Genomic DNA, 230,686 nt, shown 5'->3' on the forward strand with positions numbered 1-230,686 from the left:
AAAGCGTTACCGCCAGTATCAGCAAAAAATCGTCAAACCTTTTTACGAGGACTACTTTTCCCAGTTCGACCGCCAGGTTATCCTGGCCGACTGCCTGACTCCGCTCAACCACAGCCAACAGGCCTTTATTGAGATGAAAATCGGCCTCCAGCAACTCTTTAAACACTTCCACTACGGCAACCGCTCGCTCTTTAGCCGCCTCTTTTCGGCCAATATCGACAAGCTCCTCTTTGCCGCCACCAAGGCCGACCACATCACCAGCGATCAACTGCCTAATTTGGAAAGCCTAATGCGCCAGTTGGTGCAAGAAGGCGGCCGACATGCCGAGTTTGACGGCATCACCACCGACTACAAGGCCATCGCCGCCATTCGCACCACTGACCCTGTCACGGTTAGCCAAGATGGCCAAAGTTTTAAGGCCATTCGGGGCGTACGCAGCCTAGACAAAAAACTGACCACCCTCTACCCCGGCACCGTCCCCAACCGCCTGCCTGACGCCGCCTTTTGGGCCAACCACCGCTTCGAGTTCGAGCAGTTTGAACCCAAGCAGCTAGACTTCGACCAACCCATTCCCCATTTAAGAATGGATGCGGTTTTGCAGTTTTTGTTGGCGGATATGTTGGATTAAACGAAGCTCAAGATACAAGCGGATAATTTTTCAGAAAAATTTGCAAATTTTGATGAAAATTAGACCGCTTGTTGCTAACACAATATTCACTTTCAACTCCCACAAAGAATTATCGCAGATCTTGATATAGATCCACTTTAGATCAGAAACTTTTATCTCCATCTTGCCATTTCGTTTTTTTTTTGCACAATCAGCGTTGGTTATATAACCAATTCTATTTTTCTTCCAATTTATAAAGGGGATCTCTATGCTTAAAAAAATCGCTTTATCTACCTTCATTGCGTTAAGCCTAACCGCTTGCGGAAGCAGTGGTGGTTCATCTTCTAATCATCAGACACCTGATCAACCACCGTCACAACCACCTTCACAACCTCCATTAAATGGCGATGGTGGAAACGGTGGTGGTGGTGGCGGTGGTAGTAATCCGCCTCCTCCAGCAGACACCGTATATGGTGGCCAATGGTGGTCTTCTAATAGCGGTGATCATGCCAAAGGTACTGTAGCGAATAATGAAGACAAGATTATCGTTGATGGTAAGGACATTAAATTAGCCCCAGGGCTAAGCTCAAAAGTCGTAACTGAGTTAACCTATTCGCAATTTGGTTCTTACATTGATACAACCAAAAAGAATGCGGACGATGGGGAAAACACCACCTACCTTTATTCTTACGGCCAATTTACACCAGTAGCTGACATTCAAAAGACAGGTAAGGCTAGCTACCGTGGTACCGCGCATTATGGCAGTGAAGCCTTGGGTAAGGTTGTAACCGATGCCGTGGCTGCTTTTGATGTTGATTTTGGCGAGCGTAGTGTTAAAGGCGTAATTACTCACGCTGCGAGCAACACTAACTTAACTCTACCAACCGCAAAAATTGAGGGTTCTAGCTTTAAAGGCGAAGCCAATAATGTCGGCGTTTATGGTAACTTCTATGGGCCTAACGCTGCCGAAATTGGGGGAACCTTCTACAATAATATTTCTGCCAATGAATCAGGTTTTACGGGTGCTTTTGGTGCCAAAAAACAATAATCCCCGCCTAAAAGATACCCCGCTTATGCGGGGTATTTTGTCTATTAAAGATGATGCACCACCAGCTTCTTACACTGGCATTCCATAATCTCCGCATCCAAGTTAAAGACCTCAATCAGGCTCTCTCGGGTGATGATCTCATCTGGCGATCCACTCATGACAATTTCCCCATTTTTCATGGCAATAATGGTGTCGGCATAGGCACAGGCCATGTTGATGTCGTGCACCACCATCACGGTGGTCAGGGCCAATTCATCGGTGAGTTTACGCAAGAGCCGCATAAGCTCACGGGCGTGGAACATATCCAAGTTATTAAGGGGTTCATCAAGCAAGACGTGGCTGGTTTGCTGGCAGAAGGTCATGGCAATCAAGGCCCGCTGGCGTTGGCCGCCTGACAGTTCGCTTAAAAAGCGGTTGGCCAGATGGCTAAGTTCAAAACGTGCCAGGGCCTCTTGGACAATCTGTTTATCCTCCGCTTCTGGCCGGCCCTGATGGTGGGGGTAACGGCCGAACATAAGCAGATCTTCCACGGTAATACGGCTGTGAATTACGTTATCCTGGGTCAAGATGGCCAGGTGCTGGGCAATCTTGCGGGAGGGAGTTTGGCTGATGTCCATGTCGTCCAGCAAAATCTGCCCCTGTTGGATGGTGTTTAGGCGGGCAATCAGGGACAGGAGGGTGGATTTGCCCGCCCCATTGGCTCCAATCAGGGCGGTGATCCCGCCGTTGGGAATGGTCAGATTGATATTGTTGAGAATGTTAGCACCGCCGATTTGGTGGTGGATATTTTTAATGGTAATCACGGGTTGTTCCTAAAGTCCTACTAAGATGGCACCAGCCTCCAGGCTGGTGCCTACTATTTTTCAGCACCAGCCTGGAGGCTGGCGCTATCTCTGGAAATTTATGCTTTCTTCTTCAAAATCAAATAAATAAAGACCAAGCCACCGGCAAATTCTATGACCACGCTTAACACGCCCTGCATTTTCATCACCTGCTCGAAAATCGCCTGGCCGGCCACCAGGGTGATGGCAGAAATGGCGAAGGTCATGGGAATGCGGAGGCTGTGATCAACCTTGGGGCTGATGGCATTGACGATGGCACAGACCAAGAGGCCCAGGAATAAAATGGGGCCGACCATGGCAGTTGATACCGAAACAAGCAAGGCACAGCAAATCAGCAGGTGTTTGGAGAAAGGAGCATAGTCCAATCCCAGGCCGATGGCCCTGTCCTTGCCCAATAAAAGCACATCCAGTTTAAAACGTTGCTGCCAGATCCAGATGGCACTCAAGGTAGCAATCACCGAGCCAATCCATAAAAGGGTAACATTGACCGTGTTAAAAGAGGCAAAGGACGAGCCTTGGGCCACGGCAAATTCGTTGGGGTCGATCATGCGTTGGAGCATATTGTTAAGGCTCCTAAAGAGTACGCCAAAGATTACCCCCACCAAGATCATGCGGGTTAAATCGGTGTTGCCCCGGGTCAGGGTTCTAAACAGTAAAAGCGAACCGCCCAGCATAAGGGCTGTTTCAAAGGCAAATTTCCCTCCAGCATGCAGCTGGGTAAAGCCCAGCCCCCCGAAGAAAAAGACCAGGGCACTTTGGGTCAGCAAATAAAGGGAGTCGAAGCCCAAGATACTGGGGGTTAAAATCGGGTTGTGGGTCAGGGTTTGGAATAAAAGCGTAGAAACCCCGATGGTATAGGCCACAATCAGGAGCAGGAGCAACTTTTTGCCCCGGAAAGGCAGGACGAAATCCCAGTTGCCATTGGCCTTGTAGGTCATAAAAAAGGCACAGGCCCCAGCCAGGAGGGCCAAAAGGAGGAGCATTAAATTTCTAGCCTGCATGGCGTTTCCCCTTAAAGAGTAGGTAGAGGAAAATGATGGTGCCCACCACGCCGAAGACGGTTGAAATCGGGATTTCATACGGGGCATTGATTACTCTTCCTAAAATATCGCAAATCAGCACCAAGTTAGCCCCCAGCATGACCACGGCTGGCAGGTTTTGGCGAAGCCGATCGCCGGCTAGGCGGGAGACAATATTGGGCACAACCAGGCCAATAAAGGGAATCTGGCCAACCGTAACTACCACCACTGCCGTGATCATGGCCACCACAATCAGGGCAAACCAGGTCATCTGACGGTAGTTAATCCCTAAGGCAGTACTGATATTGCGGCCCAGGCCGGCAATGGAGAGACGATCGGCCATAATATAGACCACCACAGCCAGGCCAGCCGTGAGCCAAAGGAGCTCATAACGGCCAGACAAAATACCTGAAAAATCCCCCGCAAACCAAACAGAAAGCACTTGCAGGCTGTCGGTTTCATAGGCCACAAAGGTGGTCATGGCCTCAATCACATTACCAAAGACAATCCCGACCAGAGGCACCATAAGCTGTTGATGAGGGGGGAGCTTGTTGAGCAGCAAGACAAAAATGGCCATGCCCATCAGGGCTGTCACGGTGGCAATGGACATCTTAAAAATCAAGGCAGAAGCTGGAAAGAAGAGACTGGCAATCAGAATGCCCACGGCCGCACTCTGGCTGGCCCCGATCATGCTGGGTTCAATAAAGCGGTTTTTGAGGACAATTTGCAAGACCATACCCGCCACGCCCAGGGTGGCCCCGACCAAGATCACGGCCAGGGTACGGGGCAGGCGACTAATCAGCAGCACCTGCATTTGCTCGGGCGAACTAAAAACCTCCGCCCAATGGAAGTCTGCCACTCCCACTGCCATACTGATGGGGCAAAGGAGGAGCAGGAGGATAAAATTAAGTTTGTTGAGGGAAAGGAAGTTTGGCATTTTTATCGTCATAACAAAGATAACTGTAACCCCATACGAGCCGTATGGGGTTACGCAAATTAAGCAGCTCCGCTGCTTAGCAGCCACAGCGTGGCTGAAATAAGTAGCCTAGCACGGCTCGTGCTAGGCCAAAATCTTACTTCTTCTCAAACGCCTCTTTAATCGCTGTTAAATCCATCTTCATTTGCTCATAACCTGCTGGAGCCAGGTAAGAAGCGGCACTGAGATAGACCACATTGCCATTTTTCCAGGCATTGGTTTGGCGAACCAGGTCGTTGTCTAACACTTCTTTAGCCGATTTGCCTTCTTGGCCAATGGCAGCAATACGGTCTAAGACAAAGAGCCAGTCTGGGTTGAGTTTTTGGATAAACTCAAAGCTGACGGGTTGGCCGTGGCCGGCAGCAGTAATGTTAGGATCAACCATCGGCACGCCCACATCATTGTGGATCCAGCTTAAACGGTAGCCCTGGCCAAAGGCTGAAATCTTGCCACCATTGACCAAAATAATTAAGCCATTTCCCTTGCCCTTAACGGCTTCTTGGGTTTGCTTGAAGAGGGTTTCAATTTCGCCACGGAGTTCTGCTGCCTTGGCTTCCTTGTCAAATAAGAGACCAAAATCATCAATCCGTTTGAGGCCACTTTCGATAAGCTTGTCGCCGTTATCGGTCATATCAATGGCCTTGGCGATGCCACTTACATCATCATATTTCTTGGCAGAACGGGTGCCAACGATGATTAGATCGGGTTTTAACTCGTTGAGGGCTTCCAAATTTGGCTCAAACATAGTCCCTACATCCTTGGCGGCATCAAAGGTTGGCTTGAGGTAGGGCAGAACTTTTGAGGCATCCGGTGCACCATCAACTTTTACGCCTAGGGCTTGCAGGGTATCAAGCGAGCCTGTGTCGAATACGGCAATCTTGCTTGGCGTAGCCGCAAAAGTAACCTCGCCACGGGCGGTTGAAATGGTCACATCTTTGGCAAAGGCAGACGTGGTCAGTGCGGCAGCACAGCTTAGGGTAAAGAGAACTTTTTTAAGCATTGGATGATCCTCTGGTTGAAAGAAAGAGAAATAATTCTCAAGTATTTTAACGATTTTTTCACTGAGGTAAATGCAAAAAGTTCTCAATTTTGCTTTTTTTGTATGTTTGCTTGAATTTTAGGCATTTTCTATCCATTTGCAAAAAATTCGCCCTTTTGGCCCGCTTGTTATTGGACAAATATCCATAAATTAGCGAAAATTAGGCCTATTTTTCATTCCCATACAAGATAGCCATGACGACCGAAATTAACTACGAAGGCGTAGAACAAATGCCCATCAAGCGTTTTACCGAGGACGCTTATCTCAACTACTCCATGTATGTGATTATGGACCGGGCCCTGCCCTTTATTGGCGATGGCCTCAAGCCTGTGCAACGCCGCATTATCTATGCCATGTCCGAGCTGGGCCTCAATGCCCAGGCCAAGTACAAGAAATCTGCCCGTACGGTGGGCGATGTGCTGGGTAAGTTCCACCCCCACGGCGACACCGCCTGCTATGAGGCCATGGTGCTGATGGCCCAGCCCTTTTCCTACCGCTATCCGCTGGTGGACGGCCAAGGCAACTGGGGCGCACCTGACGATCCTAAGTCCTTTGCGGCCATGCGTTATACCGAGTCCAAGCTCTCCAAGGTGGCCGAGCTCCTCTTGGGCGAGCTGGGCCAGGGCACGGTAGAATACCAGCCCAACTTTGACGGCACGCTTGAAGAACCACAATACCTACCCGCCCGCCTGCCCCACATTCTGCTTAACGGCACGACTGGGATTGCAGTCGGCATGGCCACCGATATTCCGCCCCATAATATAGAAGAACTGGCCCAGGCCTGCGTCCTATTGCTTGACAAGCCCCAAACCAGCTTGGATGAACTTCTGACAGTGGTTCAAGGCCCGGACTACCCTACCAAGGCTGAAATCATCACGCCTAGAGCCGATCTGATTAAGATCTACCAGCAGGGCCGTGGCTCCATCAAGATGCGGGCCGTGTGGGAGCGGGAGGGCAATAATATTGTTATTTCTGCTGTACCCCACCAGGCCGCCCCGTCTGAGATCGTCAAACAAATTGCCGATCAGATGAAGAATAAGAAGCTGCCTATGGTGGACGATGTGCGGGATGAGTCCGATCAGCACAACCCGATTCGCCTGGTGATTGAGCCTCGCTCTAATCGAATTGACTATGAGGCCCTTATGAGCCACCTCTTCGCCACCACCAATCTGGAGAAGAGCTACCGGGTCAATATGAATATGATCGGTCTGGACGGCAAGCCCATGGTCAAGAACCTACATACCATCTTAAGCGAATGGCTAACCTTCCGCCGGGCCACTGTGACCCGCCGGCTCAATTACAAATTATCCAAGATTCTCAACCGCTTGCATATCTTGGCCGGCTTGCTCATTGCCTACCTCAATATTGATGAGGTGATTGAAATCGTCCGCAATGAGGACAAGCCTAAAGAAGAGCTGATGACACGCTTTAAGCTTAGCGAGCTACAGGCCGAAGCCATCCTCAACCTCCGCCTCCGCCAATTAGCCAAGCTAGAAGAGGTGGAACTGCGGGCCGAAGAGGACAAGCTACAAAAAGAGCGGGAGGAGTTAGAGCTGATTTTAGGTTCAGAACGCCGCCTCAACACCCTGATCAAGAAGGAAATCCAGGCCGATGCCAAGGCCTATGCCAACCCACGCATGTCGCCAATTGTGGAACGTGAAGAGGCCAAGGCCATTTCCGAAAGCGAACTGGCCCCAACCGAGCCTGTGACCATTATCCTCTCAGAAAAGGGCTGGGTACGCTGTGCCAAGGGCCACGATATTGACGTACAAGGCCTCAACTACCGCACAGGCGATGGCTATCTGGCCCACGCCCACGGCAAGAGCAACCAACCGGTGGTCTTTATCGACAGCACCGGCCGAGCCTATGCCCTGGATCCAACCAGCCTGCCTAATGCCAAGTCTCACGGCGAACCGCTGACAAGTCGAGTGACCCTGCCAGAAGGGGCGATCGTTGAGCATATCCTCACCGCCACGCCTGACACCAAGGTGCTGATGGCTTCTGATTCGGGCTATGGCTTTATCTGCACCTTTGAAGATCTGGTTTCCCGCAACAAGGCCGGCAAGGCAGTGATTTCCTTGACTGAAAATGCCAAGGTCCTCCCGCCACAAGTGATTGAAGATGAAGAGATGTCTTTGGTCGCCATGAGCAATGTGGGCAGAATGTTGGTTTTCCCACTCTCAGAGCTGCCAGTCCTCTCCAAGGGTAAGGGTAATAAGATCATCAACATCGCCGCCCAGGCGGCCAAGGAGAGAAAGGAACTCTTAGCCCGGCTCTTGCTGATCAAACCTAACTCTTCCCTCATCTTTGTGTCAGGCAAGCGTAAGATCACCCTCAAGCCGAGCGATATTGACAATTATCGGGGAGAACGGGCCAGAAAAGGTGCCCAACTGGTCAGAGGTCTAAGCCACGACTCGACAGTAGAAATTGTCGATTGATATAATAAGTCTTTACTATTAAACTAAAAGAAGAGGTCCAACCTCTTCTTTTTTATTTTTATATTTCAAGGAGTCATCATGAATAAGATAACTAAACTGAGCCTAAGCCTTATCACCAGCCTGGTTTTAAGTGCCTGTGGCGGCAGTGGCGGCGGCTCATCCCAGTCACAAGCGGCCCCCATTAACTCGGCCCCCACAGAAAAGGCCCAAGAAAAACAAGCACCCAAACAAGCTCTTCCAAATACTCAAAAGGAAGAAGCTCAGCCTGAGCCTATGCCTAAAGAATCTGAGGAATCTGCTCTTCCCCCTGTGAAAGAACAAGAGAACCCAACAGATAAAGCACCTCTGCCTAAAGAGCCTGAAGCTCATCCAAATCCTGAGCAAGCACCTTCTCCTAGCCAAGGGAATGAAGACATTAAACCTGAAAAACCTGTAAAACCTATGGTAGAAGATAGGCAACCAGAGCCTATGCCGCAAAGCTATAATGATCAAGAGGTCTTAAAAGAGCTTTCGCTTGACCATGAAGCCCAACCTTATCTAACCCTAACCTTAAATGATGATAAGAAGGTTGCCTTAGCCCTAGCCAAGGCGGATGATAAATTAAACCATATCACGAGAGATAAAGTTGAAACCCTGCGAGATAGCCAAGGCAATCTCGTTGGCTACTATGGCTATGCCTTGGTTAATCATCTCAAGCAAAATGAGGATGAACCAGATAAATTTGAAGGTTTAGCCCCAAAAGATTACTACCTCTTTAGTGCTGACGAGCGTCAAAAACATCGCCCAGAAACACAGGCAACCTTGCACTATGAGGGTAAAATGTTCTATCGCTACAATGAAGACAACCTTACACCAAAAACAGCTGAAGTCTTTGCCCAATATAAGGGGGAGAACAAAACTGCCTCTATGTGGATTAAGGATGGAGCAAACAGATGGTATTTAACAGAAAATCGTGTAGGAAATTTAAAAGCTGCCCAACGAGAAGTAGATGTTAGTGAAGATGGCGTTTTCAGCGGCCACCTACTACACGATAAAACAGGTGAAGCAACTAAAGTCACGCCAGATGGCAACTTTGTGGGCGGTTTTTATGGCTCACAAGGCGATGTCTTAGTTGGAGAAGCCAACGGGCTAAACTGGAAAGGCGTTGTTGGAGCAACTGTTAAACAAGAGGAGAAATAACTCCATGAGCTGATGGCGCCAGCCCCTGGCTGGTGCCTTATATAGGCATATAGGACAAAATAGTTGGTAAAAAGTGGCTTAAAGCCTTATAGTACAAGGCTTTAAGCCCTCTTTTTGAAATATGCACAAAAAACTGTCCTTTCTGCCAACATTCCCCAATCCAGAAGTATGGCAAACAAAATAATTTACAGCGTTATAAATGTCTTAGCTGTAATAAAACATTTACGTTTAAAAATAAATTAGATCCTGAAAGAATTTGGCTTGATTATTCATCTGGAAAACAAACACAAGCACAGCTAGCAGAAAAATACTCCTGCTCTTCTCGAACTATTCGAAGATATTTAGAGAAACACCCTAAATCCTCCTTAAATAAACCTCAAAACACATACTTGAACTTAATTATTGATACAACATTCTTTCACCGGGATTTTGGTGTAATGGTGTTTGTTGATAGCTCTACAAAAAAGTAATTTATCACCAAATAGTCAAAACAGAAAAAGATATCTATTACAAGAAAGCGATGAACTGCTTAAGGGAAAGAAACTATATTATTCAATCAGTTACCTGTGATGGACGCAGAGGTCTATTAAAAGACTTATTCAATACACCAACACAGATGTGTCAGTTTCATCTTGTCGCAATCGTAATGAGGGCATTGCGAAAGAAGCACCAATCACATGCGGGAAGAGAACTAAAAAGTATTATTAAGACACTTAAAACCAGCTCTAAAAATGAATTTTATTTAAAAATATATGAATGGAAGAAAAAACATCAATCATTTTTAAATGAACGGTCAGATAAACCAAATGACAAAGGGAAATACCCTTATAAACATCGAAGTGTAAGAAGTGCTGCTGCGAGTATTAAGCGTTATTATGATTATATTTTTACCTATGAGAAACATCCTGAGTTAAATATTGAAAAGACAACAAATAGGATTGAGGGTTTATTTAAGGAGTTAAAAGACAAATTACGCCCGCACAGCGGTTTAACAAGAAAGCATAAGATCTTGTTTATACAGGATTTTTTGAATAAAAAGAGCTGGTAAAGATCCTTTAAAATAATCCTTACCAACTTTTTTGTCCTATAGAAGCATAAAGTGCAAAAAGACCAACTATTTTGTCCTATATGCCCTTATATATCAATACCTTATCAGCACCAGCCTGGAGGCTGGCGCTATCTTAGGCAACTACTTAATCGCCACCATAGACCCAAAATTAAAGCACTGGAACCAAAGTTCAATCTGCTCAAAACCTGCTGCTTTTAGGCGGGATTTATGGGTGTCAATGCTGTCCGTCCGCATCACATTTTCTAAAGCCGTGCGTTTTTGGCTCACCTCTAATTCACTATAACCATTAGCCCGTTTAAAGGTGTGGTGGAGGTCAATCAAGAGTTCATTCATGCTTTCATCGGCAAATTTGAATTTCTCGGATAAAACCAAGACCCCATTAGGATTGAGCCCCTGGTAGATTTTAGTTAGGAGGGCCAAGCGATCATCTGGTGGCAAAAATTGCAGGGTAAAATTCAGCACCACCATAGAGGCATTTTTAATCTCAATATTGCGGATATCCTCGCACAAGATCTGGACAGGAATATCAGAGTGGTAGGCACTGATATGGTTACGGCAACGTTCCACCATGGGCTGGGAATTATCCACCCCGATAATCTGCACATCATTAACCGCCAAATTACGGCGGATAGACAAAATACCCGCCCCTCGGGAACAGCCCAGATCATAAACCCGAGAGCCTGCGGTGACAAAGCGTTGGGCCAGCATCCCGATGGCCGTAATAATATTGGAATAGCCTGGCACAGAACGCTGGATCATATCTGGAAAGACTTCAGCAACGGTTTCATCAAAGGTAAAGTCGCCCAACTTTTCAATGGGGGCGGAGAAAATGGTATCTTTAGGCATATTTAGCAAAAATAAGTCATGAAAGACGCTATTTTAGCGAAAATTTCATAAAAATGCTTGGAATTTGACAAGCCTATTAGCTAAGGGTAGTATGCCCAAAATCTATGAGGAGAAAGAAGCATGTTTTTACCCAAAGAAAATGGCTACGATGAGTATCTAGCAGAGCAAGTCAAAGAAGCCGACAAGGATGCAGCCGCAGGAAGGTATTACAGCAAAGAACAGGTTTTAGCAGAATGTGAACAGCTCATTTATGAAACGGCTGCCAGTATGCAGGAAGCTCGCTATGCCTAAAGCGGTTCGCTTGACAAGCAAGGCTCGATCCAATATTCAAGAGATCTTGCAAAACGTGGTTGAGTTCACTGGCTGGGCTTCCAGCGGTGAAAAGCTCTTAAGAGAGTTTCAAGAACAATTCGACTTAATCGGTTTTGTTCCTAAAGCAGGAAAAGCGGGCATTATTGCCGGCACACGAGAAGTTTTTTGCCGAAGTTATCGCATTGTCTATCGTGAATATGATGAGTTTGTTGAGATCACCACGATTTTGCATAGTCGGCGTAAATACCCATAAAAAGAAAGGACACCTCGGTGTCCTTTCTGATTTTTTAAGGTCTAACCCCCAAGGTATGGCAAATGGCATAACTAAGTTCAGAGCGGTTTAGCGTGTAGAAATGGAAGTCCTTGACCCCTTCTTTGGAGAGGATTTTGACCATATCCATGGCGATGCTGGCCGCAACTAAATTTCGGGAGGTCTGATCCTCATCTAGGCCTTCATACATCTTGTGCATCCAACTTGGGATCTTCACATTGGTGATCTTGGCCATTCTTTCTAGCTGCTTGAAGTTGGAAACTGGCAGGATACCCGGCACAATTTCTACATCAATGCCTACCGTGGCACAGCGGTCACGGAAGCGGAGGTAGCTGTCAATATCAAAGAAGAATTGGGTGATGGCTCGGCTGGCACCTGCGTCAATTTTTTGCTTGAGGTAGAGCAAGTCAGACTGGGCAGACTTAGCTTCAGGGTGAACTTCTGGATAGGCTGCCACCGAAATTTCGAAATCCGCCACCTCTTTTAAAAGTGCCACCAAGTCCGAGGCATAGAAAGGCTTTTTGGCATAGCCGGCAGGCTCATCACCTCGCAAGGCCACAATGTGGCGAATGCCGCTGTCCCAGTAGTCCTGAGCAATGGCCCGCAGTTCATCGGGGCTGGCGTCAATGCCGGTTAAATGCGGGGCGGCAATAATGCCCGTTTCCTGCTGAATGCTTTTGACGATGGAGTGGGTTCTGTCCCGCTCGCCTGAGTTGGCCCCATAAGTTACCGACACAAATTTAGGTTTGAGCACCTTTAAGCGGTGAATGGACTCCCAGAGTAGGTTTTCCATTTTCTCATTCTTAGGCGGAAAAAACTCAAAGGACACGTTAATCTTGCCATTTAGGTCGGCCACGCTCTGGTTGAGCAGGTCGATTTCTCTTGCGTAACTCATATATACCTCACTATAGACGTTTAGATGGCTAAACTCTAAGGCCTGGTCAATATGATGTCAATTTGATAATTTTCAGCTTTAGATGAATTTAATTCATATTAGATTTTACTTCCCTTGAGCAACTTCCGCATCCAGGTTCGATTAGGGCTTAAAGCCTGCCAAATATCCTGGCTTATAGGCAGGGGCTCATTACAAATCAGGCAGGCCAAAATTTCCCCCAAGAGCGGGGCTGTGGTCAAGCCCCGAGAGCCCAGCCCTCCCACCAAATAAAGATTTGCAAAATTCTCCGCCTTTTCCACCGCTTGCTTGCGGCGAAGGTGGTTATAAAGGTTGCCATATTGCAGCCTTTGGGCCTCAAAATTAGGCACGGCCCCCACCATAGGAATTCGATCCCTAAGGGCAGTGCGAATGCCGACCTTGGCCCGATTTTCAGTCCTATCTAAATCTTTAGCCCAATCACAAGCGGCCAGGTTTTGGGCTAATTTTGCAAAATTCTGCTCATGTTCTGCTAGGCTAAATTCTCTTTCTTGATTATCCCGTACATGGCTGGCCCCTAGGCAGTGGTAGCCAGAAGCTGAAACAGGCGTAAGGTAGCCATCATAGCAAACCACGGCCTTGAGTTTTTGCAGGGCTGGTGTGGTTGGAGTTTGGCTGACCTGGCCCCGCACGGAGTAAAAGGGAATGGCCTGGGTTTGGGCGAAGTCCCGAATGCAGTGGCCATTGGCCAGCACCAGGGCTTCATGCTTAAAGGCCTGCCCCTTATGTTGCCAGCACCACAAGCCCTCTTCATAAGTAGGATCTTTAACCTCATGCTTCAGCACAATCTTTAATCCCAAGGTTTCCAAATAGGCAAAGGCTAGAGTAACAAACTGAATAGGCGAGAGCCAGCCACCCCGCTCAATAAAAGCTCCGCCCTGCCCTAGCGACAGGCCGATTTTTTGGCTAAGTTCATCCGCCTTGAGCAAATGAAAGAGAGACTCTGGCCAGCCTTCCTGCCCAATCTTGGCCAGCTTATCGGCTGTTTTTTGATTATAGGCTACCAGAGCTACGCCGCTTAAACTTTGCTCAAAATCCACCTGCCCTTCAAGTTGCCTTAAACGCTGGAGGGCATAGTCAAAGGCATGCACATAAAAGCGGCTATTGCGTTCATCGTCATCACTAAGCTGGGGATAGATAGCCCCCTGCTGGTTGCCCGAAGCGTTTTGGGCTAGGGCTTCATCCTTGCAATAAAGGGTGACTTGTTTGCCTCGCTCCAAGAGGGAAAGAGCCACAAAGAGGCTGGCAATGCCCCCACCCACAATGGCAATGTCTTGAGGCTTAGCCGATTTTGCAAAAAAATAAGGATATTGCACCGCTTGTGCTGGGCTGGCTTCAGGCTTGAGGCCCCAAATCATCTCCCGCTTGCGGCCAAAGCCCTTGCGTTTCATCACCTCAAAGCCCACGGCCTGCAAGCCCCGTCGCACGGCACTTGCTGCGGTAAAAGTCGCAAAGCTCCCGCCCGGTTTGGTCAGGCGGAACATGTGGCTATAAAGTGTTTCATTCCACATTTGCGGGTTTTTATCAGGCGAAAAGCCATCCAAGAACCAGCAATCAATGCTTTCGAGATAACTATCGCCCAGTTGAGGCAGGTTATCGGCCATGTCGCCAAACCAAAGATCCAAATAGACCGAGCCAAAGCCCATCCGCTGGCAGCTGGGCTGGGTTGGCTGCCAACAAGCGGTTAATTGTGTCGAAAAACCTGCAAATTGAGGGTAAAAGCGGTGAACCTGCTGGAAGTCCTCAGCCTTAAGCGGGTATTTCTCAAAGGAGATAAAGTAGAGCCGTTTAAGCGGGCTTTGGGGGAATTGGGCTAGAAAATCCTCAAATAAGGCTCGCACAGCAAAAAAATTCAGGCCCGTGCCAAAGCCGGTTTCGGCAATGACAAAATGGGCCTGTTGGTGGGCCTGCCATTTTTCCCAGAGCTGGTTGCCCTCTAAAAAGACATAGGTGCTTTCGGCCAGGCCGTCCTGGGTGGAGAAATAGATATCGTCAAATTGTTCGGAAACTGGGGTGTTGCTTGCATTAAAAGTCAGGTTGGCAAAGGTGAGTTTGGGCATGGTTTTCTTAGGGCTAGCGTGGGTTACCCCACGCTCTGAAAAATAATCAAGGCCCGCATTTTACTACTTAAATGAGAGATTGACACCTAAAACAAGGTTTCTGCCCATCTGTGGCACATAGGGCAAGAAGGAGGTGTGGGAATAGACCTTTTCATTGAGGAGGTTATTGGCATCAATAAAGACCTGATAAGAGCCCCAGCTCATGGGTTTTTGGTAGCTCAAGCCCAGATTGAGGAGATGGTGGCCCTTGGTTGGGTGCTCTTGAATATGTTGGACTTCAAGAATTTCAATCTCATCAAAATCATCCAGTTCTTCATTATAAACCTCCTCAGTCCGGCTCTTTCTCACCTTGGTATAGGTGGTATGTTTTTGGCTAAACATACGAGTGTAGTCTAGGGACAGGCTAAGATGATCGGTGAAGTCATAACGGGTATTAAAACCTAAACGCAGGGGCGGAACCCTTGGGGCATTGCGGGCTTCTTCAGCCTGCGGGGTACGCTCATTGCTGGCATAGTCACGCACATAGGTTGGCGGCAGGTCAAATAAGCGTCCCCGCACATAATCACCCACGGCCCCCACCTGCCATTTAGATGTCAGGGCATAGGTTATTTTTCCTTCCAGCCCGTAATACTTGGCCTGGGACTGGCTATAGCGATTAATGGTTAAATTCCCTTGACGGTTGAGGGTTTGGTTGAAAATCCGATTGGCAAAACGGCTATAGTAGGCACTTAGGCGGTAGTCTAGGCTATCGCCCTCATAACCCAAGGCCAGTTCAAAATTGTTAGACCGCTCCTTCTTCAGGTTCTTATTGCCATACTCAAAGGAATTGGTGGCAAGGTGTTTACCATGGTAGTAAAGCTCCATTGGGCTAGGCAGGCGTTCGTTGTGAGAGCCTATTAAGACCAAGCGATAGTCAGGCTTAAATTGCCAGGTTAGGGAGGCCGAATAAGAGGTTGCCCTTTGCTTATAGGGGGTAAGATCAGGATCTTGGCTAGGACGTTTAGGGCAAATCAAGCCTAGCACAGCATAAATGGGGGCACAGCCTGTTAGGGCCTGCTTGGCATGGGCTAAGGCTTCTCGATCATAATCAATCTTGATGGTTTGTTTTTCTGTCCGAAAGCCCAGATCAAGGGTGAAATCCTGCCACTTAAATTGCTCTAGGGCAAAGAAGCTAACCTGCTTGGCCTTGTTTTCAATCAGGGCCCACTCTTTGCGGTCGCCCTCGGTGATCTTGCTAGGGTCACGTTGCGGAGGCTGGCCAGGCTTAAATTGATTGCTAGTTAAGGCGATACGGGGAATATTGGCACTGCTGGTTTGGGTTTGGTATTGCAGGCCAAACATACCGCTTAGCTTACCAAGGGGCTGGTGGAAAAATTCCAGGCGGTAGTTATTGCCCTTATTTTTAAAGAGGTTGATGGGGATGTCCGCATCTCGCTCATCATGGTAATAATCACTATTGGCAAAGCTAAAGCGGATCTTATCCAGGCCCTTGATGGGTTCAATAATTTCTGAACGGACATCATAACGTTTGGAACGCAGGTGGATTTGTGGCCCGCCCTTGGTGTGGTCATGCTTATGGCCGTAGGGGTTATCATGGCTATGGGAATGATCTTCAGCACTTGATTCATAGCCGCAGTGGAAGTGGGTATTGTTCAGATCCTTATCGTCCATCAAGTGCGGATAGAGGCCCAGGTAATAGCGGCCCGAACCAGCCGTTTCAATAATATGGACAGAACAAGAGTCATGATTGTGGTTATGCCCTGGCAGGCCGTAACGCTCCTTACGCTCGCTGTAAGAGGCCCCGATAAAGCCCCGATCACCAATCAGGGACAGGCCCAGCGTGCCCGATTGGGTGCGGTTATGGGTATCTGGCACGAAATTGAGGTTTTCATTTAAATGAAAGGACTTGACCTTATAATTATCCGCCAGGCGGTTTAGGCCCTCTGCCCGAAGGGCCAAATGCTTGCCCAGGCCCAGGGTTAGGCCGATGTTGGCCAGTTTTTCATGGCTATTGGTGTTGTAACGCAGCCCCATATCCGCCTCTATAGGCTTTTGGGGCATATATTCAGGAATGCGTTTATCAATCACATTGATAACGCCCGCCGGCGAGGCATTGGCATAGAGCAGGGTTGAACTGCCGCGGATAATTTCCACTTTCTCAGCCAAAAGCGTATCCACCGAAATAGCATGATCGGGGGAGAGTTGCGACATATCCACCACATCCGAGCCATTTTGCAGGATCTTAACCCGAACCCCCTCTTGCCCCCGAATAATAGGGGCAGAAGCTCCACCGCCAAATTGATTACTGTGCACGCCAGCCTCCCCATTCAGGGCATTGCCCAGGGTGCTAGCCCGGTGCTGAAGTTTCTCCTTGCTGACCAGCACATCATTTACCTTCCCTCCCTCTGCAAGGGGATCGGAACTGATCTGGCCTTTTACGCTAATTTCATCCAGTACCACAGCCTCTTCTGCATAGGCAACAGAAGCCAGCGAGGCTAAGACAGCCAGGGCGATTTTATGTTTATAGAAATACATAGGTCTCCTTTTAAATCCATAATTTTTTTATTGTTAAAAAAGCTTATAAAAAAAATGGTTTTTTAGCAAGGAGGATTTTGAGTTTTTGTATCGTTTATGCTTATTTTTGCGTAAAATAGACCAGCTTTACTTTTACTAAGGATCCACTTTGAACCAACTTATTTTCACCCTCGAACCGCAAGACACGGCCCGCCTGCAATCCCTGTGCGGCCCCTTTGACGAACACCTGGCCCTGATTGAAAAATCCTTTAATCTCCTTATCGCCCGCCAGGACTTCAGCTTTACCCTGCAAGCGGCTGAAGAAAACCATTATTCTGCAAATATTATTCAGAACACGGCCAAGCTCATCCAGACTCTTTATAACGAAACCGCCCCCATCAAGGGCAAGATTAAGGAGCTGGATTTAGAAGATGTGCATTTGGCTATTCAGGAAAGCCGTATGCTCTTGCAAAATCCGGGCCAATCCCACCCGCATGAAATTGCCATTAAGACCAAGCGTGGGGTTATCAAGCCCCGGGGAGAGCACCAGCAGGCCTATCTCCGCAATGTGCTTAGCCACGACATCAGCTTTGGTATTGGGCCGGCAGGCACGGGTAAGACCTTCTTGGCCGTGGCAGCTGCGGTCGAATCCCTGGAGCGGCAGGAAATCCGCCGTATCCTCCTGACCCGGCCTGCGGTGGAAGCCGGCGAAAAATTAGGCTTCCTGCCCGGTGATCTGGGCCAGAAAATCGAGCCTTATCTCCGCCCCCTTTATGACGCCCTCTTTGAGATGCTGGGCTTTGAACGAGCCCAAAAGCTCATGGAACGCAATGTGATTGAAATCGCTCCTCTGGCCTATATGCGGGGCCGGACCCTTAATGATGCCTTTATTATTTTAGATGAAAGCCAAAACACCACCATTGAACAGATGAAGATGTTTTTAACCCGGATTGGCTTTAATTCCAAGGCGGTGATTACGGGTGATATTACCCAGGTGGACTTGCCCCGCTCGCAAAAATCTGGCCTTAAACACGCGATTGAGGTCTTGAGTAAGGTACCAGAATTGAGCTTTAACTACTTCGACAGCCAAGACATTGTCCGCCACCCAGTTGTGGCCAAGGTGGTTCAGGCCTATGAGGTTTGGGAGGCCGAAGATGAACTCCGCCGGGAGCAACGTAAATTAGAAAAGCTGGCCCAGGAGCAGGAAAAATTACTGCTTGAGGCGGAGAGTTTATAGGCCTCATGCTGCTGGAACGCAAAATCATCCACATTGATATGGACTGCTTTTATGCCTCGGTGGAGGTGCGGGATAATCCTGCTCTTGCTGGCAAACCAGTAGCGGTTGGGGGCAGCCCTAGCCAGCGGGGCGTTTTAGCCACCTGCAACTATGAGGCCCGTAAGTTCGGGCTTCATAGTGCCATGGCCAGTGCCCAGGCCATCAAAAAATGCCCCAACCTGATTTTGCTGCCCACCGATATGGCTCGCTACAAGGCGGTTTCTGAACAGATTCATGCCATTTTTAGGCGTTATACTAACCTGATTGAACCCCTTTCCCTAGATGAAGCCTACTTGGATGTGACCGACTGCCTCCAACATTCAGGCTCGGCCACCTGGATTGCCCAGGCTATTCGTCAGGCCATTTGGGAGGAGTTGCAACTGACTGCCTCGGCCGGGGTCGCTCCCCTTAAATTTTTGGCCAAGGTGGCTTCAGACTACAATAAGCCCAACGGCCAGTTTGTGATTGCCCCAGAAGAGGTGCAAGAATTTATCAAAACCCTACCGCTTGCCAAAATTCCAGGCGTGGGCAAGGTGACCCAAGAACGGCTCAAGGAATTGGGTTTGCAAACCTGCTTGGATGTTCAGCAGGCAGACAAGGCTCTCATCTATCAACATTTCGGCAAGCTGGGCAAACGGATCTGGGACTTTAGCCATGGCCTAGATGAACGAAAGGTCGAGGTAGATCGGCCCCGTAAATCCTTGGCCGTGGAAAATACCCTTTTGAGCGATATTGATGATTTTAAGCAGGCTCAAGATTTTGTCGAAGATCTCTACCAAAAGCTAGTTTTTCGCATTCAACGCAATAGCGATTTGCCCTTGGAAAGCTTTAAAAAGTTGGGGGTCAAGCTTAAATTTGATGATTTCAGCCAAACCACCCTGGAAAAAACCACCGAGGGCATGAATAAGGCCTGGTTTATGGAACTTTTGGGGCATATTTGGAGTCGTAGAGCAGGCAGAAAGGTGCGGCTGATTGGCCTTAGCGTGCATTTTCCTGAATGTAAGGAAAATAAGCAGTTGGATCTCTGGTCCACCCCTTGAATTTTCTGGGCAAGCCCCCATTACTTGCCCCTCATTAACCTTACTTTGGAGTTTACTTATTTATGATGCGAATTTTACTCTTCCTCGCAACCAATATGGCCGTGATGCTGGTGTTTGGGATTATCTTGAGCGTAACTGGCATTGCCGGCAACAGCACGGGTGGGATTTTGATTATGTCCACCCTCTTTGGTTTTGCCGGCTCTCTCATTTCCCTCTTCCTGTCCAAAACCATGGCCATTCGCTCGGTTGGAGCAGAGGTGATTACCCAGCCTAAAAACAATGTGGAACGCTGGTTGGTGGAAACCGTCCAACGCCAGGCCCAACAGGCCAATATTCCTATGCCTGAAGTGGCCATCTACCACTCGGCTGATGTTAATGCCTTTGCCACAGGGGCAACAAAAAGCAATTCCCTAGTGGCAGTCAGCACCGGCCTGCTCAACACCATGAGCGAGGACGAAGCCGAAGCCGTATTGGCCCATGAGGTTGCCCATATTGCCAACGGCGATATGGTCACTATGACCTTACTCCAAGGCGTGCTCAACACCTTTGTTATCTTCCTTTCTCGTATGATTGCGACCGCTGTGTCCAGCACCCGTAATGATAACGGTGAGGAAAGCCAGAGCACAGGCATCTACTTCTTGGTTTCCATGGTCTTGGAAATCCTCTTTGGCTTCTTGGCCAGCATTATCGCCATGTGGTTCTCCCGCTACCGTGAGTTCCGTGCAGATGCAGGCTCCGCCAATTTAGTCGGCAAGGAAAAAATGATTGCCGCCCTGCAACGCCTCCAAAGCCTGCACGAACCGCAAGAGCTACAAGGTTCGCTTAATGCCTTTATGATCAACGGCAAACGTAGCGAACTCTTTATGAGCCACCCGCCGCTTGAAAAGCGTATCGAAGCCTTAAGAAATTTGTAAAAAATCCTTGAAATTAGCCCGCTTGTTAGCGGGCTTTTTAACCACTCAAATAAATTTTATTGATTATATCAAGCAAAATATCTAATCCCTCTTGCACAGCTTCCTCTTTTTGGTTATATCTATGCCCAGTTTAATTTTTTTATTTTTCGAGGAACCAAAATGAGTGAACATTACAGCGCCATGCGCAGCAACATCCACATGCTGGGGGATTTTTTAGGCGAAACCATTCGTGAAGCCCAGGGCAGTGACATTTTAGACCTGATTGAAAACATCCGCCAACTTTCCCGGGCCTCCCGTGAGGGCGATGAAGCTGCCCGTGAAAAGCTCCTAGGTATCCTGGCCAATATTTCTACTGAAAACGTTATTCCTGTCGCCCGGGCCTTTAGCCAATTTCTCAACCTGACCAATATTGCCGAGCAATACCAAACCATCTCTCGCCATACCCAAGACACCGCCCTCAACGGCCGCTCCCTAGGCGATCTCTTTGCCCGCCTTAAAGATCAAAATGTGCCTGTGCAAAAGGTTTTGGAAACGGTAGATCGGCTCTTGGTCGATTTGGTGCTGACTGCCCACCCAACCGAGGTGACCCGCCGCTCTCTAGTCAATAAACACGTGGAAATCAACAAATGCCTGAGCCGCCTGGAGCATGATGATCTGACCGAGGCTGAGACCACCAAATTTAAACGTCGTTTAATGCAGCTTATTGCCCTGGCCTGGCATACCAATGAAATCCGCACCCAACGCCCAAGCCCAGTGGATGAAGCCAAGTGGGGCATGGCCGTGATTGAAAACAGCCTCTGGAAGGCCGTGCCAGATTTCTGCCGCCAGCTCAATTTCCACCTAGAGAAAAACTTTGGCGTCCAGCACCCAGTTGGCCTGGCCCCTGTGCGTTTTTCCTCCTGGATGGGGGGCGACCGTGATGGCAACCCTTTCGTAACAGCCCAAACCACCCGCCAAGTCTTAAATATGAACCGCTGGAAGGCAGCTGAGCTCTTTTTAAACGACATCAAATACCTGGCTGATGAACTCTCTGTCGCCCAATGCACGCCCGAATTTCGGGCCAAATATGGCGATCACCTAGAGCCTTATCGAGCGGTGATTAAGGATTTACGGGCCAAACTGATCAAAACCGAAGCCTACTATGCCGAACTCTTGGAAGGCAAGCCGCTGACCATTAAGGCGGATGAAATCCTAAGTTCAGATGAGCAACTCTGGGAGCCACTCTATGATTGCTACCAGTCCCTCCAGGCCTGTGGTATGCGGATCATTGCCAATGGTGGTCTATTAGACTGCCTCCGCCGTGTGCGTTGCTTTGGCCTGGGCCTCTCCCGCCTGGATATTCGTCAAGAAAGCACCCGCCACCAAATGGCCATTGCAGAAATCACCCGCTACATCGGCCTGGGCGACTATTCCCAGTGGACAGAGGACGACAAACAAGCCTTCTTGGTGCGGGAACTTAGCTCTCGCCGCCCGCTTGTGCCGACCAACTGGTCGCCAAGCCCAGAAACCCAGGAAATTTTGGACACCTGCAAGGTGGTGGCCGAACAGCCTGAGGGCGTGATCTCTGCCTATGTGATCTCTATGGCCCGTGAGGCTTCGGATGTGTTAGCGGTTCATTTGTTACTTAAAGAAGCTGGCTGCAAACAGGCCATTCCTGTTGCCCCGCTGTTTGAAACCTTGGACGACCTGGATCGCAGCGAAAAAGTGATGACCGATCTCTTTAATATCGGCTGGTACCGTGGTGTTATTAACAACCGCCAGATGGTCATGATCGGCTATTCAGATTCAGCCAAGGATGCCGGTATGTTCGCCGCCTCCTGGGCCCAATACCGTGCCCAAGAAGCCCTGGTCAATCTCTGTGAGAAATTCAATATTGAACTCACCCTCTTCCACGGCCGGGGCGGCACCATCGGCCGGGGCGGTGCACCGGCCCATGCCGCCCTGCTTTCTCAACCACCGAGATCACTGAAAAACGGCCTACGGGTAACCGAACAGGGCGAAATGATCCGCTTTAAACTGGGCCTGCCAGCGGTGGCTGTGGAAAGCCTGGATCTTTACGCCAGTGCCATTTTAGAGGCCAACATCTTCCCACCACCGGTGCCAAAAGCAGAATGGCGGGCCGTTATGGACAAGGGTTCTGACATTTCTTGTGACATCTACCGCCAAATCGTGCGGGGCGAGCCGGACTTTGTGCCTTATTTCCGTTCAGCCACACCTGAATTAGAGCTGTCCAAACTGCCTCTAGGTTCACGCCCGGCCAAACGTAATCCAAATGGTGGCGTGGAAAGCCTGCGGGCCATTCCTTGGATCTTCGCCTGGATGCAGAACCGCCTGATGCTGCCTGCCTGGCTAGGGGCTGGGGCGGCTCTACGCCAGTTAATGGAACAGGGCGATGAGGCCACTCTCAAGGCTATGAGCAACCAATGGCCGTTTTTCTCCACCCGAATTGGCATGTTAGAAATGGTCTTTAGTAAGGCCGACCTCTGGCTGGCCGAGCATTACGATCAACGCCTGGTCGCACCAAACCTCCACCGCCTGGGGGCAGCGCTACGCAACCAGCTCAAGGCTGACATTGAAACTGTCCTCTCACTGGCCCATACCCAGGAGCAGGAAAATAAACTCATGGCCGATCTACCTTGGATTGCCGAATCCATCGCCCTACGCAATGTTTACACCGACCCGCTCAACCTCTTACAAGTTGAGTTACTCCACCGCTTACGGGCCCAGGGGGAAAACCCAGATCCCGTGCTAGAACAGGCCTTGATGATTACCATCACAGGGATTGCAGCAGGCATGCGGAATACGGGTTAGCCTGCCTTATGTCAAGCGGGAAAGATTTGCAATATTTTTGCAAATTTCTCCCGCTTGCTCTCTTATATCATCCACACTGGCAGGGCGACCAAGTTCTCTGCCAGCCATAATTTTTTTGGGTACTGGTTGATAATCACGCCATTGCCCAGCTGAATTTCATCGGCAGGCAAATTCTCCCGCAAAAGATCAAAGGCTTTGGCCATTTTCTTATCGGGGCTGGCCGTGGTTTTAATCTCTACAGGATAAAGCTTGCGATCATACTCGATCAGCAAGTCAATTTCTTTTTGATTGGTGTCCCGATAGAAATAAAGCGGCGGTTCTAGCCCCTTGTTATAAAAGGATTTAATGATTTCGCTGACCACAAAGGTTTCAAAAAACTGGCCGCTCTTGGCTCCTTGTTGGATGGTTTCAGGGGTTAGCCATTTGGTCAGCCAGGCCATCAATCCTGTGTCTAACATATAGACCTTGGGCGTTTTAATGGCTCGTTTTAAGTGGTTGTGATGGTAGGGCTTGAGCAAGTAGATAATGCCCGAGGTTTCTAAAATAGCCGTCCAGCGTTTAATGGTATCCACCGCCACGCCGACCTCTTGTGCCACATTACTGTAGTTAAGCAGCTCGCCACTACGGGCGGCCAGGGCCACCATAAAACGGGTAAAATCCGTGATACTGCTGATATTGGTTAAAGAGCGCACATCTCGCTCAATATAGGTGGAAACATAGGAGGCATAATAGACCTCCCAATTCATTTCCTGCTGATAAAGGCGGGGCATATAGCCCTGGTGGATGATTTGCCAAATGTTTTCTACGGGTTTAGCTTGTTTTTCCCGGGCATTGATATAGTCTAGGTGCGGCACGAAGGGCTGGTGGAAGTCCAGCTGCTGAATTTCCCGCAGGGAAAAGCCCTGTAATTTTAAGACGGCCACCCTGCCAGCCAGGCTTTCGGTCACATTTTGCATCAACTCAAAGGCTTGCGAACCTGATAGCAAGAAAAGCCCCGACGCCTTTTGCTGGTCAATGGCTAGTTTTAGGCTGGAAAAAAGCTCTGGCACATATTGCACCTCATCTAAAATCAACTTACCTGAATGGTTAAGCATAAAGAGAGTGAGATCATTGCGGGCTTGTGCCAACAAAATTGGATCATCAAAAGTGACATATTGGTAGTCTTGCCCAATATATTGCAAAAGTGTGGATTTCCCCACCTGCCGAGGGCCTGTCACTAAAATGGCTGGGAATTGTTTAATCAGTGCCTCAACAAGAGGCTGCATTTGGCGAGTGTAGATTTTCATGGTTTTTTAGTTCAATTTACGATACTATCGTAAATTAAACTAGAAATATGGCAAGAAGTAAAGAAAATTAAGTTTAATTTACGACAGTATCGTAAATTAAACTGAATTTCTCTTTCTTCACATCAACAAGCGGCTAAATTTGCCCGATTTTTTGCAAACCGCTATCAGCTAAAAAACCGCCCACATAAAAACCTCTGACAATATTTACAGAAATTTGCTAAAATCACACCGCTTGTTTTTTAATAAACTAAGGAAAAATGATGACTACTATGAATATTGTATTATCCAACCAAGCGGCAGCCGAGGTTTGGGGAAAAAATGCCCTGATTTCTTTTGATGCTTCTACTGTGACTATTCACCTAGGCAAAAATCGCCTAGAAAGCATTCAAAAGGCGGCTCGCAAGATCAAAAACCAAGGCTTGCTGAATGTGGCCTTGTCTGGCCAAGGCTGGGGCTTGGAGGAATGTTGGGCCTTCCAACTGGGCTTTACCACCGTGCGCCACAATGGCCAAATCCACTTCCCTGATTTGGGGGCCGATCAAGCTGAATTTGATGCCCGCCTGGAATGCACCAGCTTTACCCGCGGCCTTATCAACGAGCCTTCTGAAAGCTTAACCCCTGAAGCCCTGGCCCATCGTGCCGCAGAATTTATCCTCCACCAGGCCGATAAATTTGCTGGCAAGGGCAAGGTGGCCTTTGAGATTGTGGCCCGTGAAGCCTTGAAAGAACGTGGCTACAACGGTATTTGGACGGTGGGCAAGGGTTCGGCTAACTCGCCTGCCATGCTGCAATTAGACTATAACCCAACGGGCAACCCTGATGCGCCAGTGCTGGCCTGCTTGGTGGGCAAGGGCATTACCTTTGATACGGGCGGCTACAGCCTCAAGTCCAGCGCTAATATGGAAACCATGCGGGCTGATATGGGTGGCGCGGCCTTAGTAACAGGTGCCCTGGGCTTTGCCATTGCCCGTGGCCTCAAGCAACGGGTCAAGCTCTATTTATGCTGCGCAGAAAATATGGTCAGCAGCCGTGCCTTCAAATTGGGCGACATCATCACCTACCGCAATGGCGTGACGGCAGAAGTACTCAATACGGATGCAGAAGGCCGTTTGGTCTTGGCCGATGGTTTGATTGATGCCGACAAGCAAAAACCACAATTTATCATCGATTGTGCCACCCTAACTGGTGCGGCCAAAATGGCCGTGGGCAACGACTACCACTCTGCCCTGTCTATGGACGATGGCCTGATTGCCGATCTTTTCCAAGCCGCTAAGCAAGAAAACGAGCCTTTCTGGCGCCTACCTTTTGCAGAGCTTCACCGTGGCCAAATCAGCACGCAATTTGCCGACATCGCCAACACCGGCACCGTGCCAGTGGGCGCAGGCGCCAGCACAGCAACGGCCTTCTTGTCCTACTTTGTGGAAAACTACCAGGAAAACTGGCTGCATATCGACTGCTCGGCCACCTTTATGAAGTCGGCCAACGCTAGCTTTGCCGTGGGTGCAACAGGCTTGGGCGTTAGAACCTTGGCTAATTTGTTGATTGCCAAGTCGTAATCCAACACAAAATCTAAGGATAGCGCCAGCCTCTAGGCTGGTGCTTGCAATATAGTACTCAAGCAAGGACACTTGCACAAAACGGTTGCTGAGCTTGTCGAAGCATAAGTTTTGTGCGAGTGTGTTTACTATAGAATTGCGAAATTTCCCCTATTTTCAACCGCTTGCATTCTTGATTTAAGGAGAATCCATGCTTTTTGGCTTGTCCATTGTTTTTATTCCGCTTTTTTTGGGCTACCTATTTAAAACCAACCAGCGTCACATTCTCGATCTGACCAATAAAATCACCACCTACTGCCTCTATCTTATCCTGTTGGCCATGGGGATTTCCCTGGGGCAACTAGACGACCTGGCCAGCAAACTGCCGCAAATTGGCTATACGGCTCTTGTTATGACGGTGATTATTCATTTATGTAATATAGGCGGGCTAATGCTCTTTGATAAGGCCAGCCCTCTCCTGCTAAAAAAGGCTGAAAATGAGGCTATGCCCTCTCGGCTCAAGCAGCTTATGGAATCGCTCAAGCTCTGTGCCACCACAGTGCTGGGCGGGGTGATTGGCTATGTGACCAAGGGCCTGATTGATTTCCCCCTACACGGCAGCACCTATGTTTTAGTGGTGATGATTTTCTGTGTGGGCATTCAGCTGAGAAACAGCGGCATTCCACTGCGGGAGGTTTTTCTGAATAAACGAGGAATTTTGACCTCACTGGTCTTTATGGCCAGTAGTTTGATTGGCGGGCTTATTACCGCCTTGTGTGTGGGCATGCCCATTATGAAGGGCCTGGCCTTTGCGGCAGGTTTTGGTTGGTATTCCCTTTCCAGCGTGCTGATCAACGATGCCTGGGGAGCGATGGATGGCAGTATCGCCTTCTTTAACGACCTTTCTCGGGAAATCTTCTGCCTCTTTAGCATTCCTTTTTTTATGCGGGCTTTTCCGTCCACCGCTGTTGGCCTAGGTGGCGCAACCGCCTTAGACTGTACTCTGCCTATAATCCAAAAGGCAGGCGGCATTCAGGTTGTGCCATTGGCCATTAGTTTTGGTTTTATTGTTAATATTGTGGCACCACTCTTACTGGCGCTTTTTATTGGGTTGGCTTAAAAAGAAAACCACTTTCTTAAACATAAGAAAGTGGTTTTTTTAGCTTGTTTCAATGCTTAATTAGCCTTCCACTCGCCATTTACGGCCGTGCCTAAGACCTCAAATTGATGGGTAAAGGCAGTTAGGTTAGCAATTTTGCCAACTTCGATGGAACCTAGTTTATCGTCCACCTTAATGGCCTTGGCTGGGTAAAGGTTGCACATTCTGAGGATTTCATCCAGTGGAATATCAGTGTTATGCACCATATTACGGATGGATTCAATCATGGTCACCGCAGCCCCGCCGAGTGAGCCAAATTCATCATAGCACTTGCCATCTTTTACCGTAACTTTCTTGCCGACAAAGATAAAGGAGTCAATGTCTGCCCCGGCGGCTGCCACGGCATCGGTTACGATAACTAATTTATCTCCCTTGGCCTTTTTGGCAATACGCACATTGGCCCAGTTTACATGAAGGCCATCAACAATAATGCCGGCGTAAATATCACTGTCTAAGACTGCCCCAACCACACCTGGGTCACGGCCTGAGCTGATTGGCGACATGGCATTATGCAGGTGGGTGGCAAAGCCCATACCCTCTTGAATGCGTTGGGTGGCTTGTTCATAGGTGGCATTAGAGTGGCCCAGGGACACCAAAATTCCTGCCTGATTAAAGCGTGCAATATGATTGGCGGTTGGGTTTTCAGCTGCAACGGTGATCTTGGTGATCACATCGCCATTTTCACAGAGGAAATTCAACATTTCAGGGCTGATTTCACGAATATATTCAGGGCGGTGCACCCCTTTTTTGGCCACACTGATAAAAGGCCCTTCAATGTGCAAGCCCAGAGCTTGGTTCTTATATTTGCCCAGGTATTCACGCATAACATGAACGGCCTGCTTAATGCCTTCATCAGGCGCGGTAATAAAGGTTGGCAGGTAGCTGGTTGTGCCTGACTTGAGATTGGTTTCCTGCATGATCTCAAGGGTTTTGACCGTAGTATCTTCGTTATACATAACGCCACCACAACCATTGAGCTGCAAGTCGATAAAGCCTGCGGTGAGATTGGCTCCTTTTAGGTCGATCTTAGGAAGGCTTGCTGGCAAGTCACTTTCTAAAACAAGCCCATCAATTTTATCATCTTTGACCACAAGGGCGTGTTGATAAAGCACGTCTTGGCCTGTATAAATAACCGCATTGGTTAAGGCATAATGGTTCATCTTTCCCCCTTAACGTGCCACGTTACATTCTAACTGTTTGAAATATTTGACGGTTTTAACCTTTAATTCCTGAGTGGCTGGTTCATCGCAAACTACAATAGCACGGCGGTGAAGTTGAAGGGCTGTGACTGTCCATAAATGGTTTACAGAGCCTTCCACACAAGCCTGTAAAGCTAGTGCCTTGTTATGGCCAGTAATCAAAATCATCACTTCTTCCGCATCAAGCAAGGTGCCCACGCCCACCGTAAGGGCAAATTTTGGCACTTGATTAACATCATCGTTAAAGAAGCGGGAGTTAGCAATCAGGGTATCTTCAGTTAGGGTTTTGATACGGGTGCGGGAGCTTAAAGAGGAAGCTGGCTCATTAAAGGCAATATGGCCATCCACACCAACACCGCCCATAAAGAGGTGAATTTTGCCGTAAGAGCGGATCTTTTCTTCATATTGCTGGCATTCTAGATCGACATCTTCGGCCATACCGTTGAGGATATTAACGTTTTCAGGCTGAATATCCACATGGTTAAAGAAGTTTTCAAACATGAAACGGTAGTAGCTTTGCGGGTGCTCTTTTGGCAGGCCAACATATTCGTCCATATTAAAGGTGACAACGTGCTTGAAGCTGACCTCGCCCGCCTTATAGAGCTTGATTAACTCCTCATAAGTTTTGAGCGGCGTACCACCTGTCGGCAGGCCTAGAACAAAGGGCTTGTCTGCCGTTGGTTTGAAGGCATTAATTCGCTCAACAATATGACGAGCGGCCCATTGGCTCACATCTTTAGCAGTATCTAACGGAACTAAACGCATAGGATTCTCCTTATAATTTTGAAAATTTACTTCACTTTTAAATATTATAATGATTTTTATGCTTCATTTGTATTTTTTTTCGATGAAATGTGATGTAAATCACAAAATACTAATCCTGTTGAGCTAAGAGTAACATTTCTTGAGCGTTGGCCTTGACGGCTTCAGTAATTTTGCTCCCTCCCAGCAGACGAGCCAGGGCAGTTACTCTCTCCTCTTGGCTTAAAAGGCTCATTTGGGTTTCAGTTTGGTTGTCCTCCACTCGTTTTTGCACATTAAAATGCTGGTGGCCGTAGCTGGCGACTTGTGGCAGGTGGGTAACGCATAGCACCTGGCATTTTTTGCCCAATTTCCGTAGGAGCTTGCCCACTTCTGTTGCAGCGGCTCCGCTGATGCCTACATCTACCTCGTCAAAAATAATGGTTGGTGTGGAACGTTTATTGGCAGTTAGGACTTGAACCGCCAAGGAAATACGGGACAACTCCCCGCCTGAGGCAATTTTGGCCAGGGGTTGAGCCTGTTGGCCTAGATTGCTGCGCAGGTTAAATTCCACAAAATCAGCCCCATTGGCACTGAGTTTTTGCGGGTTGTGCTGGACATCAATAAAGAACTCGCCATTTTCCATGGCCAGATGCTTGATTTGCTTGGTCACTAATTGAGACAGCTTCTGCCCGGCCTCTACCCGTTTTTGGTGGATTTCTTGGGCCAGTTCACTGCAAGCTGCAAAGGCTTGTTTTTCATCTGCTATTAACTGCTCTTCACTGTCGGCAAAATCCAACATTTTTTGCAGCTCGGCCTTGAGGCTTAAGTGATGTTTCCACAAATCTTCTGGGCTAACGCTGTGCTTGCGAGCCAGTTGCAAGGCCTGGCTGAGGCGATGGTCAATCTCACTTAAGAGTTCAGGGTCTTGCTCAATTCTATCGGCCAAGGACTGCACTTCAGAACTGGCCTCTTGAACCTGAATCAGGGCTTCATTGAGCATTTCCTGGGCAGTTTGGTAGGCAGGATCGACCTCTGCTAAATCATCCAGATAGCGAATAGCCCGATAGAGCATGGAGTCAATATTGGCTTCATCATCGCTAAGTAAATTCAGGGCCGATTGGGACAGCTCCAAAAGTTGTTCGGCATTGGCCAAGCGGCTTTGGGTTTCCTCCAGCTCCTCAAATTCGCCTTTTTTGATGGCAAATTCGTCTAATTCTTCCACTTGATATTGCAAAAGCTGCTTGCGGGCTTCGTTTTCTTTTAGGCGTTGCTGGTAGGAATTGACCTCTTGATGGAGCTTACGCCAGGCCCCATACTGTTGGGCCATCTTGCCCAAAAGCCCATGCAAATTGGCATAGTTATCGACAATTTCTAGCTGGTATTCGCTTTTAAGCAGGAGTTGAGGGGCGTGTTGGCCATTGAGGTGGATAAGATACTGGCCCAGCTCCCGCAGTTGGGAAATGGGCAAGGGAGTGTTATTGACAAAGGCCTTGGAGCGCCCGTCAAGGTTGATCATACGGCGAATAAGGCATTCTTGGGGATTGTCTTCATCCAATAATTCGTGCTCCTTGAGCCAGAGATAGGCTGGACTATCGGGCTGCATACTGAAGCTGGCACTGATGTCGGCCTTGTCAGCCCCATTGCGGATCATGCCCGTTTCAGAACGGTAGCCAATGCAGAGGCCAAGGGCATCAATCCCGATAGATTTGCCCGCCCCGGTTTCGCCTGTAATAACCGACATACCGTCTTGCAGGTCTAAATTTAAGTGGCGGACGATGGCAAAATTATTGATGGTAAGTTGTGTAAGCATAGAAACCCCAAATTCACTGTATGTAAATATAGTGAATATATTATTACTGTTTATTAAAACAGTAAAGAGGGATTTGCAAATTTTTTGCGATTTTTTACCGCTTGCGGCCTGGCTTCACTCGCCAAAAGGCCCCTAACATCATCAGGGCGGCCCCAAACCAGATCCAACGCACAAAGGGCTTGTAGTGCAGGCGGAAGGCATAGGCCTGCATCCCCACCTTATCGCCCATAACAATATAGAGATCGCCCAAGAGCCCCCAATCGATCCCAACCTCGCTCATATTCATGGAACGCAAATCGTAATAGCGTCTTTCAGGATAGAGTTCCGCCACAATTTTGCCCGCCTTTTTAACCTGAAAATGGGCCTGTTCGATGGTGTAGTTGGAACCTAGCTGGTTCTTTGTGCCTAGATAATGAAAGTCGTAGCCGTAGAGGCTTTGGCTTTGGTTGGGCGAAAGTCGCACGCCCATTTCTGAACCAAAATAGCCGCTCATCACCGCCCCAATTACGGTTACCGCCAAGCCCAAATGGCCCAACCGCATGGGCGTACTTTTGATTTTGGGGCTAATCAGCATATTGAGGGTCAGGCTAAAGGCTAGCGATAAGAAACCCCAGGCCAGCCAGTCGAACTTAAGGGAAGACTTGTAAATTGTGAGCCAAATTGCCCCGTTTGCAAGCAGCATAGACACTAACATTATGGCCAGCGGCTTTTTCCAGTAACGAAGATTAGCCTTCCACTTAAGTTGTAGGCTAAAAATCATCAAAACCAAAACTAGCCCAATCAGAGGGAAGAAAAGGGTGTTGAAATAGGGTGGGCCGACCGAAATAGAACCCCAGCCCAGGGCATTAAAGAGCATGGGATAAAAGGTGCCGATCAGGACAATAAGGGCTGCAATGCTAAAGAGGATATTGACCCAGAGTAAGGCGTTTTCCTTGCTTAAAAAACCAAAGGCAAGTTGGGGTTGGTTGAGCCGTGCTTTCAGGGCGAAGAGGAGCATTCCGCCCAGGGTAAAGGCGAAGAAGATAGCCAGCAGGGCCAGGCCACGGTTAGGATCAACCGCAAAGGCATGGACGGAAGTCACCACGCCTGAACGGACGATAAAAGTGCCCAGTAAAGTCAGCGAGAAGGTCAAGATGGACAGCAAGACCGTCCAGTAGCTAAAAATCCCTCGTTTTTGGTTGATGATCAGCACGTGCATAAGGGCGGTCGCCAGGAGCCAAGGCATAAGCGAGGCATTTTCAACTGGATCCCAGAACCACCAGCCTCCCCAGCCCAATTCGTAGTAGGCCCACCAAGAGCCAACCGCAATGCCGGCGGTTAAAAAGCCCCAGGAAATTTGCACCCAGCGGCGGCAGGCTCGGGCGATGTCTTGAGCCAGGTAGCCCTGCAACAGGGCGGCACAAATGATGGCAAAGTTAATCGCAAAGCCCACATAGCCCAGGTATAAGAGCGGCGGGTGGATAATCAGCCCAATATCTTGGAGCATTGGGTTCAGATCCCGCCCCTGGGGTGGCACGGGGTAGAGGCGGTCAAAGGGATCAGATAAACCCAAAATAAAGAGGCAGAAGGCAAAACCGATCAGCCCCATCACGCCCAATGCCTGTTGGTGGAGGGCTAAGTCCTTCTTATAGCCAAAACGGGCAAAAAGTGCCGTCCAAATAGCCAGCGACATGAGCCAAAAGAGCATAGAGCCCTCATGCCCGCCCCAGGTCGCCCCGATTTTAAAGGCAGTTTCCAGTTGGGTGTTGGAATGCTGGGCCACATAGGTGACGGAAAAATCGTCTGTGGCAAAAGCATGGGCTAGAATGATAAAAGAAAGGGTTACCGTGCCAGCGTAGAGATAGCTCAAGGCGTGCAACAAGCGGGTCGAAATCGCCAAAAACTTGCAAAAGGGCAAGACCGCAAGGAAAACCGTTGCGGAAAGGGCGATAAGCAGGGAAAGGTAGCCGAGTTCTGGGAGCATAATATAAAGTTTAATTTATCTAAATAAGCCCCCAAGAGAACTATTCCCTCCCCCGCTTGCGGGGGAGGGTTAGGGAGGGGGGATTGCCTTAAGGCAATTGGAACTATATCACCTAGCACGAGCCGTGCTAGGTTACTTACTTGAGCCACGCTGTGGCTCCAAGCCGTGGAACGGCTTTATTTGAGTAACCCCATACGGCTCGTATGGGGTTATTGTCTCTTGAGCTTCGCTCAATCCCCCCACCCTAGCCCTCCCCCGCAAGCGGGGGAGGGGGCTTAGAGAAGAAATATTACCAAACCTCAAAACAAAAAGCACGAGCCAAACTCGTGCTTTTCTATCTTAAAGGCCTAGGCCAAAGTCATCTGTCCTGCATAGAGGATAAAGAACCGCAGGCACATTACCCCAAATAAACCACAGAGGGCAAGGATAACAATAAAGCCCTTGCTGTGTTTGAGCCTGTACGGGGCCAGGGCGTTGGCAATCAGCGGTAGCAGTAAGCCGATGCCTAAAATCCCGATGTAGAACACATATCCCCACACGCTGTTTAGGGCGTTGAGTAATGAGGCCGTTTTTTGTCCGCCACCGTACCAGAGCCCCAAGCAGAAGGCGAAGATGAGGAAAAGCTCAATCAACATGGTCGGGGTTTCAAAGCGGTGGAGGAAATGTACCTCACGGCTGTGGGTAGATAACTTGCCGAAAACAAGTACCGCAATCAGTAATGCCCCGATCCCTGATGATGTACCTGATGCCAAGAAAAGGATTGGCAGCACAGGGTTGTTGAGCATTGGGTAGCTGATTAAGACTGAAATCAGGAAGCCAGTATAAGCCCCAAGAGCCACAGCGAAGAAAATCAGCAGTAACTCAATGATGTTCTCAAACTTCTCAGACAAGTCTGTTACCCATTTGACCACTTTAGCCAAGGCTGGCACATAGCGTCTCACCATTTTTGCCACCCAGTCTTGATAGATAATCAAGAACCACAGTGCCAACAGCCCCATGTAAATCTGGAACATCATGACCCCGAAGGACATAATGGATTTTGGCTGATAGTTAAACATCAAGAACCAGAACCTCCATGGCATGGTTAAGTGGAAGATCAGGATAATCAAGCCCAAGGTCAGGCTGATTGGGGCAATGACCACTGCACTGCGAACCAAGAAGCTCTGTTTTAAGTCCTCTTTTTGGCTGGAGCGTTTAAACAGGACAGCAATCAGCGTTGCCCCTGATGAAATCCCCAAGAGGAAGAGGTAGATCGCCACAGTCCAGTTCCAGACGAGCATTGGCGATTGGAAGGTTTCTGCACCGTTCATCGTCTTGATTCTCCCTGTTCAAATGGAATGTGATAGAAGTTTGGATCAGTCCCTAACTCCACTTTTGTACGATAGACCTTGCTTACACGAATTTTGTGTGAAATCTCGCTGTTCGGATCGTTGAGATCACCAAAGGTCAGTGCCTTGGTTGGGCAAGCCTCAACACAGGCAGGCTGTTTGCCTTGAGCCAAATTGGTGTCACGGCAGAAGTTACATTTATCCGCTGATTTTTTCTCAGGGTGGATGAAACGAACACGATACGGACACACGGCAATGCAGTATTGGCAACCGATACAGAGATCGGCCTTGACATCAACAATGCCGTTTTCGATTTCGATATAAGACGCACCCGTCGGGCAAACCGTGACACAAGGTGCGTTGGTACAATGTTGGCAAGATTGGCGGAAAAATTCGTATTTCACATTCGGAAATTCGCCAATCGGCTCACTACGGATAATCTCTAGGCGAGATACCCCTTCGGGTACGTGATTGGTTTCACGACAGGCGTCCATACAGGCAGTACAGCCGATACAGGCGTTTTCGTCGTGCACCATACCGTACCGAATCTTGTGCTCTTTCACAGCGGATTGAGCCAAGCTATTCGGTGCGGTGGAGGTCAATAAAATCAATGCACCTGCACCCGAGACAAAATTTCGGCGTGTGCATTCCATTATTTTGCCTCCGCTTTCTCAGCATTTGCTTTACGTTCATGAATGCTACTGTGGCAATCTACGCAAAGTTTAACCCGTTGTTTGTTGTCTGTTGCCTTCATCGGCTCTTTTTCTGGGTGAAGTTCGTGGCAGTTTACACAGGCCATTTTGTTGGCGTGCATATCATGTGGCCAGAATTTTTCCCGCAATTTGTCTGGGTTGTGGCAGGCAAAACAAACTTGGTTTTGTTCTTGAGCTGAACGTTCCAATTGTGGATTTTTGGCTTTACCCGTAGCATTAAAACGCATCACATCTTTCACACCACGTTTGTGATCTTCAGAAATATTGCCGTGGCAATTCACGCAGGTAATCGGTTTACCTGTATTCGGGCTGGTCTTGCTCATATGCAAGCCATGGAATTTACCGGCATGGAACTGACCGCCACTCACATCCTGCACGACTGCATCATCGCCATCAAACTTGTGGCACTTAGTACAGGTCTGGTTAGGATCACGTTGGTGTTCCAGTTGTGGTTCGTATTGTTCGATATTGATTGGCGTCACATGGCGGCTGTCCTTTTCTTCTGCCATTGCATTCACACTTGCTAAGGCAGAAACAAGTAGCACCGCACGCAAACCTTGTTTTAAGAGAGAGAAATTCATATTCATTACCTTTACAGAATGGTTAATCCTAACCGCTTGCAAACTTTTGTGTTTTTTACCCCGCTTGCAAGCGGTCAATTTTCTAGATTATTTTGCAGAAGCTGGAACGGTGACTTTCAAGCCTTTTTCCGCTGCTTCCTTATCCCATTGTGGTAATACTTCTTTCATGAATTTTTGTTTGTTAGCATTGGCCTTATCGATATCAATGCCAATCGCAAGTTGTGCCTTACGTTTGGTTGAGATATCTGGAATGGCAACAGGTTGCTCAACATTAAGTTTGGTTAAAACCACCGCTAGTTTACGGCGAGCATCAGCAGCCTTGTCTAAACCTGTGCTGAGAACGTGCAAGCCAATTTCAGGTGAGTGGGCGTGGACACCGTGAGAGGCGGCAACGTAGTCCCAACGCCATTGAGCGTGACGAATGTCTTTTAAGATGTCTTTCATCTGCTCTTCAGTCGCACCTGCATCCCAAGCGGCTTTAGCTTCAAAGTGGGCGTGAACAATTTGATCTTCTAAGCGGATCATGGTGTCAGCCGTATCTTTCTTACGTTTTTCAACGATACCTTGAAGTTTCTCTTTGCTTTGATCATGGCAGTTGGCACAGGTGTTTTCGAAATTGTCGAACGGATTGCCGATTTGGTGATCGGTAAAGACCTTGCCTTCTGGCGATTTGGTTTTGGCCATGTGACAGTCAATACAGGTTACGCCGTTTTTGCCGTGCATACCTTGTGACCAGATTTCAAAGTCAGGGTGTTGCGCCTTGAGCATTGGGGCCTTAGAAAGGCCGTGCACCCAGTCGGTAAACTCAATGGCATCATAATATTGCTCAATTGAGTCTGCATCCATACCCTTATCCCAAGGGAAGGTCACGTGGGTTTTTTCAGCAAAGTGGTATTCAACGTGGCAGTTGGCACAGATGGCGGCACGTTTGTCGTTAGTGTCGGAACGTTCAAAGTTCCAATCCACCTTGTCAAGCGCACGTAAAACGTGTGGACGAGCGATACGCAGGGCAGGTTTGCCTTGCTCGTAAAATTCCTTACTGGAGGTATCGTGACAGTCAGCACAACCAATAGCATTTACGATTTCGTTACCCCATTTGGCCCACTGCGCATTGAAATAACCATCTTCGCCCTTTTCAGAGATAAGACGGGCCACATCTGGGCCTTTACAGGTCCAGCAGGCAGCCGGTTGAGGGCCACTGTTTTCATCAGCCGGTGCACCGGTACGCAAAATGTTACGCACATCTTCCACCGCATAGTAGTGGCCACGAGGGTGGTTATATTCGCTGGAGAAAAGGTAGCCAGACCAAAGCACCACTAAGCGTGGATCTTCTTCCAAGGCATCGCCAATATGCTCGCTCTCCTTGGTGGCGGCCCAAGAATTGTATTGCAATGGGAAACGCTCTGCCCAGTCAATGTTATTCACATCTTTGGTGGTGATGTCGAATTTCACATCACGGTAGCCCGCAAAACGATTGGCCTTAAGCTCTTCTTTGGTTTGCGGATTTTTAATCACTTCTTTTAATGGTTCAGGTTTGGCTTGACCTTCGGCAAGTGCAGCACCGCTTGCTAAACCAAGAGCAAGGGTCAGGGCTGCGATAGGTTTGAAAAAAGATTTCACGATAATCCCCCCAACAAATGAAATAAAAATGACATCGGAAATAAAACTTTATGTAAAGCAGTGTAAACATACCAAAGATTAAGTAATAGAAAAGGTTTATCTACGCTTTTTTTGAATTTGATCAAATTATTTTTAATTTTGAAAATAAGAATAATTCTTATTGTTTAAGTGATTGAAAGATAAGCAGATTTTAATAACTCTAAAGAGGTATTAAATCTTAAAAAATAGGCCAATAAACACACATAACAAATATTTAACATATTTGTTTGTTTTTTATGAAAAATAATCAAAAAGAGGTATGTAAAAAAAGGAATAAAAAAGAAAGGATTTCATCATTGAGAACACACTCTCAATAAGCGGTTAAAAATAAGCGGAAATTTGCAAATTTTGAGCCAAAGAAACCGCTTGCTTGAGCTTGTGACTTCTCTCATGCTCAATTATACTCAACCAAGCATACCACACCGGAGGAACCCATGTTCAATAAAACACGACTCAGCCTTATACTTGGCGCAAGCCTGATACTCCCAAGCTGCACACTCATGCTTTGGGAGCGTGATAAGCCTTATTCAACCTATTATTCGACTCAGGTTGTGGCAGAAGATCAGATCCACTCTTTTGCTGTCGTCAAATCAGGCCACCAGCAAGCAGAACTGCCCGCAGGCAGCCTGATTATGATGTCCGGCCAACATTGGTTTGTGCTTGAACCTCAAGACTCGCAAGACCTGATCAAGATTCTCTCCGCCAAACTCAACAAGGCCTTTGATTTAACCTACTCCTGTAGCAGCGACACCCGCCTACAAGCCCTGCCAGTTACCCTTCATGATGCCAAATCCAATCAATTTACCAGTGATTTTTGCTTAAGCTACCAAACAAGCAAGGCCCAGGAAAAAGCGACACTCAAAAACCTCGGCTTTAAGCTGGAAAAAGACGGGCGTTATACCTATGAAGTGGCAGCCAAGGGCCGCTATTACGCCACGCCACAAGCCTTCAAGGCCGACTATAAATTTGAAACCCGTGTGCCTGTTAAGATTTCACTTAGCACAAGGACAACGAAGCTAGATGGCGACACGCTCGCCGAAAACCTCTTCTTAACCCCACTCACCCTTGCGACCGATCTTATCATCCTGCCCTTGGGTGCTGTAGGCGCCTTAGGTGGTTTGATTATAGATGGGATTTCAAAGTAAAAACCTAGCCTTCTCAATCACCCGTGGCAGTTTGTCACGGGTTTATTACACCCTCAACCTATCCACCACCAATCTAAACAGGGCCGAATTGCCCTTTCTGCTAGGGTAGTAGAGATAAAGCGGATCGTAGCTATAGGCAAACTTCTTAAGCACTTCCACCAGCTCGCCACTTGCCAGCTCATCTCGCACCGCCATTTCAGGCAGCCAGGCCAGGCCGAAACCGTCCAAGCAAGCCTGTTTGCGTAGGTTGTTATTGACCGAAAACTGCGGTTTAGGCTTATAAAGGGTTTTGCCGCCCTTGGTCTTAAATTCCCATTCGTCCTGGGAATGCTGGTTAGTCAGCCGCATTCCAATATGGCGATGGCTGTCCAAATCGTCCAAGGTTTTGGGTTCGCCGTGGGCAACCAGATAGGCTGGGCTGGCGACCAGAGCCATTCGGGTCGAATCGGAAATCTTGACCGCCACCATATCCTTCTGCACGGCATAGCCCAACCGAACGCCCATATCAAAGCCCTGCTCGACAATATCCACCCAGCGGTTTTCAATCATCAGCTCAATCTGCAAATGGGGATATTCCTGCATTAGGGGGGCGAGTTTGGGGTAGAGAATGAGATTGGCCGCCAGCTCACTGGTGTTGATTTTAAGCGAACCGCTAGGCGTGTCCCGCAGCTCGTCCAGCTGGCGAATGCCGTCTGAAATAGCATAAAAATGCGGCGCGACATCCGCCAACAATTTGGCCCCGGCATCGGTGGGCGAAATACTGCGGGTGGTACGATTGAGCAGGCGGAGATTGAGCTGGCGTTCTAGGCTGCGGACATTCTGGCTCAGTGCCGATGTGGTCACCCCCAGTTTTTCCGCTGCCTTGGTAAAACTGCCCGCCTGGACGATTTGGATAAAGAAATAGAGTTCGTTAAGGTTGGGGAGTGTATTCATCTGGCTTCCTACAAGCGGTTGGTTTTCTCTCTTTTTGCAAAATGCAAGGCACTTATTATAAAGCAATGCTTAATAAGTTGTTAAGCAAAACCCTATATATCTTCGCAAAAATACTCATTAAAATTACTCGTAAATCGTGAACGATTTACTCGCCTCTTCGGGGCCGCAGGCAAAGCCCACGTTCAAAAACCTTCGGTTTTTGTGCCCACACTTTCAACCAACAAACAACGGAAAACCTTATGCAATATGTAAACTTAGCCAACAATGTTCAAATGCCAATTCTCGGTTTTGGTGTTTTTCAAATATCGCCTGAAGAAACTGAACAGGCGGTGATTCACGCTATTCAGGCAGGCTATCGCCATATCGACACTGCCCAATCCTATATGAATGAAACCGAAATCGGGCGTGGGATTGCCAAGTCTGGCGTGGCAAGGGAAGAACTTTTTATTACGACCAAGGTTTGGATTTCTAACTATGAAGATGCCAAGGCATCGGTTGAGCGTTCGCTGGCTCGTATGGGCTTGGATTATTTGGATTTAGTCCTGCTCCACCAACCCTTCGGCGATACCTTCAAGGCCTGGAAGGATTTGGAAGAATTGCAAGCGGCAGGCAAGGTGCGAGCCATTGGCGTGAGCAACTTCTCGCCGTCCTTTGCGGTGGAATTGGGGGCGTTTCACAAGGTAATGCCGCAGGTCAATCAGATTGAAGTCAATCCCTTCTTCCAACGCCCTGAAGAGATCGCCAAATTGCAGGCTCAAGGCATTGCCGTGCAGGCTTGGGCCCCCTTTGCGGAAGGCAAAAACGAGATTTTCAGCAACTCTGTTTTGGTGGAAATCGGTAAAAAATATGGCAAATCCGTGGCACAGGTGATTGTGCGTTGGTTGGTGGAACAAAATATCACCGTGCTGGCAAAATCGGTCAAACCTGAACGTATGGCGGAGAATATCAATGTATTCGATTTCGCCCTAAGCGATGAAGACAAGGCACAAATCGCTACGCTGGACTTGGGCAAGACCATCATTTTCGACCATAGCGATCCTGAAATTGTGAAGTTTTTGGCAGGGTATAAAGTAAACGCATAACCGTAGGGTGGGCATCCTTGCCCACCGTTAAATTAAATCGTAATTGGTGGGCAAGGATGCCCACCCTACATAAGGAAAAAACAATGAACAACTCACGCAGAAATCTCTTAAAAGCAGGCGGTTTGACCGCCTTAGGTTTGGGCTTAAACGCTGTTGCTTTTGCAAAAACATCTTCAAATCCAACCGCTCTTTCAACCGAAAATCACACAAAATTACCAAGCCAACGTCAGCTGGGTAAATTGACCATTTCATCACTGGGCTTGGGCTGTCAGGGCTTTGGGCAGAATATGTATGGCGTGGCAGAGCCGAGTAAGGAACAGTCCATTAAGATTATTCGCCAAGCCTTTGACCACGGCATTACCTTCTTCGACACCGCTGAAGCCTACGGGCCCTTCAAAAGCGAACGGGTGGTGGGTGAAGCCATCAAGCCCTTCCGCAAACAGATTACCTTAGCCACCAAATTCGGCTGGGACATCGACCAGCAAACAGGGCAACGCACGGGCAAGGTAAACAGCAAGCCTGAGCATATCAAGCGAGTGGTGGACAATATGCTGACCCGCCTGCAAACCGACTATATCGACCTGCTCTACCAACACCGAGCCGATCCTGACGTGCCAGTAGAAGATGTGGTTGGCACAGTGCAAGAGCTGATTAAAGCAGGCAAGGTGCGGGGCTACGGCTTATGCGAAGTCAGCCCAGCCACCATTCGCAAGGCCCACGCCATCGAACCGATGACCGCAGTGCAGAGCGAATACTCCCTGCTCTTCCGTGGACGTGAAAAAGATGTTTTGCCTGTGTGTAAGGAATTGGGGATCGGCTTTGTGCCTTGGTCGCCACTGGGAATGGGCGTGCTGGGTGGTTATGTCTCTGCCAACCAAAACTTCGGCGACAACCCAGCAATGGACTTGCGTGGCATTCTGCCGAGATTTGAGTCCGCCAACTGGCAACACAATTTCGCCCTTATTGAGCTGATTCGCAAGTGGTCTTTCGCCAAACTCTGCACCCCAGCCCAGCTTTCTCTGGCTTGGCTACAGGCTCAAGGCGACTTTATCGTGCCAATTCCAGGCACGACCAAAAGTAATCACCTAATGGACAATCTCGGTGCCGACGGCGTAAGTTTCACCGCTGATGAGCTGGCTCAATTTACCCGTGAGTTGGATCAGATCCAGATTCAAGGCGACAGATTACCTGAGGCGATTTTGAAGTTTTCGGAAGTGAGATAGGAAGACAAGCGGGGCAAATCTGCAAAAATCTTGCAAATTTGCCCCGCTTGTAAGAGGAAGACTATAAAGCCTTATCCCCCCGAGCCAAACTAATCACCCCCGAACGGACAATCTCCACAATCTGGGTTTCGGCCGTCACCGCTTCAATAAAGGCGTTGAGCTTTTCGCTGGTGCCTGTTAATTGAATGGTATAGAGCTTGGGCGTGATGTCCACGATTTGGCCACGGAAAATATCGGCCATGCGTTTGAGTTCATCCCGGGCGGTGCCGGTGGCTCGCACCTTGAGCAGCAGGACTTCCCGCTCTACGTGTTCCACATAGCTGAGGTTTGTGACCTTGAAGATATCGATCAGCTTGTGCAGTTGCTTTTCAATCTGCTCCAGTACCTTTTCATCGCCCTGGGCCACAATGGTCATGCGGGACAGACTTGGGTCGTCGGTTGGGGCAACGGTTAAACTTTCAATGTTAAAGCCACGTTGAGAGAACAAACCCACCACACGAGACAAGGCCCCTGATTCGTTCTCTAATAATACTGATAATGTTCTACGCATCTGTTCGCTCCGTTTTACTTAACATCATATCTTTCATGGATTCGCCCCGAATTTGCATTGGGTAAACGTGTTCGGTTTCGTCCACCGTCACATCAACAAAGACCAGTTTGTCCTTGATGGCAAAGGCCTGTTTGAGTTTATCCTCTAGCTCCTCTGGCTTGCTGATTTGAATGCCCACATGGCCATAAGCCTCTGCCAATTTGACAAAATCAGGCAGGGAGTCCATATAGGAATGGGAGTGGCGGCCGGCATAAATAATGTCTTGCCACTGTTTCACCATGCCCAAGAAGCGGTTGTTGAGGTTGATGATCACCACCGGCGTGTCGTACTGTTTGGCAGTGGAGAGTTCTTGAATATTCATCTGAATACTGCCGTCGCCTGTTACGCAAACCACCGTAGCCTCTGGGTGGGCAAATTTCACCCCAAGAGCCGCCGGCAGGCCAAAGCCCATGGTGCCAAGGCCGCCTGAGTTGATCCAGCGGCGAGGCTGGTCAAATGGATAATGCAGGGCAGCAAACATCTGGTGTTGGCCCACATCAGAAGCCACATAGGCCTGGCCTTGGGTAATTTCGTAAACCTTACGAATCACCTCTTGTGGCTTGATCACGTCGGTTTGGGTGTAGGCCAGGCAGTTGCGAGCCTTCCAAGTGTCAATTTGTTGCCACCAAGCGGTTAAATCGGCCTGATTTTTTGCAAGATTTTCTTCTTCCAAGAGGGAGAGGAACTCGCCCAAAACGTTCTCGGCACTGCCCACAATCGGGATATAGGCCGGCACGGTTTTGGAGATGGAAGCGGGGTCAATATCAATATGAATTACTTTCGCATTCGGACAATATTTGGCCAGATTATTTGTGGTGCGATCATCAAAACGCACCCCAATACCTAAAATCAAATCACTTTCGTGCATGGCATTATTGGCCTCATAGGTGCCGTGCATGCCCAGCATGCCTAGGAACTGTTTATCCGTACTTGGGTAAGCCCCCAAGCCCATAAGAGACGAAGTTACAGGCAAGTTGAGCTTTTGGGCAAATTCGGTAGCCTTTTCTGCCGCATTACTAAGCACAACCCCACCGCCTAGATAAAGCACCGGTTTTTTGGCGACTAAGACCGCCTTAAGGGCCTTCTTAATTTGGCCCTTGTGCCCTTCCACGGTTGGGTTGTAGGAACGTAGCGACACCGATTTCGGGTATTCATAAACATATTTATTGGCAGGATTGACCACATCTTTTGGCAAGTCAATCACCACCGGGCCTGGGCGACCGGTTGAGGCAATGTAGAAGGCTTTTTTGATGATGGCCGGCAGATCTTCCGCCCGTTTGACCAAGAAGCTGTGCTTAACCACAGGGCGAGAAATGCCGATCATATCGCACTCTTGGAAGGCATCCGAACCAATTAAAGAGGACGGCACTTGGCCTGAAAAGACCACGAGAGGAATGGAGTCCGAATAGGCGGTGGCAATGCCGGTAATGGCATTGGTTGCCCCCGGGCCTGAAGTCACCAGCACGCAGCCTACTTTACCTGTTGAGCGAGCATAGCCGTCTGCCATGTGAACAGCGGCCTGTTCGTGACGGACTAAAACGTGCTTAATGCCGCCTAGGGTATGAATGGCATCATAAACATCAAGTACTGAACCACCTGGGTAGCCGAAAACGTATTCCACGCCTTCATCACGCAGGGATTGCACCACAATTTCCGCACCTGAAAATTTCTTCATTGAATCCTCCACAAGGAATAAACTGTAAAAGTAAAAACTTTGCAGATTTTGCAATGAAATCCACCGCTTGTCTAGGGGGTAAAAGCAGATTTCAAGCGGTCAAAAAAGACTTAAATTTCACAAAAATCAAATTTATTAGCATAAAATAAAACAAAAACCTTTAAAAACTCAAATTAAAAGGCTTTTGTCAGGATTTTATAAAACAGAGCAAGATTAAATTTTGTTTGTATTTTGTGAGCCAGATCACATATTTCGGAGAAAGGGCATAAAAAAAGCCGACCGAAGTCAGCTTTTTAAAGGAAGGATGTGATTATTTCTTGACTGGAGCAAGCTCACAGTGTTTGGCTACGATGGTGTCTGCTTGGTCACCTTTAAGGGTGTACATTACAGGTACAACCTTAGCCACAGTGCTTGGTGTGATGTTTTCTGATAAGGTCCAAACATTTTTGCTGTCGCTAAATTGCACGCCATCTAAGTAAGCGCTATCAACAGTTAAGTTGGTGGCAAGCACTTTGCCATCTAAGATAACGGTTGCAAGCTGTGGCTTCTCGCCATTAAAGGTATAAGCGGCTTGTACATTTGCTTTTTTACCGCTTGCCGTACATACATAAGAGATAGTTTGAGTGCTGGTGCCCATCATGGCATCTTTTACTGTTTCGACACCGCTTGACACTGCGCTACCTGTTGCTTTTGCACCATCCACTACAGCGCCTCCCGCTGCTTTGGCGCCATCAACGACTGCACCGCCTGCCGTTTTCGCACCATCAACAACAGCAGAACCTGCGCTTTTCATACCATCTACCATGGCAGTGCCTGCATCAGAAGCAGTTGAACAGGCACCTAACATAAGGGCAGCGGCAATGGTTGAAACAAGTGCTAATTTTTTCATAAGACATTCTCCATTATTAAATTAAGTCTTTGTACTTATTATGTACATAGGCTTAGAAAGGCAAATGGCAAGAAAGTTCAAAAAAATTTTAAAAATGTAGCAAATACCTATAATAAAGCGGCCACTTCGTCACTGATTTGGCCATTGTGATAGACATTTTGCACATCATCACAATCTTCTAGCATCTCAATCAAACGCAGGAGTTTCGGGGCATTTTCGGCATCCAAGTCCACGGTTGTTGATGGGATCATGGTCACTTCCGCTTCTTGAATTTTGAAGCCAGCCTGTTCAATGCCATCCCGTACATCACCCAAGTCTTCCCAAGCGGTGTAGATTTCAAATGAACCATCTTCTTGTGGCTGAATATCATCCGCTCCCGCTTCAATGGCTGCTTCGGTTAAGGCATCTTCATCCGCTTCCGCAATCAGGATCAGGCCTTTTTTGCTAAAGAGATAGCCGACCGAGCCTTCTGTGCCGAGGTTGCCGCCACACTTAGTGAAACTTGGGCGAACCTGGGAAATGGTACGGTTGGCGTTATCGCTCAAGCATTCCACCATGACCGCTGTGCCGCCTGGGCCATAGCCTTCGTAAATTTTGGTTTCCATATTGGTGTCATCGCCACCGCCCACGCCTCGTTCAATAGCACGGTTGATGGTGTCCCGTGTCATATTGTTGGAAAGGGCCTTGTCCACGGCCGAACGTAGACGAGGGTTAGAGGCCACATCGCCCCCGCCCAATTTGGCGGCGGTAACCAATTCACGAATTAATTTTGTAAAAATCTTGCCACGTTGGGCGTCTTGTGCTGCCTTGCGGTGCTTAATGTTAGCCCACTTACTATGACCTGCCATCTTAATTTCCTCTTTTATTAAATGGTTAGATATTGTTGAATAATTGCTGCATTACTGGGTGATTTGGTCGAGGCCATGGCCTCTTGCGGGCTGACCCACTTAAAGGCCAAATGCTCACTTATTTGGGGCGAAATTTCCGCCTCCAAGGCCAATAAAAACCAGTGTTCAGTGCCGTGTGTAATATGCGGTGCGTATTTATAGCGGAATTGCGGGAAAATCTCAAATTTTACCGAGGTTTGGCAATCATACAAGCATAAATTTTGAGCAACAATATCAATCCCCGTTTCCTCCCGCACCTCTCTCAAAGCCGTTTGCTCAGGCCTTTCGCCTGTCTCAATCGTGCCGGTGATCGATTGCCAAAAATCAGGATCATCTCGGCGTTGCAGCATCAAAACCCGCCCTGTATTTTGGGCATAAAGGGCAATTAAAACGGATTGGTTGTTTTTGTATTTCATCATTTGCAAATTTCCTGTGTTTTTGAGCCGCTTGCTTATCAAGCACTTCTAAAAAAAACCTCATAAGGATAACGATCAAATAAGCCACTCTCTATTGAATTAACCAATTCAATAAATTTTCCCTTATTACTATCTGAAATCTCATGCTTATCTAAATATAAATCTAGCTGCTTATATAAATCTGCCAGCACCACAAATTCATCAAACCTGATCTTCATATCTTGAAAATCATTGATATGCTGATATTCTCCCAAACCATGATCATAAAATAAAACTTGTTTCGATCCTTTATGGATAAACCACTCATCCCCCTGCCCGCTCCTGCCCATTATCCATACCTTTTCAGCAATATTGGGATAATGCTTGTGTAAATAGGCATTTTCCTTAAGGGCATTTTCATAATCAAAAATCAGAATATCTGGGGTAAATTCCACCTCTACCCTCTCTCGAAGATAGGCCTGATAAATATCATCTTCTAACGAAATTTCAGCATTGTGATGAACAAATTTTCTTATAGACGGAATAGCCTGCATAATTTCGCTATAGGCATTTATTTTAAACATCTCTTTTCTGAATCCTATTTATCATTTGAATAAAGCAAGCGTAGAGTGGCTACGGTAATATTTTAATTAAATTTATTAATCTTCCCAAGGATCATATCTAAAACCGTTGCTAATCTCAGTAAATTTAATTCTAGTAATATTTAGCGATTGACATAATTTTTTGAACTTTTCTGTGCAAACATCCTTTTTCAATTCAGCACATACAAAAAAATCGGGTAAATTACCATCATCTTTCACATAAAATTCCTCTATCAAATCATAGCATACTTCATTAGGAAAATATGTTTCGTAAAGATATTCTTTTTCATTGTTTGGGCTTTTACAAACTGTATATTTGGAAACTGCCTTATCTAAAAGAAAAAACCTACCACACAATAATAAAAAATAATATTTTTTCTCAGGATGTTTGTTTTTAGATAAAAATATTTCAAGTGGAACGGCTCTATAATTCACTTTACAGGCATTTAAGACTTTTAGAAAATTTTCAGAAACATAGTTATGCCCAGAATAGTCAAAATTAATAGATTTTTCATCAATCTTCAAAGAGTAAGTAGATGTGATATTGTAATGTTCGGGATTTGGATCGTCAAAATCCCACTCGTGTTCACCTGTCCAAATACCATCTTTTAGAAACTTTCCACCAGTGAAAGTTGGGCAACCTTGACAAATATCATCATAGTCAATAAAGTACAACTTTTGTTTCATATTAATCTTCCAGTACAGGGATCTGTTTTAAATATACCATTTTTCAAACTGTTTCTTGTCTTGCATTGTCTTGGAGCTCTTTTATTCCAAGTGCAAGCTGCAAAGCTGATAATTTTCTATGTTTTTTGTTTAGAAAAATATCAATGGATTATGTTGGGTTTCCAACCCACCCTAGGCTGAACCCTATTGTTCATCAGGATAAAGCTGATTAATTTTCCAATAGAGTGCCCCCAAACCAGAGGCTAATTGTTTCTGATATTTTTTCCGATCTTTCTGCTCAACAAGGCCTAAATTTTCATCCAATAAATAGAGGCTACTGCCAACCAATCTTAAAGTCAGCTCCTGTTCTTCTTTGGTTACAGGCTGATTACCAATTACTGCCCAAACACCCTCTCTTAATAAATGATTTCCTGTGTAAAAGATGGTATCCGAAAAAGCAATATCCGATACATCCTCGGGAATTTTCTCAAAGGTCTTTTGGGATAAAACAATGCCAATCATGCGTTTGGTGATTTTTGACATAAAAATCACCTTACCCAAACGGTGTTTTTGGTGCAAAAACAAGGTTTCTTCACCCAAAACGACATCTGAAAGGGGGAATATATCACCTGCTTTAAAATTCTTTCTTGCTCTACTCATTCATATATCTCCCGCTTAATGCTCTCTCTCCAAACACCTTATTATCATCAGAAACGATAAAATCCTTTAGAAAATACGGCAAGAAATCATCAATTAAAATATGATGAATGCCATCAATAGAATGGCCTTTTTCTACCCTGTGTTTTAGTAAAAATAAGATCTCAATCGGAAAATACTCCGCCATATTGCCATTAAACTCTAGTAGATAATTGCCTTTTGAATGATCCAATCGGTATTGACACAACTCATCAATAAGTTCTTGCAATAATGCCATATCGTCAGTTTCGATATTATCAATAATTTTTTGATACAAGGGGGTAATATTGGCCATAATATGAGCACAAACAGGCTTGCCCTTATTGTCTTCCACATTGCTTAAATCAAAAGACCATGTTTTATTTTGTTGCACTTGAGTATAAAAATGGTAGGCCAAGGGCAAAATCGTTTTTTCACCAAAAAATGAACCGATACCATCTTCATCACGATTAAATTCCTCGTGATTTTTATAATAGGCCAGCACATCCATCATTTCGCTTTGAATATAATGATCACAATACATCATGGCAAAAAACAGGCTCAATGTCCTATCCGTATCGAAACCGTTATTCAGGCTTTCTTTATAATTTTTTTGCGCAATAAAATAAATAACCTTCAAAAAATAAGCATTTAATAATTTGTTATAGGTTTCTTGGCTTGGAGTTTTTATAAACTGGGAAATCAAATCATATTGATACGACAAGCAGGATTCAAGCATACCATATTGATTATAGGTATCGGTATAATCATTGCCCCTATCTTCCCAAGCCACATTCAAGGTTGGGATATTATTTAACAAAGCCTCTCGGCATTGATGGAAGATGGGTATATCAATACCGTTGCCTTCCAAACCAACGGCGGATTTAACTATCTCATTTTTAACTTGTGAAAGTTTACGCTTATTTTTTTGTTCCAGTGTTAAAGGCATTTACGCCTCCATTCATTTAAAGATTAATAATAGCCCCAAGAAAAATAATCCTGATTTTTCAGTTCAGGTGTATGCTTGTTTATAGCGAGCTGCGGTAATTTTGTGCAACAATCTGATAAACACGGCTATAAGCTACAAAAATATAATGCTCAAATCCGTATAGTTGTTTTTCCTGAATGTATTCAGAATCGGCAATACGCATCATATTTGCCCTTATCCGTTCATCTAATCCGCTTAATTCAATATTGGCACATTCAAACATTTGAACATTTTGAAAACATAACTCAAAAGGCAGCACCGTACCGATTTCATCTGGCCGAATACATTCTGCATAAACTGTACCTTTAAATAGCAACTCATTGCTTTTATTCAAATGTAAAACCGTCTGTACCAATATTGCCTCACGATCGTATATGCGGCTGAAAACATGATCAGTTTCCATAAATTTCATTGCAATTCCTCTACGCTTTTTTATAATCGTGGTTAGTTTTACATTTCATTTTGGATATAAAAAAATCCCAAACAGCATCAAATTGCTCACCTGAAATAAAAAAGGTTTTACTCTCATCATCAAAAATAATAGATTCATTAATATCATCAAGATTGATTTGATCGCCAGACCTAAATGTATTATATTGAAAATCATCACAAGCTAGCCCAAACGAAAAATCTTGATATATTTCTATTTGCCTTTTTATTACTCCACTTTCATCAATCTCATAATAAAAAAACACACCAATATCATCTTCATGTGATTCCATATATTATGAACATAAAGCATTTAAAACCTTCTATCTTTTATATCTCATGGTTCACTATTGAGCCAGCTCAGGGTGCTTTAATAACCCAACCCACACCTGCTTTTAAGGTTTTACCAAGGGCTTTCCAATCGAATTAAAATACCAATAGGGTAAATCTTCTTCGCTAAAATTTTTCGGATAACTTTCATAAAAATCATAAGGCTTTTCACGGGCATCATAGTCCAGCCCCAAGCCCAGCTGGATAAGATATTCAATGCCCTCATGAGCATATATGCCCATATCCCCCAAAAATAAAATATTGGGAATATCAGGGGTATGGACATCATACCGAAGATCAAAAAGCATCTTTCCCCACCTGTCATAAAGAAAACCGCTGTGGTTCATTCTATATGTATCCAATATGGGTATGCTGGAAAGATCGATATGGTCGATCACATTGAAATAACCCATCGTCCAAGCTCTTTGGTTAATATTGGTCGGCGGGGCTAGCAAGTCACCTTTTTGGATGGTTTCAATCAGGGTTTCAGGGGAAAAATCGCTTGGCTGCTGGGCAGCATAATTGGGCAGGACAACAATAAAAGCAATGCCAACATAATCATATTCTGCTTTTGTAATAAAGACCAAGCCAAAATAGACCTTGTTATTTATCCGATAATAAAAGACATTGCCTGCCTTTAATTTAGGCCGTGTTTTTCTAATAAATTCCAGTTTGTTTGCTGTCATATTACCCCCTTAATTAAAGATTTTGCCTTATTCCCCCAAACTCTTCTAGGAGCTTGGCCGTAAAGAGCCTTAATTCCTCGGTCATAAGGAGGAAATCCGCATCAAATCGCTGGGCCTTGTCTTCCTTGAGAATATCGTCATTCTTCTCCCGCACCTCATCGGCGAACTTGAGGCGGCTAAGGGTGCCATCTTCATTGAGCAGGCAAGAAAAGTGGCTCTCCCAGTCGATTGCAAGTTTTGTGATAAATTTACCCGCTTGAAAGTGGCTTTCCATCTCCTGGCTTTCCAAATCTTGACGCTTGCAACGAATCAGGCTGTCCGTATCAAAGGATTTCAGCTCGGCCTCTTCCAGCAAGTTGAGCCAGGCTGGGGTATGGCCCCGGGCCACCCAGTTGGTCATCACCTCACGGGGTTCTAGCACAAAGGAAAGCGGAACCACGGGCAAAGAACCCAAGGTCTTACGCAAGAGGGCTAAGGTATCCTCTGCCCGCTTACTTGAAGCGGCATCCACATAAATCAGCTGGTTTTCTAAGTCTAACCAGAGGGCGGTAAATTGGTGCTTGCTAAAGGCTCGAGGCAGGAGCATGGCCACCACATCATCTTTAATGGCCTGTTTTTCGGTCTTTTTGAGCTTGCGTTGCTCCTTGGCCTCTAGGCTCTCAATCCGAGACTCGGCCTCAGCCTTAACCACATTGCTGGGCAGGAGCTTTTCCTCCTTATGGGAAACCAAAAACATATTCTGCCCCTGGGCAAAATGCAGGAGATCAGAACCTGCAAGCGGGGCCGACCAGCCAAATTTTTGCAAATCCCCCGCCTGGCAGGGGCTAAAACGGGTGGCCTGTAACTGCTCTTCTAGGCTCTTGCTATCTAGCTTTAATTGGCTAGTTAGGCGGTAAATCATAATATTGCGAAACCAATTCATATCTCTTCCTTTTATCTTAAATAGCGGGATTTTACCTGAATCAACCCAATAAAAATAGCAAGGACGAAAGCTTAATTTTTCGATCTGGATCGAAAAATCTATTTTTGTCGATTTTTTTCTTTTTATGAAAAGGCAGAATGATCCAGACCCTGAAAAATGAGGTAGTATATGCAGATTGTTTTTGATCCTAATAAATCGCAACGTAATGAAATCTTACGCAATTTGCCCTTTGATTTGATGAGACAATTTGATTGGCAAACGGCTGTAATCTGGCAAGATACTCGTATCAATTATCCTGAACCTCGCTTTATTGCCTTAGGACTTATTGGGGAGCGTGTCTATGCGGCCTGCTTTACCCCTACACCACAAGGCACTCGTATTATCAGCTTTCGTAAGGCCAACAAAAGGGAGATTAAAAAGTATGAAAACCAACGCCACACCATTATTTAATGAATTTGACGATCTGCGTCCTTTGACGGATGAAGAACTGGCCCAATTTCGCCCCCTTAAGGAAGTTATGCCTCCTGAATTTGTTGAGATGGTGCTTAAACATCAGGCGGAGCAAGAAAGCCAGGCCAAACAACGCATTTCGCTTAATCTCTCTAAGGAGGTTATTGCAGGCTTTCAGGCCATGGGAGCAGGCTGGCAAAACAAGATCGATCAGGTCTTAAATCAATATTTACAAACCCGTTAAAATGGCTTCCTCCAAGCATTTGGAGGAAGTCGCTTTTTATAAGGAGACCCCATGCAAAACAAAACCCTAGCCTTTATCGGCGCTGGCAATATGGCCTTTGCCATTATTTCAGGCCTGATTAAAGAGGGCTACCCTGCCCAACAAATTATAGCCTGTAACAAGAGCAACCAGGCCCGGCGTGAAGAATTGGCTCAACTGGATGTGCAAACCCAGTTTAGCAAACATGAGGCGGTCGAAAGGGCGGATGTGGTTATCTTGGCTGTCAAGCCACAGATGATGGCAGAGGTGTGTGGGGAATTTGCTGACCTAGACTTCTCGGCCAAGTGGGTGATTTCGGTCGCGGCCGGCATTTCAGTTAATCGGCTGGAAAGCCTCTTGCCTAGTGCAAAAAATATCATTCGCACCATGCCTAATACGCCTTCCTTAATTGGGGCAGGCCTTACAGGCTTATTTGCAAAAAAATCGGTTTCTCAAGCCGCTTGCGACTTCGCCAGCCAGCTCCTCAATGCCGTGGGCCAAACCTACTGGGTTCAAGAAGAAGCCCAACTCAACCATATTATTGCCGTGACGGGTTCCAGCCCGGCCTACTTCTTCCGCTTTATGGAGGCCATGCAGGCCTCAGCCGTCAAGCTAGGTTTTAGTGAAACCGATGCTCGCTTTTTAGTCCAGTCCGTTGCCTTGGGGGCAGCCAAATTGGTGGAGGCCCAGCCTGATACCCCGCTTTCCACGCTTAGGGAAAATGTCACCTCCAAGGGAGGCACCACCGCCCAGGCCTTGCAGGTTTTTGATGAGCATAATTTAATGGGGCTTGTTGATGAAGCCATGCAGGCAGCCATTCGCCGGGCCGAGGAAATGGAAAAATCCCTATGATCAAGCTCTCCCCCTCCAGTGGTCATCCCTAAGTTTTTTCGGCTTCTTCTGTGCCTATGGGGTGCTTTTGCCCTTCCTGCCCCTCTGGCTCAAGGACAGCGGCTACGCCACCGAAACCATCGGGCTTCTGGCCTCCCTGGGCTTTGTTTTCCGCTTCTTGGGTGGCATTGCCTGCTCCCAACGGATTAAAGGCCCCAACCAACTGATCCCAACCATTCGGGTCTTAGCCTGGGTCAGCCTGGCTATTACGCTCATCATGGCCTGGGCCGTCCAATCCCTCTGGTGGCTATTGCCGGCCTTTGCCCTCTTTCACATGGTTAATGGCGGTTCCATGCCCATCAACGAAACCATCGCCTCCACCTGGCAGAAGCAAGTGGGTATGGACTACGGCCGCTCCCGCCTCTTTGGATCGCTGGCCTTTGTGGTGGGGTCAATTAGCACGGGCTATCTGGTCGGCTGGCTGGGGGAAAACTCCATCATCTTTATTATGGCCGGCTGGTTGCTCTTTTTAAGCCTGAGCCAAATGCTGGCACCCACCACCTATTTTGCAGAAAACGAGCAAAAAGAAACCGCTTGTAAGGTGTCTTACTGGGATTTGCTCAAGGATAAAACTACCCTACGCATGATGATTGCCATCTCGCTTATCCAAGCCTCCCACGCCGCCTACTACACCTACAGCACCCTCCACTGGCAGGCCAACGGCATTTCGCCCCAAACCGCCAGCCTGCTCTGGGGCCTAGCCGTGACCTCTGAAATCGTCCTCTTTTTTGTGGCCAATCGGGTCTTTAAGAACTGGTCAATTTACGGCCTTATGCTGACCTCTGCCCTGGCCTGCATCCTGCGTTGGAGCCTCTTGGCCAGCCAAACCGAGGTGGCCATCTTAGCCCTGGAACAGGCCATGCACGCGCTTACCTTTGCCATCGGCCATGTCGCCATGATCCGCTACATCTCCACCCAAGACACCCAAAAGATCGCCAAGCTCCAAGCCCTCTACTTCGCCCTAGCCAGCTGCGGCCTCATGGCCATTTTCACCTTGATTGCAGGCTTCATCTACGCCCATTCAGCATCAGCAAGTTTTTGGCTCATGGCCCTGATTGTAATACCAGCGATTTTTATTGTGCCTAAGAGGTTTGTAACACAGATTCAGGAGCAAAAATGAGAAAACCCACCCATCCAGGCATCATTTTATTTGATGGTTTTATTGAACCGCATAATATTCAAATCACAGCACTTGCCAATCATTTGGGCTTTTCTAGAGAAACCATTTCTCGGCTTGTGCACGGTAAAGCGCCTATGACAGCTAATATTGCCCTAGCCTTAGAAGATGCTGGCATTAGCACAGCCAAGCTGTGGTTAAGCCTACAATCAGCCTATGATGTATGGGAACTCAAACAAAACCGCAAAAGCACTATTTTGCCTTTCGACTTTGGCCATACTGCTTTGGCTTAAATTTTTTATCATCTCTAGAAGTTGTTGATAATTCAAAATAGAACAAGGCCTTATTAGTGAAGAAAGATGAAAGTTAAGCTCCAATGAGCTACTCCCCTCTTTAGCAAAGAGGGGCAGGGGGAGATTTGGCAGAAGTGGAAACGGAAGAGAGAGAATAAATAGCACTCTTACTACATATTGGCTCATAATTTATGAGCAAAAAAGATACTGCCAAATCTCCCCTAACCCCTCTTTGCTAAAGAGGGGGATCGCATGGTACAACCTGATAACATCCTTTACATCATAACCCAAGGACATCGTTTACATTCTTTGCCGTAAAATCGCACCAAACATCTTATCTTTGGTGAAGAAAATGGCTTGGAAACAAACGAATCCTATGGAACAAAAAACGTTATTTATCAAGGCTTGGTTGTCCCAACGCTTTACAAAATCCGACCTGTGTGAACAGTTCGGAATCAGTCGTCCAACAGCCAATAAATGGATTGAACGCTTTAAACAAGGCGGCTTTCCTGGTTTGCAAGAGCTATCCAGAAAGCCACATTATTCGCCCAATGCCACGCCACAATGGATTGTTGAGTGGCTGGTCAGTGAGCGACGCAAACGCCCCGATTGGGGGGCAAAAAAGCTGCTTGACCTGTTTGAGCAACGCTTTCCTGAAGCCAAGAAACCGGCTGATAGCACAGGCGATTTAATCTTGGCTCGAGCAGGACTGGTCAAGCCCCGCAAGGTTCGCCGTCACACGCCAGCAGACAGCTTGCCCTTTGCCGAATGTGACGCCCCTAATACAACCTGGTGCGTGGATTTCAAGGGGCAATTCCAGCTAGGTGACCAGAAATGGTGCTACCCGCTAACGGTGAGCGACCAGTTTTGCCGTTACTTATTGCTTTGTCAGGCCCTGCCCAATACCTTGGGTGACCCTGTAAAAGCCCAGTTTGAACGACTTTTTTACGAGTTCGGGCTGCCTTGGAATATTCGTAGCGACAATGGCTCGCCCTTTGCCTCAACTGCCCTGGGTGGCTTAAGCAAGCTGGCCAAATGGTGGATTGACCTGGGCATTCGGCCCGAGCGTATTCGCCCCGCCCACCCCGAACAAAATGGGCATCATGAGCGAATGCACCGTAGCCTCAAGGCTTGTTTACTCAAGCGTGAGGCCATTGCAGGGAATCTTGCAGACCAACAGGCCATGTTCGATGCTTTTGTGCACGAATATAACCATGAGCGTAGCCACGAAAGCCTGCTTGATGATGACAAAAAACGTCAGACGCCAGCAAGTCTTTATCAGCCCTCAAGTCGTATTTATACCGGCAAGATTGAAGACTATGACTACGGTCAAGGTGTTGAACTTCGTCGAGTTAAACCCAGTGGCGAACTCTGTTGGCAAGGTGAAATTTACTACCTGAGCCAAATTTTAAAGCAAGAAACCGTTGCTTTTGTGCCTTACGCCGATGGTATTTGGCACATTTATTACCGTTTTCATTTTCTGGGTCAAATGGATGACCGAGAGAAGAAAATTACTCCAGCAAGTAGCTGGCATATTAACCATACAATGTAAACGATGTCCTTAGAGAAAAATGTAAAGGATGTTTATGTTGTACACATCTCCGGGCCATATAAGATCACGGCATATAGGACAAAATAGTTGGTCTTTTTGCACTTTATGCCTCTATAGGACAAAAAAGTTGGTAAAGATTATTTTAACAGATCCTTACCAACTCTTTTTGTTCAAAAAGTCCTGTATAAACAAGATCTTATGCTTTCTTGTTAAACCGCTGTGCGGACGTAATTTGTCTTTTAGTTCCTTAAATAAACCTTCAATCCTATTTGTTGTCTTTTCAATATTTAATTCAGGATATTTCTCATAAGTAAAAATATATTCATAATAACGCTTAATACTCGCAGCAGCACTTCTTACACTTCGATGTTTATAAGGGTATTTCCCTTTTTCATTTGGTTTATCTGACCGTTCACTTAAAAACTCCTGGTGTTTTCTCTTCCATTCATATATTTTTAAATAAAATTCATTTTTAGAGCTGGTTTTAAGCGTCTTAATAATACTTTTTAATTCTCTTCCTGCATGTGATTGATGTTTCTTTCTCAATGCCCTCATTACGATTGCTACAAGATGAAACTGACACATCTGTGTTGGTGTATTGAACAAATCTTTTAAGAGGCCTCTACGCCCATCACAGGTAACTGATTGAATAATATAATTTCTTTCCCTTAAACGGTTCATGGCCTTCTTGTAATAGATATCTTTTTCTGTTTTGACTATTTGGTGATAAACCACCTTTTTTGTAGAGCTATCAATAAACACCATTACACCAAAATCTCGGTGAAAGAATGTTGTATCAATAATTAAGTTCAAGTATGTATTTTGAGGTTTATTTAAGGAGGATTTAGGGTGCTTCTCTAAATATCTTCGAATAGTTCGAGAAGAGCAAGAATATTTTTCTGCTAACTGTACTTGTGTTTGTTTTCCAGATGAATAATCAAGCCAAATTTTTTCAGGATCTAATTTATTCTTAAAGGTAAATGTTTTATTACAGCTAAGACATTTGTAACGCTGTACATTATTTTGTTTGCCATACTTCTGGATCGGGGAATGTTGGCAGAAAGGACAGTTTTTTGTGCATATTTCAAAAAGAGGGCTTAAAGCCTTGTACTATAAGGCTTTAAGCCACTTTTTACCAACTATTTTGTCCTATATGCCAAGATCACGACAACCGCAAATTTTATCAACACTATCTACATAAGCCAAATGCCCAAGCTCTCACTTGGGCATTTGCCTATTTACGGTACTTATTATGCTGTTTCACCGCTTTTCGGATCTGATGAATATTGGTGCGGCGGCGGTTTTTGGTGACATCCACCTTGGTTTCGGTTTCAGGCTTGAGGCCGACCAGCTCCCGCAGGTAATTGACCTGCTCTAGCGGCATTTCCTCCCAGCCGCCCCGTGGCAGGCCCTTATCTAGCTTGATGTTTCCGTAACGGATACGAATTAAACGGCTGACCTGAATATTCTGCGACTCCCACAGGCGGCGGACTTCACGATTACGGCCCTCGGTTAGGGTGACATCAAACCATTGGTTGAGGCCTGTGCCGCCTACAGTTTTGATCTGCTTGAAGTTGGCTGGGCCGTCTTCTAGCTGCACGCCCTTACGCAGGCGTTGAAGCATGGCTTCATCCACCTCCCCGAACACCCGCACAGAATATTCCCGCTCCACCTCACGGCTTGGGTGCATCAAACGATTGGCTAATTCCCCGTCTGTCGTGAAAAGCAGCAGGCCTGATGTGTTAATGTCCAAACGGCCGACTGCAATCCAGCGGGCGCCCGTTAAACGAGGCAGGCGGTCAAAAACGGTGGCTCGGCCTTCAGGGTCGGATCGGGTGCAAAGTTCGCCCTCTGGCTTGTAGTACATGAGCACCCGGCAGATTTCCTTTTGGGCTGGGATGAGGTTGATGAGTTCGCCATCTATCCGAATCTTGGTGCTGGAGCTGACCAAGACACGGTCGCCCAGGCTGGCAATCTTACCATCCACACTAACCCGCCCTTGGCTGATGATCTCCTCCAACTCACGGCGAGAGCCTCGGCCTGCTCGGGCCAGGACTTTCTGGAGCTTTTCGCCCACAACCTTGGCGGGCTTATCGGCCTGTTCGCTGCTTAAAGCGGTCGGTTTTGGGGCTTTTTTTGCAAGGGGCTTGGCGGTTTGGCTTGGGCCTTTTTGCAAGTTTTTTAGGTTTTCAGACCGCTTGTTGGCCGTCTGTTTGGTTTGAAATGTTTTCATTAAGCTTCCTTTGTCGCTTTCACAAGCGTCTAATAAAGATAGCGCCAGCGTCCACGCTGGTGCTTATAAAAGGCACCAGCGTGGACGCTGGCGCCATCAATTTGTTAGTTAAATGGACTTGGATCACCCGATCCCACCCGAATAATCTCGGGGCTGTCGCCAGTCAAGTCAATCACTGTGGTTGGGCTTTGACCCAAGTAGCCACCGTGAATAACCAAATCCACTTGATGGGCCAGCACATCATGGATTTCATCTGGATCTGATTGGGTAATCTCTTCATTAGGCAACATAAGCGAGCAGGATAAAATCGGCTCGCCCAAGGCCGCCAAGAGAGCCAAGGCAATGGCATTATCTGGCACCCGCAAGCCAATGGTTTTACGCTTGGTCATGAGGCGGCGGGGCACGTCCTTGGTGGCCGGCAAAATAAAGGTGTAGGCAGCAGGCACATTATTTTTAATCAGGCGGTAGGCCTGGTTATTGACCAAGGCATAGGTGGACAGCTCGGACAAGTCGCTGCAAACCAGGGTAAAATTGTGATTTTCAGGCAGTTTGCGGATGGCCACAATCCTGTCCATGGCCTGTTTCTCGCCGATGGCACAGCCCAGGGCATAGCCCGAGTCGGTTGGATAGACAATCACGCCACCCTGTTTGATGATATCCACCGCCTGCTTGATCAGGCGGGGTTGAGGGTTTTCTGGGTGAATATAAAATAATTGGCTCATAATGCCACCTTGACGTTGCTAGAATGAGCCAATTATACGCCCTTTCGGCTCAAAAAACTATTTCTTCCAGCCCTTGAGGGCATCGGCAAAGGCATTATTGCCGAAGTTTTGTGATTTGCGATCTGGTTTGGCAAAAGGCTTGCGGTTTTGACCGCTTGCATCCCGCTCCCGCCGCTCGGCTGGCTTGTCGTCTAAACGCATGGTGAGCGCAATCCGCTTGCGGGCTACATCCACTTCCAGCACTTTCACTTTCACCACATCGCCCGCCTTGACCACCTGGTGCGGATCTTCCACAAAGCGATCGGAGAGCATGGAAATATGCACCAGACCGTCTTGGTGAACCCCAATATCCACAAAGGCGCCGAAGTTAGCCACGTTGGTCACTGTGCCCTCTAGGATCATGCCAGCCTTGAGGTCGGAAATCTCCTCCACCCCCTCCATAAAGACAGCGGTTTTGAATTCGCCCCGTGGGTCACGGCCTGGCTTTTCCAATTCCTTGAAGATGTCGGTTACGGTTGGCAGGCCGAAGCGCTCGTCCACAAAGTCCTTGGCTTGCAGTTGGTGGATTTTTGAGCCATTGCCCATCAGCTCTTTGAGGCTTAAGGTCGTAGCCTGGAGGATTTTTTCCACCACTGGATAAGCCTCTGGGTGGACGCTGGAGGCATCAAGCGGGTTCTTGCCGTCTAAAATTCGCATAAAGCCGGCACACTGCTCAAAGGCCTTTGGCCCTAGGCGTGGCACTTTTTTCAGGTCGGCACGGGCGGCAAAGCGGCCGTTTTCATCCCGATAGGCCACGATATTTTGGGCCAGGGTCTTGCTCATGCCGGCCACCCGAGCCAAGAGCGGGGCCGAGGCCGTGTTCAGATCCACACCCACCGCATTTACGCAGTCTTCGACCACCGCATCTAATTTTCGAGCCAGTTGGGATTGATTAACATCATGCTGGTACTGCCCTACCCCAATGGCCTTGGGTTCGATCTTAACCAGTTCGGCCAGCGGATCTTGCAGGCGGCGGGCAATGGAGACCGCCCCACGAAGCGATACATCTAAATTCGGGAACTCATTGGCCGCCAGTTCCGAGGCTGAATAGACAGAAGCCCCTGCCTCGCTGACCACCACAGTTTGCGGTTTCTTGTCCTTGATTTCTTTGAGGACTTCCTTGGCAAAACGCTCGGTTTCCCGGGAGGCCGTGCCGTTGCCAATGGCAACCAACTCCACCTGATGTGTCTTGATAAGCTTATAAAGGGTGACTTGGGCTTCGGCTTCACGGCCGGTATGTGGGTAGATGGTAGCTGTGTCTAAAAGCTTACCGGTGTTATCCACCACGGCCACTTTTACCCCCGTCCGCAGGCCTGGGTCCAGGCCCATGGTGTTTTTGGCCCCTGCTGGAGCAGCCATCAAGAGGGCGGATAGGTTGCGGGCGAAGACATCAATGGCTTCTTCTTCGGCCTTATCCCGTAAAGCCCCCATAAGTTCGGTTTCCAAGTGCAGGGAGGCCTTGATCTTCCAAGTCCAGCTAATCACCTGGGCCCGCCAACTGTCGGCGGGTTGATTGTTGAGGAAAATGCCCAGGTGCTCACGGATAATCTCCTCACAATGGCTGGTACGGCTACCCTCCTCCGCCTCTGGATCGGCATTAAGGGAAAGGGATAAAATCCCCTCGTTGCGGCCACGGAACATGGCCAGGGCCCGATGAGAAGGCACGGTTTTGAGCGGCTCGCTGTGGGCAAAATAATCACGGAACTTCTCGCCCTCTTCCTCCTTGCCCTCAATCACCTTGGATTCCAAAGTGGCGTAAGCGGTTAAATATTGGCGTAATTTTGCAAGTAGCTCGGCATCTTCGGCAAAGCGTTCCATGAGGATATAACGGGCGCCATCCAAAGCAGCCTTGGTGTCCGCCACGCCTTTTTCGGCATCCACATAAGTAGCGGCTAGGCTTTCAGGGGTATTTGACGGCTCATTCCAAAGGGCCTCTGCCAGCGGTTCTAGGCCCGCTTCAAGCGCAATCTGGCCCCGGGTGCGGCGTTTAGGTTTATAGGGGAGATAAAGATCTTCCAGTTCAGTCTTGCTTTGGGTTTGCTCAATTTTAGCCTTGAGCTCGTCAGTCAGCTTGCCCTGTTCTTCAATGGATTTGAGAATGGTCTGGCGGCGGTCGTCTAGCTCCCGCAGGTAAATGAGACGGCTTTCAAAATGGCGGAGTTGGGTATCGTCTAGGCCACCGGTCACTTCCTTACGGTAGCGGGCGATAAAGGGAATGGTGTTGCCCTCATCCAAAAGGCCGATGGCAGCTAGGATTTGGTGGCTGCCGACATTTAGCTCGGCGGCAATAAGTTGGCTGATTTGTTGGTTTAGTTGTGACATTTTACTTCCTATATCAAGGATGGCGCCAGCCTCCAGGCTGGTGCCTTAAATACGTTGTGGCACAAGCGTGGACACTTGCGCCATCATTGTTCCGAAAAAATCTTACTTATTCATCAAAGAAAAACGCAAAAACTCGACAAAATGGTCGGCCCAGTGCATTTCGTGGTGGATTTCATTGGCCATAATCTTGAGCCGAATATGATCCAGCGGGTGGCCCATGCGTAGGAGGGCCTGATAGTAGTGCAGGGTGCAGTCGATATAGGCCTGGTTCATATTGGAGATGAACTTGGAGTCAATATCATCCCCCTCATTGGTACCGACCTGGATAAAGACCTTGCTGGCCGGATTAAGGCGGTGCTGGTGCATAAAGGCTAGAAAGGCCGGCTCGCTAAACCAAGAAGCCAGGGAAAAGACCCCCAAATGGCCAAAGACCTGCGGGTAGGCCGCCCCCATATAGGCGGTGATGATCCCGCCCATGGAACTGCCAGCCAAGAGGGTATGCTCCCGTTCAGGCTTGGTACGGTAGTGGTGGTCGATAAAGGGCTTAACGGTTTCCACCACCCACTTGCCGTATTCCATGCCCAATCCACCCGCCTGGGCAAATTCTGTGCCAGCACCTGTGCTGGTCTTCCATGGGCCGTATTCGTCTAGGCGTTTTTCGGCCGCATTATCAATGCCGACAATGATGATCTTGGGGAATTCCTTGTGGTGCTTGATGGTGGGGATGATCTTCCAAGAATAGCCCGAATAGGATTCCTTGCTGTAAAAGATATTTTGGCCATCGTGCATATAAAGCACCGGGTAATTTTGCCAGTTTTCGGTGTAATAATCCTTGGGCAGGAGGACACGCACACGGCGGTTTTGGTTGAAATAGGGCACATAAAGGAAGTGTTCTTCCATTTTGAGGTAGTAGTAATTATTCATAGTTTTCTCTTAAAATCTTTTAATAATTTGGTAAAATTTGCGGTTGTCGTGATCTTTAGTGACTTGGAGATGAGATCCCCCTCTTTAGCAAAGAGGGGTTAGGGGAGATTTGGCAGTATCTTTTTTTGCTTATAAATGATGAGCCAATACATAACATTCCTATCTTGTAGGAGAGTTATTCATTCCCTCACTGACGTTTTCACTCCTGCCAAATCTCCCCCTGCCCCTCTTTGCTAAAGAGGGGAGTAGCTCATAGGAACTTCACTTTCATCTTTCTCATCTAAAGTAAGGAATTGTTCTATTTTGAATTATCAACAGCTCCTAATACAACTAGATGGGGCTATTATAGCTTGCATTAAAAAACCCATTCAAACAAATTCTTGCGAGAACCTCTTTGAATGGGTTTTCCCCCTGGCTGTAAGCCTTACGGTGCTTGGCCTTGCGTTGGTAGCTGCCCTTGCCCTTACGGTTGCGTTCTACACGGTTGCGAAAGAGCTTGTCGGTGACCAAGGCCTTGAGGGCAGAGTCTTGAATCTGGCCTCGCTCATGTAAATAAGCATTGTCTTTTGCCATATTGATTTCCTTTTGTTGATTAAAAATACGCCATAAAAAGAGGCGGAGGCAATTTTGCCAAAAATTCTCGTCTTTGTATATAAGAAAGGGGGAAAAGACTGCTATAATCGCCACATTTCCCGCAACAAGCGGGCTTGATTCGCCCTATTTTTACAAATTTGTGAGGTTTCTATGAAAAAAGAAGAAGTCGGCCACCATTTTCTTGCTCGCTTAGGTAAAACCCGCTTACGCCCAGGCGGCAAACTGGCCACCGATTGGCTGATTGCCAATGGCGACTTCCGCAAGGACAAAAAGGTCTTGGAAGTAGCTTGTAACATGGGCACCACGGCCGTGCAACTGGCCAAGGACTTTGGCTGCCAGATTATTGGTATTGACTTAGACGAAGAAGCCTTAGAAAAAGCTCGCCTCAATATCAAGGAAAATGGGGTGGAAGACCTGGTTCAGGTACAACGAGCCAATGCCACCAAACTGCCTTTTGAGGATGAGAGTTTTGATATTGTGATTAACGAGGCCATGCTGACCATGCTGCCCATTGAAGCCAAGGAAAAGGCCATTCGGGAATACCTACGGGTGCTCAAGCCTAATGGTTTCTTGCTAACCCACGATGTTATGCTCAATGTCGAAGAGGCTGAACAGGTGCTGCAAGACCTGCGTGAGGCCATCAACATCACCGTGACCCCACTAACCAAACAGGGCTGGAAGGACACCTTCCATCGCTGCGGCTTCCGCAATGTGGAAACCTTCAGCGGCGAGATGTCCTTGCTTTCGCCTAAGGGCCTGATCCATGATGAAGGGGTGCTAGGGGCTATGAAGATTGTCGGCAATGCCCTTAAGCCAGAAAACCGTGATACCTTCAAAAAAATGTTCAAGACCTTTAATGATCCTGAGAAAAAATTAGGCTTTATTGCGGTTTGTAGTCAGAAGTAATTTATTTTCACCACACAATCAGCACCAGCCTAGAGGCTGGCGCTATCATTTATAAGGCAAACAACTCCATGTTCGATCTGTTACGCATTTGGTACAAGCGAAAATTTGGCGATCCGCAAACGGCGGTCTTGCTAGGCATCTTGCTGATTGGCTTTGGCATCATCTACTTCTTCAGCTCCTTGCTTATGCCTGTTTTGGTGGCCATTGTCCTGGCCTACCTGCTTGAAATGCCCATCCAGACCCTTGTGCGCCAATTAAAAATGCCCCGCTGGCTCAGTCTCTTGATTGTGCTGGGCGGCTTTTCTGCCCTCTGCGTGTTCCTCTTTATTGTGCTTTTACCCAGCCTTTGGAACCAAACCACCACTTTCTTAAAAGACCTGCCCACCATGTTCAATCTTTTGAACGCTTGGTTGCAGGCTTTGCCCGAACACTACCCAGAGCTGATTGACTATGCCATGTTAGACAGCCTGATGACCAGTGTCCGCAGTAAAATCTTAGGCTTCGGCGACTCCCTCTTGGCCTTTTCGGTCAATTCCATTGTGAACCTGGTCAGCCTGGGGATTTACGCCTTCTTGGTACCGCTTATGGTTTTTTTCCTGCTCAAGGACAAGACCCAATTTATGCACACGGTCGGCAAGCTCCTGCCTAAAAACCGCCGCTTGGCCAACCGTGTTTGGGGGGAAATGCAGGAGCAGATCGCCAACTACATTCGGGGCAAGCTCTTGGAAATCCTGATTGTGGGCGCTGTAACCTACATCATCTTCCTCTTTTTTGACCTGCGCTACCCGCTCCTGCTCTCGGTTGCCGTTGGCCTTTCCGTGCTGGTGCCCTATATCGGGGCAGTGCTGGTCACCATTCCCGTGGCCCTGATTGCCCTCTTCCAATTCGGCCTTTCGCCTGAGTTTTACTACCTCATGTTGGCCTTTGTCATCAGCCAGCTCCTAGACGGCAATGTGGTTGTTCCCCTGCTCTTTTCAGAAGCAGTCAATCTCCATCCGCTCACCATTATTGTGGCCGTGATTATCTTTGGCGGCCTCTGGGGCTTCTGGGGTGTCTTTTTTGCTATCCCGCTGGCCACTCTGGTCAAAGCCGTCATGAATGCCCTGCCAAGTGCCGATGAATAAACTTGATAAGTAAAAGGATCTTATTTTGCGTGTCTCTGACTTCCATTTTGATCTCCCTGATGAACTGATTGCCCGTTACCCAACCGCCGATCGCACGGCCAGTCGCCTCCTGCATTTAGACGGCAAAACAGGTCAAGTGGCTGATCAGCACTTTACGGATTTGCTTGACCATATTGAACCAGGTGATCTGCTGGTCTTTAACAACACCCGGGTTATTCCTGCCCGCCTTTATGGCAGAAAGGCCAGTGGTGGCAAGCTAGAAGTTTTGGTGGAAAGAGTGCTAGACCAGCACCGCTGCCTGGCCCATGTACGGGCATCTAAGGCACCCAAAGAGGGAGCGGAATTGATCTTGGGCGAAGATAAGCTAGGCCAGGGCAAGGGCTTTAAGGCCACCATGGTTGCCCGCCATGAAGCCCTGTTTGAATTGGCATTTGCGGAAGAAGCCCCGCTCTTTGATCTGCTCCAAACCGCAGGCCATATGCCCCTGCCGCCTTATATTGATAGGCCAGATGAAGATGCCGACCAAGAGCGTTATCAAACGGTTTACAGCCAAGTGCTCGGTGCAGTGGCCGCCCCAACTGCCGGCCTGCATTTCGACCAGGCCATGCTAGACCAGCTCCAAGCCAAGGGCGTGCAAACGGCCTTTGTCACCCTCCATGTGGGGGCTGGCACCTTCCAACCTGTGCGGGTGGACACCATTGAAGATCACAAAATGCATGCTGAATATGCCGAAGTCAGCCAAGAGGTGGTGGACTTAATCCTGGCCACCAAGGCTACCGGCAAGCGGGTGATTGCCGTAGGCACGACCTCTGTTCGCTCTATTGAAAGTGCTGCCCAGGCCGCTGAAAAAGCCGGCCAGCTCATTGCCCCCTTCTATTCAGACACCAGCATCTTCCTCTACCCAGGCAAGACCTTCCGTGTAGTCGATGCCTTAGTGACCAACTTCCACCTGCCAGAGTCCACTCTGATTATGCTGGTTTCCGCCTTTGCCGGCTATAAAACCTGCATGCAGGCCTACCAGCACGCCGTTGAGGAAAAATACCGCTTCTTTAGCTATGGCGATGCTATGTTTATTGAGAAGAACCCGAATGCCTTGGAGGATCTGCCACGAGAATAGGAAGCCAAGTACCTTAAAGGCTCAAAGCCCGTCTGCCCACAAAGGAATGCGAAAGGGTGGTGCCATCCACCATTTCCAGTTCACCGCCGACAGGAATGCCGTGGGCGATGCGGGTAACCTTGATATTATGGGCCAGGCACATTTCTGCGATGTAGTTGGCTGTGGCATCCCCTTCAATAGTGGGGTTGGTGGCCAGAATAACCTCGTGGAAGGACTCTTGCTCTAAGCGTGCTTGCAGGAGATCCAGGCCAATTTCCCTTGGGCCAATGCCATCAAGCGGGGATAAATGCCCCATCAGGACAAAATAACGGCCGGAAAATTGGCCTGTTTGTTCAATGGCCTGAATGTCAGCCGGCATTTCGACTACGCAAAGTTGGCCACTGACCTGACGGCGGGGGTTTTGGCAGATGGTGCAGTGTTCTTCTTCGGTAAAGGTGCGGCAGGATTGGCAATGGCCGATGTGGGTCATGGCCTCGTTCAAGGCCTTGGACAGATTTACGCCTCCCTGGCGGTTGCGTTGTAGCAGGTGGTAGGCCATACGTTGGGCCGATTTGGGGCCAACCCCTGGCAGGGCGCGCAGGGCTTCCATCAGGTTTTCAAGTAGTGGACTGGTTTGCATAGATTTGATCCAAAAATAAAGGCAAACCTTTGGCTTGCCTCTTCAAGAAAAAAGGAATTAGAAAGGAAATTTCATACCTGCTGGCAGGTTCATACCCGCGGTTACACCAGCCATTTTCTCTTTTTGCATCTCTTCTGCACGGCGTACGGCATCATTAAAGGCGGCTGCAACCAGGTCTTCCACCATTTCCTTATCATCTTCCATCAAGGATGGATCGATTTCAATGCGGCGGCAGTTGTGCGCCCCGTTGATGGTCACTTTAACCAAGCCTGCGCCTGATTCACCCGTTACTTCTAATTGGGCAATTTCTTCCTGCATTTTTTGCATACGCTCTTGCATTTGCTGAGCCTGTTTCATTAAGCCGCCTAAACCGCCTTTTCCAAACATGGTTTTACCTCTTGATTGACTAAAATAAAAAACAGGGCATTCTACTGAATCCCCCTGACAAGCGCAAGCAAGCGGTTGAAAATCGCCGCTTTTTTGCAAAAAATAACCCCACATAAGTGGGGCTATGGCTTAGTTTTCAATAGAGAAGCGGACAGGCACCGTGACATTTGAACTAAAGCCTGGCGGTGGGCCAGATGGCATTTTGGTAGCCTGGGCGGCCTTAACGGCGGCGGCATCCAAATTGCTGTTACCCGATGAATTGACCACCGACACATTGACTAGCTGGCCTGAGGCCGAAATGCTAAAGCTCAGGGTTACCGTACCGGTTTTACGCATCATCTTCTCACGGGCTGGGTAGGCACTGTTGGCTCGGCGTTGAAGGGCGCGTTGCAACTGGGCCTTATAGGCTGAGATTTCATTGCTTGACGCCGCGCCACTGGCCCCGCCAGTTTGGTTGGTCGCCCCCTTGCCTTGGGCAGAACCATTGACAGCCCCTGCTTGGTTTTGCTTACCTTGAACAGCACCAGGCACAGCCTTGGCCACTACACCCTGGCGAGCTTCCTTGCCAACCTCAACGGCCTTAATCACTTCTTTCGGCTTTTCTTTTGGCTTAGGCTTCTCTCTTTCCTTAGGTTTTTCCTTAGGCTTTGGTTTTTCCTTTGGTTTCTCTTTTGGCTTAGGTGGATCTTTTGGTTTTTCCTTCGGCTTTTCTTTTGGCTTGGGTGGTTCTGGCTTTGGCTCTGGAATCGGCTCAGGCTCTACCACTGGCTCTGGCTCCGGTTCAGGTTCCGGCTCAACTTCAGGTTCTGGTTCAGGCTCGGGAGCAACTGCAACCTGTTCCTGCTGAAGAATGGCCGCCACCATTTCCATAGAGATGCTGGAAACCTGTTCTTCCGCATTGGTTTTCACTGGCACCTGCCAGGCCGTCCAAAGCCCTGCAAACAAAGCACTATGGGCTGCAAGCGATGCCACTAAACCAACTCGTGAATTGTTTTTACTCATTCAGTATCCTATTTGGTGTTGGTGCTTTCTTTTTTAGTGACAATGGCCACGTTTTTGATCTCATTGGCTGCCAGTAGATCGGTTAGCTCAACAAATTTCTCAAAGGCCACTGCTGCATCCACCTTTAAGGTCACCTTTTGGGACTTATCCCAGGCCGCCACTTCTGTCGCCAATTCTTCCTTGGTCACAGGCTTGTCGTTAAAGTAAAACTCGTTGTTTTCGGTGATGGTTAATAGCTTGGCCAACTCATCTGCCTTAAAGGCCGTTGTGGTTGTCGCCTTGGGCACATTCACCTGAATTTTCCCTTGCGAGATAAAGGATGCGGTCACCAGCACAATGGCCAGGAGCACCAACATAATATCAATGAAGGGAATAATGTTGATTTCGTCAAAACTTTTCTTTGTAGATGCCATTTTTGCCTCCTATTTGCTACAAGGCCTAGGCTTTTTTACTTAGAGCCAACCATTTGAGTTTATTGGCTTCTACCTTGCGGCCAAAGCCGTTATAGAAAATCATGGCAGGAATGGCCACCAAGATACCCACTGCGGTGGCTTTAAGGGCCAGGGATAAATGCACCATAATCGAGGCTGCATCAATTTCGCCACCTGAATTGCCCAGTTCATAGAAGGTTAAGAGGATACCAATTACCGTACCCAGCAAGCCAACATAAGGGGCATTGGCACCGATGGTGGAAATGGTGGTGAGGTTGTGGGTTAAATCAATTTCCAACTCTTCAAGGGTTTCATAGTTGGTGACATTCACGCCCTTGTAGAACATTAAACGCTCAATGATCTTCCAAAAGAGGATAATGCTCATCAAGCCCAATAGGCCTAAAATAATGTAATCAATGTATTGTTGTAGGAATTGGAAGAGTTGGTCCATAGTTATGCCTCTTGAAGATAAATTGAATAAATAAAAATGCACATAGATCTCAGACTATGTGCATTTGAGAATTGTTCCTAATTATACGAATTTAGAACAAGAATTCAACCTAATTTCGCTTAGAAGGTGTAATTTACTGCAACACGGTATTCACGGCCAGCACCTGGAAGGTTACTACGCTGTGCGTGAGAAACGTAATGTTTATTGCCGATGTTGTTAATCGCAAAATTCACGTTCATTTTATCAGTGCCAAATGGTTTCCAGTTTGCAGTAATGTCAGTGACGCCATAACCTGATTTACCGCTGGTTGCAGCCCGTACTGTTGAATTACTGAGGAAGAAATTATCTTTGGCATCCACACCTTCAACTTGACGGTGATGAACTGCAATTTCTACATTAGGTTGTGCAAAGCGATAACCCAAGGTGCCTGTCCAGGTTCTACCAATTGCTGCTGCATATTCAGGATTTGAGCTTAACTTATCACCATAGAAACGAGGTTTGCTATAGGCCACACCTAAACGAGTAAAGAAATTGTTGTAGTTAAGGAAGGTCGCTAATTCATAACCATGGTTTTTAATTTTGCCTGCATTGATAATGTCAGAAGCACATTGGAGATTGGTGCCTGAACACAAGTGGTTGTTACGGCCTGTTGAAGTGCCTAGTGCATCTTTGATATTTTGCCAGAAGTAGCTACCTTCTACACCCCAAACGCCATTGTCGTAGTTAAAACCAATTTCTGTATTACGGGCTTTTTCTGCCTTAGTACCATCAGCAATTGAAACCACACCACGGGCACCGTGTGCCATTAGGGCATCGTGCATACGAGGGCTACGGGTCGCATAGTTATGGCTTGCACTCAAAGATAAACCTTGAACAGGTTCATAAATAAGGCCTACACTTGGATTTACTGCACCATCGCTTACTTTTTTGCCGTCCATTGCCTTAAATTGGAAATGATCGTAGCGAACACCTGCGGTTAAGGTCACATCTTTAACTGAGGTAATGGCTTCAGCGTAAACACCCACATCACGTTTTTCTTGGTTTTTCACGCCTGCACGCAAGATGTTGGCTGGTTTCACCTCTTGCTCACGATAATTGACCCCGTATTTTAAGAGGAGATTTTCATGTAATTCAGAGTCGAAATTAATGTTGGCACCCACGGTTTCGACTTTGGTTTTGGTTGCACCATTATTTGCTCTACCACCTGCATAACCGTTACCTGAGTCATCAGCAGACCAACGACCGTGTATTAATTGATAGACATTGGCGGTGGCTTCTTTAGCAAAACCAAGGTCTTTACCTGTCCATTCTAAGTTGGTATTGGTAACGGTCATTTTACGCTCTGATGGCGCCTGACGAGCATCTGTTAAGCGACTACCTGGTGAATTATCTACCGAGAATTCCTCACGCACGGTACGGTCGCCCTTAAATTGTTCTTTTAAATGGCTTAATACAAAGCGATGATTGCCTACATTAGCCCCTACTTTGAATAAATAGCTCAATTTATCCAAGGCGCTATAAGGCACACGAGAGGAGCCATCTTTACCATTTTTATAGCCCTTACCGCCCTTGTAATCATCTTCATTCACGCCATTGACTGCGGCTACAAAATCAAAGGTATCATTTTGACCAAAAGTGGATAGGCCATAGTTATAGCCATCGTTACTGTTATAGCCACCATTTACCTTGAAACCAAAGTTTTTATGGCTGCTATTTTTCAATAAATCCTTAGCTTCTACCGTTTTAGCAATAATCGCACCATTGGTTTGACCAATACCTGCTGAAGCACTACCCGCCCCTTTTTGTACAGCAACCACTTTCACTAAGGCAGGATCTAACATATGGCGGCCTTGGTGGTAGTGGATTTGGCTGTCTGAATAGGCATTATCAACCTTCACATCAACAGAGTTTTGCCCCATACCACGGAGGTAAAGATATTGAGAAGTACCATTACCTCCACCAATACCGATCGCAGGCTCATCTTTGAGTAAGCCACGCAAGTCCGTTTCAACACTTTCATCTTTTTTCTGCATGGTCACAATGTTGCTTTGGACCTTCAAGCCTTGGTTATCGGTAACATGTACTGTATCAAGCACAACAGTGTCGTTGGTTTCAGCCTGTGCAAAACCTGCGACAAGGGCAGCTAATGGAAGAAGTTTGAAATGTGTTTTTTTCATCGAAAGTTCCTTTTAAGTAAAAAAAGTAAGTAGATTTTCAAGATGAGAAACATTATCGTTTTTTTTTGCATCAAAGATCAAGTGCTTTTTTACATTTCACTGACATTTGAGTGACATTGCTTACTTTTTGTAACCCTCTATAAAAATCAGCCACAAAATGCTATATTTGGCACTTTCTTATCGAAGCTGAGAATCTATGGAACAAGAAACCTTTACCGAAATTAGCCCGCAGGCCGCCTGGGACTTACTGCAAAATGAAGACGCTGTCTTAGTCGATATTCGTGATGCCAAGCGCTTTGCCTACAGCCGCCCGCAAGGGGCCTTCCACCTGACCAACCAAAGCTATGGCCATTTTTTAGATGAATATGATTATGATGAACCCATTATTGTCTCCTGCTACCACGGGGTCAGCAGCCGCAATACGGCACAGTTCTTGGTGGAGCAGGGTTTTGAGCGGGTTTATAGCCTCAAGGGAGGCTTTGAGGGTTGGGTACACGCTGGCCTACCTATCGAAACAGCCTATTAGATCAAATTTTTGTAAATTTTTGCTAGAAGAAAAAGGGCGAATAGGGTAATCTTCGCACCGTTTTTTCTAATTTCTGATATTTAAATTTTAAAAGGTGATCTTATGATTAAAAAAATCGCAGTTTTAACCAGTGGTGGGGACGCACCAGGTATGAATGCCGCCATTCGTGGTGTAGTCCGTGCCGCCCTGAGTGAAGGCATTGAAGTCTATGGGGTACAAGATGGTTACTATGGCCTCTGCAACGACTTGGTGAAAAAACTTGAACGCTATTCTGTGTCTGAAATCATTAACCGTGGCGGCACCTTCCTTGGCTCTGCCCGCTTCCCTGAATTTAAAAACCCAGAAGTGCGTAAACAAGCGGTTGAAACCTTGAAAAAATATGCAATTGACGCCTTGGTGGTTATCGGCGGGGACGGCTCCTACATGGGCGCTAAATTGCTGACCGAAGAATTTGGCTACCCTTGTATCGGTATTCCAGGCACCATTGATAACGATGTGGCTGGCACCGACTACACCATCGGCTACCAAACCGCCCTTGAAACCGCCGTGGTTGCCATCGACCGCCTGCGTGACACCTGTAGCTCCCACAAGCGGATTTCCATCGTCGAAATCATGGGCCGCCATTGTGGCGACTTAACCGTTAATGCAGCCCTTGCTGGCGGCTGTGAATACATCATCACGCCTGAAATCGGCTTTGATAAAGACGGCCTGATGGCCAGCATTGAAGAGGGCCTAAAAAAGGGCAAACGCCACGCCATCATCGCCATTACCGAGATGGTGACCGATGTTCACGCCTTGGCTAAAGAAATGGAAGAGCGCTTTGGCAACGAAACCCGTGCAACCGTGCTAGGCCACATCCAACGTGGCGGTGCACCATGCGCCTTCGACCGTATCCTAGGCTCTCGTATGGGAGTTTATGCGGTAGAACTCTTAATGCAGGGTTTCGGCGGCCGTTGTGTGGGCATTCAAAACGAGCAATTAGTCCACCACGACATCATTGACGCTATCAACAATATGCGCCGTCCGTTTAGACGTGATCTCTTTGAAACCTCGCAGAAATTGTTCTAATTATTTCGTTTCCCCCGTTTACGGGAGAGCAAAGATAGCGCCAGCCTCCAGGCTGGTGCTTTAATCTAAGGCACAAGCGAGGACGCTTGCGCCATCAGAGAGTTTCAAGTAGTAACAGGGCGAATGTAATTCGCCCCTACCTAGGTTATTTCCCCATGTTCAAGGACAAGCCTGTTATTTCCAACCAACACGGCGCGCTGGTCATGGCGCTTATCCCCTTTTTATACGCCATTTTCACCAGCCACTTTCACTATCAGCATCTTTTTTTAGGCCTAAGCTGGCTCTTTCTTTATTTTTGCTCCTATCCATTTCTGGCCCTATTCAGCAAAAAGCCCACCGCCCGTAACAAAAAATGGGCCAGTATTTATGCAGCCCTTGCCCTAGTCTTTGCTCTGCCTGTGGTCTTTTATCAGCCTGCTATTTTGCAATTTACCCTGCCGATTTTACCGCTTGCAGGCCTGCAAATTTACTATGCCAAGCGAAAGGATGAACGCAATCTCATCAACGATCTGGCTGGCATTTTAACCTTTGGCCTGGTGGGTATGGCGGCAGCCTATTTGGTCACAGAAACCTACAACTGGGCCATCCTGCTCCACCCTGCCCTCTTTTTTATGGCCACCACGCTTTATATTAAAAGCGTGGCTCGTGAACGGCGCAACCCGCTCTATCTCAAACTAAGCCTAGGTTCACACCTAATTTTAGGCCTAATCTACGCCCTTCTTGGCCAATACGGCCTTGCTCTGGCCTACGGCCTCGGCCTGCTACGAGCGGCCATCATTCCCCGCAAAAACCTCAACGTTAAACAGGTGGGTATGCTAGAATTCCCTGTCGTGCTCATCTTCTTTATTGCGCTTATTTTTAGCTAAGGACACCTATGAAATTTACCGTCATCATCCCCGCCCGCTATGCCTCCAGCCGCCTGCCCCGCAAGCCGCTCCTCGATATTGCCAGCAAGCCCATGATCCAACACGTTTGGGAAAAGGCTCAACAAGCGGGAGCAGAAAGAGTTATTATTGCAACCGATCACCCTGAAATTGAGGCTACTGCCCTGGCCTTCGGAGCCGAAGTCTGCTTAACCTCCGATAAACACAATTCAGGTACTGAACGCCTAGCCGAAGTGGTGGAAAAAATGGGGTTGGACGCAGATGAAATCATTGTCAATGTACAGGGCGATGAGCCACTGATTCCGCCAATCATTGTTCGCCAAGTGGCAGAAAACCTGGCCCAATCAGGCGCCAATATGGCCACACTGGCGGTGAAACTAGAAACCAAGGAAGAGCTTTTTAACCCCAATGTGGTCAAAACCCTAACCGACAACCAGGGCTTCGCCCTCTACTTCTCCCGTGCCCCAATCCCCTTTGCCCGGGATCAGTTTGCCAACTGTGACGATAACTTCGTGGCCTCACAAAACTACCTGCGCCATATCGGCATTTACGCCTACCGAGCGGGCTTTATTCAGCAATATGTGGCCTGGCAGCCAACCCCCCTTGAGCAACTAGAAAGCCTGGAGCAGCTGCGTGCCTTGTGGTATGGGGAGAAAATCCATGTGGAAGTGGCCAAGGAAGCACCGGCCGTAGGCGTGGATACGGCAGAGGATTTGGAACGGGTGAGAGAGATTTTGGGTTAATCACTACCCCCCTCAGCCTTCGGCAGCTCCCCCGTAAACGGGGGGAGCGAAATTTGTATCAATTTAAATATAAAATCTTTTCCCTCCACCCGCTTGCGGGGGAGGTGCCGAAGGCGGAGGGGGGCGTTGTAAACAAAATTTTCCACACCGCTCTTTTATGCGTATAATAGCCCCAATTTCAGCCCGAAAAAGGAAGTCCTATGTCTGACGCTTTCAACACCCTCATCGCCCACAGCCCTAAAATGCAACAAGTGGTCGAGCAGGCCAAGAAATTTGCAAATCTCTCTGCCCCGCTCTTGCTTGAGGGCGAAACGGGCACGGGCAAGGATTTACTGGCCAAGGCCTGTCACGACTTTAGCCTTAGGTCCGAGCAAAAATTCATTGCAGTAAACTGTGCCGGCCTGCCCGAAGACGAGGCGGAAAGTGAGATGTTCGGCCATCGGGGCAATGGAAAGGAAAGTATCGGCTTTTTTGAATATGCCAACAAGGGCACAGTTTTGCTGGATGCCGTGGCCGAATTGTCGCTGGAAATGCAGGCCAAGCTCCTGCGCTTTCTCAATGATGGCAGCTTCCGCCGAGTGGGAGAGGATCAGGAAATTCGGGTGGATGTGCGGGTGATTTGCACCTCCCAGCAGCCGCTCCACCGCCTGGTGGCCGAGGGCAAGGTGCGGGAAGATCTTTATCATCGCCTTAATGTGTTGAGCCTGCAACTGCCGCCTTTACGGGAACGTAAAGACGACTTGCCATTATTAACCGATCATTTCATTACCCAGATCAGCCAAAGCCTGAACATCCAACCACCAAGCTATGATGAAACCTTTATGCAGGTGCTCAAGAACCACTACTGGCGGGGCAATCTGCGGGAACTTTATAATGCTATTTATCGGGCCTGTTCCTTGGCAGTAGATGGGCAACTTTCGGTGACCGATCTCAACCTCTCCAAGGAGGTGGACTCCTTTAATATCGATCTCTTTGGCGAAGGCACGCTGGATGAGATGATGGACTGCTTTGAAGCCTCGCTCCTGCGTAAATTCTATGCCGAATACCCCAGCACCCGTAAACTGGCCCAAAGGCTGGGCGTGTCGCATACTTCCATCGCCAACAAGCTCCGTCAATATGGAATTACCAAATGATGTGGGCAAGAAAAAGCAAGTCTCAATCTGATAGCGTCAACCTCCAGGCTGGTGCGAATAGCCAATATAAGGCACCAGCCTGGAGGCTGGCGCCATCGCTCTTATCCTTAATTCCTCTACAACAAGCGGGTAAATTTTGGCTGTTTTTTGCAAGTTTTTGGGCTTTTACAGCCGCTTGTTGGGCCGCGCCCAGCATTCCTCAAGCCCTTAGGGACAAGAGCCTGATCTACTGCACCAACATTTCGGGTTTTTCCTTTAACCCACAAAAGGCCGACATTGGCACCAATATGAATGTGGTGACCGAGCAGATCTACGACAAGCTGCTGGATCTGGATCCACAAACCCAGGCCCTGAAACCCGCCCTGGCCGAAACCTTTAGCCTGAGTGAAGATGGCCTAACCATCACCCTCAACCTGCGCCGCAAGGTGGCCTTTCACAACACCGAATGGTTCACCCCCACCCGTGACTTTAATGCGGAAGACGTGATCTTTTCCCTCAACCGAGCCATGGGCAAGGCTGATGATTTGCCGGCCCTTAACCGTGCCTCACAAGAAGGCCAAATCTACCACCGCCAGCAAAGTGATGTTTACCAACGCCTGGCCTCACGCACCCATTCGCCCTATTTTGAAAGCGTAGCCTTGGAGAGCAAGATCGCCCGCATTTACGCCCCTCATGCCCATCAGGTCAAAATTGAATTGGTCAAGCCTGATCGGGCCTTTTTGGCCCACCTGGCCAGCCAATATGCGGTTATCTTATCCAAGGAATATGCCCTCCAGCTCAATGCCGATAACAACCTGCCTCAGCTGGACTTATTGCCTGTCGGCACGGGCGTCTATCGCCTGCAAAGCTATGTGCCCAACGAATATGTCCGCCTGCACCCCCACCAAGGCTACTGGGGCAAGCCGGCCAAGGTGGCCAATATGATCGTGGATTTTTCAGCCGATGGCACAGGCCGAATGGCCAAGTTCCTCAACAATGAGTGCGATCTGGCCGCCTTTCCTGAACCTAGCCAGCTTTCCACTCTCAAGGAAGGCCATCTTATCAGCAATAAGGGCGCCAACCTGGCCTATCTGGCCTTTAATTTTCAGCAGGAAAGGATGCAGGACATAAACCTGCGCCAGCATATTGCCCAGGCCATCAACCGTGAGCGTTTGGCCTCCCTGAATTTTTACGGCCAGGCCGAAGTGGCTCAAAATGTTCTTCCCCAGGCCCTGTGGCCAGAAAAAAACCCTGCCAGCTATGCCCATCTGCCCCAAAACCTCAAGCTGGACAAGCCCCTGCGCCTTTGGGTGATTGATGAAAAACGGGTCTATAACCTGCACCCGCTCAAGATGGCCGAATTAATTCGGGCCGACCTGGTGCGGGCTGGCCTGAAAGTCGAGGTTCGCCAGGTCAGCCGGGCTTATTTGGTGCAACAGCTGGCCACGGGCCAGGCCAATTACGATATGATCTTAGGCGGCTGGCTGGCCACCAATTTTGACCCTCTTAGCTTTCTCTCGCCACTTTTAGCCTGCCAGGCCCAGCAGTCGGTCACCAACCTAGCCAACTGGTGCCATTTGGAATTTGATCGCCTCCTGCAAGATGCGGAAAGCAGCCCTGATCCCCTGCAAGGCCAGCTCATCTATCAGGTTATGCAGCGGCTTTTGCAAGAAGAGCTGCCCATTTTACCGCTTGTTCACGCCAACCGCCTGCTTATTGCCAAGGAGCGTGTACACAAGGCCCACATTAGCCCCTTTGGGCAGGTCAATTTGGCTGAATTGGAGTGGAAATAATGTTACTTGCCCTTATTCGTAAACTCTTTTTAACCCTGATTACCCTGATTATCCTCTCGGTCATCAGCTACCACATTTTGCTTAGAGATCCGCTCAACCACTTCTCCAGCCTGCAAGGCTTTCAAGGCTACCTCAACTATGCCCAGGGCCTGCTGCACGGGGACTTGGGCATCAGCTTTGCCACGGGCGAGGCCTTGTCTAGCGAGATTTTGGCTGTCTTCCCGGCCACCATCTTGCTCTGCCTGTCTGCCTCCCTGCTCTCGCTCCTCTTAGGCATTCCGCTGGGCTTTTTAGGGGCCTACCAACGCCATCACTTGCTGGGCAAGCTCTTGGCCTCCCTCGGCTCGCTCAGCCTGGCCGTGCCCGTTTTCTGGCTGGCTCTTGTTTTGCTCTATTATGCCTCAGTCAATCACTGGGAACTGGCCGCCGTGGGCGAACTTCACCCCATTTATGATGTGCCAAGCCTAACGGGCTTCAAGCTCTTGGACGCCTTTTTAAGCGACTCGCCCTACAAGCTCAAGATCACCCAAAGTGCCCTGCACCACCTGGCCCTGCCCACCCTGATCTTGGCTGTGCCGGCCACCTTGGAGGTCATGCGTCTAACCCAGCAAAAAGCCTCCCAAGTTCTGCAAGAGCATTATGTCAAGGTGGCCTACACCCGAGGCTGGTCGCCTCTACGGATTTGGTGGCGGCATATTATGCGTAACACCCTGGCTCCCAATATTCCCCTTATTGCCCGCAATATCACCTTAATTTTTGCCTTTGGGATGTTGATTGAAAATATCGTCAGCTGGGGCGGAGTGGGCCGTTGGATGATCAAGGCCCTGGCCGTGCAGGACTATAACGCCATTTCAGCAGGGGTTATGGCTATTGGGGTCTTTGTGCTGGTGGTGGATATGCTGGCCGAACTCTTAACCCTTTGGCTAGACCCAACCAATAAGAAGGGCTGGTATGTTAAATAAAGAACCTGAACAATTCCGTGAAGTGGCTCATCTAAGCCAGTTTTGGCTCAGCCTACGCCAAGACCGCCTGGCCCTGGTCAGCTTCTACCTCTTTTTAGCCCTGCTCTTTTTGGTCTTTTTCGGCCACCTGATTGCACCTTATCGGGCCGATCATCAATTTATGGGCCTGGAGCTGATGCCCCCTTCTTGGAACGATGCGGGCTTGGTCAGCTACTTTTTTGGCACAGACGACTTGGGCCGGGATATTTTCAGCCGTATCCTTTACGGCTTCTACTACACCGCAGGTTCAGCCCTGGCCATTACCCTGGCCATTACCCTGATTGGCGGGCTTATCGGCGTCTTAGCTGGCACCAAAAAACGCTCCTCTTTTTGGTTGCTCAGCCACCTTTTTGACACCTTCTTGTTCACGCCTATTTTGCTGATCGCCATTATTATTGCCACCCTTATGGAGGCCAGCCTGACCAATGCCATGTTAGCCATTTTCCTGGCCATGCTGCCCCATTTTATCCACCGCATTTATCAGGCCACCCAGCACGAACTCAAGCGGGAATATGTGGTTACCCTAAAGCTAGACGGCGCCCGCCGCTGGGACATCATCAAGCAGGTGATCTTGCCTAACTTAACCGTGGTGGCAGTGAAAGAAGCCAGCCATATTTTTGTGATTGCCGTGCTGGACATCAGTGCGCTCAGTTTTATCTCACTAGGGGCGGCCAGCCCCACGCCTGAATGGGGAGCCATGATTCGGGATTCCATGGAGCTGATTTATATCGCCCCTTGGACGGTTATCCTGCCAGGCATCAGCATTATTTTAGTGATTTTGATCGTCACCATGCTGGGCAACGGCATTGTGCGGGTTTTGAATAAGGATCGCTACTAAGATGGCACTATTAGACATTCGACACCTGACCATTGAAATTCAAACCCCAAACGGGCGGGTGAAAATGGTCGATAACATCAACCTAACCCTGGATGAAGGCGAAATCCTAGGCCTGGTGGGGGAATCGGGTTCGGGCAAGAGCCTGATCGCCAAGGTCATCTGTGGGGTGGTTAAGGACGAGTGGATCGTGACTGCCGACCGCTTCCGCTTTAAGGACATTGAGCTGCTCAAGCTCAGCCCCAGCCAGCGGCGAAAGTTGGTGGATGAAGAAATTGAGATGATCTTCCAAGATGCCCTACAAAGCCTAGATCCTAGCCTGACCATCGGCAAGCAGCTCAAGCAAACCATTCGCTTCAAGGGCAAGTGGTGGCAGTGGTTTGGTTGGAAAACCCGCAAGGCCATTGAGCTGTTGCACAAGGTGGGCATTCGGGATCACAAGGACATCATGCACAGCTACCCCTGCGACATCACCGAGGGCGAGGCTCAAAAGGTTATGATTGCCATGGCCGTGGCCAACCAGCCCCGCCTCTTGGTGGCTGATGAACCCACCAATACCATGGAGGCCACCACCCAGCTTCAGGTTTACCGCTTGCTTTCCAGCATGAACAAGAATCTGGGTACGTCTATTATTTTGGTCAGCAACGATATGTGGAACATCCAAAAATGGGTGGACAGCTTCAACGTGCTTTACTGCGGCCAAACCGTGGAAATCGGAGCCAAGGACACCATCATCGACAGCCCCTACCACCCCTACACCTCGGCCCTGCTGCACAGCATTCCCGACTTCTCTCAACCCCTGCCTTTCAAGAGCCGGCTCAACACCCTCAAGGGTACAGTCCCTGTCCTCCAGCAGATGCCCATCGGCTGCCGCCTAGGCCCCCGCTGCCCCTTCGCCCAGAAAAAATGCGTCAATAAACCGCCCCTACGCAAGTTCAAACAACACGAATTCGCCTGCCACTTTCCATTGAATTTTAGGGAGCAGAATTTCTTGAAGAAGGCAGACTTTGAGCCAGTCAAGGTGGTGGAGAAGACAGAATAGACAAGCGGCCTAGATTTGCAGTTTTTTTGCAAATTTAGACCGCTTGTGAAAGATAAAGATGGCGCCAGCCTCCAGGCTGGTGCCAAAACCTAAAAAGGCACCAGCGAGGACGCTGGCGCCATCAAATAGCAGGCTAGGCCGCCTCTTTCGCCTTCGGCAAAATTAAGTTCATCACTATAGCTGCAATGGCACAGAGGCTGATGCCCTTGAGGGAAAACTCGCCCACGTTAATCAACATTCCGCCGATACCAAAGGTCATGACTACCGACACAATGCAAAGGTTGCGGGCTTCGCCCATATCGACCTTGGCACGAATTAAGGTGCTCATGCCCACCGCTGCAATAGAGCCGAAGACCAACATCATAATCCCGCCCATTACCACGTTTGGAATGGTTTGGAGGAAGGCGCCCACCTTGCCACAGAAGGAAATCCCAATGGCCCAGCAGGCCGCCCAGGTCATGACTTTAGGGTTGAAGTTTTTAGTCAGCATGACCGCACCGGTTACTTCCGCATAAGTGGTATTTGGTGGCCCGCCCATGGCGGCAGCGGCTGAAGTCGCAATACCATCGCCTAAAAGCGTGCGGTGCAAGCCTGGTTTGTTGAGGAAGTCTTTGCCGGTCACCGAGCTAATGGCCATAATCCCGCCCACATGTTCAACCGCAGGAGCAAGCGCAATCGGCAAGAGGTAAAGAATGGCTTCGAGCTTAAATTCAGGCGTAGTCAGGGTTGGCAGGCTGAACCATTTTGCATCCAAGACAGGTTGGAAATTAACCAAGCCCATAAAGACAGACAGGATATAACCGACCACAATGGCGATCATAATCGGCACTAATTTCATCAAGCCCTTGGCAAAGACGGCCACAATCAGGGTGGTAATGAGGGTGACCATAGACACGATAATAGCCTGATCATAAGGCACATCGGAAGTTTTACCCAGGGCCATATCCACTGCCACAGGAGCTAGGCCTAAACCGATGATAATGATCACCGGGCCAACCACAACAGGCGGGAAGAGCTTGTCTAAAATTTCAGCTCCCTTCCATTTGACCAAGGCAGACAGGGCGAAATAGAGAAAGCCTGTACAAATCAAGCCACCCATGGTGACCGCAACGCCCCATTGCTGCACACCATATTGAATAGGGGCAATAAAGGCAAAGGAAGAAGCCAAGAAAATCGGTACTTGGCGTTTGGTACACAGTTGGAAAAGGAGGGTGCCGACACCTGCGGTCAACAAGGCTGTGTTGGGATCAAGGCCAGTAATAAGTGGAACAAGCACCAGGGCGCCAAAGGCCACGAAGAGCATTTGCAAGCCTACAAAGGCCTGCTTGGGGGTACTAATATTTTCAGTTGTCATTTTGGGAAAAACTCTCTGTTTAAAATTGCTAAAACGGAGTTATCAACTTCGCTCCCCCCGTTTACGGGGGAGCTGCCGAAGGCTGAGGGGGGGATTGCGACAAAGTCGCAACCACAAGCGGGTAAAAATTAGGAAAATTTTACAAATACCGCCTTAGGTTCTCCCCCCACCCTAGCCCTCCCCGCAAGCGGGGGAGGGAATATCTAGCAGTCACATAACCCAAAACGCAATTATATAGAAAAAAGCAAACGTTTGCTAAAAAAATTAGCTTTTTCTGCAAAAAGTAGTTGCAATCTACCCGCTATTTTTGGCAAATTAGCACTAATTACTACACAACAACAGATAAACAGGAGTTTTCTATGGCACACCGTCTTCAGGGGAGCATTGTTGCCCTTGTTACCCCAATGACCCACGGCGAAGTAAATTTTGACGATCTCAAAAACTTAGTCGAGTTCCACATCAAATCAGGCACCCACGCCATCGTGTCGGTTGGCACCACGGGCGAAAACACCACCTTAAGCATTGATGAAAATGTGAAGGTCATCAAGAAGACCGTGGAATTTGCCGCAGGCCGTATTCCTGTTATCGCAGGCACAGGCTCTAACGCCACCAGCGAAGCTATTATTATGACCAAACTTTTGGCCAACAGCGGTGTTGCCGCCTGCTTGAGCGTGGTGCCTTACTATAACAAACCTACCCAAGAAGGCATGTACCAGCACTACAAGGCCATTGCCGAAAGCACCGACCTGCCACAAATTCTCTACAACGTGCCAAGCCGCACGGGCAGCGATCTCAAGCCTGAAACCATCGGCCGCTTATCTAAAATTCCAAACATCATCGGCGTGAAAGAAGCCACAGGCGATCTGAGCCGCTATGCCACCATCCGTGAATTGGCAGGCCAAGACTTCCTCTTCTTCAGCGGCGATGATGCAACAGGTTTGGAGTCTATGAAGCTGGGTGGAAACGGCGTGATTTCTGTGACCAACAACCTGGCCGCAGCCGATATGGCCAAAATGTGCGAACTGGCCTTTGCTGGCAAGTTTGACGAAGCGGAAGCCATCAACCAACGCCTCATGGGTTTGCACCACAACCTCTTCTTAGAAGGCAACCCAATCCCAGTCAAATGGGCCGCCTACAAAATGGGCCTGATCTCCAGCCCAGAACTGCGCCTGCCGCTAACCACCTTCTCTGAAGAAAACCAACCAAAAGTCTTGGAAGCCTTAAAACAGGCGGGCTTGCTCTAAGCCCCTTGCACAAGCGGTAAAATGGGGCAGATTTTTTGCAAATTTTGCCCCTCCTCCGACCGCTTAATTTTTAGCGAAAACGTTTGCCCTTTCCATTTACAAAGGGCAAACTGATCTGTATAATCCGCTCGCAATTTTTCCCCTTTCATTTTAAATTTTACCTAAAGGAAACATTGCAATGGCATTACGAATCAAGCAAGAAGCCCTGACCTTTGATGATGTGCTTCTCGTCCCTGCACACTCAACCGTGCTTCCTAACACCGCAGACCTTTCCACCCAACTCACCAAAGACATCCGCCTCAATATCCCTATGCTGTCCGCAGCCATGGATACCGTTACCGAAACCAAACTGGCCATTTCTCTGGCCCAAGAAGGCGGCATTGGTTTTATCCATAAAAATATGTCGATTGAACGCCAGGCTGACCGTGTGCGTAAGGTCAAAAAATTTGAAAGCGGCGTAGTGTCCGAGCCTGTCACGGTTTCCCCTGATTTAACTTTGGCTGAACTGGCCGAATTAGTTCAGAAAAATGGCTTTGCAGGCTACCCAGTAGTTGATGAAGAAAGCAACTTGGTAGGCATTATCACTGGCCGTGATACCCGCTTTGTGCGTGATCTCAGCAAAAAAGTGTCTGAAGTGATGACCAAAAAAGATCGGCTAGTAACCATTAAAGACGGGGCCAGCCGTGAAGAGATCCTAGCCCTTATGCACAACCACCGTGTGGAAAAAGTGCTGGTGGTGGACGACAGCTTCAAGCTACAAGGCATGATTACCGTCAAAGATTTCCAAAAAGCGGAACAAAAACCAAACGCCTGTAAGGACGAATTTGGCCGCCTGCGTGTGGGTGCGGCAGTCGGTGCTGGCCCAGGCAATGAAGAGCGAATTGCCGCCCTGGTTGAAGCGGGCGTGGACGTGCTTTTAATTGACTCCTCCCACGGCCATTCTGAAGGCGTACTCCAACGTGTGCGTGAAACCCGTGCCAAATACCCAAATCTGCCCATTGTCGCTGGCAACGTAGCCACGGCTGAAGGGGCTATCGCCTTGGCAGATGCAGGCGCCAGTGCCGTAAAAGTGGGAATTGGCCCAGGTTCTATCTGTACGACTCGTATTGTCACCGGCGTGGGCGTGCCACAAATCACCGCCATTGCTGATGCAGCAGAAGCCCTCAAAGAGCGTGGCATTCCTGTGATTGCAGATGGTGGTATCCGCTTCTCAGGCGACATCGCCAAGGCCCTTGCGGCAGGCGCAAGCTGTGTAATGGTTGGCTCCATGTTCGCCGGCACAGAAGAAGCCCCAGGCGAAATCGAACTCTACCAAGGCCGGGCCTTTAAATCCTACCGTGGAATGGGTTCATTGGGTGCTATGTCTAAGGGTTCATCAGACCGCTACTTCCAATCTGACAACGCCGCCGACAAACTGGTACCAGAAGGCATTGAAGGCCGCATTCCCTACAAGGGCTACCTCAAGGAAATTATCCACCAACAAATGGGCGGATTGCGTTCTTGTATGGGCCTAACAGGCTGCCCAACCATCGAAGCCCTACGCACCAAGGCCGAATTTGTTCGCATTAGCGGTGCCGGCATTAAGGAAAGCCACGTTCACGATGTGACCATTACTAAGGAAGCCCCGAACTATCGGATGGGCTAGAGCTAACAAGCGGGCAGAATTTGCAGGTTTTTCACAAATTCTGCCCGCTTGTATTATGGCCAACATATAATTAAAATAAACTACATTGTGTTCCATGGCGTCACGATTTAGTCTAAACCTTACTTAGGAAATTACATAATGAAAAAATTTGCTGAATTAGAAATTATCCAAACCCTATCTTGGGCAAAACTCTTCTCAGTATTGCTAGGTTTCTTAACGATTTACACATCTATTCTTTGGGCTATCTCTACTCGAGTATCAGACAATAGAGCCGATTATGTAAATATGCGTTATCATGAACTTCAAAGCCTAGAAAACAAAATAAAAGAACTCGAAGAGCAAAATCAAGCACTTCGAGAACAACTACCAAATGAAAATGGTGAAGCTACTACAAAGATAAGCAATAGTTCAGAACAACCAGAGATCGCACAAGGCGGTACTTTTATTGATCCAAAAACAAATCTTATCGTTTCGGTTAGCTATGTTCGTTCTGGATATATAGTAGCAGTTGTTACCTTACCAAATGGCGAGCAAATATCTAAAAATATATCTTTAGGACAAGATATTAAATTTGAAAATGGTAATAAAAAATACCAAATGATTATTACTTCAACAGATCCCAAAGAAGGTATTACCAAGCTGTTAATACGAGAAATTAAATAAGAAATAAAAACGAATATTTAAACTCCAGCTTACCAAATACATCAGTCTTTTTGCGAAATCTTGACTTAAAAAGACCGCTTATTTTCAAAAATAAGGAAAACAAATGCTACAAGCCATTATCTTTGATATGGATGGCGTGATTGTTGATACCGAATATGTTGAGTTTGCCCTGCAAAAGCAATTTATTGAAAAGATCAAGGAACACGACCGCCCCATTACTCTTGAGGAGCAATCCCAAGTGGTGGGCAGGGGCTTGCAGGAAATTCCTGCCATTGTCAAAAAACTGAGCCAATCCCAATTAAGCTTAGAGGAAATCCGCCAGCGTTATTATGCCTTTTTCCAGGACTTGTTTAGCTCGGTCGATTATCTCAGTATTTTCCGCCAAGAGATTAAGCAAATTATCAACTTCGCCAAGCAGAACCAGATTAAACTGGCAGTCGCCTCTTCTTCGGCCCTGTCTCACATTGACAATATTTTGACCACTTGCGGCATTAAGCAGGATTTTGATCTGATTGTCAGCGGCGAACAGTTTGAACGAAGCAAGCCTGATCCAACCATTTACCTCTACACCCTGGCTCAACTGGGCGTGGAAGCAGCTCATTCGGTCGCCATTGAAGATTCCTATTTCGGCATGCAGGCCGCCAAGGAAGCAGGATTGCAGGTGATTGGTTATGAAGAAAAACGCATGTTAATTGACCAATCCTTAGCCGATGAGATGGGCAAGGATATGCTGGAAATTTTGGCGATTGTTCAGCGTTTGCATGCTCATCAATAAGGCTAATTACCTATGGAAAATACGCTCTTTCAATCCGAATTTGAGGCCATTGTCAGCCTGATTCAAACATCTCGCGCCAATGCCCTGCGTGCTGTCAATGCCGAGCTGGTTAATCTTTATTGGAACGTGGGGGCTTATGTTAGTTTAAAGCTCCAAAATGCAGACTGGGGCGATGGGACGGTTGCGGAATTATCCAGATTTATTCGCTCAACCTATCCTGAAATTAAGGGGTTTGATAAATCGAATATTCATAGAATGGTAAAATTCTATGAATATTATGCTTTAGAAGAATTTGTGGCGCCAGCGGTGCCACATTTAGCAAGCAATAAAACATCGCAAAATGTTGCCCCAGTGGTGCCACAATTTGTACCCCAAGATATTCGCCAAACCATTCTTGCTCAATTAAGCTGGTCTCATCACCGTCTCATTTTTGGTCGCTGCAAGACCGATATTGAACGAGAATTTTATATTCGTCTAGCTATTAAGGAAAGATATAGCAAACGAGAGCTGGATCGGCAAATCTCCGCCAGCTATTACGAGCGTACCATGTTGGGCAAGGCCCAGGCTAATTTATCGCCAGCCTTGCAGGAATTTAAGGCGGATGTCAGCCATATATTTAAGGATCGCTATATTTTTGATTTCCTTAATTTGCCAGAGCCTTATTCGGAAGATGATCTGCAAAAGGGCTTAGTCCAACAAATGAAAAACTTTATTCTAGAACTAGGCAGAGATTTTCTCTTTATGGGGCAAGAATATAAGTTGATGGTAGGCAATAGCGACTTTTATATTGACTTACTCTTTTACCACCGTGCCCTACAATGTCTGGTGGCTTTTGAGTTAAAAACAGACAAATTTAGGCCTGAACACCTAGGGCAGCTTAATTTTTATTTAGAAGCCCTAGACCGTGACGTTAAGCGAGAAAATGAAAATCCGAGTATTGGCATTTTATTATGCAAGGATAAGGACAATGAGGTGGTAGAATATGCCCTTAGTCGTAATCTATCGCCTGCGATGGTGGCTGAATACCAAACACTTTTGCCTGATAAGGCAGTTTTACAACGTAAATTACACGAATTATTGCAATAACTTTTTAGTAACCCTTAGAGACCCCATATGGAAAACATTCACAAACATAAAATCTTAATTTTAGACTTCGGTTCACAATATACCCAACTTATCGCCCGTCGTGTGCGGGAAATTGGGGTTTATTGCGAGCTTTGGGCCTGGGATGTCACGGAAGAGCAAATCCGTGAATTCAACCCAACAGGGATTATCCTTTCTGGTGGCCCTGAAAGTACCACCGAAAACAACAGCCCTCGTGCCCCTCAATATGTCTTTAACGCAGGCGTACCTGTGCTGGGCATTTGCTATGGTATGCAGACCATGGCCATGCAGTTGGGCGGTTTAACCGAAAATTCCGATCACCGTGAATTTGGTTATGCCTCGGTTGAATTGCCAACCATCGATCGCCTCTTTGCCAACCTCAACGACGATCAAACCGCCGTTGCCCTTGAGGCCAAATTAGACGTGTGGATGAGCCACGGCGACAAGGTTACCCGCCTGCCAGAAGGCTTCCAGATCACAGGTCAAACCCCAACCTGTCCGATTGCGGCTATGTCAGACGAAAGCCGCCGTTTCTATGGGGTACAGTTCCACCCAGAAGTGACCCATACCAAGAGCGGGGCGGAGTTGCTTAAAAACTTCGTGGTGCGTATTTGTGGCTGCGAAGCTATTTGGACCACGGAAAATATCATTGAAGATGCCGTTGCTCGTATCAAGGAACAAGTAGGCGATGATGAAGTAATTTTAGGCTTGTCAGGCGGCGTGGATTCTTCCGTGGTTGCCCTGCTCCTTCACCGTGCCATCGGCAAAAACCTCCACTGTGTCTTTGTGGACAACGGTTTACTCCGCCTCAACGAAGCCGATCAGGTTATGGATATGTTCGGCAATAAATTTGGCCTCAACATTACCCGTGTCAATGCCGAAGATCGCTTCCTCTCTGCCCTTGAAGGCGTGTCTGACCCTGAAGCCAAACGCAAGGTGATCGGCAAAGTCTTTGTGGACGTTTTCGATGATGAAGCCCACAAATTACCTAACGTCAAATGGCTAGCCCAAGGCACCATTTACCCTGATGTGATTGAGTCTGCCGCCAGCAAAACAGGCAAGGCCCACGTGATTAAATCACACCACAACGTAGGCGGCTTGCCTGACTATATGAAGCTGGGCCTGGTTGAGCCACTGCGTGAACTCTTTAAGGATGAAGTGCGTAAACTCGGTCTAGCCCTAGGCCTGCCAAAAGATATGATCCAACGCCACCCATTCCCAGGCCCAGGCCTTGGTGTGCGGGTTTTAGGTGAAATCAAGAAAGAATACTGCGAATTGCTCCGCAAGGCAGATGCCATCTTTATTGATGAGCTGCACAAATCTGGCTGGTACTACAAGGTTACCCAAGCCTTCACCGTCTTCCTGCCAGTTAAATCCGTTGGCGTAATGGGCGATGGCCGTAAATACGACTGGGTGGTTTCCTTGCGTGCAGTGGAAAGTATCGACTTTATGACCGCCCACTGGGCACATCTGCCGTATGATCTCTTGGCCAAAGTGTCTAACCGTATTATCAACGAAGTCAATGGCATTTCCCGTGTGGTGTATGATGTATCGGGCAAACCACCAGCCACGATTGAATGGGAATAAACTTCCTATATTTTGATTCATTACATCATAGCTCAAAGCCCTGTATTTACAGGGCTTTTCTATTATATAGTCAGACGGTGTCTGACTATATAAAAATACAAAATCGCCTGCGGAGATCCGCAAGCAGTAAAAATAAACTTGTTTTTAATAACGCCCTGCGTTAATATAAACATAACGCAATACGTTAAGGTTTGTTTATGATTACAGGATTTAAGTGCCAAGACACCAAAAGGCTCTTTGATGGCCAGCGTGTCAAACGCTTCATTCAGATTGAGCGAGTAGCACTTAGGAAGCTGCAACAACTCAACGCGGCAACGGATTTAGCCTTTTTACGCATCCCACCAGGCAACCGCTTAGAAGCGCTAAGAGGTGACCGTGAAGGCCAATACAGTATTAGAATTAACGATCAGTGGCGTATCTGTTTTGTTTGGCAAAATGGCCACGCCCATAGCGTTGAAATTGTCGATTATCACTAGGAGAACCTATGAAAACCCGTGAAGTTCCTCTCGCCCACCCAGGCGAAATTCTCTTGGAGGATTGGCTAAAACCCTTAGAAATTAGCCAATATGCCCTAGCCAAGGCCATTGGTGTACCGCCAAGACGGATCAATGAAATTGTCAAAGGCAGACGAGCCATTACGCCTGATACAGCCTTGCGACTAGCCTCTTTCTTTGGTACAGATGCTCAAAGCTGGATCAACCTGCAAAGCCATTATGATTTGGAGATGACCCGCCAAGAAATTGCTCCGCAACTATCCAACATCAGCGGCTTTGCTTTCGCTTAGATTTAGCATAAAAGTTGCTATTCATGTTGCTCATAGACGCATTATTTATCAAGCATAGATAAAGGCCTGAAATGATAACCTTGCCCCTTGGTTAAACAAGGGGCTTTTTTCTGCCCAAATCCTTTCTTAATCCTGTTTTTTGTTGTATCTTTCCTCCATTAACATTTATGTTTAAGGAAACCCATGTCTTTAGATTTATCGGAAATTCGCCAGCGGATCACTCAGATTGACCGCCACCTCTTAAAACTCCTGTCTGAACGCCACCGTGTGGCCTATGATGTGGTACGGAGCAAGGAAATTACCCAAAAGCCCCTGCGGGATGTGCAGCGGGAAAAGGCCCTTTTACAGGAGCTGGTCAATTTTGCGGAAAGTGAGAACTATCAGCTTGATCCGCAATATATCACCGATATTTTCCAGCGCATCATCGAAGATTCAGTGCTAACCCAGCAGAAATACCTGCAAGAAAAACTCAATGAATTAAATGCTAATAGCGTCAAGGTAGCCTTCTTGGGTATGCGGGGTTCCTACTCGCACTTGGCTTCCCGTCAATTTACCAAACAATATCAGGAATCCCTGATTGAGTTGAGCTGTGACTCCTTCAAGAGCGTACTGGATAAGGTTAGCACTGGCGAAGCTGATTATGGAGTGTTGCCACTAGAGAACACCACATCAGGCTCCATCAATGATGTTTATGATCTCCTGCAACATACCGATTTAGCCATTGTGGGCGAGCTGGCCTACCCTATTAAGCATTGCGTGCTGGCCAATGGCGAGGTTGATCTCAATCAGGTCAATACCCTCTACAGCCACCCACAGGTAATTCAGCAATGTAGCCATTTTATTCAGGGGCTGAACAAGGTGCATATTGAATATTGCGAAAGCAGCTCCCATGCCATGCAGTTGGTGGCCCGCCTCAACAAGCCCAACATTGTGGCCCTGGGCAATGAAGATGGTGGCAAGCTCTACGGCCTGGATGTGATCGAACGCAATATTGCCAACCAACCCAACAACATCACTCGCTTCTTGGTTTTCGCTAAGGAGGCCGTGAAAGTCTCGCCACAGGTACAAACCAAAACCCTCCTGCTCATGACCACCAGCCAGCAGGCTGGTGCCTTGGTGGATGCCCTGATGGTCTTTAAGCAGCACGATATTCGCATGATGAAGCTGGAATCCCGCCCTATTTATGGCAAGCCTTGGGAGGAGATGTTTTATGTGGAACTGGAGGCCAATATCCACCAGCCACAAATGCAGGCAGCCCTCTTGGATTTAGAAAAGGTGACCAGCTTTATGAAGGTGCTGGGCTGCTACCCAAGCGAAATTGTCGAGCCAGTTAAGCTCTAATTTGCAAAAAAGTGGGGATTTTAGCCCGCTTGTTAAAACAAAATATAGGGCATTTTTGCCTTCTCAATTTTAGGAGTTTTCATGTTATTACCCATTCTCGCCATTCTGGGCGGTTTATTGATTTTAATTTGGTCGGCAGACCGTTTTGTCGATGGCGCCGCAGGCGCCGCCAGCCATTTTGGCATGCCCCAGTTGTTAATCGGTATTGTGATTATCGGCTTCGGCACCTCCGCCCCTGAAATGATCGTATCGGCCTTTGCTGCCCTTAATGATAACCCAGGGATTGCCCTGGGCAATGCTTATGGCTCCAATATCACCAATATTGCCCTTATTTTAGGCTTAACCGCCCTTATTCTGCCCCTGGCGGTCAATTCCCAAGTCCTGAAGCAAGAATTACCCATGCTCATTTTAGTCACAGCCCTTTCTGCCTTTCTTATTATCGATGGTGATGTCAGCCATTTAGATGCTTGGGTCTTACTGGGCGTTTTCTTTGTTTATATGGGCTGGACCATTTGGGCGGGCTTGCGTAATCGAGAGGATAGCCTGGCCCATGATGTTGATGAGGAATTGCAAGACAAGGCCGCCATGCCACTGGGCAAGGCCTTGATGTGGATTATCATTGGATTGGCCCTGCTCATGGGCAGTTCGCAGTTGCTGGTTTGGGGGGCAGTAGAAATCGCCCATTACTTCGGCGTGAGTGATTTGGTTATTGGTTTAACCATCGTGGCGGTGGGAACCTCCTTGCCTGAACTGGCTTCTTCCATTGCGGCAGCCCGTAAAAATGAAGTGGATTTAGCCGTGGGCAATATCATCGGCTCCAACCTCTTTAATACCTTGGCCGTGGTGGGGATTGCAGGCGCCATCTCGCCTATCCAGGCTGGGCCAGAAGTCTTTAACCGTGATATGTTGGTTATGTCTGCCTTAACCCTATTATTATTGATCTTTGGCTTGGGCAAGAAGGGAGAAATTAACCGTATTCAAGGTTTCATTTTCTTATTAGCCTATATTGGCTACAATTTCTACCTCTTTAAAACGGCGATTTAAGCCTGCAAATGCGGTCAAAATACGCTGTTTTGACCGCATTTTATAGATAGCCCTTACTGATCCGCTTTGGCCATTTCAAACTCAATCAACATCATCAAAATATGGATAACCTTGATGTGAATTTCTTGGGTGCGGTCAGCATAACGGAAATGCGGCACACGGATTTCCACATCCGCCAGGCCAGCCATCTTCCCGCCATCCTTGCCTGTGAGGGCAATCACCTTCATGCCCTTGGCCTTGGCCGCTTCAATGGCATTGAGCACATTTTTAGAATTGCCTGAAGTGGATAAGCCAAACAGCACATCGCCCTTCTGGCCAACGCCTTCGATATAACGAGAGAAAACATAGTCATAGCCGAAATCGTTGCTAACACAGCTGAGATGGCTAACATCTGAAATGGCAATGGCTGGGTAGGCTGGGCGATTTTCACGGTAGCGGCCGGTTAGCTCTTCAGCAAAGTGCATGGCATCGCAATGCGAGCCGCCATTACCACAAGACAGCACCTTACCGCCTTGTTTAAAGCTATTGGCAATCAAGAGGGCGGCCTCTTGAATCAGGGCAATATTCTTTTCATCAGACATAAATTTGTCTAAGACATCTGCTGCTTCTTGCAGCTCGGCTTTGATTTGATCTAAATACATTGTGAGTCCTTATATAAGGGGTTAAACGCAGGCCAAGTCTAGTTTATTCTGCCGCCAATGTAAAATTTTTTACACTGATTACTTATTTTAATGAAATAAATTAAAATAACTTTTCAAATCTCAAAAAATCATTACAATGCACAGGTTTTCGAGATTATGTAACATAACACAAAACGGTTGCTGAGCTTGTCGAAGCATAAGTTTTGTGCAAACTCTAAAAACTCATGGTTCGACTCATGCTTCGACAAGCTCAGCAACCGTCTCACCAATCGCTTTTTAGCTTACATAATTCCAATTTTTCTATACTACTCTTATGAGGTTTTTTTACTATGGACTCCATTATTTCAGGCTTTGAAGGCCTGCTCCATTGGATCGTCAATACCATTGACGGCCCCCTTTGGGACATTACCGTCATCACCCTTTTAGGCACAGGCCTTTTCTTTACGCTCTCAACCGGCCTAGTACAACTGCGTTTACTGCCCCAAAGTATCCGTGAAATGTGGTTTGGCCGTTCAACCAGCGGCGATTCCCTTACCCCCTTCCAGGCCTTTGCCACAGGCTTGGCCAGCCGTGTGGGCGTGGGTAATATCGGCGGAGTGGCAACTGCCATTGCTCTAGGCGGCCCAGGTGCGGTGTTCTGGATGTGGGTAACTGCCCTTATCGGGATGAGCTCTGCCTTTGCCGAATCCTCCCTAGCCCAGCTCTACAAAACCCGTGACCCTAACGGTATGTTCCGTGGCGGCCCAGCCTACTACATCACCCGTGGCCTCAAGGCCCCTTGGTTGGCCGTGGCCTTTGCCGTTACCTTAATATTCACCTTCGGCTTCGCCTTTAATGCGGTTCAGGCCAACTCTATTGTAGAAGCCAGCCGCAACGCCTGGGGTTGGAATGCCAACTATGTCGGCCTTATCTTGGTTATCTTAACCGCAGCCATCATCTTTGGCGGCGTAAAACGGATTGGCCAAGTATCGGCCAAAATCGTGCCGACCATGGCCCTTTTCTACCTCATTATGGCCGTGATTATTCTGGGCATGAACATCGAAAAAGTGCCAGCCGTCTTAAGTAACATTGTCTCCAGTGCCTTTGATTTCTCAGCTATGGCAGGCGGTATGTTTGGTGCCATCTTCTCCAAGGCCATGCTCATGGGGATTAAACGGGGCCTCTTCTCTAATGAAGCCGGTATGGGTTCTGCCCCTAACACCGCCGCCACTTCTGACGCCAAACACCCTGCCACCCAAGGACTCATTCAAATGCTGGGCGTCTTTGTGGACACCATCATTGTCTGTACCTGTACGGCCATTATCATCCTACTCTCGAATGATTACGGCAGCGAAAGCCTGCGGGGCGTATCGCTGACCCAAAAGGCCCTTGAGTTCCATGTAGGCGAATTTGGCCTCCACTTCTTGGCCTTTATCCTCCTACTTTTCTGCTACACCTCCATCATTGGCAACTACGCCTACGCAGAAATCAACATCCGCTACATTCGCAACCGCCCAGCCTTTATTCTGGCCTTCCGCTTAATCGTGCTCTTCTTCGTCTATTTCGGCGCAGTGCGTGACGGCGGGATTGTCTGGGCCTTTGCTGACACGGTTATGGCATCCATGGCCATGATTAACTTAGTGTCAATTATCCTCTTAGCCCCACTGGTTTGGGTGGTGTTAAAAGACTACCAAAAACAAGTTAAGGCTGGCCAAGAACCTGTCTTTAAAATTGAAGATCACCCAGAACTCATTAAACGAGGGGTTGATCCACTGATTTGGAAATCGAAAGATTAAAGTCACTTAAAGGACAAACGGCATCTCATGATGCCGTTTTTTTTTGCAAGAAATAGGGGAATTTGAACCGCTTGTTGGGCAAGTTTAACAGGCTTAACACCTTGAATAATCAACCCTATTTGTTTACTATCTCATCAACTACAACAAGCGGGCAGATTTAAGTAAAAATTTGCAAAAGTTTTTAAATAGGCAGGAAAATTATGCAGAACAAAAATATAGAAATATATAAAACACTCACTCAAGATAAATATTTTGGCTACAAGGTTAAAATGGCCCTTGTTTTATTATCTCCCCAAGAAGCCTATGATATTTTGGAGGCTGAAAATCGCCAGCCCATGTTAAGAGAAGGAGAACCTTCCGCCATCTGGCAGCGTATTCTTAAAGATGAAATTTATGAAACCAAGGCCTGGTATATTCCTGACCATCTGAAACTTTGGGATAAAAGGTTTGGCAGCTTATTTAAGCGGCCTTTTTTTGCTTTTGATAGTGATGTGGAAGCCTGGACAGACATTTTGGAGTTTTACCTTAAGGTTTCAACCCCAAAAGCAGAGCATTTTCCCAATAGAAAAATTTACAATCAAGAATGGCAATTCTTTGCCGAATTGTTGGCAGTTGCCCAGAAAAACAATCATCCTTTATGCCACAAAGCCGAAAACCTTTTAAAAGAAAGAGGGCTACCTGAAAAAGTGTTAGAAAAGAAAAAAGCCGAATTAGAAAAATATCATTGTTTGGAATACACCGAAATCGGCATTGAGCACTTTTGTAGAACAACGAAATGGTAAGAGAATATCGAAAAGAAAACTCCCTTTTATCTATAAAAGGCATATAGGACAAAATAGTTGGTCTTTTTGCACTTTATGCCTCTATAGGACAAAAAAGTTGGTAAAGATTATTTTAACAGATCCTTACCAACTCTTTTTGTTCAAAAAGTCCTGTATAAACAAGATCTTATGCTTTCTTGTTAAACCGCTGTGCGGACGTAATTTGTCTTTTAGTTCCTTAAATAAACCTTCAATCCTATTTGTTGTCTTTTCAATATTTAATTCAGGATATTTCTCATAAGTAAAAATATATTCATAATAACGCTTAATACTCGCAGCAGCACTTCTTACACTTCGATGTTTATAAGGGTATTTCCCTTTTTCATTTGGTTTATCTGACCGTTCACTTAAAAACTCCTGGTGTTTTCTCTTCCATTCATATATTTTTAAATAAAATTCATTTTTAGAGCTGGTTTTAAGCGTCTTAATAATACTTTTTAATTCTCTTCCTGCATGTGATTGATGTTTCTTTCTCAATGCCCTCATTACGATTGCTACAAGATGAAACTGACACATCTGTGTTGGTGTATTGAACAAATCTTTTAAGAGGCCTCTACGCCCATCACAGGTAACTGATTGAATAATATAATTTCTTTCCCTTAAACGGTTCATGGCCTTCTTGTAATAGATATCTTTTTCTGTTTTGACTATTTGGTGATAAACCACCTTTTTTGTAGAGCTATCAATAAACACCATTACACCAAAATCTCGGTGAAAGAATGTTGTATCAATAATTAAGTTCAAGTATGTATTTTGAGGTTTATTTAAGGAGGATTTAGGGTGCTTCTCTAAATATCTTCGAATAGTTCGAGAAGAGCAAGAATATTTTTCTGCTAACTGTACTTGTGTTTGTTTTCCAGATGAATAATCAAGCCAAATTTTTTTCAGGATCTAATTTATTCTTAAAGGTAAATGTTTTATTACAGCTAAGACATTTGTAACGCTGTACATTATTTTGTTTGCCATACTTCTGGATCGGGGAATGTTGGCAGAAAGGACAGTTTTTTGTGCATATTTCAAAAAGAGGGCTTAAAGCCTTGTACTATAAGGCTTTAAGCCACTTTTTACCAACTATTTTGTCCTATATGCCCTATAAAATGCAGTGCAAAGAGATCAAAGGGAGAGGATATTTATCTTTAGATTTTAGGCCTTTAAGAGCTTATCCACCACTCGACTCACCGCAAAAAAAGCAAAGGTTGCGGTTACCATGGTCACTGCCCCGAAGCCATTAGCACAATTCATGGAAGCCGATACCTCACAATTTTCCCCCATTTGTGGGAAGATGAGAGGCTGGGTAGAAAAAACGCAGTCCACCCCAAATTTGCGTTTGGGGTTGGTGCTAAAGTTATATTCTTTGCGTAACAGATTACGCACTTTAGAAGCCAGCGGATCCTGGATGGTCTTGCTTAAATCGGTAATTTGGATCTGGCTAGGGTCGGTCTGGCCGCCTGCCCCACCGGTGGTAATCAGCTTGATCTTATTGTGTTTACAAAAGGCAATTAGGGCCGCCTTGACCCGCACACTGTCGATGGCATCAATCACATAATCGTAGCCCCGCATCAGATAATCGCTTAAATTATCTTGGGTCAGGAAATCATCAATGATTTCTACCTGGCATTCAGGGTTAATCTTCAGCACCCTTTCCTTCATGGCTTCGGTTTTGAGCTTGCCGATTTCGCCACTCATGGCATGGATTTGGCGGTTGATATTGGTCACGCAAATATCGTCCATATCAATCATGCTAATCCGCCCCACCCCTGAACGAGCCAGAGCCTCCACCGCCCAAGAGCCAACCCCGCCAATGCCGATCACACAGACATGGGCTTGCTTGAGTTTTTCCAGCCCTGCGGGGGTATAAAGCCGACCAATCCCGCCAAAGCGTTGGTCGTAGTTGTCTAGTCTTTCTGTCATTTTTTTGAGATAAGAAAAAAGAAAATCCCCCTTTGAAAAAGCAGGGGTGTCAAGTTCTATTGTAGGGACGCATTGCATGCGTCCGAGCGATATATGCGTTCTGATAAGGTTTGCGGACGCATGCAATGCGTCCCTACCAATCACATTAAATTGCTTATTTAGAACTTGACAGCCCTGCCTTGAAAAAAAAAGGGGGGGGGAATTTAACCTACTACAAGCGGGATAAAAATTACAAAATGTTGCAATCCCTCTCGCTGATTGCACTGCTGTAAAATCTCCCCTAGCCCCTCTTTTTCAAAGAGGGGGATCTGTTTTTCAGGTAGTTTAACTATTCCGCTTTTACAACAGCAACACCCAACTCCACCAAGGCCTTTTCATTGGCATAGCTTGGGGCTTCTGTCATCAAACAAGCCGCAGCGGTGGTTTTCGGGAAGGCAATCACATCACGGATGTTTTCTGTCCCCGTAATCAGCATAGTCAAGCGGTCTAAACCAAAGGCTAGGCCAGCATGTGGAGGTGTGCCGAACTTCAGGGCATCTAACAAGAAACCGAATTTTTCTTGCTGTTCTTGAGCATTAATGCCTAAGATTTCAAACACGGTTTGCTGCATAAGAGGGTTGAAGATCCGCACCGAGCCACCGCCCACTTCGTAGCCGTTAATCACCATATCATAGGCGTTGGCCACGGCATTTTTCGGATCGGCCTTGAGTTCTTCAGGGCTTAAATCTTTTGGCGAAGTAAATGGATGGTGCATGGCCGACCAGTTACCCTCATCATCTTTTTCAAACATTGGGAAGTCTACCACCCAAAGCGGTTTCCAGGCAGTTAAATCCGTTAAACCTAAATCCCGCCCTAATTTTAAGCGTAAAGCTCCCATGGCATCGGTGACCACGTTCCACTTATCTGCCCCGAAGAAGATAATATCGCCAGACTGGGCATTGACCCGCTCAAGCAAGGCCTTGATGACCTCTTCATTTAAGAACTTAGCCACCGGGCTTTGAATACCCTCAAGGCCGGCATTGATGTCATTGACCTTCATCCAGGCCAGGCCCTTGGCCCCGTAAATGCCCACAAATTGGGTGTATTCATCAATCTGCTTGCGGGTAATCTCTGCCCCATTTGGCACACGAATAACCGCCACACGGCCGTCTGGGTTATTGGCAGGTTCATTGAATACTTTGAACTCAACGTTTTTCAGAATATCGGCCACATCTACCAATTCCAGCGGGTTACGCAGGTCTGGCTTGTCTGAACCGAAGCGGGTCATAGCCTCTGTCCAGGTCATTTGTGGGAACTTGCCTAAATCGACATTGAGGCGATCCAACCACAAACCGTGGATCATCTCCTCCATCACTGCCCGCACTTCAGGGGCGGTCATAAAGGTGGTTTCCACATCGATTTGGGTAAATTCAGGCTGGCGGTCGGCACGCAGGTCTTCATCACGGAAGCATTTGACGATTTGATAATAACGGTCAAAGCCCGACATCATGAGCAACTGCTTAAAGAGCTGTGGTGATTGTGGCAGGGCGTAGAACTTGCCCTTGTGTACTCGGCTTGGCACCAGGTAGTCACGAGCACCCTCTGGAGTGGCCTTGGTCAGCATCGGGGTTTCGATATCCAAGAAGCCGTGATCGTCCATAAAGCGGCGGACAAAGCTGGTGATCTTGGCACGAGTTTTAAGGCGTTCTGCCATTTCTGGGCGGCGAAGATCCAAGTAGCGGTATTTGAGACGCTGTTCTTCGGTGTTGTTTTGGTTGAAGTCTAACGGCAGCACCTCAGCATTGTTGTAAACCAAAAGATCTTTTACCAAGACTTCGATTTCACCCGTTGCCATATCCTTGTTGATCTGGCTCTCATCACGGGCGATCACCTCACCCTTAATTTGCACACAGGCTTCTGCACGCAGGCTGGAGGCCACCTTAAAGAGGGCTTCATCTTTTTCATCAAAGAAAACCTGCACCAGGCCTTCACGGTCACGAATTTGCATAAAAATAAAGCGACCAAGGTTACGCACACGGTGTACCCAACCGCTTAAGGTCACGTTTTGACCAACCTGTTCACGGCGTAATGCACCGCAATAATGAGAACGCATCATATCTGTTTATCCTTTTGTAAAATCTGGAAAAAATTGTGGGAGATTATAGCCCAAAATTGCCGAAGCGTGCAGAAATTTGCAAAAAATTGGGGATTTAGGCCCGCTTGTTTCCAAGCAGGCTTGGGCTTTGGTTAGAGATCCTTGCGTAAGGAGACCATCACCTGGTCAATCTTAAAGTTTTCGGTGTCGATAATCTCAAACTTATACTTGTCGAAAAAGACAAAATCGGTCTTTTTGGGCACTTTTCGCAGCATATACATCATAAAACCGCCGATGGTTTCGTAGTTTTCATCATGGGGGAAGGCCTCAATATCCAGGGCTCGTTTGACATCTTCCAGCGGGGTTACCCCATCAATCAGCCAGGAATCTTCATCCCGGCGGACAATTTGTTCTTCTTCGCTAGAGACCAGCTCGCCCATGACAATGCTCATCACATCATTCAGGGTCACAATGCCCACCACTAGAGCGTATTCATTAACAATCACGGCGAAGTCTTCGCCAGTGGATTTGAAGAGCTCCAGCACCTCAAAGAGGGAAAGGGTATCAGGAATAAAGAGAGCCTTGCGGAGCAGGCGGTTGTCGGTCAGGGAAACCGCCTGTTCTGAATGCAGATAAAGGGTCAAGAGAGTGTGGGATTCCACATAGCCCAGGATTTTGTCCAGCCCATTGTCGCAAATAATCAGTTTGGAATGGGAGTTTTTGGCTAAAGTATCCAGCACGGCTTGGCGGTCGAAGGCCTTGTCTAAAAAGACGATATTCTCCCGGGTGGTCATGGTGGAGGTAACCGTGCGTTGCTGCATATCGAAGATGTTTTCGATCAGGTAATGCTCTTGAGCCTTGAGTACACCAGCCTCAGCCCCGGCATCCACCACGGCCACGATGTCTTCCGAAGTCATGCTCTCCTCCCGCACGGTGGAAATCCCAAAGAGGCGGAAGATGCCGTTGGCGATGCTGTCAAAAATCCAAACCAGGGGCTTAAAGAGCATAATGCTAAAGCTCATGATCCGCACTGTATGCAGGGCAACCATTTCAGGGTAGGTCATGGCAATCCGTTTGGGGATCAGGTCAGCAAAGATGATAAAGGCCGTGGTCACTAAAACGAAGGACAGGACGGAGGCCCCAGTTTCCAGCCAGGCCACATCGGTATAGGCACTTAAAAACTGGTAGAGATAGGGGCTGACAGCACTTTCGCCGAAGATACCGCCCAAAATGGCCACCATATTGAGGCCAATTTGCACCACGGTAATAAAGCGGCCTGGGTGTTCTTGCAATTTTAAGACCATTTCTGCCCGCTTGTCGCCTTCGTTAATCAGTTGCAGGAGCCGAATGCGTCTTGCCCCCGCCAAGGAAATTTCGGCAGAAGAAATGATGGCACTGATCACAATCAGGCCGATGATGATAAAGATGGTTTCGATAAGTCCCATGTTAGTGTCCACTTAATACTTTGGCCGGCTCCAACCTTGAAGCCCGAATGGCCGGATAGAGGCTGGCGACCAGGCTTAAAACCAGGGTGGCGACCAGCACATAGGCGATGTCTAGCCAGTGCAGCTCGCTGGGCAGGAAGTCGATAAAATAGACTCCATCTGAAAGCAACTTATGGCCTAACAGCCCTTCAACTCCCTTGATAAGCGCCGTTAAATTGAGCGAGGTCAGCACGCCTAGGATAATCCCGGCCACTGCCCCCTTCATGCCTGAAAGCAGGCCATACCAGAGGAAGATCTGCTGGATAAAGCGATTGTTGGCCCCCAGGGTGCGTTGGATGGCGATGTCGCCCTGCTTGTCCTTAACCGCCATAATCAGGGTGGAAATGATGTTAAAGCAGGCCACGCCAATAACCAGCACCATGGCAATATACATGACCGTGCGGATCAGGTTGATGTCGTTGTACATATAGCCGAACTTGTCGATCCAGGTTTGCACATAGAGAGGTTGTGGGTAGGTGGCCAGTTCGGGAAAGGCCAGCTGGCGAACCGCAAAGGGCTCTTTCACTGCCAGCTCTAGGCCTGAAATCTGGCCTGCTGGGTAGTCCAAGAGTTCCTGGGCCTTGGCAAGCGGAAGCAGGGCGTAGCTGTGATCTAATTGGCCGTCCAAACGCAGAATGCCGGTAACCGGCAGGCTAAAGCGTAGGGGCTGGGCCAGTTTGTTGTCCTCGCTGGCCTGGGGCAGTAGGAGTGTAACTTCATCGCCGGCTTCTACCTCTAGATCTCGGGCAATGCCAGCCCCCAAAATCAGCCCGCCCTCTTCCTTAAAGGCCTGCCACTGTGGGCCTGGAATAAACTGGCTAAGGCTACTTACTTCATCTTGTTTATCTGGCTCTACCCCTCGCACCTGGGCGATCTTGAGTTTTGAGCCGTTTTCAATCAGGCCCGTAAAGCTAACAAAGGGCGACACGGCCTGGACAAGCGGGTTGTTTTTGACCAAATCTTGCAAATGCTGGCTGTCCCCAATAGGCTGGTTCTGATTATTGGCATAGGACTGAATTTCGGCATGAGGCACAACCGACAGGATGCGTTGGTTAAGCTCCCGCTCAAAGCCGTTCATGGCACTCAGCCCCACAATCAAGACCGCCACGCCCAGGGCAATCCCGATGCTGGAGAAAAGGGATATGAGCGAAACCAGCCGATTTTTCTGCTTGCCCCGTTGGTAACGCAGGCTGATAAAAAATGGCGTATTCATTAGCCTTCCTCGCTTAAAACGCCATCCCGCATAACCAAGCGGCGGTCGAGCTTGTGGGCTAAATTTAGATCGTGGGTAACCAGCAAGAAGGCGATATTTTGCTCTTGATTGAGTTCTTTGATGAGCTCAAAAATACTTTCGGTAGTTTTCTGATCCAGGTTGCCGGTGGGCTCATCAGCCAGCACCAGGGCTGGGTTATTGACCAGGGCTCGAGCAATGGCCACCCGCTGGCGTTCCCCGCCTGATAAGGCTGATGGGCGGTGGCTCATTCTTTTAGCCAGGCCTACAGCCTGGAGCATTTTCTCTGCCCGATCCTGGGCCTCACGCTTGTTCTGCTTGCCAATCAGCATGGGCATCATCACGTTCTCAAGGGCGGAAAAATCGGCCATGAGGTGGTGGAACTGATAGACAAAACCCAGGTTCTGGTTGCGGAGCTGGGCCAGTTGGTTGGAGGACAGGCTTTGCAGGGACTGGCCCTTGATAAAGACCTGGCCAGAGCCGGGCTGATCCAGCCCGCCCAGGGTATGAAGCAGGGTACTCTTGCCCGAGCCAGAGGAGCCAACAATGGCCACCAGCTCGCCAGCCTTGATGTCAAAGGAAACCTCTTTGAGGATTTGGATTTGCTCCCCACCCTCTTGGTAGAATTTGCTGATTTTTTCACAGCGGAGTAGTTCGGTTTGGTTCATGTTATTTCCGTTTTTAACCCACATACAGCAAGCCATATTGAAGTGTAGCAACTGTATTCCAATAAAAATTGAAAATACAAAATCGTTAATTTATCGCACAGCTATCCCATTGCGAACCATCACGGACAATCGCATTTAAAATGGTTAATAGCTTACGCATACAGGCGTTAATCGCCACCTTGAACGCCTTGCCATTGGCTCGTAGGCGTTCGTAAAAAACCTTGAGTTTAGGCTCAAAGCGAACGGCAACAAAGGTCGCCATATACAGGGCATTGCGAACCATTTTACGACCACCAAAGCAGCGACTTTTTTGACGGCTTTCTCCGCTCTCTTTGGGGTGTGGTGCAACGCCAACCAGTGAGGCAATCTGCTTGTTGGTGAGCTTGCCTAACTCGGGTAACATCGACATCAAAACGGCGATGGTATTATTACCTAACCCTTTGATGTCTTTAAACTTTTTTGTGGTGTCCTCGAAGTGCTTGTTTTGCTCTTCAATGTCCTTATCCAGCTGGTCAATCTGCTGGCTTAGGTAGGCAATCACCGCTTCGACACTCGCCAGCTGGCTTTCGTGAACTTGCTCAAGGCGGTTTTTCTCCGCAGAGCGCATTTCCACGAGCTGGGTACGGCGTACCACAAGGGCTTCTAAACGCTCCATTTCGGGCGTAGGTGGCGTATAAAGTTGGTTTTCTACATCGCCACGAGTAGCCAACATTTGGGCGTAAAATGCCAGCATTTTCGCATCTTTTGTATCCGTTTTCGCTAAAGACTGCGACAAAGCAAACTGATTGGTTTGGCGTGGATTGGCAATGATGACCCGAAAACCTGCTCGGTGTAGAGCTTTGGCTAGGGGGATTTCCAAGCCGCCTGTACTTTCAAGTACGACCAAATCAACACGGCCTTCTTTGAGCTTGTTCAGATACTCAATAGTATGCTGAAAGCCTTTGGGGTTGTTGGTTTCGGTTTTGGTTTGTTTTTTATTGGACAAGCCAATTACGAAGTTACGTTTAGCAACATCAATACCGCAATAAATTTTGTGTTCGTTCATCATTAACCTGCCTTGCATTCGGTTTTAAGTCTGGCAACTGTTCGGTTTTGGTGATGGATACAATCTGCTCTCATTGCTACAAAACGAGTTGCTCTCTTGGGTGCGTACGAGATGCAGATTGTGGTGGTTTGTTGCTAGTGTACTAGATTTTTAATATACAAGGGTGCGTGTAAATGCACTCTACACTGGCTATCGGCATAAGTTACTTTTTGATATTATATCCACAGGTTTAGCATATTTAATGTAAGATATTGCTAATTCATACAAAAATAATAAAAAATCACTATTTTTTAATTTTTCCTTATAAAATAAATGATAATTGGGATAAAAATAATTTAGATCCATATGTTTATACATAAGATTTATTTGATTTTTTATATCTTCTAAAATATCAATGCCAATTTTCAATTCTTTTGGGATTTCTTCTAGAATTATTATAGCAAACCCACAATCATCCTTTGTTCTATAATAACTGTCATAATCAATGGTCTTAATTCCAGTAACAATTTCAAATTCATTAAATTCAACGTTTAATTCCCACTCTTCCCTCGAAAAGAAACTATTATGTGTTCGACTGTCATATATAGACCGTATAGAAATTAGTTTATTATCAAAATCTATTATAAAATAAAACTCATTAAATTCTATTACTTTTTCACCTGCACAAATTAATTCCCAAATTTTCATTTTAAAATCATAATTTGAGCGATAAAACCAACCAAGAAAATAATCAAAATGCTCAGGAGAATTTGGTTTAATAAGTTCTTTGTGGATGCACATTGCTTTCCCTATATTATTCGCCATCTGGAAAAGAGCTTTTCACTCTGCCCTTCTTTATGCCCACTCTATATCTTGATACAGCGCAGCTATTTTTGTCAATCTTAGGTAACGCAAGCCTCCAGGCTGGTGCTGAAAAAGCCTTAAGAAATAAGGCACCAGCGAGGACGCTGGCGCCATCAATTAGGCAATAGACTATACCCCATTCTTAATATTTTCCAGCACTTCCCAACGTTCAAAGGCCTGCTCCAGTTCCAGCTCCTTATCCGCCAATTTCTGTAACTGGCCTTGGGTGTAGGCTGGTTCTCGGCTGAAGAAGTCGGCTGAATTAACCTCGGCCTGTATGGCTTCAATTTCTGCCTCCAAGCCTTCCATCAACTCTGGCAGGGCCTCTAGCTCCCGCTGTTCCTTGTAGGATAATTTAACCTTCTTCTCGGCCTTTGCAGAATTTGAGGCTTTTTCAACCGCTTGCTTTACCTCAACAAGCGGGGCTTTTTTGCTGTTTTTTTGCAAATCGGCCTGGGTGGCGAAGTAGTTGGTCTGCTGCTGTTTGGCATCGAAATAGCCGCCCACATATTTATTGACCACGCCTTCGCCTTCAAAGATATAGCATTCTGTTACGGTGTTGTCGATAAATTGGCGGTCGTGGCTGACAATCAAGAGCGTGCCTTGGTAGTCGGCCAAGAGTTCTTCCAGTAGTTCCAGGGTTTCTACATCTAAGTCGTTGGTCGGTTCGTCCAGAATCAAGAGATTGTTGGGCTTGAGTAAGAGTTTGGCCAGCAAGAGGCGGTTACGTTCCCCACCAGACAAGGCCTTGACCGGGGTCATGGCCCGTTTGGGTGGGAAGAGGAAGTCTTGCAGATAGCCCAAAACGTGGCGTTTGACCCCGTTAAATTCGATGTCCTGCTTGCCATCGGCCACGTTGTCCATCACGGTTTTTTCAGGATCGAGGTCAGCCCGGTACTGATCAAAATAGGCCACCTCTAACTTAGTGCCACAACGGATAGACCCGCTGGTTGGCTCTAGTTGGCCTAAAAGCAGCTTGATAAAGGTGGTTTTGCCGCAGCCATTTGGCCCAACCAGGGCAATCTTGTCGCCCCGTTGAATGGTTGTGGTGAAGTTTTTGAGTAGGCTTCTGCCCTCAATTTCATAGCCGGCATTTTCCATTTCAAACACAATCTTGCCCGAGCGGGTGGACTGGTCGATTTGGATCTTGGCCGTGCCTTGCACCTCTCGGCGGTTGCGGCGTTCTTCCCGCAGGGCTTTCAAGGCTCTAACCCGGCCTTCATTACGGGTACGGCGGGCCTTGATACCCTGACGAATCCAAACCTCTTCCTGGGCCAACTTCTTGTCAAAAAGCTCATTTTGCAGGGCTTCGACCCGCAGGTTTTCTTCCTTGTCGATTAAATATTGGTCGTAATTGGTGTTATAGGAGACCAGCTTGCCTCGATCCAGATCGACAATACGGGTGGCCATCTTACGGATAAAGGCACGATCGTGGGAAATAAAGATGATCGATCCCTTAAAATCCAAGAGCAGATCTTCTAACCAACTGATGGCTTCTACGTCCAAGTGGTTGGTCGGTTCGTCTAAGAGTAGCACATCAGGATTAGCCACCAGGGCCCGGGCCAGGGCCGCCCGGCGAACCCAACCGCCCGAAAGCTCGCAGAGGCGGGTTTCAGGGTCAAGTTCCAGCATTTTAAGGGTGTCTTGAATGCGGTTTTCAAACTGCCAGCCGTTGGCATGTTCCAACTGGGCCTGAACCTTGGCCAACTCGTTCATCAGGCTCTCGCTGTAGTCGGTCAGCATTTGCTGGGAAATGTGGTGGTACTGCTTGAGAAGGTCGGCCAGGTGGGCAATCCCTTCCGCCACATAGTCAAACACGGTTTCTTGAATATGGCGGGGCGGATCCTGCTCCAGGCGGGTGACCACGATGTCTTTTTCAAAGATGAGCTTGCCATCATCCAGCTGAACTTCGCCGGCCAGAATTTTCATGAGGGTGGACTTGCCCGCCCCATTGCGACCAACCAAACAGACCCGCTCGCCTTGCTCAATATGCAGTTCGGCGTAGTCTAGGAGGGGATGGTCGCTAAAGGACAGGTATGCGTTGGAAAGGTTTAAGAGTGCCATAAATTCGGTTTAATAATTGAAAATAGGGCAATTTTAGCGAAATTTTGGCTTAAAGGGAAAAGCTATTCTTGTTTTTCTTGAGCAAAAGCCCTAAGATGTAGCCTCATCACTACTAAGGAGGAATAATATGACCATTATGACCAGCCGTGAATTTAATCAACGCCTCAGTCAAGCTCAAAAAGCAGCTTTGATTGAGCCTGTGATTATTACCAATCGTGGGGAGCCTGCTTTTGTACTTTTGAGTTATGCAGCCTATACAAAACAATCCAAATCAAGCCAAAATATTCTTGATATGTTAGCAGATACTGCTCCTGCCTGTGCAGATATTGAATTGGAGCTTCAACCTCGAAGCATTGGCCAACGTCCAGAGGTGGAATTTTAAGATGTATTTGCTTGATACCAATGTTATTAGCGAAATTCGCCGAGCTAAATTTGGCAAGTGCAATACTGGTGTGCTGGCTTGGATCAAGGGCATTCAACCTAGTCAAATTTATACCAGTACCGTTGTTTTAATGGAAATTGAGCGTGGCGTCTTGTCTATGGAGCGTAAAGATGTTCCTCAAGGGCAAATCCTACGTACTTGGTTTGAAGAACAAGTTAAAACTACCTTTAAAGATCAGACTTTTGGCCTTGATGAACAAACTGCCCATCTTTGTGCCCAGCTTCACATTCCCTACCATGCTCCCGAAAACGATGCTTGGATTGCTGCTACAGCTAAGCAGCATAATCTTATTTTGGTGACACGCAACATTAAGGATTTTGAGAACTTTGGCGTAAAGTTGTTAAATCCCTTCGTAGAATAAAGGTGCCTTAAAATGCACCCTACTTCTCATACCAAATCCGATTGATATAAAGCGTCACCTTGCCTGACGGGGTGATCACGCTGACCTCATCATCTACCTGTTTGCCAATCAGGGCACGAGCAACGGGGGAGTCGATGGAGATCCACTGCTTGGCAGGGTCGAACTCATCGCAGCCGACAATGCGGTACTGCTTGATGCCGCCCTCTAAATCTTCCAATTCCACCCAGGCACCGAAGAAGACCTTGCCCTCTTGGCTAGGGTTGTAGTCCACAATTTGCAGGACTTCCAAACGCTTGGTCAGAAAACGTACCCGGCGGTCGATTTCCCGCAGGCGGCGTTTGCCGTAGATATATTCCGCATTTTCACTGCGGTCGCCTAGGGCGGCGGCATCAGACACAGCTTGAGTGACCTTGGGCCGTTCTTCCTTCCAGAGAAATTTCAGCTCCTGATCCAGAGCCTGCCAGCCTGAGCGGGTAATGTAATTTGATTTTGCCATAAGTTAGAAAAACGAAAAAACCGCACGAAATCGTGCGGTTATGGGGGTTTGCAGAAAATTACTTGCTTTCTACCGCTTGTTTAACATCTTCCACTTTAGAATCAATGGCTTGTTTCATTTCTTCTACTTTGGTGGCAGCAGCATCTTTAGCGGCTTCTGTTTTAGCAGCAGCGGCGTCTTTCATATCAGTTACTGCTTGTTTGGCTTCTTCAACTTGATTTGCAGCGGAAGCTTTTACTTCTTCTGCCTTGGTGGCCATAGCCTCTTTGGCTTCACTTGCCGTTTGTTTGGCTTCTTCTACCTTAGTTGCAGCTGCGTCTTTCATTTCGTTGCCCTTGGCAGCAGCCGCGTCTTTAGCGTCAGATGTGGCCTGTTTCATTTCTTCCATTTTGGCATCTGCTGAAGCCTTCATTTCTTCAGTTTTAGCAGCAGCGGCGTCTTTCATTTCAGCAGCAGATTCTTTGGCTGCTTCAACTTTAGCATCAGCTGCGGCTTTCATTTCAGCCACTTTGGCATCTGCGGCATCTTTAGTGTCGGCTGCTGCTTGTTTTACTTCTTCCATTTTAGCGGCGGCTGCATCTTTCATTTCAGCACCCTTGGCTGCGGCAGAATCAGTTGCATCTGAAATCGCTTTTTTCGCTTCTTCTACTTTAGCATTGGCTGCGTCTTTCATTTCTTCAGCCTTGGCAGCTGCGGCATCTTTCATTTCGCTGGCCGCTTGTTTGACTTCTTCAACTTTTGCAGCTGCTGCGTCTTTCATTTCAGCCGCTGCTTGTTTGGTTTCTTCCATTTTTGCCGCAGCAACATCTTTAACATCTGATGCAGCTTGTTTCACTTCTTGAGTGGTTGTTTCAACAGCTTTTTTGGCATCATCACAGGCTGCTAAAGTAACGGTTGCACCTAAAACTAATGCGGTTAGAAGAGATTTTTTCATTGTGACATTCCTTATTTAAGAATAAAAAGTTATAAAAAGAAGTGTAATTATGGTAATTACTTTCCTTTTGAGTGACAAAAATCCAATAAGTTCAATTTTTTTAGATATTAACCCCGTGATCGGCAAATTCATCCTCAAAATACTGGTTCATATCAAAGGCCGGTTTCTGGGATTTGGACTGGCCGACAATCTTGGCTGGCACGCCTGCGGCAGTGGCATATTCTGGCACAGCCTGCACCACCACCGATCCTGCCCCAATCTTGGCATACTTCCCAATTTCAATATTGCCCAGCACCTTGGCCCCCGCCCCAATCATCACGCCCTTGCGGATTTTAGGGTGGCGGTCGCCATTTTCCTTACCCGTTCCGCCCAGGGTGACCCCTTGCAGGATGGATACATCATTTTCAATCACCGAGGTTTCGCCCACCACAATACCGGTGGCGTGGTCTAACATGATGCCACAGCCGATTTGGGCGGCGGGGTGGATGTCCACATCAAAGGCCACAGAAATTTCATTTTGCAGGTAAACAGCCAGGGCTTGTCGGCCCTGCTTCCAGAGATAATGGGTAACCCGATAGCTTTGCAAAGCGTGATAACCCTTGAGATAGAGCAAGGCTGTGCTCCACTTATCCACGGCTGGGTCTCGGGTGCGGACGGCATCGATATCGCAGGCGGCGCTGTAGATAATTTGCGGATCGGCCGCATAGGCCTCCTCAATAATTTCCTTCAAGGCAATGGCCGGCATAATGGGGTTGGCCAGTTTGTTGGCCAGAATGTAGCTGAGCGCCCCGCCCAGGTTGGTATGCTTTAGAATGGTGGCATGGAAGAAGCTGGCCAGCATGGGCTCGTTATTGGCCAGGTCTTGGGCCTCTTGGCGGATATGCTGCCAGATTTGGTTTACATCGGTTTTTTTCATCTAAATTTCCTCCCCCTTACGCTCTCTCCCCAAGAGGGCTGACACGCCCTTGCGGATATGGGCCTTGGTATTTTTGCCGCAGAAGAGCATTTGGTAGATCTGCTCCACAATTGGCATTTCGACCCCTTGTCTTTGAGCCAAAAGATAGGCTTCCTTGGTGTTGTAATAGCCCTCCACCACCTGGCCGATTTCGGCAATGGCTTCTTCAATCCCCTTGCCCTGGCCTAGCATAAGGCCGAAGCGGCGGTTACGGGATTGGTTGTCGCTACAGGTTAGGACTAAATCGCCCAAGCCAGCCATGCCCATCAGGCTGGTTGGGTTGCCGCCCAAGGAAACCAAGAGGCGGCTGATTTCAGCAATCCCTCGGGTAATGAGAGCTGTTCGGGCATTGGCGCCAAAGCCCATGCCGTCAGACACACCAGCGGCAATGGCAATCACATTCTTAATTGCACCACCTAATTGCACGGCCACCATATCGCTATTGGTATAAACCCGGAAGGAGCGGGAGCAGTGAATACGCTGTTGCATTTCATCGGCAAAAACAGGATCGTTGGAGGCCAGTGAAATGGCCGTTGGCAGGCCCTGGGCTAATTCCTTGGCAAAAGTCGGGCCAGACAGCACGGCAAGCGGGTGATTATCGCCCAAAATTTCCACAACGACCTCTTGTAATAGCCGGCCAGTATCCCGTTCTAGCCCCTTGGTGGCCCACATAATGCGGTGCTCGTCCCGTAAAAAGGGCTTCATTTGCAGGAGGACTTCACGGAAAACATGGCTGGGCACGACAATCAAAATATCCTTAACCTTGGCCAGGGTTTGGCCTAGATCGGTTTCCACAATCAAGTCTTCAGGAAAGGCCACATCGGGCAAAAATTCCTGATTTTTACGCTCTCGGGCCATTTTTTCCATCTTGTGGGGGCTGTGGCCCCAAAGGTGGGCCTTACTGCCCCTCCGGGCTAGGGCGATGGCCAAAGACGTGCCATAAGAACCTGCGCCAAGAATCGCAATAGGTGCAGAATAATCCATAATTTCTCCTTGTCAATTTGGGCAGAATTTTGACCTCTTGTTTGCAAGAAATCAATCTTTTCGCCACATTTTATTCACTTTTCAAGGCTGTTTAGGCTTGATTTTGAATGTTTAGTTGGCCAATCCTATCGTCTCTTTGGGGGAAGTCTGCCCGATAGTGCGCTCCCCTGCTCTCACGCCGCTCCCGCATGGAGGCCACCACGGCTTGTGCGGTTTTCAGGGAAAAATAGACCTCTAGGCCCTGATATTGAGCGGTTCGCACAGGGCAGAACTTGGCTTCCAAATCCTTCAAGAAGGCAGCAAGTTTAGCTAAATTCGCCTCCGTTCGATAAACATTAGCATATTTGCCCATCATCTCCCGCATTTGGCTGAGGACTTGGCTGGCGGTTAAATCTGGCTGGGCCTGGGGATTATAGGGCTGGTTAAGGGCAGTCTCAGCCGCTTTTAGGCTAGCTTCAAGCGGGGCAAAAACCTGATTTTTTTGCAAATTGGCCTGAATTTTAGCCGTGGCTCGCTTGGCGAATACCAGGCTGCCGCCCACCGAATTGCCACCCAGGCGGTTGGCCCCTTCAATGCAGCTGGAGACCTCGCCCACCGCAAAAAGGCCCTGTACGGCACTTTGCGCATCTTCATCAATCTCAATGCCACCATTGCAACTGTGGGCAAAGGGGGCGATGGCGACCCTGTCTTTAAGCAGGTCAATGCCCACTTCTTGCTTGAGCCAGTTCAGGTAAACCCTGTAGAACTCGGTTTGATCTTGGTAAAGCTCTGGCGAATAGGTCAGGTAAACCGCCTCATGGCCTTGGAGCAAGTGTTGCATCATAACTAGGTCAAATTCCACGCAGTCAAAGTCCACGCTGAAGGGCGCATAGCCGCTGCGTTCAGCCACCATTTGGCCAAACTCTGCTGGGCTTTTATGGGGGAAGAGCGACTTGCCGGCCTGGTCAAAGACACCCGTGCAGTATTTGAGGGTATGCTCGCCAAACAGCACCTTGTATTTGGGTTCAACAAAGGCTGGGATAAACTGGATATATTCCAGGTTGGTCAGGCTGGCACCTGCCTGCAAGGCGATGGCATGGGTGGAGCCAATCACATCAGCGGGGTAAAGGTTGTCCTTATAAAGGCCAGCAATCCCGCCTGCGGCCAAGATAATCTGGCTGGTTTTGCAAAAAATATAGGATATTTGACCGCTTGCATTGACCGAAAAAACCGCCCCCTGAACCTGGTTTTGGTGAGTGGCAATATGCAGGAGGGTGGCATTTTCAAAGACCTGGGTCTGCTGCTTGGCAATAATCTGCTTGGCCCGCTTGGCGGCCACCTTCCACTGGTTAATCAGGAAAATCGGGCGGGGATATTGAGCAAAGCAGGCCGGGCGGTTATCCTGCCGCTGCCAGGCCTCAAAGCCAATTTCGTTGAGCAGGCCAACAGCCTGAGCCGAGTCTTCAATATAGGCCCGCACAATCTTAGGGTTGTTCATGCCACAGGCCACCCGCTCAACATCCTCCTGAAAAAGGGCTTGGTCGGCCTTATCGCCTGTCACCTGAATGCCCAAGGTGGCCTTGAGGGGAAAAAAACTGGCGCCAGACCCAAGCGGAGCCTTGCTAATAAGAATATGTTGAATGCCCTTTTTATGGGCTTCCACGCTGGAGGCCAGGCCTGCAATGCCGCCGCCGACAATGAGCAGGTCGGTTTCAATGGTTTGGGAAATTTTAATCATAGAAAAAGCCCCTGACGGGGCATGAGGGATTATTTGTGGAAGTAGTGTAGCAGGGGATCGGGGTTTTGCAAATAGTGGGCTAACTCTTGTTTTTCAGGCCGGCCGATGTAGGGAATTTGGCCTAGGAGCGGGGCATCAATTTTCTGGCTAAGCAGTTCGATCAACTCCATATAATGCCGCAGGCCAGGATTAACCCGATTGGCCACCCAGCCCACCAATTTCACGCCCTCTCGAACAATGGCATTGGCGGTTAAAAGGGCGTGATTAACACAGCCCTCCTTAATGCCCACCACCAAGACCACAGGCATTTGGTGGGATTTCACCCAGTCTGCAAAGCTCAAATCCTTGTTTATAGGCGTTAGCCAGCCATAGGTGCCTTCCACCACCACATTAGGGCAGCGCTGTTGTAGGCGGGCCAAGTCCTTATCCAGCTTTTCTACATGGATATTGCGCACTGCATCAATGGCCGCAAAAATAGGCGTGCTGGAATGGATAAAGGAATAGCTATTGATTTCACGGTAATGGGCTGGCTGGCTTAGGCTATTTTGCAACACCAGCACATCATTGACATCTTCGCAGGCGTAATCGTCCTGATTGGGTTCGGTTGGCAAGGAATCATCCCCCCCACAGGCAATCGGCTTATAGCCCATCACGGGGACTTCATACTGATTAAGAAGCTGTAAAATTGCACGGGTAACGATGGTTTTGCCCACATTCGTATCCGTCCCCGTAATAAAAAGTGCTGCCATAAGGTTCCTTTGGGTTTAAAATGGCCGAATATTAGCAAAAAATTCTGGGCAAAATACTGTCCTTGATCAAATCTGCGTGATAAATTTAGCCCTTAACTCACATGAGCGCTTTCAGATATGCAAGAAATAACCTATCAATATATCAAAACCAATCAAGAACTAGCTGAAATTTGCCAAACCGCCCGCCAAAAGCCTGTGGTGGCCCTGGACACGGAATTTGTCCGCATCCGTACCTTCTACCCGCAATTAGGCTTGATCCAACTCTTTGACGGCCAACAAGTCAGCCTGATTGACCCGCTAGACATTGATGATTTTTCGCCCTTTGTCAGCTTGCTGGCAGATAAGCAGGTGCTCAAGGTCTTACACGCCTGCGGCGAGGACTTGGAAGTCTTCCAACATCAATTTAAGCAGCTGCCAGAGCCTATGTTGGACACCCAAGTGATGGCCGGTTTCCTGAATATCGGCACCTCCATGGGCTTTGCCAAATTGGTGCAACATTTTTTAGGCCTAGAGCTGGACAAGGGCGCCTCCCGCACCGACTGGCTGGCCCGCCCCCTGACCCAAACCCAGCTCCAATATGCGGCCGCCGATGTTTTCTATCTTCTGCCCGCCTACCACAAACTGGCCGAGCTTTTTGACCTCTCCCCTTGGCAGGAAGCCATTGTGCAGGAATGCAACAAGCTCCTGGACAAGTGCCGCCAAACCACCGACCCGGCCAAACTCTATCAAGACATCAGCAATGCTTGGCAACTCACTCCGCAGCAACTGGCCGTCTTGCAGGTGCTGGCCAAGTGGCGTTATGAAGAGGCTAAAAAGCGAAATCTGGCTCTGAATTTCGTGGTAAAAGAACAAAGCCTGCTACAAATTGCCAAGGATCAGCCCATTCACACCACCAAACTCTTGGACTTTATGCACCCCAATGAGGTGCGAATTCACGGCAAGAAATTATTGTGGTTAGTAGAACAAGGCCAGGCCATTGATGAAGCCAATTACCCACCGGCTATCGTCCGCCTGGTCGATCAGCCTGGCTATAAGGCTAGCCTCAAGGCCCTTCAGCAAAAATTAGACCAAATTAAACCGCTTGATCTGCCCTTGGAACTTGTGGCCAGCAAACGCCAGCTCAACCAGCTCTTTAGCTGGCACCAAAAAGGCCGGCCGCAGGAAAAATTACCAGAGTTATTGACGGGCTGGCGGGAAGCCATGGGGCGGGAACTGCTCGGGGTTTTGTAAGGCAACTGGACGGAGGAGGGAAGAAATTCCCTCTTTTTGCAAATATCGTTTGCTTTCCCCCAGATTAGTGTTCTAATGCCCCTGCTTTATTTTATGTTATTGCCGTAAAGTACTAGGCCTAGCCTGTTGATCTATGTTCTTATTTGTTATTGTTATACCCATCGGTTTACCTCGAATTTTGCCATAAATCTCCCACTTCAATGCAATCATTTCATTAAGCATTTCTATTCACATTTTTATTTTTAAAGGATTTTTTATGTCTAAAGTTACAGGTATCGTTAAATGGTTTAACGCTGACAAAGGTTTCGGTTTCATCACTCCAGATGCGGGTGGCAAAGATGTGTTCGTACACTTCTCTGCAATCGAAGGTACCAACTTCCGCACTTTAAACGATGGTGACAAGGTTGAATTCGGTGTCGAAGACTCAGCCCGTGGCCAATCTGCTGCAAACGTGAAAAAAATCTAATTTCACTTAAGGCAAAAAAAAGAGAGAGCAAAAGCTCTCTCTTTTTTCATCTATTTCTTGGTAATGGCCCCCAAGATCCCCCGCATAATCTGCTTGGTCACTTGATTTCTTAGGTTTCTGCCCACCGACTTGGCCACATTTCCCACCAGCTGTTCAGCAACCGTTTGCTCATTTTTCTTCTTGGTGCCGAAAATGGCTCCAATCATACCGCTTAAAAAGCCCTCTTCTTCCTTTTGAGCCTCTGTGGCTTGAGCTACTTGAGCGTTTAAGATTTCAAAGGCTGATTCGTTGTCTACATATTGACTGTAATGGGCATACAAATCGTCCTGTTTGACCAGCTGGCTACGCTCGCCTTCTGCCAAAGGTTTAAGCTGGCTTTTTGGTGGATAGATGTAGGCGATTTCCACCGGCGTTGGCATACCCTTTTCATCTAAGACGGAAATCAGGGCCTCGCCCACGCCCAGTTGTGTGATAGCTTCAACGACATTTACCTCTGGATTAGAACGGAAGGTTTCAGCAGCGGATTTAACCGCCTTTTGATCACGAGGGGTAAAGGCACGCAGGGCGTGTTGAACACGGTTGCCCAGCTGGCCGAGGACGCTATCTGGCAGATCCAGCGGGTTTTGGGTCACAAAATAGACCCCTACCCCCTTGGAACGAATTAAGCGAACCACTTGTTCGATCTTATCCACTAAGACTTTCGGTGCATCATCAAAGAGCAAGTGAGCTTCATCAAAGAAAAGGACAAATTTTGGCTTGTCTGGGTCGCCCACTTCAGGCAGGGTTTCAAAGAGCTCAGACATAAACCAGAGCAAGAAGGCCCCGTACATTCTTGGCGAATTGATAAGTTTTTCGGAGTTAAGCACATTGATGACCCCACGCCCATTGCGGGTCTGCATCCAGTCGTGCAGATCAAGGGCTGGTTCGCCAAAGAGGTTGGCTGCTCCCTCATTTTCAAGGGCCAGCAAGGCCCGCTGAATAGCCCCGACACTGGCCGCCGATACGTTGCCGTATTCCACCTGGAAGGTCTTGGCGTTTTCGGCGACAAATTTGAGCATGGCCCGCAGGTCTTTCAGATCAATGAGCAAAAGTCCCCTGTCGTCTGCCACACGGAAAACTAGGTTGAGCAAGCCTTCTTGGGTGTCGTTGAGGTTGAGCAAACGGGCCAGCAGCATTGGACCCATTTCAGAAATGGTGGTGCGAAGGGGAATGCCCGTTTGGCCAAAAACATCCCAGAAGGAAACTGGGTAGCCTGCCAAATAATCTTCTCCGCCCAACTGGAACTGTTCAATCCGTTCTGCAATTTTTCCCTGATATTGGCCCGCTTGCACGATACCTGATAGGTCACCTTTCACATCCACTAAAAAAACCGGCACGCCGTTGTCACTAAAAGCCTCGGCCAATTTACGCAGGGTAACGGTTTTTCCCGTCCCGGTTGCCCCGGCGATAAGGCCATGGCGGTTGGCCATTTTGGCGGTTAAGGAGATGGTTTTGCCCGTCTTACTTTGGGCGATTGGATATTGGTTCATGTTTCTTCCTTATTTAAAGAGGTTGGCCCGCTTCAGGCAGGAGCACGACAATACCGTTTTGAATAGGGTAGGCCAGTTTGCTTTCTTGGCAAATCAAGCGGTTGTTTTCCTTGTCCCAGTCCAATTTGCCATTGGAAATGGGGCAGGCCAGGTTTTTTAGGAGGTTTTCGTTCATTGTTAGTTTCTCTTTGTTGTATTTCCCCCTCCGCCTTCGGCACCTCCCCCGCAAGCGGGGGAGGGAAAAGCCTATAAGCGTATGTAAATTTCGCTCCACCCGTTTACGGGGGGAGCTGCCGAAGGCTGAGGGGGGACAAATTATTTATGCTTGACCAAATCCAACACCAGCCCCAATAAGAGCTCTGCCTGATTGACCTCAAACACCGCATCAACCGGCATATACCACCAATTATCTTGGGCAAAGGCACGGCATTTTACCGCATCTTTTTCGGTCATTAAAAGGGCTTCATGATTGGGGGTGAGCGGTTGCAAACGCTCAAGCGTATAGGCCTGATGATCAGCAAAGGGGTAAAAGTGATTGCCCTCCCCCACGCTTAAATGGGTCTTAAGGCTCTTTAAAAAACGGTTGGGGTCGCCAATACCGGCCATGGCCACCCAGGGCAAGCGGTCAAAATCGGCAATTTTTTTGCATTCGCCGGTTTTGACATTGATCAGGCGATCCCCCTGCAGCTGCATGGAAATGGCATCAGGATTTGCAACTTTTCCGTTAAAAATCACCGCTTGCACCGACTTCAAACGGCTAGGCAACTCCCGCAGTCCGCCGGCGGGCAGTAAAAAGCCATTACCAAAGAGACGGTTGCTGTCCACCACCGCCCATTCTATATCCCGCTCAAGGGCGTAGTGCTGTAGGCCGTCATCGGTGATGATCAGATCCAGCTCAAACTGACTTAAAAGCAGTTCAATACTCTCTCGGCGGTTGGGCGAAATGGCCAGCGGCACGCCTGTGCGTTGCACAATAAGGACAGGCTCATCCCCCACCATTTGGGCCGAACTTTCCTTGGTTACTAATTGGGGGAAAGCTTTAGTTTGGCCGCCATAGCCCCGAGAAATCACCCCCACTTTAATCCCTCTAGCTTGAAGTTGCTCAACCAACCAAACCACCACAGGGGTCTTGCCATTACCTCCCACACTAATGTTCCCCACCACCAAAACTGGCACGGGCGAGCGGTAGGACTTGAGGATCTGAGCCCGATAGAGCCAACGGCGCAGGCTGCTGATTATCCAGAAGAGCAGGGAAAGGGGCGAGAGAAGCCAGGTTAAAAGGGTACGTTCTTGCCAGAGTTTCATTCTAATTTTCCCTGTTTAGATAAGGAAGCTAATATTACCTCTTCAAGCGGTTTATAATTTTTATGGCTTTGAATGGCTTGATTTTCTTCACGTAAAAATTGAATATGTATAGGATTAGTAATAGAAGCAATCATTATTTTATTTACTTCCACATCTCTTGCCATATAAATCACTTCTTGTGAATGAACATTCCAATTTAATTTAAAGCCTGAAACGTAAGCCAACTGCCTAAAAAATTCCCGCAAGGTTCGACTATTTCCATCAGGAAAAGGGTGAATATGATCTAATCTCGCATATAAATTTGTGATAACTTTAGCGAACTGTTTAAGGGATAATTTTTTATATTGAGTAGGATGAATTTCGGATAAGATCCTGTCTAATTGCAAAATATCTGCTGGCGACATATTGCTATAACACACCGAAGTTAGCCCAAAGCCTTTTAACTCCCGTTGTTTTCGCCAGAGCTTGTTACTATCTATCTGAACTTCAGGACGAAAAACACCCGCAACCTCAGGACTATCTTGAAAGATATAGGCATTAATAGCAATTAAATGCTCTCTATCAAAATTCCCTGTAATAGGCTTTCGTTGTAACTGGGTAATTCGTAAAAAAGACTTAATATTTTTACGTTCTTCTGGGGTGTTATAGGTAATAAACATCTTAGTTTAAATGTTCAACTGTTTTTAAAAACAAATCAGAAAACTGCTCTTCAGTTAATTGACCAGAAATATACTCTTCGGTTAAATCAAGCAATTCATCAGATAAATAAATTCCTTCTAATTCAACACTGCCCTTGGCATACTCAACAGCTTCTCTACGTTGATTTTGTTCTTGTAATGAGATCATTTGCTTCCTTATAGATTAAAAATAAGGTGAGTTTCCCCACCTTATTTAGATTAAATTACCTCAGGTGCAATCCCCTGCTCCGCACATTCCTTATTGACCACCACTTTTTTCGCATCAGTAAGCGATGGCAGGTTATACATGGTATCCAACAAGAGATTTTCCACAATCGACCGTAAGCCACGGGCCCCGGTTTTGCGGGAAATGGCCTTTTGAGCGATGGCGACTAGGGCATCTTGGGTGAATTCCAGCTCGACATTTTCCATTTTAAACAGGGCTTGATACTGCTTGATAATAGCATTTTTCGGCTCAGTTAAAATGGCAATCAGGGCGGTTTCGTCCAGCTCTTCCAGCGGTGTGACCACAGGCAGACGGCCGATTAGCTCTGGAATAAGGCCGAATTTAACCAAATCTTCTGGCTCTACCTGTTTGAAGAGTTCAGTTAAAGCTTCCCGATCCTTGTCTTTTTTCAGATCGGCCTTAAAGCCAATCCCGCCCTTTTGGTTGGTGCGTTGCTCGACAATCTTATCTAAGCCTGCAAAGGCCCCGCCACAGATAAAGAGGATCTTGGAGGTATCGACAGGAATAGTCTCCTGTTTTGGGTGCTTGCGGCCGCCCTGCGGGTTGATGTTGGCCACGGTGCCTTCCACCAGCTTGAGCAAGGCCTGTTGCACGCCCTCGCCCGATACATCACGGGTCAGGGATGGGTTTTCAGACTTACGGGTGATCTTGTCGATCTCATCAATAAAGATAATGCCCCGCTCGGCCTGTTCGGCATCGTAATCGCACTTCATCAGGAGCTTTTGAATCACATTTTCCACGTCCTCGCCCACATAGCCCGCTTGGGTCAGTGTGGTTGCATCCGCCACGGCAAAAGGCACGTTAAGGCGGCGGGCCAGGGTTTCAGCCAGCAAGGTTTTCCCGCTGCCAGTTGGGCCGATAAGCAGAATATTACTCTTGCCCAGCTCCACGCCATCGGTTTCCTTATGGCCAGATAGAGCATTACGCAGGCGTTTGTAGTGGTTGTAAACCGCCACAGAAAGCACTTTTTTAGCGTGTTCCTGGCCAATCACATATTCATCTAAGTGAGCGTGAATTTGGTGTGGGGTTGGCACGTTTGCAAAAAATGCGTCTTTTTGCTCCGCTTGATAGGCCTCGTCAATGAGTGGTTCATCATCGCCATTTAAGAGGGCATAGGATTCTTCAATACACTCGTTACAGATATGCCCCTCTGTGCCTTCCACCAAGGCATCGACTTCAGCACGGCGTTTGCCACAAAAACTGCAATGTGGCTCTTGTTCAAATTTCTTAGTCATTATTTATCGCCTCGTTTCATCACCACTTCGTCCACCAAACCATAGGCCTGGGCTTCAAGGGCTGACATAAAATTATCACGGTCGGTATCACGCTCAATCACCTCAAGCGGCTGACCGGTATGCTCTGCCATCCGTTCATTGAGGGTATGACGGATTTTTTCGATTTCACGGGCATGAATGAGAATGTCCGAAGTCTGCCCACGGAAACCACCCAACGGTTGGTGGATCATGACACGGGCGTGTGGCAGGGCAAAGCGTTTACCCTTGGCCCCAGCCGAGAGCAAGAAAGCCCCCATGGAACAGGCCTGGCCAATGCAAACCGTGCTCACATCAGGCTTGATAAAGTTCATGGTGTCGAAAATGGCCATACCCGCCGTAACCGAACCGCCTGGCGAGTTGATGTAAATGCTGATGTCTTTTTCCGCATCTTCTGACTCTAAGAAGAGAAGTTGTGCCACGATCAAGTTGGCCATATTGTCTTCCACTTCACCGCTCAAGAAAATAATGCGTTCTTTCAGCAGGCGGGAGTAAATATCAAAGGCACGCTCACCCTTGGAGGTGGACTCAATCACGGTAGGGATAATGCTCATAAAAGTTCCTATATATTCGATTTAGAAAAGTGGCTGATTTTAGCAAAAAATTGGGATTAAATCTAATGGCCAGTTATTCATCCAAGTATTCCATCTCCAGATCCCAGACTTCATCCCCAAAGCCCCTTAACCAACGTTCTAAAATATCGGTTTTAATCACGCTGGCCTGAAAGCGGTAGTGGTTTTCGTCCTCTTCCAAAATAACCTGATCAGGCGAAAGCGGAGTTTCAGTGAGGTGATAACCGCTATTCCAACTGATAGAAAAGGTCAAACGAATAGGCCGGCACTCCCCGTAGCCAAAACGGTTTTCTTTTTCAATAAAAGATTTGAGCTTAAAGTCTGTCGGATAATCAAAATAAAAGGTCGAAGCCTCGGCCGCCAAAAAGCGGTGCAGGGCTAAAAAGAAAGGTTCGCCAATCACTCGACCATCTTTAATGCGTTTCACCACCAAGTAATGGCTCACATTTTGTTGCACAAGGGCCAAAGGCATAACCTGATAGCGGGAGGGCTGGTCGTTCCACTGGGCTTGATAGACCGCATTGAGCAGGCGGTTTTCATAAAGTGCGGTAGTCACTTCCTTAAAAATAGTCTCATCAATTTGAGGTGGTTCAAGGGGTTGCGTTGCTGGTGCAACCGCTACTTTCTTGGTCAGCCATTGGTGTTCCAGCCTATCTCTTGCAGCAAATTTCATTTGGTAATGGGCATGCTCAAAAAAAGGCCTCATCGTTTCCATAATATTAGGCGGCAATAAATTTTTTAGCTGTGCCTCCGCCAACATCAAGGCCACCGACTGTTGCGGTGTCATATTCAAGAGCTTCAATCCCGAGGCATATTCTTTCCAGCGATATTGATGGGGCTTGCTGTCGGTACGGCGTTCAATATCATCAAAGTGATCTGCTAATTTTTCTAAGGTGCGTTCCAAGGTTCGCTTACTTTTGGCAATTCCCTCATACTCCATCTGTTCTTGTAATTCAGGAATGGAAATATATTTTTTGGTGAGAAGATTAAGCACTTTAATTTGATAGATAAGAGGATCAATGCTGTCTGACATGATTTTTCCTTGCAAAAAATAATAAAAATAAAACCGCTTGTAAGTTTATTACATTATACGACACAATCTGTCGCATTATGGCTTAGAATAAGAAAAAATAAGCTTAGAGGAAAGATATATGTGGAAGATTTCTTTTTGCCAACAAATCGGCACAGGCAAAAAACACAATCAAGATGCTCTCTTTAACGGCGAGCAGGTTTTTCAGTATAAACTGAAAAATACTGTCACTTGCCAATTCGAGAGAGAAAAACTTTTGCTAGGCGTGGCAGACGGTGTTTCGCATAGCCCTCAAGCCCAAAAGGCCAGCCGCTACTGGATGGAACAGCTAGCAAACTGCCCAAAACTTAACCCTACTTGGCTTCGCAACCAACACCAGCACTTTTGCCAAGCCTTTGCCTCAAGCCTTTTCGGCACAGCAACTACCTTTGTTGGGGCGGAAATTTTCCCCAATGGCATTTGCCACATCCTCAATGTAGGCGACAGTCGAGCCTATCATATTTCCACCTCTGGTGAGTGGAAACAGGTTAGCCAGGATCACACGGTTCTAAATGATCTGCAAGCGGGTCAAAATCCTGAAAAATTTGCAAACCTCTACGCTGCCCTTTCTGACTGCCTCATTGCCGATTGGCAGGAAGATCAATTCCGCATTCATTCGGCTCAAATTCAATTAGAACAAGGCGACTGCCTCCTGCTCTGTTCTGACGGCCTAACCAATGGGCTTTCTGAAGAAATACGGCAAGCCATTTGGCATAAATATACAGATATTGGCCAACGCCTCACCGCTTTTCGCAAAGCCATTAGCCAACAAAGGCAGCATGATGATGTCAGTATTGTGGCGGTGGAGTTTGGGTAGGATCAAATATTTGTTTAAAAAATGTGTATTTTGAGCAAAAATACAGGTAGTCTTTCATTAATTTTAACTAAGGAGTTCCTATGGAAAATACCTCTCAGATTTTACAAAACCTCTCTCAAAAAAATCAGCTATGGCAAAAGGAAGAGGAGCTAATCGAAGCTTATCAAGCTAACTATTTTAATATTTTTCACTTTATCCCAACCAATGAAGTTGGTTTATCCTATATTCTCAAGTTCTTATTGAACCCTAAAGAAAGTCACGGACAAAAAATTTATTTCTTGATAGCCTTTTAAAGCATTTTAACTTACAGCATTTTTTAAACTACGATAGGGTCTATATTAAAACCGATCAAACCCTAGCCTCAACAGGTAAACACGATATTTTTATTGAAGGATTTTTGAATAATAAGTCTGTATGGGCATTTTCCATTGAAAATAAACTCAGAGGAGCAAGAGATCAGGATAGGCAAGTTATCAGCTATTTGGAAGATTTAAGAAAAGTCAATCAAGAAAATCATCATTTGGTTTATTTAACCATTAACGGTAAAAAACCAACTTCTATTGAAGAAGATGATTACCAAAAGGCAGAAAAAGAGATCTCTTTAATGTCTGCTCAAGAACTTTGTCAATGGCTAGCATCAGTCGAAGTCAAAGCTCCTAAAATACAATTTTTTGTCCAACAATTCCAAACCTTTATCCAAACGGAGATTTTATCTATGAACCTAGCTTCTCAACAAGTTAACCCACTAACAGAAGAAATTGCAAAAGATTCAGCTTATGTAAAAACAGCCTTAGATATTATGAATCTTCAAGATGAACTTTATCAAAAATTGCTTGATAAATTATTTGAGGATTTAGAGGACAAATTCCGTAGCCTAGAAAATCATGAAAATTGGAAGGTAACAAAAGAAACAGATAAAAAACCTAATGCTCAGTACTATCAACCAATTCGATTTACATCCCCATGTAAAAATTTTTATTTGGCAGTTGAATTTAATAATCCTAACTTTAGAGGTTGTTTCTTTACCCTTTCTTTAGTAAATACTGAAAATGAGTTTATTAAAGAAAAACTTACTACTTTTTTAGAGAAAAAATATGGAAAAGATAGAAACCAAGCTGATAAACATTGGCTATATTGGAAATACTTTGATGGCGATGTAAGAGATTGGACTAATGAAACCTGGGCAAGGATTCCAACAGGTCAATTAGCCGACGAGATTTGGCAGGAGCTTGAAACTTTGACTACAGCGTTAGTCAATCTCAACCCTACGCCATAATCTGTCGCATTAATCCCTATACTTAGCCAAAGAACTAAATATAGGGAGAAAATATGAAAAACGATCTAAACTATGCCGTCCAGCTTATTCAAAAGGCTGACGGCATTTTGATTACCGCTGGAGCAGGCATGAGTGTGGACAGTGGCCTGCTGGATTTCCGCTCCGTGGGTGGATTTTGGAATGCCTATCCACCTTTTGAAGCTCTAGGCCTGCAATTTAATGCCGCTGCCAACCCAACTTTTTACCTAAATCACCCCGAACAAGCCTACTGGTTCTACGCCCACCGCCTCAATACCTACCGCCAAACCCCACCCCACGAGGGCTATCAGATCCTCAAAGGTTGGGCAAACAAGAAAAAACACGGTTATTTCGTTTTTACCAGCAATGTCGATGGGCATTTTCAAAAGGCCGGCTTTGCTGATGAGCGGGTTTATGAAGTCCACGGCACTCTGCACCGTCTGCAATGTATGGAAAATTGTTCTGATCTAAGCTGGCCTGCTCATGCCTTTCAGCCCACTGTGGACGAGGAAAAATACCTGATGACCAGCCCCAAGCCCCGCTGCCCCTTCTGCGGTGGTCTGGCTCGGCAAAATGTCCTTATGTTTGATGATTGGTTCTTCTGCCCAAGCTTTTTTGAACCCAAGGAGGCAGCCCTCCATCAATGGTTAAAGCAGGTAGAAAATCTGGTCGTTATTGAAATTGGTGCAGGCAAGGCCGTCCCAACCGTCCGATATTTTTCCGAACGCACCGCCAAGGCCAAAAAAGCAGGCTTTATTCGTATCAACCCACTAGATGCTGGTGTACCTAAAATGCACTTTTTAAGTTTGGAAATGAAGGGCTTGGAAGCCTTGAAGAAACTGGATGAATTATTGCTTGAAAGGGAGTAATATAGTCAATGAAATATAAACTAAAGCGGTACCCTATAGAGAGTGTAACACTTGAAACCTTTAACGATAATTTATTATGGGCAATTATAGAGGATGATTATCTTGATGTGAATGTTTGTTATCCTATGCCTGAGGATTGTTTAGTTGAAGAGGGGATGGGCTTTGTTAGTCGTATTTTAGCTAAATATAATTCTTTTTTGCCATCATCATAAAACTTTTATCACAACCAGGAGAAAATTATGTCTTTTCAAACCCCTATAACCATTGCTCAAGCAATGGATAAAATTTACTCTAATGAATATTTATTACCTGCTATTCAACGTGAATTTGTCTGGCCAGCTAATAAAATAGAGTGGCTTTTTGATTCTTTAATGAAAGGATATCCCATCAGTTCCTTTTTATTTTGGAAAGTTAATGAAAAAACAGCTCAGAATTACACATTCTATAAATTTATAGACAAATATAGACAATGGTATAAAACTCACAATGAACCAATTTCAACTGATGGGATACCTAGTTTTACTGCAATATTAGATGGGCAACAGCGATTAACAGCGTTATATATTGGGTTAAGAGGAAGCTATGCTTATAAAGAGTATAGAAAAAGATGGGAAGATAATGAATACAGCATTCCTACTCGTCATCTTTACCTAAACATTACTAGACCTTTAGAAAACGAAGAGGATGATAAAGAATATGAATTTTCTTTCCTCAAAAAAGAAAATACTAAAGAAGATGACATATATATAGACTCCAATGATCAAATGTGGTTTAAAGTCGGCTCAATCCTAAATTATAGAAATGAAGAAAGTTTTGACGAATTAATAGATAATTTTGAATTAGCTTTTTCAAGAAAATCACTTAGACAATTAAGGCGCGTGGTTTTTGAAAAACCGATCATTAACTATTTTTTAGAAGAAGAACAAGACCTCAACAAAGCATTAAATATTTTTATTCGTGTTAATAGTGGCGGACAACCATTAAGTTTTTCAGATTTAGTTATGTCTGTTGCAATTGCAAACTGGAGTGATGCTAGAGAAGAAATTAATCAGCTGGTTGATGAAGTGGTCAGAAAAGGGTTTTATATTTCAAAGGATCTTGTTTTAAAATCATTCTTATATCTACATAGTGCTGACATAAAATATAAGGTTACAAACTTTTCTAGCGAAAATGCAGAAGAGCTTAAAGAAAAATGGAGTAAAATCAGAGCAACAATTCTCGAAACATTTGAATTATTAAAAACATTTGGGTTTAATGACTATAATCTTACTTCTAAAAACGCAGTCATTCCTGTCATTTATTATTTATATCACAAAGATGTTTATGAAGGATATAGTTCTTCTATAAAATTTAAAGAAGAGAGAGAGTTTATTAGAAAATGGTTTCATACCATTCTACTTAAACAAGTTTTTGCTTCAAGTAGCGACACAGTTCTTATTCAATTCCGTCAAGAGTTCACGGATGATGTTATAAACAAACCATTAAAAGATGCTATTTCTTATTTTCCAAGAGAATTTAAGAAAATAAGAAGCTTTAGTGCTAATGATGATTTTATTGATGATTTACTTTCTACTCAGATGGGAAGCAAATATGCCTTCTCAATTTTATCGCTCCTTTACCCAAACTTAGATTATAGAAACAATTTCCATCAAGATCATCTTCATCCTAAAGCAGATTTTAATAACTTAAACGATGAAGATAAAAACAAATATAAATGGGAATCTTACAATTCCATTTGTAATCTTCAATTATTAGAAGGTAATGAAAACTCTTCTAAAAATGCCTCTAGCCTTGCAGATTGGATTGAAAAATCAACCCAAAATAAAGATAGAGATGCATTCTTAGAACGCCATTTAATCCCTAACTTGGAAGATTATTCTATTGAGAATTTTGGTGAATTTTATGAACGTCGCAAGGAACTACTTGCTAAGAAATTGAAAGAGCTATTGCAATAAAGGATATGTTTATTTAAATAGCCCAAAATATAGGGCAGGTATAAAACCTGCCCCTACACAAAAATGTCTAACAAAACCCTATCTTACTCCCCCTTCTCTCCAACCGCTTCAAACCCACTTCTTCCTCCAAGGCCTTGACCCACTCACTCCCCAACTCAAAGGGTCTAAAGCGATGACGGCGAGCCAGGGAAGCAAAATCACCCATGGTTAAGAACTTAATTTTGGCTAGGTTCATAAAGTCAAATTCTGTTAAATTTAAGCCTAATTTAACCGCTTGCTCTTGGGCGATGTCGCAAACCTGTTCAGGTTTGAGAAAATCGAACTTCATCTTTAGGTCAAAACGGCGAAGAACGGCAGGATCGAGATTGTCCATAAGGTTGGTGGAAACCACCATCAGCCCTTCAAACCGCTCAAGCTGGGTCAGCATTTCATTGACCATGGAATTTTCCCAAGAACGATTTTGGTTATCTCGAGCAAAGAGGAAGCTGTCCACCTCATCCATCACCAGTAACATATTATTTTCACTGGCTTGGCGAAAGGCTGAGGCGATACGTTTTTCAGTTTCACCCACATATTTATCTCGCAGATCAGAACCCCGCAAGACCAAGAGAGGCATATCTAGCTCACTGGCCAGCCATCTGGCCCATTCGGTCTTGCCCGTGCCTGCTGGGCCGTAGCAACAGATTCGCCCCTGCTTGGTAGCCTTTAAGCCCTCACTGATCTTATGAATGTTATCTGAACAATTCACCCAATTTAGGTTATAAGCGGCCTGATATTCGTTAAGTTTTTCCAATTTTTTATAGCCTTGGGCCTGCAAGGTTTGGTTGAACCAGTTTAAGGTACGCTCCGTAAAATCGCTGCTTTCAAACTGATTGAGCACTTCAAAACCCTTGCTAATTAGAGCAGGAGTTACTCCCTCGTGTTGGGCAAAATGATGAATATAAGCAGGCGATAATTTGCCTTGGCATTTGGCCTTGATCATTTCTTCTTTCTTCGCTAAAGGTAAGTTAGGCATTTCAAAAATAAAATCGAAACGGCGAAGAAAAGCATTGTCCATAGAACTGATATTATTAGATAGCCAAATCATGGGCACAGGATTTTCTTCTAAAAATTGATTCACCCAAGCCTTATGACTTTGAGCAACCGATTGTTCAAACAAACCGGCTCTAAATACATCCTCTATTTCATCAAAAATTAATCCATTTTGCTGGCCTTTTAAGAGTGTTTGAGCCAAGCGGCAACGCTCTAATCGACGTTCTGCACAAAGCAGATCACCATCTTCATCTTCATAATTGAGCAGATAGGTATTTTGGTAGCAGGTTTGGGAAAGTAACAAAGCCAATTCTGTTTTTCCTGTACCTGGTTCACCATAGATAAGGATATTTACCCCTTTTTTCTCATGTAATGCCGCCATTTCCAAGTGGATTTGTAGCAAATCAACCATTTCTTGAATATGCTCAAAATCTGAAAATTTCAGATGAGGAGAGGACGCAAGTTTAACACAACGCTGCAAAAGCATTTCTGCATTAAAAGGTAGTGTGCTAAATTCATCAATATCTAAAATATCCCCCACTTCAAGATAATCACCAAAATCATCATGATAACTTTTCTTTTCAATTAAACCATAACTGGCTAGTTTTCCCTTCTGCTTAAAAGATAAATAAATTTCTCTAAAAGGGAAATGAAATATTTTCTCTAAAAACTGGGCAAGAGACTTTAAATTGGCCTTAATATAATTTAGGCTATCTTTCAAAGTTCTCTCAGAAGCGATATATACTGCTAGGCGAAGTATGGCTATTTCAAATGCTGATAAATTAAGTACTTTAGCCAAATGTTGAAGATTTTGCTCAATACGCTCATTTGTTACTTTTACCAAATCAGGATTATCTAAATAAACTTGATAACGCGCTTTTAAGCCTTCAATCGTTAGTTGAAAGGCTTCTTTACTATTATTTTTGAAAAGCTCTTTGGGAACACCTAGGGCTAGAGCAAGATCATCATCTCGCCAGTTATTTTCTTCATCTTGATAAAACCAAAATTCTTGTCCCTTATGTTCAAATAAGAGGGCAAGTATAATATATTCAGCATAAGGCGAAACTTTAGGTGGATTAAGTTGTAATTCAGACATAGTAACCTCTTCTAATAAAGAAAAAACATGCGACATCATTCAGTGATTTAAGCCTGCAAGCGGTAAGATTTTTGCAAATTTTTGCAAAACTTGCCCCGCTTATTGGCCCTTTCCAAAGAGCGTTCAGACTGCCAGAAAATCAGATGAGAGGATAATTTCTCCTTGTTTTCACTTGATTTTTTTGAAGAATGAAGATTAAGATGAGGGAAGAATGGATAACTCATAAGCTGCTCCTATATGCTTTATCTTGATAAAATCAGTATATAAATCGAAACGACAAAATACGTCGCATTAAATAAGATAATAAGCTTGTTTTTCACTGGAAGCCTATTTCTTATTGAAAACAGGTTTTAGTCATAACTTAAAAGTCAAAAAAGGAAAAAATATGAAAACAAAAGCAAAATGTGTGGTACTCACAGGCGCAGGCATCAGTGCAGAAAGTGGGCTTTCCACCTTTCGGGATAATGATGGGCTGTGGGCTAACTATCGGATTGAGGAGGTTTGCACGCCTGAGGCCTTGGCCCGCAACCCTCAAAAAGTGATTGAGTTTTATAACTACCGCAGGCAGGAGGCTGAAAAAGCCCAACCTAATGCTGGGCATTTGGCTTTGGTGGAGTTGGAAGAAAGGTATGAGGTCAAGATCGTCACGCAAAATGTGGATAACTTGCACGAAAAGGCCGGTTCTTCCACCGTTTTGCACCTGCACGGCCAGCTTAATAAGCTACGATCTTCCTTTGATGAGGACTATGTGATTGACTGGCAGGGCGATCAGCCCCTTGATCTATGTGACCCGCAAGGCCACCCCATGCGGCCGCATATTGTTTTTTTCGGGGAAAGTGTGCCGCTCTTAGACACGGCCATTGATTGGGTAGCTGAAGCGGATGTGCTGATTATTATCGGCACCTCTATGCAGGTTTACCCGGCCAATACCCTGATCCAATATGCCCGCCCAAGGGCAGAGATTTATTTTATCGACCCTCACCCGCAAAACACGGGCAGTCGAGCTAAAGTAATTGCGGAGAAGGCGGGGGTGGGGGTGCTGAGAGTAGTAAAAGACTTGTTAGCAAAATCATAAAAGATAGCGCCAGCGTCCTCGCTGGTGCTGGTAATTCTTTGATAGATAAGACACCAGCCTGGAGGCTGGCGCCATCAAAGCAAGCGGTTAAATTTGCAGGTTTTTTCACAAATTTAACCGCATGTTAGGGGCAAATGTCTTTGCCCCTAGCCTTCTTTCTTGGCCGAAAACTGATTACCCACCAAAAAGGCAAGCAAGCCAATAAGAGTGGCCGGCACAATGGCATGGAAGCTGAAGATTTGTAGCTTAAAAGTCGCTATCACCACATAAGAACTTAGGCCGGCCAGCATGGAGCAAATGGCCCCCATGGCATTGGCCTTTTTCCAGAAAAGCCCTAAAACAAAGACCCAGATAAAGGTAGCCTCTAGCCCACCCAGAGAAAGCAGGTTGAGCCAGATCAGCATATCAGGCGGGTTGAGGGCTGCGAAGATGAGCAGTACTGTAAAGCCTAGGGTTGTTAGGGTAGAAAAGCGTTTAATCTTGGCCTCGTTTTCAATGGCATTGGGTTTAATGGCCAAGTATAAGTCCTTGATTAGGGTCGATGAAGATTGAATGAGCATAGAGTCAATCGAGGACATAATGGCTGCCATGGGGGCGGCTAGGAAAATACCGGCCACAATCGGTGGTAGCACCTGAATCATCAGGGTTGGAATAACCTGATCGGGGATTTTCAAATCTGGTATCAAGGCCCGGCCCAGCACGCCCGTTAAGTGCATACCCAACATCAAAAAGGCCACCACAACCGTGCCGATAATCATGGCTTGGTGGAGGGCCTTGCTGTCCCGATAGGCCATACTGCGAACGGCCAAATGAGGCAGACCGACCAAGCCGAAGCAGACCAAGACCCAGAAAGAAGCCATAAAGGTGAAATCCAGCGGGCGTTGGTCAATGCCGTAGGGGCTAAGGAGATTAGGGTCGATGGCCTCCAAACGGCTCATGGCCGCTTCCACGCCACCTGTGGCATAAATCACCCCGCCCAGGAGCAGGCCCGTACCCAGCATCATGACCAAGCCTTGAATGGTGTCGGTTAAGACCACGGCTCGGAAGCCGCCAATAAAGGTATAAAGGCCCACCGTTACCGCAAAAATCAGCACAGCACTTTGGTAGGAAATGCCCAAGGTGGTTTCCAACAATCGCCCCGCCCCGATAAATTGGACGGTCATCATGGCAAAGAAGGAAAGCAGAAGGGCAAGACAGGCCAGCCAGACCACCCACTTGTTTTGATAGCGGGCCAAGAGCATATCGTTGATGGTCAAGCTCTTGGTTTGGCGGGCCAACATGGCAAATTTTTTGCCTAAAACCCCTAGGGAAAAGAGAACGGCTGGCACCTGGATCATGGCCAACAAGACCCAGCCCAGGCCATACTTATAGGCCGCCCCTGGCCCCCGATAAAGGAGCTAGCCCCCACATAGGTGGCAGCTGTGGTCATGGCCAAGACAAAACCTGACATGGAGCGGCCGCCCACATAGTATTCAGATAAGAAGCTGGCCCCCTGACGTTGGCGGTAGGCATAAAAGGCCACGCCAAAGACAAAGAGCAGGTAGATAATCAGCGGGATCAGCATTTCCTTATTCATGGCTGCCCTCCTCCAAGTCAATATCCTGATAGACGCCCTTGATAACCAAAAGGGCGACCAGAATAAAGAGAACAGGCAGGAAGATACAGCTCATTTCAAACCAGAGCGGAAAGCCCAAAAGCCCGTGGCCTTGAGGCAGCAAATAAGCAAAGATAATCCAGCCAACCAGATAGCCCAGGCTGAGCAAAACCGCCCACTTGGCTTCTCGGTTAAGCTGTTTGTTGGTGTTGTGCATTCTTTCTCCTTAATTATAATTTCGCTCCCCCGCTTGCGGGGGAGCTGCCGAAGGCTGAGGGGCGAGATAATAGCAAAAAACCTCGCTTTCACGAGGCTTAACCTAATATTGCCAACTGTCTGGGTCGATGCCCATTTCCCGCATTTTCTGCTTGGCTTCTTCAGGGATTTCGTCGCTGCGTTCCTTCATTAGGTCTTCATCGGTCGGCAGGGGCTGGCCGGTAAAGGCGTGTAAGAAGGCTTCACAGAGCAATTCGCTGTTAGTGGCATGGCGGAGGTTCTTGATTTGGCGGCGGGTGCGTTCGTTGGTCAAGATCTCCAAGACCTTAATCGGAATAGACACCGTGATTTTTTTAACCTGCTCGCTTTTTTTGCCATGTTCTGCATAAGGACTAATATATTGGCCGTTCCAGTTTGCCATCTTGCTTCCCCAAGAAAAAAATTGTGGTTATTCTAATCAAAATGAAGCCATCTCGCAATCTAGACGTCTAGATTTCTTTGGCTTTTGCTTTTATTATATAGGCTTTCGTAGGGTGCGTTCAAACGCACCAAATATTTATGGTGCGTTTGAACGCACCCTACACAGGAAATTGCTCATGTTAAAAATCAAACACCTAGGCTTAATCGCCAGTTTGGCTGTGGTCACAGCCTGCTCATCTTCTATCGATCCTGAAACTGGGCAACGTGCCGACCCGCTTGAGGGCTTTAACCGGGCCATGTGGTCGGTCAATTACAATGTGCTTGACCCTTATGTCTTCAAGCCAGTCGCCACAGGCTGGAAGGAATATGTGCCAAGCCCTATCAAAACAGGCTTAACCAATGTGGCCAGCAACCTAAGCGAACCGATGAGCTTTGTCAGCCGCCTGCTTGAGGGTGAGGGGCAAAAGGCTATGGTGCATTTTAACCGCTTTTGGATCAACTCCACTTTCGGCTTAGGCGGCTTGATTGACTGGGCCAGCCAAACGCCTGATTTGAAATTAGAAAACGGCCACCGCAGCCTGGGCGATACCCTGGGTGCTTACGGCGTGCCGACAGGCGCCTACATTATGCTGCCAGCCCTAGGCCCAACTACCCCTCGTGGCTTGGTGGGGACAGCCGGCAACTGGGCAGCCAATCAGGCCGCTGATCTACCTACAGCGGTAACCTTGGGAGCAGGGGCTGTGGATGCGATTGATACCCGAGCCAGCCTCCTAGATCAGGAAGCCTTGCTCAAGCAGTCCCAAGACCCTTATGTGACCTTCCGTGAAGCCTACTTCCAAAACCTCAACTTCAGGGTGTCTGATGGTAAGTCTGGTGCGCCTGAAGAAGAAACCTTGTCTGAAGAAGAATTAAAAAATATCGACTAACCGCAAGCGGTCTGTTCCTTGCAAAAATCTGCAAAAAAACAGACCGCTTGTTTTTTTAAGGAGCAAGTATGCAAGCCCAATTTATCCGCCAAGTGGCAGAAGGCATCAGCCTTGAACAGTTTAACCAAATCCCGGTTGTCGTGGTAAAACACCGCTTTTTTGAGGCCCAGGTGGCCCTGCAAGGGGCGCAGTTGATTAAGTGGCAGCCCGCAGGCCAAGCTGATGTACTTTGGCTGAGCGAAATCGAACCCTTTGAGCTGGGCACAGCTATTCGGGGCGGAATTCCCATCTGCTACCCTTGGTTTGGCGGCGTGAAAAGCCCTGCCCACGGCTTTGCCCGTATCCAGCTTTGGGAGTTTGAGGGCTACCGTGTCAATGAACACGGCGTACTATTAACCTTCCTCTTGCAAAAAGAGGGCGAAAACGGCCCGCTTGCCAAGGTAACCTTTCAGTTCAGCGAAAATAACTGCGAGGTTTTCTTCCGCCACCTAGGCTCAGAACCGGCCCAAGCCGCCCTGCATACCTACTTCAATGTGGCTGATATTGAACAAACCCTGGTGCATGGCCTGCCAAATCCTTGCTTTAACAGCCTAACCCAACAGGAAGAAGACGTGCCTTCGCCACGGGCCATTGCTGAAAATGTGGACTGTATCTACAAAACCCTGTCAGATGATGTGGAACAAGCCATTGAGGACAAGGGCAACCAGCGCCAAATTCTTATCAATCATCAGGAAGCCAGCGAGGTTGTCCTCTGGAACCCATGGCATAAGCCAACCAGCCAAATGAGCCAAGTGGGTTATAAGACCATGGTGTGTGTGGAAACCGCACGAATTTCCAGCCTGATGGAGGCAGAAGAAGAATTGTATTTGGGGATTTCGCTTAAAGCCTAAATTAGGCCGTGATGGCGCTAGCCTCTAGGCTAGTGCCGTTTTGATGGCTACCCAGCACCAGCCTGGAGGCTGGCGCTATCAAAGGCTATCAAAGAGATGTTCAACACTTAGCCAACCGATAAAGCCTAGCAATATTTTGGGCAGTGGAAATCAGGTTTTCCCTGCCCATTTTCAAGGTATCTTCCAAGGAATGCAGGTGGCGAATAATGGGGAAAACGGCATCAATGCCCTTGTCGTACACCACCTCATAATCCTCTTTTAGGCAACCTACCACGGCCACCACGGGTTTGCCAAATAACTTGGCGGCTTGTGCCACGCCCACAGGGGTTTTGCCCGAGGCCGTTTGGCTGTCCATGCGGCCCTCGCCTGTAATGACCAAGTCGGCCTTTGCAACAATTTCCATTAATTTGACCGCTTGTATGACAATCTCCACCCCAGGCTTAAGTTGGACTTGAGGCAGGAGCAGCAAGCCCCCGCCCATACCACCTGCCGCCCCACTGCCGGCCACCTCTCGAATGGCCAGGCCAAGCTGGGCTTCCACTACTTGGGAAAAATGATAGAGGGCTTGGTCTAGCTGCTCAACCATCTCCTCACTCGCCCCTTTTTGCGGGCCGAATACCGCCGAAGCCCCCTGTGGGCCACACAGGGGATTGTCCACATCGCAGGCTACTTCAAATTCTACTTGGGCCAATCTTGCATCCAGGCCGCTTAAATCCAGGCTTTGAATTTGGCTAAGGGCCTGGCCGCCTGGGCCGATATCTTGGCCTTGGGCATCTAAAAACCGTGCGCCCAAGGCTTGTAGCATACCAACCCCTCCATCATTGGTAGCACTGCCCCCAATGCCAAGCAGGCATTTTTTCACGCCTAAATCTAGGGCGGCTTGAATCAACTGGCCCGTGCCAAAACTGGTGGTCTTAAGCGGGTTTCGCTCTGCCATGGGCACCAAGTGCAGGCCTGAAGCGGCTGCCATTTCGATAATGGCTGTTTGGCCATCCCCGCTTAAGCCAAAGCTGGCCAGGGTTTTGTTGCCCAGGGGAGCCGTTACCTCCACCTCAATCAACCGGCCGCCCGTGGCATCCACCAAGGACTGCACCGTCCCCTCTCCCCCATCAGCCATGGGCACCTTAATACATTCAGCCTCTGGCAGAACCTTTTTAATCCCCTCCTCAAGCGCGCTGGCCACCTCAAGGGCAGTCAGGCTTTCTTTAAAACTATCTGGGGCAATAACAATCTTCATCTTATCTCCTTAGAGTAGAACAAGGGAAAGCAGGTAAACCGTGATAATACCCGTTACGCCCATAATAAAAGTCAGGGCGGTTTGGGTACGATAGCCCTGTTGTGGGCTGAGCTTGGTGAAATTGGTGACCACCCAGAAGTAGCTATCATTGGCATGGGACACACACATGGCCCCCGCAGCAATGGCCATAACCGTTAAGGCGGCGGCTATTTCAGAGGTCAGGCCTAGGGCAGCCATCAAGGAATCACTGGCATTAAACATGCCCATAATGGCTGCTGTGGTAATCATGGCCACGGTTGAGCTGCCTTGAGCCGTTTTGAGAATAGCGGAAATCAGGAAGGGGAAGAAAATACCAGCAGCACTGATAACATGGGCATTTTGCTTGATGTATTCCACAAAGCCTGCCTCTGTAATAACCTTACCCAGCACGCCGCCCGCTGCGGTAATAAATAGAATCGGGCCAACAATTTTCAGGGTTTCGTTAGTAAGGCTATCAAACTCTGCCATTTTTTGGCTGCTTACCAAGAGGAGTACAGCAAAAATCACCCCAATCGCCAAGGCAATAATGGGGTTACCCAAGAATAAAATCAGTTGCGCAAATCCGCCGGTTAGGCCCAAGATCTTGGCAATCGACCCCAGGGCCATAAGCAAAATCGGGCTAACAATCGGGGCAAGGCTGAGAAAGCCGCTTGGCAGTTTGCCATAATGCTTAAGCAGTTCATCATAACCTTGTGCAATCAGCGGATCAGTTCCCTCATCATTAACGGCGACCTTCTTGCCGATATATTTAGCAAAGGCATAGCTGGCCAAGAGAACAGGAATAGAGACCACAAAACCGATGCCAATCACCAAAAGCAGATTATGGCCCAAGCCCAAACCGCCAGCTACGGCAATCGGCCCTGGTGTAGGCGGAATAAAGACGTGGGAGGCATAAAGGCCTGCACTGAGGGCGACAGACATGCCCACGGCATTGGCAGCAATTTTCTTGCGAATGGCTTCCCGAATGGGGTTGAGCACCACAAAGCCACTGTCGCAAAAGACGGGAATGCCGACAACCCAGCCCATGATGAGCATGGCCAGCTCAGGACGTTTTTGCCCGACACGCTTGACCACCATATCAGCCAATTTCAAGGCAGCACCTGTTTTTTCTAGAATGGTGCCAATAATGGCCCCAAAGATAATCACAATCCCGATACTTTTAAAGATACCACTAAAACCCTCACCCAAGATGGCCGGAATCTTATTCAGATCGATACCGACCACCAAGGCCAGGGTTAAAGAAATAGACATTAGGGCAAGGAAGGGATGGACTTTAAGTTTTGCAATCATCCAAATCATCAAGGCAATGGCGATCACAAAGCAAATAATCAGACTGATACCGCTCATGGGAAGCTCCTTTTATGGTGAGAATTGGTTGCTAATAAACCACAAAATCAGGCACACCACAAGAGGGATTTAACAAATATTTAACAAAAACAGCTAAAAAAACAGCCAGCATCTGCTGGCTGTATTGAAAGGCCTTGTTGCCTATGGACGATATTTCCCGGCCATGGCTTGGTAAACGGCGTTTTCAGCTTGGATCAGGCTGTATTTGGCCTGGAGGACTGAAAGCTGGGAGTTTTTCTCGGTATTGACGGCGTTGATCCACTCACGGAATTCGGATACGCCCTGATCGTAGCGGTTTTTGTAGTATTGGCTGATCTTGCGGTTGTGCTCAAGGGTCTTTTGCAAGTTGGCCAGGTTGCTGCGATATTGACCGTAGGTGTAGTAGTAGGTGTCAATTTCGTTGAGGGCCGTGGTGACTGATTGTTGGTAATTCAGTTTAGCCGTTTCATAGCTGGCTTCGCTGATTTTCACGTTCCATTTAACACGGTTCCAGTCTAGGAAAGGCAGGCTGATGCCCAGTGTGCCGCCTAATACGGTGTTTTGGCCAACGGCTTGCACACTGCTGCCACTGCCAGTCAAGTTAGCACCGATGGTCACCGTTGGGAACCAGCTTTTTTCCATGGCACTTAGGCTGTTAAAGCTGCTTTGCAGGCGGGCTAGGCTGGCCTTGACATCTGGGCGGTTGGCAATGGTTGAAACTGGCACATTGAGGTTCACACCTTGTACTTTAACCTTAGACAGGCTGGCAGAATTGATAGCAAGCGGGTCATTTGGGCCTAAATTTAGCAAATTACGCAGGGTTTGCTCGGTTGTTTTTTGGCTAGAACGGAGGCTGATTAAGGTATTCTTGGCCGTTAAGACAGCTTGGTTGGCCTGTTCTACACTTAAACCATCAATGGCGCCGGCCTTGAGTTTGTTGTTGAGAATGCCTTGAATTTGCTCATAGTAGCGAATACTTTGCTGGGTCACGGCAATGGCTTCTTTGAGGTAGGCTAGGTTGTAATAGGCATTGATGGTGGAGTTGATCAAGGCTAAACGAGCCGCCGCTAAATCTTCTTGGCTGGCCTTGTGGGTCCACTCGGCAGCGGAGGCCGTATCGGCTAAACGCTTCCAGAGATCGATGGTGTAGCTGACATTGAGGCCTAGGCTATTGGTGCGGGTGGAGGTGCCAGTTGAAACGGCATTGTGGCTTGGGTCGCCCACGCCTTTGGAAAGGCCGGCCGAGCCTGAACCACTAAAACCTGGCACTAAATCTGCCCCAACTAGGTTGGCATTATAAAGGGCTTGATTAACGCTGATAGCGGCCTTGGCTAAATCTACGTTATTGCGAAGGGCCATTTCTACTAGGCGGTTGAGTTCACGGTCGTTATAGCCCTGCCACCATTGTTCGTTGATTTGGTATTGGCTGGTCAGGTCTTGGTATTGTTGGTAGTCCTGTTGGGCTTGTTCAAGCGAGCCATCTTGGCTCATTCTATTGGCACAGCCTGTAATGGCCAGGCCCAATAAGACCGTAAGGGTGATTTTTGAAAGTTGCATGCTGCTTTCCTTGGTAGAGAGAAAAATTTAGGGCGTATTCTAACCAAATACACCCTAATTCGCTAGGTTGGAAATGAACGATCATTCATTTTTTACAATAATTTAAATTCAGTAAAGGCTGAACACAGAAAGCCATGTCCTAGGGTAACGAGTTACCCTAGGTTAAATATAAACTTGCCCCTTTGGGGCAAAGAGTAACCACTCTCCCACAAAGCAGAACTGTGCAGTTATTATTTTAACTCCCTCCCCCGCTTGCGGGGAGGGCTGGGGTGGGGGATTGAGCGAAGCTCAAGATACAAGCGGGACAAAATCTAGGAATATTTGCAAATTTTGTGAAAATTTATAGCACTTTGCCTTTCGGCAAATCCCCCCACCCTAACCCTCCCCCGTAAACGGGGGAGGGGATCTTTCTCCTTCACGAGAACTTGGTAGTTCTGCTTCCCCAAAGGGGAATGTTTATGTTTAACCGTGGGTAAAAATTACCCACGGCCAAGGTTCAACACATCCACCACCGCTTGAGCCGCCTGTTCGTCTGCCCCGCATTGAATTTGCTGGTGCAGATCCTTAAAGCGAGCCTTGAGCTGGGCCTTTTGGGCTAGATCGTCTGGCTTGTTAGACAAGAAAGGCAGGAGGTGGGCCGCCAGGTTTTCAGGGTTGCAATCCTCCTGCACCAATTCCGCCACCAAGCCTTGCTGTGCCAGCAGGTTGGGCAGGGAAATATAATCAGTTTTAACCAATTTTTTAGCCAGCCAATAGGTCAGCGGTTTCATCTTATAGCCCACCACCATAGGCGATTTGCAGAGCATGGCCTCCAAGGCTGCTGTGCCTGAGGCCAGTAAGGTGGCTTCGGCTGCCATCATGGCGGCCCGAGCCTTGCCATCTAAGATCTTCACCTCTAAATCAGGAGCAACCTGGGCCTTGATGGCCTCAAATTGCTCAACCCGTTTTTGATTGACCAGGGGCACCAAAAATACCAAATCAGGATGTTGAACCTTGAGGAGCTGGGCGGTTTTGAGAAAAGGCTCGGTTAAAAAGCCTACCTCACTGCCACGGCTGCCGACCAAAATGGCCAGATAGCGTTTGGCAGGATCGAGACCTAGGCTTTGGCAGGCTTCTTCTCGGCTAGGCTCAAGGGCAATGGCATCAGCCATGGTGTGGCCAATAAAGCGGCAAGGGACATTGAAGCGGTCGTAAAAGGCCTTTTCAAAGGGCAGGAAGGCCAGCACCAGATTGGTGGCACGGGCAATCTTATGTACTCGATTTTGCCGCCAGGCCCAAACAGAGGGGCTAACATAGTGAATGGTTTTGATGCCTTGGGCCTTGAGTTTTTCCTCTACGCCCAGGTTAAAATCTGGAGCATCAATGCCGATAAAAACATCAGGCTTGAGGGCCAACATGGTGTCAATCACCTGCTTGCGGCGTTTGAGCAGGCGGGGCAGGTGCTTGACCACCTCGGCCAAGCCCATAACAGACAGCTCTTCCATATCAAAGAGGCTTTCACAGCCCTCGGCCAACATACGGGGGCCTGCCACGCCGATAAAACGGGCATGAGGGTAATGCCTTTTCAAGGCCTTGATAAGGCCAGCGCCCAAAATATCACCTGAAATTTCACCTGCCACCAGGGCAATAACTGGGTTCTGCATGGTTATTTGCTCTCGCCTTGTAGTTGGTTTTCTTCAGGGGTCTTATCTTCATCGAACTTAACCACTGGCACGCAGCCTCGGCAGCCGCCCTGCTCTACGCCTAGGTCTTTGCATAGGTCGTCGTATTTTTCCAGCATTTTTTTAAACCAGCTTTTTTCTTCTGCCATTCTTTACCTCGCTTACAAGCGGTTGGAATTTGCAAAAAAGCTGCAAAATATGACCGCTTGTTATCTAGACTTATCTAGACTTAAAACGGTGCGGTACAGTTCGACAAGCTCACTGACCGAACCTTAGAATTAATCTCGGAAATTATTAAACTGGAAAGGCTGGCCGAGTTCTGCCCCTTTGACCAGCTGAATCACACTTTGTAGATCATCACGGGATTTACCCGTTACTCGAACCTGATCCCCCTGGATCTGGGTTTGCACCTTGAGCTTGGAGTCCTTGATCAATTTAGTGATCTTCTTGGCCATGTCGGTTTCAATCCCCTGTTTGACCTTAACTTCCTTGCTGTAGAGCTTGCCGTGGTGTTCGTAGTTATCAGGAATATCCAGCGAGTTAGATTCGATACTACGCTTGATCATGGCATTGCGTAGGATGTCAATAAGCTGCTCCAACTGAAAGTCAGATTCTGTGGTCAGCTTGATGGTTTCCTTGCTTTCGTTGAGTTCAATTTCAGCATGAACATTGCGGAAATCGTAGCGGTTAGTTAGGTCACGGTTGGCGTTTTCCACCGCATTACGCACCTCGTGCATGGTCACTTCTGAAACAATATCAAATGATGGCATGATCAAATCCTCTTATGCTTGGTTAAAAAGAGCCTTGGCATGGAGTAAGACCACCAAGGCGGTTAAGTCGCCAAAGTTTACCACAAATTTGGCCTCTTCTTGCACTTTTGGTTTGGCATGGAGGGCAAGGCCTAAGCTGGCGGTTTTAAGCATGGGCAGATCGTTGGCTCCATCGCCCACAGCCACCCATTGGGTTTGTGGAATAGCGAATCTTTGCCCCAAGGCCTCTAAGGTTTCGGCCTTATATTGAGCATCAACCACACGGTCTAAGACTTGGCCGGTTAATTTGCCGTCCACAATTTCTAGCTGGTTAGACACGGCAAAATCCAGGCCATAGGTGTCTTTTAGGTAGTCGGCAAAATAGTCAAAACCGCCCGAGGCAATGGCCAGCTTCCAGCCTGCTTGCTTGAGGGTTTTAACCATGTCTTCAAACCCTTCCATAAGCGGTAGATTTTCCCGTACTTCTTGTAAAATGCTTTCAGGAGCGCCTTGGAGGGTGCCCACCCGCTTGCGTAGGCTTTGTTCAAAATCCAGCTCCCCCCGCATGGCACTGGCCGTGATGGCAGACACCACCTGGCCTGTGCCGGCCAGCTTGGCGATTTCATCAATGCACTCAATTTTAATGGCGGTGGAGTCCATATCCATGAGCAGAAGGCCAGGCTGGGCCAGGTTGGGGGTGATGTTGAGATGGGCCACATCACAGCCTAGCTGCTGGGCAACCTCTCGCAGATTCTCCGCCTGACTTTCAAAAAAGGCCAGTCGGTAGCCCAAGTATTGGGCCTGTTTGAGCAGGTGAGAGCTGGTCTTTTGGGCAAATTGTTCAATATGGGCCTGGCTAAGATGCTTGGCGTAAAGAAAGATGATGTTTTGCATGGTTTGTCCTGATTTGTAAAATTTTGCGGATATTTTACCGCTTGTAGGCTACAATAGCACCCTTATTTGTGAGGTTTTTATGTATATCAATCTTAGCCGTGACAAGCTCATAAAAAGCGGCGCTCTCATCGTGATTATCCTGCTCTGTGCCGCCGTGGTCGGGGTGATTCTGAGCGGCATCAATCAATTTAAGCTGGGTTCACAGCTGGCCAGCGTAAATCAGGTGTCTAATCTGTCCCACTTACTGGTCCGTCAGCAGGCCAATTTATTTGGTATTTTGTTGGATGGCAAGGCCAAACAAGATGAGCTGATCGAGGCCCTGGATAACCTCTCCCGAGAGGAATTTGTACTGGATGCCAGCCTCTATTCGGCTTCAGGCAAGCTGATTGCCCAAAGCCACCAGGCCGCCCCGCTTAAAAGCCTACTCAATCCACCAGAAGGGGCTGCCACCAACACCCAGCAGATTGTCGAGCCCATTATTATCCAGCAGAACTTGCAAGGTTTTATTCGGGTCACCTTTGATGCCCAATACGGCCAAACCACCAAAACCCGGGTTGATCAGCTCTTTCGCAATCTCTATGGCGAGCTGCTTATTCTCTTTCTAGCAGGCGGGCTTTTCGTCAGCTGCTTCTACCTCTTTCGCAAAAAAGCCCCACCTGTGCAGGCCAGCCCCAAAAACAGGGTGGCCAAGCCCAAGGGCCAGAGCCAGCGTTTTCACGCCCGCCGCAGACGCTTTTCTGCCTAAGAGATTGAAATTCGGCCCTATTGGCGTATAATAGCGCAGTTTTGTTGGGCTTGCCCAACGCCTTTTACAAACCAACCAAACAATACAAAGAGGAATAAATGGCTAAAGAAGATTGCATTGAAATGCAAGGCACAATTTTAGAAACCCTACCTAATACCATGTTCCGTGTGGAACTGGAAAACGGCCATGTGGTCACCGCCCACATTTCTGGCAAAATGCGTAAAAACTACATCCGTATTTTAACCGGCGATAAGGTCACCGTTGAAATGACCCCTTACGACCTCAACAAGGCACGCATTACCTTCCGAGCGAGATAAGAAACAAAAAAGCCAAAACACATGTTTTGGCTTTTTTTCTGGAATGATGCACTCACTTGCACAAAACGGTTGCTGAGCCTGTCGAAGCATTAGTTTTGTGCAAGATAGGCTAAAAAACTCATGGTTCGACAAGCTCACCAATCGTTTTTTAGCTTTGTAGCTTGTTTTCTACTCTTTTTTCTCTTTCTGCTGCTCTGCCCGCTTGCGGCGAATTTCTTTTGGGTCAGCCAAAAGGGGGCGGTAGATTTCAATTCTGTCGCCATCTTCTACCAAATCAGTTAGTTTGGCCGGCCGGCTGAAAATCCCTACCTTACTGGTTCGTAGGTCGATTTCCGTGTACTTTTGCAGGACGCCCGATTTCAAAATCACGTTCTGAATGCTGGCCGGCTCTTCCAACATCACCTTCTTGAGGAAGTATTTTTCAGGATAGGCATAGGCCACTTCTACGCTTAATTCAGCCACCATAAACCTCCTTGGCTCTTTGTTTGAAGGCCTGAATCATCTTTTGAATAAGCTCGTTAAAAATCTTGCCAAAGACCAAGGCCACCATAGGGCTTTCAAACTCAAAATCCAGTTGCAGAGAAATCCGACAGGTTTGTTCATCAAAGGGCTCAAAGCGCCAGGATCCTGATAGGTTTTTAAAGGGCCCCCGCACCAGTTCCATCTTGATTTCCCGGTTGGCAATCATGGTATTGTGGGTGGTAAAGCGTTGGCTAATGCCCAGTTTCTGAATGTGCAGCTCAGCCTCCAGCTCATCCTGGCCTTGAACCAGAGTCTTGGCCCCAACACAGCCAGAGATAAATTGGGGGTAGGCCTCGTAGTCATTGACTAGGCGGTACATTTGCTCAGCACTGTAGGCCACCAAGAGGGATTGATTAAGGCTAGGCATGATCTTCAAACCAAATTAGGGTGGCCATCCGCCCCGTTTTGCCTTCCTTACGGTAGGAAAAGAAGCGCTGGGTGTCAGTGTAGGTGCAGTAATCGCCGCCTGAAATCTGCTGGATCCCTAGCTTGTTGAGGCGTTGTTGGGCAATTTGGTAAAGATTGCCTAAAAACTTACCGCTTGCTCTTGGGTCTGGGCGAAAGGCCTTGATGGCTTCTGGATCAACTGCACAGAACTGTTCGACCACTTCCTGCCCCACCTGGAAGGCATTTTCGCCAATGGCCGGGCCAACCCAAACAATGATCTCTTCCATAGGGCAGTCAAAGGCCTTGGCGGTCTCTTCCAGAACCCCATCACAGAGGCCCCGCCAGCCGGCATGGGCAGCGGCCACTTGGTTGCCTTCCTTATTGCAGAACAGTACAGGCTGGCAGTCGGCGGTCATCACCAGGCAAACCTGCTTGGCTTGTTTAGTGTAGGCGGCATCAGCATTGAGATCAGTTCCCGTATAAGGCAAGTGCAATACCTTGGTAGTATGGCTCTGATCTAGGTAAAGAGGCACTTGGGGCAGTTTCAGACAAGCGGTCAAGATTTCCCGATTTTTTGCAACTGCTTCAGGGGCGTCCCCCACATGATTGCCTAGATTCAGGCTGTCAAAAGGCGATAGGCTGACCCCGCCCAAGCGGGTGGTGGTCAGGGCATGAACGTGGCCAGGCACATTCCAATTGGGTTTAATGAGCTCAAGCATTATTTACGTACCGCAATGGCTTCGATTTCAATGCCGACATCTTTCGGCAGACGAGCTACTTCTACACAAGAGCGAGCTGGGAAGGCGTGGTGGTTGTTTTCACGGAAGAAGGCTTCGTATTCGGCATTGACCCGAGCGAAGTCGTTGAGATCTTTAACAAAAACGGTGGTTTTGACAATGTCAGTCACTAAGAGACCGGCCTGTTCAATAATGGCCTTAACATTTTCTAGCGATTGACGGGTTTGGGCCACGATGTCAGACGGAATTTCGCCCGTGGCAGGCACGACCGGGATTTGGCCTGAGGTGAAAACCAAATTGCCCAAGTCCATGGCTTGAACATAAGGGCCGATGGCGGCCGGGGCTTTTTCGGTGTGGATGACGGTGGTCATGGGTGTTCTCCTTGTAAATTTTTGGGGAAAAATTACCGCTTGTATATAACAAATATGGATGGCGCAAGCGTCCTCGCTTGTGCCATCATGATTATGGCGAAGATTGATTTTTCAGCACCAGCGTGGACGCTGGCGCTATCCTAGGTAAGATCATACGGCTCGTATGATCTACAAAAAATAACCGCTTGAATATTAGGTATTCAAGCGGTGCTTGTCAAATAAGATCTTAAACGTGATTTAAATTCTCAACCAGGTTGCCTTCAATTTCATAAATGGCATCACCATTCTTGAAGAAAACATAGCCGCCATTTTTCATCTTAGTCCAGTTTTCATTCTTGGTTAAAGGCTGGGTGGTAATCACCGTTACCTTATCATTGGCTGTGGTGTATTGGCTAAAGTCAATCAACACATCATCATCCCGCAGGGCCTTGCCAAAAGGCGCTCGGCGGCAAACATAGTGAAGGTTGGTTGCACAACGGGCGATCATCCAGTGGCCGTTAGAGAGGATAAAATTCAAGACCCCGTGCTGGGCGATTTCAGAGGTGATTTCCACCACGGCATCAAAGATTTCTTTCTCTGTTGGCTCCTGTGGAAAGCGTTCTTTTAGGCGAGCCAAGAGGCAGCAGAAGGCGGCTTCCGAATCGGTTGTTCCAATAGGTTGATAGTGGCTGTTGGGGCAAACTTGTACGTCCACCGTGCCGTTGTGGGCAAAAACCCAGTTTTCGCCCCAGATTTCCCGAATAAAAGGGTGGGTGTTTTCGAGGTTCACATCGCCCTTGGTGGCCTTGCGGATATGGGCAATAACGTTAAGGGACTTGATGCGGTACTGGCTGACCAAATCGGCCATTGGGGAAGAGGCACCTGGGCGGTTATCCCGAAAGATACGCACACCCTTGCCTTCAAAAAAAGCGATACCAAACCCGTCTGTATGTTGATCGGTTAAGCCAGCCCGCCGTCGGAAACCTTCAAAAGAGAAGGTAATATCCGTTGGGGTATTACAATTCATTCCTAATAATTGGCACATAATATTTTATTCTTTTTGCATATGTTGAAACTGAAAAATCCTACCTACCAGCACGCTCTCTTTATGCGGTGTAAGCGGTGTGATTTAAGCCCAAATTTGCAAAGAATTCAATAGGGGCAGATCAATATTTTTGCATTAGTTAGACGATTTTCGCATAAGGGACAACAAAAAGAGTAAACCGCTGGCCACCACCACCGATGGGCCTGCTGGCGTGTCCTTCCAGGCCGATAAGCCCAGGCCTAAAGTAATAGCCACCATACTCAGCAAAATAGCCCCCAAAACCATGCCTTCGGGGGTTTTGGCAAAGCGTCTGGCCGTGGCTGAGGGAATGATCAGGAGCGAGGTAATAATGAGCGCCCCCACAAACTTCATACTCAAGGCAATGGTGAGTGCAGTTAGCAACATAAGCAACAGACGCAGGCGAGCCACATTCAAGCCCTCAATTTGGGCCAGTTCAGGGCTGATGGTAATGGACAAGAGCTGCTTCCAGAAAAAGCCTAGGAGGGAGGCAATGATAATAACGCCCACGCCGATAAAGGCTACATCATTTAGATTTATGGCCAGCAGATCACCAAAGAGATAGGACATAAGATCAACCCGCACATTGTCCAAGAGGCTGATAGTAATCACCCCCAAAGACAGGCTGGAATGGGCGATAATGCCCAGCATGGTATCCACCGAGAAGCTGGTGCGTTGTTCCAGCCAGACCAGAAGCAGGGCTAGAAGGACGGTCATGCCGATCACAGCCAGATAAGGGTCCAGCTGGAGAAAAATGCCCAGGGCCACGCCTAGGAGGGCGGAATGGGAAAGCGTGTCTCCAAAATAGGCCATCTTCCGCCAGACCACAAAGGCGCCCAAGGGGGCGGTGATAAAGGTTAAGAGTATGCCTGCCAGCCAGGCGGGGAGGAGGATTTCTAGCATGGTTTCCTTTATATATCTTTCGCTTTGCAAGATGGCGCAAGCGTCCTCGCTTGTGCCCCCTGTATTCTCATTTATAAGCACCAGCCTGGAGGCTGGCGCTATCTTTTCTTGAGGAAATTTTTTTACTTACAATGGCACTCGCCATTACACACATCCCCATGCAAATTATGGTGATGATTATGGCGGTGGCTGTAAAAGGCCACGTTTTGGGCGAATTGGTCGCCGAAAAAGTGGATAAAACTGGGTTCATTGGTAATGGTTTCGGGCGTGCCAGCACAGCAGATATGCTTATTAACGCATAAAACCTCGTCCGTATTGGCCATCACGATGTTTAAATCGTGGGAAACCATCAAAATGGCACAATTTAGCCAGCTGCGGGTGCGATTTAGTAGTTGATAGAGTTCCGTTTGCCCTGTAATATCCACTCCCTGCATGGGTTCATCCAAAACCAAGAGCTGGGGCTTGTCTAAAATTGCCCGAGCCAGTAAGACCCGTTGTAGTTCGCCGCCCGAGAGCTTCTGCATACTGTTTTGCCTTAAATGTACAATGGAAAAGAGGCTCAAGGCCTCATCAATGGCCGCGGGTTTGACCTTGGGTTTCAGGCTCAGAAACTTAACAACGGTCATGGGCATTGAGGGGTCAAGATGCAGCTTTTGCGGCACATAACCGATTTTTAAGCCCTTGCGGTGGGTAACCTTGCCCTGGCTGGGTTTGAGCAACTTTAAAAGCACCTTAAGCAGGGTGGATTTTCCCCCGCCATTCGGCCCCACAATGGTGGTAATGGAGTTGGGGTAGAGAGTTAAATTGATATTTTGCAGGGCGGTTTGGCCGTCGAATTCCACTTGAATACCTTCAAGCGAAACCAGGGCGGGGGATTTATTAACCGCACTTAAACGATGGATCTGCATAACATAAAAATTTTAGGGAATTGATTTGGCCTGCAACTTACCCGATTTTATTTGGCCTGACAATAACAAGCGGTCGAATTTGTAAAAAAACTTGCAAATCTGACCGCTTGTGACGAACTTTCGAGAGCCTAGGCTGTCGATTTTTGATGATTTAAAAGATTTAAACAGGTTGCCCCAAGGGCGGCCTGAAAGAACAGGATGATATTTTGCAAAAGATTGTATTTGCCCGAGATAGACGGAAAAAGAAGGCCAGGATAAAGCTGATTTTATTCTTCCTAGCCCTCTGCTCCCTGGGCGTGGGGATCTTGCTGGTTCTGCAAGACCACCAAAAGGCCAATTCTCGCTCGCCTTTTCCGCAAGATTTTACCTTTACCATTGATGAAATTGAGGAAAACCCACTTTTCGACAGTATTGACTTTGCCAAGGCCATTGCCGAACAAGCCCTGCAACTGGCCCAAGAGGGCGAGCAGGCCGATGGCTTTTCAGGCGATGATGGCGATGCCCTGGCCCACAGTGATGATCCTGCCGCAGGCAGCGATCAACAGCATGATGATGTCATTTCCGCCGATGGTGATGAAGACGCCATTGCCGATAATGCCCACCCTGACTTGACCCCTGAGGCCAAAAACGTACTAGAAGAATTGCTGGAGATTGCCAGCCAGGCCCAGCGGATCAAAAACCAGTTCAGCCATACCGTGGCCCGTGGCGATAAGCTAAAAGACGTGCTTGAACATTCAGGCCTAGACAACCGTGTCGCCCAGGGCTTGATCAAACAATCCCCAGGCCTGGCCAACTTGGCTGTGGGCCAACAATTTTATTGGACCTTAGATGCCAACGGCGAGCTGGACTATCTCAACTGGTTGGTGTCTGAAAAAGAAGAACAGATCTTCCAACGCACAGGCAAAAACCAGTACACCCGCAAGATCATTGCCAAAAAGGGCGAATGGAAGCAAGATGTGGTTAAGGGCACTATTCAAAATGGGCTGGCCAACAGCCTCAAGGCCATAGGCCTATCCCAGCGGCAAATCAACTCGCTTATCAGCGGCCTACAGTGGCAAATTGCCACCAACAAGCTCAAGAAGGGCGATAAGTTTGCCGTACTGGTTCGCCGAGAATACATCAACGGCAAGGTGACCGAACTGGGCAATGTGGAGGCCATTCATGTGGTCAGCGGGGGCAAGAGTTACTATGCCATTTTGGCTGATAACGGACGTTTTTATAACCGCCATGGCGAAACCCTGGGCAAGGGCTTTGCCCGTATTCCTCTCTTGGGTGGAGCCAGGGTTTCATCGCACTTTAACCCACGTCGGGTTCACCCCATCACCCGCCGCCTACGCCCACATAAGGGGGTAGATTTTGCAGTGAAAATCGGCACACCGATTATTGCCCCTGCCGATGGCAAGGTGGTGGCCGTGTCCTACCAGGCCCGTGGGGCTGGCCGCTATATTAAGCTACAACACGGCTCCCAATATGCCACGGTTTATATGCACCTCAGCCGTTCACTGGTCAAAGTGGGCCAGCAGGTGAAAAAAGGCCAGCGGATTGCCCTGTCTGGCAACACAGGTGGCTCAACTGGCCCACATCTGCATTATGAATTCCACATCAACGGCTATCCTGTCAATCCGATGACCGTGAAACTGCCTGGCACGGGCGCCAGTATGCCAGACAAAGAACGTAAGGCCTTCTTAGCCAAGGCTAAAAATATTGAAGCAAGACTTAAACTCTAAAAGGAACCCTATGAAAAAATTAACCCTCTTAAGCCTGGCCCTGATGAGTGCCAGCCTCATGGCCAACGATACCAATCTCAAAACCCAACTGGAAAAAATGGGGGCAAGCAATGTGAAAATCAGCGACTCTGCCCTGCCAAACTTTAAGACGGCCATTGCTGATCAAGGCGTCTTACACATTAGCCAGGACGGCCGTTTTGTAATCCAAGGCCAAATTCTGGAAATCAAAAATGGCAAGGCAGTGGACATCACCAACCACGCCCTCTTGGCGGATCTCAAGGCTTTTGAACCTGAAATGATTGTTTACCCAGCCAAAAACCAAAAGCATGTGGTCACGGTCTTTATGGACATCACCTGCCACTACTGCCACCTGCTCCACGAGCGTATTAAGGAATATAACGATCTGGGGATTACCATCCGTTATTTGGCCTTCCCTCGTGGCGGCATGGACACTCAAACTGCCAAGCAGATGGAAGCCATTTGGACTTCTACAGACAAGGTGCAAGCCCTCAACGATGCCGAAAATGGCAAGCTCCCAAACCAGCAAAAAACGCCTAATATTGTGAAAAAACACTATGAGCTAGGCCTAAAATTTGGGGTTAATGGCACGCCCAATATGATCACCGAAACAGGTGAGTTGATTGGGGGGTATGTCGAGCCGAAGGCCTTGTTGGAAATGCTTGAAAATTAAGATCTGTTATCCCCCCCTCCGCCTGTGGCACCTCCCCCGCAAGCGGGTGGAGGGAAGTGTTTATCAAGATCTCTATAAACTTCGCTCCCTCCGCTTGCGGGGGAGCTGCCCGACGGGCTGAGGGGGGATTATCAACAAAACCTAAGAATAATAATTCACCGTGCAAAAAATCATTCAAAAACGACCGCTTGTAAGCCACCAAACCCTGTCTGATCACCCGCTCCTCAACCGCCTCTATCAAGCCCGAGGGGTCAAATCTCCCCAAGAGCTGGAGCATTCACTCAAACAGCTCCACCGCCCCGATCAACTGGCCAATATGAGCCAGGCTGTCGATCTCTTGGTGGAAGCCTATCAAAACCAGTCTCGTATTATGATTGTGGGCGATTTTGATGCGGACGGCGCCACCAGTACTGCCCTAGCCCTCTTAGCCTTACGCCAGTTTGGCTTTAGTCAGGTGGACTACCTCATTCCAGACCGCTTTACCCAGGGCTATGGCCTCAGCCTCAATGTAGCCGAAATGGTGCTGGCCAAGGGAGCGGATTTGGTGATGACTGTGGATAACGGCATTTCCTCTCTTGAAGGCATTGCCTTGTTGAAAGCACAAGGCATCAAGGTGCTAGTAACCGACCACCACTTGCCACCTGATGAATTGCCTGAAGCCGATGCCATGGTCAATCCCAACCTGGCCAACTGCCCCTTCCCTTCTAAAAATCTGGCCGGCGTGGGGGTCACCTTCTACACCATGATGGCCCTGCGTAGCCGCCTGCGGGAGATGCAGGCCTTTGTAGGCAAGGAACCTAACCTGGCAGAACTGCTGGATTTGGTGGCCTTGGGCACGGTGGCTGATGTGGTGCCGCTGGATCAAAACAATCGAATTTTAGTTCACCAAGGCCTCAACCGTATGCGATCAGGCCATTGCCGGGCCGGCATCCGTGCCTTGTGTGAGGTGGCCAAGCGGGATTTGACCAAACTCCAGGCCAGTGACCTGGGCTTTGCGATTGCCCCAAGGCTGAATGCGGCTGGCCGCTTGGAAAATATGTCGCTAGGTGTGGAGCTGCTTATTTGTGAAAATATGGATCTAGCCCGCCAATTTGCCTTGGAGCTGGACAGCCTCAACCAGGCCCGCAAGGAATTTGAAGAAGAGATGAAAACCGAGGCCCTGGCCATTTGTGCCAAGCTCCCGAGTTTAAGCCAAAAAGAAACAGCCCACGGGATTGTGCTTTATCAGCCCGACTGGCACCAGGGCGTGATTGGGATTCTGGCCTCCCGCATTAAGGATCAGTTCCACCGGCCTGTAGTGGCCTTTGCCCAAGAAAATGAAGATAGCGACCTAATCAAGGGTTCTGCCCGTTCCATTGAAGGCCTACATATGCGGGATTTACTGGAACGGATTGACCAAAAAGCGCCCAATTTGCTCCTTAAATTCGGCGGCCATGCCATGGCAGCAGGTTTGACCATTCATCAGGATAAGTTCTTGGCCTTTCAAGACATTTTTGACCAAACCATCAACGAAATGCTGGATCCCTCGCAGCTACAAGGCATTATTTATACCGATGGAGAGCTGCTTGCAAAAGAATTTAATTTAGACACCGCTTGCTTGCTCAAACAGGCCGGCCCCTGGGGCCAACACTTTCCCGAACCGCTGTTTGAGGGCGAATTTAAGATCTTGCAGCAACGTCTTTTAGGCGGCAAGCACCTGAAAATGATGATTGAGGCCCATAACCAGCTCTTTGATGCCATTATGTTTAATGCCGATTTAAGGCGTTTTCCTGATTTATCTATCAAGCAGGCTAGATTTGTTTTTAGCCTTGAGGTCAATGAATTTCGGGGCAATACCAATCTACAATTACTGGTAAAACACCTGCTTGTGTAAATTGTTGCAAAGGTATGGAAATTATTGCTTTTGTATTGTAGAATTCGCTGTCTTTTTGCCCTTTTTGTATTGGCAAACTGAACATGTTAAAAAATTATTGTTTTAATTAAGGACAACCTACGATGAAAAAAACAACTGTTTTTCGTGGCTTGTTATTATCAGGCGTTGCTCTAGCAGTAGCCGCTTGTGGTAACCTAAGCAACGTTTCAAAAGAAGGCACTACTGACAATCCAGTATTCCCTGATATTTCTAAATCTCTTTACAACCACGACGGTTCTGCCTTCGGTACTTGGGTAAACTGGGAAAATGTACGTCAAGTTGAAAAAGGTATGAACAAGGATCAACTTTACTACCTTCTTGGCCGTCCACACTTTGCTGAAGGCCTCTACAGCGTACGTGAATGGGACTATGTGTTTAACTACCGTGAAAATGGCGTACACAAGGTATGTCAATACAAGGTTTTATTTGACACAAACATGAATGCCCAAACCTTCTTATGGTATCCAAACGGCTGTAACAGCGAACAAGCAACTGAATTCAACCTCAGCGGCGACTTCCTCTTCGACTTCGACAAAGACAACCTCAAAACACAAGGTAACGAAGTGGTTGATAGCGTAGCTGCCCAACTTAAAGCCTCTGGCGCACAAAACGTGAAAGTAGCAGGTTACACAGACCGTCTAGGTTCAGTAAACTACAACTTAAATCTTTCACAACGTCGTGCAAACATGGTTAAAGCTCGCTTAATCCAACAAGGCGTGACAGCTAACATCGAAGCTGTTGGTTACGGTAAAGCTAACCAAGTTAAGGCTTGTGACGGCGAAACTGGCCAAGCACTCAAAGACTGCTTACGTCCTAACCGTCGTGTTGTGATTACTGCCAACGGTGCAGTATTAAAACAAGCGGCTGGCGGCAGTGAGAAAGTTGCAGGTCCAATCGGCCCAGCTCCACTCTACCAAACTCCAGCTTACAAAGATGGTTTAAACCGTTAATCTTTAAGTAATGAAAAGAAAGGGCTATAATAGCCCTTTCTTTTTTTGTCTCTGGAGTTTTCTATGTCCTACCAAGCCCTGGCCTTCGATCTAGACGGCACCCTACTTTCCAGCTCAGCCACCATTCTTGAATCCAGCAAAGAAGCCATTAAAGCAGCCCAAGCCAAGGGGCTGAAGGTCTTTATTGTTACTGGCCGCCACCACACTGCGGTTCGCCCTTATTATGCAGAATTAGGCCTAGATACGCCTGTTATCTGCTGTAACGGCACCTACCTTTATGATTTCAAAAATGATCAGGTGCTGTGGGGTAATCCTTTAACGGGCCCGCAGGCGGAAAGGCTGATCAAGGCTGCCAAGGCAGAAAATATCCACGTTTCCGTTTATGTACGGGATGCCATGACCTATGAAAGCCTCAATGCCCACTTCACCAAGTTCCTCAAATGGGTTAATGCTTGTGATGAAAGCGTCCGCCCCGATGTCCATAAGGTGGAAAACTACCAGGATTTCATTGACCAAGGCATCACCATTTGGAAGGTCTTGATCAGCGACCCAGATCTGGCAAAAATGCAAAAATTTGTGGAAAACCTACCGCTTGATGAGTTCAGCCCAGAATGGTCTTGGGTGGACAGGGTGGATATTACCGCTGTCGGCAACAGCAAGGGGGCTTGCCTGGCAAAATTGCTTGAATTAGAATACATCGAGCCAAAAAACGTAATCGCCTTTGGGGATAACTTCAACGATATCAGTATGCTCAAATTGGCTGGCATGGGCATTGCCATGGCAGAGGCCGAGCCAGAGGTGCAGGCGGCAGCCAATCTGGTTATCGGCTCCAACAATGAGGACAGCATTGCCCAAGCCCTCAAGCAACTTCTGGCCTAAGATGCGTACCAAACATTCCATCACCCGCCGCATTGGCTTTTACTTCCTGATCATGATTGCCTCGGCAAGCCTTATCAGTAGTATTTCCTTAGGCATTATGTGGAGCAACCGCTCGGACGCCAGCATGATCAACATCGCTGGCTCCCTGCGGATGCAAAGCTATCGCCTGCTGTATGAGCTGGAACACCACCCAGACAAGATTGACCAGCGCCTGGCCGAATACCAGGCCAGCCTCAACTCACCTGAACTCTTGGGCTTGGAGCATTCCCTCTTTGTGACCCAGCCCGTCAAGGAGGACTACCAACGGCTCAAGGCCATCTGGCAGGTGATGGAAGGTTACATACAAGCGGGCCAAAAACAGCCCTATCTTGCAAATCTGGAATCCTACGCCAGCCAGGTTAATAGCTTCGTCTTCTCCCTCCAGGCCTTTGCCGAACTCAAACTCAAGCTGGCCATTGGGGTTATCACTGCCTCCATGCTGCTCATTATGCTTTTGGCCTATTTCGGCATTTGGTACACCCGCAAGCGGATTATTTTCCCGCTTAGCCAGCTGATGACCGCCAGCCAGCAGGTCAAAAATGAGGACTTCGACCATATCCAGCTCAATGTCAATGAACCCAACGAGCTGGGCGAACTCTCCACTGCCTTTACCCAAATGGCACGGGAGCTGGCCAAACTTTATACCTCACTGGAACAAGAAGTAGAAAACAAGACCCGCCGCCTGATTGCGGTTAATCGCTCCCTTTTGGTGATGTACCAATGTTCCCAACTCCTGACCTCCAAGCCCATCAGCCAAGAGTTGCTGGAACAGGTTCTGCGTAATGTGATGGATAACGAATGCCTCAATGCCATTGAAATTGAAATCTACGGGGCAGATTACTGGAACGTAAGCCTGGTTCATCAGGTGTCACCCCAGGCCTGGAAAAGCCTCATTATCGCCATTGAAAATGAAAAACTGGCCGAATTGCGTTGGAAATCCTCCCTGGTCTGCCCCGATGAACGCCTGATTCAAAGTGTGTCGGAAATGATTGGCCGCAGCCTCTATGTGCTGCAAACCCAAAAGCAGCAGCAGCAACTGGTTCTGATGGAAGAACGGGCCATTATCGCCCGAGAGTTACACGACTCCCTGGCCCAGTCCCTGACCTTCTTTAAGATTCAGGTCAATCTGCTCAAACGCAGCCAAGACCCAGCCAAACAGCAGCAGATTTTGAGCGACTTTGAACAGGCCCTCAACGAGGCCTACAGCCAGCTGCGGGAGCTTTTGGCCACCTTCCGCCTGACCATTCAAGAAGCCAATTTAGCTCAGGCCCTAGAACATGTGCTGGCCTCCCTCCAGCCCCAAACTACTGCCCAAATCCGCCTGCAATGCAAGCTGCCTTCGCATATGTTTAATGCCCAGCAGCAGGTTCACATGCTACAAATTGTGCGAGAGGCCGTGATTAACGCCATCAAACACGCCCAGGCCAGTGAAATTGAGGTGCTTGCCAACACCAACGAAGATGGCGAGCATTGCTTGCTTATTCGGGATAACGGCATTGGCCTACAAAGCGACATTGAGCCAGACGGCCACTATGGCCTGACTATTATGAAAGAACGCACCGCCCAACTTCAGGGCGAATTTGCCATTTACAAACGGGCAGAAGGCGGCACGGAAGTGCGAGTGCTGCTGCCTAACATGATGATTAAACGATAGGGGATCTATGCGTATTCGCAAATCAGAAGAAAGGGACTTTTTAAGCATTTTGGCCATCTACAACCAGGCCATTCCCACCCACCAAATCACGGCCGATCTCTACCCTGCCACGCCAGAAAACCGCCGGGCCTGGTTTGATTTTCACCTTAGCTCCCAGCAATATCCCCTTTGGACAGTGGAAGATGAACAGGGCATTGCCGGCTGGTTTAGCTTCTCCCCCTTTTACGAGCGGCCAGCTTTTGTGCATACGGCAGAAATCAGCATCTACCTAGATGAATCAGCCAAGGGCAAGGGTTATGGTTCAAAAATCATCCAGTTTATGCAGGATCAAATGCTCAATCACCAAATCCATACGCTTATGGCCTATGTTTTTGAACTCAACCAGGTCAGCCAAAACCTCATGAAAAAACACGGCTTTGAGGTGTGGGGCAGATTCCCCAATATCGCCAATATGGGCAAGGACGAGCAAGGCAGGGACAAGTGGCGGAGCTTTTTGATGTTGAGTTATCAGAAGGGGATTGAGAGCTGATCCTATGAGTGTCTCCCCTCTTTAGCAAAGAGGGGCTGGGGAGATTTGGCAGAAATGAAAACGGAAGAGAGGGAATGAATAGCACTCTTACCACATATTGGCTCATGATTTATGAGCAAAAAAGATACTGTCAAATCTCCCCTACCCCTCTTTTCTAAAGAGGGGAACCACATTTCTAGGTTATCTAAGATCACGACAACCGCAAATTTATCAATGATCAACAAAACCTAGGTTTATTTTACCCACAAGCGGTATAAAATAGCCTATTTCTTGCAGAAAAGCTGAAATAACACACAATTCTTTACATAAAATCACTTGCATAATTATGCAATAAAAAATACTATAAATTCAGTTTAACGATTTAACCCTATAGGACACGCTCAAATGGCCATTCGCATTAGCAATGTCAATTTTTTTTACGGCTCCAGCCAAGCCCTGTTCGACATCAATCTCAATATTGAAAAGGGCGATACCGTGGTCTTGCTTGGCCCCAGTGGGGCGGGTAAGAGTACCCTGATTCGTACCCTCAACCTTATTGAAGTGCCGCAATCTGGCAGCCTAGAAGTGGCAGATCAAAAGTTCGATCTGTCTGCCAAAACCGATGCCAAGCAAATCCAGGCCCTACGCAAAAATGTGGGCATGGTTTTCCAGCAATACCACTTGTGGAATCACTTTACCGTCCTGCAAAACCTGATTGAAGCGCCCATGAAGGTGCTAGGCCTAAGCAAGGAAGAAGCTATTGAACGGGCCAAGGGCTTGCTGGAACGCTTGAAACTCAGCCCTTTTGCAGAGCGTTTTCCCCTCCAGCTTTCAGGCGGCCAGCAGCAGCGGGTGGCCATTGCCAGGGCCTTAATGATGAACCCTGAAGTCCTGCTCTTTGATGAACCAACGGCGGCCCTAGACCCAGAGATCACCGCCCAAGTGGTGGATATTATCAAGGAATTACAAAGCACCGGCATTACCCAGGTTATCGTGACCCACGAGGTCTCGGTTGCCATGAAGGTAGCCACCAAGGTGGTTTATATGGAACAAGGTAAAATTATTGAACAAGGCGGTGCTGATTGCTTTGCACAGCCGAAAACGGCCCAGTTTGCCAACTATCTTTCACACTCACACTAATAAAAAAGAGGACACAACCATGAAAAAATTACTGCTTGCAAGCCTTTTAGCCGCAACTGCCCTATCCGCCCAGGCACAGGATTCCATCACCTTTGCCATGGAGCCAACCTACGCACCGTTTGAAACCACCAATGAAAAGGGCGAATTAGTCGGTTTTGATATTGACCTGGCCAATGCCCTGTGTGAAGAACTCAAGGTGACCTGTAAATTCAAGACCCAGTCTTTCGACAGCCTCATTCAAGGCCTCAAGTTCAAGCAATTTGATGCCATTATTTCTGGCATGGACATCACCGAAGCCCGCCAAAAACAGGTTAGCTTCACCCATGCCTACTTGGATAATTCTGCTAGCTTTTTAGCTGTAGATGGCAAGGCCACACCAGAAACCGCCAAAAATGTTGGGGTACAAAATGGTTCAACCTTCCAGCAATACCTGGCCAAATACGGCAAGCAATATAACCTCAAGCCTTATGCCACCTTGCAGGCTGCGGTTTTAGATCTGAAAAATGGTCGGATTGATATGGTCTTTGGCGACACCCCTGTTTTAGCTGAATGGTTAAAAACCGAAAAAGGCCTTGCCTTTGTGGGTGAAAAAGTCACCAACCAAGAATTCTTTGGCAATGGCTACGGCATTGCAGTAAACCAGTCTAATAAAGACTTATTAGACAAATTAAACGGCGCACTTGCTACCGTGAAAAGCAACGGCAAGCTAGAGCAAATTTATAACACTTGGATGGCAGGCAAATAATGTCTTCTTATCTTGAATTACTGGCCAGCGCAACCCTGATGACCTTGGGGCTTGCGCTGGCAAGTTTGGTGATTGGGCTGGTCTTGTCCATGCTCTTTGTGGTGCTGGAAACCAGTAAAATTGCAATTATTCGCCAAATTACCACCGCTTGTTTAACACTCTTACGGGGGCTGCCTGAAATTCTGGTGGTCTTCTTGGTCTTTTTTGGTCTTACCCAGGTCGTTTTCCTGGTTACAGATGATTTTGTCGAACTCAACGCCTTCTGGTGTGGCTCGGTTGCCCTGGCCATTATCTTTGCCGCCTATGCTTCCCAGTCTTTACGGGGAGCCATTAAGGCCATTCCGCTGGGCCAGTGGGAGTCAGGTGCAGCCTTAGGTTTAAGCCGTTCGCAGGTTTTTGTGCGGATTATTATGCCCCAGGTTTGGCGCCATGCCCTGCCGGGTCTCAGTAACCAGTGGCTGGTTCTACTCAAAGATACGGCCCTGGTTTCCCTCATCGGCGTGGACGACATCATGCGTCAGTCTGAACTTATCAACGCCACCACCCACCAGCCCTTTACCTGGTTTGGGATTGCAGCCTTGATTTACCTGGCCATTACCCTGGTTAGCCAACGGATTATCAATCTGCTGGAAAAACACGTTACCCGTTTTGAGCGAGGAGTTACCTAATGTTGTGGGAATATTTAGTCACCATTTCACAGGGCATTGGCACCAGTTTGCAACTGACCTTTGTCTCCTTACTCATCGCCTTTGTGATGGCTGTGGGCTTTACCTTTGTGCTGTCCAGCAATTCCAGCCTGGGCAAGGCCTTGGTCAATGGCTTTATCACCCTCTTTACAGGCACGCCGCTTTTGATCCAGTTCTTCTTGATCTACAGCGGCCCAGGCCAGTTCCAATGGCTGATTGACAGCCCCCTTTGGGTGCTTTTTTCTGATGCCTGGTTCTGTGCCATGTTGGCCCTAGCGCTCAACAGTGCAGCCTACTCCACCCTGCTCTTTCACGGGGCGGTTAAGGCCATTCCAAAAGGCCAGTGGGAAAGCTGTGCTGCCCTAGGCTTAAGCCGCATTCAAACCCTTAAGATCCTGATTCCTTATGCCCTAAGACGAGCCTTGCCTTCTTACAGCAATGAGATTATCTTGGTCTTCAAGGGCACATCGCTGGCTTCAACCATCACCATTATGGATATCATGGGCTATGCTAGACAGCTCTACGGCACCGAATACGACGCCCTTTCCATCTACGGCATGGCGGGTGTGATTTACCTGGTTATTACTGGGATTATGACGGTTATCCTACGCCGTGTAGAGAGCAAGGTTCTGTCCTTTGAACGCTTTGAGGCGGAAAAGGCTTAAACCCTCGAACCCTTAACCAATATACAAGCGGGGCGATTTGTGTTTTTTTTGGCATATAGGACAAAATAGTTGGTCTTTTTGCACTTTATGCCTCTATAGGACAAAAAAGTTGGTAAAGATTATTTTAACAGATCCTTACCAACTCTTTTTGTTCAAAAAGTCCTGTATAAACAAGATCTTATGCTTTCTTGTTAAACCGCTGTGCGGACGTAATTTGTCTTTTAGTTCCTTAAATAAACCTTCAATCCTATTTGTTGTCTTTTCAATATTTAATTCAGGATATTTCTCATAAGTAAAAATATATTCATAATAACGCTTAATACTCGCAGCAGCACTTCTTACACTTCGATGTTTATAAGGGTATTTCCCTTTTTCATTTGGTTTATCTGACCGTTCACTTAAAAACTCCTGGTGTTTTCTCTTCCATTCATATATTTTTAAATAAAATTCATTTTTAGAGCTGGTTTTAAGCGTCTTAATAATACTTTTTAATTCTCTTCCTGCATGTGATTGATGTTTCTTTCTCAATGCCCTCATTACGATTGCTACAAGATGAAACTGACACATCTGTGTTGGTGTATTGAACAAATCTTTTAAGAGGCCTCTACGCCCATCACAGGTAACTGATTGAATAATATAATTTCTTTCCCTTAAACGGTTCATGGCCTTCTTGTAATAGATATCTTTTTCTGTTTTGACTATTTGGTGATAAACCACCTTTTTTGTAGAGCTATCAATAAACACCATTACACCAAAATCTCGGTGAAAGAATGTTGTATCAATAATTAAGTTCAAGTATGTATTTTGAGGTTTATTTAAGGAGGATTTAGGGTGCTTCTCTAAATATCTTCGAATAGTTCGAGAAGAGCAAGAATATTTTTCTGCTAACTGTACTTGTGTTTGTTTTCCAGATGAATAATCAAGCCAAATTTTTTCAGGATCTAATTTATTCTTAAAGGTAAATGTTTTATTACAGCTAAGACATTTGTAACGCTGTACATTATTTTGTTTGCCATACTTCTGGATCGGGGAATGTTGGCAGAAAGGACAGTTTTTTGTGCATATTTCAAAAAGAGGGCTTAAAGCCTTGTACTATAAGGCTTTAAGCCACTTTTTACCAACTATTTTGTCCTATATGCCTTTTTTTTCACAAATCGCCCCGCTTGTCTGTCTTATCTTGGTCAGTCAGCCTTAGAAAACCTTTTTAAAAGGCTTGACCACCACTTCACCATAAACCCCTGCTTCCACATAAGGATCAAGGCTGGCCCAGTCTTTGGCCGCTTCTAAAGAGTCAAATTGGGCAATAACGGTTGAGCCTGTAAAGCCGGCCTGGCCTGGATTTTCATCGTCAATGGCTGGGTTGGGGCCTGCGGTCAGCAAGCGGTCTTGAGCCTGGAGGGCTTTTAAACGCTCAAGGTGCTTTTCACGCACGGCCAGGCGTTTTTCCAGCGTATTGGGTAAGTCTTGGGCAAAAATCACATAGTACATGGTCGCTCCTTATCTTGGTTTTAGTTAGCTTGATTTTCTTGTTCAATCTGTGCCAGGGTTTGGGCTAATTCTGGGTTGTCTTCACGAGGAATTGGACGTGGGCGGCCATTGCTGTCCACGGCTACAAAACTGAACATGGCCTCGGTCACACATTGGCGATCACGGATGCCTTCGTAAACCTTTTTGATCCAAACCTCGACCTTAACCTGAAGCGAGGTTCTGCCCACCTTGGTGCATTTGCCGTAGCAGCACACCACATCCCCACAGCCACCGGCAGGAGGAAGCTCATGCTGTCCACGGCCACGGTCACCACTCGGCCCTTGGCCAGTTCCTTGGCAAGAATTGCCCCGCCCATATCCATTTGGGACATGATCCAGCCGCCGAAAATATCGCCATTGGCATTGGTGTCAGACGGCATGGCCAGGGTGCGTAAAATAAGGGTGCCTTCAGGTTGGCGTTGATTATTTTCCATTCGATTCCTCAGTATTTTTTAAGTAGGGGTAAACAAAAAAGCCCGTGCCGATCACAGCTGCCAGGCTCAAGCCTGTTAGGCCGAAAACCTTGAAGGTGGCCCAGGCATCATCCGAGAAAAACTCGCTGATGATAACATTAATGATGGCACAGATAACAAAAAAGCCGGCCCAGCCTAGATTGAGCGTGCGCCAAGCAGCTTCTGGTAACTTGACTTCCTTGCCCAAGAGCAGCTGGATAAGGGGCTTGTTAAAGCCATATTGGCTGATCAAGAGGGCGGCAGCAAAGATTAGATTGACGATGGTCACCTTCCATTTGAGGAAGGCCAGGTCGTTAAAATAGGCGGTCAGAAGGCCAAAAAAGACCACGGCAGCGCCCATAATCCATTGGGATTTTTCAATTTTCTTGTACAAGACCTTGAGCAAAACCAGTTGAATCAGGGTTGCTACCACAAGAACCAGAGCGGCTTCCTGCACGCCATAAAACTTGTAGACCAGAAAAAAGAGAATGAGGGGAATAAATTCCAGTAACTGTTTCACTTAGGCTCCTTGGCGATAGACCTGGTAAAAACGGAAGCTAAAAATCAGGGTAAAGACGCTGATAAAGGCATTGACTAGCAGGGCCAACATATCCACCACTTGGTTGCCTGAGGCGGTTAAGAGATTGAGCAAAATGCTTGGCAACATATAGTTAATCACGCAAAAGAGAATAAGCGGAAACATCTTGCCCCGGCTAAGCCCCCAGGTTTCTTTAAGGGTTTGGCCAATGCCTCTTTGCGGGCTTTCTAGCAGGTAAACATAGTGAGCCAGGCTAAATTTAATAAAAACAAAAACACCCGTAATCAAGACTGGCAGGGCAAGAATGGCCAGATCTCGGCTGGTTAAGAGCATGGCAAAGCCGATGGAAAGGGGAATGGCACTGACAATGGTAATAACCACTACAGGGAAAAAGGCCGCCAAACTTTGGCCCAGTGGGGCAAAGAAGGACTTAAATTGGCCCTGATTGATCTGGCGGATATTTAAAATAATCAGAATGGTGATTAAAAGATTGAGCACACCAAATAGGAGGGTGGGCAAGATAGTCGGTAAATCCTGGCCTTGGCCTGCAAAATCGGCTTCTGTAGAACTTAAGCTAAGTTGAGGTGTGGCAAAAAAATGGCCAATTTGAGCCAGTAAGACCAAGCCTAGGGCAAAGAGGGAAAAGTGCGACTGATTACGCATAAAATTCCAGCTATCTTGGAATAATTGAGCAAAATTGATGGGCATAAGATCCTCAAAGAAACATCAAAAAACAGGGCAAAGTATAGCAATAGTTTCTGCATTAGGCTAGGGCGTGCCCTCAATTTGCTCACGGCGGTATTTTCGGCAAAAACTCGCCATCTACTTCGTCAAAAATACTGGCTAACATTTCAATGTTGGCTGCGTTTTTTCCTTGTATCTGTCGTTTTTTGCTCGAAAAACCGACTCGTTTTCAAATTGAGGACACGCCCTATTGTAGATTTCTGTCAGTGCTATACAATGCCTTATCCTTTGATTTTCTTCTTGGAAGCTATGTACAACACCCTACAAGCCGGGCAACGGTATTTAGATACCTACCCCAACCAAAAAAAACTGGCCCTTTTTATGCCAGACTACCGCCTTATTCGTTTGGTGAAACTGTCCAACCGTTTTATGCCTGCTTTCGCTTGTTTTGCCGTGGTTTGGCAGTATTTCTTTTTTGACCCTGAGCAGTCTGTGCTGGCCAACGCCATCCTAACCGCCCTTTTTGCCCTGAGCATTCCCGTGCAAGGCCTTTTTTGGCTTGGCAGGCGGGCCAAATCTCCCTTAACCCTCTCGCTTTTAAAATGGTATGAGGAGCTATGCACCAAACTCAAGGAGGAAAATGTGAAAGTAGCCGAACAAGCGGTACCAAGTTTCCAAGATTTTGCAAATTTGCTCAAATTAGCGGAAGAAACCTGGGGACAGGAGTATTTTGATAAGTTATAAAAAATCGCCTCACAATGTGAGGCGAAATCTTTTATAGAATTAAGCTGCTTTTTTCTCATTCCAAGGTGCAACCCAGAACAGCGCCAGCATACCTGGAATACCCACAGCAAAGCAGATCCAAAAGAAGTTATAATAGCCATAATTTTCTACCAAGACCCCAGAGAAGGAACCAAACAGCTTACTCGGAATGGCTGATAAACTGGTGAAAATAGCCAGCTGGGTGGCCGTGTAAAGCGGGTTGGTTTCCCGGGCCATAAAGGCCACAAAGGCGGCTGTACCTAAGCCCACGCCGATATATTCCGCAATCATCACTGTGGTTAGTACGAAATATTCGTAAGAGCCAATGGTTTCAAACTTGCCATAGCTGGCCATCCAAACAAAGCAGAGGATGGTGATGAGCTGAACGGCACCGAAGAGCCACAAGGCACGGTTAATGCCTAGGCGAATCATCAAAATCCCCCCAATCATACCCGAAATAATTGAAGCCCAAAGGGAGTTGAGTTTGACCACCGTGCCCACGTCTGTTTTGGTAAAGCCCATATCCAGCACAAATTTGGTTTGAAGCGAGGTCGCCAAGGAATCACCGAATTTGTAGAGGAAGATAAAGAGAATGAGCCCTAAGCCTGCTGCCAAGCCTTTACGGGAGAAGAACTCTTGGAAGGGCACAGCAAAGGCACGGTAGAAGGGCATGGAGCGGTCGATTTCAGGCACTTTTGGTTCACGGCCCAAGAAGAGGGAGAGACAAAGACCAGGAATCATAAAGAGGGCGGTGAAGATAAAGACCGTATCCCAAGGGTAGCTGTCGGCTAAGATGAGGGATAGACCGCCAGGGATTAGGCCAGCAATGCGGTAGGCATTAACGTGTACCGAGTTGCCCAGGCCTAACTCTTCATCGCTTAAGATTTCCCGGCGGTAGGCATCAATGACGATGTCTTGGACGGCCGAAAGAATGGCAATGATGGTTGAAATCACCGCAACAGTTTGGATTTGGGTTTTAGGATCAAACTGACCCAAGAGAGCGAGGGCTGCCAGGAGGCCGATTTGGGTGATAAACATCCAACTGCGACGGCGGCCCAGGAAGTTGGGGTAATAGCGGTCTAGCAAGGGAGCGATGATAAACTTCCAAGTGTAGGGGAAGCCGACCAGGGTAAAGAAGCCGATGGTTTTAATATCCACTTCTGTGTCGGTCAGCCAGGCTGGCACAAGTTGGAAGAGCACATAGAGCGGCAAGCCTGAGCTAAAGCCTGTAAAAATACAGAGCAACATATTCTTGGTGAAGATTTGCTGCCAGAGGGTGGGTTGGGGTTGGGACATATCAGATCCTCAATAAGTTGATAGCGCCAGCCTCTAGGCTGGTGCTGATAACTCTCGGTAACAAAGGCACCAGCGAGGACGCTGGCGCCATCCATAAGCTAGATGCTTAACTTAGGCTTTATACCCATTCGGGTTATTCTTCTGCCAGTTCCAGGTGTCCTTCATCATTTGGGTCAGATCACGCTCAGTTTTCCAGCCCAGCTCTCTAAGCGCCTTTTCAGGATTGGAATAGCAGGTGGCAATATCGCCTGGGCGGCGTTCCACCAGCTTATAAGGCACTTCAATACCGTTGGCTTCTTCAAAGGCCTTAACCATATCTAAGACTGAATAGCCTGTGCCTGTGCCTAGGTTATAGATGTGGAAGCCGGCATCGTCTTGGTGGCGGTTTAGCGCCTTGAGGTGGCCCAGAGCCAAATCGACTACATGGATATAATCCCGCACGCCCGTGCCGTCTGGCGTATTATAATCGCTGCCGAAAACTGAAAGCTCTTTTAGTTTACCCACGGCCACTTGGCTGATGTAAGGCAGGAGGTTATTTGGAATGCCGTTTGGATCTTCCCCAATCAGGCCGCTGATGTGGGCGCCCACTGGGTTGAAATAACGCAGCACTACCGCACTAAGTTTCGGGAAGGCCTTGACTGTATCTTCTAAAATCCGCTCTACCATATATTTAGAGGTGCCGTAAGGGTTGGTTGTCCCGCCCACTTCGCAGTCTTCGGTGATTGGAATGATTTTTGGGTCGCCATAAACCGTGGCCGATGAGCTGAAAACGATGTTATGCACGCCAGCCTTGAGCATTTCTTCCACCAAGACAATCGAGCCTGTTACATTATTTTGATAGTAACGTAACGGCTCCCTCACGCTTTCGCCCACGGCCTTGAGGCCGGCAAAATGAATTACCGCCTCAATCTTATGCTGGGCAAAGATTTGGGCTAATAAGGCACGGTCTAAAATATCGCCCTGGTAAAAAGGCACAGCCTTGCCTGTGATTTGCTCAACCCGCTTAAGTGAAACCTCAGATGAGTTAGACAAATTATCTAACACTACAACCTCACGCCCAGCACTCACCAGTTCAACTACGGTATGCGAGCCAATATAGCCGGCTCCGCCTGTTACTAAAATTGCCATTGTTTGCTCCTTTGCAAAAAATGCAGAAAAATACACCGCTTGTAGTTTACCTTATTTTACAAAAAAATTAACCCGCTTAAATCAAATTTAAGCGGGTTCTTTTATCGATTTTGACAAACTTATTTGACTAAATCTTTTAAGGCTTTACCTGCAACAAAGGCTGGTACGTTAGAAGCTGGGATTTGGATCTCTTCTTTGGTTTTCGGGTTACGGCCTGTGCGGGCTTTACGGTGGTTCACTTTGAAAGTACCGAAACCGATAAGTTGAACAGCATCACCTTTTTTGAGGCTGCCAGAGATGGCTTCTAATGTTGCTTCTAAAGCAGCTTTTGCTTGTTTTTTGTTTAACTCAGCGCTGGCTGCGATGGCATCGATTAACTCAGTTTTGTTCATAAGTTTATCCTCTTAATTAGATTGAACACCCTATTTTCAAGGGCTTTTTATTTGTTGCAAGAATGCCCCGCTAGCTTAATAGAATATGAGGCATAAGCAAAGCAAATAATGTTGAAAATGCAACCTAGATCACACTTCTTGCTCAAATTTTAATCCAATATTACTGATTCCCGCCTGCCTTAGCTCGTTTTTCAGGCCCAGAATCAGGTCTGTATCCCGTTCTTCGCACTCATTGAGCAGGCGGTAGATCTGCCATTGCACATCCAATTCTTCCTGGATTTCATCGGCATTTTTTAGCTCCTGCTCCTTTAGCTCTCGATCAAGCTGGGTTTCCAAATAGGTGGCAACCGTCTTGAGGGAAAGCTGGCTGAGCTTGATGGATTGCTCCAGTGTTGAGCCAGCAATAATACTATGTAGGACTTCAGACAGGGCCTCGCAGGCATCTTCTGCCGGGAAAACCCCGTAAAAATCATAGCTGTTTACATCTGGAATAATGGTCTCCAGTTTTTCCAGCTGATTTTCAAAGTTGATCTTGGCCCCCTTAACCGTCAGGCTTTCCCAGACCAGGTTGAGGATATTTTGAAAGACCTTAGCCTGCTCAGCCTGATCTGTTACCTCACAAAAGAGCTGGAAATTAGGCAACATACGCTCGGTCAGGCAGGCCATAAAGGTCAGGTGCTGCCAGGACTCAAAACGTTCCATACGTTTGTGGATTGGGTTACGCATCGCTGGTCCTATGATTGGTGGTAAGGCTTGGAGAACTCATGCACTGAATCCACCAGCACCTTCGGGCTTTCGGTTGGCACATCCAAATGAATGCCGTGGCCCAGGTTAAAGACATGGCCAGAACCGTTGCCGAAATCGCTCAAGATGGTTTTGACCTCTTGTTGGATCCGCTCAGGTGATGCATAGAGCACGCTTGGATCGAGATTGCCTTGAAGAGCCACCTTATGCCCCACCCGCTTGCGGGCATCGGCTAGATTGACGGTCCAGTCTAGGCCGACTGCATCGCAGCCTGTGTCAGCAATGGCTTCCAGCCACAAACCACCGCCCTTGGTAAAGAGGGTAACAGGTACTTTTCTGCCCTCGTTTTCACGAATAAGACCATCCACGATCTTGTGCATATAGCGAAGTGAGAAGTCCAAGTATTCACGGTGGGCCAGCACGCCGCCCCAGGTGTCAAAGACCATAACCGCCTGGGCCCCCGCCTTGATTTGGGCGTTGAGGTAGAGAATCACGCTGTCGGCCAGCTTGTCAAGTAAGGCATGCAGGGTTTCTGGCTCGGCATACATCATTTTCTTGATCTTGGTAAAGGCCTTGCTGGAACCGCCCTCCACCATATAGGTGGCCAAGGTCCAAGGGCTACCGGAGAAACCGATAAGAGGCACTTCCCCCTTGAGCTCACGGCGAATGGTGCGTACCGCATTCATCACATACTGCAATTCCCCCTCAGGATCAGGAATAGGCAGATTGGTTACGTCCGCCTTAGAGCTAATCGGGCGGGCAAATTTTGGCCCCTCGCCGGCCCCAAAACTGAGGCCCAGGCCCATGGCATCTGGAATGGTCAAAATGTCGGAGAATAAGATAGCTGCATCCAGCTCATAACGGCGAAGGGGCTGTAAGGTCACTTCGCAGGCCAAATCGGCATTGTGGCAGAGGGACATAAAATCGCCCGCTTCCGCTCGGGTGGCCTTGTATTCTGGCAGGTAACGGCCGGCCTGACGCATCATCCAAACTGGGGTGCAATCCACAGGTTCACGTAAAAGTGCACGAAGATAACGATCATTTTTTAAGGTCATTGCTTATCCCTCTTGAGCTTCTAAGAAACGTTCCGCATCAAGCGCGGCCATACAGCCTGTGCCAGCGGAGGTGATGGCCTGGCGGTAGTTATGATCCATCACATCACCTGCGGCAAAGACACCCGGTACGCTGGTGGCCGTAGCATTGCCTTCCAAGCCTGATTTAACCACAATATAGCCATTATTGAGTTCCAACTGGCCTTCAAAAATGCCTGTGTTTGGAGCATGGCCGATGGCTACAAAGAGGCCGTCAATAGCTAAATCTTCCAAGCTGCCGTCTTGGGTAGACTTAATTTTTAAGCCGGTTACGCCCATATTATCGCCGATAACTTCTTCCAGCACACGGTGGGTGTGAAGTACGATCTTGCCCTCTCCCACCTTTTTCATGAGGCGATCAATTAAGATCTTTTCGCTACGGAAGCTGTCTCGGCGGTGGATTAGGTGAACAGTTGAGGCCAGATTAGACAGGTAAAGAGCCTCTTCCACCGCCGTATTGCCACCACCAATCACAGCCACGGGCTTATTGCGGTAGAAAAAACCATCACAGGTGGCACAGGCAGACACGCCTCGGCCCTTGTAGGCTTCTTCGGAAGCTAGGCCCAAGTATTTGGCCGAAGCCCCTGTTGCGATAATCAAGGCATCGCAGGTAAATGTATGGCTGTCGCCGGTTAGGGTGAAAGGGCGTTTGGACAGATCAACCGTATGGATATGGTCAAAGATGATTTCAGTGTTAAATTTTTCAGCGTGCTGCTGCATTTTCATCATCAATTCTGTGCCAGTAATATCGCCAGCCTCACCTGGCCAGTTTTCGATTTCTGAGGTGGTGGTGAGCTGGCCGCCCTGTTGCAGGCCTGTGACCAGTACAGGGTTAAGGTTGGCCCGGGCAGCATAAACGGCCGCTGTGTAGCCAGCTGGGCCAGAGCCTAGGATTAAGAGTTTGGTATGTTTGGTTGTCATATCGTATCCTTATACTTGAATTTGTAAAAAATAGCTGATTTTAAACCGCTTGTTAGTGGACCTGGTTTGAAGCAGGCTGCTTATCCAAGACAAAATAGCTATGCAAGAAAAGTGCCACCACTCGCAGGTATTCCACCACTTCCTCACCCGCTTCTAGTAGGGCTTCAGGGTCTTCATCTTCCTCATAGCCCAGTTTAGCGATTTCGTCTAAGTCATCAATAGCCTCGCCCACTTCATCGGTTTCGCTTTGCAATTTAGGTTGAGCCAGGCCTAGGCCCAATAAAAAGTGGTTTGTCCACTCAGCCAGGCTGTCGGCCAAGGCAAAGCCGTCTTCTTCCTCTGGCAACCAAAGACTGAAAAGTGGATTGGTGTCTAAATAACTTTGGCTTAATTGCTGGTAAAATTCGCTTAAAGAAGCCAAAGGGGCTTGGGAGAAGGCATGGCCATCGTTGGTGAATTGGTAGGTTAAGGTTTTCCAGGATTCATCCTGCACCCCGCCTGCCACCAGGCCGCTTAAAAAGCCGTGGAATTCGGCGGCAGAATAGTCAATTTGGAGGCTGGAAATCAGGTTTTTAAAGTCAGAAACTTGTGTGATTGGCATTTGTTGATTGCTTATTGGTAATTCGTTCAAAGAATGGCATAATAGCAAAAATTTATGATTTTAAGTGAGATTTTCCCTATTTATGTCAAAAAATAATATCGAATTGCAGATTTTCGGACAGTCTTTACGCCTTTATTGTCCAGAGGAACAACAAACCGCCCTGCTGGCCTCTGCCGAACGTTTGGAAGAACGGGTCACCCTTTTAAAGGAGCAGTCTGGCATTATTCAACTTGAAAAAGTGCTGGCCATTGTGGCCCTTAATCTCAATTATGAATTAGAGCTGGAAAAGCAGAAAAATGCCGAGAATAAAGATGTGCTGCTTTCCTGCATTCAAAAGCTGGACAGTTCGCTGGGAAAATTGCAAGCCAACAATGATTCGCTCCAAATCGGTTAAAAATCATCAATTCGGCCATTTTTAACTAGGAAAATCTGTCAAATTCCGTTAATATTTACTTCGCCTGAGGTGTGCGTTGTTCGTTACGTCCCTGAGCCGATATTTAAACTCCTTAAGTTGGACTTTCAAACTGTTGGTGAGCAGGCTCGCTTGCGAGAAGCCTAAAAATGGTTATGTTCGACTGCCTTGAACCTTTTGGTTCAAGGACCATTACGGATAACGGCACTTCGGGTACTCTCATGTCAATCCAAGATCAACGCCAAGCCCTGCGTAAACAAATGCAGGCCGCACGCCTTAAGCTTTCCCCCATTGAACAAAAACAAGCTGAACAGAATATTATTGAGCCAGCTCTCGAACTAATTCATCAATACCAAGCCCAAAACATCGCATTCTACCTGCCCTTTAAGGGTGAAATCTCTCCCCTTGCCTTGATGAAGCGTTTACAAGCGGCGGGAAAATCCCTTTATCTGCCTGTCTTACACCCCTTCTCCCCAGGCAACCTGCTTTTTCTGCATTACCATGATGAAAGCCAACTTGAACTCAACCGCTTTGGCATTCAAGAGCCTAAACTGGATGTCAGGCAAGTCCTGCCCCTTTGCAAATTAGACCTGATTTTTACCCCGCTTGTTGCCTGCGATAAAGCAGGCAACCGCATGGGCATGGGGGGCGGCTTTTATGATAGAACCCTGGCCCAGGCTCCGCATTTAATCAGTGTTGGCCTAGCCCATACCTGCCAACAGGTTGAAAGCCTGCCGATTGAAAGTTGGGATATGCCGCTTAAGCATATTATCTTGGGATAGAACTTTAATATCTACTCAACAAGCTTTTAACAATATTATTTACTTTATAAAAATTCATTATCCATTTATTTTAATTAAATACCAACCCCTTACATTTAAACATATCATTTAAAATCCATTTAATATATCCTCCTTAAATCACCTTATTCACACTCGCCTAACCCTGCCGCTTACAGCAGCTTCTTGATGTATAGCAAGCATCTCTCAATAAGATCAAGCACCCAAAACTTTGTTACAAATAAATAGCATATAGTTTACAAAATAGCATTTTGGCGGCTTAAGATACAAAATCAGTCTATATTATAGACATATATTAACTTACCAAAATCTTACATTTTTTTACACTCATCCGACCAGTTTTTTAATATTTGTTCTAATTTTAAAAAAGAGTAAGAATAGCCCACCTCTGTAGTTGCGAGCCATTCCTATTTGGCTTAAGAGAAATAAACAAAATATAAATCCCTTGCTTAACTTATTTAAGAAAAGAGGATTTAAGACATAATAAATATATGATTAGGAGACAATATGAAATCGAATACGATTTTAAAAAGAACCGCCCTTTCTTTGCTCATTTCAGCCACGCTGACCTCGGCTTATGCTCAAATTACACAGACCATCACTGTCACAAAAGGTAATTCAGAAGCTCATTTTTATAATGGTGATTCAGTTGTTGAGCGTATTATTAAAAAGGGGGAGGGAGAATTAGCTCAAGGAGGAAAGGGAATCAATCCATCCACCCTTGAACTTGAAGAAGGATCTGCTGTATTACAACAAGAACCCGATGCTGACGGGAAAAGCCAAGTCTTTGCCCGTGTATCAGCTAAACCTAACACCCGCCTTCGTTTAGCCAATGATAAGCAGGTGGACTATAGTGAGGTCTATATGGATCCAGACAGCGAGCTGGATATCAATGGACAAACAATTAAAATCTCAGAAAAAAATGAACCCAACTCTAATACAGGCTTGCGTAGCCACACCATTCACGCTGACATTATCAGCACCAATGGTGAGGGAGAGTTGGTTTATGAATTAAACGGCAAAAAAACTTTGGCAGGCAAGGTAGGTAATAAGAATGAAAGACTTGGTGAGGTCAATCTAACTTATCGACCAACCGAAAATGGCGTACTTACCCTCAAGCAAGGCAGTTACCTCAATAAATTAAACATCGGCGAAAACGGCTTAATCAATCTAGAGGCAAATACCCAGCATAAGGCCAAAGAAGTCACTATAGCTCCGAATGCGACGCTATTTATTAGAGATAATGTCACTGTTGATTTAGGTCAAGTCTCTATTGATGAAAAAGGATTTATTCGGGCCTATGTTGCCTCTGCTAAGAGTAACTTAAATGTGGGTAAGGTGACAGGCGAAGGGAGCTTACTCAAGGCAGACAAAGGTAGCTTAATTTTAACTGGCGAATTTGCCCAAGAAGGTGGCACGGATGTTCAGGGAGGCAACCTAGAATTAAATGGTGCCAAGCTCCTCAAGGGGCAATTGGTACTCCGCCCTCATACTTCCTTAAGTGGGCATGGTACTATTTCGTCCGAAGCACTCTGGTTTCCACAAAGCTATATTCAACCTGGACGTAATACAACTATAGATCAGGTTTCAGAAAATACCCTGTCTTTTGATAAGGTGGACAATAGAGATACTGGTGCAACTATTGCCTTGCGGGTTCATCGACAAGATGATGATATCACCAAATGGAAATCCGAGCATATTCATATTAATGAATTAGAGAGTAAAGTTAAAATTCCTGTCAATTTGCTCCTAACTGGCGAAAACACCACCATTTCTTCTGATAAAAACAAAGACGGTAAATACGATCCTGATGAGGGTTTGTCTTTAATCCAAGTTAAAGAAATTAAGCAAGGCGGATTTGATCTTTTCAATCTCCGAGCAGCTATTGAAGCTATTAATGGCGCATCTATTCACACATTAGAATTGGTCAGCTTTAATAAGGGCTTAGCCAGCGAGGACTACTATGATTACCAGCTACATACTAAATTAGTTAAGGCTGATGGTACAGCAGTTAATCCTAAGGTTGAATATATCACCAGGGTCGGCCAGCCACCTGAACATAAGCTACCAGAATACAAGCCTGAGCCACCTAAGACTGAACCGCCTAAGGTTGAACCACCTAAGGCTGAACCGCCTAAGACTGAACCACCTAAGGCTGAACCACCTAAGGCTGAACCACCTAAGGCTGAACCACCTAAGGCTGAACCACCTAAGGCTGAACCACCTAAGGCTGAACCACCTAAGGCTGAACCACCTAAGGCTGAACCGCCTAAGTCTGAACCACCTAAGTCTGAACCACCTAAGGCTGAACCACCTAAGGCTGAACCGCCTAAGTCTGAACCACCTAAGTCTGAACCGCCTAAGGCTGAAGAACCTAAGGCTGAAGAACCTAAGGCTGAAGAACCTAAGGCTGAAGAACCTAAGACTGAAGAACCTAAGACTGAAGAGCCTCAAGCTGAACAGCCTAAGACTGAGGCACCTAAAGTATCACCAAATACACGCCCAGCTGTGAATAGCCGTATTCCGTCTTATCTGGTGGCCAATCGTGCTGTTTATAACCAGGCTAAAACAGTCAGTAACTTGTTTAACAATAACTTATGGGCTAATCATAAGCAGTCTTTCTATGTGGTGCAAAACTATAGCAAGAGCGATTATCGCTCTGATCTGAGCTACTTAAACCATGGCTATGATTATGAAGGTAAACAACATACCACCCTCTTGGGCGGTTATGTGCCGCTTTCTGAGCATACCAACCTGCATACTGCTTTGGCCTATAGCCAACAAAAAGTAACACCTGATGCCAAAGCAGATGGTTATAGCACAGCCCGCTATAAAACGGCCTCCCTCTTGCTTGCCCTGCAAAATCAATGGGATGGCCTTATTTTAAATGCCCAATTAGGCGCCCACTGGCATGATGGTACGGTATCAACCTTATACCAGGCTAGGGCTGCTAAGGTTAAGGGCCATCAAGTACAGACAGGATTGGAATTGGGTTATCAGATGAAGTTGGGCAACTTCAGCATTACCCCTCTTGCCGGCCTAAACTACCATTATCTTGATCTTGATGTGAAAGATAAGATTGCCCAAAATTGGTATGTGGATAACAAACCTTATGGCGTCTTTACCCAAAAAGCAGGGACTTACTTGGGTTGGGATAATGGACTGGTTAGCGTGAAAGTGGGTGCTTTCTACGAGCATAACCAAGAAAAACACGGCCAACTCAGCATTCGCACCAAGGCCAATAGGGTTTCCTTTGACAACGGCCGTTTAGGCAATGCGGTCTTGTTCAAGGCCCAGGCAGATATTCAGATCTCGCCTCAATTAAGCCTTGGATTAGAAGCAGAGCACCGCCATGCGGTTTCTCAGGCCAAGCTAAAACAAACCCATTTTGGTGCTAAACTGGCCTATCAATTCTAAATCAGGCCAATCCATATCAGCCCTCAAATCCCACCAGATTTGGGGCTGATGGTTTTCTCCTCAGGGATTTGCAAAAAATCGCTAAATTCCCACCGCTTTCCTGCCAAAAACATTCAAAAAAGGCCGTTTTTACGGTATACTTATCAACAATTTTTTCGCTATATTTAAGGTAGATATGATGCAACAACAATACCGCCCCGATATGATTGAACCTGCCGTTCAACAATACTGGGCTGAAAACAAGGTTTTCAAAGCCATTAAAGACGAAACTCGTGAGAAATATTACTGCTTGTCTATGTTCCCTTACCCGTCAGGCCGCCTGCATATGGGGCACGTGCGTAACTACACCATCGGTGATGTGGTGTCTCGCTACCAACGGATGAACGGCAAAAACGTGCTTCAACCTATCGGTTGGGACGCTTTCGGTTTGCCAGCAGAAGGGGCGGCGATTAAGAACAAGACCGCACCTGCCAAGTGGACCTACGAAAACATTGAATATATGAAAAACCAGCTCAAAATGTTGGGCTTTGGTTACGACTGGGACAGAGAAATCGCCACCTGCCGCCCAGAATACTACAAGTGGGAACAATGGTTCTTCACTGAGCTCTACAAAAAAGGTTTAGTCTATAAAAAGACTTCCACCGTAAACTGGTGTCCGAACGATGAAACCGTACTCGCCAACGAGCAAGTGCACGAAGGCTGCTGCTGGCGTTGCGACACCCCTGTGGAGCAAAAAGAAATTCCACAGTGGTTTATCAAGATCACCGATTATGCCGAACAACTTTTAGGCGGATTGGATACCTTGCCGCAATGGCCTGATATGGTCAAAACCATGCAACGCAACTGGATCGGCCGTTCTGAAGGGGTGGAAATCACCTTCGACATCAAGGACACCGACCAAAAATTAGCGGTTTACACCACTCGCCCAGACACTTTCTACGGCGTAAGTTATGTGGCGGTGGCTGCCGCTCACCCATTGGCAACCCTTGCCGCAGAAAATAATCCAGAATTAGCCGCCTTTATTGCGGAAGCGAAGAACGCTAAAGTTGCCGAAGCTGATCTTGCCACAATGGAAAAGAAAGGGATGGCAACGGGCTTGTTCGCTATTCATCCACTGACAGGCGAAAGCGTGCCAGTTTGGGTGGCCAACTTTGTGCTAATGCACTACGGCACTGGGGCGGTGATGGCGGTGCCAGCCCACGACCAACGTGACTTTGAGTTCGCCCAAAAATACGGTTTGCAAATTAAGCAGGTAATCGCACCGCTTGCAGACGAAGAAATCGACTTAAACAAACAAGCCTTTGTGGAACACGGCAAACTTATCAATTCAGGCGAATTTAATGGCTTGGATTTTGACGGTGCTTTCAAGGGCATTGCCGATAAATTAGAAAGCCTTGGCGTGGGTAAACGTCAGGTCAATTACCGCCTGCGTGACTGGGGCGTGTCTCGCCAACGTTACTGGGGGGCGCCGATCCCGATGATTACGCTTGAAAACGGCGAAACCGTACCAGCTCCACTGGAAGATTTGCCGATTATCCTGCCTGAAGATGTGGTGATGGACGGGGTGAAAAGCCCGATCAAGGCGGATCCAAACTGGGCAAAAACCACCTATCAGGGCAAACCAGCCAGCAAAGAAACCGACACCTTCGACACCTTTATGGAATCGTCTTGGTACTATGCTCGTTATACGTCACCAACCTTTGCCGAAGGGATGTTAGACAAGGACGAAGCCAATTACTGGCTGCCTGTGGATCAATATATCGGTGGGATTGAGCACGCTACTATGCACCTGCTCTACTTCCGTTTCTTCCACAAATTACTGCGTGATGCAGGCTTTGTGACCAGTGATGAACCCGCAGAGAAATTGCTCTGTCAAGGTATGGTGTTAGCCGATGCCTTCTACTACACCAGCCCAACCAACGAGCGGATTTGGGTGAGCCCAACGCAAGTCACCCTTGAGCGTGATGAAAAAGGGCGGATTGTCAAAGCCACCGACCCTGAAGGTCGTGAATTGGTGCATACCGGTATGACCAAGATGTCCAAGTCCAAAAACAATGGTATCGACCCACAAGAAATGGTGGAAAAATACGGGGCAGACACAGTGCGTCTATTTATGATGTTTGCATCGCCTGCGGAAATGACCCTTGAATGGCAAGAATCTGGCGTGGAAGGGGCAAAACGTTTCTTGGGCCGTGTGTGGAATTTGGTCTATGAATACCAGCAAAATCCAGCTACACAAGCGGTTAATCCAGCCGAACTTTCTGCAAACCAGAAAGCCCTTCGCCGTGATGTGCATAAAACCATTGCTAAAGTGAGCGATGATATTGGTCGCCGCCAAACCTTCAACACAGCGATTGCCGCGGTGATGGAACTAATGAACAAGCTGACCAAAGCCCCACTTGATGGCGAACAAGACCGTGCCGTAATGGCAGAAGCCTTGTCTGCGGTGGTGCGCATGCTCTACCCAATCACCCCACACATCTGTTTCGAGTTGTGGAAGGCACTGGGCAATGAAAGTAGCATTGACAACGCCGAATGGGTGAAAGCCGATGAAGCGGCCATGGTGGAAGATGAAAAACTCATCGTAGTGCAGGTAAATGGCAAGGTGCGTGGCAAGGTGACTGTAGCTGCGGATGCTGATGAAGATACTGTGAAAGCCGTTGCCTTTGCTGATGAAAATGTGAAGAAATTTACCGATGGCATAGAGATCGTGAAAGTGATCTATGTGCAGGGTAAGTTGTTGAATGTGGTGGTGAAAGCCTAAGCCTTACAAGCGGGTCAAAGATAGCATTTTTTTGCAAAGATCTTGCCAACTCGCCGATCGGTTCCCCTCTTTAGCAAAGAGGGGTTAGGGGAGATTTGGCAGACTTGAAAACGGTAGCTCACTGCCATTTTGCAAATTATTATCTATTTATAACCGCTTGTATTTGGCTCTTTAACCTCTCACTCTGAAAATAACTTCTGTCAAATCTCCCCTAACCCCTCTTTGCTAAAGAGGGGGATCAGATCGGCGAAGTTAGCTTATTCATAGGACTTAATACTATGCTAAAAAAACTCAACCTCAGCCTTGTGCTACTCCTTTCAACCCTGCTGACCGCCTGCGGCTGGCATTTCGCCAACAACCAACTCCTGCCTCAAGAGCTGCAAACCCTGACCTTGGAAAGCAGCGATGAGTACAGTGATATGTCCCGCACCATGCGTAGCCAACTTTTGCTCAACAACGTAAAACTGGTTCCTAGGCAGGCCGATGTAGCGGTCTTACGTTTGACCTCAACCACAAGCGATTCAAAAGTGGCTTCTGTTTTCAAACAGGGCCGTGAGGCGGAAAAAATCTTAAGTGTTAAAGTGGAAGCCATTGTAACCATTCCCAACAAGGGCCAATACCCAATTGATGCGACTATCCACCGCACCTTCTTTGACGACTCTCGTGCAGCTCTAGCTAAATCGGCTGAACGTGAAATGATCATGCAGGATATGTATGAACACGCTGCCCGTCAGCTCATTGTGAAGATGGTTGCACTTAACAAGGCTACAACAAAATAAGATGCAAAGGATTTTCCCAGAAGCTTTGGCTCCCAATTTGGAACGGGGGCTATCCCCCTTTTACCTCCTCACCGGCCAAGATCTGCTCTTGGTTAATGAGGCCAAGGATGCTATTGTCAAGGCTGCCCGCCAGCAGGACTTCGATGAAAAATCTGAAGTTACGGTAGCAAGTGATACCAAATGGGAAGATCTGATCGAACAGGCCCAGTCCAATGGGCTCTTTTTCAGCCGTCAAATCCTGATTCTCAACCTGCCTGAAAGCCTGACGGTGGCTCAACAAAAATGGCTGGCAGAACTGACCGCCCTCATCCACCCCGATCTGCTCTTTATCTTCCACTTGCCTAAATTTAGCAAGGCGGTAGAAAAGCAGGGCTGGCTCACCCAGATTGAGGCTCAAACGATACAAATAAACTGCCAAACGCCAGATATGACCAAACTGCCCAACTGGATCCAGCACCGGGCCAAGGCCATGCAGCTTAATCTGGATCGGGAAGCCATTCAGCTCTTGGCCTATAGCTACGAGGGCAATTTACTGGCCCTTAAACAGGCCATGCAGATGTTGCAACTGCAATTTAGCCAAGAAGCCATTGGGCTACAAAGGGCTAAAGAGGTGGTGGAACAATCGGCCCAATTTACGCCTTTTCAATGGATTGATGCTCTTTTGGAAGGCAAGCCCGCCCGGGCCCAACGGATCTTAAATCATCTCAGGGCTGAAGAAGTGCAAACTGTGGTGCTCCTGCGTATCCTGCAAAAAGAGCTTATTACGCTGCTAGAACTCACCCGCTCACCTAACCCGATTTTAAACAGCCACCAGCCTCTCTATGCTGGCAATTTACGGGCTGAATTTGACCGCTTGAAGGTTTGGCAGAACCGGCGGGGGCTCTATCAACAAGCAATTAATAGACTGACCTACCATAAGCTCTACCAGCTTATTCAAAAGCTGGCAGATTTAGAACGCTTAGTGAAGCAGGAGTTTAACGAAGAAGAAGTGTGGGTTGGTTTAGAAAAGTTATCGATAATGTTTGTTCTAGCCTAATTTAATCTTCCTGATTACCTTTTAACAAAGAGATGATTTCTCTTAAAGAACTAATTTGTTCATTGAGTTTTGTAATGACTTCATCTTTATGGGTAAGCTGTAACTTTAGCTTTTCCATTTCAAATACAAACTCTTGCTCTATACCAATATAGTTTGCACTATAATTGTTACTATTATCCCCAATTAACCAAAATGAAGGCTTACTTTTATCACTAATAAGATCTGTTAGTTCAATTTGAAAGATATTTGCGATCTGTTGCAACTTTTCTACATTCAACTTTGTCTGACCTCTCTCTATTTTGGCATATCCATTTGCAGACATATCCATCTTCTCTGCCATATCTTCTTGGGATAATTGATAGATTTCTCTAAAAACCCTGATTTTTTCATGAATTTCCATAATTACCTACTTTTTGGTTAGTTTAAAACACGATAAGTGCGAAATTCTCATTTTTTGTTTGTGGTACATAAAACGGCTAGAGTATATCATACCTAAAATTTATCGCTCAATTTTTTATAAGGAGATTTTTATGATTTCATTTACTGCTGTTGTCATTAGCTTTGTTTCTTGGATATTCATTCCTGTTATCGGGGCAGCAGCTTTTGGTTTTTGCCTATTCTCATGGATTTGTAGTTTTATTTTACCTGATTACTCGTTTGGCGCTGGAGTAATTGGTGGTATTTTATTTTTCATACAAGATTCAGCAAGGCATCAATAAAATATATTAATATATCGGTATTCATATACCGATATATTCAAAGTACTACCATGTTTCTTTATCTTTAGCATATCAATTCCCCGATTGTGCTAATGCCCTCGCTGGTGTCATTTTGATTAAGAGCTTAAGGCACCAGCTTGAAAGCTGATACCATCACAGCTAAGAACAACCATTTTAAAAAAGGCCTATCCCCCAGTCGTTTAGCCTCCACCACATCATCTAACTGGCGCAGGCGGGCTAGGAGCTTGTTGAGCATCTCAATATTGACCAGCTCGATCTCAATGTCCATCATGGCTGAATTGCGTTTTGGGTCTAGGCGGCTGGACATACTGAGTACATTGACCTTTTCATTGGCCATCAGGCCGCTGACATCACGCAGGAGGCCGTTGCGGTCGTTGGCGATTACCCGAATGGTCAGGCTAAAGCCCTTGGAGTACGAAGCCCCCCACTGGGCATCCACCACTCGTTCGGGGTTGATGCTTTGCAATTCAAAGAGCTGTTCGCAGTCGGCCCGGTGGATAGAAATCCCCCGGCCCTGGGTGATGTAGCCCACAATTTCATCGCCTGGAATAGGCTGGCAGCAGCGGGCGATGCTATGCATAAGGTTGCCTACCCCTTCAATGATAATATGGCCATTTTTAGGGTTCTTCGGGGCCTGGTGGCGGTTGGCCAGGTGCTTGAGCACCGCCTCATCTTCCTGCTCGGCAGTCGGTTTGATCAGTTTGCCCTGGAGGTAGTTGCTTAGTTGGTAGAGGCGAATATCCCCACCGCCGATGGCCGCATAGAGATCGTCTAGCTGCTTGAGGTTGTAGCGAGGCAGGGCGTATTGCTCAATCTGCTTGAGGTTGAAGCCAAACTTGGCCATTTCGGCCTCCAGGGCTTCCTTTCCTAGGGGGATATTTTTGTCCCTGTCCAGCTTCTTAAACCAGGCGATGATCTTGGCTCGGGCCCGTGGGGTATTGACAAAGCCTGTGTTGGGGTTGAGCCAGTCCCGGCTTGGGTTTGGGGTCTTTTGGGTGATGATTTCGACCTGATCGCCCATTTGCAGAAGGTAGGTAAAGGGTACAATTCTGCCTGCTACCTTGGCCCCAATGCAGCGGTGGCCCACTTCGCTGTGAATAGCATAGGCAAAATCCAGCGGGGTGGCATTTTTAGGCAGGTCAATCACCTCGCCCTTGGGGGTAAAGACGTAAACTCGGTCGTCAAAAACCTGGCTACGCATTTCGGCCACCACATCGCCCGAATCGGCAATATCATTCTGCCAGGCCAAGAGCTTACGCAACCAGACGATTTTCTCTTCATAGCCTGCCCGGCCTGCCCCGGCCCCTTCCTTGTATTTCCAGTGGGCGGCCACGCCTAATTCGGCATCATCGTGCATTTTTCGGGTACGGATCTGCACTTCAATGGCCTTGTCCCCCCGGCCCAGCACCACGGTGTGGATGGACTGGTAGCCATTGGGCTTAGGGTTGGCGATGTAGTCGTCAAAGTGTTCAGGCAGGTGCTTGTAGTGGGTGTGGACAATGCCCAGGGCCGTGTAGCAGTCTTGCAGAGTTGGCACAATAATCCTGACTGCCCGAATGTCGAAGAGCTGCTCAAAACGCAGGTTCTTCTTCTGCATTTTCTTCCAAATGCTGTAAATGTGTTTTGGGCGGCCGTAAACCTCTAAATCAGAGATTTGCTCCTGCAAGCAAGCGGTCAAATGGGTGACAAAATCTGCAATATATTTTTCACGGTCTAGGCGTTTTTCCCGCAGGTTGTACTTGGCGATTTGGCGGTATTCGTTGGGGTGGAGGGCGCGGAAGCAGTAGTCTTCCAGCTCCCATTTGAGCTGGCCGATACCCAGGCGGTTGGCCAGGGGGGCATAAATATGCGAACATTCCTTGGCAGCTAAGACCAAATCTTCCTCAGTCCGTTCCTTGTCCCGCAGGTAAGCAATTCTTTCTGCCAGCTTGATAACCACGCAGCGGAAATCGTCCACCATGGCCAGGAGCATACGGCGGATATTGTCGATTTGCAGGTCAGACGCTCCATTTGAACTGAGCTGGCGGATATTATCCATCTCGATCACGCCCTTAACCAAGTTTTTGACTTCATTGCTAAAGTCTTCTTTCACCTGGGCCAGATCGATAATATTGTGCTTAACGAGGGGGAAAAGGAGGGCGGCGACCAGGCTGTCGTCATCCATGTTGAGGCTGTGGAGGATTTCCACCATCTCGACCCCAAACCACATAAGCGGGTATTGTTCGGTGTCGAGCTTTTCGTGGGCATAACGCCAGGCGATGAGGAGCTGTTCAAAGGTAATGGGCGACATTTGCAGGGTCGCACTCCAGCTGGCTAACTCAAAATCGTTTGAGTCGAGTAGGTGTGCACGGCGAATTGCGACCATAATGCCTCCGAATAAATATGCAGAAAATCCTTAATAATATGGGGCATTATACGCCTTTTGGAGGAAATTGCTATTTGATTAGCTGCCCCAGCGTTCAAATAAATCCTCTTCCAAGGCAATGCCCAACTGGTCTAACAAGCGATTAACACTCTGATCGACAATGTCCGCAATGCTTTGCGGGCGGTGGTAAAAGGCGGGCATTAAGGGGACGATTTGGCCGCCAATTTCGGCAACCATTGTCATCAGGCGTAGGTGGCCCAAATGCAAGGGGGTTTCCCGCACGCACAAGACCAGGGGCTTGCGTTCTTTCAGCACCACATCGGCTGCACGGGTAATGAGGTCGTCCGTATAACTGTGGGCAATGCCCGATAAGGTCTTCATCGAACAAGGCAAGACAACCATGCCCAGGGTGCGGAAGGAACCTGATGAAATGCTTGCGCCAATATCCCGCACATCGTGCACCACATCCGCCAGGGCCCTGACATCAGATAGCGAATAATCGGTTTCGGCCGTGATGGTCTGCTTGGCGGCCTGGCTGATGATGAGATGAGTTTCAACCGCCGTGCTCTTGAGCACTTCTAGCAAGCGAAGGGCATAAACCGCCCCGCTTGCGCCCGTGATGGCCACGATCAAGCGGTCGGTTTTGGCTGTTTTTTTACAAGTCTCCATCAAGCCCTAACGCTCATTATGAATTTCAAGATTGGTGGCCTGCTGGGCCTGTTTGGCCTTGGCCTTGTCGTTGCGGGCATTGGCAATGGCATCCAGATATTCAGCACTCACATCGCCTGTGATGTACTCGCCCGTAAAGACCGAGGCATCAAAGTTGTGAATGGCCGGGTTTTCAATTTGAACAGATTTAAAGAGGTCGTTCAGATCTTGGAAGATTAAGCGATCCACCCCAATCATGTCAGCCACTTCTTCCACTGTGCGATCATAGGCCACCAGCTCTTGGCAGGTTGGCATATCAATGCCATAGACATTGGGGTAGCGGATTTCAGGGGCAGCTGAAGCAAAATAGACTTTTTTGGCCCCTGCATGGCGGGCCATATCCACAATCTGTTCAGAAGTGGTGCCCCGCACGATGGAGTCGTCCACCAGCAGCACATTCTTACCCTTAAATTCGGCCGAAATGGCGTTGAGTTTACGGCGCACCGAACTCTTACGCTGGGCCTGGCCAGGCATAATAAAGGTGCGGGCCACATAGCGGTTTTTCACAAAGCCCTGGCGGTAAGGCTTATTGAGAATATTGGCGATTTGCAGGGCAATGTCGTTGGAGGTTTCTGGCACAGGGATAACCACATCAATGTCGGCCAGAATATCGCCCCAGTCACGGGCGATTTTTTCACCCAAGAATTTGCCCATGTGAACCCGTGCCCCATAAACCGACACGCCGTCAATCACGGAATCTGGGCGGGCAAAATAGACATATTCAAAAATACAAGGGTTGAGTTTAGGCTTATCAGCACAAATGGCAGAATGGAGCTGGCCGTCAAAGGTGATGTAAACTGCTTCGCCCGGCAGAACATCACGCACAAAGTCAAAGCCGACCACATCTAGAGCCACACTTTCCGAGGCGAACATATATTCGGTTCTGCCCTCCACTTCCCGCTTGCCCAAGACCAGGGGACGAATGCCGAAAGGATCTCGGAAGGCCACCATGCCGTGGCCGATGATCATAGCGATACAGGCATAGGCCCCACGGATAACATCATTGGTTTTACGCACGGTTTCAAAAATGTTTTCAGGGGTTAGCGGGGTGGTTGGGTATTGATCTAGATAGTGGGCGAAGATGTTGAGCAGGGCTTCGGAGTCGGAATTGGTATTAACATGGCGTTTGGCCAGGTTAAACAAGAGGGCTTTGAGTTCCCCACTGTTGGTCAGGTTGCCGTTATGCACCAGGGTCAGGCCGTAAGGCGAGTTCACATAAAAGGGCTGGGCTTCCGATACGCTGGAGCTGCCCGCAGTTGGATAGCGAACATGGCCGATGCCCACATTGCCTTGCAAACGTAACATATGCTCTTGGCGGAAGACATCGCTGACCAGGCCATTGGCCTTACGCAGGCGGAAGCGATTTTCTGCGTCTATGGTCACAATGCCTGCGGCATCTTGCCCCCGATGTTGTAATAGGGTTAAACCATCAAAAATCGCCTGATTAACAGGCGAATTGCCAATAATGCCGACAATGCCGCACATAAAAAACCTCTTTGCTATTTAGAATTTAGGAAACTGGAGTTTGCCTGAAGCTGCTCGAAAAACCATTTGACGATAAAATCAAAGTGGGGAATCAGCTGCGATTCCTTCCACCATTCGCTTTGGCTGGCCTGGGTAAAGCTGTCGAAGAAAAACAGGGCTGCGGCCACAATCAGCACGCCACGCAGGCCACCAAAGGCTGCACCCAGCACACGGTCTGTGCCACTTAGGCCGGTTTTGTCCACCAACTGCCCAATTAAGGCATTGATAATGCCTGCCACAATCAGCACCGCAATAAAGAGAATGCCCGCTGCAATGGCGTTGCGGATATATTCATTTTGCAGGTAGGCCGAGTTGATTTGGGTCAGGTAGCCGCTCAGATAAGGATAGAAGGCGTTAGCAATCAAAAAGGCCGCCACCCAGCCCACCAAGGACATGACCTCACGCACAAAACCACGCCAAAGGCTAACCAAAACAGAAAAAACGATAATGCCGAGAATGATATAATCAATCATAAAAACCTCAAAAGGCAAAAGCCTGTGTATTTTACAAAAAAGAAAACGTTTGCGTAGTGCTAAACATGCCTAAAAAACAACAAGCGGTTGAATTTTGCAAAAAAGTTGCAAATCTTGGCCGCTTGTATGTGCGATAACCAGAAAGGCTATCTTCAAAAGAAAATCCCCTCCCCCGTTTACTGGGGAGGGTTAGGGAGGGGGGAGTTGCCCTAAGGCAACAAGCAGTATTAAATTAAGCAAATTTTGCAAAATTTTAGGATTTTTGCTCCGCTTTTATCTTGAGCTTCGCTCAATCCCCCACCCCCGCCCTCCCCCGCAAGCGGGGGAGGGGGTTACGAGCTACTTTTCATACCCCACATCATCCAAAGTAGGATTATTGGCCCCCGCCTTGGCCAGCTCATCGCACAACTCATTTTCACGATGGCCTGAATGACCCTTGACCCAAGTCCATTCTACCTGATGGCGGCTGATGGCCTCATCTAGGGCTATCCATAAATCTTGGTTTTTGACGGGCTGTTTGTTGGCCGTCTTCCAGTTATTTTTCCGCCAGTTGAAGATCCACTTCTGAATGCCGTTTTGCATATACTGGCTGTCGCTGTGGAGCCTGACCTGGCAAGGCTCTTTGAGCATATTTAAGGCCTCAATCACCGCCCGCAGTTCCATGCGGTTATTGGTGGTTTGGAAATAACCCTGGCTCTTGGTTTTTTCCAGGCCCTTATAACGCAGCAAAATGCCAATCCCGCCCTTGCCTGGGTTGCCTAGGCAAGAGCCGTCAGTAAAAATCTCAACTAGCTTCATTTGACCGCTTGCTTAGCCTTTTTAGCACGCTTCCACTTCCAAATGAGGAAAATGGCCAAGACAGCTAGGAGGGCAAAAATAATATGTTGGCCGTGTTTAAGCTGACGGTGGAGCCAGTCTAGGTTTGAAGCACCAAAATCGCCTAAATAAACCCAAATTGGCACCGAAATGATGGCGGCAAAGAAGTCCACCAGCACAAAGCGGGTGTAGCTAACACGGCGGGTAATGCCTGAGACCATATAAACCGCTGCACGCAAGCCTGGCAGGAAGCGGGCGGTAAAGAGAACACGGTTACCGTTCTTTTCAAACTGGCCTTGGATGTAGTCAAAGCGTTCAGGCGTGACAATCTTGCGGATTAAACGGAATTGGAGGATTTTTTCTCCATAAATCCGCCCCAGCCAGTACATAATACTGTCACCAACCAGCACACCAATCATACTGACCACCAACATCCAATGCACGTTGGCATAGCCCAGGCCGGCAATCACGCCGCCTGACACCAAGGTCACATCTTCAGGAATGGGCAGGCCGAAACCACAGGCTAATAAAACCAAAAAGACGGCCCAGTAGCCATAGCTGCTAAAAAATTCAATTAGGATTTCCATGCTCTCTTATCCTTTTAAATTGCGTACTGAGTGGCGCACCACCAGTTCAGGGAAAAATTCTAGGCTTCTTGGTGCCTCTGCATTTTCTTGGTTTTGAATCCGCTCCAACAAGACCTCTAAGGCCTTGACCGCCAAGCGGGATTTAGATTGATGCACCGTGGTTAGAGCCGGGGCATAAAAGCGGGAGCTGTGAATGTTATCATAGCCCATAACCGAAATATCCTGCGGCACACTCAAGCCCTTGGCATTGATGGCAGAAATGGCACCCAGGGCCATCACATCATTAAAGCAAAATACGGCTGTCGGCAGGCTGTCTTGCTTGAGCAGGTTGTTCATGCACTCAAAGCCGCCCTCTGGCTCGAAGTCACCCTCACAGATCCAGTCTGCTTTAAGGCTCAAGCCCGCCTCTTGTAGGGCATCGACAAAGCCATCAAAGCGGGTTTTAACCGTGGTTTTTTCCAGGTTGCCCGCAATCACTGCAATATCACGGTGGCCATTGTCCATCAAATAGCGGGCCGCCAACTGGCCACCTGCGTAGCTGTTGTCTAAAATACGGTCGCTCTTGCCGTCACTCTTACCCCAATCCATGACCACCATGGGCACGTTGGTGCCGTTAAAGAGTTCCAAGGAATTGCGGGTATATTCCGAACACATAACCAAAATCCCATCCACCCGCTTTTTAATCAACATATCCAAATGGTTTTGGATCTTGTCTTCTTCATTTTGCGTGTTGCATAAAAAAAGCGAATAACCCTGGCGATAGCAAAACTCCTCGGCGGCTAAAATCACTTCCGCAAAAAACGGCGCTTCGCTGGTGGTCACAATCATGCCAATGGATTTGGTAGTATTAATTTTCAGGCTTCTGGCCACGGCACTGGGAGAATAATTTAAGGCCTGCACCGCTTCCCAAACCGCCTTGGTGGTGTCTTCGGCCACGAAGCGGGTTTTGTTGATCACATGGGAAACCGTGGTGGTGGAAACCCCTGCGAGTTTGGCGACATCTTTAATGGTTGCCATATCTGCCCCTTATCAAGAAAAAACGGCGTCTATTATAGCGAAACTTTTGCAAAAATTCTCAAAAAATGCCCCGCTTGCATTGCTTTTTGAGCCAATCCTTTTAGAATAGCTATGTTTTATTCACACATTAAGAGGATTACACTATGGGTACTTTTGGTTATGCTATGCTAACGGTTGCTGGTGCATTGGGAATGATTGTGGCGTTTGCTTACAATATTTTCTAAACTGCACACAGACAAAAGCCCAGTGGAAACTGGGCTTTGTTTTTCTTAAAGGCGAATGCCTTTAACCAAATCCGCAATCAATTTGGGCCCCTGATAGACCATGGCCGAATAAAGCTGCAAGAGACTTGCCCCTGCATCTATTTTTTCCTGGCCTGATTGCACCGAATGGATCCCCCCGCTGCCAATAATGGGCACCCTGCCCTGCAATTCCTGGGCTAAGGCCTTAATCACCCGAGTGCTAAGTGCATTGAGCGGTTTGCCACTTAAGCCCCCTTGCTCTTCTGCATATTTCATCCCCTGGACTGGCTCTCGGGAAAGGGTGGTATTCCCGGCAATCACCCCGTCAATCTGATGTCTTACCAAACTATCAGCCACCGAGGCAATCTCTTCAGGGCTAAGATCAGGGGCAATTTTAAGCACCAGCGGTTTGTAACTGCCAAATTTCTGCAAAAGTCTGGCCTGCTCGGCCTTGAGGGATTGGAGCAGGTCGTCCAAGGCCTCGCCATATTGGAGGGAGCGCAGGTTCTTGGTGTTGGGCGAGGAAATATTAACCGTAACATAAGAGGCATGCTCATAGACCTTACGCAGGCAAATCAAATAATCATCCAGGCTATTTTCAATCGGCGTCACGGCATTCTTACCGATATTGATGCCTAAAATGCCATCATATTTTGCCCTTTTGACGTTCTCAACCAGCACATCCACGCCCAGGTTATTAAAGCCATTGCGGTTGATAATGCCCTCGGCCTCCAAGAGGCGAAACTGACGAGGGCGGGGGTTGCCATCTTGGGCCAGCGGGGTCACGGTGCCGACCTCAATAAAGCCAAAACCTAATTTGGCAAAACCATCAATGGCCTCGCCATTTTTGTCTGCCCCTGCGGCCAGGCCGATAGGGTTTTTAAAGGTCAAGCCCATCACTTGCACAGGATTGTCGGGCAAATTTGCAAAATGAAGCGGAAGTTTGCCCGCATGTCTCAGGGCTTGAATGGAAAACTGATGGGCGTTTTCGGCGTCCATGGCAAAGAGGAATTGTTTGATGAGAGAATACATTTTTTGCTGTCGTTAAATTCATGATAGCGCCAGCCTCCAGGCTGGTGCTTAATATTATAAGGCACCAGCCTGGAGGCTGGCGCCATCAAAATCCGATACAAAAAAGCCCCTTTCGGGGCCTATAACATTAATCGCTGAACATGGCAGAGATGGACTCTTCATTGCTGATACGGCGGATGGCTTCCGACAGCATGCCTGATAGGGTCAGCACACGCACCTTGTTAAGGGCGCGGATTTCAGCAGAAAGTGGGATGGTATCGGTCACGATCACTTCATCCAAGGCTGCATTGGCCAAGTTCTTGGCGGCAGTGCCAGAGAATACGGCGTGGGTAGCATAGGCGAATACTCGGCGGGCACCACGTTCTTTAAGGGCTTCGGCTGCTTTCACCAAGGTGCCGCCTGTGTCGATCATATCGTCCACCAAGATACAGTCACGATCAGCCACATCACCGATAATGTGCATCACTTGGGCCACATTGGCTTTCGGGCGGCGTTTGTCGATAATGGCCATATCGCTGTCGTTAAGCAATTTAGCAATGGCACGGGCACGCACCACACCACCGATGTCTGGCGAGACAACGATTGGGTTCACCAGGTCAGTTTTCTTTAAGATATCATCAATTAAGACAGGCGAACCAAAGACGTTGTCCACTGGCACATCAAAGAAGCCTTGGATCTGCTCGGCGTGAAGATCGCAGGTTAAAACACGATCCACACCCACGCTGGAGAGGAAGTCGGCCACCACTTTGGCCGTGATTGGCACACGGGCAGAACGCACACGGCGGTCTTGGCGGGCATAGCCAAAGTAAGGGATGACGGCAGTAATACGGCCTGCTGAGGCACGGCGTAGGGCATCAACGATAACGATCAATTCCATTAGGTTGTCGTTGGTTGGTGCGCAGGTGGATTGCACAATAAAAATATCTCCGCCACGTACATTTTCGTTGATCTGTACTTGGATCTCACCATCGCTAAAACGACCGACTGTCGCATCACCGAGTGAGATGTAAAGGCGTTCTGCAATTCGTTTTGCGAGTTCAGGGGTGGCGTTTCCTGCGAAGAGTTTAATATCAGGCATGGTTAGAGGACCTCAGTTTGATTAGGAATTAGGTTTAAGCATTGATGTAGGGGCGAAATATTCTGCCCTTGGGCAACAAAACCGGCAAGATGGCTTGGTTTTTGTGCAAAAACAGCTTGGGCAGCTGCTTGATCATCAAATTCGGCAAAGACACAGGCACCCGTGCCCGTCAGCCGTGCAGGTGCATATTGTAGCAACCAACAGATAAGATCTTCAACCTCTGGATAAAGTTTTCTGACGATTTTTTCGCAATCGTTTGCGAAGGGATCGCACATGAGTTGATCCAGATCAGCTTTGGGGCTGTTACGGGGCAGATCTGGGTGTTGAAAGATGGCTGCCGTGGAAATGGCCACTTCAGGCTTGAGCACCACAAACCATTTTTCAGGCGGCTGGCAAGGGGTCAATTTCTCGCCCACGCCTTCAGCAAAGGCAGCTTGGCCTCGCACAAAAATCGGCACATCCGCCCCAAGTTGCAAGCCTAAATCAGCAAGCGCTTCCAGGCTAAGCCCTGTTTGCCAGAGATGATTTAAGCCGACCAATACCGTCGCTGCATTGGACGATCCACCGCCCACACCCCCCCCCATGGGCAGGCGTTTAGTAATAGCAATTTTCGCCCCCAGCTTACAAGCGGTATGATTTTGTAATAATTTTGCAGCCCGATAGATGAGGTTATCTTCGGCTTTTACACCTTCAAGCTGGTTAAGCAGTTCGATCTGCCCGTTTTCAGTGGAAGTTAATTCGATCTCATCGCCAAAATCCAAAAATTGAAAGAGGGTTTGCAATTCGTGGTAGCCGTCCGCCCGCTTGCCGTTGATGTAGAGAAAGAGATTGAGCTTGGCCGGGCTGGGGAGGGTTAGGGGTTGGTTTAAAAGGGTATTCATTTCATTTTCCATTTATATCTCTGATAGCGCCAGCCTCCAGGCTGGTGCTGATATAGCTATACAAAGGCACAAGCGTGGACGCTTGCGCCATCAGAGGTATCTTTCATAGGGGAGCTTATTTTAATACTTCCACTCATCCACCCGAATTTTCAGGGTTTGGTTGCCGTTTTCTAGTTGAATTAGCTTGGGCAAAGCAGGTTGGCCTGCATGATATTCCACATAGGTGGCCTGCCAGAGTTGGCCGTTAATGGGGTAGGTAAATTGGGCCAGCTGGCGTTGCTCGTTCACGATATATTGATCGTTATTTTTCGGCAAACCTTTGAGCCAATCACCGAACTGATCGATAGGAAAGGCCAGGCCGACAATTTCTTCCATCAGGCTGTTGATGTCCGCTTCGGTGCGGGAATTGCCCTTGTTGTCTGACACCGTTAGGCCACGGGCCGTGCGTTGTAATTTGAGGGATTTACTGGACAAGTTGGAGGTAAATTCCAAGCCAAACTGATTGGCAGACTGGTAGCTCCAATCAAAATTGGAGGAAAAACGCTCTTTAGGTTCTTTGGAAATATAGCCAAACTGGCCACGGGCGCTGTAGCGTTTGATCTGTTCAAGCTGCTTTAAGTGGTTTTGCCATTGAGGATCGTTGTGTGGGATCTGCACCTGAGGCTGGCTGACCTGGGTGTTTTCGTCCAAGATTGATTGACAGCCCGCCAAGATAAGCAAGCCGCCTAAAAGGGATAATTTACTGATACTTTTAAAATTCATAAGAGTTCTCATAGGTTACAAGCGGGGGGATTTTAGCAAAAATTTGCAAACCTGCCCACCTAGGCCCAAAAATACCGCACAATGTGGAAGAAAATTGGGGCGGAGAAGCAGATGGAGTCCACCCTGTCTAACATGCCGCCGTGGCCCTTGATCATACGGCCCCAGTCCTTGACCCCGTAATCCCGCTTAATGGCCGACATCACCAGCCCGCCGAAAAAGCCCATCAGGCAAATCACAAAGCCAATAAGGCCAGCCTGTAAGGCCGTAAAAGGCGTAATGGGTGCTAATAGCACAGCAATCAGGGTGGCTGAGGCAATGCCGCCTACTGTGCCAGCCACGGTTTTTGACGGCGAGAGGCTTGGCATAATCTTGCGTTTGCCCAGCAATTTGCCCCAGATATATTGCAACACATCGCTGACCTGCACGATGGCAACGAGGAAGATAAGGAGCTGGATATTTTGTGCCTTGTCAAAGCCTTCTACATTGAGGGTTAGGAGGGCAGGAACGTGGGAGATGCAGAAAATGCTGATCATCACCGCCCATTGGATCTTGGCCGCACGCTCCAGAAAATCCTGGGTTTTGCCACTTAAGCTTGCCACAATAGGCAGGAGCAAGAAGCCATACACTGGGATAAAAATGGAAAACATACCGTACCATTCGGTATAAACAAAATAGTATTGCAGGGGCAGGAGGAAATAGAAGCAGACCACCAGGGCCTTGTAGTCGTGGCGGTCGTGATAGACCAGGGTCATAAATTCCCGCAGGCCGGCAAAGGAAATCAGGAAGTAGAGAATGATGGTGCCTGTGCTGCCAAAAACCGAGGCAAAGAGCAGGACGAAAAGCATGATCCACCAGGCATAAATGCGGGCGTTGAGGTTTTCTATCACACTGGTGTTGCCCTTGCGCTGCTTGAGGAGGTAGCCAATCAGGCTGGCGACAATTAAGATGGCAAAAAAGCTGATAAAAATGTGGCTAACGGTCATAGGGTCTCCTTATTGGGGGCAAGATCCAGCAGGGCTTGGCGGGTGCGGGCAAGGAAGGCTTCCTTGCCTTCCTGTTCTGCCAGACAAACAGGCTCGCCAATCTTAACCTGGCACATAAGCGGCACAGGCAAAAAGGCCCCCTTGGGCAGAACATGGTTCATGTTTTCAATCCAAACCGGCACAAATTGGGTATCGGGCCGCTGACAGGCCAGATGGTAAAGCCCGCTCTTAAAGGGCTGTAGGCGCTCTTCGCTTAAATTGCGGGTGCCTTCAGGGAAGATGATGAGGTGCTTGCCCTGCTCTAGCTGTTCTGCCATGCATTCAATGGCCTTTTTGGGGTCATCGCTATTACGTTCAATCAAAAGCACATTAAAGACCGAGTTGGCAATAAAGGGCCGCAGTTTGCCCTTGTTCCAGTAATCTGCTCCTGCCACAGGCCGGGTCTGCATACGCTGTTCTTGGGGCAGGGAGATCCAAACCAAAATAAAGTCGCCGTGGCTGTTGTGGTTGGCATAATAGACGGTGGGCTGGCTGTTTTCAGGCAAATTTTGTGGCCGAACACCCGTGATAAAGGCAGTGAAAAAACAGATAAGGTGGTCAATCAGTTTAGCGATCAGCATCTTCATCGCGAGCCTCCGAGCGTGCGAGTTTTTGCATAAGGTCTTGAGTGCGGGTTACACAGGTATAAGCCGAACCCAAGGTGATGACAATCAGGCCTGCGACAAGCAGATGTTGGCTTTGAAAGAAGGCCTGCTCAAGGGCTGTCAGCAAGCAGGAAGCGGTTACCACCGCCATTCTTTGCTGCTTGGCCATGGGCCCCATAAAACTTTGGCTAAAGCCTAAAGATCCGCCAAAAACCCGAATATAGGCCGTCAAGGCCGCCAAGAGTGCAGCCAGCCAACCCAGCCAATCTAGGCCTGTGGCATAGCCCAAGGCAATTAAAAAGAAGCTGTCGGCAATCCTGTCGGGAAATTCATTAAAAATCGCCCCATTGGCCGTTTTCTTACCGCCTTCCACCGCCACCATGCCATCAAAGAGATTGCAGAGCAAGCGCAGCTGAACCATCAGGGCACAAAAAATCAGGGCAAAAAGGGACTGGCTATAAAACAAGGCAGCCGAACCTAAAAGAGCAAAGACCACACTAAGGCAGGAAATTTGATTGGGGGTTGGGAAGGGCTGTTTAGCCAGCCACGCCGCAAAGCCTGCCAAGACTTTATTATCACGGGAGGTCAGCGGACGACGGTTTTCAGATTCAGACATAGGTACCTCATTGAGAGAACAAGCGGGACAAGTTTAGCAGAATTTTGCAAAATTTCCGCTATTTTGCCCCGCTTGCATCCCTATTTCTTGGCTAAAATAGCCTTTAAGAACCTGGCCGTATGGGATTTTTTGTCCTTAGCCACCTCTTCAGGCCTGCCTTGAGCGATAATCTGGCCACCGCCGCTACCCCCCTCTGGGCCTAAATCGACAATCCAGTCGGCGGTTTTGATCACATCTAAATTATGCTCAATCACCACAATGGTATTGCCCTGATCCCGCAATCTATGAAGCACGGTTAAGAGCTGCTTGATGTCGGCAAAGTGCAGGCCGGTGGTTGGCTCATCAAGGATATAGAGGGTCTTGCCCGTATCCCGCTTGGAGAGTTCGGTTGCCAGCTTGACCCGCTGGGCCTCCCCGCCTGAAAGGGTAGTGGAGGATTGACCTAGGCGAATATAGGAAAGCCCCACATCCATCAGGGTTTGTAGCTTACGGGCAATCATGGGCACGGCATCGAAAAATTCCCGAGCCTCTTCCACGGTCATATCCAGCACTTGATGAATGCTCTTGCCCTTGTAGCGGATTTCCAGGGTTTCACGGTTGTAGCGTTTGCCCTTACACTGGTCGCAAGGCACGTAAACATCAGGCAGGAAGTGCATTTCTACTTTCAACACGCCATCGCCCTGACAGGCCTCGCAGCGGCCACCCCGCACGTTAAAGCTAAAGCGTCCTACATTGTAGCCACGAGCCCGGGATTCAGGCACGCCGGCAAAGAGTTCACGAATCGGCGTGAAGAGGCCGGTGTAGGTGGCTGGGTTGGAACGTGGTGTCCGGCCGATTGGGCTTTGGTCGATGTCGATAACCTTATCAAAATGAGCCAGGCCCTCAATGTTCTTATAAGGAGCAACATCGGTATTTTCTGCCCGGTTGAGGGCATTTTGGGCCAGCGGGAAGAGGGTGTCGTTAATTAGGGTAGATTTGCCCGAGCCCGATACGCCTGTAATGCAGGTCAAAAGCCCAACTGGAATATGCAGATCGACATTTTTCAGGTTATTACCGCAGGCCCCATAGAGGCTTAAAATGCGTGCTGGATCACGAGGCGTGCGAGATTTGGGCACTTCAATCTTTTCCTTGCCTGACAGGAATTTGCCGGTAATGGAGGCTGGATTATCCATGATTTCTTGGGCCGTGCCTTGGGCAATCACGCTGCCGCCGTGTACGCCTGCTCCCGGGCCGATGTCGATAATATGATCGGCAGCCATAATGGCATCTTCATCATGCTCAACCACAATCACCGTATTACCCAGGTTTCGCAAATGTAAGAGGGTGTTAAGCAGGCGTTCATTGTCCCGCTGGTGCAGGCCGATTGAAGGCTCATCTAGTACATACATAACCCCCACTAAGCCAGCCCCAATCTGACTGGCCAAGCGAATCCGTTGGGCTTCGCCGCCTGAAAGGGTTTCGGCTGAACGAGAAAGGGAAAGGTAATTCAGCCCCACATTAACCAGGAAGGAAAGCCGTTCCCGAATCTCCTTGAGGATTTTTTCGGCAATGGTGGCCCGCTGGCCGGTTAAGGCCAGTTCTTCAAAGAAGGTTAGGGCTTCGCCAATGCTCTTTTCCGATACGGCTGGCAGGTTGGTTTTGTCGATAAAGACATAACGGGCTTCACGCCGTAGGCGGGAGCCGCAGCAGTCGGTGCAAGGGCGGTTGTTGATGTATTTGGCCAAGTCTTCCCGCACAGAATTAGATTCGGTTTCCTTGTAGCGGCGGGCCATATTGTTGAGCACGCCTTCAAAGGTGTGGGTGCGTTTGACCGTATCACCCCGATCATTCACATAGTGAAATTCAATTTCGTCCTTAGATCCGTTGAGGATAATGTCACGGATCTTCTTGGGCAATTCATTAAAGGGCTTTTCAATGTCGAAATCATAGTGGCGAGCCAGGGATTTTAGCAGGCCGAAATAGTAGAGGCTACGTCTGTCCCAGCCCTTAATAGCTCCGCTGGCCAGCGATACCTCACCATTTTGCACCACCTTTTTCTCGTCAAAATACTGCTGAATCCCCAAGCCATCACAGGTTGGACAAGCCCCTGCTGGGTTATTAAAGGAGAAGAGGCGGGGTTCTAATTCGGTTAAAGAACAACCACAATGCGGGCAGGCAAAGCTGGAGGAAAAGACCAGTTCTTCTGCTTTCGGGTCGTCCATATCAGCAATAATAGCGGTGGAACCTGACAGTTCTAAGGCAGTTTCAAAGGATTCAGCCAAACGGGTGCTGATATCAGGCCGCACCTTGAAGCGGTCAATCACTACTTCAATGGTGTGTTTTTTCTGTAGCTCTAATTTTGGTGGATCGGACAGGTCACAAATTTCACCGTCAATTCTGGCCCGAATATAGCCTTGGGCAGTCAGATTTTCCAGTAATTTGGTATGTTCACCCTTGCGTTCCTTAACAACTGGGGCTAACAACATCAGCCGTTTGCCCTCAGGCTCTTCCAGCACCCTGTCCACCATCTGTGAAATGGTTTGGGCTTGGAGAGGTACATCGTGATCAGGGCAGCGTGGCTCCCCCACACGAGCAAAGAGTAAACGCAGATAGTCGTGGATTTCGGTAATGGTACCCACCGTAGAACGAGGGTTGTGGGAGGTGGATTTTTGCTCAATAGAAATGGCCGGCGACAGGCCCTCGATGTGATCCACATCCGGCTTTTCCATCAGGGATAAGAACTGGCGAGCATAGGCAGACAGCGATTCCACATAACGGCGTTGACCCTCGGCATAGAGGGTGTCGAAGGCAAGTGAGGACTTGCCCGAACCAGACAGGCCAGTAATCACAATCAGCTTGTCACGTGGCAGGGTGAGGTTAATATTTTTCAGGTTATGGGTTCTGGCCCCACGAATATCGATATACTGCATAATCAAATCTCGCTCAAAAGTAAAGCAATTTAAGTTAATTTCTCGATCATTATCGCATAATTTATAAGACTGTACAAAAAATCAGTTTAAAAGCGTGATTTTTTTTTTATTTTCAGGCAAAATAGCCGCCATCTTAAGACACACTATATTGATAAGAGGAAAATCTATGGCAGGTGTAAATAAAGTTATTATCGTGGGCAACTTGGGCAACGATCCTGAAGTGCGTACCATGCAAAACGGTGAAGCGGTGGCCAATATTAGCGTAGCCACCTCCGAATCTTGGACAGACAAGATGACCGGCGAACGCCGTGAAATTACTGAATGGCACAGAATTGTTTTCTATCGCCGCCAGGCCGAAGTGGCAGGTCAGTACCTGCGTAAGGGTTCAAAGGTTTATGTGGAAGGCCGTATCCGCACCCGTAAATGGCAGGACCAAAATGGCCAAGATCGCTACACAACTGAAATCCAGGGCGATGTGCTACAAATGTTAGATAGCCGCAATTCTCAAGGTGGGGATTTTGGCGGTAACGGTGGTGGCTGGGGCAACTCTGCACCTGCGCCGCAAAATAACAGCTACGGTGGCGGCAACAGCTATGGCAATAACAATAGCTACTCACAACCTGCTGCTCAACCACAAGCAGCCAAGCCAACGGCTCCGCCGCCAGCAGATAATTTTGATGATGATATTCCTTTCTAAGGAAAAAAGCGAAAGCCCTGCCCAGCAGGGTTTTCTTTTGGGCAAATACCAATAAAAAACCTCGACCAAGGCCGAGGTTTTGACATCTTCAAAGATGAATTAGTAGGCTAAGACCGCACGACGGTTTTTAGCGTAGTCAGCTTCTGTGTGACCTAATACAGCTGGTTTTTCTTCACCGTATGAAACAGTTGAAACTTGACCTGCTTGAACGCCTTTAGCGTTTAAGTAGCCTTCAACTGCGTTGGCACGACGTTGGCCTAAGGCGATGTTGTACTCTGGGGTACCACGTTCGTCAGCGTGACCTTCAACAGTCACTTTGCCGTTTGCTGAAGTTAAGTATGCAGCGTGTGCATCTAAAAGTTGTTGGTACTCACCTTCAACATTGTAGCTGTCAAAACCGAAGTATACAGTGTTGTAACGGGTTTGTAGGTCTTGAACAGACATACCGCCGAATTGGCCAGCAGCGTTTGCATTAGCGTTTGCGTTGGCATCTGCGTTGTCAGCAGAGCTGCTGCAAGCTGCTAATACGAAAGCAGGTGCTGCAACCATTAATACTTTAGCGAATTTTTTCATTTGTTGCTCCTAAGGAAACATTATTTTGTTAAGAATGGTGACCAAGCAGGAAACTTAAATTGCCCACCTGCTCCCGGCAGATTTGCTTTGAAGCGACCATCTGCGGATACTAATTGTAGCACTTTACTCACACCTTTGGTAGAGCTATAAATAACCATGATGCCATTTGGTGAAATGCTCGGACTTTCGTCTAAGAACGTGGAGCTTAGGACTTCCGTGCTACCTGAAGCTAAGTCACGTCTAACCACTCTATCACCTGAAATCATAATTAGATATTTGCCATCAGCCGACACTTTCGGGTTGTAGCTGCCGCTACCACCGATTGCTGATGCCCCGCCGCCTGCTGAACTCATTTGATAAACCGCAGGTCTGCCCCCTCTGTCTGAGGTAAAGTAGATGGTGCGGCCATCTGGTGACCAGCTTGGCTCGGTATTATTGCCAGCGTTGCTGGTTAATTGGCTTGGGTTTCCACCACCCACGCCCACAACATAAATATTTAACACGCCATCTCTGTTTGAAGCAAAGGCAATGCGAGAACCGTCTGGCGAGAAGGCTGGTGCACCGTTGTGGCCCTTGGCAGCAGACAGGATCTTACGAGAGCCTGAACGCAAATCATGCACCACTAACTGGGATTTTTTGTTCTCAAAGGTGGTGTAAGACAGTTTTGAGCCATCTGGTGACCAGGTTGGCGACATCAAAGGCTCCTTGCTTTTCACCACGGTAAAGGCGTTGTGGCCATCGTAGTCTGACACACGGATTTCATAGGCCGACACGCCACGTTGTACCACATAGGCAATCTTGGTTCTAAAGGCACCACGAATTTGAGTCAATTTTTCAAAAACCTGGTCACTGACCGTATGCGCCCCTAAACGGATTTGGGCGGCTGGTACATTAAAAGAACCTTGGGCAATCACATTGCCTGCTGCCCCTGAAATACCCAGGGTATCAATCAATTGGTAGGCAATATTATAACCGCCACCTGCTGGAGAAACTTGTCCAACCACAATGTTGTCGATGCCGATATCCGTCCATTGTTGTGGATTGACCTCGCCTGCTGAACCAGGCTGAGCAGGCATTCTATTGGCTGCAAGCGGGTTAAATTTGCCACTATTTCGCAAATCGTCAGAAATAATCTGTGCTACATCTGCTGATACCCCATTGGCACGGAAAGGCACAACTGCAATCGGCTGGGCCATATCGACACCTTGGTCAATGGAAATACGGACATCTGACTCAGCAGAGACACTGGCAGAAAAGAGGGTTAAGGCCCCCAATAAACCTGCCAAGCGAGAAAATAATTTCATTGTTTACCTCTTTGAAAAGGATGAATAATAAACCATTATTTAACTTTTAAGCTAAAGTCTAATACTGGCGATTTAAAACGTGAGTAAACCGCATCAGAAGGTGCTGGTGGCACTTTTTTGGTTGCCACGATTGCAGCCACTGCCGCATCGCAGACATCCTTGCTACCATTCATCACCTGATAATTACGAATCGTACCATCACGCTCTAAGAAAATTTTCACTGCACATTGTTTGCCTGCAAAGCTCGGATCAACACGGTATCGAGATTGAATCAAGCGTTTAATCCGCTGACCATAAGCATCCCCATCTGCACCGCCTTGGCCGACACCTTGAGTACCGCCAGAACCTGCCGATCCTTTGCTGTTAGCATTGCCGCCACGGCTTGATCCACCGCCGACATTACCGCCACTTAAGAAATCATCGAGAGCCTGTTGATTTCTGGCTTTCTCTGCCTTGGCCTTAGCGTCTGCTTCTGCCTTGGCTTTAGCGGCCTTTTCTTTGGCTTCTTTTTCTGCTTTGGCTTTAGCCTCTCTCTCAGCTTTTGCCTTGGCTTCTCTTTCTGCTTTTTCTTTGGCCTCTTTTTCAGCCTTGGCTTTGGCTTCACGCTCTGCCTTTAACTTGGCCTCTCTCTCAGCCTTTTCTTTGGCTTCTTTTTCTGCCTTAGCCTTGGCCTCTCGAGCTGCCTGTTCTTTGGCCGCTTGTTCAGCTTTTTGTTGCTGGGCCTTGCGTTCTGCTTCTAGCCTTTCTTGCTCAGCCTTTTTCTGGGCCTCTGCCTTGGCTTGAGCTTCCTTGGCCTTTTTCTCTTCTTCCGCCTGTTTGGCCGCAGCCTCTAGGCGTTTGGCTTCTGCATCCGCCTTCAAGCGGGCAGCTTCAGCCGCTTTTTTACGAGCGGCCTCTTCTGCCTGCTGTTTTTTCAACTGTTCTTGGCGAACCTGCTCTTGCTTCTGGCGTTCTTGCTCCTGTCTGCGCTGCTCTTCTTGCTGCTTTTTGAGGGCTTCTTGGCGTTTTTGTTCAGCTAATTTTTGTGCCTCTTGGGCTTTTTGAAGAGCAATGGCGGCTTCTTGCTCGCTCTCTTGCGCTTCTTCTGGTTCTGGCTCAGGTTTCGGCTCCTCCTGCTTAGGTGGTGGATTGCCCTGTTTTTCCTGAATCAAGCGGCCATATTCCGCCGCAACCTGCCCAGTATCAACCATAACCGCATCCAGCACATCGCTGTCGCCACCACTGCCACCTGCGCCCTGCATCATTGGCGTGGCCAGTGAAGCGAAATAGAGCAGGACTGCCAGCAAAAGGTGTAGCAAGAGCGAGATAATGATCGCAAGTTCCAGCTTACTCGTTTGATATTTCACATCAATTCCCTGCTATTTGCCTTCAGTCATCAGGCCAACGGTTTTGACCCCTGCATCCTTGAGCAAGGTAATGCCCTTCATCACTTCTTCATAAGGCACATCCTTGCCACCAGCCACCAAAAAGAGGGTGTTATTATCCTTTTGGAAGGCCTCGCCTGCATGAGCAATCACCTCAGCTTCATTTAGCTCTTCGCTGCTATTGGCTTGGACAAAGTTGCCATCAATTTTTAACTTATATTGGCCAACACCGCCCACCTGCAAAATCACGGGCGTGCGATCTTCATTGGAAACAGACTGGCTATGCTTATCGTCTGGCAAGTCCACTTCCACGCTTTGGCTGATAATTGGGGCGGTTGCCATAAAAATCAGCAAGAGCACCAAGAGCACGTCCAAGAAGGGGACGATATTAATTTCAGATTTAATGTCGTTACGTTTTCGATTACGGCGGTAAGACATATTTTCCTCTTATTTCAAAGCTAAAACCTGCCGACAAGCGGTCGGTTTTAGCGAAAAACTTGCAAATCTCGGCTGCCGAGACTACTTCTTAGAAAAGGCTTGACGATGTAAAATCGTGGTAAATTCGTCAATAAAGTTGGCGTAATTTTGTTCTAATTTATTGACACGCAAGCTCAAACGGTTATAGGCCATCACCGCTGGAATGGCAGCAAACAAGCCGATGGCTGTTGCAACCAAGGCTTCAGCAATACCCGGGGCAACCGATTGAAGGGTGGCCTGTTTCACGGCACTTAAGCCCATGAAAGAGTGCATGATCCCCCAAACTGTACCGAATAAGCCGATATAAGGGCTGATAGATCCCACGGTTGCCAAGAAAGGCACATAGCTTTCCAAGCCTTCAACTTCACGGTTAAGGGCCAGGTTCATGGCACGGCTGGAGCCTTGTACGATGGCTTCAGGATCTTGGGTGGTTTGTTGCAGGCGGGTAAATTCCTTAAAACCTACATAGAAAATTTGTTCGGTGCCGCCCAAAGCATCACGGCGGTTTTCCAAGCCTTCATGTAGGCGGTTGAGGTCTTCACCTGACCAGAAGCGATCTTCAAAATTCATGGCATCTTTCTTGGCTCGGGTCAGCACACGGCTGCGGGAAATAATCACCGCCCAAGAAAGCACAGAAAAGGCGATTAGGATTAAAATAACAATCTTAACCACAATACTTGCTTGCATAAATAATTCAAGAAAGTTTAAATCGTGAGACATTCAAAACTCCAAATTTGCAAAAAATGCGAAAAACTAGACCGCTTGTAGGCTGTGGCTAAGTGCGCTCGGCAGGGCCACGGGTTTCATTTTTTCTAAATTAACACTGGCGACCGTCACCTTGGCTTGGCTCAGGCACTGCCCTTCTTTATATAATCGCTGTAGAAAGACCATTGAGGCTTTTTTTAGTTCCAAAATAGTGGTTTCTACCTGCAATAAATCGTCTAAACGTGCGGGAAACTGGTAGTCAATTTCCATTTTTTTCACCACAAAGGCCAAGTTTTCAGCAAAAAGTGCCTGCTGGGAAAAGCCGGCTTGGCGTAAAAATTCGGTTCTGGCACGTTCAAAAAAATGCAGGTAGTTTGCGTGATAAACCACACCACCTGCATCGGTATCTTCATAATAAACTCGAATGGGAAAGTGCATGATAAGCTCCCTTTCAGAAAGAAAAACGCCTAGTTTTTAGGCGCAAATGAGCTTGCCATTTTAGAGAGAGTAAGGGGCTAATGCAAGCCCTTTACCTTAATAGTCAGGGCTTGATTGAAAAATTTACATTCTATTACAAAGCAAGAATATAAATGATAGAAGATAGGACAATCAGGTAACCTGTCAGCGGTAAAAAGACCAGCTGCCAAAGGCGGCTTTTGATCTCAAAACCGATGCCGTGAATAAATAAAATGGCCATGCCGTAAAATGCCGAGAGAGCAAGGTAAGGCACGCTGCCACCAAATTTATGGGCGAAAGCGGTTGAATTAAGCAAAATTATTGCAAAAAAGCTGACGGCGAGAATGAAAGAAAGGGCTTTTATCAAGCCCTTTGCTGTTAAATTGTAGAGTGATTGAATCATCTACTGACCTATTCGTCAAATTTACCCGTTTTCTCAATGCTGATGGTAACCACTGTTGCAAAGAGAATGGCAAGTAATACGCCTAAAACCCAAGTTACATAAAACATACTTGCTCCTTAGTAAACGCTTGCGCTGTTGTCTTCAATGAATTTGGCATCAATGCGGCCATACATTTTGATATAAGACCAAATGGTATAGGCTAACACTAATGGTACGAAAATACAGGCAACAACCAGCATAATGGTTAAGGTTAATTCACTTGCAGTTGCATCCCATACGGTCAAGCTAACATTTGGGTGTGAGATTGACGGCATAATGAATGGGAACATTGACACTGCGGCAGTGAGGATAATGCCCACTTGCATAAGTGATGAACCAAAGAAGGCGAAGCCGTTGCGGTTAGCTTTGGAGGCCACAATGGTAATTAAGGCACCCAATACAGCAACCACAGGCACGAGCCATAGGGCTGGCATTTCCACATAGTTTTTAAACCAAGCACCGCTCTCTAGGGCAACAGTTTTGTTGGTTAAGAGAGATTGGGCGTTGTGATCCAACTGGCTGGTGACCACAAAACCATCTTTCATATATAACCAAGCGCCTGCAAGAAGGAAGGCAACGATGCCCACTGCTGCGGTTAATTGAGCCACATTTCTTGAGCGAGTACGCAGATCTGCGGTGGTTTTCATTTGTAACCAGGTTGCACCTTGGGTCACTAACATCATAAGGCTAACCACGCCACATAAAAGGGCAAATGGATTGAGTAAGCCGAAGAATGAGCCGGTGTATTTGACTTGGTTAAGTTGGTTGAACTCAAATGGTACGCCTTGAAGGAGGTTACCAAAGGCCACACCGAAGACCACTGCTGGCACGAAACCTGCAATAAACAAGCCCCAGTCCCAAGCATTACGCCATCTTTGATCGTCAATTTTCGCACGGTATTCAAAGCCTACTGGGCGGAAGAATAGGGCGGCAAGCACCAAGATCATGGCCATATAGAAGCCAGAGAAAGAGGTGGCATAAACCGTTGGCCAAGCTGCGAAGATGGCACCACCACCAGTTAATAACCAAACTTGGTTACCATCCCAGTGCGGGGCGATGGTGTTGATCATCACACGGCGTTCCACATTGCTTTTACCAATTACAGGTAAAAGCATTTGTGTGCCCATATCAAAGCCGTCGGTAATGGCAAAACCGATCAATAATACACAGATTAAAACCCACCAAATAAAGCGTAGAACTTCATAATCTAACATTTTTAACTCCTACTTATTTCGCAGATTGTTCAAAGTGATAACGACCTGTTTTTAATGCGCTTGGGCCAAGACGACCATATTTGAACATTAAATACATTTCTACCACGAGGAAGAGGGTATAAAGGCCACAGAGTAAACCAATTGAGATCCACAAGTCTGTTGTTGTCAGGGCTGAGTTTGACACCCCTGTTGGCAAGACATTATAGATAGCCCATGGCTGACGGCCATATTCAGCTAAGAACCAACCTGACTCAATAGCAATCCACGGCAATGGCAAGCCCCATAAGAGTGCTTTGTGGAGAATTGGACGTTTACCCCAGTTGCCACGCATATTGCTCACGAAGGCACAGGTAATCAAGAGTAGCATTAAACCACCTGCAGCCATCATGATACGGAAGGCCCAGAAGGTTGGCCCCACGTTAGGGATGGTGTCGGCAGCAGCTTGTTTGATCTGCTCTTCTGTCGCATCTACAACCTTGTCAGTATAGGCTTTTAAGAGTAAACCGAAGCCTAGATCTTTTTGGTAAACATCTTTGAAGGCTGCTTTTTCTTCAGCGGTGTAGTCGCCTGAACGTAATTTTTCAAGCAAGGCATAAGCCACAATACCGTTACGCACACGTTGCTCGTTTTCAACACGCAGGTCTTTTAAGCCCTTGATTTCGGTGTCGAAAGAGCGAGTTGCGATGATCCCTGCCATATATGGAATATGGATAGACATCTCATTACGCATTTCTTTGGTATTTGGAATCACAAAGGCATTCCACGCTGCTGGTGCTGGCTGGGTTTCAAATTCCCCTTCCATGGCAGCAAGTTTCACAGGTTGTGCTCGACCGATTTCGTAACCAGACTCATCACCCATTACAAGCACGGCTAAAATAGACACTAAACCAAAGCTGGCACCCACAGAGAATGAACGGCGGGCAAAGCCAAGATCACGGCCTTTTAAGAGGTAGTAAGAGCTGATACCTAAGACGAATACCGCACCACAAGTATAGCCTGCGGTTACTGTGTGTAAGAATTTAGATTGGGTAACCGGGTTGAGGACAAGCTCAGAGAAGCTGGCCATTTCCATACGCATGGTTTCAAAGTTGAATTCAGAACCCACTGGGTTTTGCATCCAACCATTGGCTACCAAGATCCAAAGTGCTGAGAAGTTAGAACCAAAGGCCACACAGTAGGTCGCAATCAAGTGTTTAGCCTTGGACAAGCGATCCCAACCGAAGAAGAATAAACCAATGAAGGTAGATTCTAAGAAGAAGGCCATTAAGCCCTCAATGGCTAATGGTGCACCAAAAATATCTCCCACATAGTGAGAATAGTAAGACCAGTTAGTCCCGAACTGGAATTCCATGGTAATACCAGTTGTTACCCCCAGGGCGAAGTTAATACCAAATAACTTACCCCAGAACTTGGTCATATCTTTATATACTTCTTTACCAGTTGTCACATAAAGGGTTTCCATCACCACAAGAACGAAAGAAAGACCTAATGTCAATGGCACGAATAAGAAGTGATATAAGGCAGTTAAAGCAAACTGCAATCGAGATAGTTCAACAACGTCTAACATCTCAAACCTCTTTTTAATAAGCCTGAAAAAATTTCGATTACCTAAAGTAATCACCCCAAAACGATCCAAACCACATACCCCAAAATAGGTATGCATAAGTTTAAAAATCAGTTGCCTATTCTACCTGCAAAAGTAAAGTTTAAAAATAGTAAAAATGTTAGATTGATCACAATTTGTGAGGAATTTTTGATGGGGAAAAACGTCTAATTGCACTAAAGTTGATATAAATCAAGTTGCTGTCCTAAGACTTGGCTTTCAGTGACTTTTGGGATTTTGTCTGTTAATATCCATTAACAATATCTTAAAGAGGAAGAACCTATGATGAAACACTTGTTTGTGTCTTGTAGCCTTTTATTATCTAGCCCAGTTCTTTTGGCTAACAATAGCGAACTGGCTGAATCCTGCAAAAAAATGATCCAACAAACCGAAAAACTCATTGTGGAAGCCGAGAAACAGCCTGGCACCCACCCACAAATCAGCCAAATCAAGAAAAACCTGTCGCAAACCAAAAAAGACCTGGAAAAACTGGATGCGGATATGCAGAAAAAAAGCTGCGAAAAGGGCCTTGAGGGCTTAGAAAAACTCAAGGATGAACAAGCATAAAGCCTTTTTTACTTGGCCGCTTTTCTGTTAGAATAAGACCTTTATTTTGTATGGAGATTTAGCCCAATGGGAAATCTTTTTTTGGTAATTTTTATTGCCATTTTGTACGGCATTTGGAAGTTTTTAGACTCTCTGATGCTGCCTAACACCATGTCGATTATGCTGGTGGCATTGGTTGCCCTGTGTGGGAGCTTTTGGGCCTACTACACCTTCAGCCTTGAACCACGCCGCAAGCAAGCCATTCAAGAACAAGAACAAAAACTGGCCCGCCCGCTTAGTCCTGAAGAAAAACAGGCCATTTTACCCCGCTCAGCCCTGGGCGACTTTTTCGCAGGCCTCTTTGGCGTATTAGCCTTTGTGACCATTTTGCGTTCCTTTATTGTTGAGCCATTTCAAATTCCGTCAGGCTCCATGGAACCGACCCTACGAGTTGGAGATTTCTTGGTGGTGGAAAAATATGCCTACGGCATTAAAGACCCTATCTGGCAAAATACCTTAATCCCAACAGGTACAGCTAAACGAGGCGATATTGTGGTTTTCAAAGCCCCACAACAGCCCCATATTGACTACATCAAACGTGTTGTAGGTGTAGGGGGCGACACGGTTAAATTTGACCTTCAAAGCCGTGAATTGACGGTTATTCACAATGATGGCCAAGTGAGTCGCTTTGAATACAGCCAAGGTCAGCCTAACCCAGATTTCTTCTACCACGGCGAAATGCAGGTTGAACGCACCGAAAAAGGGGATGTCACCCACCAAATCCTCAACAATCCTTATGCTTTTAACTATGCCCCTTATTTCTACCAGCAAGAAGGCATGAATGTGGGAGAATGGAAGGTGCCTGAAGGACACTATTTTGTTATGGGCGACAACCGTGACAACAGTGAAGACAGCCGCTTCTGGGGCTTTGTACCAGAAAAGAACCTGGTTGGACGGGCAAGCTACATCTGGCTTAGCCTAGACAAAAAAGCCAACGAATTCCCGAAAGGATTACGCTTTGAACGTATGTTCAGCAAAATCGAGTAATTATGCACTTAGAACGATTACAAAAAAAATTGGGCTATCAGTTCCAAAATATGGACTACCTGATCCAAGCCCTCACCCACCGCAGTGCGGCCCCTAAAAACAATGAACGCCTGGAATTTCTGGGCGATTCCATTTTAAATTTCGCCATTGGCAAGGCCTTGTATGAAAAATTCCCCAAGGCCAACGAAGGAGAACTCAGCCGCATGCGGGCAACCCTAGTGCGGGAACAAACCCTGGCCCAAATCGCCCAAGCCTTAAACCTGGGCGAATATATTAAGCTCGGCCCTGGTGAGCTAAAAAGCGGCGGCTTTCGCCGAGCCTCTATATTGGCCGACTGTGTGGAAGCTATCATCGCAGGCATTTACCTCGATTGTGGCTTTGACTGTGCCAAGGAGCGGATTTATATCTGGTATGCGGATTTCCTCAAGGACATCAACCCAGGCGAGGCCCAAAAAGATCCTAAAACCCGCCTGCAAGAATACCTACAGGCCCGTAAAAAAGCCCTACCTGAATATGAAGTTATCGATATTCGGGGCGAGGCCCACAACCAAACCTTTAAGGTCAGCTGCAAGGTAGAGAGCTTTCCTAACGCCTTTATTGGCACAGGCAGCAGCCGCCGCAAGGCAGAACAGCAGGCCGCCGAGCAAGTGATTAATTTGCTCAAACTCAAATAACCCAACAAGCGGTGAAATTTTTGCAAGTTTTTGCAAAAAAATAGACCGCTTGCTAAACAAGAGAACCCCATGACAGACACCCAATTTGACAAGACCTACTGCGGCTTCATTGCCATTGTTGGCAGACCCAATGTAGGCAAATCGACCCTCTTAAACAAGATCCTAGGGCAGAAAATTTCCATCACCTCCCGCAAGGCCCAAACCACCCGTCACCGCATTGTGGGCATTCACACCGAAGACCAATATCAGGCCATCTATGTAGATACCCCTGGCCTGCATATTGAGGAAAAACGTGCGATTAACCGCCTGATGAACCGTGCCGCTAGCTCGGCCATTGGCGATGTGGATTTGATTATCTTTGTGGTGGAAGGCACCAAGTGGACAGACGATGATGAGATGGTGCTCAATAAGCTCCGCTCGGCTAAGGCCCCTGTGGTGCTAGCCATCAATAAGATCGACAACATCAAACACAAGGAAGAGTTGCTGCCGCATTTAACCGAGCTTTCCCAAAAGTTTGACTTCAAGGAAATCCTGCCTATTTCGGCCCAACGGGGTAAAAATGTGCATATCCTGCAAAAAATCGTGCGGGAATCCCTGCGTGAGGGGGTGCATCACTTCCCTGAAGATTATGTCACCGACCGCTCCCAACGCTTTATGGCCTCGGAAATCATCCGTGAAAAACTCATGCGTTTCTTGGGCGAAGAATTGCCTTATTCTGTGACGGTTGAAATTGAACAGTTCAAAACAAACGAACGAGGCACTTATGAGATCAACGGCCTGATTTTGGTCGAACGTGATGGCCAGAAAAAAATGGTTATCGGCAACAAGGGCCAAAAGATTAAGGTTATCGGCACTGAGGCTCGAGCAGATATGGAACGCCTTTTTGACAACAAGGTTCACCTGGAACTTTGGGTCAAGGTCAAGGCCGGCTGGGCAGATGATGAACGTGCCTTACGCAGTTTAGGCTATATTGACGAATAAGAAACAAAAGGGTTAATGCTCAGCATTAACCCTTCTTTTTACTTAAATAATCCCCTGCTCTTCCAGCTTCTCAAGGAAGAAAGGCATTTGCACCCGCCACCAAGGCCAGTCGTGATCGACATCATGGCCCCAGTAGTCAAACCAGCCCTCAATTCCCTTGGCACGGAAGGCCTCTTCCAAGCGTTTAGTATCCGCAATATGCTGCTCTTCCCAAGCGCCTTGGCCAACGGCCACAATATAGTGGTTCTCACGATAACGCTCCAAGAACCAGCTATCGTGTTGGTTCCACAGATAATCAATCGGCGAGTTGAAATAAATGGCCTGATCACCGTTGATTTCCCCCGTAAAGAAGCGGGCATCATATACACCACTTAAAGCAATAGCAGTGTCGAACAAATCAGGATGGCGCAGGGCAAAGTTGATGGTGTGATAAGCCCCCATGCTGCACCCCGTGGCAATCATGGCCTCGCCCCAGTGGGATTCATGGCGAATTAGTGGCACCAGCTCATTGACGATATAGCGGTCGTAGGCATTATGGGCCAGGGCCATATCGTGGCCCGATTTATAGGTGGCCAGCCAAGATTCGCTGTCAAAGGAATCTGGCGTATAAAACTTAATTAAGCCACGATCGATAAAAGATCGGCAGGCCTCAATCATCCCAAAGCTGCCATATTCATTTTGGTTGCCGCCTGATGATGGGAAAACCACCACAGGTTTACCTGCGTGACCATACACATTAAAGTGCATTTCACGGCCTAATTCGCCACTCCAGTGGCTACGTCTTTCAAAATGCATTCCTTACCCCTACTGTTTTTCTTGTGCAAAACGCACGATTTCACGCATTTGTTCCATGGTTTCAGTGCGAGCCAAAATGCCCTCTTCGCCCATAATCTTAGCAAAAACGCCTGGCACACTTTGCACGCTGATAATGTTGCCCGCAAATTTCTCGCAAATGGCCGCAATGGAATTGGCGTAATTTTTATTGGCCTTACGGGAAATATAAACCACATTCCACGGATGGGTGATTTTGGCCTGGAAGCTGTTGTCCTTAACGATGTGGGCGTATTCATTGAACACATCGAAATCGTTGGCATAGTTCCACATATCAATGGTTAAGCCACCTGGCGGACGGCAGTTGATTTCAAGCGGCAGGAACTGATCTTTTTTGCCCTTGATGCGGAAGAATTCAAAATGGAAGAAGCGTTCACGCACCTTAAAGGCATCTACGCAAACCTTGCCCAATTTGACCAGTTCTGGCGAAATTTCACGAGGGACATAGTAGAACATATCATTGTCGCTGGACACCGTATCCAGCACCGCTTCGGAATATTCCAAACTAGAATAGAAGACAATGTTGCCCTCTTTATCGGTCAAGCCATCGAAGGTAACAATATCGCCCTCAATAAACTCTTCCATAATGTATTCTACATGAGGATTTTTCTGGCTGAAAAAGCCTTCTAATTCCTCGGCCGTTTTGATCTTATAGGTATCGCTGGCACCCACGCCTGAATTTGGCTTGATAATCACAGGGAAACCAAACTGTTTAGCCAATTTCTTGGCTTCATCATCGCTATGGAACACCTTGCCTTGAGCCACTTTAAGGCCTGCACTGCGGAAAACTTCCTTCATCTGTGCCTTGGTTTTGATGGCTAACATATCTTCATTTTTATAGCCGAAGACATTGAAATCAGTACGCAAAGCAGCATCCAGTTCCAGCCAATATTCATTGTGGGACTCAATGCGGTCAATTCGGCCATACTTATGGGCAAAGTAGCCCACGGCACGATAGACCTGCTCATAGTCTTCCATATTATCGACACGATAATACTCGGTTAAGTTGTTTCTTAGGTTTTCGCTTAAATGCTCATAAGGCGTGTCAGCAATCCCCAGGGTGTTAAAGCCATTTTCCCGCAAGCGAACCGCAAAGGTTTCAAAATTGGTGGGGAAATGCGGGGAAATCATCACGAAATTTAAGGGTCTAGACATAGGTTTTCCTCGATTTGAAATAAAATTTGTACATGATTCTAAGTGAAAATGCACAAATTACCAAACATTTTCCGTCACTTTATATCCAGCCAACCAAAAGCCACAAAGAGGTCAAGCCACTGCTGATCAAGCGGGGCAAAAATCTCAATTTTTTGCAAATGTCTAGGGTGGGTAAAAGATAGGGTTCGGCTGTGTAGCATAAGCCTGTCGCAGCCTGTATGCTGGGTTAAGGCACGGTTTTGGTGTAAATCACCATAGTTGGTGTCGCCCATAATGGGGTGAAAGAGATGTTTAAGGTGGCGGCGTAACTGGTGCTTGCGGCCTGTTTGCGGATAAAGCTCAACAAGGCTATAGCGAGCAGTATTAAACTTGCCCGCAGGGTAAGGCATTTCTACCTGCTTTAAACTGCGAAAATCCGTAACAGCCTCTTGAGCCTCCTTCTCGCCCGAAAACTTATCGGCAATCTTATCCCGCACCACCTTGAGCGGATAATCAATCCTCCCCTGGCCATTAAGATAGCCCCGAACAATGGCCCAGTAAGATTTCTCAACCTGATGTTGCTCAAACTGCTCGCTCATCAAGCGAGCCATTTCGCTATTAAGAGCAAAGAGCAGCACGCCAGAAGTCGGCCTATCTAGGCGATGAATGGGAAAAACGTGCTGGCCGATTTGATCTCTTAAGGTCTGCATGGCAAAAACGGTTTCATGCTTGTCCAACCAAGAGCGATGCACCAACATACCAGCTGGCTTGTTAATGGCGATCAGCTCCTCATCACGGTATAAGATATCCAGTTCCATCAGGCTTTTAAGATCTTCTCAAGTGCCACAAGTGGCTGGCAAAGGGCTGATAAATAAGCCTCATCTTTCAAGGCCTCTTCTAAGTAAGGGCTAATAGCAAAGTTGGTCGGCAAAGGGGCATTAGCGTCCAGCAAGGCATTCATACGAGGAATAAAAACCCATTGTAACCACTGGGTAGGGCTAAGTGTACCTAGGCAAAAGGGTTGATCATTAGCAAGCGCCTCTGCCGAAGGTGGCGTAGCCTCCCATACATGGTGTAGGTGCATAGCGATTTGCAGATCGGTTAAATGTTGGCGAATGTGTGTTTTCATTGTGATATATTGAAGTTGAAATTTGCGGATTTTAACCTTTTTTGGGGCGCTTGTCTTAGATAGTTTGCCAAGGCTTAACGTTTGGTTTGAGTATAAAAAAGCACCTGCATTTAAAGCAGGTGCAAAGAGGGTTAGAAGGAATCGGAGATAGTGATTGGACGGCAATTTTCCATTCGTTCATCACATAGTTGTGGATTTTTCACTTTGAGAGTTCCTAACTTACCCTCTGAAAGAGGTATCTTCGTATAGCTGTTTTCATATCTCCCACAAGCAGAATAATAATAATCTCCATCACTCTTTTTGATGACACTACCTTTAAAAAGCTCAACTTCAGGTGAAATTGATTTTATCTGATACGAAGCTCCCCTATAATCTCCCCTAGAATATCCATCTAAAGCAATGCTTCCCTTATCAAGCTGTTTAAGTAATACATCAACACGATAAATCACATTCTTGGGATCCACTGTTATCTTTTTCATTTCATCAAATGGCACATCAAGAACAAGTTTTAGATAGTCCTTTTCATCTTTGAGTGTAGATTCAAATCTTGCAGAAATTACATCATGAATTCTATTAGGTGCAAATAGCAAAAATAGCTTCTCTTTCTCTATATCATAGCTAATTTCACTTACAATATTTTTGATTGAAATATCATCTTCCATTGATTGTAATTTATCCATAAATGATTTGGAATATTCTACAAGTTTAACAAACTCATCAGGCAAGGTATTATTCCTTTTAAACTCCGCTTTTTCTAAAGCTCCTAATTCTAGCCTATCGAGATAACTATCCCAAAGTGGACTATCATAAATTTTATCTTTATCACTCAGATCTAACAGGGAATATGATCCTAAGGCTCTAAAAGGAACATAAACACTATCATTTAATTTATAAATATAATTATTTAAATATGCTTCTTCAGCATTAGGATTACAAAGTCGGTTTGGATCGTCCTTTGTATAATCTAGCTTGCTATCAAATAATTTAGCAAATACTGCATCATTATCAATTTCTGTTGCTGGAAGAGAAAGACTGGTAAGCCCTCCTCCCAATAAAACCCCTAACATCAAAAGAGTTTGTTTTTTACTAAATTTAAGCATAATCCACCTCTAGGATAAATATAGTGACTTAACAAGAAATAAAGACCAAAACAGGCGCGAGGATACCGCTTTAGCTGAATAGGCTTGTTTTACTCCCTATGTCAATAGGGAGTAAAGAGAGTATACTCTCTTGCCAAAATGGTTATTTATTGAACTAGATTTAACTAAATAGAAATGGAGGATAAAGGCAGGAAATGAAATGTATAAAAGCAAAAAACCGCTAAAGCTTTCGCCCTAGCGGTTCTCGGTATAAAACCCTGATGGTGTCCTACTCTCACATGGGGAAACCCCACACTACCATCGGCGTGACTGCGTTTCACTTCTGAGTTCGGTATGGGGTCAGGTGGTGCCACAGCACTATGGCCATCAGGAAAATTCTTTTCTCTGGTGTTTTATTTTTTTGTTTTTGTTCTTTTTTGTAATCAAGCTGAAAACCTAGTAGTCTTTTTATTTGTTGTTTCTTGCTTTCTTTGTTTTTGGCTTTTTTATTTCGCCTAAAAACGCTTGAGCGTTGTATAGTTAAGCCTCTCGGGCAATTAGTATCAGTTAGCTCAATGGCTCACACCACTTACACACCTGACCTATCTACGTCGTAGTCTCCAACAACCCTTACTAGCTTATAGCTAGGGAGAACTCATCTCGAGGCAAGTTTCGTGCTTAGATGCTTTCAGCACTTATCTCTTCCGCACTTAGCTACTCGGCAATGCGTCTGGCGACACAACCGAAACACCAGTGGTGCGTTCACTCCGGTCCTCTCGTACTAGGAGCAACCCCTCTCAATTCTCCAACGCCCACGGCAGATAGGGACCGAACTGTCTCACGACGTTCTAAACCCAGCTCGCGTACCACTTTAAATGGCGAACAGCCATACCCTTGGGACCTACTTCAGCCCCAGGATGTGATGAGCCGACATCGAGGTGCCAAACACCGCCGTCGATATGAACTCTTGGGCGGTATCAGCCTGTTATCCCCGGAGTACCTTTTATCCGTTGAGCGATGGCCCTTCCATTCAGAACCACCGGATCACTATGACCTGCTTTCGCACCTGCTCGACTTGTCTGTCTCGCAGTTAAGCTTGCTTATACCATTGCACTAACCTGACGATGTCCGACCGTCATTAGCAAACCTTCGTGCTCCTCCGTTACACTTTGGGAGGAGACCGCCCCAGTCAAACTACCCACCAGACACTGTCCGAGTACGTGTTTCCATACTTCGTTAGAACATCAAACGTTAAAGGGTGGTATTTCAAGGACGACTCCACAATCACTGGCGTGACTGCTTCAAAGGCTCCCACCTATCCTACACATCAAAATTCAATGTTCAGTGTCAAGCTATAGTAAAGGTTCACGGGGTCTTTCCGTCTAGCCGCGGGTACACCGCATCTTCACGGCGATTTCAATTTCACTGAGTCTCGGGTGGAGACAGCCTGGCCATCATTATGCCATTCGTGCAGGTCGGAACTTACCCGACAAGGAATTTCGCTACCTTAGGACCGTTATAGTTACGGCCGCCGTTTACTGGGGCTTCGATCAGGAGCTTCTCTTGCGATAACACCATCAATTAACCTTCCAGCACCGGGCAGGCATCACACCCTATACGTCCACTTTCGTGTTTGCAGAGTGCTGTGTTTTTAATAAACAGTTGCAGCCAGCTGGTATCTTCGACTTACTTCACCTTCGTCCGCAAGGGACTACAATTACGGTAAGCGCACCTTCTCCCGAAGTTACGGTGCTATTTTGCCTAGTTCCTTCACCCGAGTTCTCTCAAGCGCCTGAGTATTCTCTACCTGACCACCTGTGTCGGTTTTCAGTACGGTTTAGATAAACCTGAAGCTTAGTGGCTTTTCCTGGAAGCGTGGTATCAGTTACTTCAGTGCCGTAGCACCTCGTCATCAGTTCTCGGTGTTAAGAGAGTCCGGATTTGCCTAAACTCTCCACCTACCGCCTTAAACAGACATCCAACAGTCTGCTAACCTAACCTTCTCCGTCCCCACATCGCAGTTTATCCAAGTACGGGAATATTAACCCGTTTCCCATCGACTACGCTTTTCAGCCTCGCCTTAGGGGCCGACTCACCCTGCCCCGATTAACGTTGGACAGGAACCCTTGGTCTTCCGGCGAACGAGTTTTTCACTCGTTTTATCGTTACTTATGTCAGCATTCGCACTCGTGATACGTCCAGCAAACCTCTCGATTCACCTTCATCCGCTTACACGACGCTCCCCTACCCAACAGGAGCAACATTAATGATTCTTGTCGGCGCAACCCGACTCACCGTTTTGTTGGCTTGACCAACTCACTCACTTCGTTCGTGAGTTGTTAATCCTAAAAACCATTAATGTTGCTCCTGATGCCGCAGCTTCGGTGACTAATTTTAGCCCCGTTACATCTTCCGCGCAGGCCGACTCGACTAGTGAGCTATTACGCTTTCTTTAAATGGTGGCTGCTTCTAAGCCAACATCCTAGCTGTCTAAGCCTTCCCACTTCGTTTCCCACTTAATTAGTACTTGGGGACCTTAGCTGGCGGTCTGGGTTGTTTCCCTCTTCACGATGGACGTTAGCACCCACCGTGTGTCTCCTGAGTATCACTCTTCGGTATTCGCAGTTTGCATCGGGTTGGTAATCCGGGATGGACCCCTAGCCGAAACAGTGCTCTACCCCGAAGGTGTCCGCTCAAGGCTCTACCTAAATAGATTTCGGGGAGAACCAGCTATCTCCCGGTTTGATTGGCCTTTCACCCCCAGCCACAAGTCATCCGCTAATTTTTCAACATTAGTCGGTTCGGTCCTCCAGTTAGTGTTACCCAACCTTCAACCTGCCCATGGCTAGATCACCGGGTTTCGGGTCTATACCTTGCAACTAGACGCCCAGTTAAGACTCGGTTTCCCTACGGCTCCCCTATTCGGTTAACCTCGCTACAAAATATAAGTCGCTGACCCATTATACAAAAGGTACGCAGTCACCTTGCGGCTCCCACTGCTTGTACGTACACGGTTTCAGGTTCTATTTCACTCCCCTCGCTGGGGTTCTTTTCGCCTTTCCTTCACAGTACTGGTTCACTATCGGTCAATCAGGAGTATTTAGCCTTGGAGGATGGTCCCCCCATCTTCAGACAGGATATCACGTGTCCCGCCCTACTTGTCGTAAGCTTAGTTCCACAATAAGGCTTTCAAGTACGGGGCTATCACCCGCTATGGCCCAGCTTCCCAGCTGATTCCTCTAACCTCACTGCTATAACTTACTGGCTCTTCCACTTTCGCTCGCCGCTACTCACGGAATCTCGGTTGATTTCTTTTCCTCGGGGTACTTAGATGTTTCAGTTCTCCCGGTTTGCCTCTATTGCCTATGTATTCAGCAATAGATAGTAGGTTCTTCACCTACTGGGTTTCCCCATTCGGATATCTTGGATTAAACGCTTCTTATCAACTCATCCAAGCTTTTCGCAGATTAGCACGTCCTTCTTCGCCTCTGATTGCCAAGGCATCCACCGTGTACGCTTAGTCACTTAACTATACAACCTCAAACGCTCTTCTAAGTTCGCTTCGTTTTATCTTAGCTTCACTTTTTCAAACACTTAGGTCTAATTAACAACTAGACTTGAACGCTTTTGTTCGTTCAAGATTTTTACTACTCAGACTTTTTCTTATCCTTTTGATATGTTGATTTCTCTTCATATCGGACTTGAAAGTCTCTTCAGTTTTTCAGCTTGTTTACAAATTTTTAAAGAACAATCAGACAAGGTCTTTCGACCATCATCATTTTTCAATGTTTTAGCTTACATCATTTGGCGCTTGCAAAAATTTCGCATTTTTACTCCGCTTGTAAAACATTCAAAAATGATGACTTGGTGGAGATAAGCGGGATCGAACCGCTGACCTCCTGCGTGCAAGGCAGGCGCTCTCCCAGCTGAGCTATATCCCCAAACATCTTTCCTTCCGGTTTTTCACTCTTCACACTCGCTTTGTTTTACTTCGCTTGGCTTGAGTGGTGGGTCTGAGTGGACTTGAACCACCGACCTCACCCTTATCAGGGGTGCGCTCTAACCACCTGAGCTACAGACCCAAAAGGATGCTTTGTCTTTCCTTCTATCAAACAATCTGTGTGAACACTTGCAGTCGTTCTTGTTTCGGTAAGGAGGTGATCCAACCGCAGGTTCCCCTACGGTTACCTTGTTACGACTTCACCCCAGTCATGAATCATACCGTGGTAAACGCCCTCCCGAAGGTTAAGCTATCTACTTCTGGTACAACCCACTCCCATGGTGTGACGGGCGGTGTGTACAAGGCCCGGGAACGTATTCACCGCAACATTCTGATTTGCGATTACTAGCGATTCCGACTTCATGGAGTCGAGTTGCAGACTCCAATCCGGACTTAGATGCACTTTCTGAGATTCGCTCAACGTCGCCGTCTCGCAGCCCTCTGTATGCACCATTGTAGCACGTGTGTAGCCCTACTCGTAAGGGCCATGATGACTTGACGTCATCCCCACCTTCCTCCAGTTTATCACTGGCAGTCTCCTTTGAGTTCCCATCTTTACATGCTGGCAACAAAGGATAAGGGTTGCGCTCGTTGCGGGACTTAACCCAACATTTCACAACACGAGCTGACGACAGCCATGCAGCACCTGTCTCATAGCTCCCGAAGGCACAGACTCATCTCTGAGTCCTTCTATGGATGTCAAGAGTAGGTAAGGTTCTTCGCGTTGCATCGAATTAAACCACATGCTCCACCGCTTGTGCGGGCCCCCGTCAATTCATTTGAGTTTTAACCTTGCGGCCGTACTCCCCAGGCGGTCGATTTATCACGTTAGCTTCGGGCACCAGAGTCAAACCCCAATCCCCAAATCGACAGCGTTTACAGCGTGGACTACCAGGGTATCTAATCCTGTTTGCTCCCCACGCTTTCGCATCTCAGCGTCAGTATTGTCCCAAGGGGCTGCCTTCGCCTTCGGTATTCCTCCACATCTCTACGCATTTCACCGCTACACGTGGAATTCTACCCCTCCCTAACATACTCTAGCTACCCAGTATGAAATGCAATTCCCAGGTTAAGCCCGGGGCTTTCACATCTCACTTAAGTAACCGCCTACATGCCCTTTACGCCCAGTTATTCCGATTAACGCTCGCACCCTCCGTATTACCGCGGCTGCTGGCACGGAGTTAGCCGGTGCTTCTTCTGTGACTAACGTCAATCGATTAGTCTATTAAACTAACCGCCTTCCTCATCACCGAAAGAACTTTACAACCCGAAGGCCTTCTTCATTCACGCGGCATGGCTGCATCAGGCTTCCGCCCATTGTGCAATATTCCCCACTGCTGCCTCCCGTAGGAGTCTGGACCGTGTCTCAGTTCCAGTGTGGCTGGTCATCCTCTCAGACCAGCTAGAGATCGTCGGCTTGGTAGGCCTTTACCCCACCAACTACCTAATCCCACTTGGGCTCATCTTATGGCATGTGGCCCGAAGGTCCCACACTTTACTCCTAAGAGACTACGCGGTATTAGCGACAGTTTCCCGTCGTTATCCCCCTCCATAAGCCAGATTCCCAAGCATTACTCACCCGTCCGCCACTCGTCAGCAAAGAAGCAAGCTTCTTCCTGCTACCGTTCGACTTGCATGTGTTAAGCCTGCCGCCAGCGTTCAATCTGAGCCATGATCAAACTCTTCAATTCAAAAAGTTTAATCGCTCAATAAACTGCTTAGCTAAAGTTTACATAGTAAATATTAATCCAAAAGAACTAATATCTAATAATGAATTTCTAGTTTAAGCACCTATTAAGACTTCAAAATTAAAATATATTTTTAACAAGTCAATCAACAAGTGCCCACACAGATTGTCTGATATCTTTTTAAAGAGCAAAAAAGAACGACGCACTTGCAGAAAACTGATTTGCAACTGTGCGTCGTTGCGATGGGGCGTATTATAGAGATTTTGGAAATCTTCGCAAGCGTTTTTTGTAAAATTTTTGAAATTTTTCTTGAAAAAGCCTTCTTTTGCCTACATTTAGTGCAAACTGAATAAAACCTCTCCACTCTCCCCATGTAAGCCCCATACAAGCGGATAAATCCTAAAGGAAATTTGCAAATTTCTTGGCCATTTGACCCGCTTGTTGGCCCACAAAAACAAAACCCACCAAGACGGTGGGCTAAGTTTTATTGTTTAGTCGATAATTTGTGGTCTAAGGATAATTTTCCTGCACCAGTAAAAACTAAGACTAAGAAGAAGACAGAGTAAAGTGCTGCAAGCTCACCCTTGTTCAATAGTGGAAGCAATGGGAAGCCATCACTTTGCACGTGGAACAAGTAGGCATAGGCCATTTGGCCTGACAATAAGAAAGCGGTTGGACGGGTGAAAAGGCCTAGAATGATAAAGAGGCCGCCCACGATTTCTAAAATGCCGGCAAGGCCGAAAAGGGAAAAGAGGGCCACGCTGCCGTTTCCACCTGTCATGGACATTGGGAATTCAAAGAATTTTGCCGTACCGTGGAGCAAGAACATATAGCCTGCAACGATACGGGCAATTAAAAAGGCATAAGGGCGCAGTTTGTCTAAAAGTTGGTTCATAAATGATTCCTCGAAAATAGAATATAAAAAAAGAAAAACAGCTGCCCGCTGGCAACTGATGGGTGGCATTATAGCGGAGTTTTTTCATTTGATTATGATCAGTTTACTTAATAAACTATTAAGCCAAAGTGAAGAATAAGGACTCAATATGTACGACTTCAAGGCAATGTCTGTTTTTGCAACGGTAGTTGAACAAGGCTCCATGCAGGCTGCCGCAGACAAACTCAATATGACACCTTCGGCCATTACCCAATCCATTCAAAAGCTGGAAAATCAGTTGCGGATTAAATTGCTGACCCGCACAACCCGCAAACTTTCTCTCACAGAAGCTGGCGAGGCCTTTTATCGCCATACGGCCGATATGCTCAAACAAGCTGAAAAGGCCGTAAAAAGTGTTGAATTGCTCCGTTCCAGCCCCATTGGCGAACTCAATATTGCCTGCGTAACCGGCCTCTTAGATAGTCTCTTGATTAAAGCCTTCAAGCAAATTGTTGATCAACATCTTGATTTCCACCTTAAATTTTATTTTGAAGACAAGGTCATCGATCTTTTAGATCAACGTATTGATATTGCCCTGCGGGCAGGGGATGGTGTGCTACAAGACAATATGATCGCCCGCCACATCTATGATTTTGAATGGGCCATCGTTGCCCATCGTGACTATTTCGCCAGCCGCCCCTTGCCCAACCGCGTTGAGGATTTGGCCGATCTAGATTGGATTAACTTCCTCAACGATCGCTACACCAGCCTGACCTTGCACAATGGTGATAAAAAAGTCCAGATCCAGCCTAATTATCGGGTAACCTGCAACTCCCTCTATTCCAGCCGCCGCTTGACCATGAATGGTTTTGGTCTTTCCATTCAGCCTGTTGATGATGTTAAAGCGGCCCTGGCAAGCGGTGAATTAGTCCAAGTTTTTTGCAACTGGAAACTGCCGCCTGTTCCCCTTTATCTGGTGACCCTCCAGCGGGTGCAGTCTGAAAAAGTCCGTATTGCTTGTGACTTAATTATCCAATATTTCAAAAATCTGCAAATTTAGTCACAAAATTTGCTATTAGCTGCTTGTTTTTTCATTTTTTATGCATTAAATTCCAGTAACATCTTTTTTACACTTAAGGAATTTTTATGACACAAGAACAAGCAGAAAACTCCACCTGGGGTTCAAAATTTAAGGCCATGGGGCCTGGCGTTTTAATGGCCTCCGCCGCCGTGGGTGGCTCACACATTGTGGCCTCCACCCAATCTGGCGCGATTTATGGCTGGCAACTTGCCCTCATTATTATTCTGGCCAATCTCTTTAAATACCCCTTTTTCCGCTTTGGCGCCCAATACACCTTGGCCTCCAACAAAACCCTGCTAGAAGGCTACAAGGAAAAAAGCTACTTCTATTTGCTGATCTTCTTTTTATTGAATATTTTCGCCACCATGATCAACACCGCAGGCGTGGGGATTTTGACAGCAGCCATTCTCAAATTCGCCCTGCCTATGGACTTATCCATCCCCCAACTCAGCACCATTGTGATTGCAAGCACCTGGGGTATTCTCTTACTGGGCAAATACCGCCTCTTAGACGGCATTTCAAAATGGGTGATGACCGCCCTCACCCTTTCCACCGTCACCGCCGTCATCATCGCCTCCTTCAAGGGCAGCGTCATGATGCCTGATTTTGTCGAACCCTCCCCTTGGAACTTGGCCGCCCTAGGCTTTATCGTTGCCCTGATGGGTTGGATGCCAGCGCCAATTGAAATTTCAGCGGTAAACTCTATGTGGGTGGTGGCCAAAAGACGGGTAAACAAGGTCAGCTACAAGGATGGGATTTTCGACTTTAACGTGGGCTATATCGGCACGGCAATTCTGGCCATCGTCTTCTTGGCCTTGGGGGCGCTTATCCAATACGGTTCGGGCGAAGCTGTCGAGCGTGCGGGCGCCAAGTACATCGGCCAGCTGATTAATATGTATGCCTATGCCATCGGCGACTGGTCCAAACTCCTGATTGCTTTTATCGCCTTTATGTGTATGTTCGGCACCACCATCACGGTGATTGACGGCTATTCCCGTGCGAATGCGGAAGCCTTCCGCCTCCTAACCAATAAGAAAGAAAGCTCACAAATGCAGCTCAACCTATGGATGACCTTGGCCGCGGCCTCAGGTATTATCATCATCGGTGGCTTTATGAGTGATGTGGCCGCCATGCTTAACCTGGCCATGATTTGCTCCTTTGTCTCCGCCCCAATTTTCGCCTGGCTCAACCTTTCCTTGGTCACCCAGGGCGAACACCGCGTGCGGGGCGGCCTCTACTGGCTCTCCATCATCGGCCTGATTTATCTCTCAGCCTTCACCCTGCTCTTTATTGCCTATTACTTTAAGTTGATTGGCTAAGCCCAAAAGACAAGCGGTGCAAAAAAGTCTATTTTTTGCACCGCTTGTGATCTCAGCCCTTATTCTGTTGGGGCAATTTCCTCAGCTGGTACTTGCTCATCTAAACTCTGCTCTGATTTTTCATTCTTATTTTCCTTAGGCAGGGTCAAGGCATCCCAAACACTAGGTTTCTCAGCTACGCTGCCGCAGTAGCTTTGGCCTTTTTGCACCCAAACGGGGATTTTTCTAGCGCTATCACAATGCCAAGAACCGTAGGAGTTAATGCCTACCCATTGGATATTCTTGCTACTTGGGAGCTTAAAGGCCGTCGGCTCTGCCCGTTCCAAATATTGTTTATAAACAAAGAGGGCGCCACTTGAACCCGTTAAATGGGTGTCGGTGTTGTTGTCCTTACCCAGCCAAACGGTGGTTACATGCTGGCCATCCACGCCAACAAACCAGGTATCCCGTGCATTATTGGTGGTGCCTGTTTTGCCTGCTAATTTGAGTGGAGCAAACTTCTCTTGCAGGCTGCGAGCCGTCCCCCGCTCCACTACCTGCTGCATGGCATACATGGTTTCAATGGCCGCTTCTTCAGGCAAGACCTGTTGGCTGGCCAGCTCCTCATCCCGCTGGTAGAACATTTCGCCATTGTGGGTAATGATGGCCTCAATAGTGGTCAGGGGCACCTTTTTCCCTGTGTTAGCAATCACCTGATAGGACTTGGTCACATCATAAGGCGAAATGGAATAAGAACCCAAAAGCGTGGCTGGATAAGGCGGAATGGTGGCCTTGTCCCAACCCATTTCTTTTTGCTTGGCAATCACCTTCTTCAGCCCCACCTTCATCCCAATATTGACCGTTGGAATGTTAAGCGAACGCACCAAGGCATCCATGAGCATGACCGAGCCGCTGGTCTTGCGATCGTAGTTGCGAGGTGTCCAGGCCGTTTTGCCCACATAAATGGTGCGAGTTTGGTTTTGAATAGGCGTATTTAAACGGAAATCCTGGGGTTGGCTAAGTGCAATGGCATAAATAGAGGGCTTGACCAAGGAACCAATCTGACGCTGGGACTGAATAGCCCGGTTAAAGCCAGCAAACTGGGTCTGCACTCCGCCCACCACGGCCCGCACCTTGCCCGTGCGATATTCAGCCACTACAATGGCAGACTGCAAGTCCTTGATTTTCTTACTGGAATTTTCCAACTCAGCCACCCCATTAATCACAGCCAGTTCAGCTGAACGCTGTTGCTTAGGATCGAAGGTGGTAAAGATTTTGGCCCCTGACAAATTAGCCGCCTTGGCCTCACCCAGCTCTTCCCGCAAAGACATATTAAGGGCCTGCATAAAGGCCGGCTGTTGGCGGTAGATACTGCCCTTTTCCTTAACACCAAGCGGTCTGGCACTAAGCAATTCATACAATTCTTGATTGATAACATGATGATCCAGCAAGAGCCTTAAGACCACATTGCGGCGATCAACGGCTGCCTGTGGGTTCCGCCAAGGGTTATAAAGAGATGGCCCCTTGACCAAGCCCACGAGGAGGGCGATCTGATCCAGACTGATTTCCTGAATCGGGCGGCCAAAATAGAACTGGCTGGCCAGGGCAAAACCGTGAATTTGGTAACTGCCGTTTTGGCCCAGGTAAATCTCGTTGAGATAGGTTTCCAGAATGCGGTTCTTGTCATAACGAAAGTCCAGGATCAGGGACATTAGGGCTTCGTTGGCCTTACGGGTGTAGGAACGCTCGCTGGTTAAAAAGAGGTTTTTGACCAGCTGCTGGGTCAGGGTACTAGCGCCTTGAACGGTTCTACCGGCCTGATGATTGGCCACCAAGGCACGAGCAATGCCCAACAAACTAATCCCGTCATGCTCAAAGAAACGGCGGTCTTCGGTCAATAAAAGCGCTTCAATCAAGAGCCTTGGATAGTTTTGTAGCTTGAGAGCCTGGCGTTCTTCATCATTGTCTGAATGCAGCATGGCAATCAGTTTCGGGTCTAGGCGAAATTCCTCAATGGCCTTGCCCTGAACCAAGTCTTCAATCCGAGCGAGTCTTCCTTCAATAAAACGCAAACGCAGAACCCGCTGGGCTTCAGGGGTTTCAGGGAATTGGAAGGCGCGGCGAAGAAGCACAATGGAATTGTCCTCCTCAATTTTGAAATCACCTGGATTGACCACCAGATTGACCTGACGATAACCATAGTCCAACAGGGCCAATTTGACGGTTTCTAGGTTGGGGCTGTCTTGCAGGCGAACTGATTCAATGCGCGCATAAACTTCTGCCGGCAACTGCCAAACCTGGCCATCCATTTTAGACCGAATCCGGCCGTCTAGGTAAATGCCGTAAAAGGCCACATAGGCCAGCGCAATTAAGATTAACTTAAAGCAGGTTGGAATAAAATAGGGCTTGCGTTTGGGCTTAGGCTCTGGCGCCTCTTGAGCCTCTTCTTTTTGGGCCTGTGGCAGAGGGCGCTCTTCAGGGTTATTATCTAGGCTTATCTCGTGATTTTCTGACATGGTATATTTTTCAAACTCATATTAAGCGGGTTATTTTACCCCTGATTGCCAGCTTTTAACAGCCTTACTGTTAATCTTGCCACCGCACATAGCCGATTTTGTTCATCGGATAAATCTATCTGCCAAACCTGCTGGCCCTTACCTAAGTGAACTGGGCGGGCTTTTGCAAAAACCTGGCCTTTTTTAACCGCTTGCAGGTGGCTGATGTTCAGCTCTGTGCCGACAGGGATTTCATCTTCCACACTTAACATAGCCGCTGCCGAGGCCACCGTTTCAGCAAGGGTGGCTGAAATCCCACCATGCAAGAGGCCAAAGGGCTGAGTGGTTCGGCTATCTACACTTAGGCAGGCTACCAAGTAATCCTCGCCCTGCTCGCAAAACTCAATGCCCAAATGGGAAACAGCCGAGTTCTGACAGAGTTGGTTGAGGGCTTGGAGAGTAGTTGTTTTTTTCCAGATCATAATGCTTATTTCTTAATTGATTTATTCTAGGCCGCTCTTCCTATCAAGGGCCTACCGCCCCTTCAACATAGCCATAAGATTGGCCACATTCGTGCTGACCTTGTCCACCTTTTGGCTTTCGGTCAGCTGAGGTTTATCCCTTTCCCAGAGTAAATCGTCTTGGGGCAGTTCCAGCAAAAATCGGCTGACTTCGGGTTTAATGATTTCTCCATACTGGCGGCGTTCCTTACAAAGGGAAAAGGTCAGGGTCTGCTGGGCCCTTGTAATGCCCACATAAGCCAAGCGGCGTTCTTCCTCAATGTTGTCTTCATCGATGCTGGTTTGGTGGGGCAGAATCCCCTCCTCCATACCGATTAAAAAGACGTGGGGAAACTCCAGGCCCTTGGAGGCGTGCAGGGTCATAAGCTGAACTTGATCGCTTTCGTCATCGTCCTCTCCCCGCTCCAGCATATCCCTCAAGGTTAAACGAGTAACCACTTGACTTAGGCTCATAGGCTCGTTGATTTCATCGCCCTCTAACATACCTTCCACCCACTCAAAGAGGGTTTGGACATTGCGGCTCTGCATTTCGGCGGCCTTGGGGTTGTTGGCCGTTTCGTAGAGGTAGGCCTCGTACTGAATACCGGCTAATAAGTCCTTAATTGCAGATTGTGGCTCAGATCGCACTGCTTGATCAGACAGTTCGACAATCCAACGGGCAAAGTCCTGCAAGGCCTGGTAGGGGCGGGGGCTGAGTCGCTGAATCAGTTCAAATTCAAAAATGGCCTCAAAGAGGCTGATGTGCTTTTCATTAGCCAAAAGCCCCAGTTTTTCCAGGGTAACGGCCCCAATTTCCCGCTTGGGCGTGTTCACAATGCGTAAAAAAGCGGCATCGTCATCTTGGTTTACCAGCAGCCGCAGGTAGGCCATCATGTCCTTGATTTCAGTGCGAGAGAAGAAGGAGGTGCCGCCCGAAATCTTGTAGGGAATGCGGTTCTGCATCAGCAGTTTTTCCAAGAGGCGGGACTGGTGGTTGCCCCGATAGAGGATGGCATAGTCCTTGTACTTGGTCTTGCGGGAAAAGCGGTGGGCAATCAGCTCGCCCACAATCCGCTCGGCCTCGTGTTCCTCGTTCTTGGCCTCGATCACGCCCAGCTTTTCGCCCTGGCCCAGGTTGGAAAAGAGTTTTTTATCGAAGACGTGATCGTTGTTGTCGATCAGAATATTGGCACAGTGCAAGATCCGCTGGCTGGAACGGTAGTTCTGCTCCAGTTTAATAACCTTGAGATTGGGGAAATCATCCCGTAGCCGCACCATATTTTCAGGTCGAGCCCCCCGCCAGGAATAGATGGACTGATCGTCATCGCCCACCACGGTAAAATTGCCCTGGCTGCCGACTAAAAGTTTAATCAGCTCATACTGGCTGGTGTTGGTATCCTGGTATTCGTCCACGAGGAGATAACGGATCTTGTTCTGCCAACGTTCCCGAGCCTCTTGGTTCTGGCGAAAAAGCAGGGTGGGCAACATAATCAGATCGTCAAAATCCAGGGCATTGTAGGCCCGAAGCTGGTTTTGGTAGAGCTGGTAGAAATGGGAAAAGACCCGCTCCCGCTCGTCCCGAACACGGCTGATGACCATGTCAGGCGAAAGCAGGTCATTCTTCCAGTTGGAAATGGTAGAAATCAGGGCCTTGAGCAAGTCCTTGTCCTCGGTCACATTTTCAGGCAGGAGGTGTTTGAGCAGGGCCATTTGATCGTGCTCGTCAAAGAGGGTCATTCCCGACTTAAAGCCCAGAGCCTTGTATTCTTTTTTTAGAATATCGAAGCCCAGGGTGTGGAAGGTGGAAATGGTCAGGCCCTTGCTGGCCTCCTTGCCGATAGAATGGGCCACCCGCTCCCGCATTTCACGGGCGGCCTTGTTGGTGAAGGTCACAGCCGCAATGTTTTTGGGCGAGTAACCACAGGCGGAGATTAAGTGGGCGATTTTGTTAATAATGACCCGAGTCTTTCCCGAGCCAGCCCCGGCCAGGACTAGGCAAGCACCTTGAATATAGTGGACGGCCGATTCTTGTTGAGGGTTGAGTTTCATGCTTTAAATAAGGGACTAAGATTGGGGGCAAGGATAGAGAAAAAACCAGGCCTTGGCAATGGGGGAAATTTGTAAGTTTTGGGGCGTTTTGAGCCGCTTGAGTAACAATTGTGTGCTGGCGCCAGCCTCTAGGCTGGTGCCCTATATATCAAAGTCTTATCAGCACCAGCGTGGACGCTGGCGCTATCTTTTAGATCATGAACGCTTACGATCAATGGCTTCTAACAACTCAATCACCTTCGGATGAGCAAAAATCTCCTCCGTGGTGGCAGACAGTTTCCGCCGCCAGTTTGGATATTCGGTGCTGGTGCCAGGGATGTTGACAGGGTCGTACATATTGAGCCAGTCCTCTGGTTGCGTACCGAAAAGCACACTGTTGGTATCGGCCACATAGGTTTGGAGCTGGTGGGTGAAGTTGATACCAATGCCCCACTCGTCTGGCTCCAGATCCTGCACGGCTTCCACCGCTTTACGGATCTTGCCCTTGTTTTCGTGGCGGGTTTTCTTAAGCATTTCCAGCACTTCTGGGTTTGGATAGACCCCAAATTGCTCGCCCAGCTCGAAATCGTGGCACTTCCAATAGCCCTGCACGGTTGGCAGATCGTGGGTGCTGAGGGTGGTCATGGCCTGGTAAGGGTAGTCGGCCAGTGGCTTGCTGCCCTGCTCGTCCCACTCAAAATAGAAGATGTTGTAGGCCAAAATGCCCTTGGCTTCTAGGGTTTCTAGCATACCTTCAGGCACGGTTCCCAGGGCTTCGGCAATGATCAAGCATTGGTGGCGTTGGCTCTCTAAAGCCAAGATTGAAAGCAAGTCTTCCAGCAGATAACGCACATAAACGCCATCTTTGGCACTCTCGCCTTTTGCCACCCACCACATACGGGCAAAGCCTAGGATATGGTCAATTCGCAGAGCACCGCAGTTTTTCATATTGGCACGCAGTAAATCAATATAAGGCTGGTAACCACGGGCCTGTAGGACTTCAGGGTGCATAGGCGATAAGCCCCAGTTTTGACCTTGTGGGCCAAGAATATCAGGCGGTGCACCGACAGAAGCCCCTAGCACAAAGAGTTCCCGATCTGCCCAGGTTTCTGCCCCGTTATCGGCCACACCTACGGCCAAATCACGGTAGAAGCCAATCGGCATCTTGAGATCACGAGCTAACTGGTTACATTCGGCCAACTGCTCAGCCGCTACAAATTGCAGCCACATATAGAAGCGAACCAAGTCTGCCTGCTCTACTTGGAAGGCTTTGACGGCTGGCGATTGGTAGCTTTGGTATTCCTCTGCCCAAGAGCTCCAGCCCCATTGTCCTTCAAACTGATCAGACAACCATTGATGAAGGGCATCGAAAGTACCTTGCACCTTGAGCGATTCGCCCCCCTCAGCAATAAAAGCCTCGAAAGCGGTTTGATCTTGTGCAGAAAATGCCTCAAAGGCCAGTTTTAAGCCGTAGAGTTTGGTTTTAAGGACTTGGGTGTAATCCACATAATCTTTGGCTCTAGCCTCGCCCAAGATCCATTGGGTTTCAGGCGAATAGAACCAGCTTTGAGCTGCTTCTGACTGCTGGAAGGCAGGAATGGCGTTTACGTCAATATAGACAATATTCTGCCAAAGCCGTGAAGACGGGCTATAAGGGCTGGCCCCCTCTGGGTTGGCTGGGAAGAGGGCGTGAATCGGGTTCAGCCCCACAAAGTCCCCGCCTTTTTGAGCAAGTTTGGTCAAAAATTCTTTCAGATCACCAAAATCTCCAATTCCCCAGTTGCGGTTGGAACGCAGGGTGTAGAGTTGCAGGATAGAACCCCAAAGTTTTTGCTTGGCCTGGATTTCAGGGATTTGGTAGGCGGTTTGAGGGGTAACGATCAGACGGCACTGTGCAGTTCCCACGCTTAAAGTGTGGTAGCCAAGAGGGAGATCGAGCGGTAAATTCACGGCATTTTTGCTGATTTTTCCCTTGAGGTTAGCCCCACTTTCTAGGCTGATTTGCCACTCGGTCGGTTTTTTCTTGGCGTTTTTTGCAAAATTCAGGGCTAATTCAACCGCTTGTTTTTCTTGGATAACCTTTACAGGGGGCAAAAGGCCTTGTTTATGCGGTTGGCCTAGGAGATCGGAAATTTTTTGGGTAACGGCTTCATCAGCGAAAACCTTTTCGCCACGCTCGTCAAAGAAATAAGGGGTTAAAAGAGGGTGTGTCATAGTTACTGCCTTATGATTTTCCCCCGTCCCCTCCCCCGCTTGCGGGGGAGGGCTAGGGTGGGGGGACTAATTAAAAAAATTATTTGTTAATCTTCGGGTAAAATTTTAAGGATTTTGGTTCCGCTTGTATTGTTCTTGAGCTTCGCTCAATCCCCCCACCCTAACCCTCCCCCGCAAGCGGGGGAGGGGATCATTTTTCGCTCCCCCTGCTTGCGAGGGGAGCTGCCTAAGGCTGAGGGGGAAACTTCTATCCCTTCACCCCACCAGAAGTCAATCCACCAACTAACCAGCGTTGGGCGAGGATAAAGACCACGGTAATCGGGATGGCGGAGAGAATGGCGGCTGCGGCAAAGTCACCCCAGAGGTAGTTTTGTGGGTGGAGGTATTGCTGCATACCAACTGCTAGGGTGTAGTTTTCCACATCTCGCAAGAGCAAGGAGGCCACAGGCACTTCGATGATGGAGGAGATAAAGGAAAGGATAAAGACCACGGCTAGAATTGGCACGGAAAGTGGCAATAAAATCAAGCGGAAGGTCTGCCATGGGGTTGCACCATCAAGTGAAGCCGCTTCTTCTAGGGATTTATCGATGGTTTCAAAGTAGCCCTTGATGGTCCATACATGCATGGCGATCCCACCTAAATAGGCAAAGATCACGCCACCGTGGGTATTTAATCCCAAAAACGGAATGTAGTCGCTTAAACGGTCAAAGAGGGCATATAAGGCCACTAAGGACAGCACTGCCGGGAACATTTGGAAAATCAGCATGGATTTCAAAAGCATACTCTTACCCGCAAAACGCAGGCGGGCAAAGGCGTAGGCCGCTGTGGTGGACAGGGCCAAGGTAATGATGGCTGTGATGGTGGCCACTTTTACCGAGTTCCAGAGCCATAAGAGCACAGGGAAAGGCGGTGGGGTGACCGTGCCATCAGCGTGGGTAACACTTATACCCAGGGCCAACTGCCAGTGCTCAAAGGAGATCTGACTTGGGATCAGTTCCCCCAGGGCCAGGTTGCCTGGCCGGAGGGAAATGCCCAAGATCATGAGCATAGGGAACATAATCAGGGCACAAAATGCAATCAAAAAGAAGTGGGTTGCAAAGAGCCGCGTTTTCATGGATTTAGGTTGTACGATAGCCATAGTATTCACCTTTTGTAGGGTGGGCATCCCTGCCCACCGTATTTCATTGTAATGTATGGAACAGAAATACCCTCTGTTATTTTTGGTGGGCAAGGATGCCCACCCTACTAGTCTTGAGACAATTTGGTCAAGCGGATTTGGAAGAGTGCCATAATGCTGACCAGTAAGAAGATAATCACTGCAATGGCGGCAGCGAGGCCGAAGTCTTGTGTGCCACTGCCCTCAAAGGCGATACGGTAGGTATAGCTTACAAGCAAGTCAGTATGGCCGGCTGGCGTGGTGGTGCCTACCATATTCGGGCCACCCATGGTTAAGAGCTGGATAAGCACGAAGTTATTGAAGTTAAAGGCAAAGCTGGCAATCATTAGTGGCATAAGCGGCTTGATAAGAAGCGGCATGGTGATCTTGCTAAAGTTCTGCCAGACACTGGCCCCATCAATGGCCGAGGCTTCATAGAGGTCAGTCGGGATGGCCTTGAGCAAGCCCATGCAGACGATCATCATGTAAGGATAGCCCAACCAGGTATTGACGATAAGTAGCATCACTTTTGCTAATGTTGGGTCGTTAAACCACTCTGGGCGAATGCCGAAGAGGTTGTCTAAAATCAGGTTGATTTCCCCGAAGCTCTGGTTAAAGAGCCCCTTAAAGACCAGGATGGAGATAAAGCCCGGCACCGCATAAGGCAGAATGAGGAGCAAACGATAAACGGCCTTACCCTTGAGGGCTTCCCATTGCACCAGTGAGGCGAAAATCATGCCCAGCATTGTTGTGAAAAGCACGGTGAGGAAGGCGAAAATCACTGTCCAAACAAAGATCTTAACGAAAGGCTCTTGCACGCCCTTGTCAGTCAGGATTTTGACAAAGTTGTTCCAGCCCACACCCACGGTAAAGCCTGGTTCTAGGCGTTCGCCAACAAAGTTACCCTGGTCGTCAATTTCTTGGAAGAAGCCAGTTTCGTAATTAGGGCGGTAGGTTTTGCCTGTTTCGAGGTTGGTCAAATCCTGCATGCTGTCTTCAAATTTGTAGCGAGGTTTTTGCTCGGAGAATTGACGCAATGAACTCATGGAAAGCATTTCTTGGCTTGGTAAAACCACCTGAATGCCTTGTAAGAATTTGCGGTTTTGGGTAATCACTCTAAGAGGTGCAACTGCGGTTTCTGGCAGGGCTTGAACTTCCTTCACTTCCAAATCACCGCTTACTTCGCTTAAAACAAGCGGGTCAGACAGGTAATTTTTTTGCACAGAAGGTTGAGAAAGGGCGATTTGATAGCGGTTGTCGCCCGCTTCAAAAAGTTTAAAATCCAGCTTTTCGCCGGCCGAATAACGTTGGCTTTGCAATTGTTTAAGGACTTGTTCAAAGCTGAGCTGGTTGGAACCGCTGTAGTTGGTAAAGGCAATAACCACGGTGCAAAGGAGCGGAAAGAGGACGAAGATCCCCATGGCCGATACGCCAGGGTAGACATAACGCCAGCGGTAGGTTCTTTCGCTCGAAAAAACGTAGATACCAGAGGTGACCACCACTAAGACTAGGAGTGCGAAGAGGATTTCGCCTTGGAGGTAGATGGTGAAAACCAAGTAGAAAGCCAAGAGGTAGCAAAGGGCGACAAAGGCTCGTTTGACCCAAGGGCTGGAAGTGGGTAAGGAGGTGATTGGTTGCATAGGGTGTTCCTTACAAAGTAGATAAGTGTGGTGAGCGAGAAATACGCTGGATAAGTTCCCCTCTTTAGAAAAGAGGGGTTAGGGGAGATTTGACAGTCTCGCTCAAAGCTCGATCTTAAATAATGCAAATTTTTAGGATTTTTGATCCGCTTGTAAGAGCCTTAATTCAGCCCCTCACTCACGTTATCACTCCTGTCAAATCTCCCCCTGCCCCTCTTTTCTAAAGAGGGGAGTTTTTTGGTTACTCTTTCTCAATCTTAGCCTGAGCCTCATCCAAGGCATCTTTCACAGATTGACGGCCTGTTACCGCATTAACAATGGCCGCTTTTTCGGAATACCAGAAACGGCTCATTTGCGGGATGTTTGGCATAATTTCACCATTTTGAGCATTTTCCATGGTGGCTGCAATACGTGGGTCTTGGGCCAATTTTTCTTGGTAGGACTTAAGGGCCACAGCACCAAGAGGGACATCCTTATTAACCATCTCTAAGCCTTCATCGGTTAAGAGGTAGTTTTCTAAGAATTCCTTGGCCAAGTCTTGGTTCGGGCTAGAGGCA

The 230,686-nt window shown here is 47.6% G+C and carries 215 protein-coding genes, 2 tRNA genes, 3 rRNA genes, 1 other RNA gene and 6 pseudogenes (2 of these 227 only partly in view); 86 read left to right on the forward strand and 141 right to left on the reverse strand.

Annotated elements, in window-relative coordinates; genetic code table 11:
• A protein-coding gene (locus tag A4G20_07810) for a hypothetical protein (GenBank protein QIW16243.1) crosses the window boundary here: on the forward strand, positions 1–628 show its 3' end. It extends 776 nt beyond the left edge of the window; the window shows 628 of its 1,404 coding nt (coding positions 777–1,404); the start codon falls outside the window, past its left edge; the stop codon is at positions 626–628.
• 30 nt (positions 629–658) lie between these two features.
• Here A4G20_07810 and A4G20_07815 read toward each other — a convergent pair whose 3' ends face one another.
• Positions 659–907 (reverse strand): hypothetical protein, encoded by a 249-nt coding sequence (locus A4G20_07815; GenBank protein ID QIW16244.1) that lies wholly within the window; start codon positions 905–907, stop codon positions 659–661.
• On the opposite strand from A4G20_07815, the gene A4G20_07820 reads away from it, so the two are divergent.
• On the forward strand, positions 876–1,655 hold the full coding sequence (locus A4G20_07820) for a hypothetical protein (GenBank protein ID QIW16245.1): 780 nt from the start codon (positions 876–878) through the stop codon (positions 1,653–1,655). The genes A4G20_07815 and A4G20_07820 overlap by 32 nt on opposite strands.
• Before the next feature lie 44 nt (positions 1,656–1,699).
• Here the strand turns inward: A4G20_07820 and A4G20_07825 are convergent, their stop codons facing one another.
• The 4 genes from A4G20_07825 to A4G20_07840 all read right to left on the reverse strand — a co-directional run bounded on the left by A4G20_07825 (position 1,700) and on the right by A4G20_07840 (position 5,492).
• A complete protein-coding gene (locus A4G20_07825) occupies positions 1,700–2,458 on the reverse strand; it encodes an iron ABC transporter ATP-binding protein (protein ID QIW16246.1) in 759 nt (252 codons plus the stop codon).
• A 98-nt stretch (positions 2,459–2,556) separates the two neighbouring features.
• Entirely contained in the window at positions 2,557–3,498 is a 942-nt protein-coding gene (locus A4G20_07830; GenBank protein ID QIW16247.1) for an iron ABC transporter permease, read from the reverse strand.
• The gene (locus A4G20_07835) at positions 3,488–4,453 is read right to left on the reverse strand and encodes an iron ABC transporter permease (protein QIW16248.1); all 966 of its coding nucleotides are present in this window, start codon (positions 4,451–4,453) and stop codon (positions 3,488–3,490) included. The genes A4G20_07830 and A4G20_07835 overlap by 11 nt, the downstream gene beginning before the upstream one ends.
• A 136-nt stretch (positions 4,454–4,589) precedes the next feature.
• Complete coding sequence (locus A4G20_07840; protein QIW16249.1) at positions 4,590–5,492, reverse strand: enterochelin ABC transporter substrate-binding protein; 903 nt, start codon at positions 5,490–5,492, stop codon at positions 4,590–4,592.
• Positions 5,493–5,725: 233 nt separating this feature from the next.
• On the opposite strand from A4G20_07840, the gene A4G20_07845 reads away from it, so the two are divergent.
• The 3 genes and pseudogenes from A4G20_07845 (at position 5,726) to A4G20_07855 (ending at position 10,196) form a co-directional block, all read left to right on the forward strand.
• The gene (locus A4G20_07845; protein QIW16250.1) at positions 5,726–7,969 is read left to right on the forward strand and encodes a DNA topoisomerase IV subunit A; all 2,244 of its coding nucleotides are present in this window, start codon (positions 5,726–5,728) and stop codon (positions 7,967–7,969) included.
• 78 nt (positions 7,970–8,047) lie between these two features.
• A complete protein-coding gene (locus A4G20_07850; GenBank protein ID QIW16251.1) occupies positions 8,048–9,148 on the forward strand; it encodes a hypothetical protein in 1,101 nt (366 codons plus the stop codon).
• 437 nt (positions 9,149–9,585) lie between these two features.
• A pseudogene (locus A4G20_07855) lies at positions 9,586–10,196 on the forward strand (transposase).
• A gap of 141 nt (positions 10,197–10,337) precedes the next feature.
• On the opposite strand, the gene A4G20_07860 reads toward A4G20_07855, so the two are convergent.
• On the reverse strand, positions 10,338–11,063 hold the full coding sequence (locus A4G20_07860; protein QIW16252.1) for a tRNA (uridine-5-oxyacetic acid methyl ester)(34) synthase TrmP: 726 nt from the start codon (positions 11,061–11,063) through the stop codon (positions 10,338–10,340).
• Between the two features lie 283 nt (positions 11,064–11,346).
• On the opposite strand from A4G20_07860, the gene A4G20_07865 reads away from it, so the two are divergent.
• The gene (locus tag A4G20_07865) at positions 11,347–11,628 is read left to right on the forward strand and encodes a hypothetical protein (protein QIW16253.1); all 282 of its coding nucleotides are present in this window, start codon (positions 11,347–11,349) and stop codon (positions 11,626–11,628) included.
• A gap of 34 nt (positions 11,629–11,662) precedes the next feature.
• On the opposite strand, the gene A4G20_07870 is transcribed toward A4G20_07865, so the two are convergent.
• From A4G20_07870 to A4G20_07880, 3 genes are all read right to left on the reverse strand, one after another.
• On the reverse strand, positions 11,663–12,541 hold the full coding sequence (locus A4G20_07870) for a methylenetetrahydrofolate reductase [NAD(P)H] (GenBank protein QIW16254.1): 879 nt from the start codon (positions 12,539–12,541) through the stop codon (positions 11,663–11,665).
• 98 nt (positions 12,542–12,639) lie between these two features.
• The gene (locus A4G20_07875; GenBank protein ID QIW16255.1) at positions 12,640–14,637 is read right to left on the reverse strand and encodes a bifunctional tRNA (5-methylaminomethyl-2-thiouridylate)-methyltransferase MnmD/FAD-dependent cmnm(5)s(2)U34 oxidoreductase MnmC; all 1,998 of its coding nucleotides are present in this window, start codon (positions 14,635–14,637) and stop codon (positions 12,640–12,642) included.
• Between the two features lie 63 nt (positions 14,638–14,700).
• Positions 14,701–17,172, reverse strand: coding sequence for a hypothetical protein (locus A4G20_07880; protein ID QIW16256.1), 2,472 nt, complete (start codon positions 17,170–17,172; stop codon positions 14,701–14,703).
• Between the two features lie 148 nt (positions 17,173–17,320).
• On the opposite strand from A4G20_07880, the gene A4G20_07885 reads away from it, so the two are divergent.
• The 4 genes from A4G20_07885 to A4G20_07900 all read left to right on the forward strand — a co-directional run bounded on the left by A4G20_07885 (position 17,321) and on the right by A4G20_07900 (position 23,192).
• Positions 17,321–18,388, forward strand: a complete 1,068-nt coding sequence (locus tag A4G20_07885; protein ID QIW16257.1) for a nucleoside triphosphate hydrolase — start codon at positions 17,321–17,323, stop codon at positions 18,386–18,388.
• 5 nt (positions 18,389–18,393) lie between these two features.
• Positions 18,394–19,467 carry a DNA polymerase IV gene (locus A4G20_07890; protein ID QIW16258.1) on the forward strand — a complete coding sequence of 358 codons (1,074 nt, stop codon included), beginning with the start codon at positions 18,394–18,396 and terminating at the stop codon, positions 19,465–19,467.
• A 62-nt stretch (positions 19,468–19,529) separates the two neighbouring features.
• On the forward strand, positions 19,530–20,381 hold the full coding sequence (locus A4G20_07895; protein QIW16259.1) for a zinc metalloprotease HtpX: 852 nt from the start codon (positions 19,530–19,532) through the stop codon (positions 20,379–20,381).
• Between the two features lie 159 nt (positions 20,382–20,540).
• Complete coding sequence (locus tag A4G20_07900) at positions 20,541–23,192, forward strand: phosphoenolpyruvate carboxylase (protein ID QIW16260.1); 2,652 nt, start codon at positions 20,541–20,543, stop codon at positions 23,190–23,192.
• Between the two features lie 62 nt (positions 23,193–23,254).
• Here the strand turns inward: A4G20_07900 and A4G20_07905 are convergent, their stop codons facing one another.
• Positions 23,255–24,478 (reverse strand): ATPase, encoded by a 1,224-nt coding sequence (locus tag A4G20_07905; protein QIW16261.1) that lies wholly within the window; start codon positions 24,476–24,478, stop codon positions 23,255–23,257.
• Between the two features lie 260 nt (positions 24,479–24,738).
• Here A4G20_07905 and A4G20_07910 point away from each other — a divergent pair, with 260 nt between their 5' ends.
• Together A4G20_07910 and A4G20_07915 are read left to right on the forward strand one after the other, a co-directional pair.
• On the forward strand, positions 24,739–26,034 hold the full coding sequence (locus A4G20_07910; GenBank protein QIW16262.1) for an aminopeptidase PepB: 1,296 nt from the start codon (positions 24,739–24,741) through the stop codon (positions 26,032–26,034).
• Positions 26,035–26,224: 190 nt separating this feature from the next.
• Positions 26,225–27,133 carry a hypothetical protein gene (locus A4G20_07915; protein QIW16263.1) on the forward strand — a complete coding sequence of 303 codons (909 nt, stop codon included), beginning with the start codon at positions 26,225–26,227 and terminating at the stop codon, positions 27,131–27,133.
• 56 nt (positions 27,134–27,189) lie between these two features.
• Here the strand turns inward: A4G20_07915 and A4G20_07920 are convergent, their stop codons facing one another.
• From A4G20_07920 to A4G20_07955, 8 genes and pseudogenes are all read right to left on the reverse strand, one after another.
• Positions 27,190–28,332, reverse strand: a complete 1,143-nt coding sequence (locus tag A4G20_07920; protein ID QIW16264.1) for an N-acetylglucosamine-6-phosphate deacetylase — start codon at positions 28,330–28,332, stop codon at positions 27,190–27,192.
• A 9-nt stretch (positions 28,333–28,341) separates the two neighbouring features.
• Complete coding sequence (locus A4G20_07925; protein QIW16265.1) at positions 28,342–29,136, reverse strand: glucosamine-6-phosphate deaminase; 795 nt, start codon at positions 29,134–29,136, stop codon at positions 28,342–28,344.
• A gap of 109 nt (positions 29,137–29,245) precedes the next feature.
• Positions 29,246–30,925, reverse strand: coding sequence for a DNA repair protein RecN (locus A4G20_07930; GenBank protein ID QIW16266.1), 1,680 nt, complete (start codon positions 30,923–30,925; stop codon positions 29,246–29,248).
• A 94-nt stretch (positions 30,926–31,019) separates the two neighbouring features.
• The gene (locus A4G20_07935) at positions 31,020–32,888 is read right to left on the reverse strand and encodes a cytochrome C biogenesis protein CcmF (protein ID QIW16267.1); all 1,869 of its coding nucleotides are present in this window, start codon (positions 32,886–32,888) and stop codon (positions 31,020–31,022) included.
• Positions 32,889–33,235: 347 nt separating this feature from the next.
• A complete protein-coding gene (locus tag A4G20_07940) occupies positions 33,236–34,198 on the reverse strand; it encodes a cytochrome c nitrite reductase subunit NrfD (GenBank protein ID QIW16268.1) in 963 nt (320 codons plus the stop codon).
• Entirely contained in the window at positions 34,195–34,869 is a 675-nt protein-coding gene (locus A4G20_07945) for a cytochrome c nitrite reductase Fe-S protein (protein QIW16269.1), read from the reverse strand. The genes A4G20_07940 and A4G20_07945 overlap by 4 nt, the downstream gene beginning before the upstream one ends.
• Positions 34,869–35,516: a cytochrome c nitrite reductase pentaheme subunit gene (locus tag A4G20_07950; protein ID QIW16270.1), complete on the reverse strand. Its 648-nt coding sequence runs from the start codon at positions 35,514–35,516 to the stop codon at positions 34,869–34,871. Before A4G20_07950 ends, A4G20_07945 begins: the two co-directional genes overlap by 1 nt.
• Positions 35,517–35,597: 81 nt before the next feature.
• Positions 35,598–36,971: pseudogene (locus A4G20_07955) on the reverse strand (nitrite reductase (cytochrome; ammonia-forming) c552 subunit).
• A 632-nt stretch (positions 36,972–37,603) separates the two neighbouring features.
• Here A4G20_07955 and A4G20_07960 point away from each other — a divergent pair.
• Positions 37,604–38,314, forward strand: coding sequence for a hypothetical protein (locus tag A4G20_07960; GenBank protein QIW16271.1), 711 nt, complete (start codon positions 37,604–37,606; stop codon positions 38,312–38,314).
• Positions 38,315–38,359: 45 nt separating this feature from the next.
• On the opposite strand, the gene A4G20_07965 is transcribed toward A4G20_07960, so the two are convergent.
• Entirely contained in the window at positions 38,360–39,247 is an 888-nt protein-coding gene (locus A4G20_07965) for a LysR family transcriptional regulator (protein ID QIW16272.1), read from the reverse strand.
• Positions 39,248–39,486: 239 nt separating this feature from the next.
• Between A4G20_07965 and A4G20_07970 the strand changes: the two genes are divergently transcribed.
• Positions 39,487–40,329 (forward strand): 2,5-diketo-D-gluconic acid reductase, encoded by an 843-nt coding sequence (locus A4G20_07970; protein QIW16273.1) that lies wholly within the window; start codon positions 39,487–39,489, stop codon positions 40,327–40,329.
• A gap of 83 nt (positions 40,330–40,412) precedes the next feature.
• On the forward strand, positions 40,413–41,552 hold the full coding sequence (locus A4G20_07975) for an aldo/keto reductase (GenBank protein QIW16274.1): 1,140 nt from the start codon (positions 40,413–40,415) through the stop codon (positions 41,550–41,552).
• Positions 41,553–41,613: 61 nt separating this feature from the next.
• Here the strand turns inward: A4G20_07975 and A4G20_07980 are convergent, their stop codons facing one another.
• From A4G20_07980 to A4G20_08040, 13 genes are all read right to left on the reverse strand, one after another.
• The gene (locus A4G20_07980; GenBank protein QIW16275.1) at positions 41,614–42,102 is read right to left on the reverse strand and encodes an acetolactate synthase small subunit; all 489 of its coding nucleotides are present in this window, start codon (positions 42,100–42,102) and stop codon (positions 41,614–41,616) included.
• Entirely contained in the window at positions 42,095–43,816 is a 1,722-nt protein-coding gene (locus A4G20_07985; protein QIW16276.1) for an acetolactate synthase, large subunit, biosynthetic type, read from the reverse strand. Before A4G20_07985 ends, A4G20_07980 begins: the two co-directional genes overlap by 8 nt.
• Positions 43,817–44,126: 310 nt before the next feature.
• Positions 44,127–44,705, reverse strand: a complete 579-nt coding sequence (locus tag A4G20_07990) for a hypothetical protein (GenBank protein ID QIW16277.1) — start codon at positions 44,703–44,705, stop codon at positions 44,127–44,129.
• A 107-nt stretch (positions 44,706–44,812) separates the two neighbouring features.
• Entirely contained in the window at positions 44,813–45,553 is a 741-nt protein-coding gene (locus A4G20_07995; protein QIW16278.1) for a hypothetical protein, read from the reverse strand.
• A 17-nt stretch (positions 45,554–45,570) separates the two neighbouring features.
• Positions 45,571–46,008, reverse strand: coding sequence for a dihydroneopterin triphosphate diphosphatase (locus A4G20_08000; protein QIW16882.1), 438 nt, complete (start codon positions 46,006–46,008; stop codon positions 45,571–45,573).
• A gap of 38 nt (positions 46,009–46,046) precedes the next feature.
• On the reverse strand, positions 46,047–46,571 hold the full coding sequence (locus tag A4G20_08005) for a hypothetical protein (protein ID QIW16279.1): 525 nt from the start codon (positions 46,569–46,571) through the stop codon (positions 46,047–46,049).
• Between the two features lie 75 nt (positions 46,572–46,646).
• Positions 46,647–47,276 carry a hypothetical protein gene (locus tag A4G20_08010; protein ID QIW16280.1) on the reverse strand — a complete coding sequence of 210 codons (630 nt, stop codon included), beginning with the start codon at positions 47,274–47,276 and terminating at the stop codon, positions 46,647–46,649.
• 183 nt (positions 47,277–47,459) lie between these two features.
• The gene (locus tag A4G20_08015) at positions 47,460–47,915 is read right to left on the reverse strand and encodes a hypothetical protein (GenBank protein QIW16281.1); all 456 of its coding nucleotides are present in this window, start codon (positions 47,913–47,915) and stop codon (positions 47,460–47,462) included.
• Positions 47,908–48,879 carry a hypothetical protein gene (locus A4G20_08020; protein QIW16282.1) on the reverse strand — a complete coding sequence of 324 codons (972 nt, stop codon included), beginning with the start codon at positions 48,877–48,879 and terminating at the stop codon, positions 47,908–47,910. The genes A4G20_08015 and A4G20_08020 overlap by 8 nt, the downstream gene beginning before the upstream one ends.
• 79 nt (positions 48,880–48,958) lie before the next feature.
• Complete coding sequence (locus tag A4G20_08025; GenBank protein QIW16283.1) at positions 48,959–49,330, reverse strand: hypothetical protein; 372 nt, start codon at positions 49,328–49,330, stop codon at positions 48,959–48,961.
• Between the two features lie 10 nt (positions 49,331–49,340).
• Positions 49,341–49,640: a hypothetical protein gene (locus A4G20_08030; protein QIW16284.1), complete on the reverse strand. Its 300-nt coding sequence runs from the start codon at positions 49,638–49,640 to the stop codon at positions 49,341–49,343.
• Between the two features lie 102 nt (positions 49,641–49,742).
• A complete protein-coding gene (locus A4G20_08035) occupies positions 49,743–50,363 on the reverse strand; it encodes a hypothetical protein (GenBank protein QIW16285.1) in 621 nt (206 codons plus the stop codon).
• A 13-nt stretch (positions 50,364–50,376) separates the two neighbouring features.
• Entirely contained in the window at positions 50,377–51,285 is a 909-nt protein-coding gene (locus A4G20_08040) for a recombination-associated protein RdgC (GenBank protein ID QIW16286.1), read from the reverse strand.
• Between the two features lie 168 nt (positions 51,286–51,453).
• On the opposite strand from A4G20_08040, the gene A4G20_08045 reads away from it, so the two are divergent.
• The 6 genes and pseudogenes from A4G20_08045 to A4G20_08070 all read left to right on the forward strand — a co-directional run bounded on the left by A4G20_08045 (position 51,454) and on the right by A4G20_08070 (position 55,850).
• Entirely contained in the window at positions 51,454–51,735 is a 282-nt protein-coding gene (locus tag A4G20_08045) for a hypothetical protein (GenBank protein QIW16287.1), read from the forward strand.
• Positions 51,707–51,979: a hypothetical protein gene (locus tag A4G20_08050; protein QIW16288.1), complete on the forward strand. Its 273-nt coding sequence runs from the start codon at positions 51,707–51,709 to the stop codon at positions 51,977–51,979. The genes A4G20_08045 and A4G20_08050 overlap by 29 nt, the downstream gene beginning before the upstream one ends.
• Before the next feature lie 51 nt (positions 51,980–52,030).
• Complete coding sequence (locus A4G20_08055) at positions 52,031–52,849, forward strand: pyrroline-5-carboxylate reductase (GenBank protein QIW16289.1); 819 nt, start codon at positions 52,031–52,033, stop codon at positions 52,847–52,849.
• Between the two features lie 10 nt (positions 52,850–52,859).
• Positions 52,860–54,008 (forward strand): annotated as a pseudogene (locus A4G20_08060) (3-phenylpropionic acid transporter).
• Positions 54,005–54,298 carry an addiction module antidote protein, HigA family gene (locus A4G20_08065; GenBank protein ID QIW16290.1) on the forward strand — a complete coding sequence of 98 codons (294 nt, stop codon included), beginning with the start codon at positions 54,005–54,007 and terminating at the stop codon, positions 54,296–54,298. Before A4G20_08060 ends, A4G20_08065 begins: the two are co-directional and overlap by 4 nt.
• A gap of 352 nt (positions 54,299–54,650) precedes the next feature.
• Positions 54,651–55,850 carry an integrase gene (locus A4G20_08070; GenBank protein ID QIW16291.1) on the forward strand — a complete coding sequence of 400 codons (1,200 nt, stop codon included), beginning with the start codon at positions 54,651–54,653 and terminating at the stop codon, positions 55,848–55,850.
• Between the two features lie 153 nt (positions 55,851–56,003).
• On the opposite strand, the gene A4G20_08075 is transcribed toward A4G20_08070, so the two are convergent.
• From A4G20_08075 to A4G20_08100, 6 genes are all read right to left on the reverse strand, one after another.
• Entirely contained in the window at positions 56,004–56,615 is a 612-nt protein-coding gene (locus tag A4G20_08075; GenBank protein ID QIW16292.1) for a transposase, read from the reverse strand.
• A gap of 469 nt (positions 56,616–57,084) precedes the next feature.
• Positions 57,085–57,927: a 23S rRNA pseudouridylate synthase gene (locus A4G20_08080; protein ID QIW16883.1), complete on the reverse strand. Its 843-nt coding sequence runs from the start codon at positions 57,925–57,927 to the stop codon at positions 57,085–57,087.
• A 260-nt stretch (positions 57,928–58,187) separates the two neighbouring features.
• Entirely contained in the window at positions 58,188–58,805 is a 618-nt protein-coding gene (locus tag A4G20_08085) for a threonylcarbamoyl-AMP synthase (protein ID QIW16293.1), read from the reverse strand.
• A gap of 57 nt (positions 58,806–58,862) precedes the next feature.
• Positions 58,863–61,166: an RNA-binding transcriptional accessory protein gene (locus A4G20_08090; protein ID QIW16294.1), complete on the reverse strand. Its 2,304-nt coding sequence runs from the start codon at positions 61,164–61,166 to the stop codon at positions 58,863–58,865.
• A 102-nt stretch (positions 61,167–61,268) separates the two neighbouring features.
• On the reverse strand, positions 61,269–62,090 hold the full coding sequence (locus A4G20_08095; GenBank protein QIW16295.1) for an esterase: 822 nt from the start codon (positions 62,088–62,090) through the stop codon (positions 61,269–61,271).
• Between the two features lie 330 nt (positions 62,091–62,420).
• Positions 62,421–62,663, reverse strand: a complete 243-nt coding sequence (locus A4G20_08100; protein QIW16296.1) for a hypothetical protein — start codon at positions 62,661–62,663, stop codon at positions 62,421–62,423.
• A 171-nt stretch (positions 62,664–62,834) separates the two neighbouring features.
• Between A4G20_08100 and A4G20_08105 the strand changes: the two genes are divergently transcribed.
• From A4G20_08105 to A4G20_08115, 3 genes are all read left to right on the forward strand, one after another.
• Complete coding sequence (locus A4G20_08105) at positions 62,835–63,590, forward strand: hypothetical protein (protein ID QIW16297.1); 756 nt, start codon at positions 62,835–62,837, stop codon at positions 63,588–63,590.
• Positions 63,591–63,658: 68 nt separating this feature from the next.
• Positions 63,659–64,714 carry an AI-2E family transporter gene (locus A4G20_08110; protein ID QIW16298.1) on the forward strand — a complete coding sequence of 352 codons (1,056 nt, stop codon included), beginning with the start codon at positions 63,659–63,661 and terminating at the stop codon, positions 64,712–64,714.
• A gap of 25 nt (positions 64,715–64,739) precedes the next feature.
• Positions 64,740–65,831 carry a tRNA preQ1(34) S-adenosylmethionine ribosyltransferase-isomerase QueA gene (locus A4G20_08115; protein QIW16299.1) on the forward strand — a complete coding sequence of 364 codons (1,092 nt, stop codon included), beginning with the start codon at positions 64,740–64,742 and terminating at the stop codon, positions 65,829–65,831.
• A 13-nt stretch (positions 65,832–65,844) separates the two neighbouring features.
• Here the strand turns inward: A4G20_08115 and A4G20_08120 are convergent, their stop codons facing one another.
• The 6 genes from A4G20_08120 to A4G20_08145 form a co-directional block, all read right to left on the reverse strand.
• A complete protein-coding gene (locus A4G20_08120; GenBank protein ID QIW16300.1) occupies positions 65,845–66,450 on the reverse strand; it encodes a recombination protein RecR in 606 nt (201 codons plus the stop codon).
• 57 nt (positions 66,451–66,507) lie between these two features.
• Positions 66,508–66,837, reverse strand: coding sequence for a hypothetical protein (locus tag A4G20_08125; GenBank protein ID QIW16301.1), 330 nt, complete (start codon positions 66,835–66,837; stop codon positions 66,508–66,510).
• A 129-nt stretch (positions 66,838–66,966) separates the two neighbouring features.
• Positions 66,967–67,839 (reverse strand): energy transducer TonB, encoded by an 873-nt coding sequence (locus A4G20_08130; GenBank protein ID QIW16302.1) that lies wholly within the window; start codon positions 67,837–67,839, stop codon positions 66,967–66,969.
• An 8-nt stretch (positions 67,840–67,847) separates the two neighbouring features.
• Positions 67,848–68,252: a TonB system transport protein ExbD gene (locus A4G20_08135; GenBank protein QIW16303.1), complete on the reverse strand. Its 405-nt coding sequence runs from the start codon at positions 68,250–68,252 to the stop codon at positions 67,848–67,850.
• Positions 68,253–68,277: 25 nt separating this feature from the next.
• Entirely contained in the window at positions 68,278–68,721 is a 444-nt protein-coding gene (locus A4G20_08140; protein ID QIW16304.1) for a TonB-system energizer ExbB, read from the reverse strand.
• 119 nt (positions 68,722–68,840) lie between these two features.
• On the reverse strand, positions 68,841–70,898 hold the full coding sequence (locus A4G20_08145) for a TonB-dependent siderophore receptor (GenBank protein ID QIW16305.1): 2,058 nt from the start codon (positions 70,896–70,898) through the stop codon (positions 68,841–68,843).
• A gap of 196 nt (positions 70,899–71,094) precedes the next feature.
• On the opposite strand from A4G20_08145, the gene A4G20_08150 reads away from it, so the two are divergent.
• From A4G20_08150 to A4G20_08190, 9 genes are all read left to right on the forward strand, one after another.
• Positions 71,095–71,424, forward strand: a complete 330-nt coding sequence (locus tag A4G20_08150) for a thiosulfate sulfurtransferase (GenBank protein ID QIW16306.1) — start codon at positions 71,095–71,097, stop codon at positions 71,422–71,424.
• A 102-nt stretch (positions 71,425–71,526) separates the two neighbouring features.
• Entirely contained in the window at positions 71,527–72,492 is a 966-nt protein-coding gene (locus tag A4G20_08155; GenBank protein ID QIW16307.1) for a 6-phosphofructokinase, read from the forward strand.
• A 155-nt stretch (positions 72,493–72,647) separates the two neighbouring features.
• Positions 72,648–73,358: a hypothetical protein gene (locus tag A4G20_08160; protein ID QIW16308.1), complete on the forward strand. Its 711-nt coding sequence runs from the start codon at positions 72,648–72,650 to the stop codon at positions 73,356–73,358.
• Positions 73,359–73,366: 8 nt separating this feature from the next.
• The gene (locus tag A4G20_08165; protein ID QIW16309.1) at positions 73,367–74,119 is read left to right on the forward strand and encodes a 3-deoxy-manno-octulosonate cytidylyltransferase; all 753 of its coding nucleotides are present in this window, start codon (positions 73,367–73,369) and stop codon (positions 74,117–74,119) included.
• 200 nt (positions 74,120–74,319) lie between these two features.
• Positions 74,320–75,252: a transcriptional regulator gene (locus A4G20_08170; GenBank protein QIW16310.1), complete on the forward strand. Its 933-nt coding sequence runs from the start codon at positions 74,320–74,322 to the stop codon at positions 75,250–75,252.
• Positions 75,253–75,362: 110 nt separating this feature from the next.
• Positions 75,363–77,024: a peptide ABC transporter substrate-binding protein gene (locus tag A4G20_08175; GenBank protein ID QIW16884.1), complete on the forward strand. Its 1,662-nt coding sequence runs from the start codon at positions 75,363–75,365 to the stop codon at positions 77,022–77,024.
• On the forward strand, positions 77,024–77,986 hold the full coding sequence (locus tag A4G20_08180) for a peptide ABC transporter permease (protein ID QIW16311.1): 963 nt from the start codon (positions 77,024–77,026) through the stop codon (positions 77,984–77,986). Before A4G20_08175 ends, A4G20_08180 begins: the two co-directional genes overlap by 1 nt.
• Positions 77,976–78,863 carry a peptide ABC transporter permease gene (locus A4G20_08185; GenBank protein ID QIW16312.1) on the forward strand — a complete coding sequence of 296 codons (888 nt, stop codon included), beginning with the start codon at positions 77,976–77,978 and terminating at the stop codon, positions 78,861–78,863. Before A4G20_08180 ends, A4G20_08185 begins: the two co-directional genes overlap by 11 nt.
• Before the next feature lies 1 nt (position 78,864).
• Complete coding sequence (locus A4G20_08190; protein ID QIW16313.1) at positions 78,865–79,902, forward strand: peptide ABC transporter ATP-binding protein; 1,038 nt, start codon at positions 78,865–78,867, stop codon at positions 79,900–79,902.
• 133 nt (positions 79,903–80,035) lie between these two features.
• On the opposite strand, the gene A4G20_08195 is transcribed toward A4G20_08190, so the two are convergent.
• A complete protein-coding gene (locus tag A4G20_08195) occupies positions 80,036–81,256 on the reverse strand; it encodes a uracil permease (protein ID QIW16314.1) in 1,221 nt (406 codons plus the stop codon).
• A 359-nt stretch (positions 81,257–81,615) separates the two neighbouring features.
• On the opposite strand from A4G20_08195, the gene A4G20_08200 reads away from it, so the two are divergent.
• The 10 genes from A4G20_08200 to A4G20_08245 all read left to right on the forward strand — a co-directional run bounded on the left by A4G20_08200 (position 81,616) and on the right by A4G20_08245 (position 91,443).
• Entirely contained in the window at positions 81,616–82,500 is an 885-nt protein-coding gene (locus A4G20_08200) for a 4-hydroxy-tetrahydrodipicolinate synthase (GenBank protein QIW16315.1), read from the forward strand.
• 178 nt (positions 82,501–82,678) lie between these two features.
• The gene (locus tag A4G20_08205; protein QIW16316.1) at positions 82,679–84,145 is read left to right on the forward strand and encodes an IMP dehydrogenase; all 1,467 of its coding nucleotides are present in this window, start codon (positions 82,679–82,681) and stop codon (positions 84,143–84,145) included.
• 138 nt (positions 84,146–84,283) lie between these two features.
• Positions 84,284–84,808, forward strand: coding sequence for a hypothetical protein (locus tag A4G20_08210; protein ID QIW16317.1), 525 nt, complete (start codon positions 84,284–84,286; stop codon positions 84,806–84,808).
• A gap of 103 nt (positions 84,809–84,911) precedes the next feature.
• Positions 84,912–85,583, forward strand: a complete 672-nt coding sequence (locus A4G20_08215; GenBank protein QIW16318.1) for a phosphatase — start codon at positions 84,912–84,914, stop codon at positions 85,581–85,583.
• Between the two features lie 12 nt (positions 85,584–85,595).
• The gene (locus A4G20_08220; protein ID QIW16319.1) at positions 85,596–86,669 is read left to right on the forward strand and encodes a hypothetical protein; all 1,074 of its coding nucleotides are present in this window, start codon (positions 85,596–85,598) and stop codon (positions 86,667–86,669) included.
• Between the two features lie 27 nt (positions 86,670–86,696).
• The gene (locus tag A4G20_08225) at positions 86,697–88,274 is read left to right on the forward strand and encodes a glutamine-hydrolyzing GMP synthase (protein QIW16320.1); all 1,578 of its coding nucleotides are present in this window, start codon (positions 86,697–86,699) and stop codon (positions 88,272–88,274) included.
• A 197-nt stretch (positions 88,275–88,471) separates the two neighbouring features.
• Positions 88,472–88,750, forward strand: coding sequence for an excinuclease ABC subunit A (locus A4G20_08230; protein ID QIW16321.1), 279 nt, complete (start codon positions 88,472–88,474; stop codon positions 88,748–88,750).
• An 8-nt stretch (positions 88,751–88,758) separates the two neighbouring features.
• Positions 88,759–89,058 (forward strand): addiction module antidote protein, HigA family, encoded by a 300-nt coding sequence (locus A4G20_08235; GenBank protein ID QIW16322.1) that lies wholly within the window; start codon positions 88,759–88,761, stop codon positions 89,056–89,058.
• Between the two features lie 183 nt (positions 89,059–89,241).
• The gene (locus A4G20_08240; GenBank protein QIW16323.1) at positions 89,242–90,399 is read left to right on the forward strand and encodes a chorismate mutase; all 1,158 of its coding nucleotides are present in this window, start codon (positions 89,242–89,244) and stop codon (positions 90,397–90,399) included.
• An 81-nt stretch (positions 90,400–90,480) separates the two neighbouring features.
• Positions 90,481–91,443, forward strand: a complete 963-nt coding sequence (locus A4G20_08245) for a calcium/sodium antiporter (GenBank protein QIW16324.1) — start codon at positions 90,481–90,483, stop codon at positions 91,441–91,443.
• Positions 91,444–91,496: 53 nt separating this feature from the next.
• Here A4G20_08245 and A4G20_08250 read toward each other — a convergent pair whose 3' ends face one another.
• Positions 91,497–92,084, reverse strand: a complete 588-nt coding sequence (locus A4G20_08250) for a phosphoheptose isomerase (GenBank protein ID QIW16325.1) — start codon at positions 92,082–92,084, stop codon at positions 91,497–91,499.
• Positions 92,085–92,413: 329 nt separating this feature from the next.
• Here A4G20_08250 and A4G20_08255 point away from each other — a divergent pair, with 329 nt between their 5' ends.
• Positions 92,414–93,859 (forward strand): sodium:alanine symporter, encoded by a 1,446-nt coding sequence (locus A4G20_08255; protein QIW16326.1) that lies wholly within the window; start codon positions 92,414–92,416, stop codon positions 93,857–93,859.
• 200 nt (positions 93,860–94,059) lie between these two features.
• Positions 94,060–94,641, forward strand: a complete 582-nt coding sequence (locus A4G20_08260) for a hypothetical protein (GenBank protein ID QIW16327.1) — start codon at positions 94,060–94,062, stop codon at positions 94,639–94,641.
• Positions 94,642–94,764: 123 nt separating this feature from the next.
• Here A4G20_08260 and A4G20_08265 read toward each other — a convergent pair whose 3' ends face one another.
• The 9 genes from A4G20_08265 to A4G20_08305 all read right to left on the reverse strand — a co-directional run bounded on the left by A4G20_08265 (position 94,765) and on the right by A4G20_08305 (position 106,000).
• Positions 94,765–95,376, reverse strand: a complete 612-nt coding sequence (locus tag A4G20_08265; protein QIW16328.1) for a transposase — start codon at positions 95,374–95,376, stop codon at positions 94,765–94,767.
• A 447-nt stretch (positions 95,377–95,823) separates the two neighbouring features.
• The gene (locus A4G20_08270; GenBank protein ID QIW16329.1) at positions 95,824–96,591 is read right to left on the reverse strand and encodes a tRNA cyclic N6-threonylcarbamoyladenosine(37) synthase TcdA; all 768 of its coding nucleotides are present in this window, start codon (positions 96,589–96,591) and stop codon (positions 95,824–95,826) included.
• A gap of 328 nt (positions 96,592–96,919) precedes the next feature.
• Complete coding sequence (locus A4G20_08275; protein ID QIW16330.1) at positions 96,920–98,686, reverse strand: aspartate--tRNA ligase; 1,767 nt, start codon at positions 98,684–98,686, stop codon at positions 96,920–96,922.
• Positions 98,687–98,817: 131 nt separating this feature from the next.
• Entirely contained in the window at positions 98,818–100,110 is a 1,293-nt protein-coding gene (locus A4G20_08280) for a hypothetical protein (GenBank protein QIW16331.1), read from the reverse strand.
• 1 nt (position 100,111) lies between these two features.
• Positions 100,112–101,362, reverse strand: a complete 1,251-nt coding sequence (locus A4G20_08285; GenBank protein QIW16332.1) for a lipoprotein transporter subunit LolE — start codon at positions 101,360–101,362, stop codon at positions 100,112–100,114.
• The gene (locus A4G20_08290) at positions 101,362–102,072 is read right to left on the reverse strand and encodes a lipoprotein releasing system, ATP-binding protein (protein ID QIW16333.1); all 711 of its coding nucleotides are present in this window, start codon (positions 102,070–102,072) and stop codon (positions 101,362–101,364) included. The genes A4G20_08285 and A4G20_08290 overlap by 1 nt, the downstream gene beginning before the upstream one ends.
• A 61-nt stretch (positions 102,073–102,133) precedes the next feature.
• Complete coding sequence (locus tag A4G20_08295) at positions 102,134–103,093, reverse strand: transposase (protein QIW16885.1); 960 nt, start codon at positions 103,091–103,093, stop codon at positions 102,134–102,136.
• 189 nt (positions 103,094–103,282) lie between these two features.
• Positions 103,283–103,873: a hypothetical protein gene (locus tag A4G20_08300; GenBank protein QIW16334.1), complete on the reverse strand. Its 591-nt coding sequence runs from the start codon at positions 103,871–103,873 to the stop codon at positions 103,283–103,285.
• Positions 103,874–104,065: 192 nt separating this feature from the next.
• Positions 104,066–106,000, reverse strand: a complete 1,935-nt coding sequence (locus tag A4G20_08305) for an ABC transporter ATP-binding protein (protein QIW16335.1) — start codon at positions 105,998–106,000, stop codon at positions 104,066–104,068.
• Positions 106,001–106,127: 127 nt separating this feature from the next.
• Between A4G20_08305 and A4G20_08310 the strand changes: the two genes are divergently transcribed.
• Positions 106,128–106,382: a prevent-host-death protein gene (locus tag A4G20_08310; GenBank protein ID QIW16336.1), complete on the forward strand. Its 255-nt coding sequence runs from the start codon at positions 106,128–106,130 to the stop codon at positions 106,380–106,382.
• A 1-nt stretch (position 106,383) separates the two neighbouring features.
• Positions 106,384–106,803: a twitching motility protein PilT gene (locus tag A4G20_08315; GenBank protein QIW16337.1), complete on the forward strand. Its 420-nt coding sequence runs from the start codon at positions 106,384–106,386 to the stop codon at positions 106,801–106,803.
• A gap of 19 nt (positions 106,804–106,822) precedes the next feature.
• Here the strand turns inward: A4G20_08315 and A4G20_08320 are convergent, their stop codons facing one another.
• From A4G20_08320 to A4G20_08345, 6 genes are all read right to left on the reverse strand, one after another.
• Positions 106,823–107,299 (reverse strand): transcription elongation factor GreB, encoded by a 477-nt coding sequence (locus A4G20_08320; GenBank protein ID QIW16338.1) that lies wholly within the window; start codon positions 107,297–107,299, stop codon positions 106,823–106,825.
• Positions 107,300–107,357: 58 nt separating this feature from the next.
• On the reverse strand, positions 107,358–108,233 hold the full coding sequence (locus tag A4G20_08325) for a hypothetical protein (protein QIW16339.1): 876 nt from the start codon (positions 108,231–108,233) through the stop codon (positions 107,358–107,360).
• A 100-nt stretch (positions 108,234–108,333) separates the two neighbouring features.
• Positions 108,334–109,149: a serine O-acetyltransferase gene (locus tag A4G20_08330; GenBank protein QIW16340.1), complete on the reverse strand. Its 816-nt coding sequence runs from the start codon at positions 109,147–109,149 to the stop codon at positions 108,334–108,336.
• Entirely contained in the window at positions 109,150–110,172 is a 1,023-nt protein-coding gene (locus A4G20_08335; protein ID QIW16341.1) for a glycerol-3-phosphate dehydrogenase, read from the reverse strand. It lies immediately after the preceding gene.
• Positions 110,173–110,263: 91 nt separating this feature from the next.
• Positions 110,264–111,889 (reverse strand): fumarate reductase, encoded by a 1,626-nt coding sequence (locus A4G20_08340; GenBank protein ID QIW16342.1) that lies wholly within the window; start codon positions 111,887–111,889, stop codon positions 110,264–110,266.
• Positions 111,890–111,918: 29 nt separating this feature from the next.
• Entirely contained in the window at positions 111,919–112,638 is a 720-nt protein-coding gene (locus A4G20_08345) for a dethiobiotin synthase (GenBank protein QIW16343.1), read from the reverse strand.
• A gap of 117 nt (positions 112,639–112,755) precedes the next feature.
• On the opposite strand from A4G20_08345, the gene A4G20_08350 reads away from it, so the two are divergent.
• Together A4G20_08350 and A4G20_08355 are read left to right on the forward strand one after the other, a co-directional pair.
• On the forward strand, positions 112,756–113,868 hold the full coding sequence (locus tag A4G20_08350; GenBank protein QIW16344.1) for a ribonuclease D: 1,113 nt from the start codon (positions 112,756–112,758) through the stop codon (positions 113,866–113,868).
• 256 nt (positions 113,869–114,124) lie between these two features.
• On the forward strand, positions 114,125–114,334 hold the full coding sequence (locus A4G20_08355) for a cold-shock protein (protein ID QIW16345.1): 210 nt from the start codon (positions 114,125–114,127) through the stop codon (positions 114,332–114,334).
• 50 nt (positions 114,335–114,384) lie between these two features.
• On the opposite strand, the gene A4G20_08360 is transcribed toward A4G20_08355, so the two are convergent.
• The 8 genes from A4G20_08360 to A4G20_08395 form a co-directional block, all read right to left on the reverse strand.
• On the reverse strand, positions 114,385–115,863 hold the full coding sequence (locus A4G20_08360) for an ATP-binding protein (protein ID QIW16346.1): 1,479 nt from the start codon (positions 115,861–115,863) through the stop codon (positions 114,385–114,387).
• 13 nt (positions 115,864–115,876) lie between these two features.
• Positions 115,877–116,038 (reverse strand): tetraacyldisaccharide 4'-kinase, encoded by a 162-nt coding sequence (locus A4G20_08365; protein QIW16347.1) that lies wholly within the window; start codon positions 116,036–116,038, stop codon positions 115,877–115,879.
• 140 nt (positions 116,039–116,178) lie between these two features.
• On the reverse strand, positions 116,179–117,168 hold the full coding sequence (locus A4G20_08370) for a tetraacyldisaccharide 4'-kinase (protein QIW16348.1): 990 nt from the start codon (positions 117,166–117,168) through the stop codon (positions 116,179–116,181).
• Positions 117,165–117,827 (reverse strand): hypothetical protein, encoded by a 663-nt coding sequence (locus A4G20_08375; protein ID QIW16349.1) that lies wholly within the window; start codon positions 117,825–117,827, stop codon positions 117,165–117,167. The genes A4G20_08370 and A4G20_08375 overlap by 4 nt, the downstream gene beginning before the upstream one ends.
• Position 117,828: 1 nt before the next feature.
• The gene (locus A4G20_08380; protein ID QIW16350.1) at positions 117,829–118,014 is read right to left on the reverse strand and encodes a hypothetical protein; all 186 of its coding nucleotides are present in this window, start codon (positions 118,012–118,014) and stop codon (positions 117,829–117,831) included.
• 50 nt (positions 118,015–118,064) lie between these two features.
• Positions 118,065–119,327 carry an ATP-dependent protease ATP-binding subunit ClpX gene (locus A4G20_08385; GenBank protein ID QIW16351.1) on the reverse strand — a complete coding sequence of 421 codons (1,263 nt, stop codon included), beginning with the start codon at positions 119,325–119,327 and terminating at the stop codon, positions 118,065–118,067.
• Positions 119,327–119,917, reverse strand: a complete 591-nt coding sequence (locus A4G20_08390; protein QIW16352.1) for an ATP-dependent Clp endopeptidase, proteolytic subunit ClpP — start codon at positions 119,915–119,917, stop codon at positions 119,327–119,329. Before A4G20_08390 ends, A4G20_08385 begins: the two co-directional genes overlap by 1 nt.
• A 73-nt stretch (positions 119,918–119,990) precedes the next feature.
• Positions 119,991–120,968 carry a hypothetical protein gene (locus tag A4G20_08395; GenBank protein ID QIW16353.1) on the reverse strand — a complete coding sequence of 326 codons (978 nt, stop codon included), beginning with the start codon at positions 120,966–120,968 and terminating at the stop codon, positions 119,991–119,993.
• A gap of 118 nt (positions 120,969–121,086) precedes the next feature.
• On the opposite strand from A4G20_08395, the gene A4G20_08400 reads away from it, so the two are divergent.
• The 5 genes from A4G20_08400 to A4G20_08420 all read left to right on the forward strand — a co-directional run bounded on the left by A4G20_08400 (position 121,087) and on the right by A4G20_08420 (position 125,939).
• Complete coding sequence (locus A4G20_08400) at positions 121,087–121,821, forward strand: hypothetical protein (protein QIW16354.1); 735 nt, start codon at positions 121,087–121,089, stop codon at positions 121,819–121,821.
• Between the two features lie 80 nt (positions 121,822–121,901).
• Positions 121,902–122,114, forward strand: coding sequence for a hypothetical protein (locus tag A4G20_08405; GenBank protein ID QIW16355.1), 213 nt, complete (start codon positions 121,902–121,904; stop codon positions 122,112–122,114).
• 104 nt (positions 122,115–122,218) lie between these two features.
• The gene (locus tag A4G20_08410) at positions 122,219–123,097 is read left to right on the forward strand and encodes a hypothetical protein (GenBank protein ID QIW16356.1); all 879 of its coding nucleotides are present in this window, start codon (positions 122,219–122,221) and stop codon (positions 123,095–123,097) included.
• A gap of 53 nt (positions 123,098–123,150) precedes the next feature.
• Positions 123,151–123,984: an NAD-dependent deacetylase gene (locus A4G20_08415; protein ID QIW16357.1), complete on the forward strand. Its 834-nt coding sequence runs from the start codon at positions 123,151–123,153 to the stop codon at positions 123,982–123,984.
• 239 nt (positions 123,985–124,223) lie between these two features.
• The gene (locus A4G20_08420) at positions 124,224–125,939 is read left to right on the forward strand and encodes a hypothetical protein (protein QIW16358.1); all 1,716 of its coding nucleotides are present in this window, start codon (positions 124,224–124,226) and stop codon (positions 125,937–125,939) included.
• 67 nt (positions 125,940–126,006) lie between these two features.
• Here the strand turns inward: A4G20_08420 and A4G20_08425 are convergent, their stop codons facing one another.
• Positions 126,007–128,067: a hypothetical protein gene (locus A4G20_08425; protein QIW16359.1), complete on the reverse strand. Its 2,061-nt coding sequence runs from the start codon at positions 128,065–128,067 to the stop codon at positions 126,007–126,009.
• A gap of 385 nt (positions 128,068–128,452) precedes the next feature.
• Between A4G20_08425 and A4G20_08430 the strand changes: the two genes are divergently transcribed.
• On the forward strand, positions 128,453–129,142 hold the full coding sequence (locus A4G20_08430; GenBank protein ID QIW16360.1) for an NAD-dependent deacylase: 690 nt from the start codon (positions 128,453–128,455) through the stop codon (positions 129,140–129,142).
• A gap of 146 nt (positions 129,143–129,288) precedes the next feature.
• Here the strand turns inward: A4G20_08430 and A4G20_08435 are convergent.
• The 3 genes and pseudogenes from A4G20_08435 to A4G20_08445 form a co-directional block, all read right to left on the reverse strand.
• Positions 129,289–130,718 (reverse strand): annotated as a pseudogene (locus tag A4G20_08435) (sodium/panthothenate symporter).
• Entirely contained in the window at positions 130,711–130,953 is a 243-nt protein-coding gene (locus A4G20_08440; GenBank protein QIW16361.1) for a hypothetical protein, read from the reverse strand. The pseudogene A4G20_08435 and the gene A4G20_08440 overlap by 8 nt, the downstream one beginning before the upstream one ends.
• A 102-nt stretch (positions 130,954–131,055) precedes the next feature.
• Entirely contained in the window at positions 131,056–131,373 is a 318-nt protein-coding gene (locus A4G20_08445; GenBank protein QIW16362.1) for a transcriptional repressor protein MetJ, read from the reverse strand.
• 175 nt (positions 131,374–131,548) lie between these two features.
• Here A4G20_08445 and A4G20_08450 point away from each other — a divergent pair, with 175 nt between their 5' ends.
• Positions 131,549–132,298: a hypothetical protein gene (locus tag A4G20_08450; GenBank protein QIW16363.1), complete on the forward strand. Its 750-nt coding sequence runs from the start codon at positions 131,549–131,551 to the stop codon at positions 132,296–132,298.
• A 68-nt stretch (positions 132,299–132,366) separates the two neighbouring features.
• On the forward strand, positions 132,367–133,188 hold the full coding sequence (locus tag A4G20_08455) for a D-hexose-6-phosphate mutarotase (protein QIW16364.1): 822 nt from the start codon (positions 132,367–132,369) through the stop codon (positions 133,186–133,188).
• Between the two features lie 100 nt (positions 133,189–133,288).
• Here the strand turns inward: A4G20_08455 and A4G20_08460 are convergent, their stop codons facing one another.
• From A4G20_08460 to A4G20_08485, 6 genes are all read right to left on the reverse strand, one after another.
• A complete protein-coding gene (locus A4G20_08460) occupies positions 133,289–134,425 on the reverse strand; it encodes a glycerate kinase (GenBank protein ID QIW16365.1) in 1,137 nt (378 codons plus the stop codon).
• A 9-nt stretch (positions 134,426–134,434) separates the two neighbouring features.
• Positions 134,435–135,811, reverse strand: coding sequence for a gluconate transporter (locus A4G20_08465; GenBank protein QIW16366.1), 1,377 nt, complete (start codon positions 135,809–135,811; stop codon positions 134,435–134,437).
• Between the two features lie 141 nt (positions 135,812–135,952).
• On the reverse strand, positions 135,953–137,347 hold the full coding sequence (locus A4G20_08470; protein ID QIW16367.1) for a hypothetical protein: 1,395 nt from the start codon (positions 137,345–137,347) through the stop codon (positions 135,953–135,955).
• A 479-nt stretch (positions 137,348–137,826) separates the two neighbouring features.
• A complete protein-coding gene (locus A4G20_08475) occupies positions 137,827–138,990 on the reverse strand; it encodes a lipid-A-disaccharide synthase (GenBank protein ID QIW16368.1) in 1,164 nt (387 codons plus the stop codon).
• A 296-nt stretch (positions 138,991–139,286) separates the two neighbouring features.
• On the reverse strand, positions 139,287–139,778 hold the full coding sequence (locus A4G20_08480; protein ID QIW16369.1) for a YajQ family cyclic di-GMP-binding protein: 492 nt from the start codon (positions 139,776–139,778) through the stop codon (positions 139,287–139,289).
• A gap of 12 nt (positions 139,779–139,790) precedes the next feature.
• Positions 139,791–140,651, reverse strand: a complete 861-nt coding sequence (locus A4G20_08485) for a phosphoserine phosphatase SerB (protein QIW16370.1) — start codon at positions 140,649–140,651, stop codon at positions 139,791–139,793.
• Positions 140,652–140,730: 79 nt separating this feature from the next.
• Between A4G20_08485 and A4G20_08490 the strand changes: the two genes are divergently transcribed.
• Both A4G20_08490 and A4G20_08495 read left to right on the forward strand, forming a co-directional pair.
• Positions 140,731–141,396, forward strand: a complete 666-nt coding sequence (locus tag A4G20_08490) for a hemolysin regulation protein AhpA (GenBank protein QIW16371.1) — start codon at positions 140,731–140,733, stop codon at positions 141,394–141,396.
• A gap of 98 nt (positions 141,397–141,494) precedes the next feature.
• Positions 141,495–141,713, forward strand: a complete 219-nt coding sequence (locus A4G20_08495; protein ID QIW16372.1) for a translation initiation factor IF-1 — start codon at positions 141,495–141,497, stop codon at positions 141,711–141,713.
• 168 nt (positions 141,714–141,881) lie between these two features.
• On the opposite strand, the gene A4G20_08500 is transcribed toward A4G20_08495, so the two are convergent.
• The 7 genes from A4G20_08500 to znuC form a co-directional block, all read right to left on the reverse strand.
• The gene (locus A4G20_08500; protein QIW16373.1) at positions 141,882–142,178 is read right to left on the reverse strand and encodes an RnfH family protein; all 297 of its coding nucleotides are present in this window, start codon (positions 142,176–142,178) and stop codon (positions 141,882–141,884) included.
• A complete protein-coding gene (locus A4G20_08505; protein QIW16886.1) occupies positions 142,168–142,602 on the reverse strand; it encodes a ubiquinone-binding protein in 435 nt (144 codons plus the stop codon). The genes A4G20_08500 and A4G20_08505 overlap by 11 nt, the downstream gene beginning before the upstream one ends.
• On the reverse strand, positions 142,595–143,341 hold the full coding sequence (locus A4G20_08510; protein ID QIW16374.1) for a multi-copper polyphenol oxidoreductase: 747 nt from the start codon (positions 143,339–143,341) through the stop codon (positions 142,595–142,597). The genes A4G20_08505 and A4G20_08510 overlap by 8 nt, the downstream gene beginning before the upstream one ends.
• A complete protein-coding gene (locus A4G20_08515) occupies positions 143,341–143,730 on the reverse strand; it encodes a reactive intermediate/imine deaminase (protein QIW16375.1) in 390 nt (129 codons plus the stop codon). Before A4G20_08515 ends, A4G20_08510 begins: the two co-directional genes overlap by 1 nt.
• Before the next feature lie 226 nt (positions 143,731–143,956).
• A complete protein-coding gene (locus tag A4G20_08520; GenBank protein ID QIW16376.1) occupies positions 143,957–144,754 on the reverse strand; it encodes a class II glutamine amidotransferase in 798 nt (265 codons plus the stop codon).
• A gap of 135 nt (positions 144,755–144,889) precedes the next feature.
• The gene (znuB, locus tag A4G20_08525; protein ID QIW16377.1) at positions 144,890–145,675 is read right to left on the reverse strand and encodes a zinc ABC transporter permease; all 786 of its coding nucleotides are present in this window, start codon (positions 145,673–145,675) and stop codon (positions 144,890–144,892) included.
• Between the two features lie 122 nt (positions 145,676–145,797).
• Complete coding sequence (gene znuC, locus A4G20_08530; GenBank protein QIW16378.1) at positions 145,798–146,583, reverse strand: zinc ABC transporter ATP-binding protein ZnuC; 786 nt, start codon at positions 146,581–146,583, stop codon at positions 145,798–145,800.
• Between the two features lie 206 nt (positions 146,584–146,789).
• Here znuC and A4G20_08535 point away from each other — a divergent pair, with 206 nt between their 5' ends.
• From A4G20_08535 to artM, 11 genes are all read left to right on the forward strand, one after another.
• Complete coding sequence (locus A4G20_08535; protein QIW16379.1) at positions 146,790–148,310, forward strand: peptidase M23; 1,521 nt, start codon at positions 146,790–146,792, stop codon at positions 148,308–148,310.
• A 10-nt stretch (positions 148,311–148,320) separates the two neighbouring features.
• Positions 148,321–149,001, forward strand: coding sequence for a bifunctional protein-disulfide isomerase/oxidoreductase DsbC (locus A4G20_08540; protein QIW16380.1), 681 nt, complete (start codon positions 148,321–148,323; stop codon positions 148,999–149,001).
• Between the two features lie 160 nt (positions 149,002–149,161).
• Positions 149,162–150,874, forward strand: a complete 1,713-nt coding sequence (locus tag A4G20_08545; protein QIW16381.1) for a single-stranded-DNA-specific exonuclease RecJ — start codon at positions 149,162–149,164, stop codon at positions 150,872–150,874.
• Positions 150,875–150,996: 122 nt separating this feature from the next.
• Entirely contained in the window at positions 150,997–151,863 is an 867-nt protein-coding gene (locus A4G20_08550; protein ID QIW16382.1) for a plastocyanin, read from the forward strand.
• Between the two features lie 63 nt (positions 151,864–151,926).
• Positions 151,927–152,742 carry an HAD family hydrolase gene (locus A4G20_08555; GenBank protein QIW16383.1) on the forward strand — a complete coding sequence of 272 codons (816 nt, stop codon included), beginning with the start codon at positions 151,927–151,929 and terminating at the stop codon, positions 152,740–152,742.
• 1 nt (position 152,743) lies between these two features.
• Positions 152,744–154,435 (forward strand): two-component system sensor histidine kinase NarQ, encoded by a 1,692-nt coding sequence (locus A4G20_08560; GenBank protein ID QIW16384.1) that lies wholly within the window; start codon positions 152,744–152,746, stop codon positions 154,433–154,435.
• A 7-nt stretch (positions 154,436–154,442) separates the two neighbouring features.
• Positions 154,443–154,964, forward strand: a complete 522-nt coding sequence (locus tag A4G20_08565; GenBank protein ID QIW16385.1) for a GNAT family N-acetyltransferase — start codon at positions 154,443–154,445, stop codon at positions 154,962–154,964.
• Positions 154,965–155,348: 384 nt separating this feature from the next.
• Positions 155,349–156,083: an arginine ABC transporter ATP-binding protein ArtP gene (locus A4G20_08570; GenBank protein QIW16386.1), complete on the forward strand. Its 735-nt coding sequence runs from the start codon at positions 155,349–155,351 to the stop codon at positions 156,081–156,083.
• 19 nt (positions 156,084–156,102) lie between these two features.
• Complete coding sequence (locus tag A4G20_08575; GenBank protein ID QIW16387.1) at positions 156,103–156,828, forward strand: arginine ABC transporter substrate-binding protein; 726 nt, start codon at positions 156,103–156,105, stop codon at positions 156,826–156,828.
• The gene (locus A4G20_08580; protein QIW16887.1) at positions 156,825–157,496 is read left to right on the forward strand and encodes an ABC transporter; all 672 of its coding nucleotides are present in this window, start codon (positions 156,825–156,827) and stop codon (positions 157,494–157,496) included. The genes A4G20_08575 and A4G20_08580 overlap by 4 nt, the downstream gene beginning before the upstream one ends.
• Complete coding sequence (artM, locus tag A4G20_08585) at positions 157,496–158,179, forward strand: arginine transporter permease subunit ArtM (protein ID QIW16388.1); 684 nt, start codon at positions 157,496–157,498, stop codon at positions 158,177–158,179. The genes A4G20_08580 and artM overlap by 1 nt, the downstream gene beginning before the upstream one ends.
• Before the next feature lie 135 nt (positions 158,180–158,314).
• Here the strand turns inward: artM and A4G20_08590 are convergent, their stop codons facing one another.
• From A4G20_08590 to A4G20_08610, 5 genes and pseudogenes are all read right to left on the reverse strand, one after another.
• Positions 158,315–158,926, reverse strand: a complete 612-nt coding sequence (locus tag A4G20_08590) for a transposase (protein QIW16389.1) — start codon at positions 158,924–158,926, stop codon at positions 158,315–158,317.
• Between the two features lie 444 nt (positions 158,927–159,370).
• Positions 159,371–159,667 (reverse strand): hypothetical protein, encoded by a 297-nt coding sequence (locus A4G20_08595; protein ID QIW16390.1) that lies wholly within the window; start codon positions 159,665–159,667, stop codon positions 159,371–159,373.
• Positions 159,668–159,687: 20 nt separating this feature from the next.
• Positions 159,688–160,139 (reverse strand): annotated as a pseudogene (locus A4G20_08600) (acyl-CoA thioesterase).
• Entirely contained in the window at positions 160,129–160,677 is a 549-nt protein-coding gene (locus A4G20_08605; GenBank protein QIW16391.1) for a septation protein A, read from the reverse strand. Before A4G20_08605 ends, A4G20_08600 begins: the two are co-directional and overlap by 11 nt.
• Positions 160,678–161,403 carry a hypothetical protein gene (locus A4G20_08610; GenBank protein QIW16392.1) on the reverse strand — a complete coding sequence of 242 codons (726 nt, stop codon included), beginning with the start codon at positions 161,401–161,403 and terminating at the stop codon, positions 160,678–160,680.
• 285 nt (positions 161,404–161,688) lie between these two features.
• Between A4G20_08610 and A4G20_08615 the strand changes: the two genes are divergently transcribed.
• Positions 161,689–162,123: a hypothetical protein gene (locus A4G20_08615; GenBank protein ID QIW16888.1), complete on the forward strand. Its 435-nt coding sequence runs from the start codon at positions 161,689–161,691 to the stop codon at positions 162,121–162,123.
• A 39-nt stretch (positions 162,124–162,162) separates the two neighbouring features.
• On the opposite strand, the gene A4G20_08620 is transcribed toward A4G20_08615, so the two are convergent.
• The 7 genes from A4G20_08620 to A4G20_08650 all read right to left on the reverse strand — a co-directional run bounded on the left by A4G20_08620 (position 162,163) and on the right by A4G20_08650 (position 168,314).
• Complete coding sequence (locus tag A4G20_08620) at positions 162,163–163,437, reverse strand: AmpG family muropeptide MFS transporter (GenBank protein QIW16393.1); 1,275 nt, start codon at positions 163,435–163,437, stop codon at positions 162,163–162,165.
• A 111-nt stretch (positions 163,438–163,548) separates the two neighbouring features.
• Complete coding sequence (locus A4G20_08625) at positions 163,549–164,565, reverse strand: UDP-glucose 4-epimerase GalE (protein QIW16394.1); 1,017 nt, start codon at positions 164,563–164,565, stop codon at positions 163,549–163,551.
• Between the two features lie 119 nt (positions 164,566–164,684).
• Positions 164,685–164,957, reverse strand: coding sequence for a DNA-binding protein (locus A4G20_08630; protein QIW16395.1), 273 nt, complete (start codon positions 164,955–164,957; stop codon positions 164,685–164,687).
• A 129-nt stretch (positions 164,958–165,086) separates the two neighbouring features.
• Positions 165,087–165,683, reverse strand: coding sequence for a hypothetical protein (locus A4G20_08635; GenBank protein QIW16396.1), 597 nt, complete (start codon positions 165,681–165,683; stop codon positions 165,087–165,089).
• Positions 165,684–165,691: 8 nt separating this feature from the next.
• Positions 165,692–166,756, reverse strand: a complete 1,065-nt coding sequence (locus A4G20_08640; protein ID QIW16397.1) for a uroporphyrinogen decarboxylase — start codon at positions 166,754–166,756, stop codon at positions 165,692–165,694.
• 3 nt (positions 166,757–166,759) lie between these two features.
• Positions 166,760–167,713: a thioredoxin-disulfide reductase gene (locus A4G20_08645; protein QIW16398.1), complete on the reverse strand. Its 954-nt coding sequence runs from the start codon at positions 167,711–167,713 to the stop codon at positions 166,760–166,762.
• A gap of 52 nt (positions 167,714–167,765) precedes the next feature.
• On the reverse strand, positions 167,766–168,314 hold the full coding sequence (locus A4G20_08650) for a hypothetical protein (GenBank protein QIW16399.1): 549 nt from the start codon (positions 168,312–168,314) through the stop codon (positions 167,766–167,768).
• Positions 168,315–168,396: 82 nt separating this feature from the next.
• On the opposite strand from A4G20_08650, the gene A4G20_08655 reads away from it, so the two are divergent.
• From A4G20_08655 to A4G20_08685, 7 genes are all read left to right on the forward strand, one after another.
• The gene (locus tag A4G20_08655) at positions 168,397–168,708 is read left to right on the forward strand and encodes a cell division protein ZapA (protein QIW16400.1); all 312 of its coding nucleotides are present in this window, start codon (positions 168,397–168,399) and stop codon (positions 168,706–168,708) included.
• 58 nt (positions 168,709–168,766) lie between these two features.
• Positions 168,767–168,946, forward strand: a non-coding RNA gene (gene ssrS / locus A4G20_08660) — 6S RNA.
• 1 nt (position 168,947) lies between these two features.
• Positions 168,948–169,508 (forward strand): 5-formyltetrahydrofolate cyclo-ligase, encoded by a 561-nt coding sequence (locus A4G20_08665; protein ID QIW16401.1) that lies wholly within the window; start codon positions 168,948–168,950, stop codon positions 169,506–169,508.
• 525 nt (positions 169,509–170,033) lie between these two features.
• The gene (locus A4G20_08670) at positions 170,034–172,943 is read left to right on the forward strand and encodes a hypothetical protein (GenBank protein QIW16402.1); all 2,910 of its coding nucleotides are present in this window, start codon (positions 170,034–170,036) and stop codon (positions 172,941–172,943) included.
• 178 nt (positions 172,944–173,121) lie between these two features.
• Entirely contained in the window at positions 173,122–175,707 is a 2,586-nt protein-coding gene (locus tag A4G20_08675) for a leucine--tRNA ligase (GenBank protein QIW16403.1), read from the forward strand.
• 278 nt (positions 175,708–175,985) lie between these two features.
• Positions 175,986–176,486, forward strand: a complete 501-nt coding sequence (locus tag A4G20_08680; GenBank protein QIW16404.1) for a hypothetical protein — start codon at positions 175,986–175,988, stop codon at positions 176,484–176,486.
• Position 176,487: 1 nt separating this feature from the next.
• The gene (locus A4G20_08685) at positions 176,488–177,522 is read left to right on the forward strand and encodes a DNA polymerase III subunit delta (protein QIW16405.1); all 1,035 of its coding nucleotides are present in this window, start codon (positions 176,488–176,490) and stop codon (positions 177,520–177,522) included.
• A 1-nt stretch (position 177,523) separates the two neighbouring features.
• On the opposite strand, the gene A4G20_08690 is transcribed toward A4G20_08685, so the two are convergent.
• Positions 177,524–177,922 carry a transcriptional regulator gene (locus tag A4G20_08690; GenBank protein ID QIW16406.1) on the reverse strand — a complete coding sequence of 133 codons (399 nt, stop codon included), beginning with the start codon at positions 177,920–177,922 and terminating at the stop codon, positions 177,524–177,526.
• A gap of 130 nt (positions 177,923–178,052) precedes the next feature.
• Between A4G20_08690 and A4G20_08695 the strand changes: the two genes are divergently transcribed.
• Positions 178,053–178,241 carry a hypothetical protein gene (locus A4G20_08695; protein QIW16407.1) on the forward strand — a complete coding sequence of 63 codons (189 nt, stop codon included), beginning with the start codon at positions 178,053–178,055 and terminating at the stop codon, positions 178,239–178,241.
• 187 nt (positions 178,242–178,428) lie between these two features.
• Here the strand turns inward: A4G20_08695 and relA are convergent.
• From relA to A4G20_08770, 15 genes and pseudogenes are all read right to left on the reverse strand, one after another.
• Positions 178,429–180,627 (reverse strand): annotated as a pseudogene (gene relA, locus A4G20_08700) (GTP diphosphokinase).
• 78 nt (positions 180,628–180,705) lie between these two features.
• Positions 180,706–181,296 carry a 3-octaprenyl-4-hydroxybenzoate carboxy-lyase gene (locus tag A4G20_08705; GenBank protein QIW16408.1) on the reverse strand — a complete coding sequence of 197 codons (591 nt, stop codon included), beginning with the start codon at positions 181,294–181,296 and terminating at the stop codon, positions 180,706–180,708.
• 6 nt (positions 181,297–181,302) lie between these two features.
• Positions 181,303–182,820 carry an amidophosphoribosyltransferase gene (locus A4G20_08710; GenBank protein QIW16409.1) on the reverse strand — a complete coding sequence of 506 codons (1,518 nt, stop codon included), beginning with the start codon at positions 182,818–182,820 and terminating at the stop codon, positions 181,303–181,305.
• Between the two features lie 14 nt (positions 182,821–182,834).
• A complete protein-coding gene (locus A4G20_08715; protein QIW16410.1) occupies positions 182,835–183,332 on the reverse strand; it encodes a colicin V synthesis protein in 498 nt (165 codons plus the stop codon).
• A gap of 339 nt (positions 183,333–183,671) precedes the next feature.
• The gene (locus tag A4G20_08720) at positions 183,672–184,130 is read right to left on the reverse strand and encodes a ribonuclease HI (GenBank protein QIW16411.1); all 459 of its coding nucleotides are present in this window, start codon (positions 184,128–184,130) and stop codon (positions 183,672–183,674) included.
• Positions 184,127–184,735, reverse strand: coding sequence for an alpha-amylase (locus tag A4G20_08725; protein QIW16412.1), 609 nt, complete (start codon positions 184,733–184,735; stop codon positions 184,127–184,129). The genes A4G20_08720 and A4G20_08725 overlap by 4 nt, the downstream gene beginning before the upstream one ends.
• A gap of 6 nt (positions 184,736–184,741) precedes the next feature.
• Positions 184,742–185,752: a transcriptional repressor PurR gene (locus A4G20_08730; GenBank protein QIW16413.1), complete on the reverse strand. Its 1,011-nt coding sequence runs from the start codon at positions 185,750–185,752 to the stop codon at positions 184,742–184,744.
• A 269-nt stretch (positions 185,753–186,021) separates the two neighbouring features.
• A complete protein-coding gene (locus A4G20_08735) occupies positions 186,022–187,026 on the reverse strand; it encodes a dihydroorotate dehydrogenase (quinone) (protein ID QIW16414.1) in 1,005 nt (334 codons plus the stop codon).
• A 127-nt stretch (positions 187,027–187,153) separates the two neighbouring features.
• On the reverse strand, positions 187,154–188,104 hold the full coding sequence (locus A4G20_08740; GenBank protein ID QIW16415.1) for a ribose-phosphate pyrophosphokinase: 951 nt from the start codon (positions 188,102–188,104) through the stop codon (positions 187,154–187,156).
• A 2-nt stretch (positions 188,105–188,106) separates the two neighbouring features.
• Positions 188,107–188,985 (reverse strand): 4-(cytidine 5'-diphospho)-2-C-methyl-D-erythritol kinase, encoded by an 879-nt coding sequence (locus tag A4G20_08745; GenBank protein QIW16416.1) that lies wholly within the window; start codon positions 188,983–188,985, stop codon positions 188,107–188,109.
• A gap of 120 nt (positions 188,986–189,105) precedes the next feature.
• Positions 189,106–189,759, reverse strand: coding sequence for a lipoprotein localization factor LolB (locus tag A4G20_08750; GenBank protein QIW16417.1), 654 nt, complete (start codon positions 189,757–189,759; stop codon positions 189,106–189,108).
• Positions 189,760–189,806: 47 nt separating this feature from the next.
• Positions 189,807–190,730, reverse strand: coding sequence for a phosphatidate cytidylyltransferase (locus A4G20_08755; GenBank protein ID QIW16418.1), 924 nt, complete (start codon positions 190,728–190,730; stop codon positions 189,807–189,809).
• The gene (locus A4G20_08760) at positions 190,727–191,356 is read right to left on the reverse strand and encodes an acyltransferase (GenBank protein ID QIW16419.1); all 630 of its coding nucleotides are present in this window, start codon (positions 191,354–191,356) and stop codon (positions 190,727–190,729) included. The genes A4G20_08755 and A4G20_08760 overlap by 4 nt, the downstream gene beginning before the upstream one ends.
• The gene (locus A4G20_08765) at positions 191,337–191,990 is read right to left on the reverse strand and encodes a CDP-diacylglycerol--glycerol-3-phosphate 3-phosphatidyltransferase (GenBank protein ID QIW16420.1); all 654 of its coding nucleotides are present in this window, start codon (positions 191,988–191,990) and stop codon (positions 191,337–191,339) included. The genes A4G20_08760 and A4G20_08765 overlap by 20 nt, the downstream gene beginning before the upstream one ends.
• Positions 191,991–192,070: 80 nt before the next feature.
• Positions 192,071–194,899 (reverse strand): excinuclease ABC subunit A, encoded by a 2,829-nt coding sequence (locus A4G20_08770; GenBank protein QIW16421.1) that lies wholly within the window; start codon positions 194,897–194,899, stop codon positions 192,071–192,073.
• A gap of 166 nt (positions 194,900–195,065) precedes the next feature.
• On the opposite strand from A4G20_08770, the gene A4G20_08775 reads away from it, so the two are divergent.
• Positions 195,066–195,596, forward strand: coding sequence for a single-stranded DNA-binding protein (locus A4G20_08775; GenBank protein ID QIW16422.1), 531 nt, complete (start codon positions 195,066–195,068; stop codon positions 195,594–195,596).
• A 99-nt stretch (positions 195,597–195,695) separates the two neighbouring features.
• Here the strand turns inward: A4G20_08775 and A4G20_08780 are convergent, their stop codons facing one another.
• The 9 genes from A4G20_08780 to A4G20_08820 all read right to left on the reverse strand — a co-directional run bounded on the left by A4G20_08780 (position 195,696) and on the right by A4G20_08820 (position 203,698).
• Positions 195,696–196,169, reverse strand: a complete 474-nt coding sequence (locus tag A4G20_08780) for a peptidoglycan-associated lipoprotein (GenBank protein QIW16423.1) — start codon at positions 196,167–196,169, stop codon at positions 195,696–195,698.
• Between the two features lie 20 nt (positions 196,170–196,189).
• Positions 196,190–197,473, reverse strand: a complete 1,284-nt coding sequence (locus A4G20_08785; protein ID QIW16424.1) for a Tol-Pal system beta propeller repeat protein TolB — start codon at positions 197,471–197,473, stop codon at positions 196,190–196,192.
• 35 nt (positions 197,474–197,508) lie between these two features.
• The gene (locus tag A4G20_08790; protein ID QIW16425.1) at positions 197,509–198,819 is read right to left on the reverse strand and encodes a cell envelope integrity protein TolA; all 1,311 of its coding nucleotides are present in this window, start codon (positions 198,817–198,819) and stop codon (positions 197,509–197,511) included.
• 12 nt (positions 198,820–198,831) lie between these two features.
• On the reverse strand, positions 198,832–199,275 hold the full coding sequence (locus A4G20_08795) for a protein TolR (GenBank protein ID QIW16426.1): 444 nt from the start codon (positions 199,273–199,275) through the stop codon (positions 198,832–198,834).
• Between the two features lie 81 nt (positions 199,276–199,356).
• Entirely contained in the window at positions 199,357–200,034 is a 678-nt protein-coding gene (locus A4G20_08800; protein QIW16427.1) for a protein TolQ, read from the reverse strand.
• 33 nt (positions 200,035–200,067) lie between these two features.
• On the reverse strand, positions 200,068–200,457 hold the full coding sequence (locus tag A4G20_08805) for a tol-pal system-associated acyl-CoA thioesterase (protein QIW16428.1): 390 nt from the start codon (positions 200,455–200,457) through the stop codon (positions 200,068–200,070).
• Between the two features lie 133 nt (positions 200,458–200,590).
• Complete coding sequence (locus tag A4G20_08810) at positions 200,591–200,878, reverse strand: cyd operon protein YbgE (GenBank protein QIW16429.1); 288 nt, start codon at positions 200,876–200,878, stop codon at positions 200,591–200,593.
• Between the two features lie 116 nt (positions 200,879–200,994).
• Positions 200,995–202,131 (reverse strand): cytochrome d ubiquinol oxidase subunit II, encoded by a 1,137-nt coding sequence (locus A4G20_08815; protein ID QIW16430.1) that lies wholly within the window; start codon positions 202,129–202,131, stop codon positions 200,995–200,997.
• Between the two features lie 13 nt (positions 202,132–202,144).
• The gene (locus A4G20_08820) at positions 202,145–203,698 is read right to left on the reverse strand and encodes a cytochrome d terminal oxidase subunit 1 (GenBank protein ID QIW16431.1); all 1,554 of its coding nucleotides are present in this window, start codon (positions 203,696–203,698) and stop codon (positions 202,145–202,147) included.
• Between the two features lie 318 nt (positions 203,699–204,016).
• Between A4G20_08820 and A4G20_08825 the strand changes: the two genes are divergently transcribed.
• The 4 genes from A4G20_08825 to A4G20_08840 all read left to right on the forward strand — a co-directional run bounded on the left by A4G20_08825 (position 204,017) and on the right by A4G20_08840 (position 206,982).
• On the forward strand, positions 204,017–204,301 hold the full coding sequence (locus A4G20_08825; protein ID QIW16432.1) for a hypothetical protein: 285 nt from the start codon (positions 204,017–204,019) through the stop codon (positions 204,299–204,301).
• Positions 204,302–204,367: 66 nt separating this feature from the next.
• On the forward strand, positions 204,368–205,327 hold the full coding sequence (locus A4G20_08830; GenBank protein QIW16433.1) for a signal peptidase I: 960 nt from the start codon (positions 204,368–204,370) through the stop codon (positions 205,325–205,327).
• A gap of 2 nt (positions 205,328–205,329) precedes the next feature.
• On the forward strand, positions 205,330–206,001 hold the full coding sequence (locus A4G20_08835; GenBank protein QIW16434.1) for a ribonuclease III: 672 nt from the start codon (positions 205,330–205,332) through the stop codon (positions 205,999–206,001).
• A gap of 69 nt (positions 206,002–206,070) precedes the next feature.
• Entirely contained in the window at positions 206,071–206,982 is a 912-nt protein-coding gene (locus A4G20_08840; GenBank protein ID QIW16435.1) for a GTPase Era, read from the forward strand.
• Between the two features lie 42 nt (positions 206,983–207,024).
• Here the strand turns inward: A4G20_08840 and A4G20_08845 are convergent, their stop codons facing one another.
• From A4G20_08845 to A4G20_08895, 11 genes are all read right to left on the reverse strand, one after another.
• Positions 207,025–207,777, reverse strand: a complete 753-nt coding sequence (locus A4G20_08845) for a transposase (GenBank protein QIW16436.1) — start codon at positions 207,775–207,777, stop codon at positions 207,025–207,027.
• A gap of 9 nt (positions 207,778–207,786) precedes the next feature.
• A complete protein-coding gene (locus tag A4G20_08850; GenBank protein QIW16437.1) occupies positions 207,787–208,968 on the reverse strand; it encodes a carboxylate--amine ligase in 1,182 nt (393 codons plus the stop codon).
• A 74-nt stretch (positions 208,969–209,042) separates the two neighbouring features.
• A complete protein-coding gene (locus A4G20_08855; GenBank protein QIW16438.1) occupies positions 209,043–209,765 on the reverse strand; it encodes a tRNA pseudouridine(65) synthase TruC in 723 nt (240 codons plus the stop codon).
• Complete coding sequence (locus A4G20_08860; protein QIW16439.1) at positions 209,765–210,076, reverse strand: anhydro-N-acetylmuramic acid kinase; 312 nt, start codon at positions 210,074–210,076, stop codon at positions 209,765–209,767. The genes A4G20_08855 and A4G20_08860 overlap by 1 nt, the downstream gene beginning before the upstream one ends.
• A gap of 131 nt (positions 210,077–210,207) precedes the next feature.
• Complete coding sequence (locus A4G20_08865) at positions 210,208–211,176, reverse strand: hypothetical protein (GenBank protein QIW16440.1); 969 nt, start codon at positions 211,174–211,176, stop codon at positions 210,208–210,210.
• Positions 211,177–211,431: 255 nt separating this feature from the next.
• Positions 211,432–211,547 (reverse strand): 5S ribosomal RNA (rrf, locus tag A4G20_08870).
• A gap of 128 nt (positions 211,548–211,675) precedes the next feature.
• Positions 211,676–214,693 (reverse strand): 23S ribosomal RNA (locus A4G20_08875).
• 327 nt (positions 214,694–215,020) lie between these two features.
• Positions 215,021–215,096, reverse strand: a tRNA-Ala gene (locus A4G20_08880).
• Between the two features lie 64 nt (positions 215,097–215,160).
• Positions 215,161–215,237, reverse strand: a tRNA-Ile gene (locus A4G20_08885).
• Positions 215,238–215,303: 66 nt separating this feature from the next.
• A 16S ribosomal RNA gene (locus tag A4G20_08890) occupies positions 215,304–216,848 on the reverse strand.
• The 16S, 23S and 5S rRNA genes sit together here with 2 tRNA genes alongside, the layout of an rRNA operon.
• A gap of 479 nt (positions 216,849–217,327) precedes the next feature.
• A complete protein-coding gene (locus A4G20_08895; GenBank protein QIW16441.1) occupies positions 217,328–217,738 on the reverse strand; it encodes a hypothetical protein in 411 nt (136 codons plus the stop codon).
• Between the two features lie 148 nt (positions 217,739–217,886).
• On the opposite strand from A4G20_08895, the gene A4G20_08900 reads away from it, so the two are divergent.
• Positions 217,887–218,777, forward strand: coding sequence for a transcriptional regulator (locus A4G20_08900; GenBank protein QIW16442.1), 891 nt, complete (start codon positions 217,887–217,889; stop codon positions 218,775–218,777).
• 86 nt (positions 218,778–218,863) lie between these two features.
• On the forward strand, positions 218,864–220,117 hold the full coding sequence (locus A4G20_08905; GenBank protein QIW16443.1) for a hypothetical protein: 1,254 nt from the start codon (positions 218,864–218,866) through the stop codon (positions 220,115–220,117).
• 59 nt (positions 220,118–220,176) lie between these two features.
• On the opposite strand, the gene A4G20_08910 is transcribed toward A4G20_08905, so the two are convergent.
• From A4G20_08910 to A4G20_08940, 7 genes are all read right to left on the reverse strand, one after another.
• Entirely contained in the window at positions 220,177–222,561 is a 2,385-nt protein-coding gene (locus A4G20_08910) for a penicillin-binding protein 1B (protein ID QIW16889.1), read from the reverse strand.
• A gap of 86 nt (positions 222,562–222,647) precedes the next feature.
• Positions 222,648–223,073, reverse strand: coding sequence for an esterase (locus A4G20_08915; GenBank protein QIW16444.1), 426 nt, complete (start codon positions 223,071–223,073; stop codon positions 222,648–222,650).
• 51 nt (positions 223,074–223,124) lie between these two features.
• Positions 223,125–225,140, reverse strand: coding sequence for an ATP-dependent DNA helicase Rep (locus A4G20_08920; GenBank protein ID QIW16445.1), 2,016 nt, complete (start codon positions 225,138–225,140; stop codon positions 223,125–223,127).
• A 195-nt stretch (positions 225,141–225,335) separates the two neighbouring features.
• The gene (locus A4G20_08925) at positions 225,336–227,333 is read right to left on the reverse strand and encodes a 4-alpha-glucanotransferase (GenBank protein ID QIW16446.1); all 1,998 of its coding nucleotides are present in this window, start codon (positions 227,331–227,333) and stop codon (positions 225,336–225,338) included.
• A 247-nt stretch (positions 227,334–227,580) separates the two neighbouring features.
• Positions 227,581–228,471, reverse strand: a complete 891-nt coding sequence (gene malG, locus A4G20_08930) for a maltose transporter permease (protein ID QIW16447.1) — start codon at positions 228,469–228,471, stop codon at positions 227,581–227,583.
• A gap of 107 nt (positions 228,472–228,578) precedes the next feature.
• Positions 228,579–230,129 (reverse strand): maltose transporter, encoded by a 1,551-nt coding sequence (gene malF / locus A4G20_08935; protein QIW16448.1) that lies wholly within the window; start codon positions 230,127–230,129, stop codon positions 228,579–228,581.
• 241 nt (positions 230,130–230,370) lie between these two features.
• A protein-coding gene (locus tag A4G20_08940) for a maltose ABC transporter substrate-binding protein MalE (protein ID QIW16890.1) crosses the window boundary here: on the reverse strand, positions 230,371–230,686 show its 3' portion. It continues 869 nt past the right edge of the window; the window shows 316 of its 1,185 coding nt (coding positions 870–1,185); the start codon falls outside the window, past its right edge; the stop codon is at positions 230,371–230,373.

The organism is Pasteurellaceae bacterium RH1A, from assembly GCA_012221805.1.
GTDB lineage: Bacteria > Pseudomonadota > Gammaproteobacteria > Enterobacterales > Pasteurellaceae > RH1A.

Excerpts from the sequence above, each read along its gene's own strand:
- A4G20_08450 (QIW16363.1), top strand. The coding sequence starts at position 131,549 with ATGTTAAAAATCAAACACCTAGGCTTAATCGCCAGTTTGGCTGTGGTC.
- A4G20_08255 (QIW16326.1), top strand. The coding sequence starts at position 92,414 with ATGGACTCCATTATTTCAGGCTTTGAAGGCCTGCTCCATTGGATCGTC.
- A4G20_08560 (QIW16384.1), top strand. The coding sequence starts at position 152,744 with ATGCGTACCAAACATTCCATCACCCGCCGCATTGGCTTTTACTTCCTG.
- A4G20_08310 (QIW16336.1), top strand. The coding sequence starts at position 106,128 with ATGACCATTATGACCAGCCGTGAATTTAATCAACGCCTCAGTCAAGCT.
- A4G20_08130 (QIW16302.1), bottom strand. The coding sequence starts at position 67,839 with ATGAGTAAAAACAATTCACGAGTTGGTTTAGTGGCATCGCTTGCAGCC.
- A4G20_08645 (QIW16398.1), bottom strand. The coding sequence starts at position 167,713 with ATGACAACCAAACATACCAAACTCTTAATCCTAGGCTCTGGCCCAGCT.
- A4G20_08050 (QIW16288.1), top strand. The coding sequence starts at position 51,707 with ATGAAAACCAACGCCACACCATTATTTAATGAATTTGACGATCTGCGT.
- A4G20_08510 (QIW16374.1), bottom strand. The coding sequence starts at position 143,341 with ATGCTTGAGCTCATTAAACCCAATTGGAATGTGCCTGGCCACGTTCAT.
- A4G20_07840 (QIW16249.1), bottom strand. The coding sequence starts at position 5,492 with ATGCTTAAAAAAGTTCTCTTTACCCTAAGCTGTGCTGCCGCACTGACC.
- A4G20_08775 (QIW16422.1), top strand. The coding sequence starts at position 195,066 with ATGGCAGGTGTAAATAAAGTTATTATCGTGGGCAACTTGGGCAACGAT.
- A4G20_08335 (QIW16341.1), bottom strand. The coding sequence starts at position 110,172 with ATGGATTATTCTGCACCTATTGCGATTCTTGGCGCAGGTTCTTATGGC.
- A4G20_08330 (QIW16340.1), bottom strand. The coding sequence starts at position 109,149 with ATGAAAAAAACCGATGTAAACCAAATCTGGCAGCATATCCGCCAAGAG.
- A4G20_07845 (QIW16250.1), top strand. The coding sequence starts at position 5,726 with ATGACGACCGAAATTAACTACGAAGGCGTAGAACAAATGCCCATCAAG.
- A4G20_08230 (QIW16321.1), top strand. The coding sequence starts at position 88,472 with ATGATTACAGGATTTAAGTGCCAAGACACCAAAAGGCTCTTTGATGGC.
- A4G20_08795 (QIW16426.1), bottom strand. The coding sequence starts at position 199,275 with ATGTCTTACCGCCGTAATCGAAAACGTAACGACATTAAATCTGAAATT.
- A4G20_08480 (QIW16369.1), bottom strand. The coding sequence starts at position 139,778 with ATGCCATCATTTGATATTGTTTCAGAAGTGACCATGCACGAGGTGCGT.
- A4G20_08845 (QIW16436.1), bottom strand. The coding sequence starts at position 207,777 with ATGCATTTTGAAAGACGTAGCCACTGGAGTGGCGAATTAGGCCGTGAA.
- A4G20_08760 (QIW16419.1), bottom strand. The coding sequence starts at position 191,356 with ATGAAGATGCTGATCGCTAAACTGATTGACCACCTTATCTGTTTTTTC.
- A4G20_08290 (QIW16333.1), bottom strand. The coding sequence starts at position 102,072 with ATGTGGGTTAAAAACGGAAATAACATGAACCAAACCGAACTACTCCGC.
- A4G20_08835 (QIW16434.1), top strand. The coding sequence starts at position 205,330 with ATGCACTTAGAACGATTACAAAAAAAATTGGGCTATCAGTTCCAAAAT.
- A4G20_08750 (QIW16417.1), bottom strand. The coding sequence starts at position 189,759 with ATGAGAACTCTTATGAATTTTAAAAGTATCAGTAAATTATCCCTTTTA.
- A4G20_08250 (QIW16325.1), bottom strand. The coding sequence starts at position 92,084 with ATGTATTTAGATCAAATCAAAGCCGAGCTGCAAGAAGCAGCAGATGTC.
- A4G20_08865 (QIW16440.1), bottom strand. The coding sequence starts at position 211,176 with ATGCTTAAATTTAGTAAAAAACAAACTCTTTTGATGTTAGGGGTTTTA.
- A4G20_07815 (QIW16244.1), bottom strand. The coding sequence starts at position 907 with ATGAAGGTAGATAAAGCGATTTTTTTAAGCATAGAGATCCCCTTTATA.
- A4G20_08180 (QIW16311.1), top strand. The coding sequence starts at position 77,024 with ATGTTACTTGCCCTTATTCGTAAACTCTTTTTAACCCTGATTACCCTG.
- A4G20_07990 (QIW16277.1), bottom strand. The coding sequence starts at position 44,705 with ATGAAAAAATTAGCACTTGTTTCAACCATTGCCGCTGCCCTTATGTTA.
- A4G20_08300 (QIW16334.1), bottom strand. The coding sequence starts at position 103,873 with ATGTGCATCCACAAAGAACTTATTAAACCAAATTCTCCTGAGCATTTT.
- A4G20_08195 (QIW16314.1), bottom strand. The coding sequence starts at position 81,256 with ATGACAACTGAAAATATTAGTACCCCCAAGCAGGCCTTTGTAGGCTTG.
- A4G20_08650 (QIW16399.1), bottom strand. The coding sequence starts at position 168,314 with ATGCCAATCACACAAGTTTCTGACTTTAAAAACCTGATTTCCAGCCTC.
- A4G20_08515 (QIW16375.1), bottom strand. The coding sequence starts at position 143,730 with ATGACCACCGTCATCCACACCGAAAAAGCCCCGGCCGCCATCGGCCCT.
- A4G20_07900 (QIW16260.1), top strand. The coding sequence starts at position 20,541 with ATGAGTGAACATTACAGCGCCATGCGCAGCAACATCCACATGCTGGGG.
- A4G20_08400 (QIW16354.1), top strand. The coding sequence starts at position 121,087 with ATGTGGAAGATTTCTTTTTGCCAACAAATCGGCACAGGCAAAAAACAC.
- A4G20_08395 (QIW16353.1), bottom strand. The coding sequence starts at position 120,968 with ATGTCAGACAGCATTGATCCTCTTATCTATCAAATTAAAGTGCTTAAT.
- A4G20_08695 (QIW16407.1), top strand. The coding sequence starts at position 178,053 with ATGATTTCATTTACTGCTGTTGTCATTAGCTTTGTTTCTTGGATATTC.
- A4G20_08840 (QIW16435.1), top strand. The coding sequence starts at position 206,071 with ATGACAGACACCCAATTTGACAAGACCTACTGCGGCTTCATTGCCATT.
- A4G20_07890 (QIW16258.1), top strand. The coding sequence starts at position 18,394 with ATGCTGCTGGAACGCAAAATCATCCACATTGATATGGACTGCTTTTAT.
- A4G20_08640 (QIW16397.1), bottom strand. The coding sequence starts at position 166,756 with ATGACCTTAAAAAATGATCGTTATCTTCGTGCACTTTTACGTGAACCT.
- A4G20_07905 (QIW16261.1), bottom strand. The coding sequence starts at position 24,478 with ATGAAAATCTACACTCGCCAAATGCAGCCTCTTGTTGAGGCACTGATT.
- A4G20_08025 (QIW16283.1), bottom strand. The coding sequence starts at position 49,330 with ATGAAATTTATGGAAACTGATCATGTTTTCAGCCGCATATACGATCGT.
- A4G20_08810 (QIW16429.1), bottom strand. The coding sequence starts at position 200,878 with ATGATTCAATCACTCTACAATTTAACAGCAAAGGGCTTGATAAAAGCC.
- A4G20_08745 (QIW16416.1), bottom strand. The coding sequence starts at position 188,985 with ATGAATACCCTTTTAAACCAACCCCTAACCCTCCCCAGCCCGGCCAAG.
- A4G20_08200 (QIW16315.1), top strand. The coding sequence starts at position 81,616 with ATGGCACACCGTCTTCAGGGGAGCATTGTTGCCCTTGTTACCCCAATG.
- A4G20_08360 (QIW16346.1), bottom strand. The coding sequence starts at position 115,863 with ATGAACCAATATCCAATCGCCCAAAGTAAGACGGGCAAAACCATCTCC.
- A4G20_08665 (QIW16401.1), top strand. The coding sequence starts at position 168,948 with ATGTCAATCCAAGATCAACGCCAAGCCCTGCGTAAACAAATGCAGGCC.
- A4G20_08755 (QIW16418.1), bottom strand. The coding sequence starts at position 190,730 with ATGACCGTTAGCCACATTTTTATCAGCTTTTTTGCCATCTTAATTGTC.
- A4G20_07910 (QIW16262.1), top strand. The coding sequence starts at position 24,739 with ATGACTACTATGAATATTGTATTATCCAACCAAGCGGCAGCCGAGGTT.
- A4G20_08365 (QIW16347.1), bottom strand. The coding sequence starts at position 116,038 with ATGAACGAAAACCTCCTAAAAAACCTGGCCTGCCCCATTTCCAATGGC.
- A4G20_08505 (QIW16886.1), bottom strand. The coding sequence starts at position 142,602 with ATGCCTAGCCTTAATCAATCCCTCTTGGTGGCCTACAGTGCTGAGCAA.
- A4G20_08375 (QIW16349.1), bottom strand. The coding sequence starts at position 117,827 with ATGTTTATTACCTATAACACCCCAGAAGAACGTAAAAATATTAAGTCT.
- A4G20_08370 (QIW16348.1), bottom strand. The coding sequence starts at position 117,168 with ATGAAACTCTGGCAAGAACGTACCCTTTTAACCTGGCTTCTCTCGCCC.
- A4G20_07930 (QIW16266.1), bottom strand. The coding sequence starts at position 30,925 with ATGCTTACACAACTTACCATCAATAATTTTGCCATCGTCCGCCACTTA.
- A4G20_08520 (QIW16376.1), bottom strand. The coding sequence starts at position 144,754 with ATGTGCCAATTATTAGGAATGAATTGTAATACCCCAACGGATATTACC.
- A4G20_08190 (QIW16313.1), top strand. The coding sequence starts at position 78,865 with ATGGCACTATTAGACATTCGACACCTGACCATTGAAATTCAAACCCCA.
- A4G20_07820 (QIW16245.1), top strand. The coding sequence starts at position 876 with ATGCTTAAAAAAATCGCTTTATCTACCTTCATTGCGTTAAGCCTAACC.
- A4G20_08925 (QIW16446.1), bottom strand. The coding sequence starts at position 227,333 with ATGACACACCCTCTTTTAACCCCTTATTTCTTTGACGAGCGTGGCGAA.
- A4G20_08675 (QIW16403.1), top strand. The coding sequence starts at position 173,122 with ATGCAACAACAATACCGCCCCGATATGATTGAACCTGCCGTTCAACAA.
- A4G20_08495 (QIW16372.1), top strand. The coding sequence starts at position 141,495 with ATGGCTAAAGAAGATTGCATTGAAATGCAAGGCACAATTTTAGAAACC.
- A4G20_08280 (QIW16331.1), bottom strand. The coding sequence starts at position 100,110 with ATGGGACTTATCGAAACCATCTTTATCATCATCGGCCTGATTGTGATC.
- A4G20_08735 (QIW16414.1), bottom strand. The coding sequence starts at position 187,026 with ATGTATTCTCTCATCAAACAATTCCTCTTTGCCATGGACGCCGAAAAC.
- A4G20_07985 (QIW16276.1), bottom strand. The coding sequence starts at position 43,816 with ATGAAGAAATTTTCAGGTGCGGAAATTGTGGTGCAATCCCTGCGTGAT.
- A4G20_08630 (QIW16395.1), bottom strand. The coding sequence starts at position 164,957 with ATGAACAAAACTGAGTTAATCGATGCCATCGCAGCCAGCGCTGAGTTA.
- A4G20_08420 (QIW16358.1), top strand. The coding sequence starts at position 124,224 with ATGTCTTTTCAAACCCCTATAACCATTGCTCAAGCAATGGATAAAATT.
- A4G20_08850 (QIW16437.1), bottom strand. The coding sequence starts at position 208,968 with ATGTCTAGACCCTTAAATTTCGTGATGATTTCCCCGCATTTCCCCACC.
- A4G20_08455 (QIW16364.1), top strand. The coding sequence starts at position 132,367 with ATGCAAGCCCAATTTATCCGCCAAGTGGCAGAAGGCATCAGCCTTGAA.
- A4G20_08900 (QIW16442.1), top strand. The coding sequence starts at position 217,887 with ATGTACGACTTCAAGGCAATGTCTGTTTTTGCAACGGTAGTTGAACAA.
- A4G20_08730 (QIW16413.1), bottom strand. The coding sequence starts at position 185,752 with ATGGCAACCATTAAAGATGTCGCCAAACTCGCAGGGGTTTCCACCACC.
- A4G20_08805 (QIW16428.1), bottom strand. The coding sequence starts at position 200,457 with ATGCACTTTCCCATTCGAGTTTATTATGAAGATACCGATGCAGGTGGT.
- A4G20_08830 (QIW16433.1), top strand. The coding sequence starts at position 204,368 with ATGGGAAATCTTTTTTTGGTAATTTTTATTGCCATTTTGTACGGCATT.
- A4G20_08780 (QIW16423.1), bottom strand. The coding sequence starts at position 196,169 with ATGAAAAAATTCGCTAAAGTATTAATGGTTGCAGCACCTGCTTTCGTA.
- A4G20_08120 (QIW16300.1), bottom strand. The coding sequence starts at position 66,450 with ATGCAAACCAGTCCACTACTTGAAAACCTGATGGAAGCCCTGCGCGCC.
- A4G20_08010 (QIW16280.1), bottom strand. The coding sequence starts at position 47,276 with ATGAAACAAAAGTTGTACTTTATTGACTATGATGATATTTGTCAAGGT.
- A4G20_08135 (QIW16303.1), bottom strand. The coding sequence starts at position 68,252 with ATGGCATCTACAAAGAAAAGTTTTGACGAAATCAACATTATTCCCTTC.
- A4G20_08895 (QIW16441.1), bottom strand. The coding sequence starts at position 217,738 with ATGAACCAACTTTTAGACAAACTGCGCCCTTATGCCTTTTTAATTGCC.
- A4G20_08100 (QIW16296.1), bottom strand. The coding sequence starts at position 62,663 with ATGGCAAAAGACAATGCTTATTTACATGAGCGAGGCCAGATTCAAGAC.
- A4G20_08110 (QIW16298.1), top strand. The coding sequence starts at position 63,659 with ATGTTCGATCTGTTACGCATTTGGTACAAGCGAAAATTTGGCGATCCG.
- A4G20_08355 (QIW16345.1), top strand. The coding sequence starts at position 114,125 with ATGTCTAAAGTTACAGGTATCGTTAAATGGTTTAACGCTGACAAAGGT.
- A4G20_08555 (QIW16383.1), top strand. The coding sequence starts at position 151,927 with ATGTCCTACCAAGCCCTGGCCTTCGATCTAGACGGCACCCTACTTTCC.
- A4G20_08610 (QIW16392.1), bottom strand. The coding sequence starts at position 161,403 with ATGCCCATCAATTTTGCTCAATTATTCCAAGATAGCTGGAATTTTATG.
- A4G20_08225 (QIW16320.1), top strand. The coding sequence starts at position 86,697 with ATGGAAAACATTCACAAACATAAAATCTTAATTTTAGACTTCGGTTCA.
- A4G20_07920 (QIW16264.1), bottom strand. The coding sequence starts at position 28,332 with ATGAACCATTATGCCTTAACCAATGCGGTTATTTATACAGGCCAAGAC.
- A4G20_08020 (QIW16282.1), bottom strand. The coding sequence starts at position 48,879 with ATGCCTTTAACACTGGAACAAAAAAATAAGCGTAAACTTTCACAAGTT.
- A4G20_08470 (QIW16367.1), bottom strand. The coding sequence starts at position 137,347 with ATGCAACTTTCAAAAATCACCCTTACGGTCTTATTGGGCCTGGCCATT.
- A4G20_08015 (QIW16281.1), bottom strand. The coding sequence starts at position 47,915 with ATGAGTAGAGCAAGAAAGAATTTTAAAGCAGGTGATATATTCCCCCTT.
- A4G20_08040 (QIW16286.1), bottom strand. The coding sequence starts at position 51,285 with ATGAATTGGTTTCGCAATATTATGATTTACCGCCTAACTAGCCAATTA.
- A4G20_07895 (QIW16259.1), top strand. The coding sequence starts at position 19,530 with ATGATGCGAATTTTACTCTTCCTCGCAACCAATATGGCCGTGATGCTG.
- A4G20_08915 (QIW16444.1), bottom strand. The coding sequence starts at position 223,073 with ATGATCTGGAAAAAAACAACTACTCTCCAAGCCCTCAACCAACTCTGT.
- A4G20_08405 (QIW16355.1), top strand. The coding sequence starts at position 121,902 with ATGGAAAATACCTCTCAGATTTTACAAAACCTCTCTCAAAAAAATCAG.
- A4G20_08490 (QIW16371.1), top strand. The coding sequence starts at position 140,731 with ATGTATATCAATCTTAGCCGTGACAAGCTCATAAAAAGCGGCGCTCTC.
- A4G20_08770 (QIW16421.1), bottom strand. The coding sequence starts at position 194,899 with ATGCAGTATATCGATATTCGTGGGGCCAGAACCCATAACCTGAAAAAT.
- artM (QIW16388.1), top strand. The coding sequence starts at position 157,496 with ATGTTGTGGGAATATTTAGTCACCATTTCACAGGGCATTGGCACCAGT.
- A4G20_08105 (QIW16297.1), top strand. The coding sequence starts at position 62,835 with ATGAAAAAAGAAGAAGTCGGCCACCATTTTCTTGCTCGCTTAGGTAAA.
- A4G20_08425 (QIW16359.1), bottom strand. The coding sequence starts at position 128,067 with ATGTCTGAATTACAACTTAATCCACCTAAAGTTTCGCCTTATGCTGAA.
- A4G20_08685 (QIW16405.1), top strand. The coding sequence starts at position 176,488 with ATGCAAAGGATTTTCCCAGAAGCTTTGGCTCCCAATTTGGAACGGGGG.
- A4G20_08765 (QIW16420.1), bottom strand. The coding sequence starts at position 191,990 with ATGTCTGAATCTGAAAACCGTCGTCCGCTGACCTCCCGTGATAATAAA.
- A4G20_08905 (QIW16443.1), top strand. The coding sequence starts at position 218,864 with ATGACACAAGAACAAGCAGAAAACTCCACCTGGGGTTCAAAATTTAAG.
- A4G20_08565 (QIW16385.1), top strand. The coding sequence starts at position 154,443 with ATGCGTATTCGCAAATCAGAAGAAAGGGACTTTTTAAGCATTTTGGCC.
- A4G20_08475 (QIW16368.1), bottom strand. The coding sequence starts at position 138,990 with ATGCAGAACCCAGTTATTGCCCTGGTGGCAGGTGAAATTTCAGGTGAT.
- A4G20_08035 (QIW16285.1), bottom strand. The coding sequence starts at position 50,363 with ATGACAGCAAACAAACTGGAATTTATTAGAAAAACACGGCCTAAATTA.
- A4G20_08485 (QIW16370.1), bottom strand. The coding sequence starts at position 140,651 with ATGCAAAACATCATCTTTCTTTACGCCAAGCATCTTAGCCAGGCCCAT.
- A4G20_07870 (QIW16254.1), bottom strand. The coding sequence starts at position 12,541 with ATGAGTTACGCAAGAGAAATCGACCTGCTCAACCAGAGCGTGGCCGAC.
- A4G20_08800 (QIW16427.1), bottom strand. The coding sequence starts at position 200,034 with ATGTCTCACGATTTAAACTTTCTTGAATTATTTATGCAAGCAAGTATT.
- A4G20_08655 (QIW16400.1), top strand. The coding sequence starts at position 168,397 with ATGTCAAAAAATAATATCGAATTGCAGATTTTCGGACAGTCTTTACGC.
- A4G20_08005 (QIW16279.1), bottom strand. The coding sequence starts at position 46,571 with ATGTTTAAAATAAATGCCTATAGCGAAATTATGCAGGCTATTCCGTCT.
- A4G20_08385 (QIW16351.1), bottom strand. The coding sequence starts at position 119,327 with ATGACTAAGAAATTTGAACAAGAGCCACATTGCAGTTTTTGTGGCAAA.
- A4G20_08920 (QIW16445.1), bottom strand. The coding sequence starts at position 225,140 with ATGAAACTCAACCCTCAACAAGAATCGGCCGTCCACTATATTCAAGGT.
- A4G20_07865 (QIW16253.1), top strand. The coding sequence starts at position 11,347 with ATGCCTAAAGCGGTTCGCTTGACAAGCAAGGCTCGATCCAATATTCAA.
- A4G20_08215 (QIW16318.1), top strand. The coding sequence starts at position 84,912 with ATGCTACAAGCCATTATCTTTGATATGGATGGCGTGATTGTTGATACC.
- A4G20_08635 (QIW16396.1), bottom strand. The coding sequence starts at position 165,683 with ATGCGTAACCCAATCCACAAACGTATGGAACGTTTTGAGTCCTGGCAG.
- A4G20_08465 (QIW16366.1), bottom strand. The coding sequence starts at position 135,811 with ATGAGCGGTATCAGTCTGATTATTTGCTTTGTGATCGCCATTGCCTTG.
- A4G20_08855 (QIW16438.1), bottom strand. The coding sequence starts at position 209,765 with ATGGAACTGGATATCTTATACCGTGATGAGGAGCTGATCGCCATTAAC.
- A4G20_07975 (QIW16274.1), top strand. The coding sequence starts at position 40,413 with ATGAACAACTCACGCAGAAATCTCTTAAAAGCAGGCGGTTTGACCGCC.
- A4G20_08320 (QIW16338.1), bottom strand. The coding sequence starts at position 107,299 with ATGGCAAAATCAAATTACATTACCCGCTCAGGCTGGCAGGCTCTGGAT.
- A4G20_08815 (QIW16430.1), bottom strand. The coding sequence starts at position 202,131 with ATGTTAGATTATGAAGTTCTACGCTTTATTTGGTGGGTTTTAATCTGT.
- A4G20_08065 (QIW16290.1), top strand. The coding sequence starts at position 54,005 with ATGAGAAAACCCACCCATCCAGGCATCATTTTATTTGATGGTTTTATT.
- A4G20_08030 (QIW16284.1), bottom strand. The coding sequence starts at position 49,640 with ATGGAATCACATGAAGATGATATTGGTGTGTTTTTTTATTATGAGATT.
- A4G20_08860 (QIW16439.1), bottom strand. The coding sequence starts at position 210,076 with ATGAAAACACACATTCGCCAACATTTAACCGATCTGCAAATCGCTATG.
- A4G20_08270 (QIW16329.1), bottom strand. The coding sequence starts at position 96,591 with ATGACAGAAAGACTAGACAACTACGACCAACGCTTTGGCGGGATTGGT.
- A4G20_08740 (QIW16415.1), bottom strand. The coding sequence starts at position 188,104 with ATGCCTGATATTAAACTCTTCGCAGGAAACGCCACCCCTGAACTCGCA.
- A4G20_08705 (QIW16408.1), bottom strand. The coding sequence starts at position 181,296 with ATGGAGACTTGTAAAAAAACAGCCAAAACCGACCGCTTGATCGTGGCC.
- A4G20_08045 (QIW16287.1), top strand. The coding sequence starts at position 51,454 with ATGCAGATTGTTTTTGATCCTAATAAATCGCAACGTAATGAAATCTTA.
- A4G20_08500 (QIW16373.1), bottom strand. The coding sequence starts at position 142,178 with ATGGTGGCTGAATTAAGCGTAGAAGTGGCCTATGCCTATCCTGAAAAA.
- A4G20_08625 (QIW16394.1), bottom strand. The coding sequence starts at position 164,565 with ATGGCAATTTTAGTAACAGGCGGAGCCGGCTATATTGGCTCGCATACC.
- A4G20_08295 (QIW16885.1), bottom strand. The coding sequence starts at position 103,093 with ATGAACGAACACAAAATTTATTGCGGTATTGATGTTGCTAAACGTAAC.
- A4G20_08615 (QIW16888.1), top strand. The coding sequence starts at position 161,689 with ATGTACAACACCCTACAAGCCGGGCAACGGTATTTAGATACCTACCCC.
- A4G20_08315 (QIW16337.1), top strand. The coding sequence starts at position 106,384 with ATGTATTTGCTTGATACCAATGTTATTAGCGAAATTCGCCGAGCTAAA.
- A4G20_08720 (QIW16411.1), bottom strand. The coding sequence starts at position 184,130 with ATGAAGCTAGTTGAGATTTTTACTGACGGCTCTTGCCTAGGCAACCCA.
- A4G20_07960 (QIW16271.1), top strand. The coding sequence starts at position 37,604 with ATGTTCAATAAAACACGACTCAGCCTTATACTTGGCGCAAGCCTGATA.
- A4G20_07950 (QIW16270.1), bottom strand. The coding sequence starts at position 35,516 with ATGAATATGAATTTCTCTCTCTTAAAACAAGGTTTGCGTGCGGTGCTA.
- A4G20_08140 (QIW16304.1), bottom strand. The coding sequence starts at position 68,721 with ATGGACCAACTCTTCCAATTCCTACAACAATACATTGATTACATTATT.
- A4G20_08415 (QIW16357.1), top strand. The coding sequence starts at position 123,151 with ATGAAAAACGATCTAAACTATGCCGTCCAGCTTATTCAAAAGGCTGAC.
- A4G20_08445 (QIW16362.1), bottom strand. The coding sequence starts at position 131,373 with ATGGCAAACTGGAACGGCCAATATATTAGTCCTTATGCAGAACATGGC.
- A4G20_08185 (QIW16312.1), top strand. The coding sequence starts at position 77,976 with ATGTTAAATAAAGAACCTGAACAATTCCGTGAAGTGGCTCATCTAAGC.
- znuC (QIW16378.1), bottom strand. The coding sequence starts at position 146,583 with ATGCAGATCCATCGTTTAAGTGCGGTTAATAAATCCCCCGCCCTGGTT.
- A4G20_08305 (QIW16335.1), bottom strand. The coding sequence starts at position 106,000 with ATGGCACTCTTAAACCTTTCCAACGCATACCTGTCCTTTAGCGACCAT.
- A4G20_08690 (QIW16406.1), bottom strand. The coding sequence starts at position 177,922 with ATGGAAATTCATGAAAAAATCAGGGTTTTTAGAGAAATCTATCAATTA.
- A4G20_08165 (QIW16309.1), top strand. The coding sequence starts at position 73,367 with ATGAAATTTACCGTCATCATCCCCGCCCGCTATGCCTCCAGCCGCCTG.
- A4G20_08345 (QIW16343.1), bottom strand. The coding sequence starts at position 112,638 with ATGGCAGCACTTTTTATTACGGGGACGGATACGAATGTGGGCAAAACC.
- A4G20_08710 (QIW16409.1), bottom strand. The coding sequence starts at position 182,820 with ATGTGCGGCATTGTCGGCATTATTGGCAATTCGCCTGTTAATCAGGCG.
- A4G20_08390 (QIW16352.1), bottom strand. The coding sequence starts at position 119,917 with ATGAGCATTATCCCTACCGTGATTGAGTCCACCTCCAAGGGTGAGCGT.
- A4G20_08540 (QIW16380.1), top strand. The coding sequence starts at position 148,321 with ATGAAAAAATTAACCCTCTTAAGCCTGGCCCTGATGAGTGCCAGCCTC.
- A4G20_08150 (QIW16306.1), top strand. The coding sequence starts at position 71,095 with ATGGAACAAGAAACCTTTACCGAAATTAGCCCGCAGGCCGCCTGGGAC.
- A4G20_08575 (QIW16387.1), top strand. The coding sequence starts at position 156,103 with ATGAAAAAATTACTGCTTGCAAGCCTTTTAGCCGCAACTGCCCTATCC.
- A4G20_08095 (QIW16295.1), bottom strand. The coding sequence starts at position 62,090 with ATGAATAATTACTACTACCTCAAAATGGAAGAACACTTCCTTTATGTG.
- A4G20_08170 (QIW16310.1), top strand. The coding sequence starts at position 74,320 with ATGTCTGACGCTTTCAACACCCTCATCGCCCACAGCCCTAAAATGCAA.
- znuB (QIW16377.1), bottom strand. The coding sequence starts at position 145,675 with ATGCTAGAAATCCTCCTCCCCGCCTGGCTGGCAGGCATACTCTTAACC.
- A4G20_07980 (QIW16275.1), bottom strand. The coding sequence starts at position 42,102 with ATGCGTAGAACATTATCAGTATTATTAGAGAACGAATCAGGGGCCTTG.
- A4G20_08245 (QIW16324.1), top strand. The coding sequence starts at position 90,481 with ATGTTATTACCCATTCTCGCCATTCTGGGCGGTTTATTGATTTTAATT.
- A4G20_07995 (QIW16278.1), bottom strand. The coding sequence starts at position 45,553 with ATGGCAGGTCATAGTAAGTGGGCTAACATTAAGCACCGCAAGGCAGCA.
- A4G20_07940 (QIW16268.1), bottom strand. The coding sequence starts at position 34,198 with ATGAACGGTGCAGAAACCTTCCAATCGCCAATGCTCGTCTGGAACTGG.
- A4G20_08715 (QIW16410.1), bottom strand. The coding sequence starts at position 183,332 with ATGATTGATTATATCATTCTCGGCATTATCGTTTTTTCTGTTTTGGTT.
- A4G20_08570 (QIW16386.1), top strand. The coding sequence starts at position 155,349 with ATGGCCATTCGCATTAGCAATGTCAATTTTTTTTACGGCTCCAGCCAA.
- A4G20_08125 (QIW16301.1), bottom strand. The coding sequence starts at position 66,837 with ATGTTTGGAAAAGGCGGTTTAGGCGGCTTAATGAAACAGGCTCAGCAA.
- A4G20_08670 (QIW16402.1), top strand. The coding sequence starts at position 170,034 with ATGAAATCGAATACGATTTTAAAAAGAACCGCCCTTTCTTTGCTCATT.
- A4G20_07835 (QIW16248.1), bottom strand. The coding sequence starts at position 4,453 with ATGCCAAACTTCCTTTCCCTCAACAAACTTAATTTTATCCTCCTGCTC.
- A4G20_08205 (QIW16316.1), top strand. The coding sequence starts at position 82,679 with ATGGCATTACGAATCAAGCAAGAAGCCCTGACCTTTGATGATGTGCTT.
- A4G20_08055 (QIW16289.1), top strand. The coding sequence starts at position 52,031 with ATGCAAAACAAAACCCTAGCCTTTATCGGCGCTGGCAATATGGCCTTT.
- A4G20_07830 (QIW16247.1), bottom strand. The coding sequence starts at position 3,498 with ATGCAGGCTAGAAATTTAATGCTCCTCCTTTTGGCCCTCCTGGCTGGG.
- A4G20_08430 (QIW16360.1), top strand. The coding sequence starts at position 128,453 with ATGAAAACAAAAGCAAAATGTGTGGTACTCACAGGCGCAGGCATCAGT.
- A4G20_08000 (QIW16882.1), bottom strand. The coding sequence starts at position 46,008 with ATGAAATACAAAAACAACCAATCCGTTTTAATTGCCCTTTATGCCCAA.
- malF (QIW16448.1), bottom strand. The coding sequence starts at position 230,129 with ATGCAACCAATCACCTCCTTACCCACTTCCAGCCCTTGGGTCAAACGA.
- A4G20_08725 (QIW16412.1), bottom strand. The coding sequence starts at position 184,735 with ATGGAAATCCTAATTGAATTTTTTAGCAGCTATGGCTACTGGGCCGTC.
- malG (QIW16447.1), bottom strand. The coding sequence starts at position 228,471 with ATGGCTATCGTACAACCTAAATCCATGAAAACGCGGCTCTTTGCAACC.
- A4G20_08440 (QIW16361.1), bottom strand. The coding sequence starts at position 130,953 with ATGCACAACACCAACAAACAGCTTAACCGAGAAGCCAAGTGGGCGGTT.
- A4G20_08090 (QIW16294.1), bottom strand. The coding sequence starts at position 61,166 with ATGTCACAACTAAACCAACAAATCAGCCAACTTATTGCCGCCGAGCTA.
- A4G20_08220 (QIW16319.1), top strand. The coding sequence starts at position 85,596 with ATGGAAAATACGCTCTTTCAATCCGAATTTGAGGCCATTGTCAGCCTG.
- A4G20_08820 (QIW16431.1), bottom strand. The coding sequence starts at position 203,698 with ATGTTAGACGTTGTTGAACTATCTCGATTGCAGTTTGCTTTAACTGCC.
- A4G20_08160 (QIW16308.1), top strand. The coding sequence starts at position 72,648 with ATGTTCAAGGACAAGCCTGTTATTTCCAACCAACACGGCGCGCTGGTC.
- A4G20_08825 (QIW16432.1), top strand. The coding sequence starts at position 204,017 with ATGATGAAACACTTGTTTGTGTCTTGTAGCCTTTTATTATCTAGCCCA.
- A4G20_08590 (QIW16389.1), bottom strand. The coding sequence starts at position 158,926 with ATGGTGTTTATTGATAGCTCTACAAAAAAGGTGGTTTATCACCAAATA.
- A4G20_07925 (QIW16265.1), bottom strand. The coding sequence starts at position 29,136 with ATGCGTTTAGTTCCGTTAGATACTGCTAAAGATGTGAGCCAATGGGCC.
- A4G20_07935 (QIW16267.1), bottom strand. The coding sequence starts at position 32,888 with ATGCTCCCAGAACTCGGCTACCTTTCCCTGCTTATCGCCCTTTCCGCA.
- A4G20_08380 (QIW16350.1), bottom strand. The coding sequence starts at position 118,014 with ATGATCTCATTACAAGAACAAAATCAACGTAGAGAAGCTGTTGAGTAT.
- A4G20_07875 (QIW16255.1), bottom strand. The coding sequence starts at position 14,637 with ATGCCCAAACTCACCTTTGCCAACCTGACTTTTAATGCAAGCAACACC.
- A4G20_08620 (QIW16393.1), bottom strand. The coding sequence starts at position 163,437 with ATGTCCCAACCCCAACCCACCCTCTGGCAGCAAATCTTCACCAAGAAT.
- A4G20_08260 (QIW16327.1), top strand. The coding sequence starts at position 94,060 with ATGCAGAACAAAAATATAGAAATATATAAAACACTCACTCAAGATAAA.
- A4G20_07970 (QIW16273.1), top strand. The coding sequence starts at position 39,487 with ATGCAATATGTAAACTTAGCCAACAATGTTCAAATGCCAATTCTCGGT.
- A4G20_07880 (QIW16256.1), bottom strand. The coding sequence starts at position 17,172 with ATGTATTTCTATAAACATAAAATCGCCCTGGCTGTCTTAGCCTCGCTG.
- A4G20_08265 (QIW16328.1), bottom strand. The coding sequence starts at position 95,376 with ATGGTGTTTATTGATAGCTCTACAAAAAAGGTGGTTTATCACCAAATA.
- A4G20_08325 (QIW16339.1), bottom strand. The coding sequence starts at position 108,233 with ATGAAAAAATCTCTTCTAACCGCATTAGTTTTAGGTGCAACCGTTACT.
- A4G20_08155 (QIW16307.1), top strand. The coding sequence starts at position 71,527 with ATGATTAAAAAAATCGCAGTTTTAACCAGTGGTGGGGACGCACCAGGT.
- A4G20_08595 (QIW16390.1), bottom strand. The coding sequence starts at position 159,667 with ATGTACTATGTGATTTTTGCCCAAGACTTACCCAATACGCTGGAAAAA.
- A4G20_07860 (QIW16252.1), bottom strand. The coding sequence starts at position 11,063 with ATGCCTAAAGATACCATTTTCTCCGCCCCCATTGAAAAGTTGGGCGAC.
- A4G20_08285 (QIW16332.1), bottom strand. The coding sequence starts at position 101,362 with ATGAATACGCCATTTTTTATCAGCCTGCGTTACCAACGGGGCAAGCAG.
- A4G20_08210 (QIW16317.1), top strand. The coding sequence starts at position 84,284 with ATGAAAAAATTTGCTGAATTAGAAATTATCCAAACCCTATCTTGGGCA.
- A4G20_08460 (QIW16365.1), bottom strand. The coding sequence starts at position 134,425 with ATGAAGATTGTTATTGCCCCAGATAGTTTTAAAGAAAGCCTGACTGCC.
- A4G20_08680 (QIW16404.1), top strand. The coding sequence starts at position 175,986 with ATGCTAAAAAAACTCAACCTCAGCCTTGTGCTACTCCTTTCAACCCTG.
- A4G20_07945 (QIW16269.1), bottom strand. The coding sequence starts at position 34,869 with ATGGAATGCACACGCCGAAATTTTGTCTCGGGTGCAGGTGCATTGATT.
- A4G20_07850 (QIW16251.1), top strand. The coding sequence starts at position 8,048 with ATGAATAAGATAACTAAACTGAGCCTAAGCCTTATCACCAGCCTGGTT.
- A4G20_08785 (QIW16424.1), bottom strand. The coding sequence starts at position 197,473 with ATGAAATTATTTTCTCGCTTGGCAGGTTTATTGGGGGCCTTAACCCTC.
- A4G20_08275 (QIW16330.1), bottom strand. The coding sequence starts at position 98,686 with ATGATGCGTTCTCATTATTGCGGTGCATTACGCCGTGAACAGGTTGGT.
- A4G20_08550 (QIW16382.1), top strand. The coding sequence starts at position 150,997 with ATGAAAAAAACAACTGTTTTTCGTGGCTTGTTATTATCAGGCGTTGCT.
- A4G20_08235 (QIW16322.1), top strand. The coding sequence starts at position 88,759 with ATGAAAACCCGTGAAGTTCCTCTCGCCCACCCAGGCGAAATTCTCTTG.
- A4G20_08085 (QIW16293.1), bottom strand. The coding sequence starts at position 58,805 with ATGAGCCAATTATTTTATATTCACCCAGAAAACCCTCAACCCCGCCTG.
- A4G20_08350 (QIW16344.1), top strand. The coding sequence starts at position 112,756 with ATGCAAGAAATAACCTATCAATATATCAAAACCAATCAAGAACTAGCT.
- A4G20_07915 (QIW16263.1), top strand. The coding sequence starts at position 26,225 with ATGCTTTTTGGCTTGTCCATTGTTTTTATTCCGCTTTTTTTGGGCTAC.
- A4G20_08340 (QIW16342.1), bottom strand. The coding sequence starts at position 111,889 with ATGATTAAAATTTCCCAAACCATTGAAACCGACCTGCTCATTGTCGGC.
- A4G20_08145 (QIW16305.1), bottom strand. The coding sequence starts at position 70,898 with ATGAAAAAAACACATTTCAAACTTCTTCCATTAGCTGCCCTTGTCGCA.
- A4G20_08070 (QIW16291.1), top strand. The coding sequence starts at position 54,651 with ATGGCTTGGAAACAAACGAATCCTATGGAACAAAAAACGTTATTTATC.
- A4G20_08240 (QIW16323.1), top strand. The coding sequence starts at position 89,242 with ATGTCTTTAGATTTATCGGAAATTCGCCAGCGGATCACTCAGATTGAC.
- A4G20_08075 (QIW16292.1), bottom strand. The coding sequence starts at position 56,615 with ATGGTGTTTATTGATAGCTCTACAAAAAAGGTGGTTTATCACCAAATA.
- A4G20_07965 (QIW16272.1), bottom strand. The coding sequence starts at position 39,247 with ATGAATACACTCCCCAACCTTAACGAACTCTATTTCTTTATCCAAATC.